Here is a 230,686-nt window from a genome sequence, read left to right on the forward strand (position 1 = left end):
GGTAGAGTACCCAAAAATATTGATAAGTACTTGAACTAATAAATTACTGGTGCAACACACCGCTATAGCGTTTAGCAGTCCGGTTCCCTGCTACCGCACGAGTACGATAGCTATCGTACCTTTCGTGGGGTTTTGTTAACAGGAACGCGCTATCACTTCGCTTAGCACTGCAGAAGGAACTATCTTATTAAAACCTAAACCATAACAAAATGAAGAAACACTTATTGTTAATAGCGCTGCTCTACATTGTGTTGGCAGCCTGTAAGCATCAAACCGGTAATTCGGTAATACAAAAAGTGGAGGCCGATAGCTTGGTTCATCATGTGGATGTTTACAAAGGCACATTGGTTGAAACCAAGGGAGTGATTCGCCATATTTGTGGTGTTGATAAGCGCAAGATGAAGCTTCAATCGGAAGGAGGTCGGTATATTAAAATAGTGCCCGCCGACACCGCCACTTGCTTCGACAGAGATTTATACAAACGAAAGCTGTTGGTGCGCGGCATTGTGCGCGAAGAGCGCATTAAAAAAGAAACCGTTGCACAGATGGCCGAAGATAAAGCACTTCTATGCTCTATTGATCATGCTCCTTGTGTTGACAAGCCCTGGATTGAAAAGATGAAGAAAAGAGGTGTGGCTGATAGCTTGTCTAATCGAGCTGTTGAACAGCTTAGAAGCGATATGGTTATAAAGAGCAGAGATTACGTGTCGGTGGTGGTGATAGAAGCCAATGAGGTAATAATAATAGAATAGAGCTCTTGCTTGGCCGCGGAAGCAAATTTTATAGTTTTAAAGTTGAAACAGGTTTGTTGATTAATGGCGGCCTAAACGACTTTGTTAAACCTATGAATAATAATGATTCAGGTCGGCCTCAGCCGATGAACCAAAAAACAAGTTTAAATTGATGGTTAAAAATTGATTTCTGTTTGAGACTTTTGGAGGAAAGGAAAAAGGCGAGTTTAATCAATTTCAGTCAATGAAACGTAGTTTTTTGAGTGGAGCGGGTGGAGCCTTGAACTTTTTTCCTTAGTTTTTTAGTTCAAGCTAAAAAAGTAAGTCGGGTTTGGGCGAAGCGCCAATATAAATAGGACAATATTGTTTGTTGACAAACGAAATTTGCAAATCAACATTGTTCATCGACATAATAATTCGATTAAAAGATTTACAAAATGGGACAAAAGCACTTTAACGAACAAATGGTAATCGACACTTTACAACTTTGGTGTGACAATGTGGTGTTGATTGGAGAAATTTATGCAGAGGGTGGAGATTACCAATCGGCGGCTGAGAAAGTACTAAGCCAAAACTATGACTACGACAATGGCAAGGTCTTGTTTAAGCCAACATTAGCCTTTGGCCCTCAAACATTCAGGCCCACGAAAGAGGGAGCTGTTTCCTATTTTATTGGAGGTAATAGTAATTTCCCCAATGATAAAGGCTTCAAATTAAAGCCTTGGGTTAAAGTGTGGTATAATAAGCTAGACTACATATTGCACGGTGATGTAGCCATGGTTCAATGCAATGTTCATTTGATTGGAGCCGACGACAGCCATATTTTTGTAAACAAAAGCTTTGTATTCAAAATTTGCGATGATGATAAAATCCGAATCATTTTACATCAGTCGTCATTGCCTTATTTGCCGGAGGCAGTTACACAATAAAAAAACCTGTCAGGATTCTAAATCCTGACAGGTTTTATTTTATACGTCAAACTCTTCAACTTATAAACTTCTCAACTCCACAAAGCAAGCTGCCAATCATCTATAGTCTAACTTCTAGTTGGCTGTTGATTTAAACAAGCTGTAAATAGTCTTTGTACTCATATCTCACTACTCTCTGCTCAATTACACCGCTACATTGTTATCGCGCAAGGCATCGTTTAACGATGTCTTTTTATCAGTCGATTCTTTGCGTTGTCCAATAATTAAAGCAGCAGGTACCTGGTATTCGCCGGCCGGGAATTTCTTGGTAATGCTACCCGGTATCACTACTGAGCGAGGCGGTACATAACCTTTGTATTCCTTAGGCTCGTCGCCACTTACATCAATAATTTTTGTAGAGGCTGTTAATACCACGTTGGCACCTAATACGGCTTCTTTACCCACGCGCACACCTTCAACTACAATGCATCGAGAGCCGATAAAAGCATCGTCTTCGATAATAACCGGGGCAGCCTGCACTGGCTCCAATACACCGCCAATACCCACGCCACCGCTTAGGTGAACGTTTTTACCAATCTGTGCACAGCTACCTACTGTGGCCCAGGTGTCAACCATGGTTCCCGACCCAACATAAGCACCAATATTCACATACGATGGCATCATTACCACACCCGACTCCAGAAATGCACCATAACGAGCAACGGCATGAGGCACCACGCGAACGCCCTGTGCTGCATAATCCTTTTTAAGCGCAATTTTATCATGGAATTCAAAGGGACCCACTTCAATGGTTTCCATTTGCTGGGTAGGGAAGTAAAGAATAACCGCCTTTTTCACCCATTCGTTCACAATCCAATCGTCACCATTGGGTTCAGCAACGCGTAATTCACCCTTATCCAATTTCTCAACTACTGTTTTAATTACTTCAACTGTTTCGGGCTTACTTAACATCGACCGGTCGTCCCAGGCCTTTTCAATGATATTCTTCAATTCACTCATTGCTATTTATTTTATTATTGTTTTGTTATAAATCAATTTTTTCTAATGGTCTATCAACCTATTGGGTAAGTGACCTAATAGCTGCAAAAATAATTTTAATTCATCAGATAACAGTATAAAAAATTGTTAAGGGCTTTTGTTTTAACTATTTAGTTGTGCTGTGTTAAATGCTGTCATTATCAGGTGCCTTTGTTGAAAAAATAACAGATATTGATGGAATTATAGTAAATTGCTAAACCAGTATTGGAACGGATGTCATCTTTAATTAGATGATATTTACTAAAGATGACATACGTGTTTCTTCGCACGCCTCAACCCCGAAACCATAAACAGGAAACTTATACTTCCATCTAACTCTAACTGTTAACGCCTGTTAATAAATAAGCGTTTGTTGAAATTATATGCCTGATAAAAGCATTCGTTTTATATTAGCTTATCCTAACCAGTTTGTATGAAAATTCGGATTATAATAACAGTGTTCATTTTGGTGTGCCTCCCATGGGCAAGCGCATTCGCTCAGCAGCAAGTGTGGCTTCACGGGCAGGTTGTGCGCGAATCGGATAATGCAATAATTCCGCTGGCGCAAATTGCCAGTTTTAAAAAGATGAATGTGTTTGCGGCCGATTCAACAGGTGAGTTTAAAGTTATTTTGGATGGCAACGACAGTATAAAAGTGTTGGCTTTGGGTTTCGAGTCACGCATTTTTCATTTAGATAGCCTGAATGTTGATGCTGATTTAAGGTATCAATTTCCACTAAAGCAAATAAGCTATCAGGTAGAGCAGGTTGACATTCATTCAAATGTGCATTACAATAACTATATGGATTTATTAAGAGCACAAAAGCTAAAGCGGCAGGAAATGGATTTGATGTTACCAAGCGATATAAAGTTGGGTAAGAAGCCTGATATTCCGGCAAATATTCGACCCGATTACAATGGACCGCCTCCCATTCTTGCAGCAGTCATTCAGCCTTTCAGTTTTATCGATTATTACACCAGTAAAACAGATAAGCGAAAGAGGCAATATATGAAGTTGTTACAAAAAGAAAAGCAGCTGAATCTGTTGACCAATGAAATGATGCAGGAAGTAAGTGGTCTTGAAGGAGAAGCACTTCAGAACTTCATCATCTATTGTAATTCAAATATTAAGCTTAATGACAATGAAACATCGTTAAGTATTAAGTATAAGGTTATTGATTTGTTTAACGAATATAAAACCAAATCATAGTTTGAAAGCACAGAATATATATTGTTTGTTAATACTACTTGTGTATCAGTTATCTTCTTTTGCACAAGAAGAAGTTGAGAAGCATTTACTGATTGGAAAGGTTGTACATGCCGATAGCATCACGGCTGTGCCCTTTGCTTTTGTGGCAAATAGTCAAACTGGTTTTGGTAAAGAAACACACGATGATGGTGTTTTTAAGTTAAATACATCGCCTAATGATACCCTCTTTTTTCGATGCCTTGGATATCAGGATACCATGCTTGTTGTTAACGAAGACATGTTGAGCGACACCTTGCTTTGGGTTGTTAAAGAGAAGACTTATGAATTAGGCTCGGTTGATGTGTTGATGTTCCGTTCTTATGCTTCGTTCAGGCACATGGTGGCCAATATGGATATGATGCCGACTCAAGGAGTTAGTATGCCGATAGTGTTGAATCAAGCGGCAATAAAAAAGGCGATTAGAGAGAAGGAAATGGCGGCCGGACTGAATAATGGGTTTGGAGTAGGCATAGGTTTTGGTAGTGGCGGTAAGACGCGAGCCGAGAAAAAATACGAAACGTTTGCAGCCAATGAGAAGCGGTATGAACGATTTAGAGAGATGACTTCGCGCAAAAATATGCAGTATCTCACCAAGTTCGAAGGAGCTGAATTGGATTCGTTTATGGTCTTCCTACGAACAAAACATAAAATTAACCCTGAACTGTCTGATTACAAAATGATGGAGGCCATCAATCTGGTTTTTGAAGAATACCTCGCTTTAAAAAATGATACCACCCAAAGACTTAAATAGTGACATTTATCACTTCGACATTTGAACTTACATTTGCGGCGAAAGTTGCCGTTTGTGATGAGGTGCTGTAAGTGTAAGTTATACAGGTGATAAGAATAAGATTAGGATGTCTTTAAATAAACATGGAATTTCGAACCATACCTTATATAGAGATAGAGTAAAAAAATAGTAAGGTACAAAAGGCTTATAATATCAAATTGTAAAATTATTTGATATTTTTTTGACTATTTCTTTGGAGTTATAAAAATCAATCCTACATTTGCTAACGTAAAAAGCAGAAATTGGTGAATCAAAAAATGTGATACACCGCAAAAGCAAAGAGCAAGATGAAACGAACATGTAATTTTTAATCTTACAAATTACAAAGAAGTAAAGATTAAAAATTCTTGTAAGTTCCATGTGACAATTGAAAGTAAACAGAAGCACATGAAATTTAATTTATCACTCATTCTCGACATTATTATTATTCTCGTGGTCATTATTATTAGAACCTAGAGGAGTGAGAATGCTATGTAGATAAATCAACGAAGATACGATACAAAAGAGCTTTTCTCACATACGAGAAAAGCTCTTTTTTTTGATACAAACGGAAACAAAACAATGAAAATAACACTAAGAAGCGCAACATCAACACAAGGACGACGAATGGCCGGAGCCAGAAGCCTGTGGCGTGCCAACGGCATGAAAGAGCAACACTTTGGCAAACCGGTGATAGCTGTTGTTAACTCGTTCACTCAGTTTGTGCCGGGTCACGTGCATTTACACGACATTGGCCAAATGGTGAAACAGCGCATTGAAGCCAACGGATGCTTTGCAGCTGAGTTTAACACCATCGCCATTGATGATGGTATCGCCATGGGACACGACGGGATGTTGTATTCATTGCCATCGCGCGATATAATCGCTGATAGTGTGGAGTACATGGCCAATGCACACAAGGTAGATGCCATGGTATGCATCAGTAATTGCGACAAAATTACGCCCGGTATGCTGATGGCATCCATGCGTTTAAATATTCCAACCGTATTTGTATCAGGGGGCCCCATGGAAGCAGGTAAAGCTGGTGGCAAGGCATTGGACTTAGTAGATGCCATGGTAATGGCTGCCGATGATAACGTGTCGGATGCTGAAGTAGATGAAGTGGAGCGTAACGCCTGTCCTACCTGTGGTTCGTGTTCGGGTATGTTCACCGCAAACTCTATGAACTGCCTGAATGAAGCCATTGGACTGGCTTTACCCGGCAACGGTACGATAGTAGCCACACATGTTAATCGTAAGCGTTTATTCGAAAAAGCTGCCGATTTAATAGTTGACATCACCAATCGCTATTATGGAGAAGGTGACGAATCAGTTTTACCACGTTCAATTGCCAGCTATAAGGCGTTTGAAAATGCCATGACTTTAGATATCGCCATGGGAGGTTCAACCAATACGGTTCTTCATATTTTAGCGATCGCACACGAGGCTGGTGTCAATTTCACTATGGATGACATTGACCGTTTATCGCGCACAACACCAGTATTGTGCAAGGTAGCACCTAACTCGCATTATCACATCGAGGATGTAAACCGCGCCGGTGGTATCATGGCGATTTTGGCCGAGCTAAACCGAGGCGGTTTATTGCATACCGATGTAAGTCGTGTTGATTTCCCCAGTTTGAAAGAGGCTCTGGCAGCGTATGATGTTCTATCACCAGTGGCTACTGAAGAAGCTAAAGAAGTATATAGCAGTGCTCCTGCAGGGCTGTTTAATCTAACCATGGGATCACAAAAAACAGAATATGCCGAGTTGGATTTAGATCGCACAAAGGGCTGCATTCGCAGTGTTGAAGGTGCTTACTTTAAAGATGGCGGATTGGCTGTTTTATTTGGTAATCTGGCCGAGAAGGGTTGTATCGTTAAAACAGCTGGTGTTGATGAATCCATCTTTACATTCAACGGAACTGCCCGTGTTTACGAGTCGCAAGACGATGCTTGTGAAGGCATTTTATCAGATGAAGTAAAAGCCGGCGATGTGGTCATCATCCGCTACGAAGGTCCTAAAGGCGGACCGGGCATGCAAGAGATGTTGTATCCAACATCTTATCTGAAATCAAAACACCTGGGTAAAGCATGTGCCTTGTTAACCGATGGTCGTTTCTCAGGTGGTACATCGGGTCTGTCCATTGGGCATGCATCACCCGAAGCTGCCGGTGGAGGTACCATTGCCCTGGTTGAAAATGGCGACCCTATATTGATTGATATCCCTAACCGAAAAATAGAATTACAGATTAGTGAGGACGAGCTCGCTCAAAGAAGAGCAGCCGAAGAAGCAAAAGGCGACAAAGCCTTTAAACCAGGTAACCGCGAACGATATGTGTCAAAAGCGCTTAGAGCTTATGCAAGCTTAGTAAGTGCAGCTGACCAGGGCGCTGTAAGATTGATTGATTAGTAAGCTGCTAGAGGCTAGACAATAGCCTCATGGCATGATGAGCAAAACAATAACCATAATGGCAATTGCTAGAAACTAGCAGCCAGTAGCTTTGAAAAAAATGGAAACACAAACGCAAACAACAACCATGGAAGCCAAAGAAACGACATTGAAACGAATGAGTGGCTCCGAAGCATTGATGCAATCATTGTTGCATGAAGGAGTAGATTTGTTATTCGGGTATCCGGGTGGGGCAATTATGCCGGTGTATGATGCACTTTACCACTATCAGGATCGGTTAAATCACATCTTAACACGTCATGAACAGGGAGCTGTTCATGCGGCTCAGGGGTATGCACGAGTCACTGGCAAAGTTGGCGTTTGCTTTGTAACAAGTGGACCAGGTGCAACCAATGCCGTGACTGGTATTGCTGATGCTATGGTGGATTCAACACCAATGGTGGTGATTAGTGGCCAGGTGGCGTCGCCTTTATTGGGTACCGATGCTTTCCAGGAAACAGATGTGGTGGGCATTACACAGCCAATCACCAAATGGAACTACCAGGTAAAACGAGCCGAAGAAATTCCGGAAGCCATCGCGAAAGCATTTTACATTGCGCGTTCTGGTCGTCCGGGGCCGGTATTGATTGATATCACTAAAGATGCTCAATTTGCCCAATTCGATTTTGAATATAAGACGGTAGATAAAGTTCGTAGCTACAAACCAAAATCACCCGTTAAGAAAGACAAAGTTGCTGAAGCTGTTCAGTTAATCAATCTGGCAAAGAAACCTTTAGCCTTAGTAGGTCAGGGCGTGGTGTTAGGTGGTGCCGAAAATGAATTGATGGAATTCTTAAAGAAAACAGGTATTCCGGCCGCCTGGACCTTGTTAGGTTTATCGGCCATGCCTTCAGACTTTGAGCAAAACGTTGGGATGTTGGGAATGCACGGGCACTACGGGCCTAATGTTAAAACCAATGAAGCCGATTTGATTATTGCGATTGGTATGCGTTTCGACGACCGTGTAACAGGTAATGTTCAGAAATATGCCACGAATGCAAAAGTGGTGCATTTGGAGATTGACCCGGCAGAAATCAATAAAATCATTTATGCCGACGTGCCGGTATTGGGCGATGTGAAAGATTCATTGCCAATGATTACCGATATGGTGTCGAAAAATAAGCATGAGGACTGGTTGAATGAATTTAAAGTCTGTGATAAAATAGAAGACCAGAAAATTATTCAGCCTGAGCTGCATCCGGCTAAGGAAGGTTTAACCATGGGCGAAGTTATTCGTCGTGTAACCGAAAAGTACGATGATGATGCCATTGTTGTCACCGATGTGGGTCAGCACCAGATGATGGCATCGCGCTATTTCAAATTTAAGCAAACGCGCAGTTTGGTTACATCCGGTGGACTGGGAACCATGGGATTTGGATTGCCGGCTGCCATGGGTGCTAAGTTAGGTATGCCGGAGCGTCCGGTTTGTTTATTCGTTGGTGATGGCGGCTTCCAGATGACCATTCAGGAATTGGGAACCATCTTCCAAACGCAAGCGGATGTGAAAATCATCTTATTAAACAACAATTTCCTGGGTATGGTACGCCAGTGGCAGGAGTTATTCTTCGATAGACGCTATGCTTCAACCGAGTTGGTTAACCCCGATTTCCAGACAATTGCAAAAGGTTATGGCATTGCAGGCGAGAAAGTAACAGAACGTGATGACCTGGATGCTGCTGTTCAGCGTATGACCGAACATAAAGGTGCCTATTTGTTAGAGGTGGTCGTAGAAAAAGAAGGTAATGTGTTCCCAATGGTACCTACAGGTGCTTCGGTGTCAGATATTCGCCTTGAATAATTAGACAAAAGATAGAAGATGCAAGACATAAGACCCGAGACGGTCATCATCTTGATACTTTATACTTTAATCTTGATACTTTAAAACAATGAAACAAGAATTCACATTATCAATATATTCTGAGAATCACGTCGGCTTATTAAACCAGGTGACAACAATATTTACGCGTCGCCATATTAACATTGAAAGCCTGACTACTTCAGAATCAGCCATTCCGGGCATTCATAAATTTACCATTGTGGTATTTACATCGCGCGAACAGGTAAATAAACTATTGCTGCAAATCGAAAAACGTATTGACGTGATTAAAGCCTTTGTGTTTACAGCCGATGAGATTGTGCATCAGGAAGTGGCATTATATAAGGTAAAAACCGAGTCGCTGCTGAACAGCAATGAAATTGAACGACTCGTTCGCCAGTATGGAGCACGTATCCTTGAGGTAACCAAAGAATACACCGTTATCGAAAAAACCGGTCATAAGCGCGAAACACAGGAGCTTTTTGAAAAGCTGGATCACTTTGGAGTTCAGCAATTTGTTCGCTCAGGACGAATCGCCGTTACCAAATTGAAAGACGAGTTATTATCGAATTATTTGAAGAAACTCGAAAAAGAAAAAAGTCTGTTAGACTAGAATCAAAATTTAAGTAGCAAGACAGAAGACTAAATACATCAAGTAAATCATCTTGATACAAAAAACATAAAATAAACATTAATCAAATTAAATCATGGCAAAAATTAATTTTGGAGGCGTTGAAGAAAACGTTGTAATGAGGGAAGAATTCCCATTGGAAAAAGCACGTGAAGTTTTAAAAGACGAAACGATTGCTGTAATTGGTTACGGTGTGCAAGGTCCAGGGCAATCCCTCAACCTAAAAGACAACGGTTTTAACGTCATTGTTGGTCAGCGCAAAGAATCAAAAACATGGGATAAGGCAATCGCTGATGGTTGGGTTCCTGGTGAAACACTTTTCGAAATTGAAGAGGCGCTTGAAAAAGCCACAATTATCCAATACTTGCTTTCTGATGCTGGTCAGATTCAGATGTGGGATACCGTTAAAAAATACCTGACTCCGGGTAAAGCACTTTATTTCTCACACGGATTCGGTATTACTTACAAAGAGCGCACTGGCATTGTGCCTCCGGCTGATGTGGATGTCATCCTGGTAGCACCTAAAGGTTCAGGTACTTCATTGCGTCGTATGTTCCTGGAAGGACGTGGTCTGAACTCTTCGTATGCCATCTTCCAGGATGCTACTGGTAAAGCTAAAGACCGTGTGATATCATTGGGTATCGGCGTTGGTTCGGGCTATTTGTTCGAAACAGACTTTAAACGTGAGGTATACTCTGACTTAACAGGTGAGCGTGGTACTTTGATGGGATGTATCCAGGGTATTTTTGCTGCTCAGTACGAAGTATTGCGTGCCAATGGTCACACTCCTTCAGAGGCCTTCAACGAAACAGTTGAGGAGTTAACGCAAAGCTTGATGCCATTGGTGGCTGAAAATGGAATGGACTGGATGTATGCCAACACATCAACAACTGCTCAACGTGGTGCCTTGGATTGGTGGAAGCCTTTCCGCGATGCGACCAAGCCGGTGTTTGAAAAATTATATTCAGAAGTAGCGGCTGGTAATGAGGCTCAGCGTTCTATCGATTCTAACAGTCAGGCCGATTACCGTCCTAAGTTAGAAGCTGAGTTGAAAGAGTTACGTGAGTCAGAAATGTGGCAGGCAGGTGCTGCTGTTCGTAAATTGAGACCAGAAAACCAATAATAATTAAAAACTCATCGGATGACCACCCCATGATACAATGGTCATCCGATGATTTAGCTGTTAGCTGACACCTGTTGGCTATCGGCTAGTTTTACGGGGAAAGGAATTCGGTAAAACTTAAAAACATTAAACATGGATAATAAAGTTTACATATTTGATACAACATTAAGAGACGGCGAGCAAGTGCCGGGATGCCAGTTAAACACTATTGAAAAGATAGAAGTAGCCCGTCAGCTCGAAAAGCTCGGCGTGGATGTTATCGAAGCTGGCTTCCCTATTTCGAGCCCCGGAGATTTTAATTCGGTGGTCGAAATTTCAAAAGCGGTAACCAATCCTACCATCTGTGCACTAACACGTGCGGTAAAAAAAGACATTGAAGTAGCGGCTGACGCCCTGAAGTTTGCTAAGCGAGGCCGTATCCACACTGGTATCGGCACATCGCCTTATCACATTAAATACAAATTAAATTCTAACGAAGATGAGATTATTGAGCGTGCAGTGGAAGCTGTGAAATATGCCAAACGTTTTGTCGAAGATGTAGAATTCTATGCCGAAGATGCCGGTCGTTCAGACAACGAATACCTTGCAAGAGTGGTAGAGGCCGTGATTGCAGCAGGTGCTACGGTTATCAATATTCCGGATACAACAGGCTACTGTTTGCCAAAGGAATACGGCGAAAAAATTGCCTACCTGGTGAATAATGTGCCGAACGTGGATAAAGCTATTTTATCAACACACTGCCATAACGATTTGGGCATGGCCACCGCCAATACCTTAGCGGGTGTCACCAATGGTGCCCGTCAGGTTGAAGTCACCATCAATGGATTAGGCGAGCGTGCCGGTAATACTTCTTTGGAAGAAGTAGTGATGGCCATGAAATCGCACCACGATTTGGACTACCAAACCGAGATTGACACGAAGCAAATCATGAAAACCAGCCGTTTGGTTTCTACCTTGATGCGTATGCCGGTGCAGGCCAATAAAGCGATTGTGGGACGTAATGCCTTTGCTCACTCATCAGGTATTCACCAAGATGGCGTATTAAAAAACCGTGAAAACTATGAGATCATCGATCCCGCTGATGTAGGTGTTAAAGAATCAAGCATTGTACTAACGGCTCGTAGTGGTCGTGCAGCCTTGAAACACCGCTTACATGTGTTAGGGTATGATTTTGAAGGGCCTGAACTGGATGAGGTTTACAACCGATTCCTGGACTTAGCCGATAAGAAAAAAGATGTGGCTGATGAAGATTTGGAAGCGTTGGCTGGCACCGAAAAAGAAAAGCAGGATCGTTCAATCAAATTGGAGACACTTCAGGTTATATCAGGAAGCACAACCATACCAACAGCAACGGTAGCAGTGAGCTTCAATGGTGATGTATTTACCGAAACAGCTTCCGGTAACGGACCTATAGATGCCGCTTTTACAGCTGTTAAAGCATTGGTGAAAAGAAAGGTACATTTGGAAGAGTTCCTGATTCAGGCCATCACCAGAGGCAGCGATGATTTGGGTAAAGTGCACGTTCAGGTTGAACACAAAGGCCAGATTTATTATGGTTTCTCGGCCAATGTCGATATCATAACCGCCTCAGTTGAAGCCTTCTTAGATGCTATTTCAAAAATTGGATAATTTTTAGACATAAGTATCAAGACAAAAGACACAAGAAACAAACCGGAGATGGGAAAAGTCTTGATACTTCAATCTTGATACTTGATACTTATAACAAAATGGGAAAAACATTATTTGATAAAATATGGGACAGCCATGTTGTCAAAACGATTGATGACGGGCCAAATGTCCTTTATATCGACCGTCACTTTATACACGAAGTAACGAGTCCGCAAGCCTTTGGTGGAATCAAAGCCCGAGGTGGAAAAGTAGCACGCCCTTCGCAGGTAATTGCTACCCCCGACCACAATATTCCAACAGTTAATCAGCATTTAACCATCCAGGATGAGTTATCGCGTCATCAGGTGGAAACGCTGAAGAAAAATTGTGAGGAAAATGGCATCACTATGTATGGTTTGAATCACCCCTATAATGGCATTGTGCACGTGGTTGGCCCTGAGCTGGGCATTACACAGCCCGGTATGACTATCGTTTGTGGCGACAGTCATACATCAACTCACGGTGCCTTTGGTAGCATTGCTTTTGGCATCGGAACCAGTGAGGTGGAAATGGCCCTGGCCACGCAGTGTATTATGCAGCCTAAGCCTAAGAGCATGCGCATTAACATTGAAGGCGAGCTGGACAAAGGCGTAACGTCGAAAGATATAATCCTTTACATCATTTCTAAAATATCGACAGGTGGCGGTACTGGCTACTTTGTTGAGTTTGCCGGTTCGGCTATTCGCAGCTTGTCGATGGAAGCCCGCATGACCGTTTGTAACATGAGTATTGAAATGGGAGCTCGTGGTGGTATGATTGCACCGGATGAAACCACTTTTGAATACATCAAAGGACGTGAGCAGGCACCTCAAGGCGAGCAGTGGGATAAAGCGTTAGCTTATTGGAAAACATTGGTAACTGATGCCGATGCCGTTTTTGATAAAGAACTGACTTTTGATGCCGCCGATATTGAGCCAATGATTACATACGGAACCAATCCGGGTATGGGCGCTAAGGTTTGTGAGAACATTCCATCTATGGATGACATCGAAGACAGCTCAAAGGCTTCTTTTCAAAAATCGATGGAATACATGGGTTTTGCAGCTGGCGATCAACTGTCAGGCAAGCCGGTTGATTATGTTTTTGTAGGTAGCTGTACCAACGGTCGTATCGAAGATTTACGCGCCTTTTGTGAGGCCGTTAAAGGAAAGAAAAAAGCAGAAAGCGTTACCGCATGGATTGTTCCAGGCAGTAAGCAGGTTGAGAAGCAAGCCATCGAAGAAGGTTTGAAAGAACAATTGGAAGCCGCTGGTTTTGAATTACGTCAACCGGGTTGCTCGGCATGTCTGGCGATGAATGACGATAAAATTCCTGCAGGTAAATATGCAGTGGCCACCTCGAACCGTAACTTCGAAGGACGCCAGGGACCTGGTTCCCGCACCATGCTGGCCAGTCCGTTAACGGCTGCAGCCGCCGCAGTAACAGGTGTTGTTACCGATCCACGAACCATCTTTAACTTTTAATCAGGAGGAAGAATTATGCCTATAGATAAATTTGTAACAGTTGAGACTTCGTTTGTGCCAATGCCAATCGAAAATGTGGATACAGACCAGATTATTCCGGCCCGCTTCCTGAAAGCGACGACTAAAGAAGGGTTTGGCGATAACTTGTTTTACGATTGGCGTTACGAGAAAGATGGTTCGCCGAAAGCAGATTTTGTGTTAAACAACCCGGCTTATTCAGGTACCGTTTTAGTTGCTGGTAAAAACTTTGGAAGTGGTTCGAGCCGCGAGCATGCAGCGTGGGCCATTGCAGGTTATGGTTTTAAAGCCGTGGTATCGAGCTTTTTTGCCGATATATTCCGGGGTAACTCACTGAATAATGGCGTGTTGCCAGTGCAGGTGTCGGAATCCTTTTTGGCAGGTTTGTTTAAAGCGGTTGATGCCGATAATAAAGCTGCTGTGAAGATTGATCTGGAGAATCAAACCATCACTAATGTTTCAACAGACGAATCAGAAAGCTTTGAAATTAACTCATACAAAAAGAATTGCTTATTGAATGGCTACGACGATATCGACTATTTATTAAGCCTTAGTGAGGAGATCGAAGCATACGAAGCAAAGGCTGTTAAGTTTTAAACTAGTTGAGGAGTTTAAAGTTGAAGAGTTTATTTCCCTTTCGACAGTGGGATTGATTCTTCTGCCTACTGACTTCTAACTACTGACTAATTACGCAGAGTTTGATAATAGATAGAAAGTCATCTCGACTACCGTTCGGCGAGCCATCGCTGGACGGGGTCGGAATGATGAAAGAATCAAAAAAGGAAACAAGTAGTTTATAGTTTAAAAGTTGAGGAGTTTATTTTGAGCTTTTACAGCATGTAAATCATCTTGTGTCTTATGTCTTGAATCTTGTGTCTCAAAAAACAATAACCACAAAAACCAAAAGATTACATGACTATAGAGCTAATGGATACCACCTTACGCGACGGCGAGCAGACTACCGGAGTGTCGTTTAACGAATCGGAGAAGCTAGCCATGGCGACCATGCTGCTCGAAGAGTTAAAGGTGGACAGAATAGAAGTGGCATCTGCACGAGTCAGCGATGGCGAATACCGGGCGGTGCAGAAGATTACAGAATGGGCCTCCAAAAAAGGGCTGCTTGATAAAGTTGAGGTGCTGGGTTTTGTCGACGGAAGAACATCTCTGGAATGGATACAAAGTGCCGGAGGAAGAGTCATCAACTTACTAACCAAAGGTTCGTTGAAGCATGTTACCGGACAGTTGGGTAAAACACCTGAAGAGCATGTAGCGGATATCAAAAAGGTTTTACAGGCTGCTGAAGAAATGGCTATCGATGTAAATATTTACCTGGAAGACTGGTCGAATGGTATGATTGATTCGCCAGATTATGTGTATTTCATGTTGGATCAATTGCAGGATTCCAGCATTAAGCGTTTTATGCTGCCCGACACATTGGGGATTCTTAACCCCGATCAGGTCACCGAATTTTGTTCTTCCATCATTACACGTTACCCTGATTTACATTTCGACTTTCACGCGCATAACGATTACGATTTGGCAGTGGCTAATGTATTTGCTGCCATAAAAACAGGTGTGAAAGGCGTGCACACGACCATCAACGGTTTGGGCGAACGGGCAGGTAATGCGCCATTAGCAAGTGTTGTTGGTTTGGTCAATGATCAATTGGGTGTTAAAACCCATGTTGAAGAATCGAAGATCACCAAGGTAAGCCAGCTTGTTGAGAGCTTCTCTGCCATACGAATACCAACCAACAAACCATTAACGGGTGAATTTGTCTTTACCCAGTGTGCCGGCATTCATGCCGATGGTGACAATAAAGATAACCTGTATTTCAATCGCCTGATGCCTGAACGATTTGGGCGCGTGCGAAAATATGCCTTAGGTAAGACATCGGGGAAAGCCAATATCCTGAAGAACTTGGAAGAGTTGGGTATCGATCTTTCATCAGAAGAGATGAAAACGGTGACCGAACGGGTTATTGAGCTGGGTGATAAAAAGGAAACCGTAACGACCGAAGATTTACCATACATCATTTCTGATGTGCTTAAAAGTGCGTCGATAAAAGAGCATATCAAAGTAAAAAATTATAGCTTACAACTAACCAAAGGATTGATGCCTTTAGCCAATGTGAGTATTGAGATAGATGGCGAGATGCATCAGGAAACGGCTAATGGCGATGGGCAGTACGATGCCTTTATGCACGCCATCTGGAAGATATATGAGAAACTGGGCAAAAACCACCCGGTACTGGAGGATTACATCGTTACCATTCCGCCAGGGGGAAAGACAGATGCTTTGGTGGAAACAGTTATCTCCTGGGAGTTTAAGGGCAAGCTTTTTAAAACCCGAGGTTTGGATGCCGACCAAACAGAAGCAGCTATTAAAGCAACCGTTAAAATGCTTAACTTGATTGAAAACGGAAATTTGAAAATTATAAATTAGACTTAAGACATAAGTATCAAGACACAAGACTGATGAATTTTAAACATCATGTAAATCATCTTGATACTTGATACTCTTATCTTGATACTAAAAAAAATATGAAACTAAACATTGCAGTGTTGCCGGGTGACGGCATCGGACCAGAAATAGTGGCACAGGCACAAAAAGTAATTGATGCAGTTGCCGAGAAATTTAACCACGAGGTGAATTATACAAATGCACTTGTTGGTGCAACAGCCATCGATCAGGTCGGAAATCCGTATCCGGATGAGACACACGAAATTTGTATGCAATCAGATGCAGTGCTTTTTGGTGCTATCGGCGATCCTAAATACGATAATGACCCAAAGGCTAAAGTGCGTCCTGAGCAAGGTTTGTTAGCCATGCGAAAAAAATTAGGTTTGTATGCTAACATTCGCCCTGTAACAACTTTTCCATCTTTACTGGATAAAAGTCCGTTACGTTTAGATATCGTAGAAGGCGCTGATTTTGTAGTGGTACGTGAGCTGACAGGTGGAATTTATTTTGGTGAAAAAGGACGTTCGGAAGATTTAAAGAAAGCCTTTGATACCTGTACTTACACCACGGAAGAGATTGAGCGTATTCTAAAGCTAGCTTTCTCATATGCCGGCAAACGCGATAAGCGATTAACCGTGGTAGATAAAGCCAATGTGTTGGCCACTTCTCGCTTGTGGCGTGAAACAGCTCAAGCTATGGAAGCTGATTATAAAGACATTGAAGTTGATTATATGTTTGTTGATAATGCAGCCATGCAACTTATCCAGTGGCCTAAGAAATTTGATGTGATGGTAACCGAAAACATGTTTGGTGACATCATCAGTGACGAGGCGTCTGTGATTACGGGTTCATTAGGATTATTGCCTTCTGCTTCGGTTGGTATTCACACATCTGTGTTTGAGCCCATCCATGGTTCCTATCCGCAGGCAGCGGGCAAAGATATTGCTAATCCGGTGGCTACCGTATTATCAGCCGCCATGTTATTGGAATCGTTAGACTTATTAGACGAAGCCAAAGCTGTTCGCGAAGCTGTTAATCAATCACTCGACGCTGGTGTTGTGACGGAAGACATTGCTAAAGATGGTAACGTCAGTAAAACATCCGAAGTAGGTGATTGGCTCGCTAATTATATCAAGAAGAATTAAATATAAACCTGTCAGGATTTAGAATCCTGACAGGTTTTTTTTACCATTGACTACTCCCTAATTACTACAGATAAAATACCCCGCAACAAAATGACAACAAAAAACGGAATAGCAGCATTTTCAGATTTTTATCCAACTCTTGATGCTGTTAAAAAAGCTAAACAAACCATCTCTGATGTGGTGGAAACCACACCACTCATGCGCAATCATAATCTGTCGAAACAGTATTGCTCCAATGTGTTTCTGAAGCGAGAAGATTTACAATCAGTTCGTTCTTATAAGATACGTGGTGCTTACAATAAGATTAAGAGTTTAACCAAGCAGCAGGTGGCTTCGGGCATTGTTTGTGCCAGTGCTGGCAATCATGCGCAAGGAGTCGCCTATTCGTGCCGGGAATTGGGAATCAACGGCTATATCTTTATGCCGGCCACTACACCCAAACAGAAGGTTAACCAGGTTAAAATGTTTGGACAAGGCTTTGTCGTGGTGGTGCTTAAAGGCGATACCTACGATGATGCCTATAATGCCGCTATGGAAGAATGTGCTCGTACCGGCCGAACATTTATTCATCCTTTTGACGATCCTCAGATTATTGAAGGACAGGCGACCGTTGGGTTGGAACTGATTGAACAGGCCGAGCAACCGATTGATTATATTTTTGTGCCCATTGGCGGGGGTGGTCTGGCATCAGGACTGGGTGCTTATATCAAACAAATTACACCTGAGACGAAGATTATTGGTGTGGAACCAGCCGGTGCACCTGCCATGCAAAAAGCCATGGAAAAAGGGGAAGTTGTAGAGCTGGATGAAATCGATAAGTTTGTTGATGGAGCAGCGGTTCAGCGTGTTGGTGCCATTAACCTACCGATTTGTCAGCGTGTTTTAGATGACATTATTTTAGTGCCGGAAGGTAAAATCTGCACTAAAATCCTTGAGCTATATAACTACGAGGCCATTGTTGTGGAGCCAGCTGGTGCTTTAAGTATTGCTGCGCTTGATTTTTATGCCGAGCAGATTATTGGCAAAAATGTGGTTTGTATTCTTAGCGGAAGCAATAACGATATTACTCGTACCGAAGAAATTAAAGAGCGCTCTTTGCTTTATGAAGGTTTGAAGCATTATTTTATTGTGCGTTTTCCACAGAGATCTGGTGCACTTAAAACATTTGTGAACGATGTATTAGGCCCGGGCGATGACATCACCCATTTTGAGTACAAAAAGAAAACAGCAAGGGCTATGGGGCCTGTAGTGATTGGCATTGAAATACAAAAACCGGAAGACTTTGACGGTTTACAGAAGCGGATGGAAGAGAATGGTTTTATTGCTGAGTATTTGAATGAAAAGCCCGATCTATTTCAGTATTTGATTTAAGAAAGGAACCTTCCCTAAGAAATTCGTAAAGACCGTAAAATATAGAATCATATTGTTCTGCATTTTGCGGTTTTTGCAATTTTTTTTCTTTGTGCACTTTGCAAGAAATATTCATGTTTTCGGATTGTCCATTTTTATGTTTTCAATATTGATTTGTTGCTGAATAAACAATTCTTTTATCTTTGGTGCCAAATCGGGAAAATCCAAAGCATTGAGTTCATCGAGTGTAAATATTAATCTTCAGCTGATACAGCAAGGCAACCACCTGGAGTTTGCTCGGTTACTGGATGGTTACTCTCACGACTTGTTTTTATTTGCCAAAGGAATCCTAAACGATTCAGTTCTGGCTGAAGAAGCTGTTAGCGATGTGTTCGTGAAAGTTTGGGAAAGTCATGAAAGGCTTGAACAGGTATCAAACCTAAAAAGTTACTTGTTTAGCTCTGTTCGTAATCAGGCTATTTCTTATCTGCGTTCTAAGAAAAATAGAGACATTGTATCCATCGAAGACATCACGACTTATTACTTTGAACCAGTTGACCCAACTGATGATTCAGAACTTGAGGAAGAGAAACTACAGAAAATTTTGAAGGCCATTGATTACCTACCCGCACAAACAAGAATGGTCTTTTCCTTGGCCAAAGTACAAGGGCTCAAATACAAAGAGATTGCAGAAATATTAGATATCAAGGTGAAAACCGTTGATTACCATGTAGCTTCTGCAATAAAAAAAATCTGTGAAGCCATTGAGAAGGAAGACAAAGCCAATACACAACAAATATTGAAGGTGTTTCTAGGCTTATTAGCAACGTAAGTGGCATTTAATCAACGAATAAATTTTTTCCTTAAAAAAAATCATAAATCTTACTGGGGATTTTCTCCTTCTTTGCGTCATATGTATGAAAGCAGATAATACATGGATGTAATCGAAGAAAAATATAAATTTTTAGCTCGTCAATTGAGCGGTGAAAAAGCGGATGTGGAATCTACTTCCAAAAACGCTTCGAGAGAGGAAGTCAATAGTCAAACAACGGGCTATTTAACGACTTTCTGGGAACACTATCATCCTAAAGAAAAGCAAGAACATAAGCATCGTGTTGTTAGTCGAACCATGCAGAAAATCAGTCAGATGCCGGCTAAGAACAAGTCTATGAATATTTGGTATGCCGCAGTTGCGGTGCTGGTTATCAGCTTAGGCCTGTCGTTATTTTACAACATTAGTCAGTTGGGAGCATCATCTGAAATGGTACAATATGCCACAGCATTGGGTGAGGTAAAAGATATTGTATTGCCCGATGGTACGACAGTGAAACTAAATTCTGGCTCTACGTTAGTTATTCAGGAAGGATTTGATGGCGATAAGCGCCAGGTCGTTTTATTAGGTGAGGCCTATTTTGATGTGACAAGAGATGAAAAGAAACCTTTTGAAATTTCAACTTCACATCTGACATTGAGTGTTTTGGGTACGGAGTTTAACCTTAAAGCCTACCCTGAGGATGCCGAAATAAAAACGATTCTGGATGAAGGAAAAGTGCGGCTCGACGGAGATTTTAATCAATTGCAACCTGTTTTTTTAAATCCGGGCCAAGAGGCTATTTTAAACAAGAACAGTGGTCATATGGATGTTCATAGTTTAAGAGAAGGCCAAACCGGTAAATGGAAACATGGACAAATAACTTTGTATAATAATACCTTATCTGAAGTAGCTGTTATGCTCGAACGTAAGTTTGGTGTCAAGGTGGTTATAATGAATGATGAGGTGAAGAATTATCGTTTTTCGGGTGATTTTAGTGATGCACAACTATTTGAATTGCTTGGCTATTTGTCGGCAGCCCGACCTTTTACATTTGAAGCAACAGCAGAATATATAGTAATAACAAAATAAATCAGCTTATTGATAAAAGAAAAAGGAGATGCGCCAACATCTCCTCAAAAATTAGATTTCAATTTTTTGTTTAACAAGTAAACGATTCAAATTTATGAAAAAAAAACCGTTCCGGGAAGGATTGTGTTTAGGCAATTCCTACGGTAAATTTTGGAAAGTCATGAGATTGACCTTAGTATTGATGATTTTTTTCGGCCTTCAGGTTTCGGCTATTACCGAAGCTCAATCAGTGAAGGTGAATGTTGACCTTAAGCAAGCTAGTCTGAAGGAAGCATTGGAAGTGATTAAGGAACAAAGTGACCTTAACTTTATTTATAACAACGACTTGGTGAACGATAACAGCCAGGTGTCCATTCAGGCGACCAATAAAGAAGTGTCTGAAGTATTGCAGATTGTTTTAAACCAAACGGGTTTGGATTACCGCGTGGTGGACAATAATGTGATAATCTATCCGGTAAATAAAAGCGCTGGTCAGGCAGACAATCGATTAGACGAACAGGCGCAGCAACAAATTCTTGTAGAAGGTTTGGTAACCGATGATAAGGGCGAACCTTTACCAGGTGTTAATGTGTTTGAACAAGCTAATTCTACAAACGGCGTTATCACTGGCATCGATGGAAATTACAAGATTGAAGTCAGCTCCGAAGATGCTGTGCTTAGCTTCTCTTTTATTGGATTCCAATCTCAGGATATTAATGTAGCTGGCCGTTCAACCATTAATATTACCATGGTTGAAGAGTCAATTGGCTTAAAAGAAGTGGTAGCCGTTGGTTATGGTATTCAGAAGAAGACCGAAGTAACCAGTTCAATTGCCAAGGTAACAGCCGATAACTTCAATAAAGGTTTTGCAACCAATGCATTGCAGTCAATCGAAGGTAAAGTGGCAGGTTTGCAAATTGTGCGTACTGCCGGTACCGATCCTAATGCCAGTCCTCGCGTACGTCTGCGTGGTACTTCATCACTTAATGCTTCCAGCGATCCTTTAATTATCATCGATGGTATTACTGGTGGTGATATTAGCTCGGTCGCACCCGAAGATATTGAAAGCATGGATGTGCTTCGCGATGGTTCTGCGGCTGCCATTTATGGAACACGCGGTACAAATGGTGTCATCATCATCACCACTAAAAAGGGTTCAACAGGCGATTTAAAAGTGGAGTACTCAGGTTATGTGTCTACGGAAGATGCCGTTGCTTTACCTGATGTGTTATCGGCTGATGAATACCGAGCTTATGGTGATGCGACAGGTATTAACTATGTTGATGGTGGCGCTAACACCAACTGGTCAGAGGAAATTATCCGTAAGAATATATCACACGTTCATAATGTTTCTTTTTCAGGTGGTAACCAAAAGTTGAGTTATCGTGCCTCGGTAAACTACCGCAACCTGGAAGGGATTGTAAAAAACACAGGTCAGGAGTACTTAAACGGGCGTATTAATTTAACTCATAAAGGCTATAACGACCGCTTGAAAGTTCAGTTAAACATGTCGTCAACCATTATGAATAAAGATTATACCTCTTATTCAGCATTTGATATGGCAGCTATTCTGAATCCAACTCAACCTGTCAAAAATGAAGATGGTACCTATTGGCAGCCAGGAGGATACGGTGAGTTCAATCCGGTTGCAAAACTAGATCAGGAGCGTCGAGGCGGAAAAGAAAAGAACAGCCAGATGAGTTTAAGAGCTGATTTCGAAGTGTTTGACAACTTCACCTTGAGTGGCTTTGGCGCCTTAGATGTGCGTGATTTATTGGAGCATGAATATGATGAGATAAATTCTCAGAGTTCTAGCTTTGGCGGCTACCTTGGTCGTGCCAAGCAAAAAACATGGCACCGTTACAAGAAAATGTTTGAAGGAACAGCTAACTATAAAAAAGTATTTAACAATCATGTGTTCACCTTGTTAGGTGGTTATAGTTACGAAGATCGGTCATATGAAGAATTCTGGGCTGAGAACAAAGATTTTATCAGTAATGCACAGGAATACCATGATTTAGGCGCTGGTGGTGGTTTAGCCGAAGGCAAAGCAGGCATGGATAGCTACAAGCAAACTGAAAAGCTAATTGCTTTCTTCGGCCGTTTTACGTATTCATACGAAAGCAAATACTTATTTTCAGCTACTGTGCGTCGCGAAGGTTCATCTAAATTTGGAGAAAACAATAAGTGGGCTACTTTCCCGGCTGTTTCTGCAGGATGGAGAATTGTTGAAGAGGACTTCTTAAGTGATACAGATTGGTTAAATGAGTTGAAGCTACGTGTTGGTTATGGTGTTACAGGAAACATTGTGAGCAATCCTTACCAGTCTATTCCACGTATGGGAGCTGGAGGAATGTATATCTTGAATGGTCAATATTTGAATTCCTATGGTTCAACAAGTAATCCTAATCCATACTTAAAGTGGGAGACCAAAAAGGAAACTAATATTGGTATTGACTTTGGCTTCTTTAATAATCGCCTGAGTGGGTCGGTTGATGCTTATCAGCGAAAAACGAATGATTTATTGTGGGAGCTTGTTGCTCAAGTGCCTCCAATGATTCATGACAAGGTGCTTTCAAATATTGGAGAGATTACCAACCAGGGTGTTGAATTAGCCTTAAACACCAAGATTATTGATAATGGCGTTTGGAATGTTGGATTAGATGCCACTTTCTCATATAACGAAAATGAGTTAGTGAGTCTTTCGGATGCTACTTTCCAATTTCAAGCGGTGAATTACGAAGATTTACCGGCACCAGGTCAGTTAGGTACCATCTTCCGTTACGAAGAAGGACACCCAATTGGTTCATTCTATGGTTATAAATACAAAGGATTGACTGAAGATGGTCAGTGGATTTTCGAAGATTTTGATGGTGAAGAAGGCATTACCGATGCCGACCGCACTTTCTTAGGAAACGGTAACCCGAAATATAACCTGTCGTTTAGTCCTTATGTGAATGTGAAAGGCTTCGATTTCTCGATGAACTTCCGAGGAGCATTTGGTTTTGATATTCTGAATGTGAACAAGATGTATTACGGTAATCCTTTATGGTATCCGGGTAATATGTTGGTATCGGCAAGTAGTTCACCGGTTAATGCCGATCCGCAGTATTCAGATTATTACCTTGAAAAAGGAGATTACTTAAAATTAGATAACATCACAGTAGGCTACACATTACCTAAAAAGTGGTTATTCGGGTTGGATTACACGCGTGTATACTTCTCAGCGCTTAACGTGGCTACATTCACAAACTATTCCGGATTGGATCCTGAACTGGAATTGGGAGCCTTGGCAGGTGTTGACCAGCGTGGTTTCTATCCTCGAACAACAACATATACTGTTGGTCTTAATGTTAAATTCTAAAAGTTAATACAATGATAAAGAATAAAATATATAACTCTTTTGCTGTGTTGTTGTTGCTTGTTGGTATAGCAAGTTGTACCAATTTAGAAGAGGAAGTTTTTTCAGATACAACAACAAAAACGTTTTATAGCTCGGCCGAAGAGGTAACCGCTAATTATCTGAAGCCATATACTCGTTTGTATGTTACATCATCATTAGCGCACTGGATTTGTGGTGAGCTAAGCTCCGACTGTGCTGCCTGGCCTCAGAAAGGTAAGCATGGATACGACGGTGGTAAGTGGCAGCAATTGCACTATCACACCTGGACACCTGAACATCATGAGATTAAAGGGGCATGGAATAATACGTATCAGGCCATTGGTTACTGTAACGAGTTCTTAAACAACATCGAAGATGTTGATGTGTCGAACATGAACCTGCCAGTGCCTATTGAACAGATGAAAGCTGAAATGCGCGCTTTACGTGCCTTCCATTATTACTTATTGGTGGATAACTTCCGCAATGTACCGGTTGTAACGAAGGTGGGAGAACCTCGTTCGCCAGCACCATTGACTGCAACAGAAGTCATCCAGTTTATCGAAGATGAAATAACTGCGGTTATCAATGATTTACCTGTCAGAGGCGATGCTTCTGCTTATGGGCATTTTAATCAGGCGGCTGCGCACATGTTATTGGCCAAAGTATATCTTAATAGCGAAGTATATACAGGAACAGCCCGTTGGCAAGACTGTATCAACGAAGTTGATAAAATTAAAGGCCATTCAATGGTAGCCGACTGGAAAGAGCCTTTTAAAGCCAGAAATGAGAACTGTGACGAAAATATTTTTGTGGTTCCTTTTGAAGAAAACAAGATTGGTGGTTTTTATCATCATGCTTTCATGATGCATTATAGTCATCAGCAAGGTTTTAATCTACAGTATAAGCCATGGAATGGTATCGTTGTTCAGCCTGATCACTACCGCTCGTTTGACGCGGCCGATACGCGCTTGGAGCAATTCCTGGTTGGGCCGCAGTTTGACCAGGAAGGCAACCCATTGTTAGGTCAGGAAGAAGCTAAAGATGAGCCTTTAGTGCTGACTGTTGATATTACAAGCATGACCAATTCGCGTGAGGATGAAGGTGCGAGAAGTGTTAAGTACGAAGTGGTCATTGGTGAGGCTTTTGGTTTAAATAATGATTACGTCATCTTCCGCTATACCGATGCTTTGATGATGAAAGCTGAAGCCTTTGTGAGACTTGGAAAAACAGCAGATGCTTTGCCAATCGTAAACAAAGTGCGTGAACGTGCCTTTGGTAATGCCGATCATAACTATACCGAATCAACATTAACATTGGATGAATTCCTGGCTGAAAGAGGACGTGAATTTTCTTTTGAAGGACACCGTCGTCAGGACTTGGTTCGCTTTGGCAAATTTGGCGAAGCGTGGTGGGATAAAGAGCCAACAAGTGGCAAAGAGGTATTCCCATATCCATTAACGGCTACTGATAATAACCCTAACTTATCCAATTAACAGTTTTTCCAGAATTGTTTTAATGAACATCCGGCTGCACCAGTGTGTTAGCACCTATTTTCTGATTTGTATGGTGTAGCCGGATTTCTTCACAATTCATAGTATTGTTTCTTTATGCGACAAAACAAGTTATATATCATTGCAGTAATGGTCTTTTCGTTGGTGGCTTGCTCCACTGCTACAAAGCAAAATGAGCATACATCATCAAAGGACTATACGCAATATGTCAAGCCTTTAGTTGGAACATTGGGCGAAGGCAATACTTATCCCGGACCTCAAGTGCCGTTTGGGATGGTTCAGCTTAGTCCCGACACCGAGAAATGGTTGTGGGGGGCAGCTTCGGGCTACGAGTATTCCGATAGCACCATCTATGGCTTCTCGATGACGCACCTTCATGGGACTGGTATTCCTGATATGGGTGATATTCTGTTTATGCCCACTGTTGGAACCACGCATATTCGTTCGGGTAAGAAGGATTTTACTGAACCTGGTTATCTGTCAAAGTTCTCACACGATGAGGAGCGAGCCGAAGTGGGCTATTACTCTGTGGTGTTAGATGATTATCAGGTGCAAGCTGAATTGACCTCTACGAATCGTGCAGGTATGATGCGCTATACTTTTCCGGCTTCGGACAGTGCGCATGTGGTGTTGGATTTGAGTCATGTGCTGCGTTTCGATGTGGTATGGTCCAATGTGCGTGTGTTAAACGAAAATACCATTGTTGGGATGCACCAGGTAAAAGGTTGGGCCAAAGAACGCTATGTGTATTTTGCGGCGGAGTTTTCACGACCATTTGATGGAACGCGCATTTTCTCTAATGGCAAAGAGGTGAAGTACGATTCGTATAAAACGTATCGTTTTCGAAGCAGCAAAGAAGCAGCCGGGCCAGATATTCAATTTGTTGCTGATTACAAAACTGCTGATAAAGAGCAGATATCAGTTAAAGTAGGTATTTCGCCTATCAGCACCGATAATGCTATGACTAATTTGCAGACGGAGATGCCGGATTGGGGCTTCGAGAAGTATGTTATGGAGAGTAAAAACCTCTGGAATACTGAATTGGCCAAATTTGATGTGGAAGGTGCGCAGCAGCAGAAAGAGACTTTCTACACAGCTGCTTACCACGCATTTATGTCACCAACTACGTATTTTGATACAGACAGAAGCTATCGCGGGCTCGACCAAAACATTCACGAGTGCAAGGATTTTGATAATTACACTGTATTTTCACTCTGGGATACCTATCGTGCCACGCATCCCTTGTTTTGTCTAACACAGGCTCATAGAAATGCAAACATGATAAACTCAATGTTGGCACATTATCAGCAAAGTCCTGACAAGTTATTGCCTATTTGGTCGTTTTGGAATAATGAAACCTGGTGTATGATTGGCTATCATGCCGTGCCGGTTATTGTCGATGCTTATTTCAAAGGTGTAGAGGGAGTAGACTGGGTGCTGGCTTACGAAGCCTGTGTCAATTCAGCGACACATCCTGAGTACGATGCAACGGCAGAATATGAGCAATTGGGCTATGTGCCTTACGATTTGGAGAACGAATCAGTTTCCAAAACATTGGAGTACGCTTACGATGATTATTGCATCGCCCGTTTTGCTAAGGCTCTGGGTAAAGAGGTGGACTACAATCGCTTTACCAAACGAGCTTTGGCCTATAAGAATCTATTCGATAAGGAAATTGGCTGGATGCGACCTAAAGATAGCAAAGGGCAATGGAAGGCTGATTTCGATACCCATCATTTTGAACATTTAGGTGCTTTCACCGAAGGCACCACCTGGCAATATACCTGGACCGTTCCGCACGATGTAAAAGGCTTACGCGACTTGTACGGCACCAAAGAAGCAATGGCAACTAAATTGGATTCGGTTTTTGCCTATAGCAGTGGAAAAGATTACAAAGGGGTGGACGATATTCACGGGCGTATTGGTGAGTATTGGCACGGTAATGAGCCAAGTCATCATGTGACGCACTTGTATGCCTGGGTTGGACAGCCATGGAAAACACAGCAGTTAACGCGTCATATTATTGAAACCCAATATGGCAATGAGCCGGGGTCGTTGTGTGGTAACGACGATTGCGGACAGATGAGTGCCTGGTACATATTCAACGCTATGGGTTTCTATCCGGTTTGTCCGGGTAGCGACGAGTATATTATCACGTCACCCGCTGTTCCATCGGTTAAAATGACCATGAGCAACGGCAAGGAGTTGAATATATTGACTAAGAATTTTTCTGATGAAAATATTTATATTCAATCAGTTAAAATTAATGGTGTAAATTGGGAGAAGAGTTGGTTCTCGTACGATGATATTAAAAATGGAGCGAACATAGAATTTGTGTTGGGAAGTGAGCCGAATAAAAATTGGGCTTCTTCTGAGGAAAGCTATCCTCCATCCATGTCAGATACTCCGGTTCTAAGATAGATATTTCATCGGCAGGATGGATGTCCTGCTGGTGAATCTCTTAGTTTTTAAATTAATGATTATGAAGAAAATATTAGTAATTGGTCTCTTATTAATGCAAGTGATAATGTTGAAAGCACAGCAGGAAGATGTAACGCAATACGTCGACCCTTTTATCGGAACACAGGAAATGGGACACGTTTTTCCTGGTGCCTGTGCACCTTTTGGAATTGTGCAGCTAAGTCCTGAAACCGATAGTGTGCAGTTTTTTAACGAAGGCAAGTATAATAAAGAAGTATATCGCTACTGCGCAGGTTATCAGTATACCGATCAATCAATAGTGGGTTTTGCCCACACACATTTTAGTGGTACCGGGCATTCTGATTTAGGCGACTTTTTGGTGATGCCAACGGTTGGTAAAGTGCAACACAATCCTGGTACAATAGATAATACGTCAAGAGGTTATCGTTCCATGTTTCGTAAAAAAACAGAGAAAGCCGAGCCGGGTTATTACGCAGTGGAGCTGGATGATTACAATATAAAAGCTGAGTTAACGGCAACGCAGCGCGTTGGTTTTCATCAGTACACCTTTCCAAAGTCGGATGAGTCTCACATCATCCTGGATTTAACACACGGTATTTACAACTACGATGGAAAAGTGTTGTGGTCGACGATACGTGTGGAAAATGATACGTTGGTCACCGGTTACCGTATTACCCGAGGCTGGGCACGTACCAATTATCAGTATTTTGCCATGAGCTTTTCAAAGCCATTTAAAACCTATGGTTGTAGCAACGATGAGAAAGTAAAGTATAACGGTTTCTGGCGTAAATTTGATCAGACGGATAACTTCCCGGAGATGGCGGGTAAAGCCTTAACGGCTAATTTCGATTTTGATACCGAAGAAGGTGAGCAAATAAAAGTGAAGTTTGCCCTGTCGGCAGTGAGTACCGAAGGTGCTTTGAAAAATATGCTTGCCGAAGTGCCGCATTTTGATTTTGATCGTACACGTAATGACGTCAAAGCATTGTGGCAAAAGGAGTTGAGCCGGATTAAAATTGATGCGCCGGACGAAAAGAAAACCGCTTTCTATACTTCAATGTATCATTCGTTTATTCATCCGAGCGAATATATGGATGTAGATGGTCAATACCGTGGCTTGGATCATAACATTCATCAGGCAGAAGGTTTCACCAACTACACGATTTTCTCATTGTGGGATACTTATCGGGCACAGCACCCTTTGTTAACTTTGATTCAACCCAAACGTTCGTCTGATATGGTGAACTCAATGTTGGCGCATTACGAGCAAAGTGTGCATAAGATTTTACCGATATGGAGCCATTATGGAAACGAGAACTGGTGTATGATTGGTTACCATGCGGTGCCTGTTATTGCCGATGCTTATGTAAATGGTATTAAAGGCTTTGATGCAGATAAAGCATTAGAAGCGTGTATCTCAAGCGCCAACTACGATCGTTACGAAGGCATTGGCGAATACAAACAATATGGTTATGTGCCCTACGAAACCAGCCATTATGGGGCATCCATCACTTTAGAATATGCTTACGACGATTATGCGATTGCTCAATTAGCTAAAGCCATGGGTAAAAATGATGTGGCAGAAGAGTATTTAAAGCGTTCGGAGTATTGGCGCAACTTATTTGACGGCCAGACTGGTTACGTTCGCCCAAAAGATAAGAATGGCGACTTCTTACCAAATTTTGACGCATTAGATACACATGGAGCTGGTTTTATTGAAGGTAACTCGTGGAACTACTCTTTGTATGTGCCTCAGAATGTGGGTGGATTAATCAACGAAATGGGTGGTAAAGAGCGTTTTGCTGAGCACCTTGATTCTTTATTCACGATGCATATTCCGGATGCATATTTTGAGCATACCGAAGACATTACCCGCGAAGGTATAATGGGAGGTTATGTGCATGGAAACGAACCTAGTCATCATGTTGCTTACATGTACAACTGGGCAGGTAAGCCCTGGAAAACGGCAGAGCGCATCCATGAAATCATGAACACCAAATACCTGAATAAACCAGATGGTTTGTGTGGTAACGATGATTGTGGTCAGATGTCGGCCTGGTATATTTTCTCATCCATGGGCTTTTATCCGGTTTGCCCGGGTTCGGGCGAATATGTCATTGGTTCACCATCGCTAAATGAAGCCGTTCTTAAGCTTGAAAATGGTAAGCAGTTTACGATTAAGGCTAAAAAAGCATCGAAGAAGAACATATACATCCAGTCGGTAACACTTAACGGTCAACCGTATGGTAAAAACTACATCAGGCATAGCGATATTGTTAATGGCGGTGAACTGATTTTTAAAATGGGCAGTCGTCCTAATAAAAAGTGGGGTGTTGGTGACGTATCTGAACCCTACTCTAACAATTAAAGCTAAGAGCAATTGTATTTTATTCGAGATGTAAATCAGCTTTGTGTCTTGATACTTACATCTTAAATCTAATTTATTAAGACAATGAAATTATTGAAATATACAGGCCATATATTGGTCTGTACAGCCCTGCTTATGTCTTGTTCGAGCAAACCACAGAAGGAGGTTAAGCTAACAAAGTATAAGTGTTCGATAGAATCCAATAGTGAAGATTCGCCGGTTGGGGAGGAAGCGACTAAGTTGGTGGATGGTGATATTTATTCGAAATTTTTAACGTTTAATCATTCCGTAACTATTACCATTCACCCCATCAAGCGTTCACAACTGACGGGCTACACCTTGGTTTCTGGCAACGATGAGCCAAAACGTGATCCGCAAAGCTGGAAGTTGGAAGGGAGTCAAGATGGTAATACATGGACCTTGTTAGATTCTCAAAATAACATCGTGTTTGAAGGAAGAAATCAAACACGTGAGTTCGATGTATTGACTGATGCCGAATTCGAAACGTATCGTTTGACTTTGTCGACAGAAGATCATGAGATTTTGCAATTGTCGGAGATTGAGTTGAAAGGCTACTGGGATGCTAAAGATGAGCGACCAATTGCACAATTTGAAGCTAATAAAGTGGCGTTTTTTGATGAAGGCCTTGTGCAATTTAAAAATTCATCTGAGCAGGGAGAAGATTATTTATGGCATTTCGAAGGTGGAACTCCATCGACCAGTACCGAGAAAAATCCAATCGTGGAATACACATCGTTTGGCAGGTATCCTGTTAAGCTGATTGCCAGCAACAATGGCTATTCAGATACCATCAGCATTGAAGATTATATCACAGTTAAACGCATTGGAGGTTGGGAATATTTTCAGTATCCACGCATCAACTTCGTTAATAAAACACTGGGCGGTAATGGTGATTTATATACTGAATTGGTGCCAAAGCCAATTGAACTAATCAATCAAGTGTGTCTTGATGTCTGTCGTATTTTATACCGCAGTGTTGATGAAGTGGATGTGTTAAGAATATTGGATTATTCAATTGAGGACATTGAAACCATTTCAGCCAAAGGCGGTAATGCACCTCATATTAATATCTTTTTTAGTTCCAGTTATTTACAACAAAAAAAAGGCATTTTAAGCGATGAAGAACTTGTAGCCGAAATTGTTGGTGTGCTGTACCACGAATTAGCACACGGCTATCAATATTCGCCCAAAGGAGCTGGTGGCTACCAAAAAGGAGCTGATTATTTCGGTGTCATTGAAGGGATAGCCGATTATGTGCGTTTAAATGCTGGTTATTCAAGTTACGATTACCGCAAACCAGGTGGTCATTGGAACGATGGCTATAAAACCACTGCTTTTTTTATCGACTGGTTGTGTACCAAAGATAAGGACTTTGCTTATCAACTCAATCTGAGCGCCAAAACCATCGTGCCCTGGTCGTGGGAAGCGGCTTGTCAGGATATTTTGTCGGCCTCGGTAGAGGATTTGTGGAACGAATATCAGACTTACCTAATAAATGAATCAACTAATTAATCAAATCGTAAATCACAAGTAAAATGAAAAAATCAATTATTTATTCGATAATAGCAGCCCTTGTGTTGCTGGTATCGTGTCAGGAAGAAGCAGAGTTCAACATTGACCATTTGCAAACACCACTTCAGGCAAAATTTTCGGCTGATAAAAGCCGTGTTTTAATAAGTGAACAAGTGCAGTTTACGAGTTCTTCTATTGGTGCAACAAAGTTAGAATGGAACTTTGAAGGTGGTGATCCATCAACCAGTTCTGATGAAAATCCGTTGGTAACATATTCTACGCCTGGAACATATAAAGTTTCGCTAACGGTAAAAGATGGTGCCAAGCAAAATGCTTTGGTACAGGAAGGTTTTATTACAGTATTTGGTGAAGAATGCTGGAAAGACATGGTGCTACCGGCTATTAACTTCAAAAATACAGCGGCTGACAAAAGTCTATACAGTCAAGTTGTTCCAGATCCTGAGAAATTAATACACACCGCATGTTTCGATGTAGCTCGCTGGTTATTTGTATGCCCTGATGAAATGGATGTACTCGAAATCATTGATTACACCGTTGAAGATAACGACGGAATTTCGGCAAAAGGTGGTCAGGCTCCTCATATCAATATCTTTTTTAGTGCGACCTATTTGCAAAGTTGCAAAGATAAAGGCATGACAAATGAGCAACTGCTGGATGAAGTGAAAGGTGTACTGTACCATGAGGTAACACACGGTTATCAGTTTTCGCCGCAAGGAGCCGGAAATTATCAGCAAGGGGACGATTTTTATGGTTTTATCGAAGGAATGGCTGATTATGTGCGCTACGTCAGCGGTTACTTAACAACTGGCGATCGTAACGCCGGCGGTCATTGGAACGATGGATATAAAACCTCTGGTTTCTTTATCGATTGGTTGCACTCTAAGAATCAAAATTTCTTAAATGAATTTAATCATACGGCTAAAACCATTAATCCATGGTCGTGGAATGCGGCAACAAAGCAAATCACAGGTCAATCGGTTCAGGCATTGTGGGATGAATACCAAAGTGATCTGGCCACTGGAGAAATCGAAGAGATTGATGAGTTATTACGCCGTATGCGTGCAGGCGAAGACGTTGATTTTGGTGAAGATGAAACGCCTGAATCATTGATTGATTTAACAAACCAAAAACCTACTGTTACGTATCAGGCCGAAGAGTTTGATTTCTTTGATTGGGGATTGCCAGAGGCTGCATATGACAATGATCCGGGTACATCATTTTTCAACATGAATAACACAACCTGGTATACCTTTGAAACTGCTAATAGCTATAAAGTGACTAAAGTTGCTATTACGGCAACAGCCAACCTATTAGGTATTGATTATGTTTTTACACCCGATGAATTTGTATTGTTAGGCTCAAACGATGGTGAGAACTGGACCGAGATTACGGCAGTAGAAAACACAGACATCGTTAATTTTGAAGAACGGAAAGAATTTGCTTTTGAAAATACAGCGTATTATAAGTTTCATAAAATAACCCTGGCGGCCGACATTGAAGAAGGAGATAATAAGCGGATTATGATTGGAGAATTGGAGTTGTTTGGTTCTGAAGGCGATGCCGAGGCTCCTGCGTCTAACTTGGTAGACATCACAAAAGATAGCCCAACGGTTACATTTAAAGAAGCTGGCGAAGAAGCTTATCCAGAATGGGGCTTGCCTCAGCATGCTTACGATGGTAACCAGGATACTCAGTTCTTTAATTGGATAAATGAAACCTGGTTGGCTTTTGAAACAACTAAGAAATACAATGTAACCAAGGTAGCCTTAAGTGCTTCTAACAATATTTTTGGTATCGAATATGTTTTCTCAGCTGATGAATTTACCTTATCAGGTTCTGATGATGGAACGACCTGGACCGAAATAACCAAAGTAGCCGATACCGGGATTACTGCGTTTGCTCAGAAAGAGGAATTTACCTTTGAAAATACAGCGTATTATAAGTTCCATAAAATTGAATTAAAGGCCGAAATAGAAGAGAAAGGCCGTATCGTTATTGGTGAGTTGGAACTGTGGGGTGAAGCGGCGGATTAAATAAAATGATTAACCGAGATTTGTCATTAGGAATTTTAAAAATTTCATAATGGCAACAGGCGAAAGCCGTATCGAGGGAATCCCGATATAGATAATCTTACATTTCAGCTTTGCTGGAATGTTTAGATATTCTTCATCGAATTGGCATTATGACGACGTCTAATGACAATTTGAGATTAGGTATTATAATGTAGGTGGATTATATGATCCCGGCTCGTATTGCATATCTTTGGTATCGAGCCGGGATTTTTAAATTATTTGTCATGAAAAGATTATGGCCTGTACTATTGCTCACTGTATTATTAAGTGCGTGCAATAACAAGAAAGATTTTACACAATATGTCGATCCGTTTATTGGCACCGGAGCACATGGACATACTTATCCGGGGGCACAAGTGCCTTTCGGCATGGTGCAATTAAGTCCCGATACACGTAATGATGAATCATGGGACGGCTGCGGAGGCTATCATTACTCCGATTCGTCTATCATTGGTTTTAGTCATACTCATTTATCAGGAACTGGCGTATCTGACTATGGAGATGTTTTGTTGATGCCAATCATGGGCGAATTGAAGTTGGAAACAGGCACTAGTGATGCGCCTCACACAGGTTATCGTTCAATATTCTCTCACGATTCAGAGGTGGCTAAACCTGGTTATTATTCTGTTTATCTGGACGATTATCAAGTGAAAGCCGAGTTAACAGCTGGTAAACGAGTTGGTTATCATCGTTACACCTTTGATGAAGGTGGTGTTGTGCAAATGATGCTCGATTTGATTCATCGTGATCCGGTAATAAATGCCGGCCTATCAGTTACGGGTGATAGAACCATTGTCGGCGAACGGCGCTCTAAATATTGGGCAGGCGATCAGCGTTTATATTTTGCCATTGAGTTTTCGAAACCTTTTTTGTCCGTTGATATCTATAATGAACAGAAACGAATCCAAGGTGAAAAATCAGTGGAAGGCAAAGCTTTGCAATCGGTTATTAATTTTCAGGTTCAAGCGGATGAAAAATTGGAAGTAAAAGTAGCCCTGTCGATGGTGAGCACCGAAGGAGCTGTTGCTAACCTACAACATGAAGCAACTGATATTAACTTTGATCAGGCATATGATTTAGCAAAAGCCGAGTGGCAAGAAAAATTGGGTAAGATTGAAGTTGAAGGTGGTACTTTGAAAGAGAAACGAAATTTTTACACCGCTCTTTATCATTCATTGTTAACACCTAATCTCTCGCAGGATGTGGATGGAAGCTACCGGGGTATGGATGGGAAAGTACACAAGGCTGAAGGCTTTACCAACTACACTGTTTTTTCGTTGTGGGATACCTTCCGAACATTACATCCGCTGTTAACAATTATTGAGCCCGAGTTGACGAATGATTTCGTGAAATGCCTCGTGCAGAAAAGTAAGGAATATGGTGAATTGCCTATGTGGGAATTAGCATCCAATGACACACGCTGTATGATTGGTTACCATGCCGTTTCATTGATTACTGATGCTTACGCTAAAGGAATCCGTGATTACGATTTGGAAGAAGTTTACGCCGAAATGCGCCGAACAGCCATGCTCGATAAGCGCGGAATGAAAGATTACCGAACTTTAGGATATGTCCCATCCAATAAAAGCAGCCAGGGCGTATCGAAAACATTGGAATATGCCTATAATGACTGGTGCGTTGCGCAGGTTGCCCAGGCCTTGGGAAAGAAGGCGGACTACCACTATTTTATGAATCGATCAAAGAATTACCGTAATATTTACGACCCATCAACTGGTTTTATGCGTGGTAAAATGGCCGATCATAGCTGGGTTAAAGAATTTGACCCAATGGCTGTTGGATATAATTATACCGAAGGTAACTCCTACCAATACAGCTTATTTGTGCCGCACGATGTGGTTGGTTTAACGGAGTTGTTAGGTGGACAAAAAGAGCTGGAAAAATGGCTCGATCGTCTGTTTGAAACCGATATGGCTTATGAGCTGGAAGAAGGAACCGATGTCACCGGATTAATTGGGCAGTATGCCCATGGTAACGAGCCGAGCCATCATATGGCGTATTTGTATAACCATGCTGCAGCACCGTGGAAAACACAGTTTATGGCGCGTCACATTATGGCAACTCAATATAATGATTCGCCGGCTGGACTTTGTGGTAACGAAGATTGCGGGCAAATGTCGGCCTGGTACGTAATGAGTGCCATGGGCTTGTATCCTGATAATCCTGGCTCGCCTTATTATTCTATCGGCTCGCCGATATTCGACAAAATTATCATTCATCTTGATAATGCTAAAACATTTGAAATAGCTGCGGATAACAATAAGCATGAGAACGTTTACATTCAAAATATACAGTTAAACGGAAGCGATTATCACAAAAGCTTTATCACACATCAGGATATGCTTAATGGAGGAGTGATAAAAATACAAATGAGTGATAAACCGAATAAAACATGGTTTCAGCAGCATCTGTCAAATGCAAAAACATACCAGGCTTCACCGCATTGTTACCTGACGAATTCATCTGATGTGTTTGTCGATAAATTTGTGGTCGACATGCGCTGCGATGATGAGGCACGTATTCATTATACACTTGATGGGAGTGAACCAAACAGAGAAAGTTCTGTGTTTAAGGCTCCATTTACTATTAAAGAAAGTACAGTGATTAAAATGCGTTCTTATAAAGAAGGCTGCGAAGAAGGTTATGTAGTAACACGACATATTACAAAAGAACAAGCACTCAACATCAGCCGTTCGAAGTTGAAGAGAGGCCTGCGTTTCAAATATTACGAAGGCATATATCGTTCAATTTATGATTATGCACAAGATATGCCTGCAAAAACCGGTGTTGTAATGGTGCCCACACTCGATATTTGTGACCGACAAGAGTGGATTGGAGTAGCATACGATGGTTTAATATATATTCCGCAATCAGGAACTTATACTTTCTACATTTCGGCCAATGATGGTTGTATGTTAAAGATTAATGGAGAAGAGCAGTTTGAAAGCGATGGACGTAAATCATTCCCATTTGCACAAAAATGCAGCATTGAGCTAAGTAAAGGTCATCATCACTTTGAAATCGGATTTTACCAATGTTCGGATGGTATTGAATTAAAAACCGAATGGGAAGGACCTGGTATTAAACGACAGACGGTGCCGGCAAGTATCTTTTTTCATCAATAAGCGTTAGGTAGTAACAGTGTTATTTCTAAATAACGAAAAAGCGTTTGAGCATATAGTTCAAACGCTTTTCTTTTTTTATTGTGATTCGGCTTTATCGCCCGATTCGTCTGTTTTTTTAATGGTTTTTAGTCGATGGGCATCTTTTAAGCATTTATGAATCATCCATTCAAGCTGACCATTGACGCTTCTGAATTCATCATCAGCCCACTTCTCAATCTGCCTAAACGTTTCGGGGTCAATTCTTAATACAAATGATTTCTTCTTGCTCATACAACTAGTTGTGTAAAGTGCCGGTGTTTATAACGGGTGTAGCTTCTTTATCGCCGCACAAAACTACCATTAAATTACTTACCATCGAAGCTTTTTGATGTTCATCAAATTGAATGATGTCATCTTCAGATAGTTGAGTTAATGCATCCTCAACCATGCCTACAGCTCCTTCAACAATTTTCTTACGGGCCGCCACAATTGCAACGGCTTGTTGACGCTTCAACATTGAACTGGCAATTTCTGGTGCATAAGCCAGGTAGCCAATTCGGGCTTCTGTTACTTCAATGCCTGCAATTGCGAGACGTTCGGTTATTTCAGCCTCCAGGGCTTCATTAACTTCATGCATGCCCGATCGCAGTGTTACTTCGGCCTGGGCATCGTCAAAGTTGTCATACGGATACGAGCCTGCTAATTTACGCACAGCGGCATCTGTTTGTACACGCACAAATTCTTCGTAATGGTCAACTTCAAATGCTGCTTTGTAGGTATTTTGTACCTTCCATACTAAAATTACATTAATCATTATAGGGTTACCAATCTTATCATTCACCTTAACACGGTCGCTGTCGAAGTTACGTGCACGAAGCGAGATAGCTTGTTTAGAGTAGAAAGGATTGGCCCAGAAAAAGCCATTTTCTTTAACGGTGCCTTTATAGGCGCCAAATAGCACCAGCACTTTCGAACCATTAGGATTAACAATGAAAAAGCCTGGGAGAATTGCCAAAATGAAAGGGATAGCTACAATTAAAATATATAGCTCCTGGATCGCAATTGTTGCAATTGTACTTGCAAGCAATACAAAGAATACTGTCAACATGAAGTATCCGTTACTTGGTTTAGTTATTAGTTCTTGTTTCATAGTGATATTAAAATAGTATCACAATGATAATAATTTATTTTCCGCTGATCAAGTATATCTATAGTTTTTTTGATTGCTTTTGTCCTTGATTATTGTACTTTTAGAAAACAAATATCGATTATGAGGTTATTTCTTATCGCACTGTTTCTACTATTGACAACAGCTACAAGCTTTGCCAAATGGGTGGATGGTTATATTACTTTAACGGATGGCACTAATGTTAATGGACGGATAAATGTACCGTATGTTAATATGGAGTCTAGAGCCATTCTGCTTTTAGGGACAGATTTATCTCATTTTTATTATTCAGTAAGGTTTGCCAATAAAGAATTGGGTAAGAAGTGTTATTATCCAGGCGATATAAAAGGGTTTGGATTTACTATTAAAGCTGCCGATTTTCATTTTGTTAGCCTTGACGTGCAATATAGGAGTATTGTAAAAAATGAGCGGGAAAGAGAGCAGTTTCTCCATGTGCTTTATAGCAATGAGGTTGTATTAATGACCAGATTAGTGCCTTTTTACTATGAAATACCCGGTATGGAAGGATGGGGAGGAGTTAATCATGTTAACAGCTACGATTATTACTTGTATAATAGTGAAATGGGTTTAACTCGCTTACAAGTAAACAAAGAATTTAAGTCGCTTAAAAATATATTGCAACTATATGGTGTTAGCGAAGTTTTTTTAGAACAACTTCCGGAGAATATTAAGCGTTTTGATGTTTATAATATTTTGCTTGAATACGATATGTGGAAGACTTCAAGGGGACAATCAACCATTCTTAATACCTAAAATAGCTTTTTAATACGCAGGAGCATATAAAGAATTGTCAATGTAAAAATGATGGTTGCCCCTGATGGAAGATCGAGGTAATATGCTACAAGTAATCCCGTAACACTGCCAATCACGCTTATAAGAACTGAAAAGTACATCATCTTTTTCAGATCTTTGGCAAATAGATTGGCTGCAGATGCGGGAATAGTGAATAATGACAGCACTAAAATAATACCCATCACTTTTATGGAAAGGACGATTGAGATGGCTACAATGATAGCACTCACGTACTTTATTGTCTGTACAGGCATCTTCGATACCGAAGCAAACTCACTATCGAAAGCAACGCTTAAAATAACCGGGTAAAATAGTTTAATAAGTAAAATGCAAATGAGGCCTATGGCGCTCAGCCACAATAAATCAGAAACTTTGACTGTAAGGATATCGCCAAACAAAAAGCCCATTAAATTAGGTGTGTAGCCTGGCGTTAAAAACACAAAAAGAATCCCGATGGCCATACCTAACGACCATAAAATGGCAATGGAGCTGTCTTCGCGGAGACCAACTTTATTGCTACTCCATTCAATGCCAATAGCTGATAAAATTGCAAAGACTGCCGCACCCGCAAAAGGTGGAAAGCCTAAAAAGTAAGCGATTCCCATGCCCCCAAAAGAAGCGTGTGTAATACCGCCACTGATAAAAACGGTTCGACGAGCTACAATGTAACTACCAACAATGCCAGCTATTATCGAGGTTAAAACGGCGGCAATAAGTGCATTTCTAAAAAAGCCAAAGGACAATAGTTCAAGTAGTTCATTCATTATCGTGATGCTTTAATACCCTATGTGGTACATGACCGTGACTGATGAGTTCAATAGGACAGTTGTATGATTGAAGAACTTCGTTGGTTATTTTATTCGAAGGGTGGTAATGTAAGCCGCCGTTAACACAAGCTATGGTTTTAACCATTGATGAGATGGTGCCTACATCGTGAGACACAAGAAGGATGGCCATGTCATCGTTCAGTTCACTCAAGAGCTTGTACAAGTTAGCTTCAAACGATTTGTCAACGTACGTGTTTGGCTCGTCGAGTATCAATAAATTAGGATTGCTGATTAATGCACGACACAAAAACACGCGTTGCATCTGCCCTCCCGATAATTCACCTATCGATTCGTTATGGCTATTTTCCAATCCGATAAACTCAAGCAGTTCACTTACCTTATGCTGTAGCTCTTTACCCGGTTTTTTCCACCATTGATTGGTGGCGTAATTGCCCGAAAGAATCACATCTTTAATGGTTATTGGAAATTGTTTGTCAATGGTATTTACTTGTGGCAGATAACCAACATTTAAGCTTTTGGCCTTTAAAAGCTCACCACTTATTGGTTTAATCAGGTTCAGAATAATCTTCAATAACGTTGTTTTACCACCTCCATTGGGTCCAATAATTCCTATAAAATCACTTGGATTTACCTCAAGGTTGACATGGCTTAAAACGACATTGTTGTCGTAAGCTGCTGAAATATTATTGAGTTGAATGAGGGGCTGCATCTTTTTATTGTTTTTCAAGATGACTGATAAAACGTTCCATCTCTTTCTGCCAATTAGCCGATAGTGGATTGACTTGCACAGTAGTAGCGCCAATTTCATTCGCAATCACATTGGCATTGGTCTGGTCAAATTCCTGCTGAATGTAAATGGTTTTAATTTGCTTCTGCCTGGCCAGGTTAATGGTTGACTTTAGTTTGGCTGGCGTTGGTGTTTTACCTTCAAATTCAATAGTGATTTGTTCAAAATCATAGGCTCTTGCCAAGTAAGTATAAGCAGGATGGAATATCATAAAGGTTAATCCAGGTTGCTTTGTCTGAAGCGTATTTAGCCGTTCATCCATGTCATCCAATTGCGTCATAAATTGCTCATAATTTGCAGCAATCATGCCTTTATACTGGGGAAACAGTTCTGTCAAATATATTTTAAGATTACGAGTAATTTGTTTTACCTCTTTGGGAGATGTCCAGGTGTGTGGATCGATACCTCCGGTGCAAACATGGTCATGATCGTGGTGATGGTGATGTTCACCCTGAATCATGCTAATCCCCTTTGATAAATCATACCACTTCATTTGTGTATTTGCGCCCTTAAGGCGTTCGTTCCAGGTGGCTTCGAAACCCAGATGTCCCATCTGAATATAGGCTACAGATTTCGATAGTTTCTTTATTTGCGCTGCTGTTGGCGCATAGCTGGCATGATCAGACCCCTGCGGAATCATCACATTAACTTCAATGGAATCGCCTATTAGTTGCTTGATAAAGTATTCCTGAGGAGCAATACTTACAGATACGATAGGTTTCGAAATATTACTTTTTTCAGTTCTGCATGAAGCAATCAGTGCAATAGTAATAAGTGCTAATAGTATATTTTTCATGTATTATCAAAATTAAAATAAAAACAGCTTCAATGCTGTTTTTAGAGTGGCAAAAATACATGTTCGGGCATTATAATGCAACATTGTTGCAGTAAAAATAAGACAAAAAAGTCTTTAATGTGTTTGTCCAAATAATTGGAATATGATTTCTGTATAGGTTTTTGAAACCGGAACTTCAATTGATGGTTGAGAGTTAAGTTTAATGCGCAGACCTTCTTTGGTTCGCTCAATTAGCTTTACTTTCTGAAAATTAACCATGTACGAGCGGTGGCAACGAACAACGTCGAGGGGCTTTAATGTCGATTCCAGCTGCTTGAGCGTATTACGCAAAAGAAATTTTTCATGTTTCTGATGATCGGAGTAATGGATAGTTACATAATTGTCAGCACCTTGTAGGTATAATAAGTCGTCTAGTTTAATCGAGAAACGCATGGTTCCTTTTTCATCTTTAAAAAAAACCATCCCTCCGGCTTCTGTTTTTTCAGCATTTCCCTCTGAGATAGCTTCCAGTTGTTCCTTGTTATCGATCCATGCAAAATATAACCAGGTAACTGTGTAAGGAATTAATAATACCAAGGCGGTGTTTTGTATCGAAATTTTAAATGCTTCATCAAAAGGTCGAGTGTCATGTAGTATTAATAATTCGTATAGCGTATAAAACAGCGACATACTAATTATTTCAATAGCAATCCAAACTAAATAGTTGCCGATAGTAATTTTTCTACCTCTTTTGGCAGAATGATACATGATAACCCGGCTGATAACAACAACCAGTACCCCGGTTAAAATAACCAGACTGGAGTAAAAAAATAATTCAGTTTTAGAAATAGAAAACCAGTTACTAACATTAAAAGGGTGATAGATATTAATAAATACCAATGCAAAGGCAGCCGTAAAAAGAATCAGGCTGACAATGTTTTTCTTTTTTAGCAGAAACGATGGCAATACTTTACTTAAATCCATAACTGTATAAAGATGCACTTAAAACTTCAAATATATTATAAAGATAGGGTTGTTTTTAAATGAAGACGTAAATATTGCCGATGAAAATTCACCCCGATATAATGACTTTCACCCCTAAATACAGGTTTTAAGCCCAATACAGAGGAGCAAATCACATAAAATTGCACAGTACTCAATTGTTGACTTTGTTTGCATTCGAAGATGTAAATGAACAATGGAACATCGCCTATTTATGAAACTCCATGAATTATTTTTTTCTATATCAAACTCTGAAGGCACAGTTTTCATCAGGAGCTGCCACACACTCTCCTGGTGAAAGTGCTTTTGGTTATTATACGCATGAGTTTCATTCCAAATCTTCACTCACTTTTAAGGGTGGTGTAACTTCTCCATTTGATGTTGAATTAATCGATAGTGTTACTAATACTAATTTTACTTATCCCATTTTTCATCCGTCAAGAGGTAAAAAAACTGAAGGCTGTATTATTTTGTTGCATGGCTTAAATGAGCGCAGTTGGGAAAAGTATTTGCCTTGGGGGTATCAGTTGGCTAATTACACTGGTAAAACCGTTATTTTGTTTCCGATAGCCTATCATATGAATCGTTCGCCAAAGGCTTGGTGCGATCCTCGTCAAATGAACTCCTTTGTTAAGGAACGTCAATTATATGTGCCGCAGGTGAAGAGCTTAAGTGTGGCTAATGTCGCATTGAGTGAGCGCCTCACCAATCACCCGGAGCGGTTCTTGTTATCAGGTTACCAGGCTGCTAATGATTTATTAGATTTAGTTGCTTCAATAAAAGCCGGTACGCATAATTTCATTAAAAAAGATGCCTCGGTGGATTTCTTTGCTTATTCAATTGGTTCCTTTTTGTCGCAAATACTATTTCTTGCGCATGGTGAAAAAGAATTAGCCAATAGCCGTCTGTTTATTTTTTGCGGAGGTAGTGTTTTTGAAGATTGGCAAGGCGTGTCGAAATACATAATGGACAGCAAGGCTTTTGAACGCCTACATGAATATTACAATAGTAGCGACGAACTTACACATCAGGAAGTAAGTGAAGTGGTTAATCATACCGCACTCGGGCAATCATTTGTTGATATGCTCTCATCCAGAAACCTGAAGAAAAGAGGTGAGGGTTACTACAGTGCGCTTAAAGGCCGCATTTCAGCCGTTGTTCTTAAGAACGATAGTGTGGCGATTGTGGATAAAGTCAAACAAACATTAAAAGGAATACGCGTAGATGAGTGGGATTTGAATTACAAATACTCACACATTACGCCGTTTCCATTGCTTTCTAATAAATTGGTAAATCAAGTCAATGAAGCTTTTGAAAAATTGATGCTTCGGGCATCTTTGCTTTTTACAACTTAAGAGAATGGGATTGGCTTGAAAAAAAGGGTGACTGGTTAAACGTAACCATCACCCTTTTTTAGATTGTATCGTAAGTATATACTTATTTTCCTAACATTTCAGAAACCTGGTTAAACACATTCTCACCAGTAAATCCGAATTCTTTATCAAGAACAGTGTAAGGTGCCGAGTAACCAAAGTGGTCTAAGCCCCATACTTTACCATTGGCGCCCACTAAACCTTCTAAGGTCACAGGTAAACCGGCCGTCATACCAAAACGAGGTGTTTCGGCTGGTAACACCATTGCTTGATAAGCTGCGTCCTGGTTGCGGAATAAGCCTTCAGAAATAACTGAAACAACATTCACTTTCAAGCCTTTCTGCTCGCGCAATAGCTTCGCACCATCAACTAAAGTAGCTACTTCAGAACCAGACGCTAATAAAACAACATCAGGAGTATCGGCATCTTTTTCTACTATGTAAGCACCTTTTTCAGCCTGAAGTGCCATGTCGTATGAGCTTCCTGGCAGGTTAGCAATATTCTGACGCGATAGAATCAAAGCAGTCGGCGTTTTGGTATTCTCCATGGCCATCTTCCAGGCAACGGTTCCTTCGTTTACATCAGCAGGACGAAGCACTAACATACCATTATCGCCACGGTGATTTTTCAACTTCTCAAGCAAACGAATTTGTGCTTCCTGCTCAATTGGTTGGTGAGTAGGACCATCTTCCCCAACACGGAAGGCATCATGTGTCCAAACATACTTCACTGGCAATTGCATCAAGGCAGCCATACGCGCTGCTGGCTTCATATAATCAGAGAACACGAAGAAAGTACCACAAGCAGCAACTACACCACCGTGCAATGCCATACCGTTAGCAATTGCTCCCATGGTTAACTCAGCCACACCAATCTGAAGGAATGCACCTGAGAAATCACCTTTTTTGAATACGGTTGTTTTCTTTAAGAAACCATCCGTTTTATCTGAGTTGGCCAAATCGGCCGACATCACAATCATGTTTTCAACCTGCTCGGCTAAAGTGCCTAACACAGTTGCAGAGGCTGCACGAGTTGCTGCACCAGCCTTTTGCTCGATAGCAGCATAATCAACATTGGTTTCACCAGTGATGAATTGAGCCAGTTTAGCCGCCAATTCAGGATTAGCCTTTGCCCACTCAGCTTCTTCTGCTTTCTTATCAGCCACATAAGCAGCTTTGGTTTTGTGTGCTTCAGCATACAGCTCAGCTACTTCAGCAAAGATCTGGAATGGACTTTCAGCATCACCACCCAGGTTCTTGATGGTGTCGGCAAATGAAGCACCGGCAGCACTCAGTGGCTGGCCGTGCGTTGACACCATCTTTTCGAATGAGTTGCCGGCATCGGTAACAGCACCTTTGCCCATAATGGTTTTACCAATAATTAAGAAAGGCTTTTCTGTTTCAGCATTAGCTGCATCCAAAGCTTTGCGAATCTGATCGTGGTCGTTACCATTAATAGTTATGGTAGCCCAACCCCAGGCTTCGTATTTTTTAGCAGTATCTTCAATTGTAACATCGTCACAAACTGTTGATAACTGAATGTCGTTTGAATCATAGAACATTACCAGGTTGCTCAAGCCAAGGTGACCGGCAATACGTCCTGCTCCCTGAGAAATTTCTTCCTGAATACCACCATCAGAGATGAAAGTATATGTTTTGTGCGCCATCCACTCACCAAAACGAGCCACTAAGAAACGCTCTGCAATAGCAGCACCAACAGCCATCACATGGCCTTGTCCAAGCGGACCAGATGTATTTTCCACACCTCGTGGAAAATCAACTTCAGGGTGACCAGGCGTCGGGCTTCCCCACTGGCGGAAGTTGGCACAATCATCCATACTGTAGGTGCCGGTTAATGCTAAACCAGCATACAACATAGGCGACATGTGGCCCGGATCAAGGAAAAAACGGTCGCGGTTAAACCAGGTACGGTCTGCAGGGTCATAGTTCAGGTATTCCGAAAACAATACATGCATAAAATCTGCTCCACCCATAGCACCACCTGGGTGACCTGATTTTGCTTTTTCAACCATTGCGGCTGATAAAATCCGAATGTTGTCGGCTGCCAACTTTGAAATGTTCTTGTCCATTACGTTTTTAAAATTTTAAAATTTCATACAGTTCATGCTGTATGGAACACGTTGAGCAAAACGGTTTTATCCGGGTTACTCAACAGTTTTCTATTGTTGTTAATTTACCCTGTAAATACACAACAGCAGAACAGTCTTCAAACTGAGGGCAAAAATACACTTTTTCTAAAGCTGATAAAATTTTAATGTGTATGACTTTTGTTGTTTTTTCCTGATTTGCTAATCTTTAAGGAGCCTGGCGACGGGTACAATAGTTTATCCAGCCGATGAATTAAATGATTTGTAATGCTTAGATTTGTGCTCAAACAGAAGTGTCGTTCGTATGTTGAAAATAGTTGCTGACAATAAAATACCCTTTTTAAAAGGAGCCTTAGAACCTTATGCTTCAGTGCAGTATTTACCAGGTGCCGAAATAAATAATGATGTATTGAAAGATGCTGATGCGCTGATTACACGCACGCGCACCAAATGTAATCAGGAAACGCTGGGCGGCAGCACCGTTAAAATTATTACGTCTGCCACCATTGGCTTTGACCACATCGATACCAGATGGTGTGATCATAATGGTATTCGATGGACCAACGCCCCTGGCTGTAATTCCGGATCGGTGAAACAATATGTGGCGGCCGTTTTAGCCTTACTGGCTAAAGAAAAAGGCTGCCAACTAAAAGGAAAGTCCATTGCAGTAGTGGGTGTGGGTAATGTAGGAAGTAAAGTATCAGCCATGGCGAAAGCCCTGGGAATGACAGTATACGAAGTTGACCCGCCACGTGCAAGAGTAGAGAAAAATAAAGAATTCTATACGCTGAATAAGATTATAGGCAAAGCTGATATTATCACCTTTCATACGCCTCTGACAAAAGAAGGTGAAGATAAAACCTATCATTTGTGTGATGCTTTCTTGCTTTCTAAAATGAAGAAAGATGCCATCGTTATTAATTCATCGCGGGGTGAGGTAGTTGATGGAAACGCACTCAAACTGGTATTGCAGAATAATCAAATAGGTGATGCCGTGCTGGATGTTTGGGAGAAGGAGCCGGCGATTGATGCTGAGCTGCTTGATAAAGTATGGATTGGAACGCCACATATTGCAGGTTATTCGCAAGATGGAAAAGCAAAAGGAACCCAGATGAGTGTACAAGCCATTAGCCGCTTTTTTAGTTTAGGTATTGATGATTGGCAAGCTAAAGGCATGCCGCAACCAGACCAGTCTATTTTTACAATTAACTGTAAGGGATTAAGTGATGAAGCCATTATTGCAAAAGCCATTTTACATACTTATCCATTGAAAAGAGATGATGCTGATTTACGGAATGAAATAAGTGGTTTTGAGTATTTGCGTGGTGCCTATCCTGTTCGTCGCGAATTTCAGGCGTATACCCTTGAGCTGACTAATGGTAACACAGCAATACAAGATACTTTGCAAAAGTTGGGATTTTCAAAAGTTGAAATAAAATAAGGCGATCAAAACTTACGCCTGACCGCCCATAAAAATCCAGATATGCAATTGAGTATATTTTAAACTTTACTAAGCTTTAAGTTATGGACATTAATAAACTCTTTAATGGATTCGGTCATTGTTGGCTGACCAATTTCTTGTAAATCGTAATAAACACGCGTGTTAGGCTTGTTAATTTCAACCACTCGATTTAAGTCAATTGGCGTTCCGATTATAACGGAATCACAAGGCACATTATCAATAGTAGCCTGAAGGTCTTTTACCTGTTCTTCGCCGTAACCCATGGCTGGCAACAGCGTTCCAATGTTGGGGTAGATGCGATACGTCTCGGCCAATTTACCTACCGCATACTCGCGGGGATCAATAATTTCAGCAGCTCCAAACTTATTGGCAGCTACGGTTCCGGCACCAATTTTCATTTCGCCATGCGTTAGTGTAGGGCCATCTTCAATAACTAATACGCGTTTTCCTTTAATGGCTGAGATGTCATCCACTTTTATTGGTGAAGCACCATCAATGACAGTTGCAGTAGGATTTGCTGCAGCAATATTAGCTCTCAATTGATTAATATCTTCAGGAGCTGCACTATCCATTTTGTTAATGACAATAATATCAGCCATACGAAGGTTTACTTCTCCCGGATAATAAGATAACTCATGGTTAACGCGGTGAGGGTCTGCTACTGTGATTAATAAATCAGGTTTGTAGAACGAAAAGTCGTTATTACCACCATCCCAAAGTATCACATCACAACCATTTGGATCATTTTCAGCTGCATCTAATATGGCCTGGTAATCTACGCCTGCATAAATTACATTACCGCGGACCACATGAGGCTCGTACTCTTCCATTTCTTCAATGGTACATTTGTGGAAGGCTAAATCATCAACACTGGCAAAACGTTGTACTTTTTGCTTCACCAAATCGCCATATGGCATTGGGTGACGAATGGCAACAACTTTCAGGCCTTGTTCCATCAATAACTCAATAACACGGCGCGATGTTTGACTTTTACCACAACCGGTGCGAGTAGCACAAACAGCAATAACAGGCTTGTTACTTTTTATTTGTGTATCGTTAGGGCCTAGTAACATAAATGAAGCGCCTGCGGCATTCACACGAGCCGATAGGTTCATGACGCGATTATATGGTACGTCGCTGTACGAGAATACACAAACATCAGCTTCTTTCTCAATGATTAACTTTTCTAAGTCATCTTCGGCAAAGATCGGAATCCCATCCGGGTATAGTGAACCTGCTAACTCTGCAGGATACTTTCTTCCATCAATGTCAGGTATTTGAGCAGCCGTAAAGGCGACTACTTTATAATCCTGGTTGTCTCTGAAAAAGGTGTTGAAATTGTGAAAGTCTCTACCGGCCGCACCGATAATAATGGCTTTTTGCATAACTCTGTTGATTTGGTTAGTAAATATTAGGTGTTCGGTCCTCAATTGAGGTTTCTATAAAAATACCTGAAGGAAAGCTAAAAGACTAATTAAATGAACATGTTAAGAAACAGGATGTTAATATTGACATTAAAACGGTTATAAAGTAATTTTATATGTTTGCCTTATGAATTTTTTGGCTCATTTATATTTATCGGGCAATACCCCGGGGATACAAGTAGGTAATTTTATTGGTGATCATGTGAAGGGGCGCAACTACGAAAAGTTTGAACCAAGCATTAAGCGCGGCATTTTGTTGCATCGCAAAATTGACCATTTCACCGATACGCATCCAATTGTTAAACAAAGTTCAAAGCGTTTAAGTGAACGATTTGGTCGTTATTCCGGTATTGTTACCGATGTTTTTTATGATCACTTTTTAGGCGTTAACTGGGATGAACTGAGTGATTTGCCACTTAATAAATATGTGAATAGGGTGCATAAAATATTATTGCGTCATTATTTTAAGTTGCCAGCCGAGGTCAAGCGTTTTCTGCCTTTTATGGTAAAGAGCCGACGCTTGGAAACCTATGCCACGAAAGAAGGAATTGACCGAAGTTTGCGAATCATGACAAACTATTCATCTTTGCCCGACCATGTAGATTGGGCGATGCAGCAAATGGAAGAGCATTACCGGGATTTTAATACGGAATTTATGACCTTTTTTAAGGATGTAAGATTGATGGCGGAAGAAGAGATTAGGATGTTTGGATATGAGGATGTATGATGTAGGCATTCGATTTCGGGTTTTCTGTTCCGGGTTTATTCGATCTTACTTAGCAGTTTTTCAATTTACCTATTTTTCAGTTCCTCAATTCTTCAGTTCAACATTTTAGCCTTTTTGTGCTTTCATCATTCTATCCTTACCATTTAGGTCTTTGCGACATACAATGTTTTTATAACCTAGCTCATGTAACATTGATGTCATTTCTTTGGACAGGTATTCGTTAATCTCAAAGTAAAGAAGACCATGGGGGGGGAGCATTTTCTGTCCCAGTTGAGCAATGGTTCGATAAAAAATTAAGGGGTCATTATCCGAAACAAAAAGAGCAGAATTGGGCTCGTGTTTAAGTACGTTGGCCTCCATCATTTTCTTTTCCAATTCACGTACATAGGGAGGATTACTCACGATAATATCAAATATCTCATCCCCAGCCTGATGTTTAAGAATATCGATAAGCTGAAAATTGACATCTTGCTTCAACTGTTTGGCATTGCTTTTAGCTGTTTTTAATGCTGCTTCTGAAATATCCCATCCTGAAACAATTATGTCAGGCAGATTAGCTTTTAAGGAGATAGCAATACAGCCGCTGCCGGTTCCGATATCAAGCAACTTTTTATTTTGATGATTGTCGTTGATAATCCAGTGAACTAGCTCTTCGGTTTCAGGTCGTGGAATTAAAACAGATGGATTCACCATAAACTCCAATTCGTAAAATTCGGTTGTTCCAATAATATACTGGATGGGAATGTGGTGTTTCAGTTGGTCAATATGCGATTCTAACTGTGTGAGCTGAGTATCATCAAGCAACTCATTGCTCATCATAAGCAATTGTGTATTATCAGCCTTAAGCACATGCTGTAAAAGCAACTTTGCCATGGGTCTTATTTCTAACTCAGGGTAATAATCTTTTAGCTCTGACCGTAGCTTTGAACTAAACTGTTGAATCGTAGTGCCGCTCATTTTTTGTATCTTGAACGGCAAAATTACGAAACTCCGATGAATCATTTATCGCAAGAGGAAAAATACATGCAGCGCTGTTTGCAACTGGCCCAGCAGGCAGAAGGTAACACTTATCCCAATCCCATGGTGGGCAGTGTGATTGTATATAGAGGTAAAATTATTGGTGAAGGCTATCACCGCAAGGCCGGCGAGCCACATGCTGAGGTGAATGCAGTACATTCCGTTAAAGATAAGTCGCTCTTAAAAGATTCGACTTTGTATGTTAACCTGGAGCCCTGTGCACATTATGGTAAAACTCCGCCTTGCTCCAAATTGATTATTGACCATAGTATCCCCAATGTGGTAATTGGTTGTGTGGACTCTTTTTCTGAAGTATCTGGCAAGGGCATTGAAATGATGGAAAAGGCTGGAGTGCATGTAAAAGTAGGAGTATTGGAGCAAGAAAGTCTGGAGCTCAATCGGCGATTTTTTACTTATCACAATACGAAGCGACCTTATATCCTATTAAAATGGGCTCAAACACAGGATGGTTTTATTGATATTGAACGCAACGAGGATAACTACGGGCAACCAACCTGGATTACGAATGAATGGGCGCGACGAGCAGTGCATAAGCAACGAGCCAGCGAACAAGCTATTTTAGTAGGTACGCAAACTGCTATTAAAGATAACCCATCATTAACTGTGCGCGATTGGAGCGGAGAACAACCATTGCGCTGCGTGATTGATAAACGATGCCAGTTGACAAGTGATTATAAGTTGATGGATAATAGGCATCGAACCGTTGTTTATAACCTTGAGAAATCGGAACAGGTAGATTTGATTGACTATGTAAAGTTGTCAGAAAATGATTTCGTAAATCAGTTACTTAACGACTTGTGGCAGCGCAATATTCAATCCCTGATTATTGAGGGAGGTCGAGCTACTTTGCAATATTTTATTGATGCCAATTTGTGGGACGAGGCGCATCAGTACACTGGTGACGTCAGGTTTAGCCAGGGGATAAAAGCGCCTCAGTTATCAGGCAGACTAATCAGAGAAGAGAATTTTGGGTCGAGTAAATTACGGGTGTATCGCAATAATGTTTAAATTAACGGTAAGAAATCTGACCTCAGTATATGGACTTTATTGATAGTATTCCTCCTTTAGTCGTAAATATTGTAAAAATTGCCTATGTATTCGCCATGCTGGGCATTGTGTTTATTGTGATGCTTGAAAACCGAAGTCCGTTAAAAGCCATTCCCTGGATGTTGGTTTTGCTCTTCGTGCCTGTACTAGGCGTTGTTTTCTTTGTGTTTTTTGGTCAAAATCTGCGTAAAGAGAAAATTATCCGGCGTAAAGGATTAAAAAATCATGATCTGATACGGGAAATAGCGCACTCTCAAAGCCATAAATTGTCTGAAGGCAGTATGGATGATATGCCACGGATGGACAATAACAAAAAGCTGATTCAACTATTTCTAAATAATTCATCATCAATACTAACCATTGGAAATGAAGTTGATGTATTGAATAATGGAACAGAAACCTTTGATGCCATTATTGATGCCATTAAAAAAGCACGTCATAGCATTCATCTGCAGTATTATATTTTTGATCAGGATGAAATTGGCAATCAAATTCTTGATATTTTAAAGCAAAAAGCAAAAGAGGGCGTTGAAGTAAGAATGATTGTAGATGATGTGGGTAGTTGGGAGTTAAAACGTCCTTTTTTTAAAGAGATGAAAAGCTTCGGTATTGAGGCCTATAGTTTTCTGACTGTTCGTTTTCCTACTTTGACTTCCAAGGTTAATTATCGTAATCACCGTAAGATTGTGGTGGTTGATGGGGAGGTTGGATTTCTGGGAGGGCTCAATGTGGCTGACCGCTATATAAAAGGCAATCCGGCCTATGGCACCTGGCGCGATATGCACCTTCGTGTTAGTGGTGATGCTGTGAATGCGCTGCAATCGGTTTTCTTTGTTGATTGGTACTTTGTGAGTCAGAAAGATATAGCCGACCCTAAATATTTCCCTCATAAAAAGCCAGCTGGTGATAAAATGGTGCAAATTGTTACCAGTGGTCCCGACTCAGACTGGCCGGGTATTATGATGGGGTACTATCAAGCCATATCCAATGCCAGGAAATATGTGTATATCACTACACCTTATTTCATGCCGGGCGAAAGTGTACTGATGGCACTTAAAGCATCGGCTATGGGAGGTGTTGATGTGCGTGTTATCATTCCCGAAAAGAGTGATGCTTATTTTACAGCTTTGTGCACTAAGTCGTACATTAAAGAAATGCTGCTGGCAGGAGTTAAATTCTACTTTTATCAACCGGGCTTTTTACATAGTAAAATGATGGTGGTGGATGATGAGGTGTGCACAATTGGAACTACAAATATGGATTTCAGAAGCTTTGAGCAAAACTACGAAGTCAATGCCTTTATCTATGATGAGCAGAAAGCTAAAGAAGTAAAAGGCTATTTTATGGACGACTTAAAAGAGTCTTACTTAATTGACCTGGTTCAATGGCGCAAACGCCCTTACTGGCAAAAAGCAAAGGAGTCCTTTGCCCGCTTGTTTAGTCCGGCGCTTTAAAAGAAAGTCGAACTGTTAAATCGACGGACTAAGAAGCCCGTAATTCGGAACTGGAAACCGAAAACTATATCTCACATCCATCCATCACAATGTCGACTTCACGGCTCCACCCTCTATTGCATACACCTGTCCGGTAATGTATTCAGCCATTGGCGATAAAAGCCAGGCAGCCAGATTGCCCAGGTAATCGGCTCGTCCAAATTGTTTGGCCGGAATGGCATCTATAAAAGCAGCTTTGGCGGTTTCAAAATCTTGTCCGGTTAGTTGAGCTTTTTTATCAATTAATCGATTGATGGCAGCTGTATTATGCGAACCCGGCGCAATCATATTGAAATTGATGTTTTGTCCGGCTACTTCCTGCGATACCGTTTTCATCATGCCCACAACAGCCAGGCGCAATGATGTGCTAAGCACCAGGTTTTCGATGGGTTGTTTGACCGATGAACTTTCGATATAGACAATACGCCCATAGCGCTTGCTTTTAAAGTGAGGAATTAGCTTTTGAGTGAGTTCGACTTTCCAGCGCAGAATATTGCGATAGGCATCGTCCCAGTCGGACAAGCGAGTCTCTTCAAACAATTTGGCCGGTGGTCCTCCGGCATTAATCAGAATGCCATCAATCTGGTACTCATGTGCCAGACTAATTATGTTATTAATTGTATCCGGTGTTGTTACATCTCCTTTAACAGCTATAAAGTGGTGTTTATACTCAGCTTGTAACTTATCTAATCCTTCCTGTTGTCGTGCAATGCCGATAACCCTGGCGCCATCGTTCATTAGTGCGATGGCAGTGGCACGGCCAAAACCGGCAGTGGCACCGCAAACAACAAAAGTGTGGTTTTTAATCTGTAGATTCATGGTCATAAAGTTTCCATTTAATTACAAATAAAAGAGGAAAAGGTTTTAAATAGCCCGTGGTAATACCAACGTAGTTTAGTGAGGTGGTTAACCAGTTGGTGAACATTCACTCTAGTGGGGATTGTTTTTAGAGAGAATATATCTCCTAAGAAATGGGCGCGCTATAAAAATTATGGTTTACTATTCGTTACAGGTGTTGTTGGCTAACTATTTGTAGATAAGCCGAATAAAACATTTATATGTATCACATAAATGGATACCCGATGCTAAAATATGCCCGCGCTTTCCAGTCGTCGGTATTAGTACCAATACCTAAGGTAATAGGTCCAATGATACTGTTTATAGCAATTCCACCACCAAATCCAAGAACATGTTCTTTTGGGCCCAGATAGAAGTTCTGACCAACAAAATCATCATTGCCAAAGTTAGGAGCGTAAATACCATTGGTGACAGCGTGTGCATATACTGTCTTCGACAGGTTAAAATTAATCTTAAAACTGGCTAAACCGTAATTTTCTGCTACCAACTCACGGTAGTTTAAACCAACAAAGGCTGCATCGCCTGTACTGATGTTGTAGGCCGTACCTCCTATATAATGCATATCAAAGAAGGGAGCATCATCGGAAAAAGCAGCCAGTGAGATGCCAGTTTCGAAATGAACATTTTTAGACGGACTAAAGCACTTATTATAACGCACAGAACCTGCCAGATAGTGTTCGTTAGGCACATTGATATAAGGCTCCACGATTGCTTTGGCTGATTGCGTGCCGTTATAATAATCGTAAGCATTGTAATTTAGCTTGACGGCAAAGTGAATATGGTGACCTTTAGTAGCGAAAAATCGCTTGTTTAGTGTATTTCGATCAGCAATTAAAGTACCATATATAAAGCCATTTCCAAAACGATCAACGCCCTGATCGAAAATGTCAGATAGTCCTGATTCCTGACTTACGCGAACTTCTTCCCAGTCTACCTTCGCCATTATAAGACTACGTTCACTATACGAGAGGAATAAGCCAGCTCCACCTTGCATGCGATAATAGTTGAGTGTTCCGGCAGTTTTTAAATTTTCCTGATAAATAGATAAGGGAGTGCGTTCAAAGTATCCGTCTGCTATAAAACCAGTTCTCTGTTGTTCGCCCAGATAAGTGATTAGTTCTCCATGAATACGAGGTTTCTCCGAAATGTCGGCCGTGATGGATAAACGCGTATTTTTAAATAGCAGGTTACGAAAGGTGAGGTTGGTGATGATACCGGCTTTTAATTCATTATCGTAGTGAATAGAAAATTTGGCCTGTGCCAGGTTGGTTTCTTCCGTGTTGAAGACCAGTTTATAGGTCGAATCGGCGTGTGCAATATCGTAGGTAATGTATTTGTAAAATCGTGTTCCAATAAGTCGACGAACCCCTTTGTTGATATCCTCCAGGTTGACGGTGTCGCCTTTGTGAATGCCAAGTTTGGTAAGGAAGTAATTCTTCGAGACATGTTTCCGATTTCTTATCTCGATATCTGATATTAGGATATCAGTAGGAGTGTGTGAGTGTTGTGTTTTTTTGTGTGGTTCAATGCTGTTAAGAGAATCCGCCAGGTTTTTTAAATCATCAAATTGTTGACGGGCTGCTTGTTCTCCACGTTCAACGATTTCTAAACCATCGAAGAAACTGGCCGATGTAAAAGGGTGCATTTCTGGCGTTATCAGATAATCAGTTGCATTAATTGATTCTTCCAGGATAATATTGCTGCCAATCATGGCAGAAGTCATTAGTATTTCGGTTATGCTTCGTAGTTCATCTATTTTGGGTTTGTCGGAAGTACCTACATTGACACCTATAATAATATCGGCCCCCATTTTTTTACAGAGCAATACGGGAAAGTTATCTAATACGCCACCGTCAACCAGGTACATACTGTCTTTTTCAACAGGTGTAAATACAGATGGGATAGCCATGCTGGCACGCATTGCTTCTGATAAGTCTCCTTCTTTAAATACATAAGGTTTACCTTCAACTAAATCAACCGCAACACACCGGAAAGGAATTGGTAAATCATCGAAATAGTAGTGGTGCGACACATGCCACGTGAGGTTCGATAGCATCTCAGAAATGCGTTGTCCATGTACCATGCCGGGCGGTAGTTTTAAACCTTGTTTTGTGATGTCAAACTCTAGTTGAAAGCGGTTATAATCAGCTTTCTCTTCTGGAACCACATCGCTTAATGGGATTTGATCACTAAGCATGACTGCCCAGTCAACTGAATTGACAATAGAATCCAATTCTGAGGCCGAATAACCTGCAGCATACAATCCACCAATAATACTACCCATGCTGGTTCCGGTTATATAATCGGGTCGAATACCGGCTTCTTCCAATACTTTGAGTACGCCAATATGAGCCAGACCTTTAGCGCCACCTCCGCTCAGAACAAGGCCAATTTTTGGACGTGTTTTATTACTGTCCTGCGAAACAACAGATTGGTTAATCGTAAGGATCAGACAGATGAGGGATAGGATTAATTGCTTGCTCATTTTATATTTACTGACTGTTTTTGATTAAGACCACAGAACCATACATATCTGGTAATTCGACAAATATCTCGGGAATTTTCTGTTCAAATTCATCAACGGCTTTTTTAACGCCATCCCAGTTGTGGTTATAGTCATGAATAACTATAGCTCCGGCCTGGTTTAGTTTTGGATAAAAATAGTCCAAGGCATCAATGGTCGACTGGTAAAGGTCTGCGTCAATATGAACGAGTGAATAAAGATTTTCGTTCATGCCTTCTGTCGTTGCCGGAAATACACCTTCTTTAATAACAAGTTTAGTGTTGTCGCCATCGATGTATTTTAACACGTCATCGGGAGATGTATTATCAAATTGGACGGTTTGAGGCCTAACGGTACCATCGCAATCTTCTTTAATAACCTGCTTGGGAAGCCCGCTAAAACTATCAAATAAATAAAAATTCCTATCAGGCAACATATGATGGATTAGTTTGGCTGTTTCGCCTTTATAGACACCCAATTCGGCAATGTCTCCACCTATATTTTTATTGCTGATACGCTTGAGCTGCAGCCATAGTGAGTAGAAACGGATTTTATCTTTAAACTTTCGCTCTAGTTTTAGCAAGTCGTTATTGTGCTCGTTCTTCTTACGTGCATCGAGCCAGCTAAAAGGTTTAAATAGTTTATGTGTATAAAAGCTCCAAAAGTAGCTGAGCGCCATCAAAGCAACCAGGTTGATTAATACCAGGTTGAGAAACTGAATTAGTGTCATAATAATTTAAGCATCATAGGTTGTTAGCAAAGATAAGTCAAATTTAAATTACCAATTTTAAATATGTATCAACTGATTTAAATTATGAGTTAAGTGTTGTTTTTCTGACATAAGAAATGCATAATAAAGCATAGTTAATTATCGTTTTACAATAATTGTATGTATTATTGTTATCGAAAAACGATAATTAGCTATGGATAAAAATAGAAAAGGAGTATTTGCCTTTTTGCAAAGAATTACCAATTGGGGTTTTTGGATATGCCTGTTGGTATTGTTGTTGTCTGTTGCCTCAGAAATTTTCACTAGAGATGGTGCAATGGGTTCAATTTATATCGGGAACCACCATTCTAAGGGTTACTCAATTCCGGTAACAGTATTGCTCAACTATGCGGATTCTACCTTTGTTTATGGCAAAGATGAGCAAATAGACCATGCGTTAGCAGGTACCTATTCTTACTATAGACAAAGTACTATATTCGCTGACAGCCTTAGGCAAAGGGCAGTAATGAATGGATGTGAACTCAAATCATCTACGTATAATAATTTGACACAGTACCGAATTGGACAAAACAATGATGTAGCTAATTGGGAATATTATTCATTCGGAAATTTAGATGGTTTTTTAATTGCGAATACTTCAAAATGGAGTTTGAAAACGTTAATAATTTTGAATGCCTATCTGGGATTAATTTTTCTTGTATTGGTTTTTTATTGCCTTTCTGAATTTTTCTATAGTTTGAGGACGAACCTATCGTTTACAATTGCCACTTATAAAACTGTTAATCGGACAGGTTTGTTATTGCTTATATATGTTTTAATCCGTTTTTTGATATCGGTGGTGTTGGCTATATTCTCAACAAACATCTTTTTTGAGTCAATCACTGATGGGATACCTAATATTGTGGCACTTGATATAAATGTCAGACCTCGTATCGTTTTCGATTTCACATTGTTTTTAGTTGGTTTATCTTTATGGGGAGTAAGTGCCTTGTTTAAAAAAGGAGCTTATATAGAATCGGAAAATAATTTAACAATCTGATATGCCAATTATTATTAATTTGGATAAGATTTTGCAAAAGCGAAAAATGAAAAGTGCAGAGTTAGCTGCTTTGGTGGGTATTACTACCGCTAATTTGTCAATTTTAAAGACAGGCAAGGCAAAGGCTATTCGTTTTTCTACATTGGAAGCCATCTGTGAAGTGCTAAAATGTCAGCCAGGTGATATACTTGAGTATGTGAATGAAGTTAATAATATGTAATATAATTCTTTGCTAAAAAAACTAGAATACATGAAATTGATAAAATCCTTTTTATTGCTGTTGTTGGTATTAGTAGCCGCTTGTCAAAATCCTGAAAAGCCCGTGAAAGAATGGGCCATTGCATTACATGGTGGAGCCGGCAATATGGATAAAGCCAAATTTTCTGAGGCCGATATTAAGCATTATGAAGATGCCCTGCAGGAAGCTCTTGATATTGGGAAACAAGCACTGGCAGAAGGTCAGTCATCATTAGATGTTGTGGAGTTGGTGGTTCGCCAACTGGAAGATAATCCCTTATTTAATGCAGGTAAAGGTTCGGTGTTTACCAATGATGGACGCAACGAGCTGGATGCCGCCATAATGGATGGTAGCAACTTAAATGCTGGTGCTGTGGCGGGTGTTGGTGATATTCGTAATCCGATTAGCGCAGCACGATTGGTCATGGAAAAATCGCCACATGTATTATTAATCGGAAAAGGTGCCTCGTTGTATGCTTCCCAAAATGGAATAGAAACGGTGGATAGTTCCTATTTCTATACCGAGAAACGTTGGCAGCTGTTGCAACGTGCTTTGCAAAGAGCCGGCAAAAATGGAACCGTGGGCTGTGTAGCTCTGGATAAAAATGGCAATCTGGCTGCAGCCACATCAACAGGTGGAATGAATAACAAACGTTATGGCAGGGTAGGCGATGTGCCAATTATCGGTGCGGGAACCTATGCCAATAACAATACCTGCGCTGTTTCAGCAACAGGGCACGGTGAGTATTATATACGCTACACGGTTGCACACGATATTTCTGCATTAATGGAATACAAAGGTTTGAACTTGCAGGAAGCTTCTCAAACAGTTGTAAATGGGAAACTAAGTAACGAAGCCGGAAATGGAGGAATAATTGCTGTTGATAAAAAAGGTAACATCACCTTGGAGATGAATTCAAGCGGTATGTTTCGGGGTTGGGCCAATTCATCAGGGGATGAAGGCGTGGCAATTTTTAAATAAGACTAAAGATAATAGACATAAGATTCTGGATATTGATGAATCTTATGTCTTTTATCAATTGTCTTATGTCTAAAATCTATATTTCATCAGAATAGTAGGCCAAAGGTAGTGAACGCAAATTATAACGGTTGGCCATTATCTCACCATAAGCACCCGCCGAGCGAATGGTAATTAAATCACCTCGGTTGGTTTCAGGTAGCTCAACAGCCTTGCCAAAGCAATCGCTTGATTCGCAGATGGGGCCAACAACATCGTATTTTTCAACCGCTTTATCTGAACTCAGGTTTTCAATCTTATGATAGGCCTGGTATAAAGCTGGGCGAATAAGGTCACTCATGCCGGCATCTACAATGGCAAACTTGGTGTTCACACCATTTTTAACGTAAAGCACTTTTGTTAGAAGTGAGCCACATTGAGCCACAATCGAACGTCCTAGTTCAAAGTGCAGTTCCTGCCCTGGTTTTAACTCCAGAAATTCGTCAAATAATTTGAAGAAACTCTTAAAATCCGGAATGGACTCTTCATCTGGCTCTTCGTAGTTAATGCCTAAACCTCCACCAACGTTAACCACTTTAGGAAGAATCTGGTGACTGATAAACCATTTCTGTAATTCATTCACCCGAATGCAAAGGTCTTTAAATGACATTAAGTCCGTAATTTGTGACCCAATATGAAAATGAATGCCTTCCAACTCAATATTGTTAAGTTGTTTAAGTACAGCAATGACATTTTCTAAATCCCATTGATTAATGCCAAACTTATTCTCTTCTAACCCGGTAGTGATATAATGGTGCGTATTGGCATTAACGTTAGGGTTGATGCGCAGCGCTACTTTAGCTACTTTACCTTTTTTTTCAGCTAATTCGTTAATGATTTCCAACTCAGGAATCGATTCAACATTAAAGCAGGCAATGTTGTTGTCTAAACCAAGATTGATTTCCCAATCGGCTTTACCAACACCTGCAAAAACAACTCCATCGGCATCAAAGCCTACTTCTAAAGCCTTTTGTACTTCATAACCACTCACACAATCTGCTCCAAAACCCGCATCTTTAATCGTAGTAAGAATGCGATCGTTAGCATTGGCTTTTACTGCATAATGAACTTTGAAACCATAAATGTTAGCTTCTTTTTTGACAGAGTTCAGTGTTGCATTTAGCAAATCAATATCGTAAAAATAAAATGGTGTTTGAAGTTGATTTAAGGCATCAACCGGAAAATTAAAATTCATTCGTTTGCTAATTAAAAAGTTTATCACTCAATAGGTTTAAAGCTTGCTTTTTGTCCTGCGCATTGATCAGCAAAGATAAATTAAAATTGCTTCCCCCGTATGATATCATACGAATTGATATATTTTTTATGGCATCAAATATTGTATTGGCATACCCTCTGTTTTCAGCAATCAAATCTCCAACAACACACACAATTACCTGGTCGTGGTCAACTTCAACAGTTCCATACTTCTTCAGGTCGTTAACTATTTCGTTTAGGTGCTTGTCGTCATCAATGGTAACCGAAACGCCAACCTCCGATGTTGTAATCATGTCAATGGGGGTTTTGTAGCTTTCAAATATCTCAAACACCTTTCGCAAGAAACCGTAGGCCAGTAACATGCGGCCAGATTTAATTTTGATAGCTGTAATGCCATCCTTTGCTGCTACAGCAGCCATGCGCTCTTTATTCTGTTTCGAAGAAATAAGGGTTCCTTCGGCTTTAGGAGCCATGGTATTTAATAAACGAACCGGAATATTAGCCAGTTTAGCCGGTAGTACGCTTGTTGGGTGAAGGATTTTTGCTCCGAAATAAGCCAGCTCCGCGGCTTCGTCAAATGACAGTTCTTTGATACTCTGGGTATTCTCAACGTAGCGTGGATCGTTGTTGTGCATGCCATCAATATCAGTCCAAATCTGTATTTCATCTGCCTGAATAGCTGCGCCAATCAAAGATGCGGAATAATCACTGCCTCCGCGTTGTAAATTGTCAATCTCACCAAAGGCATTTCTGCATATGTAACCTTGTGTGATGTATATTGTATGACCACCTTCTTCTGTGATAAGGTTCTGGATGTTTTCTTTGATGTAGTTAATATCCGGCTCATTGTTTTTGTCAATGCGCATATAATCTAAAGCTGGTAAAAGAGCCGAGTCTTTTCCGTTCTCCTGAAGAAAATAATGGAATAAGGCCGTTGAAATAAGTTCGCCTTGTGCCAAAATCGCCTTTTCTTCAAAAACAGTGAACATGTCGATAGTAAATGAGCGAATAAAGTTAAAGTGCGATTTGATTAGCTCTTTACCTTTATTAATGAACTCTTCACTTTTGTATAATTGCTCAACCTCTTGCTCATATTTCTGTTCGAGGTTGTTGATAATTTCATTGGCGCCGTCGTGGTTCTTCTTATATAAGTAATTGGCAATTTCAACCAGGCTGTTGGTAGTGCCCGACATAGCCGATAATACAACGATTTTCTGATGACCGTTATCAATAATTTCGGCTACTTCTTTCATGCGTTGAGCTGAGCCAACCGATGTTCCACCAAATTTTAGTACTCTCATTTCAAATCTCAATAATGATTATTCACAATAACTTATTGGCAAAATTATAAGATTTATAGGCACATTGTCTAAGTATTTAATAGAAATATGATGCTATGGATTTTGATTATTAACAAATTAGGTGCGCCAGCAAGAAAAACAACTAAAAATAACAAAAAGTTAAAAAAATAACAACAAATATTATTTTCATGATATTTGTGTATTATTTAAAATTTTAAACAATCTGTGTGTTTTTACTTTCGCCAAAATGCGGCTACCTTTGCTGAAAATAAGAGAACTCCATGGAAATTCTTTCAGCTCAGTTTCATAAAAGTAGTGCCAAAGCCAGTCAATGTCCAAAAGAGGACAGGCCTGAATATGCCTTTATTGGGCGCTCAAATGTTGGAAAATCATCGTTGATTAATAAGTTATGCAAACGTAAGGCCTTAGCCAAGATATCATCGACGCCAGGTAAAACACAACTAATCAATCATTTTGACATTGATGGAAAGTGGTACCTGGTAGATTTGCCCGGTTTTGGTTATGCAAAAGTTTCTAAAACTATCCGATCTACATTTGGAGCGCTTATCACCGATTATATTTCGAACCGTAAGAACCTGATGTGCTTATTCGTTTTAATCGATTCGCGCATACCCATGCAGGAAATCGATTTGGTGTTTATGAATTCCATGGTTGAAAATGGCGTACCCATCGCTATTGTGTTTACAAAAACAGATAAACTGAATAAAACGCAATATGCCACCAATATGAAGGCATACGAAGAGAAATTACTGGAATATTGGGAAGAATTACCACCGGTGTTTTATACATCTGCAAAAAGTGGTGATGGCAGTGAAGCCGTGCTGGATTTTATCGAGGATTTAAACTCAAAGTGGTAAGGTGCATTATTAGAGGTGCTTACGTTTGGGTTTTAACAATTATACTTTTTTATGAGATTTGTGCATGTTAAGAAAGTATGAATTGTTTACCTTTGCACCCACAAAGCAACATTGAAATAATCTGATAAACATCAATTTAAATGCCACCGAAAGCTCCAATTAAGATATTTGCGGGTACAAGTACCAAATATCTAGCTGAAAAAATTAGTCTTTGCTCGGGCCGAGAACTAGGAAGTGTTAACTGCTTGCGATTCAGTGATGGTGAATTTACAACCGCCTACGAAGAAACCATTCGAGGCTCTCATTTATTCTTATGTCAGTCAACTTTTCCTCCTTCAGATAACCTGATGGAGTTATTGATGATGATTGATGCAGCCAAACGCGCATCAGCGTACAAAATTGTAGCTGTAATGCCTTATTTTGGTTTTGCACGTCAGGATCGTAAAGATCAGCCACGTGTAGCTATTGGTGCTAAGCTGGTAGCCGATATGTTACAAGCTGCGGGTGTTGACCGCGTTATTACGATGGATTTGCACGCCGACCAGATTCAGGGATTCTTCAATATTCCTGTTGATCACCTGTATGCATCGTCTATTTTTGTGCCGCACATCAAACACATGAACCTGGAAGATTTGGTGATTGCTTCGCCTGATGTAGGTGGAACAAAACGTGCGCATACATACGCCAAATTTCTGGAAACGCCTATGGTAATTGGTCATAAGCACCGTTCAAAAGCTAACGTTGTTGATGAGTTGCGTGTGATTGGTGATGTAAAAGGTAAAAATGTTATCATGGTTGATGACATGGTTGACACAGCCGGAACATTAACCAAAGCCGCGGATATGATGTTGGAAGCTGGTGCAAAAAGTGTAAGAGCTTTCTGTACTCATGCTGTGTTGTCGGGGCCTGCTTATGAGCGTATTGAGAATTCTGGTTTGTCTGAGTTGTATGTAACGGATTCTATTCCTTTAAAACAGCAGAGCGATAAGATAAAAGTATTGTCGGCAGCTCAACTTTTTGCTGATACAATCGAAAAAGTATATAATTATCAGTCAATAAGTAACCAATTCATATTATAAAGTATTATCTTTGCAGCCGCTTTAAGGCAAGCGTGTGATGGGAAATTAAGCCTCACATGGTTATAATTTTGAGTAGCACTTAAAAAAAGAATTATGCAAACAATTGAAATTAAAGGTACTGTACGTACCGAAGTTGGTAAAAAATCAACTAAAGCTTTACGCGCAGCAGGTCAGGTACCTTGTGTTATTTACGGAGGAGAAGGAAACGTTCACTTTACAGCTCCTGAGGCTGAGTTCCGTAAAATTATTTACACACCAAACGTATACATTATCAATGTGAACGTTGACGGAACTGTTTATCCTACTATTCTTCAGGATTCACAATTTCATTCTGTAAAAGAACAATTACTTCACGCTGATTTCCTTTTGGTAAAAGAGGATAAGCCAGTTGTAATTGAAATTCCAGTTAAATTGGAAGGTTTTGCCGAAGGTGTTCGTGCCGGTGGTAAGCTTCAGTTAGAGAAGCGTAAATTGAAGGTAAGAGCTTTAGCTAAAGATTTACCTGATACATTAAATATCAACATTGACAGCCTTGGACTAGGTAAAACTATTCAGGTTGGTCAGTTATCATTCGATAACCTTGAGTTATTGAATGCTAAGAATGCTGTAGTAGTTGCTGTACGTTTAACACGTGCTGCCCGTGCTGCTGCCCAGCAAGCTGCAGAGTAATAATTACACTCTATATAAGAAACCTCCATACGCTTGTGTGGAGGTTTTTTGTATTTTAGTCATTCATTGTTTTTGAAACATTACTTATCCATGCTGAGGTTATTTAAAATATTCTCTAAAAAGGAAAAAGATAATACCCCACCTGAGATGAAATATCTGATTGTAGGTTTAGGAAATATTGGTGAAGAATATGATCAAACACGTCATAATGTTGGATTTGAAGTGTTAGATGCGATCGCCAAACGGAATGAGATTAAATTTGAAGAGGAGCGCTATGGTGCTGTTGCCCGATACAAATTCAAATCGAGAAGTTTTATTATGCTGAAGCCCAATACGTATGTGAACTTAAGTGGGCGAGCGATTAATTACTGGATGCAGAAGGAGAAAATTCCTTTGAATAACCTTTTGGTCGTCGTTGATGATTTGGCTTTGCCTTTTGGTACATTGCGTCTTAAAACAAAGGGAGGTGATGCTGGGCACAATGGATTAAAAAGCATCCAAAGCTCATTGGGAACAGCCTCTTATTCGCGTTTGCGATTTGGTATTGGAAACGAATTTTCGCGTGGTAAGCAGGTTGATTTTGTTCTGGGGAAATGGACCGATGAAGAGTGGCTGGAACTGATGGAACGAACCAAAGTGGCTGAAGAGATAGTAAACGCCTTTGCGACGATTGGCGCCGGAAGAACGATGAGTCAGTATAACAACAAATAAATGCGACATGGCGGATTCAAGTGTCAGAATAGATAAATATTTATGGGCAGTTCGCTTATTTAAAACGCGTAGTATTGCAGCCGAAGCTTGTAAAAAAGGCAAAGTGTCGATGAATGGAATGACCGTTAAATCATCGCGTGTTATTAAAGCAGGAGATGAAATAGATATTCGTATCCCACCAATTACTCGTCGTTTTAAAGTGTTAGATGTTGCTGAGAAACGAATGGGAGCCAAGCTAACACCGGATTTTGTAAAAGATATTACACCACCAGATCAACTTGAGATGTTAGAGTTGGCACGATTAGCTAGTAGTGCCAATCGCGATCGGGGAATGGGGCGCCCGACAAAGAAGGACAGGCGTGATTTAGAGAAATTGCAAGAAGGGGATTGGGATTTTTAAAGCATAAACTATGATTATAGCACAACAAAAGAAGAAGGAGAATATCATTGAATATGTACTGTATATGTGGCAGGTCGAAGACTTAATCCGCGCTAACCAGTTGGATATGGCTTTAATCGATAAACATATTATTCCCGGCTATCAGCAAAGTGATGATGTATTGCTGGAGATACGTGACTGGTGGGCTAATTTAGCAGAGATGATGCGATTGGAGAATAAGAAGGAAAAAGGCCATCTTCAGATTAATATCAACACTGTTAATGATGTTAACCGCTTGCATAATCAATTGTTGAAAACACCTAACGAAGTCGCTTATCAGCATTTGTATAATAGTATGGCCGCTACTATTCAGGAGTTTGATAACAAATCAGGTAATGTGCTTGAGAATGATATTGAAATTTGCCTGACCGCAATCTATAGTTCGTTTTTAATGAAACTGAAGAACCAGGAGGTGTCAGCTCAGACCAATGATGCCATTAAATTATTTAGTAGGTTGCTGGGAGCTTTAGCGAAAAAATATAAAGAAGAGCTGGAAGGTAAGCTCGACCTTTAATTGATGACGCAGCTTGATTGACCAAACCACCTATACCTGTTTCTGGCAAAAGAGTAGTAAAGTTTATCCAGCAGTTTGCCTGGGAATAGTTTTAATATGAATGCTGGTATTTTGAAAATACCACCCGTATCATTTAAGACTTTAATTGCTGCTTTTCCAGCTTCAGAAAAGGTATTAGACGAAACAACCATTAATTCAGCCGGAACAGAAGCTGTAACTACTTGGTAGGGGATAAAGCTGAGTCTTTGTTCTGCCTTCGAAGTTTGTATGAGAAACCTGACAAAAGAGGTGCAAAATCCACATTGTCCATCGTAATATACAATCGGTTTTGTTATGTATTTATCAGTTTCCATTTTAAATACTTCGCAATTTGGGCTCCGTTGTATTTCTTGGTTCACTTTCTTCGCAGTCATCGCAACAATTGTTATTTTGATCATTTTGTAAATAGGAGCTGGCATTGGCTACAAAGCCTGTGTTTGAAAATAGGTCGAATATAAAGTCTTTATCGCTAACTTTTTGACAACATTGTTGTATTTGCTTATTCATAGCTCATTGTTTAAGGAGGTTATACAATACTTGTAATTTACCGCTTAAATCACTCATGCAAGTTAAGTCAGTATTACGTTCTTATTAAAAGAGGTGTAATCGAGAAAATAATATGCGGCTATAAGAAAAACAGCGCTTTTAAAATTAGGTTCATTTATGGTTTAAAAATAACCACATCGGCGCGACGGTTTATCATTCTGATGGCTGAGCTTTTCTCCTTGTTTTTGGGTAAGAGCAGATCGTCTTCACCTTTCGGAATCAGTGTAAAGCGATTTTTATCAATACCTAAATCATCAACAAAATAAGACAATACCGCTTCGCATCTATTCTTACTGATTTCAAGATTTTCTTCTGAACTATCTCTACTGTCGTTGTATCCGTATATGTCAACTGTAGAGCGAGGGTTCTTCGTCATGTATAAACCAATTGTCGCTAAATCTACCTGGTCTTTTGTGTCGAGTTCGCTCTCGTATGAGTCAAAGTAAATGGAAACCATGTTGTTACTGCCATAAATGCGACTGGCATGGTGTTTCACTTTTACAGAGTCGATTTTAATAACCCGCTTCGATTCATACTGTCGAAGCTGCTCCTGTAGTTCAGCCACTTCATCTGCTAAAGGATCTTTTTTAGGCTTATCAAATACATTAAAGCCATAGCCACGATGCGTCCAGCGAGAGTGGCGCTTATTTTTCTTACCTATTTTGTAGACCAGGTGGATATTGGTATACCAGTATTTATCATTGTTAGCTCCAAGTAATATATAGTCCAGTTTGTCCTCAATAGACCAACGCATCGATGTTTCAAAGGCAATGTCGAAGCTGCGATTGATTCGCCGTTGTAAGCCAAGCGATAAGGGTGTCACAATTTCATTGGCACGAGCGGTTTCTTTATATGGATCGTCTTGAGAGTAGCCCAGAACGAGATAACTTGTTCCTGCTCTGTTGGTAGCTACTTCGCCTGTTTCAGTGTAGTGAACACGCGTGCGGAAAGATGCCATTCCAACGCCAAGTTTTAAGTACAGGTTCCACTTGTCATTCATGGGGCCAGGATAAGCAAACCATTGGTTGATGTAGGTGATGATACCGACAGAGTAGTCAATGATATTTCCAGTATTGTAATATGTTTCGTTGCCAACATGAAAATCGCTGGACATCACCATAAAATCGAGTGCCCAGGCAGGATGAATTTGTTTATCAACTTTAATCATTGGACCCAATTTCCAATGTTTGTCGGGTAAAACAGCATATGAAGTTAAGTCGTTTTGCATTATCATAGGGCCGTAGCCAAAAGCAATTGACCAAGTATTAAATTTCTTCTCTTTTGAATAACGTTGATGTTCTTCCAACTGGCGATGATCCGTTGTAAATTGAGCCTGCATAATTGTTGTGCAACACATCAATGCTAGAAATAATATGGCTTTAAAAGGATGCTTATCCATACACGGTTCAATTATAATCAGGTTGTGGTTAATGTTATGCTATTCAACAATTACAAATAAGTCAACGCGCCGATTAACGAGGTGAAGACCATGTGGCGCCAATTTTTGTGTATCGGACAATAGTTCTGCTTCACCTTTAAAATCTACTTCGAAGCGATTCCTGTCAATGTCGTATTGTTCAACCAATACTTTAAGCACTGCATTGCATCGCCGTTGGCTGAGTTTGACATTATAATCGTAGGAGCCTCGCTCATCGCAGTAGCCTACAATTTTCACTCTGAGTGATTTGTCTTTCGACATAACATATGCTGCCTTAGCCAAAGTCATGTGTGCTTCTTGTGTTATTTCAGATTTGTCGAAATCGAAGAAAACAGATGCAGACATCGATTCTTTATATTCCACCGATTCTGTTACGATGGTGGTTGTATCGACCTGCATAGAATCCAGCATAGCCATGTATTCAATCTGTTGCTTTAGCGAATCCAGCTTGTGTGCCATCGGATCATCTTCGCGTTGGCGTTTGTAGTTGATGTTGAAATCCTTGTAGGTCCAGGCTGCATGACGCTTATTCTTTTTACCTATTTTGTAGGTCAGATTTAATGATGTAAACATGTAGCCATCGTTATCTGCTCCGGAAAGATTCACATCTAAATTGTCAGCATTCATATGTCGCATTAAAACTTCCAAGCCCATGTCAAAGCTTTTGCTTATGCGGTACTTCACACCAAGTCCAAATGGAATAACGACTTCGCTTCTTCGTGAGGTTTCAATTTCCTGGTAAGGTTCACCGTCGGCAAAGCGTCGTTCGTAGCCCATTACCAGGTAATCAGTAGGCAGCCATCCATGAGGAGATGGATAACCATCGATGGATTCGTAAACATCCTGAACTTGAATCACTTGGTTGGTTTCAAGATCAAACTGGCGACTTCTGAAATAGGTTAAGCCAATACCTAATTTGGCATAAATGTTCCAACGGTCGCTAATTGGGCCAAAAATAGCCAATTGGTTGACATTGAGCGTTCCGTTTAAGGTTATGTCGTATAAATCTCCTTTGAAGTAGCGGCCATTTTTTTGACCATACATGTCGGCCATCAGCCACTGCAAATCAAGTCCCCATGGTCGGTTAAACTGCTTGCTTATCATGATGGTTGGTGCAAACTTCCAATTTTCGCTCGGAAATGTAGTGTAATCAATAACATCGACATAATAAATGACAGGACCGCCGCCTATTGTTACAGACCAGGTATTGTACTTATTACCTCTGCGATAAATTTGTTCTTCAGAAAGTTGACCAGCATCGGATTGCGCAAAAGCCCATCCTGAAGTGAGAAGAAGAAATGTAAATATTATAGTGAGCCGATTCATACGTATTCATCTAATTAGCAATAAACAATTAAATCTAAGCTATTTAGGTGTTTGTAGAAAGGGATATGAATAAGATTTTTATTAATCTTATAATTTCATCCACTAACGTATGATAAAGGCTGCTAAAAGAAAAGCCCTTCTCAGTTGAGAAAGGCTTTTAAACTAATTATGTGGTATTATATTATCTGCTTTTGTATTGCTCCAAACCGTCTAATAACCAGTTTTTATATTTCTTAACATCTGGGTCATAAGCTACCGGAGTGTTAAGTGTCGTCTCATTCTCGTCGATAATGACATAATAAGGCTGTCCTTGTTGTTGGTAGCGTTCCATTTGGAACTCTGCCCATTTCTGCCCAACAGTCCTGATTTTTTTACCTGTTATTTCAGATACATATGGTTCGTCTAATTTTTTTCTGTCATCTACATATAATGAAACAAGAATGTAATCTTTGGCCAGCATGCCTTTGATTGATTCATTTGACCAAACTTTGTCTTCCATTTTACGACAGTTAGTACATCCAAGGCCTGTGAAATCAAGTAATAGTGGCTTGTTTACTTCTTTCGAATAAGCTAATGCTAAATCGTAATCTTTAAATGCCGGTATTCCCTGTGGGCCATAATGCATCCCTTCTGGCATGCCACCATGGTCGCCGCTACTGGATACAATGCCTTGAACAGGTGTTTGGTCACCAACACCAAATGGTGATTCAGCGTAATTCTTTGGTGGTGGGAAACCACTGATTAAGTTAACTGGCGCACCCCATAAACCGGGAATCATATAAATAGTGAAACTTAATACCAACAGTCCCATCAAGAAACGTGATACTGGTATATATTCCATAGGAGAATCGTGTGGTAAACGGATTTTTCCTAAGAAATAGAAGCCCATAGCACCGAAGATAGCTATCCAAATGGCGATAAATACCTCTCTTTCCAGGATATGCCATCCCATTGTCATATCTGCAATTGATAAAAACTTAAAGGCAAAGGCTAACTCCAGAAATCCTAGTACTACTTTTACTGAGTTTAACCAACCACCTGATTTTGGTAATGAGTTTAAGTAGCCGGGGAAAGCTGCAAAGAAAGCAAATGGTAAGGCCAATGCCGATGAGAACCCAAGCATACCAATGATTGGTCCCATGTAACCACCTGTAGCTGCTTTTACTAATAAAGCTCCTACAATTGGACCAGTACAACTAAATGAAACTAATGCCAAAGTAAAGGCCATAAAAAAGGTACCTATGAATCCGCCTTTTTCCTCTCCTTTAGTGGCAAAATTCACCCATGAGCTTGGCATCACAATTTCGAATGCGCCAAAGAATGAAGCTGCAAACACAACTAATAGAAGGAAGAAAAATAAGTTGAACCAAACGTTGGTTGATAGCTCGTTTAAAGCACTGGCACCGAAAATGGCAGAAACAGCTACTCCAAGAATCAAGTAAATAACAATGATGGAGATACCATATTGAATACCGTTGCGAATACCTGCTGCTTTGGTTGCGCTTGTTTTGGTGAAGAAACTTACAGTCATGGGAATCATTGGGAATACACAAGGTGTAAGTAAGGCAGCTAGTCCACCGCCAAAGGCTAATAAGAAAATTCCCCAGTATGATTCTTCTTCGGCATCTTCTGTGCTGGCTTCTGAAACTTCTGCTGCAACAGGAGCTGTTGTGTTGACTTTTAATTCGAAATCAACCATTTCGGGAGGTAAGCAGCCCTCGTCGTTACAAAGCATTGATTCAATATAGCCTTTAATAACCACATTGCCTTCCTGCTTTAGTTGAATTACTTTTTTGAATGTGACTTTGTTTTCGAACCATTTAAGTTCTGCATTAAAAGCTTCCTCAAAGTGAACTGTTGCTTTCGGCTCTTCGGTAATGCCCTCTAAAATAGTGTAGGCTTCATTTTCTTCAATTTCAATGCTGGTTGGAACTGCTGTATTTTCTGGTAAATCAGAGGAATATACGTGCCATCCTTCATCAACTGTTGCTTCACAAATGATTTCAACTTTGCCGTTATCTATGTTCTTTGTTGAAAATTTCCAGGTAATATGCTGCTCTATTTGGGCAAAAGTGCCTGCAAATACTGCTAACATAAGTACCAATGCTGCTAATGTCCTTTTCATACGTTTTAATTTGTTTTCAGTTGCCGTCTTAACTCCCACTGTATGCATGGATAATGCTTAACAATGCTCGTTTAATTTGTCATTACTTAAACTCTAACCTTTTATGTTGTGCTTTCATGATGCATTTTTTGTGCCAACCTATAAAGGCTTAGTTAATAACATATCTAAGTCTGTATATGTGTACAAAGTTACAACATTTAGTTTGTTCAAAAGTCATCAAAACCTGTTATCACAACGTTAATGTGACTTCTGATTACATGATTTTGCGCACTTCGCTTAATCGTTACCAAGCGAAAGCGGCTAAAGTTTGTTTTTGTATGATAAAGACACCCTAATGATTAATATGGGTGACATGGCAGGTGGTGCTTTTAGTATGACTTACGTCACTACAAACAAAAAAAGGTTGACCTAAGATAGGTCAACCTCTTGTTTATCATTATCTAATATCTTGAATTCTAGTATTCCTAGTGAGTCGGAAGGTACAACTTTTAGTCCTTGCGTAAATTTGAATTTCCATTTCAATACTTGTGAAGGGAATCCTTTCTTTAGATACGCATGTACCATTGGATGTACATTCAGGGTCAATTTTTTCATTTTCAGGTCTTGCACAGCCTTTTTTACAGCGGCCTCAAGTTTTTCTGGCCAAAATAAAGATGGAACAATCGTGCCTGTTCCGTTGCAGGTTGGACATTTTTCTGTTGTTTTAATATGCAATTCAGGTCTTACACGTTGGCGCGTAATCTGCATTAAGCCAAATTTACTCAAAGGTAAAATGTTGTGCTTAGTGCGATCCGAAGCCATGGCCTGCTTCATTTTTTCGAATACCTTTTGACGGTTTTCGTTGTTTTGCATATCAATAAAATCAACAACAATGATTCCTCCCATGTCGCGTAATCGTAATTGTCTGGCTATTTCGTCGGCAGCTGCCAGGTTTACTTCTAATGCGTTGTTTTCTTGATTAGAAGCTGATTTAGAACGATTACCGCTGTTAACATCAATAACATGAAGGGCTTCGGTATGCTCGATGATTAGGTAAGCACCGCTTTTAAATGATACGGTTTTACCAAATAGAGCTTTAATTTGACGGTTTACCAAAAACTGGTCAAAAATACCGGCTGCACCTTTGTAGTGTTTTACAATCTTTTGTCGGTCGGGGGCTATTAATCCCACATACTCTTTAATCTCCTTACATACTTCTTCATCATTAACATAAATAGAGTTGAATGATGGATTTAGTATGTCTCTTAATAAAGCAGTCGTTCGTCCTATTTCACCCATTACCAAACCTGGAGCTTTTACATCTTTGATGCGTGAAGTATGCTCTTCCCAGCGCTTAACAAGCATGCGTAATTCTTTATCTAGTTCGGCTGCTTGTTTGCCTTCGGCTACGGTTCTAATGATAACGCCGTAGTTTTTTGGTTTGATACTCGTCAAAAGTCGTTTAAGCCTGGCTCTTTCTTCCGATGAAGAAAGTTTTTGACTGACCGATACTTTATCGGAGAATGGTAGTAGAACAATGTTACGTCCTGCTATTGAAAGTTCTGATGTTAATCGAGGGCCTTTTGTTGAAATTGGTTCTTTAGCTACCTGAACCAATACATGTTGACCTGCTGTAAGAACTTCCGGAATGGTCCCGTTTTTATTAATATCGGGTTCCGGTTTAAGCTTGTGCAATGACACAACTCCTTTCTTAGCTTGCGCAATATTCAGAAATTTTTGTAAGGAACGAAACTGTGGTCCAAGATCTAGATAATGTAAAAAAGCATCTTTCTCGTACCCTACATCAATAAATGCTGCATTTAATCCTGGCATTATTTTTTTAACTCTTCCGAGGTAAATATCGCCAACAGCAAACTGAACATTACTGGTCTCCTTTCGGAGTTCAACTAATCGCTTATCTTCCATTAATGCTAATGAAAGAAGATCAGGAGTGACATCTACAAATAGTTCTGCATTCACTATATGATCGCAATTTTATTTCAAAGAACGTTGTATATAAATACAAACAACAAACAGAAAGTATAGTACTTTCTGTTTGCAATTTTTTTTTAAGACTTAAAGAAGATTACTTCTTCTTCTTATGACGATTTTTTCTTAATCTTTTCTTACGCTTGTGCGTAGCCATCTTATGTCTTTTTCTCTTTTTTCCACTTGGCATGGCTCAACGTTTTAAATGGTTATAATTACTTTACGTTATTTTTCACTTTTGTTACGAAGCTCTTAGAAGGCTTGAACGATGGAATGAAGTGAGCAGGAATGATGATTGTTGTATTTTTTGAGATGTTACGAGCTGTTTTCTCAGCACGTTCTTTTACAACGAAAGAACCAAAACCTCTCAAATACACATTCTTACCTTTAACCAAAGAACCTTTGATAGTATCCATAAAAGCTTCAACAGTCTTCTGAACTGTAACTTTTTCAATTCCAGTATTTTTTGAAATCTCGTTTACGATATCAGCCTTTGTCATTTTTTCTTAAAATTATTTAATTATCAATTATTTACAGTCGTTTTCTAAAAATCAGATTGCAAAGATAAATGAAATCTCAATAAAAAAAAACAAATGGTTTATTTTTGCATAAAATTTTAATAATGACGGATTTCGCTATCAAATTACTGCAATGGTATAATATGAATAAACGCATGCTTCCATGGAGGGCTACAAACGACCCTTATAAAGTCTGGTTGTCGGAGATTATTATGCAGCAAACTCAAGTGGTACAGGGTGAAAGCTATTATTTGAAGTTTGTGGAAAGCTTTCCGACGGTTCATGAATTGGCGGAAGCATCAGAGCAACAAGTTCTCAAGCTTTGGCAAGGATTAGGCTATTATTCGCGCGCCAGAAATTTACATGCAGCAGCAAAAACAATTGTATCTGAATATAGGGGTGTGTTTCCATGTAATTATAATGAGATATTAAAGTTAAAGGGTGTTGGACCATATACTGCTGCTGCCATCAGTTCGATATGTTTTAATGAAAGAAAAGCAGTTGTTGATGGAAATGTGTATCGCTTTTTATCGCGCTTAAAAGGAATACGTACACCCATTGATTCAACAGAAGGGAAAAAAGAGTTTGCTTTACTGGCCGATGAGTTACTTAATGGCAATAAGCCTGGCGATCATAATCAGGCCATGATGGAATATGGTGCCTTGATCTGTAAACCCTCTTCTCCATTTTGTGGAGATTGCGTCTTTAAAAACGAGTGTAGCGCTTATTTAAATGATACGATAGGGTTGCTTCCTGTTAAAGCTAAAAAGATTAAACAGCGACATCGTTATTTTCATTACTTTCTGATTCAGGACGGTAGTGGTATAGTGCTGGAAAAACGTGCAGATAACGATATCTGGAAAAATCTTTATCAGCTACCGCTTATGGAAACAGACAAGGCTAAGCTTACAAAGGGTTTCATTGAGCAAAATAAAGATAAGTTCAGGCTAATTAATCAGCAAAAGCATATCCTGAGTCATCAAATCATCAATGCATCCTTTTATTTAGCTGATAAAACAATATTGAGTGACTTCAAACAAGAATACATTCTGGCAGAAGTCGGTCAGCTTGATAAATATCCTTTTCCTCAATTGGTGGCTAATTTTCTTATGGAAAAGCTGAGGGTTAAGCAGGATTAAGCTACTTTTGTTTTAATTTTAAAGTTTTGTATTTTTAAGTTCGTTAAACCTAAACAATAAAGCCATGTCGGTGAACAAAGTAATATTAGTTGGTAATGTTGGTAAGGATCCTGAAGTCAGATACCTGGATAATGATGTAGCAGTTGCTAATTTTCCCTTAGCAACAACGGAGCGTGGCTATACGGCGCGAAATGGACAAGAAATACCTGAGCGTACCGAGTGGCATAATATCGTAGCCTGGCGTGGCTTGGCTAAAATTGCCGAAAGCTATATTAAAAAGGGAACACAGATTTTTATAGAAGGAAAAATTCGTACACGTTCATACGATGATAAAGATGGGATTAAGCGTTATATGACAGAGGTTTTTGCAGATAATATACAATTGTTGGGACGCAAGTCGGATAACCCTGCATCGGGCGATTCGCCTGCAGGAATGACCACACCTCAACAGCAACCTGCCCAAAATACACCAACGTCCAATCCTGCTCAAGAAGATACATTCTTAGGTAATGATGAAACGGACGACCTGCCGTTTTAATGTTTAAACTAAACGTACGTACTTGGAAACCGATAGTATTAGCTTTTTATTTTCCTCCGGCTCGCATGGGCTGGATTTTCTACCTTTTACACTTGGGACTTTAATTGCCATCGTCATAAATGTGTGCCTGCTGATGTTGTCGGCGCTAATTTCAGGTTCCGAAGTGGCTTATTTTTCTTTTGAGCCGCAGGATATGCAATACTTGAAAGATAATGAAACCAAGCGAAATAAGCTGGTTTTAAGGCACCTTGAAGATAAAGAAACATTGCTGGCAACAATTCTGATTAGTAATAACTTTGTGAATGTAGCCATTGTTATTCTAACGTCTTTTATTGCTGCTGCTATTGTTGATTTTGGTGAGAATGCGACTGTGAAGTTCATTTTCGAAATCATTTTCATCACGGGTATCATCCTGTTTTTTGGCGAGATTTTGCCAAAGGTGTATGCTTCTCAATCGCCTCGGAAATTTGCCGGTTTCATGGCATATCCGTTATTAGTCTTTACAAAAGTACTTAAGCCGCTGAGTTTAATTCTGACGAAATCAACTAATGTTGTCAACCGTCGAATTGCTAAAAAAGTAAGGAACCTATCGATGGATGATATCTCACATGCTTTGGAACTGACAGTTAATGATATCTCTGAAGAAAAAGATATTCTGGAAGGTATTGTGAAGTTTGGAAATATTGATGTGTCAGAAATTATGACAGCCCGCGTGGATGTCATCGATGTTGAGATAAAAAGTAATTATAACAAGGTATTGCAGGTTATCATCGATTCTGGTTTTTCTCGTATTCCGGTATTTGAAGAAACCCCCGACAATGTAAAAGGTATTTTGTATGTCAAAGATTTGCTGGCGCATTTAGATGAAGAAGCTGCATTTGAGTGGCAATCTTTAATCCGCAAGGCTTATTATGTGCCTGAAACAAAAATGATTAATGACTTGCTGGAAGAGTTTCAATCGGAAAAAATTCACATGGCTATTGTTGTTGATGAATATGGAGGAACGATGGGCATTGTTACATTGGAAGATGTATTGGAAGAAATTGTTGGTGATATTAGCGACGAGCTGGATGATGATGAAGAGTTTTACTCCAAAATGCCAGATGGAACGATCGTGTTTGAGGCCAAGGTTTTACTGAATGATTTTCATAAAATTACCAATACAGACGAAGAATTGTTCAATGATGTGAGAGGGGAGGCAGAAACCCTGGCGGGTTTGATTTTGGAGCTTGAAGGTCAGATTCCACAAAAGAATGATGTGGTCGAATATGGCAGTTGTTTATTTACGATTGTAGCAGCCGACAACAGGCGAATTAAAAAGGTGAAGTTCGAATTTAAAAAGTAGGATATGCGATTAATGGTTCTAAGTGTGTTGGTTATAATAGTGATGGGATTTGGGGCATGCAAGCAGCATCATACGCCAAAACCACGAGGGTATTTTCGAATTAATTTTCCCGAGAAAGAATATGCTATATTTAATGGCACCTATCCATATCAGTTTGAATATCCTAAATATGCTAGCATTGTTGCTGATACAAGTGAAAATGCAGAGAAGTATTGGCTAAACGTCAGATTTAAAGATTTAAACGGACAAATACATATCAGCTATAAATCCATTGATAATAACTTTAATCAATTGATGGAAGATAGCCGGAAGCTGGCTTATAAACACACCATAAAAGCCGACGCTATTAATGAGCGAATGTTTTATGATGAAACCAATCAGGTGACTGGTGTATTATATGAAATTAAGGGAAATGCGGCCTCACCAATGCAGTTTTTTGCTACGGATAGCTTAAATCATTTTATTCGTGGTTCATTGTATTTCAATGCGATTCCTAATCAGGATAGTTTGGCACCAGTCATCAATTTTGTGCATCAGGATGTCATTCGTTTAATGGAAACAATTCGTTGGAATAATTAACTATGCCGCTTCATAAGATATTAACCATTTCTGAGCACCAAACGGTTGCCATTTGGAAGATTGATGAGACTCTTGATGAATTCTTAATAGCGCTTGATATCTCAAAGTCAGATAAACAGCGATTGGATGGTTTTAAGCTCGAACGTCGTAAAAAGGAATGGTTGGCAGCGCGCTTACTGTTGCAGAATTTGTTGGGGCAATATCCTGAAATTGTATACGGAGACAATGGTAAACCTCGTTTGGCTGGATATGAGCGCTATATTAGCATCAGTCACACAGCGAATTATGCTGCTGTCAGTATTTCGAATCAACCAACGGCATTGGATATCGAAATATGCTCAAGTCGCGTTGAAAAAGTGGCCAATCGCTTTGTGCACGATTCGGAGTGGGCGTATATAAATGAAGCAGAAAAACCCCAATATTATACCATTTTATGGTGCGCAAAAGAGGCTTTATATAAGCATTACGATGTGTTTGGAGTCATCTTTAAAGACCAATTCGTGGTGAAACCGTTTGAGCTTAAACCTACAGGTGCGTTACAATGTGAGTTTTTGCACGAAGAAGTCAAGCATGAATTGACATTAAACTTTTTAATCAATGATGATTTTACATTGGTTTATTGCTAAAACTAAACAAGCATGATATATAATCAGATTCTTTCACGTTTTCAGAATAAGGAAAAGCAATTAGCCTATTTAATCGACCCGGATAAGTTTGATTGGAATAATATTGAGCAATTAAAAGTTGTATTAAAACAAACGACTCCCGATTTATTGCTCATAGGCGGTAGTCTGATAAGTGTTGATACATCTGCTTTTGTGAAAGAATTAAAAGCTGTCATTGATATGCCTGTAGTGCTGTATCCAGGTTCGTCGGTGCAAGTTTGCAAAGATATTGATGCTGTTTTGTTTTTGTCTTTGATTTCGGGGCGTAACCCTGAATTTTTGATTAGTCATCATGTGGCGGCGGCCCCCCAGATTAAAGCTAATAATATTGAAGCCATCTCAACGGGCTATATGCTAGTGGATGGAGGTTCAAATACTTCTGTGCAATATATTAGTCAGACTATTCCAATTCCTTCGGATAAAAACGATATAGCAGTAGCAACAGCTTTGGCAGGACAATACCTGGGCATGAAATTAATTTATATGGATGCCGGAAGTGGCGCTGAAAATTCTGTTTCGGGAGAGATGATTAAAGCGGTAAAGTCAGCGTTGGATATTCCATTGATGATTGGTGGTGGAATTCGAAGCGTAGACGCTGTAAAAAGAGCCTGTAAAGCCGGCGCTGATATAATTGTTGTGGGCAATGTGCTTGAACAGGATATATCTTTATTGGCCGACTTTTACAATGCTGTTAAATCAATTAATGCGTAATGCCTTGTAATGGCTCGCCTTCACATCCATTCGGAAACGGAATTTCGAGGAATGAAGAGATAGTAGGAGCGAATTGAATCATCGAAACATTGCGGTAAACAGTCTTGGCATTGACTTTCCAACCGTAAAAAATTAATGGTAAATGTGTCGAATTCCAATTGCGGTTTACTTTTCTTCCATTGTCCAGTTCTTCTGACCATCCTGGTCGAATTTTAACAACGATATCGCCCGAGCGTTGCGGATGGTAATTAAGTTTTAAACTACGTAATGAAGCTAAGTCGGATGAGGAGATTTTAAGCTCCGAAATAGGCATGGCAAAAGCTACACCTTTCATATCACTTAAGAAACGTGCGGCTTCTTCTTTGGCTTCCACCAGGTCAACTCCTTTTTCTTTGATTAGCTCATGGTTGAGGTACATTTGTCCATCGTGATATGCCATTACCCATTTGCCCTGACCATATTTTGCCATTAAAAACAAATTCACCAGCGATGATGCTTTTTGTCCGCTGAACACACCTGTTGGAATGCCATGTTTTGAATTTTCTGCGATAGGGCGGTACGGAGCGGTGACTGATGTTAGGGCTATTAATGTGTTTTCAAGGCCCACCTCCTTATCAATTGTTTTTAATAAATCGGCTATCTCCAGATCAAGACGGAGTATCATATCTTCGGTCTCAGCATCAAAAGCACCATGAACATCACCATGAACGGCTCTGGCGGTAAAACCAATGGTTAGTACATCAGGTATCTCATCTTTTCCATATTCATCATTGATAATCTGAGCCATGGCAAAATCTCTAACTATCTTATTGCCATAGGGAGAATGAATGACTGGTATGTATGCACCATTGCCTTTTTGCTTATCAAGTGCATACATAAAATCGCTTGATTTGGCACGTTGCTCTCTAAAAAATTTCATCTGATGGTATTGATTCAAATCTTTTAACGGCCCCCAGTCTCTTTTGCTATAAGTATTAAGGAAGTGTTTTTTGTTGAACTTTTTGGCCCACTCGGGAAGAGGCTTAATCGCATCACTTTGGCGGATAAGAACAAATTCACCTGTATTATCATCAATCTGGTATAAGTTGTTAGGAGAATGACCTCCGCACCATACAATATGGTTGCCGCCTAGCGCAATCCCGGTAACCCTTGAAGTGCCATTGTTCATCCACTTAAGCTCGTCAGTGATGGTTGAGCATAATATCCTGTCAGCTGTTGGGTACCGTTGATTTTCATTACTATTCAGAAAAATGTCGCCGTAGAGGGCATTTACCTCTTTACCCCTGATTCTGTCGTACCACCAATCAGAAACAATTCCGTGGGTTGAAGGATAGCAGCCTGTAGCAATGGTGGCCAGGTTAGTTCCATAGTATGCCGAACCTGCCGGGTACGAGGCATTTCTGTAGAAGGCACCTCCATTGATCAGTCGATTGAAGCCGTTGTCTGAGAATTGCCCTCTGAAGGCCACAATCTGGTCAGTACTCAATTGGTCAATTAATATAAATACAACCAGTTTTGGTCGTTGTGAAGGTACTTTTTGCGAAAAAGTAATTTGTATGGCACATAAAAATGCCATAAGGAAAAGAGTGATTTTTTTTGTCATAGTTTTAGGTTTATGTTGACCAAATATAGTTATCAAAATATAAATTTGACATTAGTTGGTGGTTATTTTTTTACTGCCTTTATATAAAAATACATGTACTTCTTCGGCGTAGATGATGCCTCCGCAATTTGCTTTCTCAAGCAGTTTAACAGCTATTTCGGCAAAACTGTTGATGCGTTCTGCTCTATCGATGAGTTCAATAATAATGGGTATCTCAGTCGATAACGAAAAAACTTTGGAATTGTTTAAAATGCTATCTGCTCCATAGGAAACTGTTCCTTTCATAACGGTTATACCAGCCATTTTATATTTTTTGGCTGCAAATACAATGGCTTCGTATAAAGGTCGTTGATAAACCCTGTCATCTTCTCCGATGATCATTATTAGTTTTTGAGCTTCGCCTTTTAATACCATTATGCAGGAGTTACAAATGAAAAGTCAAATTACGGATATTAACCATCAAATTCAACTTAGTAAATAGTCAGTGGTAAAATAGGCAGTATTAATACAGGATAAAAACATCTGAAAAGGAATTATTTGGCGAGCCGATAAAAAATGTTTGAGAGCCTGTAGTTTGGCTTTAATTAACTTGTATGTTATCTAAATATTACTAATTTTACAGGTACCCATAAATTTACCTAAAATAATTACAAACTCTTAAATTAAGCTTTATGAAATTATACCAAGCTGATCAAATAAAAAATCTGGCGCTACTCGGTGGTAGCGGCTCTGGTAAAACCACCCTCGCTGAAGCAATGTTATTCGAAGGCGGGGTCATTAAGCGTCGTGGAGACGTTGAAAGTAATAATACAGTTTCTGATTATAACCGAGTGGAGCATGAATATGGTTACTCGGTTTTTTCGTCGGTGTTATTTACCGAGTATTTAGGACGCAAGTTTAATATTATTGACTGTCCGGGCTCTGATGATTTTATTGGTGGTGCCATTACTTCACTAAATGTTACTGATACGGCTTTAATGTTGTTGAATGCAACTCAAGGTGTAGAAGTGGGTACTGAAAACTTGTTCAGGTATACCGAGGAACATAAGAAGCCTGTCATTTTTGTGGTGAACCAATTGGATCATGAAAAAGCCAATTACGATCAAACGATTGACAGCTCAAAAGAGCATTTTGGTAACAAAGTTGTCGTTGTTCAGTATCCGGTTAATGTTGGTCCTGATTTTAATGCCGTTGTCGACGTGCTTAAAATGAAAATGTATCAATGGGGTGCTGATGGTGGTGAGCCACAAATTCTCGATATTCCTGCTGATCAAAAGGAAAAGGCAGATGAGCTTCACAATGTATTGGTAGAGGCAGCTGCTGAAAATGATGAGTCATTAATGGAGTTGTACTTCGAAGAAGGTACGCTTAATGAAGACCAAATGCGTCAGGGAATCCGTCAGGGATTAATTGCACGCGATATGTTTCCTGTTTTCTGTGTGTCGGCAAAAAAAGATATGGGTGGACGCCGATTAATGGAATTTCTGGGTAATGTGGTGCCTAACGTATCGGAAATGCCGGTATCAACAACTAACGATGGTACAGAAGTGCCATACGATGTAAATGGGCCGACCTCATTATTCGTTTTCAAAACAAGTATTGAGCCTCACCTGGGTGAAGTATCCTACTTTAAAGTAATGTCGGGTGCGGTTGAAGAAGGTATGGATTTGATTAATGTTAATCGTAATGCCAAAGAGCGAATTGCCCAGCTATATTGTGTGGCAGGTAGTAACCGACATAAAGTAGAAAAACTAGTTGCCGGTGATATTGGGGCAACCGTAAAGCTTAAAGAAACACATACTAACCATACGCTTAATACTAAAGGAACAGAATGGTTGTTTGATGCCATTAGTTATCCTAATCCAAAATATCGTACAGCCATAAAAGCTGTTAACGAAAGTGATGATGAGAAATTAGGAGAAGTGCTTCAGCGTATTCATGAAGAAGATCCTACTTTAAGTGTTGAGTATTCAAAAGAATTAAAGCAGATTATTGTATTTGGTATGGGCGAGTTTCATTTGAATACAATGAAGTGGCGTATTGAACACAATGATAAGATTGAAATCGAATTCTTAGCACCTCGTATTCCTTACCGTGAAACAATTACTAAGGTTGCTCGTGCCGACTATCGTCATAAAAAACAATCGGGTGGTTCAGGTCAGTTTGGTGAAGTACATATGATAATTGAACCATTTTATGAAGATATGCCAACGCCGGGTTCAATGAAAATTGACGGTCAGGAAATAAAATTGAACGTTAAAGGGTCCGAAGAGCATAAATTACCTTGGGGAGGTAAATTGGTTTATAACAACTGTATTGTTGGTGGTGCTATCGATGCCCGTTTTATGCCAGCCATCCTGAAAGGAATTATGGAGAAAATGGAAGAAGGGCCGTTGACAGGTTCTTATGCCCGCGATATCCGTGTTTGGGTTTACGATGGTAAAATGCACCAGGTTGACTCCAATGAAATTTCGTTTAAATTAGCTGGTCGTCATGCCTTTAGTGATGCTTTTAAAAATGCTGGTCCTAAGATTTTAGAGCCTGTTTATGATGTTGAAGTAAAAGTGCCAAGTGATCGAATGGGTGATGTGATGAGTGACTTGCAAGGTCGTCGCGCTATGATTGAAGGCATGTCGAGTGAGAAGGGCTTTGAGGTTATTAAGGCTAAAGTACCGTTGAAGGAAATGAATAAGTATTCGACTTCATTGAGTAGTATTACCGGAGGTCGTGCTTTCTATACGATGGAATTTTCTAAGTATGATAAAGTGCCACCTGAAATTCAGGTTGACCTCATGAAAGCATTTGAAGAAGAAGAAAAAGAAGATTAATAATAGAAAAGGAGGACGCAGGTCCTCCTTTTTACTTACCAAATTGATGTTTTTCTATAGTGCTTTCGACTCAATATACTGAATCATCACATGGATGATTTTAATATGAATCTCCTGAATTCTGTCGGAATAGCCATTGTGCGGAGCTCTTAATTCGATATCGGCTACCTCTGCCAGCTCACCACCTGACTTGCCGGTAAGTGCTACTACTTTCATGCCTTTTTCTTTAGCCGACTTTGCTGCATTAAGCACATTGGGCGAATTACCGCTGGTACTAATGGCCAGTAATACATCTCCTTCGAGTCCCACCGCCTCTACATAACGAGAAAAAATAAAGTCGAAACCATAATCGTTGCCCACGCAAGTAATATGAGTAGGATCGGCAATGGCGATGGCTGGTAATCCCGGACGATTGTTCCGAAAACGCCCGGTTAACTCTTCGGCAAAATGCATGGCATCGCTCATCGAGCCTCCGTTACCGCACGAAAGTATTTTGCCTCCGTTCTTTATTGCCTTCACCATTAAATCGCCGGATGCCATAATTTTATCCCAATTGGCATCGTCACTTATAAAACGGTTTAATACCTCCTGGGCAGCATTAAATTCCTGTATAATATCTTCTCGTGTCATGCTTCTGATTTAAAGGTGTAAAAGTACAATGGCTTTTCTAAACTTAAAATTTTTTTTAGCATCGAGGCTTGTTATCTTTGAGTTACGTTCAATTTATAATTTATGAATCCTTTAAAACGACAACTTTACGAAATTATTTTTGAAGCTGACACTAAAGCAGGCAAGCGCTTCGATATATTTCTGATTCTTCTTATTCTGCTAAGCATCGTTATTGTAATGGTTGAAAGTGATGATACTATTTTGCCTAATCATACCGGTTGGTTGGTAATGGCAGAGTGGATGGTGACCATCATTTTTACTTTCGAATATTTTTTACGCATTTGGATTGTTGAAAAACCGCGCAAATATATTTTTTCCTTCTTCGGCATTATCGACTTGTTAGCTATTTTGCCTACTTATCTTGGTTTGTTGGTTGGCGGCACGCAAATGCTGATTGTAGTGCGTGCTTTGCGTTTGGTGCGGATATTTAGAGTACTTAAGTTAACCCGCTACGTTAAAGAAGCCAGTGATTTATGGACAGCATTGGTTACATCGCGTAATAAAATAGGTGTATTTCTGTTTGTGGTGCTTATTTTGGTGACCATTTTAGGTACGGTAATGTATATAGTTGAAAATCCCTATAACGAAGGTTTCAGAAGTATTCCGCGAAGTTTATACTGGGCCATTGTAACACTAACAACAGTAGGCTATGGCGATATTGCTCCGGTAACTGTCCTCGGGAAATTCATTGCGGGATTTATCATGATAACGGGTTACGCAATTTTGGCGGTGCCCACGGGTATTGTGACCAGCGAGTTGGTTAAGGAAAGTCGCAAACCTGTTAACACCAGGGTTTGTCCATCGTGCCTCGAAGAAGGTCATGATAATGAAGCAGCTTACTGTAAATATTGCGGTGAGTCATTAGAGTAGAAAAGTTATTAATAAATATTTCACATTAGCTGTTGGTAAATCGTTTCGAACTTGTTTTTAGGCAATTAAAAGCAATATTTACCCAGTGCTACCATCTGTTTTTATATAATTAGCTATTACTTGTTATCTTTGCATAGGTGCGGATGTAAATCGTTTGTTGCACAAAGTCAAGATGAGTGAGTAATTAAGTCGTATGTCTTGATACTTATATCTTGATTCTAAAAAATTATAAGATGAAGTTTACATTTTCAAAAGTAGCGCGTCATCGTGTATTTCAGCACGATCCTATTTACTACGATGAGCAAAAGGAGAAACGGGAAGCAAGGGAGCATCGAATAAAAGAGGAGCTTGGTTTGTTAACCGATGAGGAGAAGGAAGAAGGGTATGCCGATCGTATTCGTGGAGGAATGCGTCGTCGTATGAAATCGCACTACGAAGTGTCGAGAAGTGAGAAAAAGAAGTCGAACCTTCGTTTGGTCATTATTTTAATCGCATTAATGATTCTGGGTTTTTACCTCGTACAGGAAGGGATGGCCTGGATGGAATCATTTTTTGTTGAGTAAATGATCCCAACTACCTGTTTTTATTAATTGAAGAAGTAAAGGAGAAGTTTATAACATGTCGAATGTAATACAGTTGTTACCCGACTCGGTAGCCAACCAAATTGCTGCCGGAGAGGTAATTCAACGACCTGCATCTGTTATTAAAGAGTTGATGGAGAACGCCATTGATGCAGGAGCAACCAATATCCAAGTCATAACCAAAGATGCCGGTAAGGCGCTCATTCAGGTGATTGATAACGGCTGTGGAATGGCCGAGACGGATGCCCGCATGGCTTTTGAACGGCACGCTACATCCAAAATACGCGAGGCAGGCGATTTATTTGCATTGCGCACAATGGGCTTTCGTGGCGAGGCACTGGCTTCCATTGCAGCTATTGCCCAGGTTGAGCTGAAAACCCGTCGGGCTGAAGATGATTTGGGAGTTCAGATTAATATTGCAGCTTCACAGGTTGAATCTCAAGAGCCCGTTCAATGTCCGGTTGGAAGTCAGTTTTGTATTAAAAACCTCTTTTATAACGTGCCAGCTCGTCGTCGATTTTTAAAGAAAACTTCAACCGAGTTACGGCATATAATTAATGAGTTTCAACGGGTTGCTCTGGCTAATCCACAGGTTGCGTTGTCATTGGTTCATAACGATGTGCCAATGTTTAGTTTGCCCAATGGCAACATTAAGCAGCGTGTGGTGAATATGAATGGCAAGCAGATGGGCAACAACCTGATTCCGATTGATACAGATACGGTGATGGTGAAAATTTCGGGTTTTATTGGTAAGCCCGAGTCGGCCAAAAAGACCATGGGCGACCAGTTTTTCTTTGTTAACAATCGTTACATGCGTCATCCCTACTTGCACCGTGCAGTAATGGATGCCTACGATAATATATTGCAACCCGAGACCATTCCGGCTTATTTTATCTTTTTAGAGGTAGACCCGCAAATTGTAGATGTCAATATTCATCCGACCAAAACCGAAATTAAGTTTGAAGATGAGCGTGCCATCTGGCAAATATTAAATGCAGCCATTCGTGAAAGTTTAGGCAAGTTTAATATGATGCCTTCCATTGATTTTGATACCACTGACCAGGTACATATTCCGGTAGCCAGTAATGAAGGAGATTTGGTAGCGCCAACGGTTGAGGTGAATCCGTTTTATAATCCGTTTGAAGAGGAGAAAAAGCAAAGCTCAGGAAGCTATAGCGGAGGTGGCAGCGGAAATACGCAAACATTTCAATCTAAGGCTTCCGCCAATGGCTGGGAAAACTTGTATGGCGATAATAAAGGTGATGAGTTACCCGATTTCTCGGCGCTAGCTACCAGTGAGATGGAAAAGCAGGAGATGCCTTTTGAAGAAACGCAGCAGGAACCGGTTCAACAAACGATATTGTCATCGGGTGGTAATGAAGAGGCCGTAGGCAATAGCCGCTTCTTTCAGTTGAAAAACCGCTATATACTCACGTCGGTTAAGTCGGGGTTGATGCTGATCGACCAGAAGAGGGCGCACGAGCGTATCGTTTTCGAAGGCTTTATCCGCACATTGCAAAGTGGTGCCTCGTTATCACAAAAAAGCTTGTTTCCGGAAGAGTTGTGTTTTGGCCCTGAAGAGATGGCGATGATTACAGAGTTAATACCCGATTTAATGACTTTGGGATTGGAGTTGGAGCAGGCCGATGAAGAAACTTTCAAAGTGTTGTCAACGCCGGCCGGATTAGAAAATGTATCAGCCGCTCAATTAATTGATGGCATACTGACCGACTTCAGAGATGGGGAAGTGGATTTACAAAAGGAAGTCACCGAGCAAATTGCCACATCAATGGCACAACGTGCCGCCGTTCCTTATGGAAAGGCATTATCTTCATTGGAAATGAGTGAGTTGTTCGACCAATTGTTTGCCTGCCAGGTGCCTAACTTTTCACCTTCAGGCAAAACCATTATTTCCATTATGGATATGGAAGAAACGCAGAAGCGATTTGGTTAATAATGTCATGTTGACAGAATTGTATAACACAGACTTAACAAACATGTCTGCTTTTGTGTTATTTTATTGAGAAAATTGAATTGGCATTGATGTTGTTAGTCAATGTCCAAATTTTTAAAAAATATAAAAGATGAACTACCGTCCATCACCTCTGGCAGGTTTACCACCTGTGACCAAGAATTTACTGATTATTAATGCCCTGTTTTTACTGGCTACCTGGGTGCTGCGTACCTCTTTGGGGTTCGATTTAAGTAATTATTTAGGATTATATTTTCCAGCCTCAGAAAATTTCCATCCGGCTCAGTTCGGAACTTACATGTTTATGCATGCCGACTTTATGCATTTGTTCTTTAACATGTTTGCTTTGTTTATGTTTGGGCGTGTTCTGGAAAGCTACTGGGGACCCAAAAAGTTTTTCCTGTACTACATTATTACAGGTGTTGGAGCAGCAGTTATTCAGTTATTGTTCAAATACATCGATTATAATAACGCCATCTCCTTATTGACAGAGGAGCAAATCGCGATTGTTTATGAACAAGGAGCAGCAGCGCTTCGTCAGTACAAGAATTTTACAAATCCTGATATGGCCAATTTCAATTTTGTATTGAATGGTTCCATGGTTGGTGCTTCAGGCGCTGTGTTTGGTATCTTGCTGGCATTCGGAATGTTGTTTCCTAATACTGAGCTGATGTTGCTATTTCCTCCTATCCCGATAAAAGCAAAATACTTTGTAGCGATTTATGGTGTGGCAGAGCTGTTTCTTGGTGTGGCTAACTTTTCGATGGATAACGTGGCACACTGGGCACATTTGGGCGGAATGATTTTTGGTTTTATCTTAATTAAATATTGGGATAAGAAGGGGATTTAGGATGTATGATTTAAGGACGTTCGATATAATTTGTATAAATTGCTAATGGCTTAGGCTAGAAGTTATCCGCTTAATATTATGGGAATACTTGATGAAATAAAACAATCGTACCGCCAGGGAGGTGCACTCACCAAATTGATTTACATTAATATTGGGGTGTTTGTGGTGATTCGCTTGTTGCAAGTGTTTTTTAGTTTTTCGTCAGGTTCGGGCAGCGCCAGTGATTATCCATTATTAGAGTGGGTGTCGGTGCCGGCCGATTTAATGCATCTCCTTTTTAAACCCTGGACACTGATTACCTACATGTTTGTGCATTACGATTTTCTGCACATCTTGTTTAATATGCTCTATTTGTATTGGTTTGGACGCATCTTTCTTGAGTTTTTAAATCCACGCCAATTGTTAGGTGTATATATTCTCGGCGGATTATCAGGAACAGTATTCTATTTAGTGAGTTATAACTTGATTCCTGTGTTTCAGCAGCAAGTTCCGTATGCCATTTTAATGGGCGCATCTGGTTCGGTGACAGCTATTTTGTTTGCAATAGCGCGTTATGCACCCAACCATAAGATTTACCTCTTGTTTTTTGGTGCTGTGCCTTTAAAGTATGTGGCTTTAGTGGCTCTGATTATTGACTTGATAAGTATTCCTCAGTTGTCGAATACAGGAGGATATATAACACATCTGGGTGGGGCTGCATTTGGTTTTCTTTACGGAGGACAAGTGTCATCAGGTAAAGATATGACCCTTGGTTTTAACCGGATGATGGATGGTTTGGCAAATATTTTCAAACCCAAATCGAAGCTGAAAGTAACGCATCGCCGACCAATGACCGATATGGAGTTTAATTCCAGAAAGGTTGATAAGCAAAAAGAAGTGGATAGAATACTTGATAAGATAAAAGTGAGTGGGTACGATAGTTTGAGTAAGGACGAGAAGCAAACATTGTTTGACGCCAGTAAATAAACAACCTTGTTACGACGATTTTTTAAATCAATAGTCACCATTATCAGCCTGATTGCTGCAGGAACCTTGCTGTTTTCAGTATTAACAGCATACATCAGCCCTGCTCATACATCTGTATTGGCTTTTATTGGTTATATCTTTCCGCTGCTTTGGGTTATCAATTTTGTACTATTTGCCTTTTGGTTGGTCAAGCGTCGTTGGCAGTCTCTTATTCCGCTTATTGCTATTTTAATTACCTGGGGGCAATGGCAACATACCTTTCAGTGGAAGGGCGAAAAGCTTGATAAAAATGGGTTTAACCAGCCGCTTAAAGTGATGAGTTTTAATGCCCGAATGCTTGATTACTATAAGTGGATTGGAGACAATACAAATGAGAAGATTTTTGATTTAATACGGAAAGAAAACCCCGATGTACTGTGTCTGCAGGAGTTTTTTACCGCTAAAAACAATAAAGCCTATAACGAAAACTATATTCTGCGCCGTTTGAATCAGTTTCGCTATAAGCACATCGAATATCGCTCTGGTAAAAGAGGGAATCGCAATTTTGGCCTGATTACCTTAAGCAAATACCCTATTGTTGAGAAGCATAGCCTCAAATTTGAGCAGACCAGCAATTTTAGTATTTACACCGATGTTAAGGTTGGTGATCAGCGTATTCGTGTATTTAATAATCACCTGGAATCAATTAAGTTTAGCCGTCAGCAACTCAACTTTTTGGATAGTCTTAATTTCCAGAATGAGCAGGAGCGTAATGAAAAGATAAAGGCCATCACAACAAAGTTGAGTACGGCTTTCGAAAATCGTGCTTCACAAGCCGAGACAGTTGGACAGTATATTGATAACTCACCGTATCCGGCCATTGTGTGTGGCGATTTTAACGATACGCCGGTGTCATATGTCTATCGAAAAATGAGGGGCCAGTTAAAAGATGCCTTCGTTGAATCCGGGCAAGGTTTTGGAGGAACCTATAACGGGCCACTGCCATCCTTTCGCATTGATTTTATCTTCCACGACAAACAGTTCGAGTCTTATAACTTCAAGCGCCTCAACGTGGATTTGTCGGATCATTATCCCATTGTTACCAGTCTTGAATTAGTGCCTGATAAGGCAGATTAACCGATTGAAAATCATCTTGTAGCAAGGGCGATTAAAAACATCACTAAGTTTTGCCAAAAACGTCAGCATGTTTTTATAAAATCGTCACTACGTTTTATTCAAAACGACGCTATGTTTTTTTGTATGCTTTCGACTTAGGTTTCGCAGCTTGGGAACCCATCGGTTGAAGTTGATGTAAAGAAATAAAGCTGTTTGAGCGAAGCGAGTTCTTTATTTCACATCAACAATACCTTGATGGGTAAGCGAGAAACCCGTCGGCGGGTTCTTTTGTTTACTTTTCTCGCCTGTAGGAGAAAAGTAAAAGCCATAGCGGCTTGAACTGACATAATGGGCATAGAAACTTTAAACGTGATTGCCGAGATTTTAACTCAAAGTCACCTGCTCAAATCTAATAATTTCTCTATTTTTACATTCAATTTTAAGCCAGCGAACAAGCTTGTTGATTCAGTTGTTTGTTGAACAGATTAAAGCACTGGCATCTCTATTGCCATGTGCTTATCACCGCCAAATAGAACGATACAATGAAGCAATACTTAGACCTCCTTGACCGGGTTTTGGACGAAGGATTTAAAAAGGAAGACAGAACAGGAACTGGAACAATCAGTGTTTTCGGGCACCAGATGCGTTTCGATTTAAGCGAAGGCTTCCCCTTATTAACCACCAAAAAGTTACACCTGAAGTCCATCATGCACGAATTGCTGTGGTTCTTAAAAGGAAGTACCAATGTTAAGTACTTGCAGGATAATGGGGTGCGTATCTGGAACGAATGGGCCAAAGAAGATGGTGAGTTAGGACCAATTTATGGCTACCAGTGGCGCTCGTGGCCCGATTATAATGGCGGGCACATCGACCAAATAAAGCAGGTGATTGAAAGCATTAAGAACAATCCTGATTCACGACGTCATATTGTGAGTGCCTGGAATGTGGGAGCCATAGACGATATGCAACTGCCACCCTGTCATATTTTATTTCAGTTTTATGTGGCCGATGGAAAATTGAGCTGTCAGCTCTATCAGCGTAGTGCCGATATCTTCCTGGGAGTGCCGTTTAACATTGCCTCGTATGCTATCTTAACCATGATGGTGGCGCAGGTGTGTGGTTTAAAACCTGGAACATTTGTACACACTCTGGGCGATGCGCACATTTATCTGAACCATATTGAGCAGGTGAAGCTGCAGTTAACACGAGAACCAAAATCACTACCGCAGTTTAAAATCAATCCGGAACGAACTAATATTGACGATTTCGTATTTGAGGATTTTGAGTTGGTTAACTACGATTCGCATCCACACATCAAAGGCGCTATCTCTGTTTAATACATCTGAAAATTTTATCACAAGCTGCTAATAGTCTGTTAGCGTAGCGATCTAATATCTTATTTGTATGACTCTATCCATGATTGTGGCCATTGACCAAAACAATGGCATTGGCAAAGGCGACGACCAGCTGGCTTATATATCGGCCGACTTAAAGCGATTTAAAGCATTAACAACCGGCTATACCATTTTGATGGGACGAAAAACCTTTGAAGCTTTGCCCAAAGGAGCGTTGCCTAAGCGTCGTAACGTGGTGATAACTCGACAGGCTGGTTATGAGGCTCCGGGTGCTGATGTGGTACACTCGCTTGATGAAGCACTGGCTATTTGTGAAGGAGATGAAAAAGTGTTTGTTATTGGCGGCGGTGAGATTTACAAGACCTTTTTAACACAAACGCAGGAACTTTACCTGACGGTTATTGAGCACAGCTTTGAGGAAGCAACTGTTTTTTTTCCAGAACTAAATAGGAATGAGTGGCTGCTTGAACAGCAAGAAGGGCCTTTTACGGATGAAAAGACCCAACTGCGCTACATGTACCAGAACTTGCGAAGAAAATAAGTCCTATTTATTTAAAAAGTTCAAGGTTTCCTCTGGTAAATCTTTTATCTCCAGCACCATCAGTCCATCCAGGCAATTATTAAAATTCGGGTCCACATTAAAGCTGATGATTTTCGCATTCTGACGGATGTATTGCTTCAACAGAACCGGAATCTTCATATAACCCGGTTCGATGCCGGTAATGTATTTATCCAACTTCTGAAGGTCGGCAGCGCTCTTCTCCAGCACCACTTCAATATCTTCTTTATTTGTTTTGACCACAAAGCGTTTCTTAGGTTTGACCAGTTGTGCCAGTTCATGGTTGAAATGGTACTTTTTAATGAAGGCAATCAGCAAATCCTTCGAGTAACGCGAAAAATCGTTACTGATGCTTACCGGTCCCATGATATAGCGATATTGGGGATGGCGTTTGATAAAGTGCAAGATGCCCTGCCACAAAAGGAATAGCGGTAAGGGTTTTTGCTGAAAAGCCCGAACAACAAAGGAACGCCCCAACTCTAATGTTTGAGATAGTTTGGGGTCAAAAGCAGCGTCCATATCAAACAGGCTGTTGGTGTAGAAGCCCTTCGAGGTGTATTGTTCAAGAATCTGATCGCCCTGCCCCAATCGGTATGAGCCAACAATCAGTTGCTGCTGCCTGTCCCAGACAATTAAATGCTGATAATACAGGTCAAACTCATCTATGTCGAGGGATAAACCCGTGCCTTCGCCCACTTCACGAAATGTGATTTCGCGCAGGCGGCCAATCTCGTTCAGAATATGAGGTATCTGGTTGTGCCTGGCCAGGTACACTTCGTAGTTCGATTTGCTAAAGAGCAAGCCCTCGTTGTGCTTCAGCTGATTAAACTCTTGCTGCAATTGCTCCTGAGGAATGGGTTCGATGATGGCTTCATCGGCTTTTGGTGCCACAGGTTTTCTCCTGAAATAGGGCTTTACATCTACTTTGGAGCCTAAGCCATAAAGCGTGGTTCGTATGTAACGTCCTGCCTTTTCAATATTATCCAGCTCTTTCAGCTCCGATGGAAGAATGGCCCGGCCAATCCGAAGATTAACCGTTTTGTTTTCTTTCTTCAGAAACTCCGAAGGAATGGATAATGTGCGCAAACCGGGGTGTAGCTTACCAATCAGGTGAAAAAACAGGCTGTTGTTACCTTCGAAATGCAAGGGGATGATGGGAACATTAGCATTCAGTATAAAACGAATGATACTGATGTCCCAGGCGCGGTCTTCTATTTTAGAAAGGCCTTTTTGCATCGTTGCCACTTCGCCTGCCGGAAACAAACCAACCGGACTGCCGGCTTTCAGGTTTTGATAGGCCTGGCGCATGCCCCGGTAGTTTTGGGCGCTGTTGGTTTCAAAAGGGTTTAAATCGATAAAATAATCATCCAAGGCTCCGAATTGCTTTAAGAAGAAATTGGCCAGTACTTTAAAGTCAGGCCGTATGCGGGCAATCAGATGAATCATTATTAAGCCATCTAAAAAGCCAAACGGATGATTGGATAGGATGATAAAAGGCTGATTTGTTGGTATGTTTTTTAAATCTTCCTCCGAGATATTGTATCGTATGCTAAGTTTTTTAAACAAGCCGTCGATAAAGTGAATACCACTTGTTTGAAGAGCTTCATCGCCCAGCAGTTCGTTTATTCTATTGATGCGCAGCCAGGAGAAGAGGGCCTTTTTTAATAAGGCACTGGATGGCAGGCGAAAGCCCAGCTCTTCAAAGCTGCTGACGGATAATTGATTCATAAATGTTTATTTAGGAGTCATTCAACTGGCTATTAGCTAATGGCCAGCTGAGGATATGTTTGTGGCAGCTGACTGTAAATCATTTCATCAACTACATCCGATAGATTGTCGGGATAATTGACCTGTAAATGCTCATCAGACGCCAGCCATGCTTGTATTTTGTGGATTTCCCTGGAAAAGCTGTTCAGCCTGGTCACACCCATCGATTCCAGGAAGGCCGCGTTGCATTGTTGTTCATATTGACCATTCATCGGTATTACACAAAGTTTTTTACCTAAAAACAATGCTTCTGCCGGTGTTTCAAAACCAGCATTGCACAGCACACCTTTGCTGCTCACAAAGCTTTTGGTGAATTGCTCCTTGTTGACCGGATTGATGTGAACATTACCCGCCTGAAAGGCTGTGTTTGAATGCTTGGAGAACACCTGCCACTCGATTTGTGGAAACTGTGACAGGATAGCAATGATTTTATCATTGGAGTATGATGGTAAATACACCGTATAATGTCCTTTGTCCGTTTTTTTCGACCAACGGATATCATCTCTGATAACCGGCGTTGAGACCGTTTCGCCCATCGTTTTAAAATGAAAACCCTGTGCCGTGCTAACCGGGGCATAGTATTTTAATATGGCCCGGCCCATCAGGTCTTTCACCTCGGGTTTGGGAGCCTCAGGATGCAATACAGCGCTCTGATGACTAAGTGCCACACATTTGACATTACGGAATTTGCAGGCCCAGGCGGTCACCGGTTCAAAGTCGTTAATAACCAAATCGTATTGATGAACAGGAACCGAGTAAATCTCTTTGAGTAAACGATGCGGCCTGAACTTTAACAGGGTTTCTTTCAAATCGACACCGCCGTTTTTGCCAAAGATGAAGCTTAAGCCATAGAAACGATATTTGATGGCCCATGGTAGCTTAATATCACATTGGATGCCGCTCACTAATAAGTCCACTTCGCCATGACGTTGAAGGTGCGGAATAACATCGAAAGCACGTGCAATATGCCCATTGCCTGTTCCCTGGATTGCATAAAGGATTTTCATGATAAGGTGTTTTTGTTATGCTGATGCATGATTGTATCAAATCACTAAAATCACGAGTAATGCAACTGGTGTTCTTAGCAAAAGGATAAAATCATATTAGCTGTTAATAACATCGTTAACCATTGTTCTAAACAAGACCTTGTGATTGGGGATGAGGAAATCATCACCTACCAGCATTTCTTCTTCTGAAGCTGTTTCTTCCCTAGCGTCATTATTAATATGTTTGTATAGATGCCAGTCGCCATCGTAATATTCAAGGGCCGTATTATTTTCGACCCAGTCGCCACTGTTGAGGTAACACATCGAACCATGGTTGTTACTGATGATTTTCTTCTCGGGCCAATGGATGTGACCACAGATGGCATAATCGTATTTTTTCTCGATAGCCAGGTTCGACACTGTATGTTCAAACCGTGATGTGATATCGTTTTTGCCTTTTTTAATGGCTTTTTTAACATCGCCCGATAACGATACTTTCTTAAGCCGGAATGTTGAAAGAACCAGGTTGGCAAACCGATTAATAATGGTAAGGATGCCATATCCTGCAGCTCCCAGCTTGGCCAGCCACTTGGAGTGGTGCATAAACACATCAAAAACATCGCCGTGGAAAAGCCAGGTTTTTTGACCGTCCATTTCGAGTACGAGCTTATTTTCAATACTCAGGTTACCCATTTTTAAGCCAATCATACGTCGCAGGTGCTCATCGTGGTTGCCTGCTAAGTAATACACATGGGTGCCTTTTTCCATCATTTTAATAATTTGACGGATGACCTTGAGATGTGACTTAGGAAAATAGGACTTGGAGAATTGCCAGATGTCAATGATGTCGCCATTTAATACCAGGATAGGCGTTGATATACTCTGCAGGTAGTTTAAGATGTCTTTGGCTTTACATCCGAAGGTACCCAGGTGTGTGTCTGAAATAACAGCCGCCTCCACCTTTCTCACTTGTGTTTTGTTCTTACTCATTATCAATCAAATATTATTTGACAATGATAGAACTTGTTTGGTAACTGGATGTTAAGTGATTTAAAAGATACTCGAAAGATAAACAGGCGGGTAAAAGTACATTAACGCATAGCTAACAGCCTGTTAACAAAAAAAAGCCGCCTTAAGGGGCGACTTTGTCATTATCTTAAATTAAGCCTTAAACAGCCATGGGTTTAATGCCCGATTTTCGTCCGTATAGTGTTTTTTGCCAATAATTATAAAGGTCAAAATTGCTGTTGCGTGAAATACCTTCTGTTTGTACCAGTTGACTACGACGCGCTATAACAACCGAGCTGATAAAACTACTCAGGCCATTGCTAACCATATAGGCAATATTTAAATCGCTCACCTCGCTAAGGTCCATGGGACCACGTCGGCAATGTACAATCATTTTAATGGATGTCTTGCTCAATTGGTTGGCCAACTTCCTGATGAGCTCTTTTCCCTCGGGCTGGTTAACGTCGCTCGATACCAGTATGTGTGAAAAAACAGACTGCTGCTGAAACGCTGAAATAGCCGCTTCTAGTTCATCCTCGGAAGTGGGTAACGCCACGATGGTCGAGTTAACCCCGTATAGATTGCACAGCTTCTGAATATGAAGGTCGTCTGAATTATTGGCGACAATTAATAAGTCTTTGTCGAAGGGGATAACAGAAGAAATGACTGTTTCAAGGGCAAACTCACGCGTTCGCTTAAAGCTTATCGTCTCATATCCCGTCAGGTAAAAGTCTTCGGGATTGATGCTTGTCTTGGTCATTAACGAGATTAATTCCTTGTCAACAACATCATCAAGCTCTATTTTCTCGGGAAAACCGTAAAGTGTTGAATTAAATACTCGCATTTTCTGCTTCTTCAAATAAGTTAGTAATAGGTGCAAAGTTAGCTTCTGTCTGGTTTGATTGGTTAAGGCCAAATTAGCCTTTCGTTAACCTTTCATTAATTGGACAAACCGGATGATTTTCACACGTATAAAGTTAGGCGCTTTTTTTTGTTAAAGTGTAAGAAAAATAAGCGGATAGCTCAAAGTTTATCGAATAATCATCGCCAAAAATCTACTGTTCGTCAAAATAGAGAAATAAAGAAGTAATAGGGGATGACATATAATGCTAAAATGACATTAAGTGGAGGGGTGTTTTTATTAAAGAGCTAATTGATTTTTAGATATATCCTCTAGCTTTTAACTCAAGGTATTTGTTAATGGTTTCCACAGTTAAATCTTCTGGAGCAGTGAGCACTGAGTGAATACCATAGCGTTCTAATTCCAGCACAATGCGCTTTTTATCGTAGGCAAACTTTTCAGCGATGGTTTTGATGTAGATGCCTTCAATATCGCTTGCTTTTTGATTGGTAATACTTTTTAGTTCCGTGTTTTCAAAAAATACAACCACCACCATATGGTCGTGAGCCAGTTTTTGTAACATTGGTAGCTGCCGTTTCGCTGCACTTAAACTTTCGTAGTTGGTGTATAAAACCAATAAACTGCGCTGGTGAACTTTTCGGCGAACAGCGGTGTATAGCGCTTGGATGCTTTGCTCTTCAAATAAGGTCGACTGGTTGTATAACGACTCCATTATCACCTGCATCTGTTTGCTGTTGCGTTGCGGAGCTACAATGGTGCGTACCTCGTTATTAAACGTAATCAGCCCGGCTTTATCTTGCTTCAGCATGGCAATTTTTGATAATACCAAAGCGGAGTTGATGGCATAATCAAGCAGGGTCATGCCTTCGAAGGGCATTTTCATGGTACGTCCCAGGTCGATGATGGAGATGACCTGTTGCGACTTTTCGTCCTGGTATTGGTTCACCATCAGGTTGCTTTTGCGGGCTGTGGCTTTCCAGTTTATGGTGCGATAGTCGTCGCCATTGGTGTATTCGCGTATCTGGTCAAACTCCATTTGATGACCGATGCGGCGAATTTTTTTAATGCCTACCTCGGTTAAGCGGTTCGAGATGGCCATCATCTCAAACTGGCGCATCTCTTTAAAAGCCGGATACACTTTTACAGAGGCATTAGCGTCATGACGAAGTCGTCGCTCAAGCAAGCGCAAAGGCGATTTGATAAATACATTTAAAGAGCCAAACCAATATTCTCCACGTTCAACCGGACGAAGTGAGTAACTTTGAGAATAACACTCTCCCGATTTAAGTTTATATTTTAAAGAGAAATCACGCTGCTGAAATTGTACAGGTAATTCATCTATGACTAATACAGAGACCGGAAATGGAAAGTGGTTAGTCAATGAAATGGTTACCTCATTTTGGTCACCGTTTGAGAAGCGTTCATCGAGAAAACGCCTGGCTTTAAAACTTGTTTGAGGTTTAACAAACAGCAACAAACACTCGATTAAAATGAGCAGAATAAATAAGCCCAGCGCCATTAAGCCTATCTGGAAAAAGAACGCACCAAATTGCCCTAATGCCAACAGGAATATAACAGCGGCCATTGCATAGAAGAACAATGGAGTAAAATAAGCATGATTTCTAATTCTGAAACTCATTTATGCAAAGCTTAGCGTGGAACTTCAACAGAGTCAACAATCTGCTGGATAATGATTTCAGGCTTTACACCTTCCATCTCTTTCTCAGGTGTTAATATCACGCGATGATTCAATACCGGTGTTATCACCATTTTAATATCATCTGGAGTAACAAAATCGCGTCCTTCAAGTGCCGCAAAAGCTTTGGCTGCATTTAATATGGCCAGCGATGCACGCGGACTGGCACCCAAAAATAATGCTGCATGGCTTCTGGTTTTTTCCACGATTTGGGCGATGTAGCGTAATAAATCATCTTCTACAATCACCTTTGCTGCCATATTCTGATACTTCACAATTTCTTCGCCGCTAATAACCGAATTTATCTGGCTCAATTCATCTTTGTCTTCGCGCTGCTGCGCATTGGCTAATATCGATACTTCTTCTTCCAGATTCGGATAGTCAATTTTAATCTTAAACAAGAAACGGTCGAGTTGGGCTTCAGGCAGGCGATAGGTACCTTCGTGTTCAACGGGGTTTTGCGTCGCCATCACTAAAAACGGTGGTGCCATCGGGCGTGTTGTACCATCAATAGTCACCTGGCGTTCTTCCATTACCTCAAACAAAGCGGCCTGGGTTTTGGCAGGGGCACGGTTCACCTCGTCGATTAATACCAGGTTAGAGAAAATAGGACCTTTATTAAACTCAAACTCAGATTTACCTGTATTAAACACCATGGTACCCAACACATCCGATGGCATTAGGTCGGGCGTAAACTGAATGCGCGAAAAGTCGGAAGATACAGATTTAGCCAATAGCTTCGCCATCATGGTTTTAGCCACACCTGGCACACCTTCAATCAATACGTGCCCATTGGCAATAACAGCTGTTAACAGCAGGTCCAGTATTTTCTCCTGTCCAACTATTACTTTGTTGATTTCGCTGCGGATACGAAATGCCGAATGATTTAATTCCTCCAGTGGTAAGCGATTTTCAAATGGTGTTTGAGTCTGTTGGTCCATATGCTTTGTATTACTTGTTGTATTGTCTTTAATCTTTGGTATTGAGTCTTAAATTTATCATCTACACTGATCATAAAAGAACTCGATGCGCCTGTTAAACTGCTCCAGATCTTCTTCACTGATTTGTTGCCTGTTTTTCAGGTTCTCGCCCAATTCAAATAATTGTCGGATGGCTCGGATAGGAAGGGACGATTTTTCAGACAGTTGCTGAAACAGATCCTCATTCATATCAGAGGTGTTGATATAATATTTTGAACGGATATACTCCTGCAAATAGCTGAAACGCTTTTGAGCAATATCCAAATGGTTTTTGCGACTAAAGTACAATCGTCCAATGGTTTCGATAAAAGTAACCGTGCTGTTAATGTGGGGTTTCACGATAGGGATAACTCGTTGGCGACGAGCTGACTCAAATAAAAAGAAGATGACAATGCCTATCAGCAATACATACCATGCCAGACGCAATGGTTGACGATTAAGGATAAAACTGAGCTGCGACTTGGGTAGGTGTTTGTTTTTTATTTTATAATGTTCGTCCCACAAGATGGTTTCATCGGGCAGATACGAAAGGCACTTAAACGCATAATCGGCATTATCATCTTTTAGCAACTGATAATTGGTAAAGGCTTGCGGGTTAAGGTTGATATACAGCCAACCCTCACCTTGTTTGATACGGATAAAGTTAGTTTTTCCGCTGTTGTTAATGCCTAGTACCGATGTTTGAAGTGTATCGTATGAATTAAAGTAATTATTTGTAATGCCTTTTTTGTACCAATAGCCAAGAGGTTTCTGTAACTTTCTATTAGCCAAGTTGAAGCTGATAGAGTCGTGAAATTCAGTATTAAAACTAATGCTTTGGTGATAGTCGATATTCAGCCAGTCCTTTACATTATCCGAAAAATCCTGAGCAGCAATAAACACATGATGACCTTCAAAAAGCAGCTCTTCCAGCTTCTCAATATCGGCAGGTTCGGGGTAAAAGCCTTTGTTAATTATTACCAGATTGGATGATTCTGTAGTCTCATCAAAAAATTCGTGAACAGGACCATGTGATGTTTTAATATCGGCAGTTGTAATAAGCGTTGGTAATAGGTCAAACAACAATTTACTACCATAGGGTTGGGTGTCTTGTTTCGAATAGCTTAAACTCCAGTCGATGGGTTTGGGAGAGTAAGCCAGTACTAAAGCCACTATAACCACCAGTAACGGAACGCCAATCACAGTTATATTTCCGGAACGTTTACCCATCAGCTTGCTTTCCTTTTTTCCAATTCATTAATAAACTGATTAAAACCTTCCTTCAGTCGTGTAAATTCTGTTTCTGTAATCTCGAATTTTCCATACCACATAAATTCATAGTTTCTGATGATGTCGAGGAAGGATGTTTTAAGATGCTCTTCTTTTAACTCGAAATAATATTGGCGGTCGGTTTTAAAAGCATTCCATTGAATAAAGCCTTTACGGTGCATCGAACGTAAAGCCTGAAGAAATAAAACGCGTGTTGCTTCGCGATAGGCTTTGTTGTTGATAAACACCTTCAGCATGTTATCAAGGTTCTGTTCTTCAATATCCGTATTTTGCTGTCCGAAATTAAGTTGCGATACTTTGGTGGATCGCGAAAACACAAATAGGCCTTTGATGGGAATACCTGCCAATTTTATTATTAAAAATAACAGTGCAATCACTGCGGCAATAATTAGAAACCAGCCTAAGGCTGAGGCTCCTCCTTCACTTACTGTTAGGTATGAGGCCAGCCATCGAAGTATCTTCGAAAAAACAGACTCGGGCTCTTTAGCCAAATCGTATTGATACTCTGGCAAAGCCCGATAATAAGCGATGGTATCGGCAGATGGGGTGCGATAATCAACTTTGCTGTTGTCCCAGGCTTCAATACTATCCGACACAGCCGTTCCATTCTCTGCCTTTATTAGCAAAGAAATCAACAGAATGCCTGATAATAGGAGCAGCCTTAACAATCTCATATCTTAAGCTTGATTTTCGCCTGAAGTGGCAATTTGGTTAATCTTATCCATAATGCCCTTAGAACCATCTGTGGAGCTCAGGCTGAAATATTGGAAACCGATAATAACATAGAATACGACATAAAGTAAGTAGCCTCCCACCGTTGAAATTAACGAGAAGATGCCCATCGCTACTGTATTAACCTCAGTAGCTCCATTTTGCAATGTTGTTATTCCCTGAATCATTCCATAGAAAGCCAAAGGCATGGCAAATACCATCGATGACATCATAATAATCAGGTAGGCTACTAAAATAATAGCAAAAGTAATCCACCAGTTGTCTTTAATCAGTTTAAAACAACGGCCCCAGTTAACTGAGAAACCATTGCGTTCTACTGTTTTTACAATAATTATCATTGATAAAGGCACCGACATATAGATGCCCGGAATCAGAAAGAACATAAACGCAAACATCAATACGATACCTGCAATCAGATTGTAGCCAATGATAGGGAAGAAATCTTTCCCCAATGCTCTGACTACATCGCTGGTGCTGAAATTACCGCGACCATACTTGTTATACATGGCCATGTATTCGTAGGTGATGCCAACAATTAGCGTATAGGAGATAAAGTTAATGAGCATCATCAAACCATACATCCAGAAGTTAGGTGTTTCAATGTCTGGTGTATTGTTTAGCAAGCCGTTAAAATATACTTGCCACACGTCGGTTGTATAAAACACGGCCATAAGACTCGAGCCAATTAATGGCACGATGGTGTATAGAATAATCAGTCCGTATAGTTGTTTAAATTCCTGACGAATAAAGCGGAAAGATGCGTTCAGTACATCACTGAAATCGCGTTTTTCGCTCAATATTAGCTCCTGTTTTAACTGCATTGTTAATTATTTTTTGCTGCTTTATACTTTCTGTAAACTAACTCGGGATAAATAAAAAAGTACCACACGATAAAGATGAGTGATAACCCAATTATCGAAATATTAATCCAGTGCTCCATGGTGTTGTAATGGCGGGTAACAAATCCTTCGATAAAACCTGCCACAACAAATACCGGCACTAATCCGAGCATTATTTTGATGCCTTTTTTCACACCATATACAAAAGATTCTTTTCGAGGGTAGGTGCCCGGAAACAATAAGTATTTACCAAGGATGATGCCTGCACCACCTGCCAGTACTATGGCCGAAAGTTCTAATGTGCCGTGAATCAATATAGTATATGTTGAGATGCCTAACAGGTTCTTTTGATAGAAGAATGCCTGGAAAGCACCTACCATTACACCGTTTCTGAAAAGTTGGAACACCGTACCTATCGGCGTTAATAATCCAAATAGAAAAACAATAAAAGACACATAGACATTGTTAAGCGTGATGGCCAAAAACATTGGCGTTTCTTCCATTTGTCCATACACAGCCATCGGGTCACCTTTTTCAATGTTGTCAAGTGTCATATTCACATACTCATTGCCCATTATCATGCGGATGAAATCATCGTTGGTTAAGGCCGAAACAACTCCCAAAGCCCAGGCCGCCATGAACACAACCAGGGAGATTAAGAAATAGGGCCTGGCCGAATGTAAAATCAATGGTAATTCAGTTTTAACAAAAGAAGGAATGCGACTGCCTTTCTCGCGTTTGTTACGATAAATCTCCTGATGCGTTTTCTGTGATAAGCTGTTGAGATATCTCAGCGTATGGCTTTGCGGATAGAAGGTTCGTGCATAAGCCAGGTCATCGGTCAGTTGAATAAACTGATCCGCCAGACTGTCAGGGTTCACCTTCGATGGTTTTTTGAGTTGTTGCTCAAAGGTTTCCCAGCGTGCTTTATTACGGTTGATAAATGTTATTTCCTTCATCGGGCAGGTGTATGAGCATTGCGAATAAATGAATTTTTCTGCACATAAAAAACTTATTTTGCTACTTTTGAACATCATTTTTACCAGAATCACTATTTCGTATATAAGGAATGGAAAACCTAAGCATATCTACTACTCAAAATGTTGACATCGATTATCAATTGGCCAGTGTTGGAGACCGGATTGCGGCTAATCTGATAGATGGATTTATTAAACTCGCCTATGGTATTGTTTTTAGCCTATTCACATTTGGACTGAGTGATGCTGAACCGCAATGGTGGTTGGGGTTAATTATGTTGCCTGTGGTATTTTATAACTTGCTTTGCGATTTATTTCTCAGTGGACAAACATTTGGTAAGATGATGATGAAAATCCGTGTTGTAAAGCTGGATGGTGGCGAATTGAATTTTGGAGCCTGCTTTATTCGTTGGGTTTTTCGTTTGGTCGATATTAGCTTTACCTATGGAGTGTGTGCCATGTTAACGGTGATAATTGGAGGTAAAGGTCAACGGGTTGGTGATATTGCCGCAAAAACAACTGTACTGAAAATCAATCCTAAAGGTAGTTTATCGGGCACCGCCTATGTAGAGTTGGAAGAAGGTTATGAACCCAAATATCCAGAAGTGAGCTTGTTATCGGATAGTGATTTGCAAACCATTAAAGAAGTGTTGTTAATTGCTTCGAAAGACCGGCAGTACAATAGCATTGGAGCGCCGCATCCGTTGGTGCTGAAGACAAAAGAGGTGGTTATTAAAAAGATGAAGATTGAAACGAAGGAACCATCCCGTGAGTTTTTAAATACTGTTCTGAAAGATTATAACTATTATCATCAGTAGGTCTTTAGGTCAATGGCTAATAGACCAATAGACGAAAGATACTAGATAAAAGATTTAATCCCTGTATCGTTGGATGCGGGGCTTTTCATTTAGGTGCCGTCATTATGTTCTATCGATGCTAAGCATTTCTCACTAGATGACTCTATCGACTCTTTGGTTGCGACTATCGGAGTACTATATGGCTCTAACTTTACTCTGGTTGAGTCTATCTGGGCTCTGGTTGACTCTACCTGCTCTCAGGTCGGTATTTCCGAAGCTTTGGTTGGTATTATCGGGTCTTCGGTTGAGCTTACCCGTTTGTTATGCTATACGAACTGGCCTTTGGTTGACATTTTCTGACTTTAGTAACTGCTGATAATGAATCAGGCGAAGTGGAATATTAGCCAAAGAAACATAAAGTGGTAGATTTTCCTGCGCAAAAAAAAAGCGGAACCTAAAACCAGATTCCGCTCTGTATTATATTCGTATAAGCTTAATCTCTGTTGCCCAGATACTGCATTAAAAAGAACAGCAAAGTTGCCAGCGCTGATAAAGCCGCCACAACATAGGTATAAGCCGCCCACTTTAAAGCATCTTTTGCTTTGTCGTGCGTGTCGTGGGTTGTAATACCGGCCGTGTTTAACCAGGCTAATGCCCGCTTGCTGGCATCAATTTCTACCGGTAAGGTGATAAACGCAAATAATGTAAACACCGCGTAACAGGCAATAATGATTTGTAATGCCAGGTTCGGACTTAATAAGCCATCAATGGCAAATACACCGAAAATCATTGCGTAAAACATAATGTTCAAAACCTTAGCACTCACATTCTGAATGGGTACCATGGCCGAACGAAATTCCAGAAACGGATAACTATTAGCATGCTGAATGGCGTGACCGGTTTCGTGGGCTGCTACCGCAGCTGATGCCACACTACGTCCGTTATAAACATCCGGACTCAGGTTAATGGTTCTTGAAGCCGGGTTATAATGGTCACTCAAACGTCCCTGAACGCAGTTAACCTGCACATTCATCAAGCCATTTTGACGCAACATTTTTTCAGCCACCTCTTTTCCTGTCATGCCATAGTTGATAGGAATCTGAGCGTATTTTTTGAATTTACTTTTAAGTCGTGAACTAACAGCCCAGCTAAGGATAGCAAAGCCTATAAAAATGATTAATAAAGCCGGTGAAAACATAGTCTATTTTTTCTGCTGGTTATAACAAAAATATTGCCAATTTTATTATTCTGGCAGAATGACATTAAAAGTTGTGCCCTCGCCTACCTGGCTGATGCATTCAATCTGGCCGCCAATGTTGTCAACGTATCGTTTGACGATATAAAGTCCAAGGCCTGATGATGGAGTATGACCATTTCTTCCACTATCCAGTTTTTTATACTTGGAAAATAAGTGTGGTATTAAATCCTCCTCAATGCCAGGACCCTGATCACTAATGCCAATGACAGGTTTATTATCTGTTAGTTGTATTGACATTGTTATAGTCGTTTCTTCTGGCGAAAATTTTATGGCGTTGGATAGTAGGTTCGATATTATCTTCTCAAGTATGGTAAAGTCCGATTCTACTATAACGTCTTCTGTTTGCCACTTTATTGATAACGCTTTTTCTTCCAATAAATCGGCGTATTGAGCTACCACTTCACGCATTAATTCAATGGCTGCAAACTTACTTTTGTTAATAGCAAAAGTGCTTTGTTCCAGACGCTTGATTTCGCTCACCTGGTTCACCATTTCTTTAATGTGCCACAGCGAGTCAAAGATGTATTGCAAGGCTTCGTCTTTCTCGCTTTCGTCGATGTCATCTTCTTGTTTCAGGCTACTAATCAATGAAACAGATGATGTAATAGGGCGTTCAATTTCTTTGGTAAATAACGAAATCAGGTGGTTGTTTTCCTGGTTAAGCCGGTCAACATCGGCTTGTTGTTTCAAAATAAGCTGGTTTTGCTCAAAGGCATTTTTATTCACCTCTTCAAGCGAACGACGTTGTTCTTCCAGCTTGTCAAAAGCATGTGCATTCTCAAGTGCAATACTTGTATAGATGCTGATGTTACGCATGAAATTCAGGTGGTACGAGCTATAGGCTCTTTTCTCTGCACTCTGAACCGTGATAACACCAAATGGAGCATCATTGCCTTTAAGCGGAATGTAAATGATGGATTGACTATTTATATCACCCGGCACCGGCCTTATCTCCTGCACATAGTTTTTGTATTCAACTTCGAAGTCGTTGATAAAGACCTCTTTATCGTTGATTAGGCTGTGTATGGATAAACGCTCAACATCATCAAGTGGGAAAGTTAAAAAAGGTATGCGTTCACCATTAAGAATGGTGTTGTTGAAATCAAGCGAGTTAGTTTCCTGAACAAATAAACCAACGCCAAACAAATAGGTGTCCATTATTTCGCTGGCTGCTTTGTAAACCAGGTCAAAAATACTGTCGGTTGACAGGTTGGCAGTTAATATTTTACCTATCTCTGTTAGTTTCTCTAAGTCGCTTAACGATGATGAAATTGACAGTGCTTGCTTTTCTATCTTAGCATTTTGCTGTTTGAGCTGCTCATTTTGCTTTACAATCTCCTTTTTTTGCTCGTTAATTTCTTTTGTTTTGGATGAAATCAGTGTTTCCAGTTCAAAGCGAAGCGCTTTGGTTCGTTGCTGCCACGAAATAACAAGCGCTCCCAATAGTCCCATTATCAGCATGATGATGAGTGCCCGGAAAGAAGTAGTTCGATACCATTCGGGATGAATACTAAATTCGTAGATAGCACCTTCTTCGTTGCGAATATTGCTATTGTTGGCGGCAGTTACCCTAAAGGAGTACTCACCTGAAGGAAGCGATGGGTAGGCCACAGTGTTTGATGTGCCTTCGATCCATTCGGTTTCAAGAGGTTCTAATCGCCAGTAATATTTTATTTTTTCGGGTACAGAGTAACAAAGAGCGTCAAACTTAAACGAAATATTATTATCGCTGCTGGACAGGCTTAACTTATCAGGGATGCCAAACCAGGGTACAATCGAATCGTATGATGCTACATACTCTTTTGATTGCCAGTCCGGTTGTTTGTATGATAATTCAATGTCACGAATGTAAACGTTGGGCGGCGAAAAGTTAGTGCGCTTTTCCATAGGATTGTAGCGCATGGCGCCTTTAATGGTACCAAACCAAAGGTGACCATCGTTATCTAGCAGGTTAGCAGTACCATTGTTTTCGATTCCTACAAAGCCATCGTGCTTGTCGAAGTGAATAACCTCAAATACTTTACCGGTTGATGAGATGGATAATTTATCGATACCACTTTGAGCCCCGGCAAAGATATTACCATCCCTATCGGCAATAACCGAGTAAATATTATCACCCGAAAGACCTTTGTCGGTGTCAAAAACTATCCAGTTTGTTCCATCGAAGCGGATAAGTCCATCGGTAAAAGTGGCAAACCATATGTTGCCGGCCTTATCTTCGGCACCTTGTAATATGTAGGAGGAAGCTATTTGCTGGCCTTCCAGAAATTGTGTGAAAACACCTTTGTTGTACAAAGTAACGCCACGTGAAGTTGATAACCACAGCCGGTCTTTGCTATCGGACAATACATGATAAATGGTGTTATCCTGCATATTGGCATTGTAGGTGTTGTAGAATGTCGCTTTTCCTTTATAGCTCTTAATAAGCCCATGTTGGTAGCTTCCAAAGAAGAAGGTATCTTTTTGCGTAACGATATTACCTAATGGAATTCTTTTCTTCCACCCGTAACGTTCATTGACCGACTTGAATGATGTTCCGTTAAATTCCCAAAGACCATTAATAGTTGCCATCAGAATATTACCATTGGGCAATTCATGAAAATCTTTAATGGCCATTAAATCAGGTGTATCGTCAGGATAGTATTGTTGAATATTTTTACCTTTTAGAGTAGCAAATCCACCTTCTCCATCAGCAAAGTAATAGGTGCCTTTCGAATCCTGGAATAGTGCCCGGATGATGTCATCGGTAAGGCCGTTGTTGCGGTTAAGTGACAAAAAAAGATTGCCACTATAACGAACCAAACCGGCCCCTAAGGTGCCCATCCAGATGTTTCCTTCTGCATCCTGATGTAAATTGTAAACCGTGTTAATGGGTAGACCATTTTCTTTGTTAAAAATCTGCCAACCCGATTTTTTATTGAATTTGGCAACACCACCCTGTTCTATTGTGAACCAATAGGTTCCTTCTCTGTCTTGAAAACCATTTAATAAAAGGTGGTCATCAATACTTTCAGGAATTTCAATTTCTTTATCTCCTTTCCCATCAATGTGTATTATTAGTTTTGATGATTGGCTGGAGCTTAATAGGCTTAACCAGAGGTTATTATTTCTATCGCGGAAAAGTGGCCAGCGAACGACTCGTTCATCCTTAGCCACCAGGTTATTATCATATGCCTCTAGCTTGTCGTTTCGTAAAACCAGGAGTTCTCGGGGAGTTGTGATTAATAAACCATCTTTACCATTGGATAATATCTTATAAATAGGGCCTTTGTCTTTTAATTCATCTTCAAATTCTTCTGAAATGTTGGTGATGGTATTATCACTGATTTTATATAAGCGACGTTCGCCAGAAATCATTCTGGCTAAACACCATATATTGCCATCAATGGTTTCGCAAAACGTTGCATTGTCGGTAAATAAAGTAGTGTCGGAAGAAATTACTGATGTATAATGAAGACCATCGTATTTTTGAATTCCTTTAGGTGTGGCAATCCATAGGTTGTAGTTGTTATCGTGCACTAAACCAAGAATAATATTATCGAGTAAGCCATTCTTTTTAGTAAAGACCTCAAAGTTCTTACCATTGAAACGACATAACCCGCCACCATTGGTTCCAACCCATAAATAACCAAACTGGTCTTCGGCCATCGAAGCAACTTCCGATTGAGGTAAGCCTTCTTCTAACGAATATTGCTTAAAATGGAAGTGTTGTGCTTCACTAATATGAAATACCAGCCAAAATGTTAGTGTGACTATAAGTATGGACTGTCTCATGGGTTTAATATTACCTGATAAATATACCGTTTTAGCATTAGCATAACAAATGACTTTTGATAATTGGGTTATTATTTCTGCTAAGTGTCATGTGGTTGTTTATAAGACCTTTAAAAACGGAAATAGATAAAAGGTAGCAGAGTGCTTTGATGAAGCGAATAGATAATGTAAAATGCAAGAGAGAGCAGAGTGATTTTAATCAAGACAGGAGCTTTAACAAAGCGAAGTTTTATTCTGCTTCGGAATTTATCTGGAAGCCAGTGGATGGTGAAACCAATCAGTATTAACGCAAAAGTATAGGGCATTGAATTGATTATGTCAATGATATCGTATGGCATAAATGCCCGACGCATCCTGTCGAAGATAATTTGTACGTTTTGTATAGAATCGACGCGGAAGACAATCCATGTTAATACCACAAAATGGAAAGTTATAAACCAGCCAATGCTTTTAATAAATCTGGTGTTCTTTTTAATGACGCGATTGATGGAGTGATTAATCATTAAGCCTAATCCATGTAAAGCTCCCCATATAATAAACTTTAGGGCTGCACCATGCCATAATCCACCCAATAGCATAGTTATCATCAGGTTGAACAAGGTTCTGACTCGTCCTTTGCGGTTACCACCCAGGGGAATATATAAATAGTCGCGTAACCAAGAGGAAAGACTGATGTGCCATCGCCGCCAGAAATCACTTAACGAAGTGGCTTTATAAGGATGATTGAAGTTTTTGGGAAGCCTGAAGCCAAGTAATAATGCTACACCAAGGGCAATGTCGGTATAGCCAGAGAAGTCGCAATATATCTGAAGTGTATAGGCATAAATGGCGCTGATGATTTCAAAGCCCGAATAGGAAATAGGGTGTTCAAAAATGCGATCCACAAAATTGACGGACAGGAAATCGGAAATGACCATTTTCTTAAACAGGCCACCAACAATTAACAAAGCGGCCCACCATATCCATTTATCAGACAGAACAAGGCGTTTATAAATCTGCGGAATAAACTGCTTGGCGCGTACTATTGGCCCGGCAATCAACTGGGGGAAGAAGGACACATAAAACCCAAAGTCGATAATGTTTTTAACGGGTTTCAACTCTTTTCGATACACATCAACACTGTAGCTAATGGTTTGAAAGGTGAAAAAAGAGATGCCCACCGGCAGAGTTATTTTGTCAATACTAAACGATGTCCCAAAAACTTCGTTGGATGCATTGGCCAGATAATCAACTGTGTTAATGGGGGTGGAAGTAATATATGCGATGAGGTCGGTCAGGAAATAAGTGTATTTAAAATATGCCAGGACCGAAAGGTTGATTATAATGCTTAAGCTCAGCAGGAGTTTTCGTTTTAGCTTGGTTTTTGTGCTATAAATGGCCAAGCCAATGCTGTAATCCACAATCGTGGAAAGAATCAGCAAACTAAAAAAGTATCCTCCGGTTTTATAGTAGAAAAACAAACTGGCAAAAAACAGAAAGGCAATGCGCAACGGACGCACGTTCTGAAGTATTACATTAAAAAACAGAATAGCACCGAAAAATACCCAAAATGCCACGTGGGTAAACAAAAATAAGTCGGATTGACCAAATACTTTTATTAATAACTCTTCCATGGTTGAGGTTTTTGAGTTAATAAACAAGTATCGGCATCTGCGAAATTATCAAAGTGTTGCCACAGTGCTTTGGTCAGATAATTAGCTGCTTTCTTGCCACCTAATCGCGTAAAATGAATATAGTCTGTTAAAGCTAGCGGCGGTTCATTTTCGCTCCACTTGATGATGGAACCACTACCGCCCATGGCTTCATATAAATCAAAGAAGGCAAAATTATTTTCCAGGGCAATAGCTTTTTGGGCATCGCGAATACGCGACAGGTGTTGATGCGATTCCAGCTGGCCATTGTTGAAATGTGCCGCATCGGCAACGCCAACAATAATAACCGGTACTTCGGGCAGGTATTTTTTGAGCAAGTCAAACTGCTTGGCCATTTGTACTTTGTAGAAGTGATAGTTGGGTGCTACTGTTGGAACAATATTAGTTCCAAACTGGAAGATTATCATGCCAATCTCCAGGTGCTCGCCCATGGCAGCAAATAAGTCTGCATCAGTTCGATGTAATAGCGGTGTGCTCTGACCACGCATGGCAATGTTATCAACCGATATACCGGCAATACTATCTAAAGCACAACCTAAAATATGCACTCTTGCCTTACTGGATAATTCAAACTGTAATGTGGGCGATAACTGTTCGAACTCCCAGTTAATTTCTGTCAGGTTCTTTGAAGGAGCTAAAGCATCATTGATCACCTCTGTGTTTTTAATTTGACCTTTTATCACAAGGGTGTCGGTGTGCGGTGCAATAAAAAGACGAACTTTTTGGTAATGCGATGCATGTTTTTCGGCCCAGCGAGAGGCACTGATTTTAAATGCACCTTCAGATTTGGCTTCCAACGATGCAGTTTGTCCCATTAAGCCATAGGCTCTATTGCTTAAGTGGTATTTACGGTTAAAAGCACTGTGTATCTTCCAGTCGCCTTTACTATCGAGCCAAACAGATGGATTAATGCGTTGTGGATCATAAATGGTTGTTAAGCCGGGACCACTGCCCCCAAAACGATTCTGAAAAGCCTCGCGAATGTAAGCCGTGATGCGATCGCCTTCAATCTGAGAATCGCCATAATGAAGGATTCTGAGATTACGTTTGTCTTTCGTACTTTTTACTAGCTGTTGATGGAATGTTTCTAGTTGTTCAAGAAACAAGGTGGGACAACTTAGATGCGCTTTTGTAATAACTGTGTCTTTGCGAAGTGCTTTTGGTGGAGCAGTTATCGTATCGATAAAGATAGTTTGAGTAATGGTTGTGCTATCGATGTCTTGTTCTTCTTCGATGCTGGAAATGTTTAGTTGCCAATTACCAGGATGATAAGGGAAAGGTACCAACAGCATTAAAACAACAGCTCCTCCCATTATCAGAATGAAATAGAGGAATATACGAAGCTGCTGGTTCATAGATTATTGGGATTTCTTGTAAAATAAACAATTATCATCAATATATGGAACAAGGGGTGAATATTCATTCGAAATACTCACCCCTTGCTTAGTTCTTTTTGCTTAACTATGATTTAGGTCGAATTTTAAGTTTTTGACCAACCCAAAGTTTTGATGACCCATTGAGTCCGTTTAAGTCCATAATATTTTTATTGGAGATACCCGGATATTTCTTAGCAATGGTCCAAAGGTTATCACCCGAGCGCACGGTGTAATATTCGTAATTTGAATCGATTGGCTCATTCTTTTTAGGGGCAGACGCACTATTCGAAGTAACAGTTTTGCTACTCAGCCTTTGTTTATCGGCATATGACATGTCGTTAATGCGACTGTAGTACTCTGTTTTGTCTTTTGGCACATAAACGCGCAGTTTTTGACCTACGCGAATCATATTGCGACGTATGTTGTTCCAATATCTTAAATCTGAAGTTCTAACATCGTACCAGTCGGCAATGAGGCCAACTGCATCACCCGATTTAACCGTGTAATAGACTGTTGCTTTGTTTTTAGGTGTATCAGGTGTATAAGCCGTGTATTGCGGTTTAACGGTTGATTTGCCATTGACAAAATAAGTGTCGCGTTTGTAGGCATAAATACTGTCTTCAATTGCGGCAAAGTTAGAGGCATCGTTGATGGCTAAACGTAAGGCGTAGTTAGTGCCGGCCGGAATTAAGTCTTTACGATATTGTGGGTTCAGGCTTCTCAAATAATCCACTTTTACATTCAGTTTCTCAGCTACCTGTTTGAAATGTAATGGTTTATTAATAGCAATGGTATCTGTCACAATCGGAAGACTGTTAGGATTGGCGTATAAATTATGCTCTTTGGCGTACATAAAGGTGTAGGTAGCCGCAATAAAAGCCGGAACATAACCACGTGTTTCGCGTGGCAGATGATAGTATATTTTCCAGAAATCGCGATGACCACCAGAACGACGAATGGCTTTATTAACATTACCAGGGCCGCAATTGTAGGCGGCAATCACCAAAAACCAATCTTTGTAGATGGCATATAAATCATCTAAAAAGTCAATGGCAGCCACGGTTGATTTGTATGGGTCGCGACGCTCATCGACATATGAATTGATGGTTAAGCCGTATTGCTTACCCGTGTAATACATAAACTGCCATAAGCCCGATGCTCCAGCTCTTGAATAAGCTCTTGGGTTAAGCGCCGATTCAATGATTGGTAAATACTTCAGCTCTAAAGGCATCTGACGTGCATCAAGCTCTTGCTCAAACATGGGGAAATAGTATTCTGATAATCCTAACATGTTTTGCACCAGCTCACGACGACGGATGGTATATAATTCGATATGTCCTCTGACAATGGAATTAAAAGTATAGGGCATTGGAGAACTAATGGCTTCAATGCGTTTGATATAAACTGAATCAGGCAGTTTACTGATTGTGGTATTCAATGGAATTGAATCGGGTACTAAATTGCTAGCTGCCTTTTTAATATACCATTGATTAACCAGGCTATCTAAACATTCTTCAAGATATGGAGGCGTATCAATTTCAGGGTTCGAATCAATATCACTTTGTGCGTTTGCAACAAATCCAACAACAACCATACAGGTCAAAACGACCAGCTCTTTCACCTTTTGCATAAATCACTAAAATTTAAGTTTCAATTGAAGGCCAACGCCTGCAAAATCTCCCGGAATAGGAGGCATCATGGATGGCTGAACACCCATTGATAAATCATCACTAATATCGAAATTATAAAAATGTGCATCTACAGCAGCATCAACAATTTGAATCACATAAATACCAATCATACCAATGTAACTCAAATCGCGATAACGGCGGTAATATTGCTTCTTGCTACTTAAAGCTTCTTCGAACCATTGTTCATATTCGCCATAAATTTGTTCTTCTGTCAAGCTGGGAGGAATAAATTCCATGTAGCTTTTGTTGCCAGGGTCACGAATGATAAAATCACGATAGGCCGATTTGTATTTCTTATAATACGTTGAGTTAAAATCAATGGCATAAGCCACACCGGCAATACCTGCATACAGAATTGGAATTTTCCAGTACTTTTTATTGTAGGCCTGTCCTAAACCCGGAAGAATAGCCGCATAAAACGAGGCTTTATGCGGTGAATGTTTTTTCTCAATAACAGGTGTTTCAACAATTACACCTTGCATGATGGCGGTATCGCCTTGAGAAACAAAAGTATCTGTCTTTTGTGCTTGAAGTGCATACGAGAAACTCAAAAACACTACTAAACACCACAGCCATTTATGATATTGTTTTGTTGTGGTCAAATCTTATCTATTTCAAGCAAATAAAAAGCTATTATTTTGCTTTATCCAGAATGCTTATAATTTTTTCCAAGTCATCATCAGAGCCAAACGGAATAACAATTTTTCCTTTTCCGTCATCTGCACGTGAGAATTGGATATTCGTTCTAAAGAACGTAGACAACTGAGATTTCAATGCCTCGTACTCTTCAGGTAGATTTTTTTTCGATTTGGAAGGTTTTTTCTTGTCGTCACCATTATTCAGGTCGCGCACCATCTGTTCCACTTTACGAACAGACAGGTCGTTTTTAACAGTTTCGTCAAATATCATTAATTGAGCTTGTGGGTCTTCAACGCTAATGATGGCACGCGCATGACCCATGCCAATTTGTTTTTCAACAAGGCCCAATTGTACTTCGGCCGGTAGTTTTAATAAACGAAGGTAGTTAGCAATGGTTGAGCGTTTCTTACCAACCCGCTCCGACATGCTTTCCTGTGTTAGGTTACATTCTTCGATCAGGCGCTGGTAACTGATGGCGACTTCAATGGGGTCAAGGTCTTCGCGTTGAATGTTCTCAACCAAAGCCATCTCCAGCATGGTGTCGTCGTCAGCTGTTCTTACATATGCCGGCACTTTTGTTAGACCAGCCAGTTTAGACGCTCTGAAACGACGCTCACCAGCAATCAACTGGTATTTGTCGGGGCCAATCTTGCGAAGCGTCAATGGTTGAACAATGCCAATTTGCTTAATCGATTCCGATAGCTCATTCAAACGCTCCTGATCAAATTTGGTACGCGGCTGCCAGGGGTTAACCTCAATTTTTGCAATATCAATTTCGTTAATTGATGCAGCTGGCTTCGTTTCTCTTTTTTGAGTTACCTCATCAGCATTTTCAATTAATGCACCCAATCCACGTCCTAAAGCGTTCTTTCTTGCCATCGTTTAAATATCGTTTCGTTTATTCAGTCAATATAATCGTCATCAAAAAAGATTATTTCTTTTCTGACAGGTTGTTTTTCTTTAATAATTCGCGTGCTAAGTTAAGGTAGTTAACTGCACCTTTTGATGTGGCATCGTACATAACAACTGCTTTACCGTAACTAGGAGCTTCACTCAGTTTAATATTACGCGATACCAATGTTTCGAATACCATATCCTGAAAATGGCGCTGCACTTCCTCTACCACCTGGTTTGATAGGTTGAGGCGCGAATCGAACATGGTTAGTAAGAAACCTTCAATTTCCAATTCAGGATTCAAACGGCTTTGGATAATTTTTATTGTATTCAGCAGCTTTCCAAGACCTTCTAATGCAAAGTACTCACACTGTACAGGGATAATGACAGAATCGGCAGCTGTTAGTGCATTAACGGTAATCAAACCAAGAGATGGAGAACAGTCAATCAAAATGAAGTCATACTGATCGCGTACCTGCTCTAATACTTTGCTTAATACTTTTTCTCTGTCTGGTAGGTTGAGCATTTCAATTTCGGCACCCACTAAGTCGATGTGTGAAGGTAGCACGTGAAGATGCTCAATCTCCGTCTGAAGACTGGCTTCTTTCGGATCCGTTCCGTCGATAATACATTCGTAGATACTATTCTCAACTTCTCTTAAATCAAAGCCAAGTCCAGAGGTTGCATTCGCCTGAGGATCTGCATCCACGATTAGAACCTTGTATTCTAAAACCGCTAAGCTTGCAGCCAGGTTAATAGCTGTAGTGGTCTTTCCAACGCCTCCTTTTTGGTTTGCCAGTGCTATGATTTTCGCCATATTATGGTGTTTTTTAGTATTGAAGTTAAGGGCTACAAAATGGTTAATTATTTTTAGAAAGCCAAAGTTAAAATTTTCTCAAATATATAGGCTAGCTACGCAGAAAAATAGCTGATGTTTCAAAATCTTTTTGTTCTTAGTGAGCAAGTTTAACAAAGCAGTCCTCGAGTAGCTCGTTTTTATCAATAGGCACAACGCCTGGGTGCTCACAAACCAAACCGCCGGCCATGTTGGCTATACCCGCCACAAATTTTTCGTCAAGTCCTGAAGCCAGACAAAGGGCACTGACACTTATCACTGTATCACCAGCTCCTGATACATCCGCAATATTTCTAATTTCCGCCGGAATGAAATGATGCGTTTTTGAATTGAGTATCATAACTCCTTTTTCGGCCATGGTTACCATAAAGTTGCGAATGCTATGCTCAGCAACAAATGTTTGCGCAGCTTCAAGCAAGCCTTGCTTGTCATTGCCTGAAACATCTACTTTAGCCCCTTCTTTAAATTCTTTTAAGTTGGGTTTGAAGAAGGTGACCCCGTTATAGCAAAGGAAGTTACGCTTTTTAGGATCTACCAGTGTTGGTATGCCTTTGTTTTGGGCCAGAGCTATTGTATTTTGAATGGTATCAGGCGTTAGAACACCTTTGTCATAGTCTTCAAAGATGATAGCATCAATTTTATAAGTGTTTAATAAATCTTCAATATGAGCTTGTAGCTTTTTTTCAAGAATAGCTTCCAGTGGCGTATCTTGTTCTTCATCAATGCGCAATAAATGCTGGTTTTGACTTATGATACGGGTTTTAACCGTTGTCTTACGTTGTTTGGTTGATATGATGCCTTGTTTTGGCAATTTGTTATCGTCCAATAGCTGCATAAATATGTTACCAGCTTCATCATCAGCAATGACTGAGCATAAAATTGGTTTGGCGCCCAATGATTGAATGTTAAGCGCAACATTTGCCGCTCCGCCAAGTCTGTTTTCGCGCCCTGTAGTAGCAATTACAGATACCGGAGCTTCTGGAGAAATACGATTGACATCACCCCATAAGTATGAGTCGACCATTACGTCACCTATTATTAAGATGTGCATGTCATCAAATGCATCAAATACCTGGGTCAGCTCCTTTCGTGTCATAAGTTTGAAATTTTGGAGCAAAGATAAAAAATACTGTCTCTTGTTGAAAGCTTATCTTTTTAATGCCGCTTACGAACTTAGTAATACTCTGATATTCTTCGGGGTAAAAAGACAATACAGGGAATAATAAAGGAAATACAAACAAAGTGGTAGAAACAACGTATGAAATAGTTTCACACCCAAATGTATTTTATAATGAATAAATATCAGATGACCTGTGCCATTATTGTGGCTTGTATTTTTTTGTTTGTTACCGGATGTTCAAATAATCGTGTTTCAACTAATGATGAACCAAAGCTGTTTGAATTTCCTGATGGCTCGTCCATGATTTTAAATCAGAACTCAGAAGTTGAATTTGTGATGGATGGTGAAACAAGGAAAGTGCAATTGGAAGGAGAAGCATTTTTTAAAGTGAAAAAAGGTGACGTTCCTTTTGAAGTACATACGCCAAATGGCGTTATCACAGTGTTAGGAACGGCTTTTAATGTTCGTTCGTCAGAGAAGGAATTGGATGTAGAAGTGGAAGCTGGCATAGTAGAAGTGGAAACGGCTAATTGTAGAGAGAAGTTACGGAGAGGTGAACGCGTTTTATATGATGATGTGAAAAAGTTGGTAAAGAAAGGTCAGGCCGAATTTAAACATCACATTTGGACGGATGAGTTTAAAAACGATTTGCGCAAGATTGGCAAGGAAGTAGAAAAGAATAGTAAAAAGCTGGGTAAGGAAATTAAGAAAATCAGCAAGGATATAAAGATTAAGTTGTAGGTAGCCTCTGAGATTGGCGTTTCGGGTTCTGAGTTTCTAGTTTGTTATAGGCAGTTAGGGAGCAAAATCTATTCGATGCTTTTCTTTTCCAGTATACTTAGTACCTGTTCTTTGTAGTTGCGGCCAATGGGTATGTTCTGGTCAGTAATGTTTAAGCTTCCGGTTGTATAGCTTTCAATTTTGTCAATGGCAATAATGTATGAGCGATGAACGCGTAGAAAGTGAGTTTCGGGTAGTTTCTCTTCAATATTACTGATGGTGTTCATCGTTTTTATTTCGCGGCCATCACTTAAGTAGATAGAAACATAATTGCGCAGGCTTTCAATGTGGGTGATGTCTTGGAGCACAACCTTTACCATCATCTTATCCGATTTCACAAAGATAAAAGCATCGATGAAGGTGTTGGTTGAGTTATTTTGTGGTATCTCGGTTTGTTGATGATTTTTAAAATAGCGGTTGACTGCCTTTATAAAACGTTCAAACGAAATAGGTTTAATTAGATAGTCAAGGGCTTCAAGCTCAAACCCTTCTAATGCATATTCAGAATAGGCAGTAGTAAAAATGACTTCAGGTCGATGAGAAAGGTTACGTATTAGTTGTAATCCGGTCAACCCGGGCATTTGTATATCAAGAAATAATAAATCAACCTGGTGATCATTTAGCTTTTGTATGGCTTCAACGGCATTGTTGCAAGTATCAACCAGATGCAAATTATCCAGACGGCTGATGTATTCTGAAAGAACATCAACGGCTAAAGATTCATCATCAACAACGAGGCAATTGACTGGTTTCATACTTGTTCTTTTAATTTTAATTTAAGCACAACCTGGTGTGAGTCAGCCGACGACTCAATTTTTAAATCATGATTATTGGGGTACATTAAATTAAGTCGTCTTTTAACATTTTGCAAGCCAATGCCACTTGCAGTCGGCGATTCGATAATCTCTTCGGGCACACTATTTTCAACTTTTAGAATAAAGTCATTTTCTTTAATACCTATTTCGATGGTTATCCAGGCATGGCCATTAAAACCGCGTGTGCTATGTTTAAAACTGTTTTCTAAAAATGGTAAAATCAACATGGGCGCAATGGTTTGTCCCCTTTGTTCGCCCCAAATATTTAAACTAAGCTCAACACGGCTGCCATAGCGGATTTTCTCCAGCTCCAAATAACTTTTAATACTTTCAAGCTCTTTATGAAGCTGCACTTGTGCAGCGTTAGTCTCATAAAGCATGTAGCGCAATAAATCAGAAAGTTTCAAGACAACTTCAAGTGACTGATCCGACCTTTTCAGAATGAGTGAATATAAGCTGTTAAGTGTATTAAACAGGAAATGCGGCTGAACCTGATTTTTTAAAAAGCTAAGCTCAGCTTCTAATTTATCTTTAGCCAATGCTTGTTCTCGCTGCTGTATATTCGATAAATATTCCATAAGCTTTACAGTCATTGGAATAGCTAATACAGAACTAATATTGACCGCACCACGAATTAGCTGAACAATATTTAATGTTGGCTCTTTAGTCCACTCGGGAAAAAAGGTGTCAACAATAATCAGGTTATCAGTAATGCGCTGTAAAACAGAAGCTATTAGGATAGCAGAGAGAAAGAGTGCGATAAAAAGCCATATCTTCCCTTGGTATAAAAATCGGGGAAATAAATAATAGATGACTACATAGACCAGCGCTATTTTAACAGGCAGGTTAATCAGCTCAACAGAAATGGTTTTGATGTAATTATCGTCATGTGTGCCCCAGGCAAAAGCAAAAAACAGAACAAACAATACCCAATAGCTGACGTGCTGAAACCAACGCTTGTTCAGAATAGTGGCAATGAAGCTATTGTTGTTTAGTATTCGCATAAAACTCTTTTGAAGGCAATTTAGGTAATTATTATTTGAACAGGGTTATTTATGGACAAACGACCAGTTTGAGAGGACAGATGGTTTGCGGTTTCGAGTTTTCAGTTCCCTGTTTTCTATATGAGATACTAATCCAAAATCCAGAAGCCAAAACTCAGAACCCATAACCCCAAAACTAATTGCCTTTCGTCCTTCAATCATTGTTGTTTGTCCTTAAAACTTGCCAGTCGCGTCAATTATAAATTCATTTGACATTGTAAGCTGAGCTAAAGAAATTAGTGAGCTGTTGCAGTGAAAATACAATACAGAGAAATAGGAGATAATATTAATTCTGCGACTTCATCTCTTTGTGTTAATATTACTATTGAATAATAATGGATAATCATTATAACTAAATACAACAAACAAATGAAAAAGCCTCTTTTTTTATCATTGATGCTATTGATTTTTGCCAGCTTAACAGCTTCAGCAGCTTATAAAATCGATCGCCTTGAGCCTGCTTTCTGGTGGGCTGGTATGGAAAATGAAAACCTGCAGTTATTAGTTTATGGCGAAAATATTTCAGAGTTACGCCCTAGCCTCGATTATGATGGTGTGAGTTTAGAGCGAACGGTTCAGGTGAAGTCGCCTAATTACCTGTTTTTATACCTGAAGGTTGATAAAACAGCTAAACCAGGTTCATTCACTATCAACTTTAAGCGCAAAAACATAACCATGGTGAAGTATAACTACGAATTAAAGCAGCGCGAAGCAAATTCGGCCATGCGCCAGGGTTATACGACTTCTGATGTGATGTATTTGATTACACCTGACCGTTTTGTGAATGGAGATACATCCAATGATGAGGTAACGGGCATGAAAGAGGGTTTGGATCGAGCTGATGATTTTGGTCGTCATGGTGGCGATTTGGCTGGTATCATCCAGAGTTTGGATTATATCGAAGATATGGGTTATACCACATTGTGGCTCAATCCGGTGATGGAGAATGATATGCCTGAAGGTTCTTATCATGGTTATGCCATCACTGATTTTTATAAAACCGATGCGCGACATGGAACCAATGAAGATTATGTAAAGTTGTCGAAGGAGTTGAAGAAACGGGGCATGAAGCTGGTCATTGATATGATTATGAATCACTGTGGTTCGCACCACTGGTGGATGGAAGACTTGCCAACAGATGATTGGTTAAACTTTCAGGATGGCTGGCAGGTAACCACACATTTGCGCGAAACCAATATGGATCCTTATGCGTCGGAGTATGACAAGCGTAACCATGCTGATGGCTGGTTTGTAGAGTCAATGCCCGACTTAAATCAACGCAATGAGTTGATGGCCGATTATTTGATTTACAATACCATCTGGTGGATCGAATATGCCGATTTGGATGGGATCCGCATGGATACGTATCCATACCCAGATAAGTGTTTTATGAGTGAATGGACGCGCCGAGTGATGGAGGAATATCCAAATTTCAATATCGTTGGCGAAGAGTGGAGCACCAATCCGGCCATTGTATCATACTGGCAAAAAAATAAGGTAAATGCCGATGGTTATGTGTCGTATATGCCTGGTGTGTTCGATTTTCCATTGCAAGATGCCTTGGTTAAGGCTTTAAATGAAGATGACAGCCATTGGGGGCAAGGCCTGCCAAAGCTATATGGTATGTTGGCTAATGATCATTTGTATGCCGACCCTACTCAACTGGTTATTTTTCCTGATAATCACGACATGAGTCGCTTTTATACACAAATCAACGAGGATTTTGATCTATTTAAAATGGGAATGGCTTACATTGCTGTAACACGTGGCATTCCTCAAATTTATTATGGTACCGAAATTTTAATGACCAATCCTAATTCAGATTCTCATGGCGAGATTCGTGCCGAATACCCAGGCGGTTGGGCAGACCATACCGCCAATGCATTCACCGGTGAAGGCTTAACAGTCGACCAAAAAGAGGCACAGCAATTCACCAAAACACTTTTAAATTGGCGCAAAGGCTCAAGCGCTGTTCATAATGGCTGCTTAAAGCATTTTGCACCTAATCATGCCAATGGTTTATATACTTTATTCCGCTTTGACGACCAATCAGTGGTGATGTTAGTGATGAATAAAAACCCGGAGGCCAAAGAAGTGAATATTGAGCCATTTAAAGCAGAGGTAATTGGCGAAGCGACAGAAGGAACCAATATCATCAATGGAGGAACTATTTCCCTGGCTGGTGAAACCGTTAAGGTTGAGGGACGTTCGTTCTTGCTGGTAGAAATTAAGAAATAAACATATCTGACTGTCTACAATGCTAAACGTAGCATTGCATAATAAAACCCAACTGCAGGTAGAGGTGCTGAGCAGTTGGGTTTTGTTGTATGGTGAAGTATTGTCATTATGAAATAGCTTAAAAGGCACGTGCAAATCTGCGCCAGCGTATGAGAACTCATTGCCCACTTTACTTGTGACAATAAAGATCGCATCCTTAAACTACTAGCTTTTTCTTACTCTTCTTCCACCACTTTGATACCAGCACGCAAATCAACAATTACACGTGCTGCCAGATAAGTATTATACACCTTTGGCTCTTTGGTTTTTAGCAACTCCATCAACTTATCTATTTTATCGCGTAATAAGTCGTTGGCTTCACGCATCAGGCAATCCAGTTCTTTGGTGGCCTGCGAGCGGGTAACAATAGCCGAGCGTGGTGAGGCAATAATTGCTGAGAAATCGTCAATCTCTTTCTTCAGCTGTGTGACATCTTCCACCGTCTGTCCATAATCACTTAATACATCACCCAAGGTTATCGCTTCATGATACACATTCAGGCAGGTGGCTTTTACCTTTTGATCCGACATACGCTCCATCTGCGAGGCCGACACCGCACATTTAGCTTGTAAGTCAGGCATGTCATTTACCTGGGCATACACATACATGGTAGCGGCCAGTTTTACGGTGGCTTCAATCATCTCGGCTTCTTCCTTTAGCTTCAGCTGGCGGGCACCGGTGGTGTTGCCTTGCTGAATCTGGTGAACAGCTTCAATTTGGGCAATCAATTCATTAAATTTCACGATAAAGCCTTCGAGGGCTTTAATCAGGCTCAATTCGGCAGGATAAGTGCCAAACACATTTTTAACGGCCATGAACATGGCCAATCGGTTGCGTTGAATCGCATTCATAGTTAATTAAGTTTAATTGTTATGAGAGCCTCACTAATGAGAACTCATTAGTTAATTGCAGAAATGCGAAAACGTAACATGTTTTTTGTAGCTAATATTCCTTAGTTGTGACGAACGTATCAATTGTTTATGTAAACAAACTGTATAACTTGATGTGTGGGGTCCAATTTGGCTTTAGGGTATTAACAATATATATTATAAGATGCGATTAGAAATTGATTTTGTTTGTCTAATAGGGTGATGTGTAAGCATATCAGTGGCATATGTAAGACAATTAGCGGTGTATGTAAAGTCGTCAGCATCATATGTAAGCCATGCAGCCTGATGTACAAGCTTGTTAGTGGCGTATGTAAGACCAACAGAGGAATATGTAATGATGACAGCAGCCTATGTAACGTCAATAGCGAAGTATGTAAGCTTAACAGCAGTGTATGTAATACCGTCAGCGCAATGTGTAAGTATGACAGCATGGTGTGCAAGCTCGTTAGCGTCGTATGTAACACCGTCAGCCGTATATGTAATAACAATAGCGTGTAATGTAATGCTGATAGCAGGCTGTACAAAGGCGTCAGCATGATATACGGGGCTACGGACAAATTACTTTGGACTTAAAGCTCCCCTTCAGTCTTTCAGACAGCTTCCCCAGGGAAGCATTGATTAACGTTATATAAAGAAACTCTGCGCCTCCGTGCCTCTGTGTTAAAATTTAAAAAGCCCCACATCATCCGATGTAGGGCTCTATATTTAATGGCCTATCGACCTAATGATCTATTGACCTCTATTCAAGCTGCCAATCACTTTTGACTACTGTCTTCCGACCTCCGTCTTCTGTCTTACTTATACTCATCCCAGTGCTTGATACTGATTTTATCCATATCGAGCTTGCAGAACGAATAGATAAAAGCACTTGCCAGGCGCGCGTTGGTAATCAACGGAATATTAAAGTCAATGGCATCACGACGAATAGAATAACCATTCTTAAGCTCATCCTTACTCAGGTTTTTCGGGATGTTAATCACCAGGTCAATCTTCTTCTCGCGAATGTAATCAACTGTGTTTGGTTGCTGATTTTCATTTGGCCAGTACAGCAAGGTGGTTTCCACACCGTTTTCGGCGAAGAACTTATGCGTACCTCCAGTGGCAAATAAGTTATAGCCACGCTCTTTCAGCATACGTGCGCTTTGTAACAATTCCAGTTTCGAGCGTGCCGGACCCGACGATATCAGGATATTCTTCTCAGGCACACGGTAACCAACTGACAACATCGACTGAAGCACCGCATCGTAATAACTATCGCCAATACATCCTACCTCACCGGTCGATGACATGTCTACCCCCAGTACAGGGTCGGCCTTGGCCAATCGGGCAAATGAGAACTGAGGCGCTTTAATACCCACGTAATCCAACTCGAAAGAACTCTTGGTTAACTTCTCAACTGGCAAGCCAAGCATGGCGCGGGTGGCCAAATCAATTAAGTTCACTTTTAATACTTTCGATACAAATGGGAAACTACGCGAGGCACGCAGGTTACACTCAATCACTTTGATGTCGTTATCTTTAGCCAGTAGCTGCATGTTAAATGGACCGGTAATATTTAGTCCTTTAGCAATCTGGCGGGCAATTTTCTTCACGCGACGAATTGTCTCTACGTATAATTTCTGCGGTGGAAATACGATGGTGGCATCACCCGAGTGAACACCGGCAAACTCAATGTGCTCACTGATGGCATAACCCACCACTTCGCCATTGTTGGCCACGGCATCTACTTCAATCTCTTTGGCCTGCTCGATGAATTCCGATACCACAACCGGGAATTCTTTAGAAACATTGGCGGCTAAGGTTAAGAAGTGCTCCAGCTCGTCTTTGTTCGATACCACGTTCATGGCAGCACCTGACAGTACGTATGACGGACGAACCAATACCGGGAAGCCTACTTCATCCACAAAAGTGAAGATGTCTTCGATGGATGTTAGCTCGCTCCAGCGTGGCTGGTCAACACCCAGTTCATCCAACAGGCTTGAGAATTTCTGCCGGTTCTCGGCACGGTCAATATCTTCGGGTGAAGTTCCTAAAATAGGCACTTGCTGGCGGTGCAGTTTCATGGCCAGGTTATTCGGTATCTGACCTCCCACCGACACAATCACACCTTTAGGTGCTTCCAGGTCGATAATATCTAATACGCGCTCTTGTGTTAACTCATCGAAGTACAGACGATCGCACATGTCGTAGTCGGTACTCACCGTTTCGGGGTTGTAGTTAATCATTACCGAGCGGTGATTCTCTTGCTTGTTGATGGTGTTCAGTGCATTAACGCTACACCAGTCAAACTCAACCGATGAACCAATGCGGTAGGCTCCAGAACCCAGCACAATAACTGACTTCCCATCTTTTTCGTAGTCGATATCGTGTGTGGCACCACTATAAGTCAGATACAGGTAGTTGATTTGTGCCGGGAACTCACCCGCCATGGTATCAATCTGCTTCACCACAGGTGTTATGCCATTGGCTTTACGGAAGTCGCGTACTTTCAATAAGCCTTCTTCCATGTTCTCCGAGTTAAGCACTAAACGAGCTACCTGGAAATCGGAGAAGCCCATCTTCTTGGCATCCAGTAAAGCCTCTTCCGGTAGTTTATCTATGGCATCATGCTTTTTCAACACATCAGCATGGTCCGATATATTCTTCAGTTTCTCAAGGAACCACTTGTCAATGCGCGTCAACTCATGGATCTCATCCACCGAAGCGCCTTCTTCAAATGCTTGTGCAATGGCGAATATACGTTGGTCGGTTGGCTCTTCCAGCTCCTTTTTTACATCTTTAGAGAAAGGCTGGTTAGCAACGAATCCGTGCATGCCTTGTCCAACCATACGCAAACCTTTCTGGATGGCTTCTTCAAAATTACGACCGATGGACATAATCTCGCCTACGGACTTCATGCTGGAACCAATCTCTTTAGACACACCGCTAAACTTGCCTAAATCCCAACGTGGAATCTTACACACGATATAGTCTAAGGCCGGCTCAAAGAAGGCGGTGGTTGTTTTGGTTACCGAGTTTTTCAACTCGTGCAGGCTATAGCCCAATCCCAGTTTGGCAGCAATAAAAGCCAGTGGATAACCGGTTGCTTTCGATGCCAGAGCTGAAGAACGTGACAAACGGGCATTCACCTCAATCACACGATAGTCTTCAGAGTAAGGGTCAAGCGCATACTGTACATTACATTCACCTACAATACCAATGTGGCGGATGATTTTGATGGCCAGCTCACGCAACTTATGATATTCGGCATTGGATAAGGTTTGCGATGGTGCCACAACAATTGACTCACCAGTGTGAATACCAAGCGGGTCGAAGTTTTCCATGTTACAAACCGTGATGCAGTTGTTGTAAGCATCGCGCACTACTTCATACTCTACCTCTTTCCATCCTTTCAGCGATTCCTCAACCAATATCTGGTTCGAATAAGAGAAGGCATTTTCGGCGCGGGCAATCAGTTCTTCAGTCGAATGACAGAACCCTGAGCCCATACCTCCCAGTGTGTAGGCAGCACGAACGATAATAGGGAAGCCAATTTCTTTGGATGCTTCAACAGCTTCTTCAACTGATGTTACGGCAATACTAACCGGTGTTTTAACATCAATCTGTTTCAGCTGGTTGGCAAAAATCTCACGGTCTTCCGTATTAATAATGGCCTGAACTGGTGTTCCTAATACCTCAACATTGTACTTGGCCAATGTGCCGGCTTCATATAAAGCGGTACCACAGTTCAATGCGGTTTGTCCTCCAAACGCCAAAAGGATACCTTCCGGACTTTCTTTCTTAATCACCTGTTCAACAAAGTAAGGCGTCACCGGCAAATAATAAATTTTATCTGCGATGCCTTCCGATGTTTGAACCGTTGCAATGTTTGGGTTGATTAACACTGTTTCAATGCCTTCTTCCTTCAGCGCTTTTAGTGCTTGAGAGCCCGAGTAATCAAACTCGCCCGCTTCACCAATCTTCAGTGCACCTGAACCCAGAACTACTACCTTTTTGACGTTCTTCTTCATATTAATTTATTTATATTATTTTCTTTTTCTCACAATAAAACTTGCTCAAACGAATCAGCAAGTTCCAAACATCTAAGACAATAAACAACTTCATAATGGCTAAAACAGCTGATTTTTTTAACATCTTTTGTCTATAATTATGCAGTTATTTAATGCAAACTGACATTTGTTACTTGTTTTTTCTACAAAATCATTCATTTTTATGCATGCTGATACGCTCGCGCTGTTAATGTGCGGGAGTGTGATTTGGATGAGGTAAAAAAGAATGAAAAACAGTGGGGATACCCCTTGTAGAGTGTAGTCAGATAAGCGTATGTACAGACCAGAATTAGTCACCCGTTGACTGCTGTTTTATGCGTTTTATAAATTATTGTCGTGCAAAAATACATATTTTTTGCAAAAAACAGCTTTGAAATTAATAATTAATGAATAAATTTGCAACGTGGATGTATAAATATACATTCAACAAAGAAGAAGAACCAAATGAAAATTAAAGCACAACGATTAATCGCTATTAAGCAAATTATCAGTTCTAAAAAAGTGAGTTCACAGGAGGAGTTGGTGGTGTTGCTTGAAGCAGAAGGTTATAAAATTACGCAGGCCACATTGTCGCGTGATTTAAAATACTTAAAAGTGGCAAAAGTGCCCGATGCCGAAACAGGCTATAAATATGTAGTTCCTGAATCGGCGCAAAAACAGGATGAACCTGCTAATCATGAAGAGTTTCCGGTAAGTGGAGTGGAATCAATTGAGTTTTCGGGTCATCTGGCTATTATGAAAACACGTCCCGGATTCGCCAATGGCATTGCCTCGGTAATTGATAGTCATGGGCCATATGAAATATTGGGGACCATCGCTGGTGATGACACCATATTGTTAATCAGTCGCGAAGGTGTTTCTAAGTCGGATGTCATTAATGCTCTTTCATTGTTTATGCCAGGTCTTAAAGAAAAGACATTGTAAAAAAAGAGCTTGTTAGTTTTAAATCAGTAGTTACAATAGTATAGATGAAAGCTGAGGTAAAATTAATGAGATATAGATGGGCGGTAAGTGCGGATTGTAAATCACTTCTGACTACTACCTGCTGACTAATAACTATTAGATATGAGTAAGTTTAACATATTTGTCGCAACTAAAGAACATCTGAGCTATGTAGATGTGGTGTTGAATACCATTGCTGATGCAGCAAAGGTGCGTGGGACGGGTATAGCCAAGCGTAGTCCGGAATATCTTCAAATGAAGATTGAAGAGGGGAAGGCGATATTGGCTCTGCATGACAAAGAGTTTGCCGGGTTTTGTTACATCGAGACCTGGGGACATGATAAATTTGTGGCGAACTCAGGTTTAATTGTGGCCGACAAGTTCAGAGGGCATGGATTGGCCAAAGCGATTAAAACCAAAGCTTTTGAATTGTCGCGTAAGAAATTTCCGGAGGCAAAGATATTTGGTTTAACAACAGGCTTAGCTGTCATGAAAATAAATTCAGATTTAGGCTATCGACCAGTAACTTTCTCGGAGTTAACCGATGACGAACAATTTTGGAAAGGATGTCAGAGTTGTGTTAACTATGATATTTTGGTGCGTACCGAAAGAAAGCACTGCTTGTGCACTGGTATGTTGTTCGATCCGGCCCGACAAAAGAATGGTGTCGAGAAAAAGTCAGTTAAAGTGCTGTCCAGGTTAAAGAATGTGGTAAAAGGATCAGATAACAAAATTGGCAGAACTCTGAAAAGCATAACAGCTCTATTTTAAAGAAAATACTTGGGCTTGTCTCAGGTTGATATTATCCCTTTTTAAATGGGGGTGTTCTACATGGCGGAACAATAGAAGTGCATTAGACATTTGATAAATATATAATGATGAAGGAAAAGGTAGTTTTAGCGTACAGTGGAGGATTAGATACTTCGTTTTGTGTGAAGTACTTGGCAGAAGAGAAAAATCTGGATATTTACTCGGCCATTGCCAATACTGGAGGGTTTAGCAATGATGAGCTAAACGACATTGAAACAAAAGCTTATGAATTAGGTGTTGCCAAGCATGCAACCCTTGATGTAACAGAGCGCTACTACCGACGCTGCATTCGTTATATGATTTATGGTAATGTTTTAAAAAATAATACCTATCCGCTTTCCGTAAGTTCGGAAAGAATTTTTCAGGCTTTAGCTATTGTTGATTATGCCCGTTCAATAGGTGCTAAATACATTGCGCACGGTAGTACCGGAGCAGGAAATGACCAAATTCGTTTTGATTTAACATTTCAGGTGTTAGCGCCCGATATTCAAGTGATTGCTCCGATACGTGATTTAAAACTGTCGCGCGAAGAAGAGATTAATTACCTGAAGGAACGTGGTGTGGTTCGTGATTGGACCAAGATGGAATACTCCATCAATAAAGGTTTGTGGGGCACCAGTGTAGGTGGCAAAGAAACACTGACATCAAATCAAACACTTCCCAATGAAGCTTATCCAAGTCAGTTGCAGAACGAGGATGAAGAGACATTGGAGCTAGGTTTTGTAAAAGGCGAATTGGCAACCGTTAATAACGAAGTGTATGATGACCCAATTAAAGCGATTCAGAAGATTGAAGAGTTGGGAGGTGCTTATGCCATCGGACGTGATATGCACGTGGGCGATACCATTATTGGCATCAAAGGCCGTGTGGGATTTGAGGCGGCTGCTCCGTTATTAATTATAAAGGCACATCATGTATTGGAAAAGCATGTACTAACCAAATGGCAGATGCACTGGAAAGAGCAGTTATCCAATTGGTACGGTATGTTTTTGCATGAGTCGCAATATTTGGAGCCGGTGATGCGCGATATTGAGGAATTCCTCGAAAGCTCACAGAAAAACGTAACTGGTAAGGTCATTATCACCTTAAAGCCTTATCGTTTTGAAGTGGTTGGTATTGAATCGGAGCACGATTTAATGAGCAGTGCTTTTGGTGAATATGGCGAAATGAATAAAGCCTGGACTGCCAGTGATGTGGAAGGTTTTACAACCATTATGGCAACGCCAATGAAAATATTTAATGCGGTTAACAAGGGACAACTCGACATAAAGGATAGCGATGATTAAAGTTGGAATTATAGGCGGGGCTGGTTATACAGCTGGTGAGTTGATTCGGATTCTTTTGAATCATCCAAAAGCTTCAATTGCTTTTGTCCAGAGTACAAGCCAGGCTGGTCTGCCCATAACCGATATACATAGCGATTTGGTTGGTGATACTGTTTTGAGCTTTGCCAGTGATGTGGATTATTCGGTTGATGTTTTGTTTTTGTGTATGGGGCATGGGCGTTCGCGCAGCTTTGTGGAAAAGATTCCTGCTTCATTCAAAGGGAAAATTATCGACCTGAGTAATGATTATCGTTTGAAAGATGCTGCAGAGGGCTTTGTTTATGGTTTGCCTGAGTTGAATATCGAACGGATTCAACAAAGCGATAAGATAGCCAATCCGGGATGTTTTGCCACGGCGATTCAATTGGCTTTGTTGCCGTTGGCTAAAGCCGGGCAGCTAAATGAAGTACACATCCATGCTGTTACTGGTTCAACGGGAGCCGGACAAGCATGTACATCAACTACTCATTTTAGTTGGCGGAATAATAATGCTTCGGTGTATAAGTCTTTTGAACATCAGCATCTGGGAGAAATAGGTGAGTCGATGTTACAGTTGCAGCCGGCCTTTAATCAGGATATCAACTTTGTGCCGATGCGCGGTAATTATTCGCGCGGTATTTTGGCATCGGTTTATTTAAATTGCGACTTATCTGAAGAGGATGCTAAAGTATTATTTGAAAAGTATTACAGCGAGCATCGGTTTGTATTTGTGGTTGATAAAAACCCCGATATCAAGCAGGTGGTTAACACCAACAAAGCACTGGTTTATGTCAAAAAACATGGAACAAAACTACATATTGTCAGTGTGATCGATAATTTGCTCAAAGGGGCATCTGGTCAGGCTGTTCAAAATATGAATCTTTTATTTGGTTTGGATGAAGCAGAAGGTCTTCAGCTTAAGCCTGTGGCTTTCTAGAACGTTATTAAGCGCAGGTTATTTGGTTTAAATTTTAGGTGTTCATTCTTCTTTGTATGAAGATCAACTGCTTTGAGTACCACAGGTTTCGGCCTGTGGTGCTTCATCCTATTTTTTTTTTTTTTGAGTATGTCAGTCTCAATGCTTCCGCGATGACTAGCGTGGTTTAACTACTCACTTCTTAAAGATATTTTCAATGAATTTATTCGATGTATATTCACTTTTCGATATAACGCCTGTTAAAGCGAAAGACTGTTATGTGTGGGATGATCAAGGGAATAAATACCTTGATTTATATGGAGGGCATGCCGTTATCTCAGTAGGTCATAGTCATCCACATTATGTCGATCGCATTAGTTCGCAGTTAAAAAACATTGGCTTTTATAGTAATTCGGTGCAAAACCCGATGCAGCAAGAACTGGCCGGTAAGTTGGGCGAGCTAAGCGAAATGGACGATTATCAACTGTTTCTGTGTAACTCAGGTGCCGAGGCCAACGAAAATGCCTTAAAATTAGCCTCATTTCATACCGGAAGGAAAAAGATTGTGGCGTTTGAACGAGGTTTTCACGGACGTACTTCTGGCGCGGTGGCCATTACCGATAACCAAAAGATTGTAGCGCCTTTTAATGCCAATCACGATATTGAGATAGTCCCGTGGGAAGATACCGACGCGGTTGAAAAAGCTTTGTCGACAAATGATGTGGCGGCTGTTATTATTGAAGGTATCCAGGGGATTGGTGGTATACACATACCATCATCAGCATTTCTCAGCCAGCTACAGCAGATATGTAAGAAGTATGGTACACTTCTTATTCTTGATGAAATACAGTCGGGATATGGGCGTAGTGGAAAGTTTTTTGCATTTCAGTATTCAGATATTCAACCTGATATAGTCACCATGGCAAAAGGTATGGGTAATGGCTTTCCGATTGGGGGCGTATTGATATCTCCTGAGATTAAAGCTGAAAAGGGAATGTTGGGAACCACTTTTGGAGGAAATTACCTGGCATGTGCAGCTGGTTTGGCCGTATTAGAGATAATTAAAGAAGAAAGCTTGTTGGAGAATGTAATTAAAAGTGGAAATTACCTTTCTGAAAAACTCTCTGTAATGCCTAATATTAAAGAGGTTAGAGGAGTTGGGTTAATGGTGGCTATTGAAAAAAATGAAAAAATAGCACTAATAAGGAAGGAGTTATTGTTAAAAAATTATATTTTTACCGGCGTTTCCGGCACATGTACAATGAGGTTATTGCCTCCAATGACTCTCAATAAGAGCCATATAGACTTGTTTATTGCTAGTCTTGAGGCTGCTGTTGATAGTGGTTAATATGTAGCTAAAATGGTAAGATCGTACTGGAATGAAGAATGGAAAGAGCTAGAGTTTGAAAAAGGTGCTTTAAAGAAAAGGTATGCGATTTCGAGCTATGGTAGAATTATTAGTTTTACTGATAAGATTGAAGAAGGGGATTATATTCGGGGTGGCAAATTAAGAGGGTATCCAACCTTGCCTTTGCGACCTTTTGGAAAGTCAAAAACCTTCTATGTTCATAAGTTGGTAGCTGAACTGTTTCTTCCTAAAGCTTCACCCGACCAGGAATATGTAATCCATCTCGATTACAACAAATCAAATAATTTTATTGAAAACCTTCGGTGGGCCGATAAAAAGGATATGTTTGAGCATCAGCAAAAAAACCCTTCTGTTTTAGAGGCCAGAGAGAAACAAAAAGGACGAAAGACACAACAAGGTCATAAACTTACTGCGACCCAGGTGATGCGATTGAAAATGAAGATTAATGATCCGAATCGCAAAACACGATTGAAGCTAATAGCCCGAGAATTTGGTATTAGTGAAATGCAATTATACCGTATTAAATCGGGTGAAAACTGGGGGCATGTTGAGGTAGAAGTTCCAGGCGAAGAGACAAAATAGACTTTCTGCGGGATTTTTGACTGTTTTTGTGTAAGTTTATAAGTTCAAACATTGTTTTTCTTATAAGTTGACATGAGGACAACTCAAAAATTGACAGCATGAAAGTTGATAAAGTGGCTATAATTGGTGGCGGTAACTTGGGAACTGCCATAGCAAAAGGATTATTGTCTAATAACCTGTTGCGAGCTTCGCAGATTACAATTACAAGAAGACGAACGTCTTTATTAGCTGATTTAAAAGAAAAAGGTGTTGTTGTAACAAAAGATAATTGTGCAGCAACACGTGGAGCTGATATTGTCTTGTTAGGTGTAAAGCCCTATCAATTAGAGGCTATTGTGCGCGAAATCTCACCAGAGTTAAATGAGAATACTATTCTTGTTTCTTTAGCGACAGGTATCTCGTCGGAGCAAATTCAGTCATATAGCTCAGTTCAGTTGCCAATTTTTAGGGCCATGCCAAATACGGCCATTGAAATAGGCGAGTCAATGACGTGTATATCAGCTTTTAATGCTTCAGAGGAACAGGAGGCGCTGGTGGTTGAGTTGTTTTCGCAGATGGGCGAGGCTATAATTATTCCGGAGGAGCTGATGGCGGCTTCTACCGTTTTGGCAGCATGCGGAATTGCTTATGCCATGCGATTTATTCGTGCTGCTACTCAAGGAGGGATAGAGATTGGTTTCGGCTCGAAGCTGGCTTTGCAAATTTCGGCTCAAACCATCAAGGGAGCTGCTGATTTGTTGATTCAGAAGGGAACGCATCCTGAAGACGAAATTGATAAAGTGACAACACCACGCGGTGTTACCATTTCGGGACTTAACGAGATGGAGCACCAGGGCTTTAGCTCATCGCTTATCAAAGGTCTGCTGACATCGTTTAATAAGATTGAAAACGGTAAGTAAGCGCCTATGTACGATAAGGTTTGTATCAAAATTGGTTCTAATGTGTTGGCTAATTCAGAAGGAGGCTTAAACAAAAGTCGTATCAATGAATTGGTGATGCAGATGGCGCGCCTGCACAAAGAAGGTAAGAAGATTGTACTGGTCTCATCAGGAGCAGTGGCATCGGCTCGTGGCCTGGTTGTGCCAGATAAAAGAACGGATCGGGTTTCGCAACGGCAATTGCTCTCTTCAGTAGGTCAGGTGAAGCTGATGAACTTGTATGCTCAATTGTTTGACTTGCACGATATCCAAATTGCTCAGGTTTTGGTGACAAAGCAGGATTTCAGTACGCGTGAGCATTACCTGAATATGAAAAACTGTGTGCATGCCTTGTGGGATAACAATGTTTTACCCATTGTTAATGAAAACGATGCTGTTTCGGTTACGGCGCTTATGTTCACCGATAATGATGAGTTGAGCGGAATGATGGCCTCTATGATGAGCTGTCAGGGTTTACTGATTCTATCTAACGTCGACGGTATCTATAATGGTCATCCGAACGATAAGGAGGCGCGTGTGATACCAGAAATCAGTGCAGAGGAAAAAGATTTGGAGCAGTTTATAACGACTGCGAAATCGGATTTTGGCCGAGGGGGTATGTTGACTAAATGTCGTGTGGCTCAAAAGTCGGCTATGTCGGGCATAAATGTGCATATTGCCAATGGCACCAAAGACGGCATTATAACAGGTTTATTAAAAAACTGCGAATCAGTTGTGCATACTCATTTTAAAGCCGGTGAAGGGTATCCAGCAGTGAAGCAATGGATTGCCTTTTCCGAAGGGTTTGCTAAGTCTGAAGTGGTTGTGAATCAGGGCGCGTTTGATGCCTTGTGTTCGAATAAAGCAAGTAGTTTGTTATTGGCGGGTGTTCTAGAATTCTCTGAAAGTTTTGAAAAAGGTGATCTATTAAGAATCCGGAATGAACAGGGCACAATCATAGGAATTGGTAAAGCGGCGTATAGTCATTCAAAAGCTGAAAAGCATTTGCATGAAAAGAAGTATAAGCCCTTGATTCATTACGATTACCTTTATGTCTTTCCTGAATTTTTAAGTTAATCATGCTAATCCTGAAAATATGTACCGAACCTATTTCGAAAAAGTAAAAGAAGCATCGCGATGCATGACGCGCATTGGTGCAGAAGAAACGGCATCTGTACTTAAAGCCTTGGCAAAAGAGTTACGCCTGGCTGCAGATGCTATTGTCTCTGCCAATGTGAAGGATTTGGAACGAATGGCGGTCGATAATCCTAAATATGACCGACTGAAGTTGACAAAGGAGCGTATAGAAGCCATTGCATCTGATACCGAAAATGTTGCTCTTCTGCCATGTCCGGTTGGTGAAGTGCTTGAGTGCCGAACTTTACAAAATGGCCTTGAGCTAGAGAAGAAGCGAGTCGCCTTGGGTGTTGTTGGAGTAATTTACGAAGCGCGGCCCAATGTAACCATCGATGTGTTTGCGCTTTGTATTCGCTCAGGAAATGCTTGTGTGTTAAAAGGGGGAAGTGATGCGGAATACAGCAATATTATATTAGTTGATATTGTTAAAAAAGTACTTGACAAGCATGGTGTTGATTCGGATATTATTCAGCTCCTACCTGCTGATAGAAAAGCGACTGACGAGTTGATGAATGCAGTGGGGTTTGTTGATGTGCTGATTCCTCGCGGTTCTCAAGGCCTGATTAATTTGGTGCGCGATAATGCCAAACTGCCGGTCATTGAAACCGGAGCGGGTATTGTGCATACCTATTTTGATGAATCAGGTGAACTCGAACTGGGGAGGCAAGTGGTTTTTAATGCCAAAACGCGTCGCGTGAGCGTTTGTAATGCGCTCGATTGCCTGGTGTTACATCGAAGTCGCTTGAATGATTTACCAGCTTTGATTCAAGATATGGTTTCGAAGCAAGTTGAGATTTATGCTGATGAATGTGCCTATCAACAATTAAAAGGAGAGTATCCTGATGAATTGCTGCATAAGGCCACAAAGGAAGATTTTGGAACTGAATTTTTATCATTGAAGCTTGCTATAAAAACAGTAGATGATTTTGATTCAGCACTCGAGCACATCTATCAATATAGCTCGAAGCACAGCGAGGCCATTATAGCTGAAGACGCCGATGTTATTGAGCGATATTTGAATGAAGTAGATGCGGCAGCTGTTTATGTTAATACAAGTACAGCTTTTACCGATGGTGCTCAGTTTGGTTTGGGAGCTGAAATAGGTATCAGTACGCAAAAGTTGCATGCACGTGGACCAATGGGATTGCGTGAGCTGACATCTTATAAATGGATAATAAAAGGAAACGGACAGATTCGTCCGGCTTAGGTTTATAATAAAAATAGGATTATGCACGATAGACTGACCATTGTAAAAGTGGGGGGCAAAGTGGTTGAAGAAGAGGAATCGCTGAAGGCGTTTATTAAGGATTTTGCAAGTATTGCTGGACAAAAAATATTGGTTCATGGAGGAGGACGTTCGGCAACCGCTATTGCTGAGCAGCTTGGGTTTGAGACAAAAATGGTGGATGGCCGACGCATCACCGATCAGAAAATGCTGGATGTGGTAGTGATGGTATACGGAGGTTTGGTTAATAAGAATATTGTAGCTCAGTTGCAGGCTTTGAACAAGCAAGCGGTTGGGCTTACTGGTGCTGACCTGGATTGTGTTCGTGCAATTAAACGCCCGGTTAAAGATATTGATTATGGCTATGTTGGCGATGTCACATCGGTTAACTCAGAGCAATTAGAAGAGTTGGTAAAAAATGGCGTGATACCTGTTGTAGCTCCTTTAACGCACGATGGTGAAGGACAAATGCTGAATACCAATGCCGACACCATGGCGGCTGAGTTAGCAAAAGCCTTCGCATCTTCCTTTAGAGTGTCGCTGGTGTATTGTTTTGAGAAGAAGGGCGTGCTCGAGAATCCGGATGATGATGATTCGGTTATTGCTAACCTAACTAGTGATTTGTTTTCAGAATATAAGGAGTCGGGTGTAGTTTCGGAAGGGATGATTCCGAAGCTGGACAATGGTTTTGCGGCCTTAAAAAGAGGAGTGTCTGAAGTGTATATTACTAATATCGAAGGGTTGAAAAATGGTTTTTCATCCGGAACATTGTTAACAATTGATTAATCTATGCAAGAAAAACAAACAAAATATACAGCAGAGGCAATTGAGTTGCTGAAGCAATTAATTACTATCCAGTCTTTCAGTCGCGAAGAGAGTGAGGTGGCCAATCTAATGGCGGATTACTTGGGTAATAATAGCCTAAAGGTCAATCGTAAGGGCCACAATGTGTGGTGTTGGGCAAGTGAAAAAGATGAAACGAAGCCGACTATTTTATTAAATTCTCATTTAGATACGGTTAAACCTTCCTCAAAATGGACGTATGACCCATTTGGTGCAACACTGGAAGGTGATAAGTTAACCGGTTTGGGTAGTAATGATGCAGGTGGGCCTTTGGTAGCACTTATGGCAACTTTTCTATGCCTCAAAGATGAAGAGCTGGATTATAACCTGGTGTTTGCAGCCACAGCAGAGGAGGAGAACTCTGGAGCCAAGGGCGTTGCCTCGATTTTGCCTCAATTAGGTAAAATTGATTTAGGCATTGTAGGAGAGCCAACCCAAATGCAAATGGCAGTTGCCGAGAAAGGTCTGATGGTGCTGGATTGCGAGGCACACGGAAAAACTGGTCATGCGGCTCGAGAGGAAGGTGAAAATGCTTTATACAAAGCATTGAAGGATATTGAATGGTTTAAAGCTTACGAGTTTGATAAGGTTTCGCCGCATTTGGGAGCTGTGAAGATGACAGTAACACAAATTGAAGCAGGAACTCAGCACAACGTGGTGCCCGATTCGTGTCAGTTTGTAGTGGATGTGCGTTTGAATGAAAATTATAGCAATGAGGAGTGTCATCAAATCATTGAACAGCATGTTACTTGTGATGTAAAACCTCGTTCTTTCCGCCTGAACAGTTCTTTTATTCCGGTCGAACACCCTTTAGTACAGCGTGGTGTTGAGTTGGGGCTTTCATATTATGGTTCTCCAACTACTTCAGATCAGGCTGTAATGGATTTTACAACGATAAAAATAGGTTGTGGGGATTCAGCTCGTTCTCATACGCCGGATGAGTATATCTATTTGTCTGAAATCACAGAAGGAATTGATATTTACCTACGTTTATTGAGTGAGCTAAAGCTCTAATAATAAGATATGTTTTATTGATAAATTATTTATATACACTTAAAATAATGACAATTGTCATATAATGTGGTGTAAAATGTATAATTATAAATAAAAAGTGAATATATTTACCAATTCGAAAGATGGAGGTTTTTATTTCTTTCAAATAGTAACTTCTTTTTGATTGGTAACAGATATTGCTAACAACTAAAAAGTTAAGTTATGAAGTTATGGGATAAAGGAACTTCTGTTGATAAACGAATTGAGGAATTCACGGTTGGACGCGATCGTGAGCTGGATGTATTTCTGGCACCTTTCGATATATTGGGAACCATGGCGCACATCACCATGTTGGAGAGTGTTGGACTATTAGAGAAGAAAGAGCTGGAAGCATTGCTGGAGGAATTAAAAGTGCTGCATTCACTCGCCATTGAAGGTGATTTTGTAATCGAAGATGGCGTTGAAGATGTGCATTCGCAGGTAGAACTGATGCTAACCCGCAAATTGGGCGATGTTGGTAAAAAAGTTCATAGTGGCCGCTCTCGCAACGACCAGGTTTTATTGGATTTGAAGCTTTATACTCGTCATCGTATTGAAGAAGTTGTTAAAGCAGTGGATAAGCTGTTTGTTGTTCTTCAGCAAAAAAGTGAAGAGCACAAAGCTGTGCTGATACCGGGCTATACACATTTGCAGGTGGCTATGCCATCATCGTTTGGCGTGTGGTTTGGAGCCTTTGCCGAGAGTTTGGCCGATGATTTATTGTTATTGCAGGCGGCTTGGCGAACAGCCAATCAAAATCCATTGGGGACGGCAGCTGGTTATGGCTCATCTTTTCCTTTAAACCGAACCATGACGACAGAGTTGCTCGGCTTTGAGGACTTAAACTACAATGTAGGTTATGCACAGATGGCAAGGGGTAAGATGGAGCGAACGGTAGCTTATGCCATGTCTTCGGTAGCACAAACGGTTGGCAAACTGGCTGTAGATGGCTGTTTATTTACCAGTCAGAATTTTGGCTTTATTAAACTGCCCGATGAACTGACAACTGGCTCAAGTATTATGCCGCATAAGAAGAATCCGGATGTGTTTGAGTTATTGAGGGCACACTGTAATAAGTTGCAGGCATTGCCCGAGTCAATAGGTATGATAACTGCGAATTTACCTACAGGTTATTTTCGTGATTTGCAGTTGATAAAAGAGCTGTATATGCCTGCCTTTGATGAGCTGTTGGATTGTTTGCAGATTGCCACTTTTGCAATTGAGAACATTGAGGTAAAGCATGATATCATGCAGGATGAAAAGTATAAACTGGCCTTTAGTGTTGAAGAGGTAAATAAATTAGTGCTGAGTGGTGTGCCATTTAGAGATGCCTACAAACAAGTTGGTTTAGCAATTGAAGCCGGACAGTTTGAGACTGATGGACAGGTGAATCATACACATGAGGGTTCCATCGGTAACTTATGTAACGAAAGGATTGAGCAAAAGAAAAATAAAATAATACAAGAGTTTGGTTTTGAAGAGCTTGAAAAAGTGATTCAGAGCCTTGTAAAATAAAATAACGTATGGCAATATTTGAGAAATTGGCGAAAGATGCTGTTGCATCGAGTGATATTGAAAAGTCATTGTTTGATCAGTTTAGTGTTAAACGGGGATTGCGAAATGCCGATTTCTCTGGTGTGTTGGTAGGTTTAACCACCATAGGTGATGTTGAAGGGTACGATAAAGTGGATGGTAAACTAATTCCAAAAGAAGGCAAGTTATTTTACCGTGGCGTGGAGCTGAAAGAACTGGCTAAAGGGTTTCAGTCGGCTGGTCGTCATGGGTTTGAAGAAACAGCTTACCTATTGCTTTCCGGCCAATTACCGAGCGTTGAACAGCTAAATGCATTCACAGCCGAGTTGGAATTGGAGCGTCATTTGCCACCTTTCTTTTCTAAGAATATGATTTTGTCACTTCGTGGACGAGATATCATGAATATGTTAGCGCGATCTGTTTTGGGATTGTATACAGCAGATGAAAAAGCAGAAGATTTGTCGCCTGAAAATCTAATACAACAATCCATTAGTTTGATTGCGAAATTTCCCGTTATTGTAGCCTACTCTTACTTTGGTATGCGTCATTCGTATCAGAAAAAATCGTTGGTGATTCGTCATCCACAACCTCACTTGAGTACAGCAGAAAACTTTCTGTACATGCTGAAAGGGGATAACTACACCAAGCTGGAGGCTGATTTGCTTGACTTATCGCTGGTTATTCATGCTGAGCACGGAGGAGGAAATAATTCATCGTTTACAACGCGTGTGGTTAGTTCGGCACAAACCGATACATATTCGGCTATTGCAGCTGCTTTGGGGTCACTAAAAGGAGGGCTTCACGGAGGCGCTAATCTGAAAGTCATGGATATGATGGAAAATATCAAAGCCAATGTAAAGGACTGGCGCAATGAAAAAGAGATAAAAGCATATTTGCAAAAGATATTAAAGAAAGAAGCCTTTGATAACACCGGTAAAATTTATGGAATTGGGCATGCGATTTACACTAACTCCGATCCAAGAGCCGTCTTGTTAAAAGAAAAGGCTGAAGCATTAGCTATTGAAAAAGGTCGTCTGGATGAATTTCATCTCTATGCGGCCATTGAACGATTGGCACCGCAGGTATTTTACGAGTTCAAAGGAGCCAACGCCAAAGTAATCTGCGCCAATGTCGACTTTTATAGTGGCTTTGTTTATGATTGCCTGGAGATTCCAAAGGAGATTTATACACCTATTTTTGCTGTGTCGCGTATTGCCGGTTGGTGTGCGCACCGTATCGAGGAAGTAACGTTTTCGAGCCGACGTATCATTCGTCCGGCCTATAAAAACGTGTCAGAACGAATTGATTATACTGAATTAGACAATAGATAGGAAATTAAGAATTTTTGTTGATTGGGTATGAGGGACCGTTGCATGGGGGAGATTTGCGCGGTCCCTCTTTTTATGGCAATGAATTAATGAAGGTCATTTTTTCTTCAGATAAACCGTTAATATGCATACATATGCAGATGAATTAAAATATATGTAATAAATATGCAAACAAAGCTTAAAAGTTCGCTCATGACATAAATAATTATTACATTTGTGCCGCATAAGGGAAGCCTTGTGCATGCATTTATTCTAAACTGCGAATAGATGCATTTTTTGTGTAGAATTTATTGTAAAAGTATTGGAAGGTATGCCTGAAGTACAAAAGATTAAGTTAGTGTTGGAAGACGGAACTGTCTTCGAAGGAAAATCGTTTGGATACCATAAGTCGGTGGCTGGAGAAGTTGTTTTTAATACGGCCATGACTGGATATCCTGAGAGTTTGACCGACCCATCGTATGAAGGGCAAATCCTTGTTTCTACCTACCCGCTGATTGGTAACTATGGTGTGCCAAAAAATGATACTGAAAATGGTATCCCTAAATTTCACGAATCAGATCGCATTCACATTTCTGGCTTAATTATCTCAGACTATTCATTCGAATACAGTCACTGGAATGCCGAAAATAGCTTGCGTGAGTGGTTAATTCAGAATAAGGTGCCAGGTGTTTTCGGAATTGATACGCGTGCGCTGACCATGATTTTGCGTGAGAAAGGTTCAATGTTAGGAAAAATTGAAATCGAAGGTGAAGAAATCGATTTTGTAGATCCTAATAAAGAAAACCTGGTAGCTAAAGTGAGTGTGAAAGAGAAGAAAGTCTATGGCAATGGTAAACACAAAGTGGTGTTAGTAGATACTGGTGCTAAAAACAATATTCTTCGATGCTTGCTCAAGCGAGATACTACAGTAATCCGTGTGCCATGGGATTATGATTTTACACAAGAGGATTATGATGGTGTTATGTTGTCCAATGGTCCAGGTGATCCGCAAATGTGTGAGGTAACTATTAAGCATATTCAAAAGGCCATTGAAATTGGTAAGCCGATTTTTGGAATTTGTTTGGGTAATCAATTGCTTGGTATCGCATCAGGAGCCTCTACTTACAAACTAAAGTATGGACACCGTGCACATAATCACCCTGTTATTAAAGTAGGAACCGATACTTGTTATATCACCAGTCAGAACCATGGTTTTGCTATCGATAATGATACTTTGAGCGACGAGTGGGAGCCTTTTTTCGTGAATATCAACGATAAAACAAATGAAGGTGTTAAGCACAAAACCAAACCATTTTTCTCAACACAGTTTCACCCCGAAGCATCAAGCGGACCAACAGATACCGAATTTTTATTTGATGAGTTGATTGCAAAGATCGAAGAGAGTAAAAAGTAAAGTATAAGCATAATAAATATAGAATGGTCGCAACACGCGGCCATTTTTTGTATGTCTTTGTTTCCTTATCTAGCAATACGAAATCTTAATTTGACTGTTCGTATCTACGCATAAATGATAAATACAAAGATTCAGGTTGATTTATAAATCTCTGCGTCTCAGTGTCTCTGTGTTAGTTTTTTAATGGAGTATTAGTTCTTGTTTTATGCATGATTGCGAATATTCAAATCTTAATTCATCACAATGAACTCAAACCTAAAAACTAACCACGAATACCAATCGCGCATTAATAAAATCCTCGATTATATTGAGATTAACCTTGATAATTAGTTTAGTAAGGCAAGGATGATGTCCCGTAAGATGTATCAAAGTAACCAAGTTATTGAGTGATTACTTATGAATGGTTCGGTAGATTTTTACTGCAGTTCTTGGTCCTCTTCGGAGCAGCTTCGTATCTTCTTTGGGGCAGCTTCGGTTCAACTACGCTCCCAGCGAGGTTGAACCCGAAGAAAGCAGTTTAATGGTTCGGAGCAATTGCTTTTCAGGCTGTTTTTGTTAATGCTGTATTTTATGATACCTTTAATCGGAGTCTATATTAGTTTGTCGAACTTAAAACAGAACATTATGGAAGATTTAATCAATATTTTTTCTGATACAGAATTAACTGTATCTCATCTTAAAAATACTTTGGCCGATAATGGTATCGAATCGATGATTAAAAACGATTATGAGTCAGGTGTGTCAGCAGGTTTTGTGGCCGGAACGCAAACATCCGTTGATTTATACGTTTTTAGTAAAGATGTTGAGAAGGCTCAGCCAATTGTAGACAAGTTTGTAATTGAACTTAAAAAGTAGAATTGAATGAATTTACCCGTTGCCCTGGATGTAGAAAATGCTTATAAGCGAATTAAGTCATTTGTACATCAAACACCAGTGTTAACCTGTCAGAGTATTAATGCCATCTGCGGGGCTGAACTCTATTTTAAATGTGAGAACCTGCAGAAGGTGGGCGCCTTTAAATATCGGGGAGCTACCAATGCTGTTTTGTCGTTAACAGATGAGCAGAAGAGGCTAGGAGTAGCCACTCATTCATCAGGTAATCATGCGGCAGCTTTGGCCTTGGCTGCTAAAATAAACGGTGTTAAGGCGCACATTGTGATGCCTAATAATGCGCCGGAGATAAAGAAAAAGGCTGTAGCAGGGTATGGCGCGCAAATAACTTTTTGTCAACCTACATTGCAGGCGCGCGAAAGTACCTTAGAAGAGGTTATTAAGGATACGGGAGCCACCATGGTGCATCCTTATAACCAGTGGGAAGTGATTTGTGGACAAGGAACGGCTATGCTGGAATTACTGCAACAGCAAAGTAAGCTAGATATTGTGATGACGCCGGTTGGTGGGGGCGGTTTATTAAGCGGAACAGCAACCTATGTTAAAGAGAAGTTTCCGGCTGTGCAAGTGATAGCAGGAGAGCCAGCTAATGCCGATGATGCCTTTCAATCGTTTAAAAGTGGTAGGTTTCAGCCAGTGGTTGATCCCAATACAATAGCCGATGGCTTGCGGACGTCATTGGGTACGCTTACTTTTGAAATCATCAAAAGCAAAGTGGACGATATTATTACTGTAAGCGAAGATAGTATCAAAATGGCAATGCGTTTAATATGGGAGCGCATGAAGATTATTGTAGAGCCTTCTTCGGCAGTGCCTTTGGCCGTTGTTTTAGAAAACAAACAACCTTTTAAAAACCAGAAAGTCGGCATAATACTTACGGGAGGGAATGTTGATTTGGGAAAACTACCTTTCTAGACTGGATTAAAAAAAGAAAAATGCCTCGCAATTATATCGAGGCATTTTTGGGGAACGTAACAAGCAATTTTGATTTTGCTCAACTACAGTATGTTGAATTACTGATAGGTGAGTATGTTTACACAAATGGCATGCCAAAAATGTGATTTAATTCCATATACGGAGTATATTTCCAGTTACGCTTGTTTGATAACGTTTCAGTGGCCATTTGGCTGGACCTGTAACTACACTGCCATATTCAGCTGCAATATTGAATTCTGAGCCACATTCCGGGCAACGTAAAACAACATCGCCCTGGTTAATTTCTTCAACATAAAAGCGATTCCCATTATCGTGTTGATGAGTACACATTAAATCAAATGCGTAGAACTCCGTTGGGGTGACTTCAAATACGACAACTCCATTTACGCCAACATATCTGTTTGTGCCGCCTGGTAAAACAAAGAATGGATTCTTACCTGAGTATTGTGGATTGTCCAGATTGATTTCAGCAGTGAATCTAACATTTGGAATGATGTCGGATGAATCTTTACCACAGTTAACAGTAAGTAATGGAAGTAATAACAATATAAGGTACCTCTTCATGATCTATATTTTATCGTACGAACGTATATGTATTATTTTTATTGCAGTTGTTGCGAGTGCTAATATTGTGTCCTTTCCTCGTTTTTCCAAAAATAAAGAGGTGAATATGAAGGATTGTTTCCATTTGTGTGTTTGTTCATTTAAAAATTGGTAATTTGGTGCATTAATCAAATAGTTCGAAGATGGATGACATAGGTAATATTCTCTATATATTAGCAATGATAGCCGCATTAATTTTTAGTGCGTACAAAAAGCAGAAGCAGGCTAAAAAGACGGTTCAGGCACCTGATGAAGTAGTTCAACCCGAGCGAGATGTGATGGAGGAAGATGATGTGTTAGAGGAGTTACGAGAGCTTTTTCAAAAGCCAAAACCAAAACCAGTGGCTGAAGAGCCAAAGGTTGAAAAAAAAGTAGTGCCTTTACATATGCAGAGAAAACAGGATCCTAAAAAGACCGATATACAAAAGCAAAAACCGGTTGAAATAATAGCGATTGAAGACGAAGTTGAAGGTTTGGAGTTTGATAAAGAGCAGATTGATTTACGACAGGCTGTTATCTACTCCGAAATACTAAAGCGTCCGTATGAGTAGTTAAGTGGCAGTTAAAGAATGCGATGCCTGCTTGGAACAAACGTGTCTTTTGAACTTAATGATAACTTTCATATATTTGTAACAAAGAGTTCCGGGAAATCGGGATTCTTTTATTTTTTTATATAATTGAAGCATTTGAATAAGGAGGAAAGAATATGAAATATATAACCGAAGCCGGCTTAAAGAAGCTAAAAGAGGAATTACATCAGTTAGAAACATACGAGCGACCATCAATTTCGAAGCAAATTGCTGAGGCCCGTGATAAGGGTGATTTATCGGAGAATGCCGAATACGATGCTGCCAAAGAGGCTCAGGGCTTGTTAGAGATGCGCATTGCTAAACTTCAGGATACAATTGCGAATAGTCGTATTATTGATGAATCGCGCATTGATACGTCAAAAGTACAGCTCTTAAACAAGGTGAAAATTAAAAACCTGAAGAATAAAGCGACCATGACATACACTTTGGTGCCCGAAAGTGAGGCTAACCTGAAAGAAGGGAAAATTTCAATTTCGACACCTATTGCCAAAGGTTTGCTTGGTAAGGAAGTGGGCGACCAGGTGGAAATCAAAGTGCCAAACGGTTTAATGACTTTCGAAATTGTTGAAATATCAATCTAAATACTGAAGCCATGCCTACGATTTTTACCAAAATTGTTAAAGGAGAAATTCCTTGTTACAAAATTGCTGAGGACGACCGGTTTTTTGCTTTTTTAGATATTAACCCGCTTGCTAAAGGGCACACCTTAGTCATCCCAAAGCAAGAAACAGATTATCTGTTTGATTTGGAAGATGATCTGTTGGCTGATATGAATGTGTTTGCCAAAAAGATTGCGTTGGCTCAAAAAAAAGTAATTGACTGCAAGCGAGTAGGAGTGGCTGTGTTAGGGCTGGAAGTGCCACATGCCCATATTCATTTAATACCGATGAATAGTGAGGCAGATGTCAACTTTAGAAATCCAAAACTCCAATTAGAAGCAGAAGAGTTTGAAGCAATTGCTGAGGCAATCAGAAATGAGCTATAAAAAAGTGCAAAGAGATATAATATAAGGCTACCAATGGTAGCCTTTTTTATTAGTTTTTAATTTGTCATTAGTACAATAACGTTTGGAATTCACTTATTTCATAGGATTACGTTAGGGACTGCAAATATTTAGTGTTTTGCCGGGAAAACAAAAGTGTGATACTTGCGTTAAGAATTTAATTCGTCATATTATTTTTGATGAACAGTTGGTTTTGTGGCGTAAAGCCATTCTTGTTGGTGGTTAAAATAATCTTGGTTTGTTCATTTTTAATTATGTTTGTAAGTGATGGAACATTATTAATTATCAAGCGTATAATGCTCCGTTGTTGAGCAGTTTTTGGGGATAGTACGTTTGCTAACAATACTAATGGGATGAGAAAATATCTACTGATTATTATACTTCTGGCCTGGTCAGGAGTCGATTATTTATATGCACAAGCTACTGGTGAGGTCGAGTTTGATAAGTTACGGTTTTGCGAATCGGGGGATGTAACAATGACCATAACCTTTACCGGAGACGCACCTTATGATTTTAAGTATTGGATAGACAACGGTATTGTCGACCAGGGTGTTCAGGTGACTGCTCACAATAGCAATACTTTCAAACTTGTAACAAACTTCACGGAGTCTGGATATATTAGAGTTTATGATTTTAAAGACACGCACGGCAATGATGGTACGTTCAATCAGGATAGAGGTGATATTACTATTGATAAAATGCCTTCCCCTTTAATTGATCCCACATTTAAAACTTGTAGAATCGAAGGAACGTTTACGGCAAATCCAGGCGGGGAGTATACATCTGCCAACTGGCTGGAAGTAGCAGGTGGTTCTTTTCTTACAAAAACTGATACCAAAGCAATCTTCAAAGCTGATGTGGTAGGTAATTATGTAATTACCTACGAAGTTACAAATGAATCATGTGTTAATACTGATACAAAAACATTTTATATTCCAGAGCAGGCTGAACCCAATGCCAGTTATGATCTTCTTGATGATAGAATTTGTAGTGATGAAACTACCTCCCTTGAAATAGTCGGTGATGGAGCTAATCGTTACCCATTAACATTAGGATTTAGTGATGATAAAGGAAACACCTATTCAGAGGTGTTGAATACAGCCAATGAAAGCATACCGATTTCTGCTAATTCATCAACTACCTACACCATGAATTCATTGATTGATAGTGAGGGCTGTGACGCAAGTTTAGCTGAAACGCTAAATTTGATAGTTGATTCAAAACCATTTCCTACTGCTGGAGTAAAGGATAGCCCCAATTGTGGTTCCGAAAAAGAATTGTTGGGACAAATAACAGATGGAAATTCAATGACCTGGTCGGTTGTTGCTGCTGAAGGAAGCGGCTTGTTTATTGAAGATGTCAACAATAAGGATTCAAGAGTTTATGTCAATTACAACTATCAGTATGCTTATGAAACTTATACGCTCAAATTGACAGAGCTGGTTATCAATAATCCAACCTGTATTGGAGAAGACGAAGTCGAGATAGAATTATATAAGGAACCAGGTGATGTATCCTTAGGGCAAGATACAACTGTTTATAATGAAAAACAGTTAATCATTAATACAGTTGGAATTGCTGACATGCCATTTTATTGGACCCTGTCAGACGGATTAAGTGTCGATGATGGTAATCCAAATCAAATTGTCGTCAGAAATCTGCTTAAAGGTGATAATAAACTCATATGCACAGTTAATAATGGAGAATGTGCGGAAGTGTCTGCCGAGAAATTGATTACCGTAAAAGGCATCTACCAAACCAATGGATTTTCACCTAATGGTGATAATACAAATGATTATTTTATCATTGGGGGTGCTCAAAATGTTGCGAACAATAAATTAACGGTTTTTGATATTACGGGTAAAGTGGTATTTGAAGCCAATGAATTTATGGTTGAAAATAACCTTGATGGTTGGAACGGCCAAAAAAATGATGGCAAAACCGAAGACGGCACTTACTACTATATTTTTGAAGGAGATAATATCGAACCTGTGAAAAGTTACTTAATCATTAAAGGAAGCAAACAATGAAAAATGCATTAAGAAATATCGTTTTTGCCACTTTCTTGCTTGTTTCATTTATTCCACTTCAAGCACAGAAAGACATTGTAATGAGCCAATATATGCATAATCGTTATGCATTAAATACAGCTTTCGCTGGTAATCGAGAGGTATTGTCCGTATATGGAGGTTATCGTAAAAAGTGGGCTGGCATTGATGGTTCTCCTGGTTCAATGCTGTTTAGCATGCACTCGCCATTAAAAAAGGAAAACATTGCATTAGGGCTCGAAGTATTCAATCAGCAGTATGGTGTGAATAAGCAAACGGGCTTTATTGGTTCTTACACCTACCGTTTAAAAATGTCTGGTAACAGAAAGCTGGCGTTTAGTATTAATGGTGGTGGTAGTTTTTATAATTCTAACTGGAGCGAGGTTTCAACCTTTGATGGCAATGGCGGAGAAGGCGTGTTAGATAATGAGTTTGCTGCTAACGAATCGAATTTTGCGCCGGTTGTTGGTTTTGGTGCGGCAATGTATTCCAATAAGTATTTTGTTGGAGTATCTATACCAAACTCCTTTTATTATAATCCATACGTTGAAGGCGGTTCTAATGAATTTGCTCTGGATAAAGCTGACTTCATAGCTACCGGAGGCTATCTCTTTACCTTGTCGAAAAAATGGCATTTGCAACCGAGTTTTATGGCACGCTATAATGCCGAATTTAATTCATCAGTCGATATCAACGCAACTATTATTTACAATAACATGTTGTGGGTTGGTGGAGCTTACCGGACAACGAATGACTTTGTAGCCATGGTGGCTTACCAGGTAACACCGCAGTTAAGGTTTTCATACAGCCTTGACTACGCTACCGGCGATATTGGTAGTTATAATGATGGAACCCACGAAGTGGCTATTCAATTCGATTTTGGCTACAAAGTAAAAACACCCAATCCTAAATTCTTTTAAACCTGTTGTATGCGTCAACTACTATTTATCGTCAGTATTATACTTTTAGGTAGTTATCAAATGATGACCGCTCAGGGCTTAAGTGTTGAAAAGCTACCGTTTTCAAAGAAACATGAGAATGAGAGGGCACCTTTAGTAAAAGATTCGCTGCTGTTTTTCAGTTCGGATAAAAATGTTAGAACCTTTAGTAAAGTTTTCAATTCGGAGGGTAATAACCTCTATAATTTAATGATGGTTAATCAACGTCAGGATTCTAGTTGGACAAAAGTAGAACAGTATCTGCCTTCCTATTTCTCGAAATACGATTATAAATCAATATGTTTTTTGCCGGACAGTAACGAGATCGTTTTTACACAGCTGCAAAACAAGGATAAAGGTGTTTATGGAATATACATTGCCAAAGGAAAAGGGGACAATTATCGCCGGGAACGTATATTGCCTTTTAATTCTAGTCGATATAGTACTGCGCATCCAAGTATTTCTCCAGACGGCCGGTTTATGTTTTTTATATCCGATATGGGGGGAGGTTATGGTCAGACCGATATATATGTTTCGGAGCGAACAGGAACAGAGTGGGGACCAGCACAAAATTTAGGTTCACAAGTAAATACTACTGGTGCAGAGAGGTTTCCATTCTATCACGAAAGTGGTAAACTTTATTTTGCCTCTGACAGTCTTGGCGGACAAGGTGGTTTTGATATATTTTATACTTATCGAACAGAAGACGGTTGGGCTAAGCCTGTTGCATTAGATGAGAAAATTAACACTGCGGCCAATGAATTTAGCTGTTACATCGATGCCAGTGAGCAGCACGGTTATTTTGCCTCCGACAGAGATGGTGATGATGATTTGTTTGAGTTCACATACCTTTTTCCGGTTTTTGGCCCTGGAACCAAGCAAAAAGAAAACACTTATACTTATCGTTTCTACGACAGGATGAATGGTAAAGGTGATGGGCCGCTAAAATATGTCTGGTATTTTGGTGATGGTAGCAAAGCAGAAGGAGATACTGTAATTCATAAATATAAAGCTCCGGGAACCTACCACGTTCAATCTGTGCTAGTAGATACAATTGATAATGTTGAGCTATTTGTGCTTAACGATTTTCATCAGGATGTTAAGAAAAAAATACAGGTTTATATTAATGTGCCGGATGAGGTGAAAGTAGGTGAATTACAAACGCTTGATGCCTTGGAGTCGAACCTTGGCGACTTTGAAGCCAATGGCTTTTATTGGGAATTACCCGATGGTACGAAACAAAAAGGTGAAACAATTCAGTATATTTTTCGAACAAAAGGGAAACACATTGTTAAATGTGGTACTATTTCCAAACATGATCCGCATCAAAAGATGTGCACGTACAAAGAAATTAACGTAATCGAATAATTATGTCCAAACTACTCAAGCTATCATTTATTTTATTGTTGGTCGGAACCCTGGCAGAAGCACAGCCGGTTCCTGGTGGAGATGAAAACATCCCTAACCTGATAACTTTTGGTGCCGATGCCGAAACTTCGTGGGGAGATGCCAGCTTTTGTCAAATCATCTTTTTTACCGTTCCGGAAAACCACACAGCACCAATTTACATTAAAGTGTTTGACCCAAATTGTGGCGGAGAAAATGATGAACAACAAGGTGAATGGGATACATACACTTCATTCAGCATATATGGTGGACAAGGAAGTTGCTCTAGCGAAGATGCAAAGAAATTGAATTTAGATGGCAACTATGACGAAGGAACATTGCTGGCATCTAAAACATTCGGTTTCGATAGTGAGTATGAACAAAAATGGTATACTTTCGGTCCGATAAATCCATCAGAAGGAGAGTACCTGCCTGAAGAAGGAGGGCATGTTTTTAAGGTGATTGTTGAAGGTGTAGAAGGTGATGATGGAAACATGTACCAGCTGTTTATGAGTACCAAGAAAGAAGCGCAGGATGAAGTAGAAGGTGGTTACGCTTTCTATTATAAATATACGGTTCGTCTGCACGATAATCCAGGTGAGATTTCTCACATTTATCCATATGTTAACGATTCAAGTATTGTTTCTATCAAGCAAACCAACTTTGACTGGGATAATGATGGACGTATTATCGTGCGTTCGGTGGCGACTGCATACAGCCCAATGAAAATTTCGGGTGATGACGAGTGGGCATCAAGTATGTATAACATCAAACCGGAAGAATACAATACTTCACTGGATATTCAGATGCATAAAAATCGAACCGGAGACTATCGCAATAACAATGTAGTGATATACTTCGAGAACCAATATGGCGAGTTACTTAAATCATACAGTGTGCCAATTGGTGGTGTGCCTAAATATAAAGGTAATCCGGGAGCGGAAGAGCTGTAATGTTGGATGTGTCTTTACGAGGTGAACTTTTATTAGGGGAAAAATCTGAAAAATGAAAAAGAATCTATCATATTGGCTATTGATACTTCTAATAGTCATTCCTGGAGTTTTGCAGGGCCAGTCGTTCGACTTTAAAATATACAATACATCTGAAGGCCTGGCCGATAATGATATTATTGCTTTGGCCCAGGATAAGTATGACTATGTGTGGATGGCTACAGACGAAGGGTTGATACGCTACGATGGAATAGAGTATAATGTTTATACCACAGCTGATTCATTGGCACATAATTATATCAATTGCCTATTTTTCGATAAAATGGATCGCTTGTGGATTGGCCATAAAAATGGCCTTATCTCCTATATGGAAAATGACCAGTTTTATAAGGTTGCAGTTGAGGGCGCTTCCCAGTTAATTTCAGATATAAACCAAGATGCACATAGAAATATCTGGGCCATTGACCAAAAACGTGGGCTGATAAAGATTTCGCCGGATGGGGTGGTAACCACTTTTTTCGATCGTAAAAAATTTGGAAGAAAAAGCTATACTGCATTACATGTTCTTTCTCCAACACGTATGCTTATAGGAACAGCTAAACGCGGTTTGTTTGTATTTGAGTTTGATGATGACTACAAGGATGCAACAGTTACCAAAATTGCTGATATCCCTAATGTTTGGATTAACACAATTGTAAAGAGTAAAAAAGAAAACAAATATTGGATTGGAACTCGAGGTAAAGGTTTCTATTCGTATTACGAAACGGAAGATAATAAAGGCGTTAGTCATATATCAGATAACAACTTATGCCAAAAATTTAATATAGAGGCGGAAGAGATAACCGATATTTATGAAGAGGCTGAAGGGCATTTGTTGGTGTCAACCGTTGGAAGTGGTGTTGTTCGTTTGGTCTACGATCCTGCCCAAGGCATTTTTAATGATTCATTTAAATACTCAAGTCATAATGGTTTGAGTAATAATGATGTGCAGGATATCTTGTGCGACCGTGAAGGTAACTATTGGTTTGGTACCAAAGGAGGAGGTGTTTCATTACTGGTTAATCAGTATTTTGTGTTTTACAACCTCGATGAAATCGGGTTTCATTATAAAGCGCGTTCTGTGCTTAAAGATGGAGAACAATTGTGGGTTGGTCTTGACCGAGGTTTAATTCTAACTGATCCAATGTGCTTCGATGTGCGTTATTTTGATGCACAGTATGGGGGAATTCCAAATGATGAGATAGTTGATATATACAAATCTAACGATGGCACTATTTGGATTGCATCGGCCAATAGTGGCTTGTATTATAAATCGAAAAATGCGCAGTCGTTTAAAAAGCGAACGTATTTTAACGATCAATTGGCGTTAAAAATTAATGGTATTTCTGGTTATGAGCACTATTTATTGCTGGCGACGCAACGTGGATTAGTTATTATTAATTTGAAAACCAGTCATATAAAAAACTACGAAATCAAAGATGGCTTGTCGCATAACAATATCAATTTTGTGTATGTCGATTCTAAAAACAACATTTGGGTAGGGCCAAAAGATGGTGGTTTATGCAAAATAAATCCGAATCTTAACCGTATTGAGCGTCATCCGGTTAAAGAAAATGTGGCGGTTGATGTAACAGGTATGAGCGAGGATAAAGATGGCCAATTGTGGATTAGTACCAAGGGAGAAGGTGTTATCTGCTATAGCAATGATGCGATTAAAAAGCAGATTACAACCACCGACGGCTTGAAAAAGGACTTTTGCTATGGTATTTATAGAGATATTAAAAACCGTCTTTGGGTATGTCATGACGGTGGTTTATCGCGAATAGAAATTGAGAGCACCAAATCGACAAAAGAAGATTTCGTTAAGGCTTATGGACATAATGAAGAATTAGGTGATGAATTCTTTCAGGTTAGAACTGACGATGTTGGCGGGGTATGGTTTGTATCAAACAAAGGTGTTGTTAATTATTTACCCGAAAATGATCGCTTGAATAATGTTGCTCCAATTTTAAATATCACCGGTATTTTTATCAATGACGAAGAAGTAGAGGTAAGCAATAAACTCGACTTAAAATTTCCATATGGTAAAAACTCATATAAATTTAAAGTCGATTTTAGAGCAATTAGTTTCAAAAATCCAGAAGGAGTGACCTATCAGGTGAAGATTGAGAAGGAAGGCGATGACGAAGCTGGTAAGTGGGCTAATCTGGGAAATGTAAGTCATAAAGAAATTGATTACCTGGCTTATGGAACCTATAAAATTAAAATTCGAGCCTTTAACTCCGATGGAAAAGAAACAAGTTTGTTGCGTACCATCAATGTTAATATTGCCGCTCCGTTTTGGTCTGCCTGGTGGTTCTATGTGCTTCTTATTTGTTTTGTAATTTTGGCATTCCTTGTTTTAATAAAATATCGCGAACGGGCTCTCATAAGGCAAAAACAAAAGCTTCAGAAGGAAGTTGCTTCACAAACGGTTGTGTTGCGTGAGCAAAAGGCTGAAATTGAACGTAAAAACAGAGATATAACAGATAGTATTAACTACGCGAAAAAAATACAGTCTTCTATTTTACCGTCAATGGACGACTTGATGACGATTTTCCCTGAGTCCTTCGTGTATTTCTTGCCTCGTGACATTGTAAGTGGTGATTTTTACTGGTTTAACCGTTCTAAAGATTACTTTATAGCCTGTTGTGCTGATTGTACAGGTCACGGTGTTCCTGGTGCTTTTATGTCGATGATAGGAACAACCATACTGAATGATATCTTCCGTATCCCCGAAATCGATTCTCCGGCTGCCATGCTCGAGCGTTTGGATGAAGAAGTGAAAAAGCTACTTCAGAAGACAGAAGGCAATGAGAGTATGGACGGAATGGACATATCAATTGTTGAAGTTCATATACCAACACGGCGAATTCGTTTGGCATCGGCCAAGCGCCCTGTATACCTTATTATAAACGATGAAATGACTGTCTATAAAGGCAGCAGAAGAAGCATTGGCGATAACTATGAAGAGCAATTAAGCCCATATGTCAATGTGGAATATAGCTGTCAGAATGGTGATCAGATTTATATGTTCTCCGATGGCTATCCTGATCAGTTTGGAGGACCTTTGGGTAAAAAGTTCATGAAAGTTGGTGTTCAAAATATGATTGGTGAAATCTACGATAAAACCGGAGAACAGCAGCTAAATCATGTGAAAGAGAATTTTGAGAATTGGCTCGGAGATGTGGAACAGATAGATGATGTTTTGTTTATGGGAATAAAGCTATAATAATATTACGATAAATAACGTAAATAAAAGCTGCTCAGTGTGATGCAGCTTTTTTTGTGCCTTATAAGTGCCTGAAAGTGTTACGTTTTGACATTTTTGCTATTAACTAGTAAAAGAACTTAAAACCAAGCATAGCAATGAAGCACATGATTTTAGATAAGCTTGTTCAAAAAGCATCTGTTGTATGGAGTGATATTGAATCCGAAAAAGAAATGAAAGTGAGAACGCTTAATTCAGTAAAAAAGCGCCTTGAAGATATAGCCAGCCCACAAGAAGAAAACGACGTTAAAATTGAAATTGTAAGACAAACCTGTCATCGTCTAAGAGAACTTTATCCATCATATGCTAAGGCAATTGACGAAATCATTAAGCCTTTTGAGCATCATCTGAAATTTGATAATCTAGCGATTCTCCCATTTAAACAAATTGATGCGCTCACCTTCCGTATTTTTATGAATCAGAATATGATGGGTTTTGTTAGCTAAATAGCTGGTAGATTTAATTGCCTAACTAAAAAAGGGTCTCCTAATAATAGGAAACCCTCAGTTGGTTAATTGTTTAAGGGTTAAAATGGGATTCCATCTTAACGTATCAGACTAATAAATTTACGTGTCAAAAAAAATGGGCTGTGGAATATCCTAGTATTTGCTTAAACCTTTAGTATATTATGAAAGAAAATAAAACCACAGCCCTTTCTAAACCCATGAGAAACTATTCACTTACGCCAATAGCTAAATACGCTTTCGCATTCATTTATTATAGACACTTAATAGGACAAATGGGGTGACAATTAGGTGTATTTTTTTTAAATTATTTTCAAAATACTGTCTAATTGCTAGAATTACAGGATGCTGTGTTGCTTATAAATTGTAATTATTTGTTTTAAATTTGTATCTCAATAAACGATTTGGGATGGGTAGAGAAAGAACACCGCATATTGGACTTTTTGGAAGGCGTAATAATGGCAAGAGCTCTATTATTAATCGATTGGCAAATCAGGACATTGCCATCGTATCGGATTACGCCGGAACAACAACTGACCCTGTTAAGAAATCATTTGAAATTACTGGCTTTGGTCCTGTTATATTGATTGATACAGCGGGAATTGACGATGTAGGTGAATTGGGCGAAAAGCGTATTAAAAAGACATTAAATACTATTAAACTGGTAGACTTAGCTATTCTTGTTATTGTTGATAATAACTGGGGCAAAGAAGAGAAAGCTCTCGCTCAAAAGTTTAAAGAGCAGGATACACCTTTTATTGTTATTCATAATAAAACGGATGTCGCTCATTTAAATTCAGAAATAACAAAAATCTGTAGTCAGGCAGGTAGTTCGGCCGTACTTCCTTATAATTGCATTGATGGTGACACTGAAGCCATAATATTAGCTATTCGGAAAGCGATACCTGAATCTGCATATACAACACCATCTCTCGTTGGTGATTTAATAAAGTACGGCGACATTGTCTTGTTAATAACACCCATTGATATTGAAGCACCTGAAGGACGGTTAATTTTGCCTCAAATACAAGCTATTCGCGATATTCTGGATAATGATGCCATATGTATTGTGCTCAAGGAGCGGGAGGTGGATGCATTTTTGAAGAAGACACAAATTAAACCGGCGCTCGCTATCACCGATAGTCAGATATTTTTAAAGGCCGATGCATCTATTCCAAAAGATATTCCTCTAACGAGCTTTAGTATTTTGTTGGCTCATTTCAAAGGCGATTTTGAAAATTACCTGAAAGGAACAGCGCATATTGATAAGTTAAAGGATGGAGATCGTGTCTTAATGCTGGAGTCGTGTTCGCACCATGTGGCTTGTGATGATATAGGACGTGTAAAAATTCCACGATGGATTGCAACTTATACAGGACGTAAACTAGCGTTTGACGTAGTAGCAGGACTGGATAAAATAGAACGCCCTATAGATGATTATGCATTAGTTATTCAATGTGGCGGATGTATGATAACCAGGAAGCAGTTGTTCAATCGTTTGGCACCAGCTAAAGCTAAACAAGTGGCTATCACTAATTATGGCATGGCAATTGCTTATGTGCAGGGCATCTATTCGAGGGCTATCAAGCCGTTTGTAATAGAGCAAAGTACCAATTCGCTAGATTATTTATAGACTTAGTTCTGAACTTTTGGCACCTGAAACAAGTATTAGTTGTGCCAAAACAATTAAAAATGTAGGTTTGTCAGATTGAAACAACGCAAAGGAGTAGAATATGATATATAATGCTGGAGAAAAAACGGCAGTTTCGTGCGGTGAAGTAAAAGTAAGTTACAATTCATTAAAGCAACACATTGCAACTTACTCAGAGTTGTTAAAAGATTTTTCGGTTAATAGAATGGCCATCTTTTCTGAAAATCAGGTGGGATGGATTTATTCATTTTATGCCGGTTGGTATAATCATTCAACAGTTGTGCCCATTGACTTTATGTCGTCGGAAGATGAAGTGGCATATATTTTAAAAGATTGTTACCCTGAGGTTGTTTTTACATCGAGCGATAAGAAGCCCTTGCTTGAAAAGGCGATTGAACGAGCCGGCATTCAAACAAAGGTGTTCGTTATTGAAGAATGTAATGAGTTGCCGCTGGTTAATGCAGAAAGCATTGGTGAGATTAATGATGATAAAGATAAAACAGCAGTTATTATTTATACTTCCGGTACCACGGGAAGTCCAAAGGGTGTGATGCTGTCGTATGAAAACCTAATGGCCAATGTTGATGCTGTTTCAAACCAGATAAATATTTATACCAAAGATGCAGTGGTGATGATGCTATTGCCAATGCATCATATTTTCCCTTTAATGGGAACCATGATTGCGCCGTTATATGTTGGCGGAACCATAGCCGTTTCTCCATCGATGGCTTCTGAGGATATTATGAAGACTTTGCAGGATAACAAAGTAACCATCATTATTGGAGTGCCTCGTTTATATTCAGCTATTCGAAAAGGAATTAGGACAAAAATAGATAGTAGCGCTATTGCTAAGGCCTTATTTAATCTGGCCAGTAAAATTAACTCAAGAAGCTTCTCACGCAAAGTTTTTAAATCAGCTCACCAGAAGTTTGGTGGCGCAGTGGAATATATGGTCTGCGGAGGTGCAGCTCTTGATCCTGAAGTTGGAGGAGATTTTAAAACCCTGGGGTTTGAAGTGTTGGAAGGATTTGGAATGACCGAAGCGGCACCAATGATTACCTTTACTCGCCCGGGACGTGTTCGTATCGGCAGTCCAGGAGAAGTATTGCCTAATGCCACTGTTGAGATTCGGGAGGGTGAAATTGTGGTGAAAGGGCCAAATGTAATGCAGGGTTATTTTAACCGAGCCGAAGAAACCGCTGAAGTGCTAAAAGATGGTTGGTTGTACACCGGTGATTTAGGGCGTATGGATGGTGATGGCTATTTGTACATAACAGGTCGCAAGAAAGAGATTATTGTTCTGTCTAACGGTAAAAACATTAATCCATCGGAGATAGAAGCTAAGATTGAGAATCGTGCAGCCTGTGTGGCTGAGATTGGTATTTATGCCGATCTAGATCAGCTTAAAGCGATTATCGTTCCGAACAAAGCCGATTTTGTTGGTTTATCACCCGAGCAGGTAGAAGAAAAACTAAAGTGGGAAGTGATTGATGTGTATAACCAGTCAGTTTCACCTTATAAGAAGTTAATGGACTTTTCGGTGACCGATGCAGAACTGCCGCGCACTCGTTTAGGCAAGCTTCAGCGTTTTAAGTTGGCCGAGTTTGCTTCGAATAAAAATAAGCAGGAGGAACTGGTTGAGGAAATTACACTGGAGGAATATAAAATTGTAGCTGATTTTATTGCCAATGAGAAGAATTGTAATGTTCGTCCTAAAGATCATATTGAGTATGATTTGGCGCTCGATTCCTTAGACAAGGTGGGTTTATTGGTGTTTATTCAGTCTACCTTCGGTATTGAGATGGAGGTTGAGCAGTTGGTTGGTTTTTCATCAGTATTAGAGTTGAGTGAATATATTGCTGAAAAGCGCACAAAAATGGCAGTTGAGAAAATCAATTGGTCTAAAATTTTGAAGGAGAGAGTTAACCTTCAGTTGCCACGTACTTGGTTTACAGGTACTGTTTTCTTAAAGATTTCAAAACTGTTTTTCCGTCTTTATTTCCGATTTAAAGGGAAAGGAGCTAATAATATTCCAGATGGACCATGTATTATAGCGCCTAACCATCAAAGTTATTTTGATGGCTTGTTTGTGGCTTCATGGTTAAAGAATAAAAGTGTTAGGGAAACGTATTTTTATGCTAAAGAGAAGCATGTAAAATCACGTTTCATGAAGTATTTTGCCAATCGTCATCACATTATTGTGATGGATTTAAATAAGGATTTAAAAGAATCGATTCAGAAGATGGGTGAGGCTTTGAAGAAGAAAAAGAAGCTGATTATTTTCCCGGAAGGAACGCGTTCGTTTGATGGAACATTGGGTGAGTTTAAGAAAACATTTGCCATCTTAAGCCGCGAGTTAAATGTGCCAATTGTGCCAGTATCAATCAAAGGAGCTGTCAATGCGTTACCGCGAGGGTCTAAATTTCCACGACCGTTTAAGAAGGTGAGTGTGGAATTTTTAAAGCCGGTTTACCCGAAAGGAGAATCATACGAAGCTTTGTCTGACATTGTATTTCAGAGTATATCGCTTAATCAGGAAGTACTTAAAGCATAGTATTTACAGGTAATGAAAAAGTAAATGTAGAGCCTGTACCAACTACAGAATCTACCCATATATCGCCTTTCATTAGTTCAATGTATTTTTTACATATTGATAAACCAAGGCCTGTGCCGTTGTGCATCAGGTTGCGGTTTTCAGCCTGTAGAAAACGGTCGAAAATTCTACTAAGGTATTCTTCAGGAATGCCAATGCCGCTATCTTTTACTGATATTTGAAGCATGCTGTCGATGACCTTATAAGAAACTTCTATTGTGCCATTCTGAGTGAATTTAACGGCATTATTTATAAGGTTGGTCAATATTTGTCGTAGTTTGGCTTCATCGCAGTTTATAATTAATTCTTCCTCGCTTGCTTCAAACAATAACTGGTTGTGCTGCAGGCTGGCCGTATGCGAGAAAAATGTCATTAATTCGCGAATTAAATAATTGACATCGAATTGTTTGTAATTGAGTTTGACTTGTCCTGTTTCGATACGTGAAATCTCAAGAACATCATTGATGATGTTAAGTAACTGATGTCCGCTATTAATAATGATATCCAGGTAAGTGTTATCTTTTCCTTCTTTTGATATATCCGATTTAATCAATTCAGCAAAACCAATAATGCCGTTCATTGGTGTTCTGATCTCGTGACTCATGTTGGCTAAAAAAGCCGATTTTAACCGGTCACTTTCTTCTGCTTTCTCTTTGGCTTCAAGTAGTTCTTTGTTTTTTTGCTTTAGTATGTTTTCAACATTTCTTCTTTCTCGTAAATCTCTGACTATGGTCAGGTAATAATTGGCATGTGGTCGTTTCGAGTTCATTTCAATCGGAATTACCTGGCCACCTTTTCCAATTATATCTCGTTCAATAATCACCGATTGTCCTTCGTTAAGCAGGTCAAATCGCAGAGGTTTTTCTTTCATTTTTGCAGGATCAAAAAGATGTTTGATGTGTTTATTTAAAATATCTTCACTTTGGTATCCTGTCATATTCAAAAAAGCCTGATTGACCTCGATGACTTCTCCTTTCAGATTTCCTAATAAAATGCCATCTCCTGCGTTCTCAACTACCTCTCGGTATTTTTCTTCACTGTTTATGAGTGCTTGTTGTGCCTTTTTGTATTCTGTGATATCCCTGATGGATGTGATTCGAACATTTCGACCTTGATAAATGTAGTTTTGACCATATATTTCAGCAACAAAGGTAGACCCATCTTTGCGAAGGCCTATAGCTTCGTATTTGTCATCGAATTCGCGTCTGATATTGTGCTTTACCAGCTCTTGTGAAGACTCATCAAATACATTGGTGGCAACCATGCCAATAATCTCATCATGACTGTAACCAAACATCTTGCACCCACTTTTATTGGCTTCAATGCAGATGGCTTTTTCGGTAATAAATATACCTTCACTGGCTGCTTCTGATAAGGCCTTAAACCGTTCTTCACTGTCTTTAATTGCCTGATTATACTCTTTCGAAGCGTTATTAAGAAGAATATTCTCAAGTTCTTTGATTCTATTTTCTAGATCTCTGTATGAAGGCTGATGACTCATATCCAATCCAACTCATGGTTTTATTTCAAGATACTAAAAATGCAACTAAAAAGGATTCTTTAATTGATGGATTGTGAGAATTGAAGGGGTATTAGGTCAATAAGAAATCAATCTCATCACTTAATGTACCCAATCGTTCTTTTGTTGGAATCCAATGCCCCTTTTCAATGAGGTGCTTTTTAAGAAGCAGGAAGTAGGTAAAAGGAAATTCGTCTTTTTGCCATTTTTGCTCATAGTTAAGCAAACCTTCTTTTTTCAATAGAATATCCAACCGATGAACAATGGCATAGTAAAAATCAAGTATGCCAATAGCTGTATCTAACACGACTTTTCCCGATGATTCATCAAAGAAATCAGCATACTTAATCACTTTAATGTGAACAATGTGCCCATCTTCTGTTGATAATACCCATTTTAAGCCTCCTTCTTCTTCGTACCAATCCACCCAACTGATATTGTCTTCGCCCCAAATGTGTGAAGGCTCAAACACAAGATTAATCATCCCTTTCAGTAAATCGAATAGTGGGTTACTGTTATTGGTGAGTTTGAACTGTACCTGCTGACCATTGGCTTCAATTGAACCTTCGACCCGTCCAACGGCAACTAAATTATATGTGAAATAAAAAGGGGTGTTCATGTCCAATCTATTTTCAGGTCAATAATCTGCTTTATTATTGCGCTGGCACTCACAGTCTGGTGTTTATAAAGTCGATTTACTACAATAACGTGCTTAAATATATGAAACTTGTTGGATAAAAAGATGTCTTCAAGTAATTTTTTGATTGATTACCAGTTATTTGATATCATTCAGACTGTATCCCTGGCGGATGAGAGCTTCTGGTTTCATTAGCTCACTAAGCTTACCACTATCAATCAGTTGTAGTTTTTCATTAGCTTCAAATATGGATATGGTATTGCTTTTCATGTATTTAGCCAGCTTGGTGGCTTGGTGGTAGCCAATGTATGGAGACAGAGCCGTTGTAACCGATGGGTTAAGATACACGGGATGATTTTTTTCTTTAACAGGTGTTATTAATAATCCCGATATTAAATGCTTTTTTATGGTTTCATTACATGCAGTGAGTAATTTTAGTGAATCGAGAAGTGCATGACCAATGGATGGCAGGTAGGCATTTAAATCGAGGCAGCCCTGACCGCATAAGTTAGAAATAAGTTGGTCATTGGCATACACTTTATGCACTGCACTAATCACAAACTCAGGAATAACAGGATTGATTTTACCCGGCATGATTGAGCTTCCAACCTGTCGTTGAGGAAGTATCAATTCACGGTTGGCTAATAAATCTGAACCAAGCAGGCGTAAATCGTTAACCATTTTCTCTAAGTTAACAGCATGTGCTTTTAGTGTGGCATGTACTTCAACAAAACGGTCAAGGTTGGAAGTGGCATCGCCAAGATTCTCGCCACGCGTTATTGGCAAGCCGGTAAGGTGTTGCAACTCATTTACTACCTGCATTATGAAAAAGCGTGGAATGCTGATGCCTGTACCAATGGCTCCACCGCCGATATTAACTTCTTTAATGCGTTCGCTGCACTTTGAAACTCGCCACCAGTCGCGCGATAAGGCATTGTTGTAATTACTAAACAAGCGGTCGTAGGTGCTCGGAACGGCAGCCTGCATCTGTGTATAACCTTGGCGTAGTGCGTTACGAAATTCACTTTCTCTTCTTTCAACAGTATGTCTAAGGTTGTTAATAGAGTCTTCGAGCGAATTGAGAAGCTGCATGGCAGCAACCGTTAAAGCTGTTGGTATTACATCGTTAGTTGACTGAAAAACATTGGCTTGTTCAAATGGGTCGATGCGTCCATAATTGCCGATCGTATCATTCAAATGCAGTAGTGAAGCATTGGCGATAATCTCATTCACATTCATGTTAATAGACGTTCCTGCACCGCCCTGCACAGCTGGAACAATAAAATGCTCAAAAAACTCACCTCCACTTACTTTCTGGGAAGTGTAAATTAGAGCATCTATGATTTCATCATCCATAAAACTGATCGGCAGATTTTGAGTGTCATATTTTCCGTTAGCTGCTTTTTTAAACTTGCTGTATGTTTGGTAACATGCCAGTTTAACAATTCCAACGGCCTTGTACCACTCAATGAAGAATGGTGTATTGTCTGGAAAGTTTTCCACAGCCCGAGCCGAATGAATGCCATAAAGGGCATGGTCAGGCACTTGTAGTTCACCTAAAAAATCTGCTTCAGTTCTCATCTTTTTAATTCATCGGGCGTGCATAAGCCAAAACATCATCTTTGGTGATGGTTTCCTGGCTAAGAATGATTAATCGTTCGATTACATTACGAAATTCGCGTATGTTACCTGTCCAATTAATGGCTTTAAGTTCCTCAATGGCATCTTCAGTAAAGGTTTTAACAGGCATGCCCAATTCATCGCAAATGATGTTTTTAAAATGCTCAGTTAATAATGGGATATCATCTTTACGATCGTTTAAAGCCGGCACATGAATAAGGATAACGCTTAATCTGTGGTATAAATCCTCGCGGAAATTGGTATTGGCAATCTCTTCCTTTAAGTTTTTGTTGGTGGCCGCTAATACGCGAACGTCCACTTTAATGTCTTTATCACTGCCAACGCGACTAATGATATTTTCCTGTAAAGCACGTAATACTTTAGCCTGAGCCGGCAGACTCATATCGCCAATTTCATCCAGGAAGATGGTACCTCCGTTAGCTTGCTCAAATTTACCTTTGCGTTGTTTATGTGCCGAAGTAAAGGCGCCTTTCTCGTGGCCAAATAATTCACTTTCGATGAGCTCCGATGGGATAGCAGCACAATTAACTTCAATAAATGGTTGGCCGGCTCTGTTGCTTTTTTCGTGTAACCAGCGAGCAACCAATTCTTTACCGGTTCCGTTTTCGCCGGTGATCAATACGCGGGCATCGGTTGGTGCCACTTTATCAATCATTTCCTTCACCTTGGCTATTGGCTCTGATTCACCAATCATGTCGTAGGTTTTGCTGACTTTGCGTTTAAGCACCTTTGTTTCGGTAACCAAATCTTTCTTTTCGTTAGCATTACGAATAGTGACTAACATGCGATTCAAATCCAACGGTTTTTCGATAAAGTCGTAAGCTCCTTTTTTAATGGCTTCTACTGCTGTATCAATATTGCCATGCCCCGAAATCATAATCACCGGCGTGTCGGAATTGAGCTCATGAAGCTTGTCCAGAACTTCCATGCCATCCATGTTGGGCATCTTTATATCGCACAGTACAATGTCGTACTTACCAGCTTTAAATGTTTCGAGTCCTTGTTCGCCATCTTCAGCTAACTCAACCGTGTGACTCTCGTACTCTAATATGTCTTTAAGGGTGTTTCTGATACTCCGCTGATCGTCAATCACTAATATTTTTGCCATAGTTCTGAGTTATAGTTGGTTGTTGATAATTTGCAGAATGGTACCTTCTTTCAGCGCGAAGGCACATTGCCATATGTCTTTAATGTTGAATTCTTTAACGATGAAGTTAATAAAAATACTCGCTAATACAATCATTTCCACCCGGTGTAAATCCATGCGCTTCATTTGTTTTCGTTCACTGGCGGTTGATTTCAGAAAAAGTTCATGCATTTCTTGTGCATATTCAAGTGGGATATGATAGCTCATAATTTTTTGCATGTCCAGATGCGGATGATGTTGAACTGCAATCATCGATGAAATGGTATCAAAAGAGCCTGATGAACCTATCAATGTTTGAGTCGGGTATTTTTCAAGCGCTTCATAAAGCAGTTTCAATTCTTTCTTGATGAATGTTTCAACAGCTTCAATTTCAGATTGCGTAATAGGGTCGGATGGTTGGAAGCGATCGAGTAAGCGGGCGATACCCAGGTCAAAACTATGTTTCCACAATACACCATCTTTATTGGCGATGATAAATTCATTGGAACCACCACCAATATCCAGTATCATCACGCGTTCTTCACCAATGGGAATCACTTGCTTGACACCATCAAATATCAGTTCAGCTTCTTTTTGCCCATCAATAACATTAATGGTCAACCCTAATTCATTTTTCACACGTTGAACAAAATCTTGTCCATTTTTGGCACTTCGGATGGCAGCTGTAGCCATGCATACAATTTTATCAACATTGTATTGCTCAATGGTTTTCAGGTGTGTTTGAAGTGCAGTGATACCACGCTCCATGGCTTCAGGAAGTATTTTGTTATCGTTGATGCCACCTTTACCCAGTTTGGCAGGGTATTTAGTTTCGAGCAATATGGTGTAACTCTTCTCTGTTTGTTCTGCAATTAACAGGTTAAAAGTGTTAGTGCCTAAATCTATAATAGCTATTCTCATAAATCGTCTTTAAAATCGAAGGACTAAATTACATAAATAAAAAGAGGTTGCTTCAAAGCTAATGAAACAACCTCTTCTTTTATGCTGTAGAGGGCTCTATTTGCCTGAGTAACGGAACCATTTCCAAAGTTCTTTGTAGGATACTTTTTTACCGTACATCAGGATACCTGTGCGATAAATGCGACCGGCAAACCAAGTGGTGAATACAAACGTTCCGATTAAGATAAACATCGAAAGCGCAATTTGCCACATTGGTGGTTGGAATGGAATACGCGCCATCATGACAACAGGCGATGTGAACGGAATCATCGAAAACCAGAAGGCTAAATCTCCTGTTGGATTGCGGAATGCAGCCATGGCCACGTAAATGGATAAAATAAGCGGCATCATCACGGGCATCACAAATTGCTGACTATCTGCTTCGTTATCTAACGCTGCTCCCAGTGCTGCAAACAAACTGGCATATAATAAATAACCGCCTAAGAAATAGAAAACGAATAATACCAGACTGCCAATCAAATCAAGCGATAATACCTTATCTAAGATATTGGTAAAGCCTTCAGCAAACTCTGACATTTCTGCGCTATCCATTTGCTGACCGTTCATGGAGCTAACCATTTCAATCTGGTTCGTGTCTCCAACTGTAGAAGCACCTCCTGTGAAGATGCTGTGCATCACACCAACAATAGATACAGTTAAGATGACCCAAAGTAAAAATTGCGTTAAGGCCACTAATGCAATACCAATGATTTTACCCATCATAAGTTGGAAGGGCTTAACGGATGATACAATCACTTCTACAATGCGGTTTACTTTTTCTTCCATCACCCCGCGCATTACTTGCATGCCGTAAACCAAAACAAACATGTAAATCATCATGGCAAAAATGATGGCAGCGATCATCACTAATTCGGTAGAACTTTCTTTTTCAGAGCCATCTTCACCCAGCTTAATGGTTTTTACCTTAACGCGAACCGCATTGATATCTTTGATAATACCATCCAGTCCTTCAATTTCATAACTGGCCAGCTTTTCATTTTCAAGATGTTTTTCCAGGCTTCGTGCGATGTGTTCTTTCACATCAATGGTGATTTGTGTTTCAGAGTAGATCTTAACAGCATCAGGATGTTCCAATAAATCATCTTCTATAATCAGATAAGCATCGAAGCCTTGGTTTTGATAATCCTGAGCAATGTTCTCTGAGGCCTGCTGGTCGAGCCAGCTAAATTTTAAATACTCTGTGCTATTAATTCGTTCGTTGTATTTTCCTGTTTCGTCAATAACGGCAATACTTTTTTCGTCGGTATCTTCCATTGAAGCAAACCAGCCTGGTAACACCATCATGGCAGCAAACAGGATTGGACCAATGATGGTCATCACGATAAAGCTTTTTTTCTTAACTCGTGTGGTATATTCACGTTGTATAATCAGTGAAATCTTACTCATGGCGGATTATTTTTCGGGTTTTGACAGGTTACTTTGCTCGACAACTTTGATAAAGATGTCATTCATGGTTGGCAGTACTTCATGCAAACCAATTATTTGAACATCGTTAATGATGTTGCCAATCAATTGGTTGACAGTAGCATCATTCAGCATTTTGACAAAAGCCGTCTGGTGTCCGTTGACAGCTTGAATATCTTCCACTGAAAAGTCATTCGAAAGCTTGTCTTTGATAAGCTTGTCGTCTCCTGAAAAATCCAGTTTTATCAGGTTGTCTTTATAGCTTTGTCTGATTTCGTCAATCTGCCCGGTTAAAATGGTTTTCGATTTATTGATGAGCGTAATGTGGTCGCACAATTCTTCAACCGAGCCCATGTTATGAGTCGAAAACAAAATAGTTGCGCCGTTCTCCTTCAGCTTTAAAATTTCTTGCTTTAACAAGTTGGCATTAATCGGGTCGAAGCCACTGAATGGTTCATCAAAAATAAGCAGCTTGGGTTCGTGCAAAACAGTAACAACAAATTGTATTTTTTGCTGCATCCCTTTTGATAGTTCTTCTACCTTTTTATCCCACCAGGGTTGGATTTCAAACTTTTCGAACCAGAATTTAAGTTTTTGTATAGCATCGTGACGCGACAAGCCTTTCATACGTGCCAGATAAACAGCTTGTTCGCCCACCTTCATCTTTTTGTACAAACCGCGTTCTTCAGGTAAGTAACCAATGCGATGGACATCTTCTGATTTTAACGGGTGCCCGTTGAAAATTATTTCGCCTGAATCAGGGCCGGTAATCTGATTGATAATACGGATTAGTGTGGTTTTGCCAGCACCATTTGGCCCAAGCAGGCCATAAATGCTGTTTTCGGGTACTTGTAAGTTGACCTCATTTAGTGCAAGATGGTTGGCATACTTTTTTACCACTTGCTTTGCTTCCAGAAACATCATAGGTTAGTAGTTGTAATTTATTGAGCAGTGAAGATAAGGTTTTTAAACTTACAATAAAATACAACGGTGTTCATTAAAACCAGGATGTTCCCAGTTGCTCTCTGAATGGCCAGGGGATTGAAGCTATTACAATAATGAATGCGATCAGGTTATTCCAAAATATTCGTTTGTGCGTTTTGTAATTGCTGTATGACTTAGATTTAGAGGCATTATGAATGATTAGGGCTGTAGCCAATAGCATCATTAACGGATGCTCAAGTGTAAAGAAACGTAATAGCGTACTTTTAAACATCTCCGGATCGAATAAAACTTTACTGCTAATTGTGTACAATACTGCGCCAATCATGAGTTGAGCCAGAAAGAATCCTGCATTTAACTTAACTAGCACATGGTGGCTTCCAGCATATTTCCTTTGACGAATCCATCCATAAAAACTTTGGAGGATAACACATAGTAAAAGAATAAGTGTCAAATATCTGATGCCACTATGGGCATGTAATAATCCGTTATACATTGGCATTGTGTTTAAGAATATTAACACAGATTAGAAATAAAATGTTCCTTGGGGATAAAAAATAATTTTGAGATTCGATAAATAATCTTTTACTTTGAAATGCAAAGTACTATGACATGAAAGATAAAACAGATACATTACAAGACATAAAAGTCATCAGGCAGATGATGGAACAATCATCTAAGTTTCTTTCATTAAGTGGATTGTCTGGTGTTGCGGCAGGGGTTATTGCATTAATCGGTGTCGCTTTTGCCTATTTCGTTATTCTTAATCAAGGTACAAATATCTATGACGAATACATGCAGGGTTTAAAGTCGACCAATACCTTGCAAGTGAGAATGGGGATGTTGGGCACCGCTGTTGTTGTGTTTATTTCTGCAGTTACCTCGGCGTGGTACTTAAGCTGGAGGAAAGCCAAACGTTCAAATGCTAAATTCTGGACTCCGGCTGCACGTTTAGTAGCAGGAAATCTTATTCTCATACTGACAATTGGTGGAGTTTTTAGTTTAATATTAGTTTATCACGAGAATATAAGGCTTGTAGCGTCTGTCATGTTAATTTTCTATGGCTTGGCCTTATTAATGGCATCGCGATACACGCAGCGTGACATTAAATTTCTCGCATATACAGAGATAGGCTTAGGTTTACTGGCCGGAATATTTCTTAATTATGGGCTGATTTTTTGGTCATTGGGCTTTGGGGTATTTCATATTGTGTATGGAATAAGTATGTATATAAAGTACGATAAATGAAAGCCATTATAGAAGGACTCAATAAGAATTTTGAAAACCGGGTACGCCTGGGTATTATGTCGGCTTTAATGGTTAATGAGCGATTGGAATTCAATGCCCTGAAAGAACTATTAGGTGTTACCGATGGCAATCTGGCCAGTCATTTAAAAGCACTGGAGAAGCATGAACTAATTAATGTCAGTAAGCAGTTTGTGGGGCGTAAGCCGAATACTACTTACGGTGCAACTGACTTTGGTAGAGAAAGTTTTAAAAAGCACCTGGCGGCTTTAGAAGAACTATTGGGAGGGATTTAAATTTTTTTTATTTATAAACTTTGAAATACAAAGTACTTTTAAAAAATGACAAATTATGGAATTAATTACAAAACAAAAAAATGAAGAAAACTGGTATCAGACATTAACATTTAAAGTAGTGATGATTGGCATATTGGTTTTGCTTTTGCTAATTCCATTAGGAATGGTAAAGTCGGTTATTCGGGAGCGTCAGGCGACAGAGGCTGAGGTTGAACGTGAGCTTTTTGAGAAATGGGGTGGTGAGCAGGTAGTGACCGGCCCCGTTTTGCATGTGCCTACTTTCTACTATGTAAAAGAAGATGACGAACTGAAGAAGCATAAGCGATGGTTGCACGTTATGCCCGAGGATTTGATGATTAATGGAGCTGTTGAGCCGGAGGTTCGTTACCGGGGGATTTACAAAAAAGTGCTTTACAATTCTGATTTTGTGATAAGTGGTGAGTTTAAGAAGCTGGATGAGATAGAGGTGGTTGCCGATGAAATAGATTGGAATAATGCATATGTTACAGTAGGTATCAGCGATAACCGTGGAATAAAAGGCGAGCTCCTGTTTGACTGGAATGGCAATGAGGCTGAACCAGAAGCAGGTATGGTGATTCAGGATTTAAATAGTTCTGGTGTGTCAATAAAAGTTGCTATTGCTGAAGAACAGTTAAGTGAAAAATTACCGTTTGAAGCCACATTCAGACTGAGTGGTGCGAAAGGATTGTGGTTTAATCCGGTTGGAAAAACAACAAAGGTGCAAATCAATTCTTCATGGAATAATCCGAGTTTTGTTGGCGATTTTTCTCCGATTGATCCAATAGTTAACGAGGAAGGTTTTGAAGCTAATTGGACCGTCACACACCTTAATCGCAATTTTCCACAATACTGGCTGGGACGCGGTTACCAAATTGATACGCATCAGTTGGGTGTGAACCTCTATGATCCTGTAAATCATTATCAAAAATCTTTACGTTCGGCAAAATATGGAATTCTTATTATCAGTCTTACATTATTGGTATTTCTTTTTATTGAATTGGTTAAGAAAAAGGAAGTGCAAATTATTCAATATCTGTTGGTGGGGCTGGCTTTGGTTTTGTTTTTTTCAATCCTCACGGCATTAAGCGAACACATTGGCTTTACCTGGGCATACCTGGTGGCCTCATTGGCAATTATTGCCATGGTAACATCTTATTCATATGGTATGATAAAAGACCGCCAACAAGCCTTCTGGATTTTCATAATGCTCAGTATACTTTATGCTTTCTTGTTTGTGTTGCTTCAACTTAATGACTTTGCATTTTTAGCAGGAAATATCGGCCTATTATTGGCTCTTGGTGCAATAATGAAAGCTTCGTTGAAGATTAAAACCAGTCAATCAAAGATTAAGACATCAGTATAGTAATGCAAATGTGTTATTGTTATGTATGAGATGATTGCAGTATTGGTTGTAGTGTTGATAATCATTGCTATTCCACTATATTTTCTAATAAAATGGATGATGGTTCGCATGAAAGTGGAACGGTCAACGGGTTATACTATTTTAGCTGGTGTTTCGGCAGCTGTTTTAAGTCCTGTGATTCTTGGCGGGATAATCGTGGCCATTATAGTGTCAATTTCCTATTATCCTGATAATACTTTTAGTCGTCAGAAGTGGATGGAGAATAAAGAGGAGCGATACAAATTATCAAGCGACATTATTGATAGTGAAATACTGATTGGTAAAACAGAAAAAGAAGTTGTTCAACTTTTGGGCGACGATTATTACCAGATAAAAGGGAATGAAATTTATTATGATCTTGGCTTTGTGCCCGGCCTGTTTAGTGTTGGTCCTGATGTACTGGAGATCGTTTTTGAAAAAGGGCAAGTAGTGCGTGTTGAACAGCGAGGAACTTAACTATACACACCTAATACTCATCGCTCAACTAATTTGGTTGAGCTTATAATAGTTGAGCGATGAATAGTTAGGTAAGTTTTACTCTCTGCTAATGAGCCAATATGAAGTGATGCGCTTAACAAAGCATTTGGCATCTTCGGTGAAAAGCTTGCCCAGCAACGGCCATAGTTCTCGATGGATATGCTCGCGTTCGCTTCTGAATGAATCGATAAGGCTGTTTTTGTTTTCTCTCGAAATAACATCCTCTGATAGGCTATCAATTAGCGTAACGGATTCTGCAATATTATGGTCGTCGCCCAATAAGTCAGAAGCTTCCTTAAGTGAGGTTGAGTAGTTTTTGAAGAACTCAGGCCAAACCTCCTGAATGAGAATCATCTGGTTCAATAAATATTTCACGCGCTTGCGCAGTTCATGAAGCGGATGATCATCGAGTTTTAGTTGTGATTCAGAAATTTTATTCAAACATTGGCTATAGGTATTAGTGGTGCCTTGGCGTATAGTGTGTGGTCCCAGATAATCAAAAGAGAATTCATTTAGCTCACTTGTCGAAATATCCATTTGTTCCCTGATTGTTTCCAGGGTTTGATTATCAACTAGTCGTTTTAATTCTGCTTCTTTTTTGCTATTCAGGTGGTTGATGAGATTGATAAAGTTCTCCTCAGGAATGCGTAATTCTTCCGCTTCAAAGTTTTCTGCTAAATACGTGATGATAACATGGTAGTCGCGCAGTTGCGAGAGTTGACGTCCTAAATCCCTGAAACGCATGTTTTCGCTTTGATACAATTCTTCACCAATATCCCACCTGACTAAACGAAGTATGGCGCGAATGCGTTTTATCGCTTTTCTTATTTCGTGAACAGAAGTATCTATGTCGTTGGGGATGGTTGTATGGTATCTGATAAACGCATATTGCTCTTTAAGAACCCTGGTTATCCCTTCTTGTAATTCTTCCTGGTTATCAATCGCAAATCTGTACATAAGCATGTGTTTTGATACTTCAAACTACGTATTAAATATTTGAAGATCAAGCCGATTTTTATGCCCTGCTATTTTTTCATAAATTATGCCATGTAATTGACCGGCAAGAATGTTGGTATTGATAATAGATTAGTGGATGATGAGTAAAAAATGGATGATAATGTTTCTGTTTAGTTTCCTGTTTTCGGGCAATAATTTGTCGGCACAGGAGGTAGGAGACTCGTTGTATCCATCGTTTTTTGCAGATGATGAGTTGTTAAAAATCAGTTTGTATTTTGATATTACCACACATATTCGAAAAAAGAGTGAAGCGTATTGTGATGGCCAGGTTGTTATCTATGACTCACCAGCCGATTCAACTGTTTTTGATGTCAGGTGCAGAGCCCGCGGTAATAATCGCAAAGACATCTGTTTCTTTCCTCCTGTGATGTTGAATTTTAAGCCCGACAGCTTATTTACCACCGAAGGGTATCTGGCTAAATTGAAACTGGTTACTCATTGTGTTAATTCGAAAATGTATGAAGAATACATGCTCAAAGAATATTTGATATACAAGCTTTGGGAATTGGTAAGTCCTTATGCACTTCGTACCCGATTGCTTGAAATTAATTATTATGACATTGGCGAGCGAGACAAGAGCTATCATTGTAAAGGGTTCTTTATTGAACCGTTGTATATGATGACACAAAGGACAAAAACTGTTGAAATTGAAGGAGAGTATTTTCACGATGCTGTTATTAATGCTTTGGATGCCGACAGGGTGGCTTTCTTCAGTTATATGATAGGTAATACCGATTGGCGGATAAAGAGTAGTCATAATGTGAAATTTATTAAGCCGGCCGATGAAAGCAGAGAGGAGATAACCGCTATTCCATACGATTTCGACCATGCTGGTTTGGTGAATGCTTCGTATGCTAATCCTTCTGAGTGGTCGTCTGCCAAGACGGTGACAGAACGCGATTATACCGGTCGTTGTCGCGATTACGATGATAATTACTATTTGCTTATAGAGGAGTTTATGGCCATCGAAGAAGATGTTTATGAAACAATCATGAACTTTGAGCACCTTGATATTAGGAAAAGAAAAGCAATCTATAGATATATTGTTGCATTTTATAAGGAACTTAAAAAGCCGGAAGCCTTTATTCGGAATATCCGTAACTCCTGTATGGACAGGTACTAAACAAATTATATTGTGACAGGTTTTGATAATATGGGTAAAGCAATAAGTGTTTTAGGTTGTGGCTGGCTGGGATTTCCACTGGCAGAGTATTTAATAGATAATGGTTGGAGTGTTAAGGGATCAACAACATCGGTGGAGAAATTAGCTAAGCTGGACGCTGCTGGGATTAAGCCATTTTTGTTAGATATATCTAAGTCCGAAACGCTGGATGCTCACTTTTTTAACTCAGATTTTTTAGTGGTTAATATTCCTCCTTCAAGCTTATTTCGTGATGTAGAAACCTATTGGCCCCTGATAAAGACCATCGAAGAAAGTGAATTGACAAAAGTTATTTTTATCAGTTCAACATCAGTATATCCTTCCCACAACCAGATTGCTTATGAAGACGATACAGAAATAATTAAAGACGGGGAAAATGCTCTTCTGGATATTGAACGTGCTTTTCAATCGGCTGACTTCGATACAACGGTCATTCGTTTTGGGGGGCTTGTTGGAGGAGTGCGTTATCCGGGACGATTCTTTGCTGCCGGTAAAGAGCTGCCGGGCGCTAACCAGCCCGTTAATTTAATTCATTTGGATGATTGCATTCAAATAATTGAGCGAGTGTTAGATAAGGATTATTTAGGTCAGGTGTTTAATGGTGTGGCCGATTCACATCCTTCTCGTATGGAGTTTTATTCGCTTGCAGCTACTTTAAATGGACAACAACTGCTAAATTTTAATAACGAAAATGAAGCCTATAAAATCATCTCCAATAAAAAAACAAAACGTCTTTTAGATATTTCGTTCAAGCACCCAGATTTATTGGAAATGCTCAAGGATGATTCGCTTTGGAATCGCACATGAATTTTTACATTCACTTGGTAGTTATTCTACAAACCACTATGTTTGCAGCATTCTGTACAACTCGTGCAGATGTTTGAGTTTATTAAGAAGAGGGGAGAGACAGGCTCTGCGAACCTCTGGCAACCACCAATTGGCAGGTGCCAAAACCTGATTCCTGCGGGAAGATGATGAATTTAAACAATTAATTATGAAGCAAGATTATTACTTTCGAATGCCCGGCCGGGCATAATTTCTTTACCACAATATTTCTGATTTTCAGTCAGCGCGTTTTACAATTTATTAACGGCAGTATGCCATTATATTACATCATTAATGAAAAAAGTAGTTGCCAAATTCGGAGGCTCTAACCTAAAAAGGAAAGAAGATATTCAAAAGCTGGTTCGCGTTATTAAAACCTATAACCGCCCAATGGTTATTGTTGTTTCAGCTTTTTATGGAATCACCAATCACCTGATTCAGTCGATGGAAGATGTTAAACAAGATCATTCAAATATCGAAAAGCTGGTTGAGTTTTTACGACAACTTAAAAAAGAAGCGATTCTTGAGAATTTTGACGACAAAGAGTGGCAGGATAAAACTTTAAATGCGGTTCAGTCGCGTATTAAAGAGTTGAGTCGTTATTTGACAGGGATTCATTATATAGGTGATGTGCCCGAATTTGTGGAAGATGTGATTTTGAGCTATGGTGAACGTTTAAGTTCATTGGTCCTAACATCTATACTTCAGAGCAATGGCATTGATGCTGAAGAGGCTTTGCCAGAAAGTATGCCATTGGTTACCGATGGTGAATTTGGGAATGCCACGGTTGATTTTGATGTGTCAACTGAAAATGTGCAAAAACGCCTGTCGGCAAACAAAGTATATGTGGTTCCTGGTTTTTATGGTGTTTCGGAGCAGGGAAAAGTCACCCTTTTAGGACGCGGTGGAAGCGACTATTCGGCAGCAGCATTGGCACGCTGTCTTGATGCAGAGTCGTTGGATGTGTGGAAAGATGTAGACGGGTTTATGAGTGCCGATCCAAAATTAGTTAAAGTACCTCAGCGTATAACCCATCTGTCATATACCGAAGCGGCTGAATTATCTTATTTTGGAGCCAGTATTTTACACCCGAGAACAGTAGAGCCATTAAAAGAAGTTGGAATACCTATTCATATCGGAAATATTGATGCTTTTGATGGTAGTGTAGCACCACGAACCATTATTCATGGTGAGGAAACTGTAAGTGAGTGCATTGTTAAAAGTGTGACTTACAGTGATGATTTCTGTATTTTAAAGCTGAAAGGAGCTGGTGTTGGACTTAAAAAAGGAGTGCTGGCCAAAGTAACAGTGGCACTTGATAAAGCTGGTATAAATATTAAATCAGTTATCACTTCACAAATAGCCATTAACCTGCTATTATCGGCCAGGGATATCAAGCGGGCCTATAGTATTGTTGAAAGTCTCGATTTATCAACCGTGACAGAGTTAATTGCATCGGAGCAGATATCTACGATTGCAGTGGTTGGTGAAGGTTTGCTGGATCGTCCGGGTGTGGCAGGGCGCTTATTTATGGCGTTGGCTAAAAAACAAATAAATGTTCAAATGATTGTTTCGGGTGCATCGGTCGTTGCCAGTTATTTTATGGTGGCACGCGATGATAGAGATATGGCTATTGAAGCCATTCACGAAGAATTTTTTAGTTGCTAAAAAAAGATGGCCTGTACACCGTTCGTACAGGCCATTGCTTTCAATATAAAATAAAACAACGCAACATTTTCTTGTTGATTGTATCAGTCGGTGGAATGGTCCATCACCTTGTGATACTGTTTTTTATTAATAGTTATAAGAACTTTGTCCATGCTCATGGATATCCAATCCTTCGCGCTCTTCTTGTTCCGAAACACGTAAGCCCATCGTAGCTTTCAATACGTTGAATAGGAGTAAGCCTAATCCAAATGCCCAGGCACCAATTGCAATAACTCCCAGTGCTTGTGTTCCCAGCAATGAAAAGCCACCGCCGTAAAACACACCGCCTTCAGTAGCAAAGAACCCAACCAATAAGGTACCGACAGCTCCACAAACACCGTGAACTGAGATGGCACCAACCGGGTCATCTACTTTTAATTTTTGGTCGATAAATTCAATGGAGAATACGACAACCAAACCAGCAATGGCTCCAATGGCAACTGCTCCGGCAGGAGATACAATATCACAACCTGCAGTAATTCCTACTAATCCAGCTAAAGCGCCGTTTAAGGTCATAGATAAATCAGGTTTTCCGTAACGGAACCAGGTAACAAACATGGTAACCATTGCTCCGGCAGCAGCTGCCAGGTTGGTGGTGATAACGATTAATGCAACCGCGTAGGCATTGTCTCCACTTATTGCCAACTGAGACCCTGGGTTAAAGCCGAACCAGCCTAGCCATAAGATAAATACACCCAAAGCACCTAATACCATATTATGCCCAGGGATGGCATTGGTTGTTCCGTTGTATTTGCCAATACGTGGCCCAATGGTCCAGGCGCCTGCTAAGGCAGCCCATCCGCCAACTGAGTGTACAACTGTTGAGCCGGCAAAATCGTGGAAGCCTAACTCGCTTAACCAGCCACCGCCCCATACCCAGTGGCCTGAGATTGGATAAATTACCACAGTGATTATTAGCGAGAATAAAAGATAGGTGCTGAATTTTGTACGTTCAGCCATAGCTCCTGATACTATTGTTGCTGCTGTTGCGGCAAATACAGTTTGGAAAAATAAATTGTGTAAATCAGTACCGTCGCTGTAAAAGAAGTCGAAAGCACCAAAGAAAGCGCCATCACCACCATACATTATACTGTATCCAATAATCCAGAACATTAAAGAACCAACAGAAAAGTCCATGAAGTTCTTCATAATAATGTTACCAACGTTTTTCGCTCTGGTAAAACCAGCTTCTACCATCGCAAAACCAGCTTGCATAAAAAAGACTAAAATTCCGGCCAGTAAGACCCATAATATATCTAAAGCACTATTTGCGTCCATAATTCTAAATTTTGTAAGGTTTTGATTTAGTTCAATTATTTCTCATAAAGGGTTTCTGGTCCCGATTCACCTGTGCGGATGCGATAAGTATCAACTACATCAGATACAAAGATTCGTCCATCGCCTATTTCACCTGTTTTGGCAGCATTAATGATGGCTTCAACTGTTTTGTCCATGTTTTCATCGCGAACAATGATGGACAGAATTCTTCTTTCAATAATGCTTGTGTCGTAAAGCGTTCCTCTGTATAAGTGACCTTCGCGGGCAACGCCTGTTCCTCTTACATCCCAGTATGAGAAAAATGTAATGTCTTGCTCTTCTAATGCTTTTTTTACAGCTTCAAATCGAGATAATCGAATAATGGCTTCAATTTTCTTCATTTTGTTTGTTGTTAGTCGTTAATATTTTCTTTGAAAAGACTTCGAACAACCGAATTGTACAGGTTATTTGTTAAGCCTTGTTAGTTCATTGCAAAAGAAAAATAAGAGCAACCTTGATGGCGATAAAGGTTTAAGTCAATTAGGACAATAATTGAAAAGTGTGGCTGCTCTTATTTTCTATCATAGATTGGTTTGAGTTGTTGTTAAAATGAAATCCCCACTACAATGTCGTATAGCTCGCTGTTTGGATTGACGAATACCATACCGAACATTGGTATCGAGAAGGATTCAGTTATTTTAATTTCTTTTTCGGTGCTGATACCAACATTGACTACCTGGAAGTCACCTTTGTCGCCGCTTACAACGTGCCATCCGTCGCCACCTCCAACAAAGAAGTTGAAATCCTTAAAGGCATAACCTGCCTCAAAGTATAACACACCGTTTTCTTCGCCGGCCCCGGCTCTGGAATCATTTAAAGCGACATTACCAGCCAAACTGAAATTTCCAATTTCGTAACCAAGGTTTAGTTCAATGGCGTGGCTCGAAACTTCATCGTCCAATTCAAACCAACTGCTTCCGGGATAGTAATAATCAGTTACACCAAGGCTTAAGCCAAAATCGAAAGAATAGGAGGCATAGATGTCAGCTTCCTGAAAAGCGTCAGCTCCAGCCGACGAACTTGAAAAGGCATAGCTTCCCCAAGCGCCAATGGCAAATCCTCCTTTGGAGTATTCAATGGTTGGTTGGAAAGCTGGTGAGTTACCATAGTCAACACCCCTGAAGACATAACGTGAAACAATATCGGCTGAAACACCAAAGCCTCCTTTGTTTTCGTCTTGCGCTTTTGTGGTTGTTAGAGCAAGACCTAGTCCCAAAATCAAAAAAATCTTTTTCATCGAATAACGGTTAATAGTTAATATTTGCTTTTACTATCTCGTTGATTGGGGGTGTCGGCCTAAAAAAATGCTTTTTCTCAAATGGTACCCTCTGTTTTTATAGGTTGACAATGCAAACATATAAAAATAATTTATTCACCCCCTAATAAAATGGGGTTAAAAATTAAAATAATAGCAAAAACAATAAAATACCCCTCAATTGAAAGGGGTGGGGTGGTAAAAAATAGCTAATTGAAAGTTTTGACCCTCGCTTTTGTATAGCTAGGCGTAATAAAATGTGATCATTATTTATGGTTATTCTATATAATAAAATAGAAGAGTAATCTATTCAAGTGCTAAAAGTCAAATAATCAATAAAGTGTGAATGAATAATTGAGTTTGTTAAAAAACGAACACTTCAAAAACCTGTCAAAAATCATAAAAAAGACCAGCTTTTCTCATGATAAATTGGTAGATACGAACTAAAATTCTATTTTTGCTTTCGAATTATAATATATAAGTAATATAAACTTTCTAAATGAAAGATATTGTAATTCATCCAATCCAATGGCGAGAATGAGAACCTTACGAGGGGGTAACAGTAGATTTTTCTCTTAAAACAAACAGTATGACAAAACGATTTCCAAATCCTCAGGGGTTGTATGATCCCGCAAATGAACGTGATAATTGTGGGATTGGGTTTGTTGCCAATATTAAAGGTACACAATCCAACGAAATAGTGGTGAGAGGCTTGGAGGTGCTTACAAATATGACACACCGTGGAGCTGAGAGTTCTGATAACAAATCGGGTGATGGTGCAGGTATACTTATGCAAGTACCTCATGAGTATTTTTCGACGTTTGGATTTAATTTGCCAACTGCAGGAAAGTATGGAACAGGATTGGTGTTTTTGCCTCAGGATGAGAAAGAAGCAGCTTATTGTCAGCAAGTGCTTGATAGGTATTTTGTGGCCGAAGGACTTGAATTAATTGGTTATCGTGATGTGCCTGTTGATAGCGATGTGATTGGTGAGATTGCCAAAGGTACTGAGCCAACAATTTATCAGGTATTTGTGAAAGGTAATTATGAGCAAGATGCCTTGGAACGCCGTTTATACCTGGCTCGCAAACAAGCTGAGAATACTATTAGGGGATCTGAATTAAAAGAGAAAGAAGCATTTTATTTGCCTAGTTTGTCTTCGAAGATATTTATCTATAAAGGGATGTTGACACCTGAGCAATTAGGACTCTACTTTTTAGATTTGAAAGACAGAAGAGTAAAGAGTGCAATTTCTCTGGTTCACTCACGCTTTAGTACTAATACATTTCCAACCTGGGATTTGGCGCAACCATTCCGGATTATGGCCCACAATGGTGAAATTAACACCATTAAAGGGAACCGCCTTTGGATGCAAGCGCGCGAAAGTTTGTTAGAGTCCGATTTGTTTGGCGATGACCTGAAGAAGTTGTTCCCGGTGATAACGCCTAACATGAGTGATTCGGCTTCTTTAGATAATGTGTTGGAGTTTCTGTTTCTCACAGGGCGTTCATTGCCGCATGCTTTAAGTATGCTGGTGCCGGAATCGTGGAACAGTAAAAATCCGATTCCTAAAAGTCTGAAAGCTTATTATGAATACCACTCCACTATTATGGAGCCCTGGGATGGACCCGCTTCTATCGTATTCTCCGATGGCCGTTATGTGGGTGGTACTTTGGATAGAAATGGTTTACGTCCATCGCGTTATGTGATAACCAAAGATGACATGATTGTGATGGGCTCTGAAGTAGGTGTTCAAACTTTTGCTGCCGACGAAATAAAAGAAAAAGGCCGTTTGAAACCGGGTAAATTACTTTTGGTAGATACACAATTGGGAGTTATCATCCCCGATGAAGAGATAAAGTCACAGTTGTCAAAGCGTCGTCCTTATGCTAATTGGTTAAAGGAGAACCGAATTCGCATGCGCGAAATTGACGTGCAACAGCGTGTGCCTTCAGGTTTAGGTGATAAATACGATTCGTATTTAAAAGCATTTGGTTATAATCGCGAGGATTTTGAGCAAATTATTGCCCCGATGGCCAAAACTGCGGGAGAGCCAATTGGTTCGATGGGTAACGACACGCCTATAGCCGTATTGTCCGAGAAACCGCAACGATTCTTCTCCTACTTCCGACAATTGTTTGCCCAGGTAACTAATCCTCCTATCGATCCTATTCGCGAAGGATTAGTGATGGCTTTGACCAACTATATTGGTTCAGTATCCAAGAATTTACTGCGCGAAGAACCATCGCAGTGTCGCTCAATTAAATTTGAGAGTCCGTTGATGACCAATACCGATTTGGGTAAGATTAAGGATTATATGCGCGAGGAGTTTACACACGTGAAGATTCCAATGACTTTTCCGGTTGATAAAGGAGGTAAAGGCTTAGAAGAAGCGCTTGAAACTATTTGTCAGTCAGCTGAAAAAGCGGTTGATGAAGGGATGAACTACATCATTTTAAGCGATCGTGATATTGATGAGAAACACGCACCTGTTCCCTCGTTATTAGCTGTGGCAGCTACGCACCATCATTTAATTAAAGCCAAAAAGCGAATGCAGGTTGGTTTGGTGGTAGAAACCGGAGAGGCGCGCGAAGTGATGCATTTTGCGTTGTTGCTTGGGTTTGGAGCAAGTGTAATTAATCCATATGTATGTTTTGCTACCATCAATGAAATGGTGAAAGAAGGTAAAATAGACATGGATTACGCTGCGGCACGTGAAAACTATATCAAAGCCGTTGATAAAGGTTTATTGAAGGTGCTTTCTAAGATGGGAATCAGTACTTTGCGTTCTTACCATGGAGCTCAGATTTTTGAAGCTATTGGTGTGTCGGAAGAAGTGATTAATAAATATTTTATTGGAACACCAACCAAGATTGGTGGTGTAGGGCTTGCAGAGATCGCAAAAGAAAGTATTCTGGATCATCAAAAAGCTTTTAAACCTGTTTTCCAAAGCAATCCTTTTGATACTAAAGGAAGTTATGCCTATCGTAAGTATGGTGAGAAACACGGATGGAACCCAGAAACAATTGGTTTGTTGCAATGGGCCACATCTGAAGGCGATTATAGCAAGTATAAAGAATATAGCCGTCAGGTTGATCAGGATAATCAAACACCATTGTTTATTCGCGGCCTGATGAAATTGAAAGAGAGACAATCAATTGATATCAGTGAGGTAGAGCCTGCTTCTGAAATTATGAAGCGTTTTGTGACTGGTGCCATGTCTTATGGTTCAATATCTAAAGAGGCACACGAGGCGATGGCTTTGGCGATGAATGAAGTAGGTGGTCGAAGTAACACAGGTGAAGGTGGCGAGGATGCCAAGCGTTTCAAGAGTCCGGCACGAAGCTCTATTAAGCAAATTGCCAGTGGCCGATTTGGGGTCACTAACAATTACCTGACCAATGCTGATGAGTTGCAGATTAAAATTGCTCAGGGTGCTAAGCCGGGTGAAGGTGGTCAGTTGCCAGGTTTTAAAGTGGATAAGATTATTGCCAGTCTGCGTAATTCAACGCCTGGTATTACATTGATTTCACCACCGCCACACCACGATATTTATTCCATCGAGGATTTAGCACAGCTGATATATGATTTAAAGAGCACCAACCCATCGGCACGCGTGAGTGTGAAGCTGGTATCAGAAAATGGTGTGGGTACAGTAGCTGCCGGTGTGGCTAAGGCACATGCCGATTTAATTGTTATTAGTGGTACCGAAGGCGGAACAGGTGCCAGCCCAACAAGTTCCATCAAACATGCTGGTTTACCAGTTGAGATTGGTTTGTCAGAGACGCAGCAGACATTGGTGATGAACAATCTGCGTGGTCGTGTGAAGTTACAAACCGATGGCCAGTTAAAGACTGGTTTAGATGTGATTAAGATGGCCTTATTGGGTGCTGAAGAATATGGATTTGCAACATCGGCCCTGGTAACACTAGGTTGTGTGATGATGCGTAAATGTCACCTGAATACATGTCCGGCAGGTATCGCTACTCAGGATGAAGCCTTAAGAAAGCGATTCATAGGTAAATATAAATACGTAGTGAACTTCTTCAATTTTATTGCTGAAGAAGTGCGTGAGAACCTGGCTCAGCTTGGGTTTAAATCATTGGACGAGGTGATTGGCCGTACTGATCTAATGGAGCAGAATCCTGAAGTTGGTAACTGGAAGTCGCAGGGTGTTGATTTAAGTCGTTTGTTATATTTCCCGGAAGAAGGTAAGAAATATCCAATTCGAAATACAAGTGAACAAGACCATAAATTGGATGAGGTGCTGGATCGTCGCTTGATAAAGCAGTCGCAATCAGCATTGATTAACCAGCAGAAAGTATGGATGGCCAGCGATATTATTAATACCGATCGCACAGTTGGAGCCATGTTATCGGGTGAGGTATCTAAAAAGTATGGAGAAGATGGCTTACCCAAAAATACCATTAACTGCACGTTCAATGGTTCGGCAGGACAGAGTTTCGGTGCCTTTTTAACCAAAGGAATTAGTTTTCGTCTCGAAGGTGACGCCAATGATTATTTAGGCAAAGGTCTGTCGGGAGGTAAGGTGATTGTTGTACCGCCACAGGGAACAACTTTCAAGCCTGAGGATAACATTATTATTGGTAATACCGTGCTATATGGAGCAACGAGTGGTAACTTGTATGTACGAGGTGTAGCCGGAGAGCGTTTTGCAGTTCGTAATTCAGGTGCTCATGCTGTTGTTGAAGGTGTAGGCGATCACTGCTGTGAATACATGACCGGAGGACGTGTTGTGGTTATCGGACCAACGGGTAGGAACTTTGCTGCCGGTATGAGTGGAGGTATTGCCTATGTATTAGATGAAGAAGGTAATCTGGATTATTATTGCAACAAAGGCCTGGTTGACTTAACACCGGTGGAAGATGCCGCTGATGTTCAGGAGTTGCAGTTTATGCTTAACAAACATCTGTTACATACTAATAGTACCAAAGCTCAGGAGGTGTTAGTCAATTGGACCACCTACCTGCCAAAGTTTGTAAAGGTTATTCCTTTTGAATATAAAAAGGTACTTCAGGAACAGAAGATTAAAGAGTTGGAGCGAAAACTTAAGGAAACCGAGGATGCTCCTCACTTGAGAGAGTAGGTTAAGTCTGAAACTTTCCCCCTTCGCCTAACGGCACTTCCCCCAGGGGAAGATTCTCCCCACGATTGCTATCGTGGGAGATACCCGAAGGGAGTGGAGGATTAGAACCACGAGGGATAAATAAAATGACAAGCTGCAATTAGCTATTAGTCATAAGCCAATAGCAACAGCTAATAAAAACATAAAAGAATATCGGGGGCATAGGAGAATGAGTGAAAAGGCTCAATGGAGCCGCCCCGATTTCTTTAAATATTGATGATTATGGCAGATCCAAAAGGTTTTATAAAATATGCACGCAAAGAAGGTGGTTACAGGCCAGTTAATGAGCGTGTGGATGATTATGGTGAAGTGGAGCAAACGCTTAATGTTGCAGACCGCACCTTACAGGCATCGCGATGTATGGATTGTGGAATTCCATTTTGTCACTGGGCTTGCCCGGTTGGCAGTAAAATACCCGAATGGCAGGACGCTGTTTATAAAGGTGAGTGGAAGCTGGCGAGTGAAATATTGCATTCAACCAATAGTTTTCCTGAGTTTACCGGTCGCATTTGTCCTAATCCTTGCGAGAAATCGTGCGTGCTGGCCGTGCACGAAGAGGCCGTGACCATTCGAGAGAATGAGTGCTCTGTTGTGGAGCGTGCTTTTGCCGAAGGGTACATTGAACCGCGCATCCCTGAACAAAGAACCGGTAAGAAAGTGGCTGTTGTTGGAGGTGGACCCGCTGGTTTGTCAGTTGCTGATTTATTAAACCAGGCGGGTCATTCCGTAACGGTTTATGAAAAAGATGATGCAGTGGGAGGTTTGCTTCGCTACGGTATTCCTGATTTTAAACTAAATAAGAAAGTTATCGACCGTCGTATAGCCATTTTCGAAGAGGAAGGCATCATCTTTAAAACGAGTACTTCTGTTGGTGAAGATGTAAAAGGTGAGGACTTGGCGAAGGAATACGATGCGGTAGTATTAACCATTGGCGCTATGCAACCACGCGATTTACCTATTGAAGGGCGCGATTTGGATGGTGTGCATTTTGCCATGGATTTTCTGAAGCAACAAAACAAGGTTAATCGAGGTGAGGTCTTTACCAATGGCGAACGTATTTTAGCAACTGGTAAAAATGTGCTGGTTATTGGAGGTGGTGACACTGGTAGTGACTGTGTAGGAACATCCAATCGTCAGAAAGCTAAGTCGGTTACTCAAATTGAGATTTTGCCGAAACCGCCGGAAAAACGAGCTCCCGGTAACCCATGGCCTTACTGGCCTGCTACGCTTAAGACATCAACATCGCATGCCGAAGGTTGTGAACGTAAATGGAGCCTGAATACCAAACGTTTTATTGGTGAAAATGGAAAGCTAAAGCAAGTGGAGTTGGTTGAAGTAGAATGGAATAAAGGTGAAAACGGGCAGTGGCAAATGACGGAGAAGCCTGAGACAACGCACACCATGGATGTTGAGTTGGTAACCTTATCGATGGGCTTTGTGAGCCCGGTGCACGAAGGTTTAGTGAAAGAGTTTAATCTGGAACTGGATGCACGAGGTAATATTAAAGTGGATGAAATCTATCAGACCAGCAAAGCCAATGTGTTTGCCGCCGGCGATGCCGCTTCGGGGGCCAGTTTGGTGGTGACTGCCATTGCCAAAGGACGCGAAGCGGCAAAAAATGTGCATGAGTATTTGAGTAAGTAATGTAAAGTGAAAAAAATGAGATGTGACGACCTAATGTTTTTAAAACCTTAAGGTCTGGAAATACATCTCTGACAAAAATAATTATCAATTAGGGTTGTTATTAAATGCGAGAGAGCCGCTTCGATTTTGAAGTGGCTTTTTTCGTTTTAGCATAAGTGTAACCTTTCGCTTCATTGTCACATATACAGGAAAGAGTTTAATACATAAAGGTTATTAATGTAGGATATGTATATGAGGCGATTGAATGCAATAGTGGTGGTAGCTATGGTGCTGGTTTTTAGTTCGTGCGTTAGCGATGAGTTAAGCGATGCGTTTAGTGAGAGGGGTGCCGAAAACGATAAAAATATCCTGTTGGATAGTTCAGACGCATTGTATAGTGAGATTGTACAATTAGGCGTGACAGATTTTGCTGAGGTGAGTCATTCGATGCACCAGCGAATAAGTAATGTCGAATTATCAGGTAACGGGCAATTTGTTGAAGCACTGATTGGTTTAGGACAGTTGATGTACGAAGCCGAATCGTCGGATTGTTACTTCGATGAGCTGATGGATCTGACGTTTGATAAAGAGTACTACTGCAATGTGTTGTATGCCGAAGGAACAGGTGTGTGGCACTGGGATGCGATTCAAAACAACTTTGTAAAAACAGAAGAACACGATACAGAAGTGATCTTTATATTCCCGGCGACAGATAATGTTGAAGGTGATATGGCAGTGCTGAGTATTACTGAATTAACTATCTACGATGGTTTATTCCCTGGGAAAGGAAGTGTACTTGAAGATGGAACTGTGATTAACAATGCACTTGAGGCATTGCGATTTAATATTAAAGTCAATGACGAATTGATATTAACCAGTAATGTTTTGAGCACATTTAGCACCAGTGGTTATTACGATGATGTGGCAATGACCTTTAATCCGACTCCTTATAATTTAAAAGGAGAGATGGCTCGCACCGATGATAAAGGTTATTGGGTGTTTGCTTTTAGTAATGATGATGAGCTTATTCTAAATCAGGATTTTAACTTATCGATTGATATTAACAATGAGCAAATGCCGATAAGTAGTATTGACAACGATTTGCAAATAAAAAATATTGTTATTGAAACCGCCGCTCATACAGGAAAGCTATACAACGAATTACTCATAGTAGATGAACTTACTGAAGGCAGTGAGGAGCATGCTACATCATTAGCATCGGTACTGAATACTTATGCTGATATGTTTGTGCGCTATAGTGGCGATAATTCAATAATTGCCAAGGTGGATGCTGTCACTAAATTTGATGCTGACAAAAGTAATTGGTGGGTCGATCTTGAATTCGAGTTTAGCGATGGTAGCAGGGTGAGTGGTGATGAGTTTTTTGACGATTATCTGACTAATTTTAAGTTAGAACTTGAGCATATGGTGGGTGAGTTTGGGTGTAAATTTGGTATTTGACTCTTGATGCCTGATTAAATATAATCGATGAAGTAAGAAAGGTGCTGGTTTGCACCTTTTTTATTGCTAGCACCATAAACGGCCTTTTCCCCTTTTGCCTGGCCAAAAGGGAAGTCCCGTATTGAAGATGCGGGGATGGGGATAAATGACCAAAAACCTAAAAGGTATAACAAAACCTATTCTTTCAACATCAACTCCAGCGGAATGTGCAATCGCTCGCGCCAGGCTGCCTCGGTGTGTTCGGCGCCTTCAAACTTTTTCGAAACCAGGTTTTTATTCATCGTATAACCATTTAGCAACAGCAATGAATCGACATGAAGTTGGTATGGTTCATATAAAGAATCGAGAGTGGCTGTTCCATAATCGAAATAAAAGCGGTGCGACCTTGGATTAGGCAAATTATGCTTTAGGTAATTGATGGTGATGCCATCGGCCGCAGGCCAGTGGGTCGACATGCATATAGCGCCTTCAAATATGCCTGGGTATTCGCAAATTGCATAACAGCTTATTAAACCTCCCATGCTCGAACCCATTATAAAGGTATTGGCTTTATCGGCTTTTGTGCTGTATGTTTTGTCGATGTATGGTTTCAGCTCACGAACGATAAAGCGAAGGTAACGATCGGCTAGCATGCCTTGCTCAAAAATCTCAGGATTGATGTAGACGTTCTCCATTTCCAGTATCTTTTTTTGCTGATCGCTTGGGGTTAGTTTCCAGCCCCGCTGTGGAAAATACTCGGCATGGCGCTTTTCAGCATTATTCCAGATACCAACTACAATGCAGTCGCGGATGCGTTGGTTGCTCATCAAAGTTGTCATTACTTCGTCCACTCCCCACTCCTGTTTATTCCATGTGTTTCTGGCGTCAAAAAGCATTTGTCCGTCGTGCATATACAAAACGGCATATTGCTTGTCTTTGCTATATCCATTGGGCAGCCACACGTCAACTGTGCGTGCATCTACATACTCTGAATTGAAGAAGGCATGGCGTACAACTTTGCCCGATGAGACTTTAACATCTTGCGCGTTTAATGATAAGGCGAGAAAAAGTATGAGAGGCAGAAGAACTGATTTCATGAGAGTTGTTTTTGTGGTTTGCATGTCGTATATAATATCAGCAAGATATACTGAAACGTCAAGCTTTTTCACATGTATGTCTTCTGTCCTCTGTCTTCCGTCGTTCTCAATACTCGTAATCAACGCAAGAACGAGCTTCTAATACTTCACGAATGATTTTACCAACCGCTAAATGATCTGGGTGTTTGGCGTAAATGTCCAAATCTTCCATCGTATTAAAAGTTGTCGTGAGTGCAATGTCAAAGGCTTCGTTCTCATTGCAATTCAAGCCTACTTCAATTGTTTTTAAAGCGTCTATTTTACCAGTTAGCGCCAATAAGCCGTCTTTAATTTCATTTAGTTTTTCGGTCTTCAATGCTTCGTTTTCAAAGCTTTTTAGCTTAAATAAAACAATATGCTTAATCATAATCGAATAATTTACTTATTTTGTTTGAGTTATAATATTAACAGTTACAAAGCAAAAATACGAAAATGCTAATAATTGGAATTGCTGGAGGAACAGGATCGGGTAAAACAACGGTGGTGCGCAAAATAATGGAACAGCTGCCTGATGGTGAGGTGGCAATTTTGCCACAAGATTCATACTATAAAGATAGTAAGCACCTGCCTCTGGAAGAGCGTCAGAAAATCAACTTCGATCATCCCAACTCCATAGAATGGGAGTTGCTAAAACATCATGTCGAAGAATTGAAGGCGGGGCGTTCAGTTGAAATGCCGCAATATTCTTATTTAACTTGTACACGTTCAGAAGAAACAGTCAAAGTAATGCCTCGCGATGTGGTCATTGTGGAAGGTATTTTAATTCTTGGTAACAACGAATTACGCGATTTGATGGATTTGAAGGTATTTGTGCATGCCGATGCCGACGATCGTCTTTCTCGAGTTATACAGCGCGATATTATGGAGCGTGGTCGTACGGTAGAAAAAGTGTTGGAGCGTTATGATGAGACCGTAAAGCCAAGTCATTTGCAGTTTATAGAACCGACCAAGCGTTATGCTGATTTAATTGTTCCACAAGGAGGCCAAAACCAGATTGCGATTAATATTTTAACCCATTTTATTGAGCGAAATTTAACCAGCTTAAACTAAAAAACGATGTTAGATAATATAAAAGTAGAAGATATCATGTTCCTGGATATCGAAACGGTACCACAGGAAGCGGGTTTTGATAATGTAGCACCTGAATTACAGGTGTTATGGGAGAAGAAATCGGCTTATTTCAGAAACGAGGAAGAATCACCTGCCGATGTATATGGTCGTGCAGGTATTTATGCCGAGTTCGGTAAAATAGTGTGTATCTCAGTTGGTGTTATTTCGGCTCGTGGCGGCAAACGCATCTTTCGGGTAAAATCGTTTGCCGGTGATAACGAAAAAGTACTGCTCGAAGATTTTGCGCAAATGCTCAATCATTTTGCTCGTGATGTTCATAAAAATATATGCGGACACAATGCCAGGGAATTTGATTTTCCTTATATCGCCCGCCGCATGTTAATCAATGGCGTTACGCTTCCGCCAATGCTCGATGTGGCTGGTAAGAAGCCATGGGAAGTCAAGTTTTTAGATACCATGGATATGTGGAAGTTTGGCGATTATAAACACTACACATCGCTTAACCTTTTAACAACCATATTTAATATTCCATCGCCAAAGGATGATATTGACGGTAGCCAGGTAGCCAGTGTTTTTTATGATGAAAAAGATGTCGCTCGAATTGCCCGCTATTGCGAAAAAGATGTGTTGGCAACGGCTCAACTATTCTTGCGCTTTAAAGGTGAGGATTTAATTGACGAGGATGCCGTTGAACATGCGTAGTGTGTGGTGAATTGGTAATTTGTTAATTCGGCGATAAGTAATCGAATAAGCGAATAAACAAATTGCCAAATAAACAATAAAAGTCAATCCAGTAGAAAATAGGCCAATGTCTTAATCAATAATTCCGGCTGTTCGGCGTGCAACCAATGACCGGCTTTTGGAATGGTCACTAATTCAGCGTCTTTAAAAAACTTGCGCATAATCAGCGTATCCTCATCCATCACATAACCTGATTGCTCACCTCGAATAAAGATAGATGGTATGTTAACCCTGGTGTCATCAGGATCGAGGTTTGAAAAGCCATCCATAATACGTTCCAACGTTTGTCGAATAACAGGTAGGTTAAGACGCCATTGATATTGGCCGTTTTTGCTACGTTCAATATTTTTCAGCAAAAAGTGTCTCAAGCCAGTGTCTGGCAGATGAACTGATAATTGTTCGTCAATGGCTTTTCTGCTTGATATGCCTTCGAGCTTAATGCTTGATAAACTTTTTATTATCTGTTCGTGGTTGTTGGTTATTTGTGCATAGTTACTAAACGACGCATAGGATTTTGGTGCAATATCCAGTATAACCAGCTTTTGAATGCGCTCGGGGTGAGCTAAAGCAAAGCGCATGGCTGTTTTGCCACCCATGGAGTGGCCAATTACATGCGCTTTATCTATTTCTTTATCGTCTAAAAATTCAAGCAGGTCATTTGCCATGCTTTCATAATCGTGAATATCGCTGTGCGGCGATTGACCGTGGTTACGCTGGTCAAGCAAATAGACGTGGTAATCTTTTTCCAACTGACGTGCTATGGAAACCCAATTGTCTGATGCGCCATACAAGCCATGCAGAATAACCAGTTTTGGTCCTTCATGCCCAAATTCACGATAAAAAAGTTTCATAAGAGGTTATTTAATCAGTTGTTGCTGATACAACTGAATAGTTTTCTCTAATCCAATGTACAAGGCATCGCTAATTAGAGCATGACCAATAGATACTTCTTTTAAATAAGGAATGCGTTGATTGAAATATTTCAGGTTATCTAAATTTAAATCGTGACCTGCATTGATTTTTAAACCAATTTTATTTGCTAATTCTGCCGCTTCAACAAATGGAGCAATTGCTGCTTCACGATCTTTGGCATAATCAGTTGCGTATGGCTCGGTGTATAACTCAATACGATCGGTATTGGTTTTTACAGCCCCTTCTATGTTTCTTAAATCAGTATCAACAAAAATCGACGTGCGGATGCCGGCTTCACTAAATTGACCAATCACATCCTGAAGAAAAGTGACGTTTTTCACCGTATCCCAACCTGCATTTGACGTCAATGCTTCAGGTGGATCGGGCACTAATGTTACCTGGTGCGGCTTGACTGCCAATACAAGGTCGATAAAGTCTTTAGAAGGATAGCCTTCAATATTAAATTCTGTTTTAATTACAGGTCGTATGTCGTATACATCCTGGTAACGAATGTGGCGCTCGTCGGGTCTGGGGTGAACAGTTACGCCATCGCCACCGAACTCTTGAACATCAATGGCTGCTTTTAATACATTAGGAGTATCTCCTCCTCTTGAATTTCGAAGAGTAGCAACCTTGTTTATGTTAACACTTAGTTTAGTCATTGCTGTTTTATTGATGAACGCCTTTTAATGTGTGATGAATTATAAAATAAACTATCGCCTAATTTTGTTTGTTATAATGTTTGACAGTATTTTTAATACTCAAACAATTACACCTCAAAAGGGTTCTTTGTTGTCGCGCAAAATTATAAAGTATTTCGAAAAGTAATCTATGTTGGCAAGAGAATTAATATCAGAAGTAGTACCTTCTTTGAAAACTTCAGACACAGGGCTTGATGCTCTTAACTGGATGGAGGTGTTCAGGGTGTCTCATTTGCCAATCGTTAATAACCGGGCTTTTCTTGGGGTCATCAGTGATGTTGATATCTATGATTTAAACAAGGCTGAGGAGGCTTTAGGCAATCATTCGCTGTCATATACAAGACCTTATGTTTATGCTCATCAGCATATTTTTGATGTGATTGAAGTGGCTTCGCGACTGAAATTAACCATCGTACCGGTGCTCGATAAAAATGAAGAATACCTTGGTTTAATTACACAAAGTGATTTATTGCACACTTTTGCTGATTTAATTGCTGCGCATGCATCGGGTGGAATAATTGAGTTGGAGTTGCTTCCCAATGATTATTCATTGGCTGAGATTTCGCGAATCGTAGAAGATGCTGATGCTAAGATTTTGAGTTTATACGTTTCGCAACCACATAATTCAGAGAAATTATGTATTGCAATTAAGCTGAACCGCGTGGATGTGAGGCCGGTATTAAATGCTTTTGAGAGATACGATTATTCAGTTAAAACAACATATGTTGGGGATGATTCCTACGACGATACTGTGAAAAAAAACTACGACGCGTTAATGAGGTATCTTAATATGTAGGGCTTAAAGGGATAGTTTATGGGTAAGGTTTATTACAATGCCCTTAAAATAATAGTTGTTGTGGCCGCAATTTTGTGTTGCGATTGCATTGCTTATGCCTCTAATGAAGAATCTCCCAAACAGACAACCAGTGACTATGTTGTGGTGCAACAAATAATAATCTCAGGTAATAAAATCACAAAACCGAGGGTCATTTTAAATGAACTCATTTTTAAAAAAGGTGATAAACTACTAACCAATCGCTTGGGACAAATTGCCAAGCGGAGTCGTCATAATTTACTGAATACTTCCTTGTTTAATTTTGTTTCGATTCGCTATACTTTACAATCAGATAACACCATTATTTTTCATCTTAATGTGGATGAACGATGGTATTGGTGGGTTTTTCCAATATTCGAAGTAGCTGATCGCAACCTGAGTTCCTTTTTTAATAATGGCGATTGGTCAAGGGTGAATTATGGTGTTTACCTTAAGCGGGATAACTTTCGTGGACGAAACGAAAAGATTATTGCCCGGTTACGATTAGGTTATGCTACACAAATTCTACTTGGGTATATGTCCCCGGAATATAATAAGCGGGGAGGCTGGGGGGCTTCATTTAGTTTTCAAATGTATGATCAGCTTCCTTATACCACCGAGAATAACCAGCAGATTTTTATGGGGCTTGAAACAGAATTGGCCCAGGTTACTTATCGGGGCTTACTTTATTATTCATTGCGTACCAATTTATACCAAAGGCATCGGGTGCAAATAGCCTATAACAATTTTAATGTCAGTGATTCAATTATTGATTTAAATCCAGGTTATTTAACACAAGGCGATAAGCACCTTCAATACCTCGAGCTGAGTTATGAATACGATTTTGATAAGCGTGATTCAAAAATATATCCTTTAAAAGGGACGCGGTTGAGATTAACAGCTACTCAAACAGGATTTGGTTTATGGCAGGATGATTTGAAGAACTTCAAGTTAGGAGGCAGTTTGGATAAACACATTGAATTGAATGACCGTTGGCATTGGGCTAGTAATGTATATGGTGAATATAATACCAGTAATTCATTGCCATATGTGCTTAATGCCGGAAGCGGTTATAAGAGTTTTCTCAACGGTTATGAACTCTATGTGATTGATGGAACCCGTCAGGCCAGCATGAAGAATCAAATGGTGTTTACGTTGTTGCATCCCCGGGTTAAAAACATTGGTTTTATGCCATTAACACAGTTTGCAAAAATTAATTATGCGTTTTATCTCAAGGCATTTTATGATTTTGGTTATGTGTGGCAAGAGAATCCACCAATAACTAATACATTTGTAAATGATTGGCAATATGGTTATGGTGCCGGACTTGATTTTGTGACATTTTACGATATGGTCTGGAGCTTTAATTATTCGGTCAACCGATTTAAGGAACGTGGTTTTTTTGTTCATTTTAATCTGGCCATTTAAGTCATTAATAATTTAATAAACATGAGAATAGCCGTATTTGGTAAACAGTTTGGAGAGGTGTTTTATAAAGCCTGCAAGAGCTTGTTCCAGATTCTGAAAGATAATAATGTAGAGGTAGTCATTCATCAGTCTTTTTATGAATTTTTGCTCACTAATGTTAAGATGAAGCCTGATGTCAGTGATTTCTTTACTACTCATGAGGATATCAATGATGTTGATTTGCTGTTCAGTATCGGAGGCGATGGTACCTTTCTTGAGGCGGTTACTTACGTACGTAATAAAGGCATTCCGATTGTAGGTATTAACAGTGGACGTTTGGGTTTTTTGGCTGATATATCACAGGGCGAAATGAAAGTAGCTATTAAAGAGGTGATTGAAGGGAATTATAAGACGCGTCAGATTGATTTAATTACGCTGGAAACGGGCGATAATCATTTTGGGGAATACAATTTTGCTTTGAACGAGTTGGCTGTTTCTAAACGCGATAGTTCAGCTATGATTACTATTCATACCTACGTTAATAATGAGTTCCTGAATTCTTTTTGGGCCGATGGCTTAATTGTATCAACCACAACAGGTTCAACGGCTTATTCGTTAAGTGTAGGAGGACCAATATTACACCCGAGCAGCAAGAGTTTTGTTATAACGCCTATTTCGCCGCATAATTTAAATGTGCGCCCAATTGTGGTGCCCAACGATGTTGAGGTGACATTAAAGATTGAAGGTCGTGACTCTAAATTTCTGGCTTCGCTTGATTCAAGGAGTAAGGTGCTCGAAAATACCGTTCATTTAAAGGTGAAAAAAGCAGATTTTAGCATCAATGTTATCGAATTGGCCGGGCATACATTCTACACAACCTTGCGCAATAAATTAATGTGGGGTGTTGATAAGCGCAATTAATCTTTATTTTAGTGCAATAATTTTCAAAAAATGGTGTTTAAATGATACCGTTCAGATGACTGTGTGGTTAGGTATTAGACGCCGATTTATGTATCCGGGACAAAATGCTATATACGATATTCGCAAAATATAATTTTAAGCCTTTGAAGAGATGTTTAACACTAACAATGTTAGCTGTTTGCACCCTGTTTCAGAATCATTCAATTGAAGCACAGGACAGGCTTGAGTTGGGAGCATTCGTTGGTTCATCCTACTACTTTGGCGATTTAAGTACCGGCGTACCTTTTGCCAATTCGCATGTGGCAGCCGGAGGTATCGGTCGTTATGTGTTTACCGATCGTATTGCCTTGAAAGCAATGGCGCTATATGGAACCATAAGTGGTGATTATCATGGGCAGGATTTAAAATACCTCGAATCAACACCAAACGCCAATTACAGTTTTAAACGAAGTATTGGTGATGTGTCAGCTCAGATAGAGCTTAATTTTCGTTCATACGACCACAAATTTATCTCAACAACAACATTTACACCATACATTTCTTTTGGGCTTGCCACAACTATTTATAACAGAATTGATACAGATGTTGAAAATTCTGCGGGCAAACCAAGTTTTATATTATCTTTGCCGTTCGGTATAGGTGCGAAGTACAAGATTAACAAATATATTCGGGTGGGTGCCGAATGGACTTTCCGAAAAACATTTGTTGATGACTTGGACTACATGGGCGAAGGAAGCGTTGATCCTTCTGACCCTTATGGATTTGGAGAGAGCACTTTTACTCATAACAACGATTGGATATCGTTTGCAGGTGTGTACGTTACAATAAGTATGTTGAAGCGGAAAACCAAATGTAATGATGGTATAAAATAAAGACAGGTTGAAAGTATGTCGTTAAAAGACGAGCTGAAGCAAGATAGACTGCCCAGTCATGTGGCGATTATTATGGATGGAAACGGACGCTGGGCTAAGAAGCGGGGTAATGCTCGCGTTTTTGGTCACAAGCATGGTGTTACAGCCGTGCGCGAAGCAACCGAAACAGCAGCCGAACTTGGTATTAAATACCTTACGCTTTATGCTTTCAGTACCGAAAACTGGAACCGTCCGAAAACAGAAGTAGATGCATTAATGAGTCTGCTTGTTTCTACCATCAGTTCCGAAACATCAACTTTGATGAAAAACAATGTTAGGTTGAATGCGATTGGCTGCAAAGAAGCATTGCCAAAGGGCGTTCAGGCTAAATTGGATACCTGCATTCAAAAAACATCAGAAAATACCGGTTTAACATTAACATTGGCATTAAGCTACAGCTCTCGGTGGGAAATTATTGAAGCTGTAAAAAAGATTGCTGCCGATGTAAAAGCCGAACAGCTTAATGTTGAAGATATTAATGCTGATGTGATATCTGATAAAATGGCCACGGCCGGAATTCCTGATCCCGAATTAATGATCAGAACCAGCGGTGAACATCGAATAAGTAATTTTTTACTTTGGCAGTTAGCTTATTCTGAGCTATATTTCTGCGACATTTTATGGCCCGACTTTAGGAGAGATGATTTTTATCGGGCTCTGCTTGATTTCCAGGGACGAGAAAGACGTTTTGGAAAAACAGGTGATCAAATAAAAAAATAAGGCTAAAGCATGATGAAGAAGAAGGATGTGATGATTGATGCTGGCCGAAAACGAACAAATTAATGAATTGCATGGAAGGTAATATGCGTTATAAAGTATTATTTGTTTTTCTATTTATATTATCCTTTATAAATATAAACGGACAAACGTCTGATATTCCTAATATATCCTACTCTGGTACCCCGCGAAAATATACAATTGCCGATATTGAGGTAACAGGGGTTCAAAATCTGGATCCAAAAATATTGGTGAATATCAGTGGGCTGAAGGTGGGTCAACAAATTACCGTTCCGGGTGATGAGATCTCTGAAGCCATTAGACGATATTGGCAGCACGGGCTGTTTTCGGATGCGAAAATTAAAGCCAAGAAAATTGAAGGACGCCAAATTTATCTGGAAATATACCTGAAAGAACGACCTCGTTTATCAGAGATGTATTTTTCTGGTTTGAAAAAGAACGAGATTGAAACGGTAGAGGAGAAAGTGGCGATGATGAGAGGTTCGCAGGTGACGCCTTTTATGGTGTCGAGAGCCGAGAAATACATCACCGACTATTTTGTGAGTAAAGGTTTTTACAATACCGAAGTTAACATTGTTCAAAAGGATGATCCATCGAAGCCTAATCATGTGACCCTTGACATCAATGTTGACAAGAAAGATAAGGTAAAAGTGAAATCCCTTACCTTTGAAGGTAACGAGGTACTAAGCGATGGTAAGTTGAACCGTACCATGAAAAAGACCAATGAGAAAGGGCAAATCCTTAATTTCTTCAGAACAAAGAAATTCGTGGTTGAGAAATACGAAGAGGATTTAGCTGCTGTTATTGGAAAATACAATGAACTCGGTTATCGCGATGCTCGAATTGTTACTGAAGAAGTATCGAAAAATATTGAAGACAATACCGTTGATGTAAAGCTTGTCTTGGAAGAAGGAACCAAATATTACTTTGGTGACATCAGCTGGGTGGGAAATACTATTTATCCATCTGAATTGTTAGATTATAATTTAAGAATCAAAAAAGGTGATGTTTTCAATCAAACGTATTTAGATGAGCGTTTGATTAGTGATGAGGATGCGGTTCATAATTTATATATGGACCAGGGATATTTATTCTCAAACATTTCACCTGTTGAAACCGGTGTTCGTGGCGATACCATTGATATTGAGATGCGTATCTACGAAGGTCAGCAGGCCACTATTAATAAAGTAATCATCCGTGGTAACACCAAAACGCACGAACATGTGGTTCGTCGTGAGGTAAGAACCAAACCTGGACAATTATTCAGTAAATCAGAATTAATTCGTACGGTACGTGAATTAGCGCAGTTGGGACATTTCGACCCTGAAAATATTTCTCCTGATGTACAGCCAAATCCGGATAACGGAACAGTTGACCTGGTATATCAGCTAGAGGAAAAAGCCAATGACCAGATTGAGTTATCCGGTGGTTGGGGAGCCGGTATGTTCGTTGGTTCATTAGGTTTGAAATTTACCAATTTCTCAATGCGTAACTTCTTTAACAAAGAAGCGTGGCGCCCGCTTCCAACAGGAGACGGACAAACTTTAGCTTTAAGAGCACAAACCAATGGTAAGTTTTACCAGTCATATAGTTTATCATTTACCGAACCTTGGTTAGGTGGTAAAAAACCAAACTCGTTGAGTTTCTCTATTTATCATTCTATTCAAACCGGTGTTAGTTCAAGTTATTACGATCCTCGTTACAGTATGTATGGAGGTGGTTATGGGTACGGTAGTGGTTATGGTAGTGGATATGGTTATGCAGATGCAGATGATATTGACCAGCACATGAAAATTACTGGTATGTCGCTTGGTTTTGGTAAGCGTTTGCGTTGGCCCGATGATTACTTCTCGTTATATACTGAAGTAAGTTACCAACGTTACGACTTGTTAGACTGGAACTACTTTATTATGCAGAATGGTATTTCCAATAACCTGAACTTTAAAGTGATGTTAAGTCGTCGCTCTATTGATAATCCAATCTATACGCGTGAAGGTTCAGACTTTTCTGTAGGTTTAGAATTTACTCCTCCTTGGTCGATGTTTGAAGAAGACCGTGACTGGTCTAAAGCAACTGATGAAGAGAAGTACCAAAAGATTGAATATCATAAATGGACGTTTAAAGGAGCTGTTTACAAGCCAATTGATGCTGCTCGTAAATTAGTGGTGATGGGACGTATGGAAATGGGATTCCTTGGTTACTACAACAAAGACCTTCAATCGCCATTTGAGAAATTTGTACTAGGTGGTGATGGAATGGCTGGATTTAGCATGTATGGTAGTGAAACAATTGGCTTGCGTGGATATGAAAACTCTTCATTAACACCTTATAATACAAGTGGGTCATACGATGGTAATATTTATAATAAATTAACCATGGAAGTACGCTATCCTTTAGCGCTTCAACCATCAGCAACCGTATTTGCCCTGGCATTTTTAGAAGCAGGTAATGCTTGGAGTCAGTATGAAAACTATAATCCATTTGAATTAAAACGTTCAGCAGGTGTTGGTTTACGTATCTTTTTACCAATTTTTGGATTAATGGGTATTGATTGGGGATACGGATTTGACGATAGTATCTACCGAAGCAATGCGGGTGGTAGTCAGTTCCACTTTGTTATTGGTCAAAGTTTCTAACTATGAGGTAGATATTAGTTTGGTTTGATTTTTGTTTAGATTTGGCGTACTAAATTATAGAGCTATGAGAAACTTCGTTTTATTATCCTTATTGTTTATTGGGCAGATGGTGTTTGCTCAAAAGTATGCTTTTGTAGATTCGGAATACATACTACGTAATGTGCCTGCTTATGAGGCCGCCAATGAACAACTAACACAGTTATCAACCAAATGGCAAGCTGAAGTTGAACAGCGATTTGACGAAATTGCTCAGCTTTATAAGAATTATCAAGCCGAAAATGTTTTTCTTTCTAATGAGATGAAAATCAAGCGTGAGAATGAAATCATCGAAAAGGAAAAGCAAGCGAAGCAATTGCAGCAAAACTATTTTGGACAAGAAGGTGAGCTTTTTAAACGGCGGGAAGCATTGATTAAACCTATTCAGGATGAGATATACAATGCGATTGTTGATATATCATCAGAAAATAATATCGCAGCTGTTTTTGACAAGGCATCAGGGATGGGAATTATGTATGTAGATACTAAGTACGATATCAGCGACGATGTGCTGATAGAGCTTGGATATAAAAGTGAATAACTAAAAGAGAAAATATGAAGATTTACTATGCACTGGTTGCACTAGTTTTAATGGCCATTGGTACCGTTAATGCGCAGCAACCGATGAAGTTTGGACATATTAATAGTGCTGAAATACTGCAAGCGATGCCTGAATTGAAGGCTGTTGAAACGCAATTGGAAGCTGACTATAAAGAAAAAGAGGCGCAGCTGATGACTATGCAGGAAGATTTAACCGCCAAACAGCAAGCTTACCAAAACGATGCTCCAACCTTATCAGATACAGATAGAGCAGCGCGTGAGCAGGAGTTGATTGAGCTAAATCAGAAAGTTCAGAATTACTACATGCTATCACAACAGCAAATTCAGGCGAAGCAAAATGAATTGCAGGCACCGATTATTCAAAAACTAAAAGCTGCTATTCAGGAAGTAGGCGACGAAGAAGGATTTTTGTATATCTTTGAGATGACTAGTCGCGTGCCAGTGTTTGCATCTGATAAAAGTATTGATGTAGCACCTCTGGTTAAGGCTAAATTAGGAATTCAGTAATCACGAAATTAAAGAAATAAAATATGAAGTTTTTAAAAGTATTAGTAGTTGTTGCTGCCGTTGCTTTTGCAGGAAAAGTTCAGGCGCAAGATTTAAAATTCGGTCATGTTAACATTCAGCAGATGGTTGCAGAATTACCAGAAAAAATTGCTGCTGATAAAGAATTGCAAAACGAGGCCACTAAACTACAAGAGCAATTGCAGGTAATGCAAAAGGATTTGCAGAACATGTATAACAATTATATGGCTTCTCGCGATACTTTACCTGATTTAATTCGTGCTACAAAAGAAAAAGAATTACAGGATACAGAACAGCGCCTACAGGGTTATAGCCAAATGGCTCAGCAGTCGTTAGGACAGAAAGAACAGCAGTTGTTACAGCCAATCATTATGAAGGTTCAAAAAGCCATTGATGAAGTTGGTCAGGAGCAAGGTTTAATCTATATCTTCGATATCAGTACACAGGTAGTGGTTTATCATTCAGCTAAAAGCGTTGATTGTGCCCCATTGGTGAAAGCTAAATTGGGCGTTCAGTAAACCAACGATATAACTTTTTTAAAGCGGGTGGCTATGTTTAGTCACCCGCTTTTGTATCTTTATGTTGCTAAGATAATATTATGGAGCAACCCGGACCTATCGCAGTTTTTGATTCTGGTTATGGCGGATTAACCGTTTTAAATAAAATCCGTCAGCATTTACCGCAATACGATTATATTTATTTGGGCGATAATGCTCGAACACCTTACGGTACCCGTTCGTTTGAAGTGGTGTATGAGTATACGCTTGAGGCCGTTAAAAAGCTGTTTGACATGGGTGCACATCTGGTAATTCTGGCGTGTAATACAGCTTCTGCAAAAGCATTACGAAATATTCAGCAAAAAGACTTACCACTCATTGATTCAAACAGAAGAGTGTTGGGCGTTATTCGACCAAGCATTGAGGTGGTTGATGAGCTGAGCGATAGCAAACATGTGGGTGTTTTAGGGACTGTTGGAACTGTACAGTCCGAATCTTATCCGATTGAAATTAACAAGCTGTTTCCGAACATCAAGGTCTCTCAAGAAGCATGCCCGATGTGGGTACCATTAGTCGAAAATAATGAATCATTCAAAGATGGGGCAGATTACTTTGTAAAGCAGCATATCGATGGTTTGCTTTCTATGGATAAAGCCATTGATACGATTATCTTAGGTTGTACGCATTATCCCTTATTAATGGATAAAATAAGGCAGTATTTGCCTGGTCATATTCAACTGGTGGAGCAAGGCGATATTGTTGGTGAAAGCCTGAAAGATTACTTAAAGCGTCATCCGGAAATGGATGATAAATGTAGTAAAGGCAGTTCAGTGCATTTCTACACTACCGAGCAGGTTATGAAGTTTAAACAAACGGCAGGTATATTCTTCGAAGGAGAGCTCACCGTAGAGCATGTGGTTCTTTAAAGCATATAGACCTTAAGGTTTATAAAACCTTAAGGTCTACGAATGGTCTTATTCTTCTCCGTCTTCCTTAAACCAACCGGCATACATTAGGTAGTTGTTGGCTATTTTCTGAACCATTTCTCTTGACTGTTCCGGTTCAATATCTTTCACTTTTTTGGCTGGTACACCTGCATACACACTGTTTGGTTCCACAATGGTTCCGGTTAATACCAATGAGTTGGCGGCAATAATCGAATTGGAGCCAATAACAGCATGATCTAAAACGGTTGCTCCAATGCCAATAAGTACATTGTCTTCTATTTTAGCACCATGGATGGTTACATTGTGTCCGATAGAAACATTATCGCCAATCTCAACCACCGACTTTTGATAAAGAGTATGTAGAACGGAACCATCCTGGATGTTCACCTTATTGCCAATGCGGATGGAATTTACATCTCCACGCAGAACAGCATTGAACCATATACTGCAGTCATCTCCCATTTCTACATCACCGATGATGGTGGCATTTTCAGCCAGATAAGCATTCTTTCCAATCTTGGGCGTAAAGCCTCTTACTGTTTTTATTAGTGCCATATTTTGATTTATTTATAATTATTCACATATTTAGATAAGTAATAGTTATATGCTCGCATAGAACCTGGCCACAACTTTTGACAAAAGTACAATCATCAACTGTAAGAAATAAGAACAACGGCGATAAAGTATAGTTCGTAAAGGATAATTCCAAGGAATGAGCGTATGTTAAAAAAATGTGTTGTATAACACAAGGTTTAGCACGGTTGAACATGACAAATATCAATAAGTGCGCATAGCCATATCTCTACCTTTACTCCCGTTTTCAAGAGGAAATTAATGTTGATGAGAAATTGCTCTTTAACATTGATTTCCTTTTTATTGATTGCTTAACTTTGTTTTAATATATAGATACAAATCAGAACCTTGTCAATCATGGGTAAAAGGTCAAAAGTAATTGAAAGAGATGAAGTAGTAGTAAGGTTTTCTGGCGATTCTGGCGATGGAATGCAGCTAACAGGAACCTTATTTTCTTACACCTCTGCAATTTTCGGAAATGATATATCAACATTTCCAGATTATCCATCTGAAATTCGAGCCCCTCAGGGTACCATTAGTGGTGTATCGGGTTTTCAGGTGCATTTCGGACATACCGAAGTTTATACTCCGGGCGACTATTGTGACGTACTGGTGGCGATGAATCCTGCCGCATTAAAAGCGAATGCAAAATGGATGAAGCCAGGTGGTACAGTTGTGTTAGATGTGGATAGTTGTGATGAAAAGAACCTGCGCAAAGCTGGTTATGAAACCAACGATCCAATTACAGAAAGTAAACTGGGAGATTACAATATTGTAAAAGCACCAATCACCACTCTTACCAAAGAGAGTTTAAAAGATATGGGCTTAGACAATAAGAGTATTCTGCGTAGTAAAAATATGTATGCTCTTGGTTTGGTGTATTGGTTGTTCGATCGTCCTTTAGACCACACAAAAGATTATATTAAGAAGAAATTTGCAAAGAAACCATTGGTTGTTGATGCAAACATTAAAGTGTTAGAAGATGGTTACAACTACGGTAACATTATTCAGGCTTTAACACCTTCTTACCACATTCACCCTGCCGATATTAAAAAAGGTAAATACAGAAACCTTAGTGGTAATACAGCCGTTGCTTGGGGTTTCTTAGCCGCTGCAGAGAAAAGTGGATTGGAGTTATTCTTAGGTTCGTACCCAATTACTCCGGCTACTGAAATACTACAAGAATTAAGTGCACGCAAAGATTTAGGTGTAAAAGTATTTCAGGCAGAGGATGAGATTGCTGGTATTTGTACATCTATTGGTGCAAGTTTCGCAGGTAACCTTGCTGTTACAACTACTTCTGGTCCTGGTTTGGCTTTAAAAGGTGAAGCCATTGGTTTGGCCGTTATTGCTGAATTACCATTAGTGATTGTAAACGTTCAGCGTGGTGGACCATCCACTGGATTGCCAACAAAAACAGAGCAGTCAGACCTTATGCAGGCGCTTTACGGACGTAACGGTGAGAGTCCTGCTGTGATCATTGCTGCTAGTTCACCAACCAACTGTTTCGATTATGCATTCTATGCAGCTAAAATTGCTGTTGAGCATATGACACCGGTTATTTTGTTGACAGATGGTTTCTTGGCGAATGGTACGCAGCCTTGGTTGTTACCAAACTTAGATGAGTGGCCAACCATCAACGTGCCTAAAGCCGATGTAAACGATAAAGACTGGCATCCATATAAACGTGATGCACAGAAGCTAGCGCGTTACTGGGCAGCTCCCGGAACGCCAGGTTTAGAGCACCGTATTGGTGGTTTGGAAAAAGATGAGCATTCGGGCGCTGTTTCACACGATGCATTAAATCACCAGCGTATGGTTGAAATTCGTGAAGAAAAAGTACAGCGGATTGCTAATGATGTGCCTGAATTAGAGTTGCTAGGCGACGAAGATGCAGATACGTTAGTTGTTGGTTGGGGTGGTACATTCGGCCATTTATTTACGGCAGTAGACGAATTGCAGAGCGAAGGACATAAATTAGCATTGGCACATTTCAACTATATCAAGCCATTGCCACGCAATACTTATGAAGTGTTGAAGCGTTACAAAAAGATTGTTGTGTGTGAATTAAACCTTGGGCAATTTGCCGATTACCTGACAATGAACTTCCCTGATATTCAAACTTTACGTTACAATAAAGTACAGGGGCAACCATTTACGGTAGTAGAATTAAAAGAACATTTTAAAACATTGCTGGAGGAGTAAACGATGGCTGAAAATTGTCAAGTAAAATTCACAGAATTTAAAAGCGACCAAAGTGTAAAATGGTGCCCTGGATGTGGTGACCATGCCATTCTTAATTCGGTTCAGAAAGCAATGGCTTCTTTGGGATATAAAAAAGAAGAAGTAGCAGTTATATCTGGTATTGGATGTTCATCGCGTTTCCCATATTATATGGAGACTTATGGATTTCATACCATTCATGGACGTGGTTCGGCCATTGCTTCAGGTGTTAAAGTAGCAAATCCTGAGTTGAAAGTATGGCAAATAACAGGTGACGGTGATGCACTGGCTATTGGTGGTAACCACTTCATCCATACTATTCGTCGTAACATCGACTTGAATGTTATTCTTTTCAATAACCAGATTTATGGTTTGACAAAAGGGCAGTATTCACCAACATCAAAGCGTGGTTTTATATCTAAAACATCACCTTTTGGTACGGTTGAGTCACCATTCCGTCCGGGTGAACTTTGTATTGGAGCGCGTGGTCAGTTCTTTGCCCGTTGCATCGATAAAGATTTAAAGCATTCGGTAGTAATGTTGGAAGAAGCTGCTAAACATGAAGGAACATCAATAGTGGAGGTGTTGCAGAACTGTGTTATCTATAACGATAAAACGCACAATGCTATTACTGATAAAGCGTATTCAGCAGATCGTACAATCAAGTTGGAGCACGGTAAACCAATGCTTTTCGGAAAAGAAATGAACAAAGGTTTGATGCTTGATGGATTAAATCTTAAGGTAGTAACTGTTGGCGAAGATGGGATAACTGAGGATGATATATTAGTACATGATGCAGAGTGTGAGGATATTACACTTCACTTGAAATTGGCTGATATGGAATATCCAGAGTACCCGGTTGCGCTTGGTGTTATTCGTTCTGTTAAAGCACCGGTTTACGACCAGTGTGTAGAGCAGCAGTTAGCTGAGGTGCAGGAAAGATCAAAAATAAAATCATTTAACGACCTGATTCACTCAGGTGATGTTTGGGACGTTGAATAATTATTTTTTATTGAGTTAGCAAAAAAGCCGTTCAGGATAATTTCTGAACGGCTTTTTAAGTTTAAAGAATTCTGTTTTATTCGTTTAAAAGGAGTGAGTTGGTAAAGTGAAGAAGCATGTCTTTTACTTCTTCATAGTTTTCATCTTTCACGTTTACATCGGTTAAACGTGGCAGGTGTATGGCAAAATAGCTATGGCTGTTAGCCATTTCAAACAAATTACTTGCCAATGCTCTTGGGTATGGAAAATCAGGATTTACCTCTGAAATTACATTAGCTACCTTATCACAAAGCATTTTATAATTCGAAAAGAAACCCTCGGTGTTCTCTTTATCAACCTCCTTTGTATAATAAGCCTTTGTTCCTTCGGCTATGATTACCCGGTGAAGCACACTCTCGTTGACATAATCAATGGCTGGGTTTTCTTTGTATGCTAACACCAAAGTGTTGATTATAATCTTAAGTTTTTCTTCCGCCGATTTGATATTCATTGTATTAATATCAATCAAATAGCTTACCCATTCCCAATACCACGATACTAAATACAAAAGCAATAAATGCTTGTTTTCAAAGTATCGATACACCGAAGCCTCTGTCGAATTCATCTTGGCTGCTAGCTTTTTAAAAGTAAAAGCTTCAAAACCAATCTCATCGATTAATAAAATGCTGTGTTTGATGATATTCTGTCCCAGCGAAGTCTCTTGCGGATCGCGTAGGTATAGCTTGTTATTTAAGCTGATCTTGATTCCAATAGACATATTTTGACAAAATTATTTGCAACAAAAGTAAACTTTTTTTTGAACAAGTTTGGCTTCTTTGATGTTATAGTAAGATAAAATTAAAAGATAGTATTGCTATTAAAGTAAAAAGTAATAGATTTGTACTCGAAATTTGTTGCTATGTTTAATTTTTAAAGACACTGTTGACCGGTAAGCAGTTGATTTGGAGAAAATAAAGGAATTTAAGAATGAGTGTCACACAAAAAAAAGGATTACTAGGCAACTTAAAGCATGATGTTCCAGCTTCAATAGTTGTGTTTTTAGTAGCAGTTCCACTTTGTTTAGGAATTGCATTAGCTTCAGGAGCACCGTTATTTTCAGGTGTTATAGCAGGTATAATCGGAGGTATTGTAGTAGGTGTTTTTAGTGGATCGCAATTAGGCGTAAGTGGGCCGGCAGCAGGATTAGCTGTAATTGTATTGTCTGCTATTAGCGAACTCGGTTCATTTGAGCTCTTTTTAGCCGCCGTTGTTATCAGTGGTGTATTGCAATTGATTTTGGGGTATGCCAAGGCTGGTATTATTGGCTATTATTTTCCATCATCTGTAATAAAAGGGATGTTATCAGGTATTGGAGTTATTATTATTCTAAAACAGATACCGCATAGTTTGGGCTATGATAAAGATTACCATGGTAGTTTGGCATTTGCTCAACCAGATGGGCATAATACACTATCCGAGCTGTATTATATGTTTGAGGCCATTAGTCCCGGAGCAGCTATTATCACCCTATTATCAATGGTTGTATTGATTTTATGGGAGCGTCCGTTCATGAAGAAGATTAAATTATTTAATATTGTTCAGGGACCTTTGGTTGTGGTTGCCTTAGGTATTGTTCTGAATTTGATTTTCCAATCAATGCCTTCTTTCGCTTTAAAAGCGAACCAGGTTGTGGCCATTCCGGTTGCAAGTAGCATTTCTGGGTTCTTAGGTCAATTTACAACACCAGATTTCTCACAAATATTGAATCCATCAGTCTGGATAATAGCTGCTACCATTGCTATTGTTGCTAGTCTTGAAACATTACTTTGTTTGGAGGCAACGGATAAACTCGATCCTCAAAAGCGAGTGACGCCGACCAATCGAGAATTAAAGGCACAGGGTATTGGAAACATTATTTCAGGATTAATTGGAGGCTTGCCAATTACACAGGTTATTGTGCGAAGTTCAACGAATATTCAGTCGGGCGGTAAAACAAAAATGTCAGCCATTCTTCATGGTGTTATCATGTTGCTTAGTGCTTTGGCCATTCCAAAGTTGTTAAATCTTATTCCTTTAGCAAGTTTAGCTGCTATCCTGTTTATTGTGGGATATAAGCTGGCAAAACCAGCCTTGTTTAAACAAATGTACGGACTAGGTAAAGAGCATTTTGTACCGTTTATGGTAACCATCTTAGGAATTGTGTTTACCGATTTATTGATTGGTATTGTGATGGGATTGGTTGTCGCTATTATGTACATCCTCTACAATAATTATAAAAAGCCATTCTTATTTGAGGAAGGAAAGCACCTGAAGGATCGAGTATTACATCTGGAGTTAGCGGAAGATGTGACTTTTATTAATAAGGCCAGTATTTTGAATACACTAGGGCAAGTCCCAGATGGTTCTAAAGTGATTATTGATGCCAGCCGTTCAATTAATATTTGTCACGATGTGATTGAGATAATTGAAGAATTTAAGACCAGTGCAGAATTTCGAGACATTGAAGTTGAAGTAAAAGGTCGTGAAAAGCGCGGAGTGCGAAATCAGCGCAAAGCAGTAGAATTTGCCTTGAATGAGGTTTAGAGATTTATTGTTAAATGGATTAAATGGATTAAAATATGAAAACATTAACGCAAACAGAACGCACGCAAGCAAAGATAACTCCGGAAAAAGCCATTGAGCTTTTGAAAAATGGTAATAAACGTTTTTTGGAGAATAAGCTGCTTCATCGCGACTATCATCAACAATTAGATGTGACTGCCGATGCTCAATATCCATTCGCTGCTGTGTTAAGTTGTATTGATTCACGAATACCTGTAGAAGTTGTTTTTGATCAAGGTATTGGCGATATGTTTAGTGTTCGCATTGCCGGTAACATTCTGAATGATGATATTTTGGGAAGTCTTGAGTTTGCCTGTAAGCTGTCTGGTACTAAGGCTATTGTAGTGATGGGGCATACCTCATGTGGTGCCGTTAAAGGGGCGTGCGATGATGCCAAATTAGGTAATCTAACGCAAATGTTAGATAAGATTAAACCCGCTATTGAGCAAACAGCAACTGAAGATGGGGAAGCCCGTAATTCTGGTAATATCGAATTTGTGAATAATGTGGCAAGCAAAAATGTAGAACTCACCATCGAAAATATTAAATCACAAAGTACGGTACTTAAAGAAATGGCTGATAATGGAGAAATTGCCATTGTTGGTGCGATGTACGATGTGAAAACAGGCTTAATTACCTTTTAGTTAGTTATGTTCCCCGGGTTGAATGTGTCTGTTTCCTGAGTTAGTTATACATTCAACCCATTAATTTTACCTGAGTGTGGTGATTCGATTTCAAAAGTGATTTCGAATCGCCATTTTTTATTTCTAATTGAAGTTATTTGGCCTGAAACAGATTATAATTACAACAAATTACCTTCGTATAGTTGCAAATTACATTTAGTATGTAAAAAAATATAATTTGATGTTTGGTTTTTAAAAATATTATTTCAAATATTTGTGGCGTACAATTGCAAGAGCAAAAAATGAATTTGATTTTAACACATAAAGGCTGGTGGCATCATACTTATCTTTCAACCGAGAGTTAAGGGCAACCATCGTATATATAAAAGATATGAACAAAAGGCTTACCGAAACTCTCGGTAAGCCTTTTTTTATTACGTAAATTTAACCATACCATGGATACAATAAACATAAAAACCATAGCAACACCAATACCGGCTAATGTAGCAGATGTGACTACGCCGGTGAGTTTGTATTTAAAGCTTCGTGATGCCTATCCGAATACCATTCTTCTGGAGAGTAGTGATTATCATGGAAGCAGTAATTCTTTATCATTCATTTGTTTCAATCCGCTTTATGAATTTGTGGCTGATAAAGGTCAAGTCAAACAGGGGGAAGCGCATAAAGAACTGGAACCAATTGAGGTGACAAAGGAAGACAATGTACCACAACTATTAGATGCCTTTATCAAGCGTTTTAATGTGCAAAATGGCAATTGTCCCATTAAGGTCAATGGTTTATTTGGCTACTCTACCTTTGATGCTGTTCAGTATTTTGACACACTATCTTTTAAGGCCGAAAAGAAAGAGCAGCACTCTATCCCGGAATTGAGATACACGTTCTACAAGTACATTGTGGCATTTAATCATTTCACGAATCAATTGTACCTGATAGAAAATTTAGAAGATGGAGAATCGTCATCAGCATCTTTAATCATCGAAGAATTTTACAACCGAACCATTCCAAGTTTTCAGTTTAAGCCATCCAATAATGAAGTATCAAACCTGACGGATGATGACTTTATGAAGATGGTGGCCAAAGGAAAAGAGCATTGTTTTCGTGGTGATGTATTTCAAATTGTTTTGTCACGCCAGTTTCGTCAGCAGTTTGCTGGTGATGAGTTTAATGTCTATCGGGCATTGCGAAATATTAATCCATCTCCCTATTTGTTTTATTTCGATTATGGTGCCTATAAAATCTTTGGTTCTTCGCCCGAAGCACAGTTAATTATTGATAATAATGTGGCCACGATTAATCCTATTGCAGGCACATTCAAGCGTACCGGTGATGACGTAAAAGATCAGGAATTAGCTATTCAATTAAGTAAGGATGAGAAAGAGAATGCCGAACACGTGATGTTGGTTGATTTAGCTCGCAATGATTTAAGTCGCAATTGTGAAAACGTCACCGTTAACACTTATAAAGAGGTTCAATATTATTCGCATGTATTGCATTTAGTATCTGATGTGAGTGGCGAATTGCAGGAAGGCTCCATTGCTTCACGGGTGATGGCCGATACTTTTCCGGCTGGTACTTTATCAGGAGCTCCAAAGTATAAAGCTATGCAGCTGATCGACTCGATAGAAAATCAAAACCGTGGCTATTATGGTGGTTGCATAGGTAACATTGGATTAGATGGTAGTTTTAACCAGGCCATCATGATTCGCTCGTTTTTAAGTAAGAACAATACACTGTTTTATCAGGCTGGAGCTGGTGTTGTTAGCGAGTCAAAAGAAGAAAATGAATTACAGGAAGTTAATAATAAGTTGGGGGCTTTAAAGAAAGCCATTCAGCTGGCAGAAGAGTTTTAAAGTTGGAAAAAGATTATAGAGGCTAGAGGCTAGCCTAATATTAATAAAAAAAAGCTAGACTCTAGTTTCTAGCAGCTAATAGCTCAAAATGATGAAAATACTAGTCTTAGATAATTACGATTCATTCACCTACAACCTGGTGCATTATGTGGAGGAGATTATTGACCAGAAGGTGGATGTGTTTAGAAACGATGAAATTAGCGTGGCCGATGTAGCCCGGTACGATAAGATATTATTGTCACCAGGTCCGGGTATACCCGATGAAGCAGGTATCTTGAAAGAAGTCATTAAAACCTACGCTTCAACAAAGAGCATACTTGGAGTGTGCTTAGGTTGTCAGGCTATTGCTGAGGTATTTGGTGGAAGTATTCGCAACCTGAATAAAGTGTATCATGGCGTTGCCACTCCTGTGACTGTCACTAATACAAATGAATACATTTTTAAAGGGTTACCTGAGACTTTCAAAGCAGGACGTTATCACAGCTGGGTAGTTAATGAAGAAGATTTACCTGCAGAATTACTGATTACCTCCAAAGAGGCGGAGGGACAAATTATGGGATTGATGCACAAAGAATACGATTTACATGGCGTGCAGTTTCATCCCGAATCGGTGTTGACAGAGCATGGTAAAGAAATGATAAGAAATTGGATAGAGAAATAGTTTGAAGTATGGTCGCAGAAAGCAGAAGGTGATTATGCCATTGCAGACATCAAATTTAAAAAACAATTAAGCTAGCCTCGAGTCGCTAGCCTCTAGCAGCTAAAAACCATGAACATTAAACAAACCATAAAACAACTAACCAACCACAAAACACTTTCACGGGATGAGGCTCGACAAGTGTTGGTTAATATTGCTAATGACGCTTACAATAAATCTGAAGTGGTCGCCTTTTTAACCGTCTTTATGATGCGACCAGTGACAGTAGAAGAGTTGTCCGGCTTTCGGGATGCATTGCTTGAATTGTGTTTACGCATTGACCTATCCGATTTCAGAACCATTGATATGTGTGGAACTGGTGGCGACGGGAAAAACACTTTTAATGTGTCAACACTGGCATCGCTGGTGGTGGCAGGAGCAGGTGCTAAGGTCTCAAAACATGGGAACTACGGTGTGTCATCTTCGTGTGGTTCGTCGAATGTGATGGAATACCTGGGCTATCAGTTTACCAATGATGAAGAAACATTGAAAGAGCAGTTGAGTAAAGCGAACATCTGCTTTTTGCATGCACCGCTATTTCACCCGGCTATGAAAGCAGTAGCTCCTATCCGTAAAGAGCTAGGACTGAAAACCTTCTTTAACATGCTGGGACCAATGGTAAATCCGTCATTTCCGGAACATCAGTTGGTTGGCGTTTTTAGTCTGGAATTGGCACGCGTGTATCAATACATCTATCAGCAAACTTCAAAGCAATATGTTATAGTGCATGCCTTGGATGGTTACGATGAAGTGTCGTTAACGGGAGATTTTAAAGCGATTACAAATTCTGGTGAGCAGATTTATTCACCAACGGATTTTAAAATGAATCAAATTCAGGCAGAAGAGATTTTTGGAGGTGATACTATTCCTGAGGTAGCCGAAATCTTTATAAGGGTGTTAGAAGCTAAGGGCACCGAAGCACAAAATAATGTGGTGATTGCCAATGCAGGATTGGCCTTAAACTGCTACTATCCGGAAAAAGGACTGGAACAAAACATTGAAGAGGCACGTCAGTCATTATTGGATGGAAAAGCAGCAAAAGTTTTGTCAGTGCTTTTAGAGATGTCTTGAATCTTGATACTTACGTCTTAAGTCTATAAAAAAATGAATATTCTTGATAAAATAGTCGCTCAGAAAATTGTAGAGGTAGAACAGGCTACAAAAGCTGTTTCGGTTGAACAGTTGATGGATAAACCACTATTTAATGAGGCCGTCCCATCGCTGAAAAATTCCATTGCCAGTCCTGAAAAAACGGGGGTGATAACTGAGTTTAAGCGACAATCGCCATCTAAAGGTGTTATTAATGGTAAAGTTAAAGTTGAAGATGTTGTGACTGGCTACGAAAGAGCAGGTTCGTCAGCATTATCAGTATTAACAGATCAGCAGTTTTTTGGTGGTTGTAATAAAGATTTAACCACCGCACGCCAAGTAACGACTATTCCCATTCTTCGCAAAGATTTTATTATAGACCCTTACCAGGTGTATGAAGCTAAAGCGATTGGAGCGAGTGCAATTCTGTTAATCGCTGCCATTTTAGATGTGGATCAAGCCAAAGAGTTGGGGGCGCTGGCTAATTATTTAGGTATGGAAGTGCTGATGGAATTACATGCTCCGGAGGAGACGAATCGATTAAACCCGTTTATCGATGTCATTGGCATTAATAACCGCAACCTAAAAACTTTTGAAGTTGATCTGGAACAATCGATAAAATTAGCTGCATCGCTACCTGATGATAAACTTAAAATTTCAGAAAGTGGCATACACACACCAGAAGATGTCGTTTTCCTAAGAAAGAATGGCTTTGATGGTTTCCTGATTGGCGAGAGCTTTATGAAAACGACTGATCCGGCAAATGCTTTTACTGAGTTTGCCCGAGCAATTAAAGTAAAAGCTGAAACATTATAACTACTGACCACTTAACCATGAACCAAATTCCCGAAATAAAAGTATGTGGCATGCGAGATAGCTCTAATATCAGTGAGCTATTAATGCTGAAGCCGGAATATGTGGGGTTTATTTTCTATGAAAAGTCACCACGTTTTATTGAGCAAAAGCCAAATATTGCCTTTAGAGCTGCCACTAAAAAAGTGGGTGTGTTTGTTAATGCCAGTGAGCGCACTATCAACGAAAAACGCATCCATTTTGGTTTGGATATTATTCAGTTACACGGTAATGAATCACCAGAGCTTTGTTTTTTGCTCAAACAAAGTGGTGCAAAAGTGATGAAAGTATTTCAGGTGGATGAGGATTTTGACTTTCAACAGACACGCCGTTATCAGGATTATTGTGATTACTTTTTATTCGACACACAGACGAAAGCCTTTGGCGGAAGCGGGAAGAAGTTTGACTGGCGATTATTGGGAAAATATAACAATGCCCGACCTGTGTTTTTAAGTGGTGGCATTGGGCCTGATGATGTTAATGAAATAAAGAAGATAAAAGACTTGAATCTCAAAGCGATTGATGTTAATAGCAAATTTGAGTTAGAACCGGCAATAAAAGATATCCAATTGCTATCCGATTTTTTCAATGAATTAAGAAAACCAGAATCAGAATGAGTAATCAGAGTAAATATCAGGCAGATGAAAACGGTATGTATGGCCAGTTTGGTGGTGCTTTTATTCCGGAGATGCTGTATCCAAATATTGAGAACCTGAAAAAGGTCTATAAAGAAATTATTGCTTCGGAGGCTTTCCAGGCTGAATATAAGTCTTTGCTAAAAGATTATGTAGGACGACCATCACCACTGTATTATGCGACTCGCTTATCTGATAAATATAAAACCAATATATACCTGAAGCGCGAAGACCTGAATCATACCGGCGCGCACAAAATCAATAATACTGTGGGGCAGATTCTGATTGCCAAACACATGGGGAAGGAGCGTATAATCGCTGAAACGGGAGCTGGGCAACATGGCGTTGCTACAGCAACAGCTTGCGCACTCATGGGCTTAAAGTGTGTGGTGTATATGGGCGAAGTTGATATAAAAAGGCAGGCTCCCAATGTGGCCCGCATGAAGATGTTAGGAGCCGAAGTAGTGGCGGCCAAATCAGGAAGTCGAACATTAAAGGATGCCACCAATGAAGCTTTGCGTGATTGGATTTGTAATCCTGAAGATACGTTTTACCTGATAGGTTCTGTCGTGGGGCCGCATCCTTATCCCGATATGGTGGCACGCTTGCAGGCTGTTATCAGCGAAGAAATCAAACAACAGATTGCCGAGAAGACCGATAAAGATTATCCGGATTATGTGATTGCCTGCGTGGGAGGCGGTAGCAATGCAGCAGGTTCGTTCTATCACTTTTTAGACGATGAACGGGTGAAGCTGGTAGCTGTTGAAGCATCCGGTTTGGGTATTGATTCTGGCGAAACAGCTGCTACTATTGCTTTAGGTGATAAGGGTATAATCCACGGAAGCAAGACATTTTTGATGCAAAGCGACGATGGACAGATTACAGAGCCATATTCTATTTCGGCCGGATTGGATTATCCGGGTATTGGCCCTCAGCATGCGCATTTATTTGAAACGGGTCGAGCCACTTTTTTATCGGCCACCGATAAAGAGTCTTTAGATGCAGCCTTGCAATTAACCAGGCTCGAGGGAATTATTCCAGCATTGGAGTCGGCGCATGCATTGGCAGCATTAAATAAGATGCGCTTCAAACCAGATGATTCAGTCGTCATAACCGTATCGGGACGCGGAGATAAAGATATGGCAACATACATGGAACGTTTTGACTTTTGACTATGAACAGATTACAACAACTCTTTCGAGATAAAAAAGATATTTGCTCGGTGTATTTTACAGCCGGGTATCCAGAACTGGATGATACAATGCCTGTGTTGCAGGCACTTGAAAATGGTGGAGCTGATTTAGTAGAGCTGGGGATGCCTTTTTCCGACCCATTGGCTGATGGACCAACCATTCAGGCTAGCAGTGAGCAAGCATTAGAGTATGGGATGAGTATTAAAAAGCTGTTTGAGCAGATAAAAGACATGCGTCAAACCATTTCAATGCCTGTGGTTCTGATGGGGTATTTTAATCCCGTTTTTAAATATGGTGTTCGGGAATTTATCGCCAAATGCCAGGAAGTGGGTGTTGATGGCCTGATTTTACCTGATTTGCCATTTGATGAATACCGTGAGCAATATCAGCAGTTATTTGAAGAAGCAGGCATCGCGAACATCTTTTTGATCACACCGCAAACATCTAACGAACGCATTAAGTTGATTGATGCCAATAGCAAAAGCTTTATTTATGTGGTTTCATCGGCTTCAGTTACAGGTGCGAAGAAAGAGGTTGAACAGAAACAAATTGATTACTTCAACCGCGTAAATGATCTTGGATTGAAAGCTCCGCGATTGATTGGCTTTGGAATCAGCAATCGCTCAACTTTTGAAACAGCCTGCCAGCATGCCTCAGGTGCAATTATAGGCAGTGCCTTTGTGAAACTGTTAGGCGAATATGGGGCTGATGTAGGTAAGATTAAAAAGTTTATTAAGAGTATTAAGCCTGAAGATTAAAGTCCGTAGCCCGAAGAGAACTGAGAACAGAGAGGTGAGAATTGAGAGAAGAGATAATTAAGCAAGCTATCAGCTTTTTAAGAAAGTACAGAATATCTTCCCCCTGGGGAAGTGCCGTAAGGCGAAGGGGGAATAATCATCGTTAACCTGGCTGTCAGCCGGAAGCTTTATAAAATAACCGCGCACTGCGCACTAAGCACTGAATAAACATGCAAAATACCGCCATTATCCGCATCCATTGCCCCGACCAGCCGGGAATAGTTGCCAACGTTACTGATTTTCTCTATCGGAATAACGGTAATATCCTGTACCTCGATCAACATACCGACCGTGCCGAGAATCGCTTTTTTATGCGTGTGGAATGGGATTTAGATGGGTTTGCTATTGAAGCAGATGATATAAAAGAGGCGTTTAACAAGGTGATTGCCCAGCCGATGCAAATGGTGTGGACACTTAATTTTTCATCACAAACACCGCGAATGGCCATTTTTGTATCGCGGGCATCGCATTGTTTATACGATTTATTGGCTCGATACAGTGCCGGCGAACTAAATGTTGACATACCGCTTATTATCAGCAATCACAAAGATCTGGAAGTGGTGGCGCAGCAGTTTGGCATTCCATACTATCACCTGCCATTAGCAAAAGAGAATAAGCCGGAAGCAGAGGCTGAACAATTACGACTTTGTGCCGAATACAATATTGATTTCATCGTATTGGCACGTTACATGCAGATTTTGTCCCCCGAGTTTAATGCACAATATCCTGATAGAATTATTAATATTCACCATTCTTTCTTGCCAGCTTTTGCTGGAGCTAAACCCTATCATGCCGCACATTCGCGTGGAGTGAAGCTGATTGGAGCAACCGGGCATTATGTCACATCCGACCTGGATGCCGGGCCGATTATTGAGCAGGATGTTATTAAAATATCGCATCACGATACGGTTCAAAGCTTGGTGCAGAAAGGTAAAGATGTGGAGAAGATGGTGCTGTCGCGTGCAGTACAAAAGCATATCGATAGAAAGACATTGGTATATAAAAATAAAACCATCATATTCGCTTAACTAAAATATTGCAAATTTAAATTTCAACCCATGAAACAGTTCGTAATAGTATTTACATTGACATTAATGTCAGTATCAATCTTTGCTCAAATGCCTGATGAACGCGGTTATATTGTAAAAGTTGGAGATATGGCACCCGACTTTGAAATGCCTTTAACCGATGGTTCAACAGTAAAGCTATCTGATTTACGAGGCCATGTTGTTATGCTCCAATTCACAGCTAGTTGGTGTGGTGTGTGCCGAAAAGAAATGCCGCACATTGAAAAAGAAATATGGCAGGCATATAAGGATAAAGGTTTAAAAGTATATGGAGTTGATCGGGATGAACCGAGAGAAAAAGCCATTGAAATGATTGAATCAACTGGCATTACCTATCCAATGGGCTTAGATGATAATGCTGATATTTTTGGCTTGTATGCTGATAAAAAATCCGGTGTCACTCGTAATGTTTTAATTAATAAAGAAGGTAAAATCATATTTCTGACCCGATTATTTAATAAAGATGAATTTGCGGCACTTGTGAAGAAGATTGGAGAGGAAGTGGATAAATAGTGCGCTGTATCTCGAGTCAAGTCAGGTACCAAATTTCTGTTAAGTTAGGAAATTCCCCCTCTCCCTCCGGGTATCTCCCCAAGGGGAGAATGTAGAACGAATCTTCCCCTTGGGAAAGTGTTAAAGGCGAAGGGGGTATGCATTTTTGTATTACTAATTGAGAAGTTAGAGGAGATAGACAGAATGCTAAAAGGTTTAAAGTCAAAATTGAAATAAACATGATTGAAAAGATGGGCGATTCTTCGGACACTCAAAAAATAGTCATCATCAAATATAACGCCGGGAATATTCGCTCGGTCACCAATGCTTTAGCTCGTCTTGGCTATGAGGCTGAAATAACAGGGGATCCTGATAAAATAAAAGAAGCGGATAAGGTTATTTTTCCTGGAGTGGGTGAGGCTAGTACTACAATGGCTTACTTGCGGGCGACCGGTTTAGATGAGGTTATTACAAAGCTCAAGCAGCCGGTTCTGGGTATTTGTTTGGGTATGCAGCTGATGTGTAGCTATTCTGAAGAAGGGGGTGTTGATTGTTTGGGTATTTTTGACGAACAGGTCAAGAAGTTTCAATTGCCCGAGCCAAATGATAGGAATGTTAAAATTCCGCATATGGGGTGGAATAAAATCGCGAATGTAAAGATGCCTCTTTTTGATGGCTCATTGGAAGGAGAGTATGTTTATTTTGTGCATAGTTTCTATGTAGCTATGGGGGAAGATACAGCGGCCACAACTAAATATATTCATCCTTATAGTTCTGCTCTTCAGAAAGATAATTTTTATGCAACTCAATTTCACCCGGAGAAGAGTGGTTCTGTTGGTGAGCGTATTTTGGCTAATTTTTTAAAGTTATAACAACGAATGAACATGATTGACATCATACCGGCGATTGACCTTATTGACGGAAAATGTGTTCGCCTGAGTCAGGGTGATTACAATAGCAAAAAGGTTTATAATGAAGATCCGCTTGAGGTGGCTAAAGAATTTGAAGACCATGGGATCACTCGCTTGCATCTGGTTGATTTAGATGGAGCTAAAGCCGGACGAATTATAAATTATAAGGTACTGGAGCGAATTGCAGGAAAAACTAATCTGATAGTTGATTTTGGTGGTGGACTAAAAACATCAGAGGATCTTCATATAGCTTTTGAATCAGGTGCCCAAATGGTTACAGGTGGTTCTATTGCAGTGAAGAATCCACAGGAATTTGAGAGTTGGATAAAAGCCTATGGTTCTGAAAAGATCATTCTTGGTGCTGATGCGAAAGATAACAAGATAGCTGTTACAGGCTGGCTCGAAGAAACCGATCAGGAGCTAGTTCCTTTTATTGAAGATTATACAGATAAAGGGATTAAAAAGGTGATTTGTACAGACATCAGTAAAGATGGTATGTTGCAAGGGCCTGCTATTGAATTGTATAAAGAGATTCTGACCGAATTGCCAGACCTGTATCTGGTAGCAAGTGGCGGAGTTAGTAACCTGGCTGATATTGAAGCTTTGGCAGAAGCTAAAATTCCGGCAGTCATATTCGGAAAAGCCATTTATGAAGGAAAAATTAGCTTAAAGGAGCTCGAAAAGTTTGTCTAAAAACTAACAACTAAGCTTATGCTAGCAAAACGAATTATACCATGTCTTGATATAAAAAACGGTCAAACGGTAAAGGGCGTCAAGTTTGTCGAGATTAAAGAAGTAGGTGATCCGGTTGAATTAGGTGCTTTGTACGCCGAGCAAGGGGCTGATGAACTGGTTTTTCTGGATATAACAGCCAGTCACGAAGGGCGGAAAACCTTTGTGGATTTAGTAAAACGAATTGCTCGGAATATCAATATTCCTTTTACGGTGGGCGGTGGAATTAGCGAGTTGAGTGATGCAGATGCTTTGCTAAATGCAGGGGCAGATAAAATATCAGTTAATTCTTCCGCAGTTCGTAATCCGCAATTAATAAATGATCTGGCTCAAAACTTCGGTAGGCAGTTTGTGGTTGCTGCCATTGATGCGAAGCATCAGCAAGGTGACGATTGGACTGTAACCGTTAATGGCGGGCGAATCCCTACTGAGAAAAAGCTTTTCTCATGGGCCAGTGAGTGCGAAGAACGAGGAGCTGGTGAGATACTTTTTACGAGTATGGATCATGATGGCGTAAAGCAGGGATTTGCCAATGAGGCTTTAGCAAAACTAAGTGATGAATTGAATATCCCTATTATTGCATCTGGGGGAGCTGGAGCGATGGAGCATTTTAAAGATGTATTCACAATAGGTAAAGCCGATGCAGGATTAGCAGCTAGTATTTTTCATTTTAAAGAGATTCCAATTCCGGAGCTAAAAGCTTACTTAAATAAAGAAGGTATCCCAATTCGATTATAAAACAATAAAAACCATATAATGACTATTAACTACGATAAACTTGGTAATGGCTTAATTCCTGCCATCATTCAAGATGCAGCTACCAACAAAGTATTGATGCTTGGATTTATGAATGAAGAAGCCTACAAAAAGACAAAGGCGGAGCGAAAAGTGACTTTTTACTCACGCACTAAAGAACGTCTTTGGACAAAAGGTGAAGAGTCAGGTAATTTTCTGAACGTTGTTTCTATATCGGTTGATTGCGATGATGATACACTATTAATTAAAGTGAGTCCTGTTGGACCGGTATGTCATAAAGGAACAGATACCTGTTGGGGAGAGGAAAATGCAGCTGATGATATCCTATTCTTAAAAACACTACAGGACTTTATTGATAAGCGCAAAGAGGAAATGCCAGAAGGTTCATATACTACTCATTTATTTACTAAAGGAGTGCGTAAAATTACGCAGAAGGTAGGTGAAGAAGCCATTGAAACGGTTATTGGTGCTATGGCTAATGATGATGAAAACTTTTTGTATGAAGGCGCTGATTTATTATACCACCTGATTGTTCTATTAACGCACAAAGGCTATCGAATTGAGGATTTGGCACGAGAACTAAAAAGTCGACATAAGTAAAATGAATTTTATAATTCAATCATTATTAGGAGGGAATGTAGTTGATGTTTTAAATATCTCTTCTTTTGTATGATTTCTTATTAAATTTTGAAACGCTTTTACACTGTATATGTCAAAGTTGTTTAATTCTGCTTTTTTAACAAATTTGAGAGCAGATGAATAGTCTTTTATGTCGCAATAAACACCTGCTATATTTGCGAAAGCTACTCCATTTGTAGAGTCAATTGCTGCTGCAGTGTTAAAGTCTGCTAATGCTTTTTCGTAGTTTCTAATAGCTCGGTTCATAATGCCTCTGCAATTGTAGCCGTAAAAGTTATCATTCATAAAAAGGATAGAGGTATCTAAATATGCGATACCTTTATCTATTTTATTATCATCTGCATAAGTTTGTCCTAGTTCAAAGTACAAATAACTATTTGTAGGCTCATACTTAATTGCTTGGTGTAGTGTCTCAATTGCTATTTTATGACGGAATGTTGAACGAAAATGTTTAGCATCATTTACCAGTTGTATTGTTTGAGGATAATAGAACGTAGAGATATCGGGTTCTATTTTTATCGCATTGTAACGACTATACCAATGAGTTGGAATTAATCTTCTTGGAGAATGATAGAATGGTTTTGTGAATAAAGGTATGGTTGTAATTAGAATTATTAGTATTGTTAAGCTTTGTTTTATTTCTTGAAGTGGGAATAGTAATAGATATATCGAACCATATATTATAAAAAGTGGGATGATAATAATTGAAGGGATATCGGCAACAGTAAAAGCAGTATATTATAGAAATACTAATATTGATGAAATTGATATTAGCATTGGTATCCACAAATGTTGACTATTTTTATGTTTATTGAGTAATATCCTTATCGATTTAATTAGGAAATAAATCGAAATACCTAAAGAACTAAAAGCATATACTACAAGGCCAGCATTGTAATTATCGTAATAACCAAGAAGTCCAAATGGCGTAAGAAAAAGTATAAAATAAAAAACTATACTTGTTATGATTTTCATTGTTTCTGTATTTAGACTTTGATTTATAAAAATAGATATAAGTTTTGAACCCACTTGATATCATCAATAACTATTACACAGAAGGTAGCCCACTTTGGGTTACCTTAATCGAACATAGCCAAGCTGTTCGTAATAAAGCCTTGGATATTGTATCCAACCATCCGGAGTTGGAGGCAGATGCTCAGTTTGTATCCGAAGCTTGCATGTTACATGATATTGGTATTTACCTGACCAATGCACCTGATTTACATTGCAACGGGACATACCCCTATATCTGTCATGGTTATTTGGGTCGCGAGTTACTGGAGAAAGAAGGCTACCTAAAACATGCTTTGGTGTGTGAGCGTCACACCGGAACTGGATTATCATTAGTTGATATCCGGAAACAGCACCTTCCAATTCCTCAGCGCGACATGATGCCGCTTTCAATCGAAGAACAGATTATTTGTTTTGCTGATAAATTCTACAGTAAAAGCCGTGCTTTAACCAAAGCTAAGAGCATCGATAAGATCATTCAATCAATGCGGAAGCATGGAGAACACCAGGTAAAACAATTCGAAGAATGGTGTGAGCTGTTTTTGTGATTACCCAATAAATCGCATATTCTCTTGAAACCAATCACCAATAAAAGGCACTTTTGTAAAACGGCCTTGAATAGCACCTATCAATCCAATTAGCCAAAGGGCAAAAACACATACCAAGATTACTCTGCCTATCAATCCTAATGAAATACCTACCAATATAGCTTGGGCAATTGATGCTGCAAAAGAGATTATTATCAACCCAAAGGATTGTCGTAAATGAAACAGACTCAGTTCGCTTTTGGGATTCTCGTTCTGACGAAGGATAAGGGCTATAATCCAGCCTACAATAGTAATATAGCTTACTGTAGATATTAGCCGACTTTGATCTTGCATTAAAATTATTTTTGAGTTTGTAAATAGTCTTAGGTCTTTTGTCTAAGAATCTAACAGTCTAAAGCTTGCAATTGTTATTTATTAAACACAACTTTGTGTCATTATGATGACAATGAGCAATATATACTCATATCCGACCAATAGCGTCTGCTATATCTTCTAAGAAGGTCGTCTCATTGTATCCATTCATTTCATTTTTTATTTAATCAAATTAATTAAGGAGGATTCTACCATGATGACACTAGCTGTTTATCCTGTAATCGTGTGCAATTGCACCCCATTGTTTTATACATCAGATGTATTTTCTAAAACAATTATCAATTCAAAATTTAGGTTACGACAAAAATTAAAACACGATGACTAAGCAAATTAGCAGTATATTATTGCGAAAACTAAATAAGAATACATTGAGTAATATCTGGAACGACTTCAAAGATGCCTTGGCTGGTTCATCGCACGATTATACTCAGATACCTCTTAGCAGAGCAGTTTTTTTGCTTGCTATACCAATGGTGTTAGAGATGATTATGGAATCGGTGTTCGCAGTTGTTGATATCTACTTTGTAGGAAAGCTTGGGGCTGATGCCGTGGCAACTGTAGGTATTACTGAGAGTGTTCTGACCATTATTTATGCCATTGCTTTTGGATTAAGTATGGCAACAACTGCCTTGGTTTCGAGGCGTATTGGCGAAAAGAATGAGCAAGAAGCCTCGAAAGAAGCACTTCAGGCTATCATAACAGGATGTGTTATTTCTGTGCTAATAGCTATCCCCGGAGTTGTTTTTGCCAAAGATTTATTACGATTGATGGGCGCATCTACCCTAATAGTAGATGAATTATCGACCTATACGACCATTATGTTTGGTGGCAACCTGGTCATTATGCTTTTGTTTAGTAATAATGCCGTTTTCCGTGGTGCAGGCGATGCCGCCATTGCGATGCGTGTTTTGTGGATTGCCAATGGATTGAATATGGTACTCGACCCACTTCTTATTTTTGGCATTGGCCCATTCCCTGAACTGGGTATTGCCGGAGCTGCAGTAGCCACAAATATTGGTCGGGGCATTGCAGTTGCATACCAATTACATGTGTTATGGAAAGGCAAAGGACGCATCAGTTTATCAGGCTTAAAATTGACGATTGAATGGCTGCGAATTAAACATCTGCTTAAAATTTCGCTTGGCGGTATAGCTCAATCATTAATTGCCACATCAAGCTGGATTTTCCTGGTTCGTATCATATCAAACTTTGGAAGCGAAGTAGTAGCGGGTTACACCATTGGCATACGAATAATATTGTTTTCGCTGTTGCCATCGTGGGGCTTAAGTAACGCCGCGGCCACACTGGTTGGGCAAAACCTGGGAGCCCGAGAACCTAAACGTGCTGAAAAAGCAGTTTGGGGAGTTGCCCGCATAAATCTGCTATTTCTGGGAGCTCTAAGTATATTATTTATTGTCTTTCCCGAGTGGTTTGTGCGCTTATTTACCAATGATATCGCAGTCATTAATTCGGGTAAACAATGTTTACGAATTGTGGCTTATGGGTTTGGATTTTATGGAATAGGCATGGTAATGACGCAGGCTTTTAATGGAGCAGGAGATACCCGAACACCAACGCGTATTAACATTGTTGCCTTTTGGATGATTGAGATTCCATTAGCCTACACATTGGCCATTCAAATTGGTTGGAAGGAGGATGGAGCCTTTTATGCGATTATAATTGCAGAAGCTGCCATGACATTATTAGCAGCATACCTGTTTAAAAAGGGTCGATGGAAAAAAGAGGCTGTTTAAAATATAGTCTCTTGAAAAATACTTTTTGTCGTACTCAGGAATCCATACGACAAGGAGCATTAGCTGATAGCTTTCAACTAGTAGCTTTTTGTAAGATAGACCGTTAATAACAGGTCATCGGGCAATTCCTGTCAAATGTCCTGTTATTATCCGGTTGATTTGTATAGTTTTGGGGGATAACAATCTGTTTTATTCAAATCATATCACATGAAAAATTATCTATTACTATTGGTTTTGGCAGTTGCTTTTATATCCTGCCAGAAACCATGTAAGAGTGACCATCAAGTTGAGGTAGCTAATATTACCGACGCACGTATTGAAGCAACTATTTTGAGTTTGACAAAAACGTACGCCAATGCTGATGCTGAAATAATTCAACGAGGCGTTAAACATGCAGCGTCTCTCTGGCGTAATGTTGATGGCACTGAAGCTGATTTTCAGGCTTTCTGCGAAACGCATTTTGTGGCTGATGCCGCTAAGAAAGAGTTAATGTTCGATAAAGTGAGTCGTAATCTGGAGATTTTGTATGGCCATTTCAACAAGATAAGCCTTGATCTACAGCGTCCGTTACATGAGCCAATGGGGGATATTATTGATATAGATAAGGCATTTGGTGGATTTAGTGCAGGTTCGCATCTGACTGCTGATTTGTATCGAAACAAATTGGCGTTTAATATTGCTTTGAACTTTCCATATTACACTTTAACCGAAAAGGAACAAAATGCTGCAACATGGTCGCGCCAGGAATGGGCCTATGCACGTATGGGCGATGTTTTTACCGCGCGCATTCCGGCTGAAATCCTTCAGAATGTATCTGAGGTAGGATCTGCTTCTGAAATGTACATTGCCAATTATAATATTTACATGGGGCAGTTGGTTGATGACAACATGAAGACCTATTTCCCTGAAGATATGGTGTTGTTGTCGCACTGGAACCTGCGTGATGAAATAAAATCGCATTACAGCAAAGGAACCGAAGGTGTGGAATTACAAGCGATGGTTTATGAAGTGATGAAACGCATCATCAGCCAGACGATTCCAAATGATGTGGTTAATAATGGCGATTATCAGTGGAATCCATATACGAACGAAACGTATAAGGACGGTCAGAAAGTGGAATTGGAGAGTGAGTCATTTGAGCGTTATCAGCAAATCATCAATAATTTTCATGCCATGCGTGAGATGGATGCATATTCACCATTAAATACTGCTGTTAAACGTGCTTTTGCAGGTGGTATGGAAATTACACAAGCCGATGCCGAAAAATTGTTTGTTGAGTTTATGTCATCAGACGAGTTGAAGCAGGTAGGCGAGTTAATTAAACAACGTTTAGGCCGTGATTTAAAACCTTGGGATATTTGGTATGATGGCTTTAAAGCCCGCAGTTCTATCGATGAAGATGCTTTAAATAAAATTACGCGTTCACGTTATCCTAATGCTAAAGCCTTAGATGATGATTTGGCTAATTTGTTATTGAAACTTGGTTTTACAAAAGAAAAGGCCAACTTCCTGGCCGAACGTATTGATGTTGATCCGGCTCGTGGTTCTGGCCACGCCTGGGGTGCTTCCATGAAAGGCGAGACAGCTCACCTGCGTACTCGTATACCGGAGACAGGTATGGATTATAAAGGCTACAATATTGCTATTCATGAATTCGGTCACAATGTTGAGCAAACCATTTCTTTATACGATGTCGATTATTACATGTTGAATGGTGTGCCAAATACTGCATTTACCGAAGCTCTGGCTTTCATCTTCCAAAAGCGTGATTTAGAGCTGTTGGATATGAAAAACAATAATCCGGAAAAAGACGCCTTACAAACATTGGATAATTTCTGGTCGACTTATGAAATTATGGGCGTATCATTATTAGACCAACGTATGTGGAAGTGGTTATATGCTAATCCGGATGCAACTGCTGAGCAATTAAAAGTGGCAGTTGAAGGTATTGCTTTAGATATTTGGAATGAGTTTTATGCACCTGTTTTTGGCGTGAAAGACCAACCTATATTGGCTATTTACTCACACATGATTAATAGTCCGATTTATTTGTCCAATTATGCTTTTGGTCACCTGATTCAATTCCAGGTTGAGCAATATTTAAAAACAGCAGACTTTGCTCCAGAAGTCGAGCGCTTATTTAAAATTGGTTCGATCACTCCAAATGCATGGATGCAAGCTGGTTTAGGAGAAGATATATCAATTGTTTCGATTATTGAGGAAGCGGGTAAAGCGGCCACGCAAATTACAAGTAAGTAGTTTAAATATAGTCACAAAAAAAGGTAAGCCAATCGGCTTACCTTTTTTTGTATCAAATATTCTTTGTTAGTCAATTGCTAACTCAATCATCTTTTGTAATTTTTTTCTTCCAAAGAAAATGCGGCTTTTTACTGTTCCAATCGGCATATCTAATTGCTCAGCAATTTCTTTGTACTTGTAGCCTTCCATGTGCATGGTTAACGGCTGTTTAAACTCACCTTCCAGTTTCCCCATTTGGGTTCTGATTTCTCCTGTATAATGAATAACATCAGGAGTGTCAACGGTGTAATACTTGTTTGATAAGTAGTTGACTTCATCGACTAACATTGGCGCCTGACGCATTTTATACTTTCTGCGGTAATTGTTAATAAATGAATTGCGCATAATTGTATGCATCCATGCTGAAAAATTGGTATTCATCACAAATTTTTCTCTTGAGGACAGGGCTCTGAAATTTGTTTCCTGAACGAGGTCATTGGCATCTTCCTCGTTAGCAGTTAATGTAAGGGCGTAGCTAAACATTTTCTGTTGAAGCCCCAATAGTCGATGGTTAAATTGTTCTGCGGTCATCTTTTTGGGTTTTTGTTTAACAATTGTGATTTATTTCAACACAACTGCTCGGGTGTTTAACAGTTGTTGTTTCTAAAATCAATTATAATTTACTTATTTAAATTCGTTAATGCAACTGATAATCTGTTATTCAATGCATAAAAGCAAAGAGGTAATCAAATACTCAAATACAAAGTAAAGATGAACAAAATCATTTTAACTTCCAAATTTGTTTAATAAATATCAATAGCAATTAATCACATTTGATGTTTTAATAGGCGTGTTTTTTGAATTATAACTGTTTAATAATCAAACTTAAGGGTGTGTTAGGCAGATCTTTTAATTTTTTTTCACACTTTCTTTAAAGCAATATTCGAGTTTGTTGGTTGTATATAAAGTTTTAGTAAAAGTGACTTTTGTTGTGTTACATTATAATAAATGTGACTATTTTTAGAAGTATAGGACTAGTAGAGATTAGAAGATGCAGGTATTGAAGAGAGTTTATCAGTTCTACATCGATGGGTTTAGAAATCTGTCGCCGTGGGCTCGTACTTTATGGGTGATTATTCTTATTAAGTTGTTTGTTATGTTTGCTGTGTTGAGGCTATTCTTTTTTCGCGATACACTTAAAAACAGATATGCAACCGATGAGGAACGGGCTAACCATGTTATAGAAGAATTAATAGGTCAATAATTAAAATACAGAAATGCTAGAAAACATTGATTTGTCACTCGTCAATTGGTCGAGGGCACAATTTGCACTGACAGCTATGTTCCACTGGTTGTTTGTCCCGTTAACATTGGGGCTCAGCTTTATCATAGCTTTTATGGAAACCATCTATGTGAAGACAGGTAATGAAGAGTGGAAACGCATTACCAAATTCTGGATGAAATTGTTTGGAATCAACTTCGCCATTGGTGTGGCAACGGGTATTATACTGGAGTTTGAGTTCGGAACCAACTGGTCAAACTATTCGTGGTTTGTAGGCGATATTTTTGGCGCCCCTCTGGCCATTGAGGGTATCATGGCTTTCTTTATGGAAAGTACATTTATTGCTGTTATGTTTTTTGGTTGGGGTAAGGTGAGTAAAAGGTTTCACTTAACAGCAACCTGGCTAACAGCTGCTGGTGCCAACTTGTCGGCCTTGTGGATTTTAGTAGCCAATGGCTGGATGCAGAACCCGGTAGGTATGAAATTTAATCCCGAAACTGCTCGAAATGAGATGGAAAACTTCTGGGACGTTTTCTTATCACCAACAGCCGTTACTAAGTTCCTGCATACAACAACATCAGGTTATGTGTTGGCTGCTTTGTTTGTTGTAGGTATCAGTAGCTGGTTTTTACTAAAGAAGCGACATGTTTTATTCGCCAAGCGAAGTATTGTGATCGCAGCTATCTTTGGTTTGGTATCATCGGTTATGTTAGTGGCTACAGGTGATGGTTCAGCACGAGATGTTGCCAAAACACAACCGATGAAGTTCGCCGCAATGGAATCGCTTTATGAAGGACAAACACAGGCGCCCTTAATTGCGATTGGTTTGTTTGGTAAAGAGCACGACGACCCAATGAACCGTTCGTCAGAGCAGGAGTTTCTGGTGAAGATTGAAATTCCCAATATGCTTTCGTATTTGGCTTTCTTAAAGGTAGATGCCTTTGTGCCAGGTATAAAGGATTTGGTGTTGGGTAACGAGCAGTATAACATTATGTCGTACAAAGAAAAGATTCTTCGCGGTTATGAGGCGCAGCAAACGCTCAAGGCTTTTAAAGAAGCGAAAGGTGTTGATGAGGCAGAGTATGGTCGCTTAAAGGCTAAATTTGACGATAAAGAATGGGTTGAGAATTACTTCCGATATTTTGGTTATGGCAATTATTACGATCCTAACCCTGAACAGTTGGAGTTGAATGCTTTTAAAATTGTACCTCCAATCTCTTTGTCATTTTATGCTTTCCACATCATGGTGATATTAGGTGGGCATTTTATGCTGTTATTTATGGTAGTACTGTGGTTGATTTATCGCAAGAAACTGGAAACAAACAAAGTGGTGCTTTACACAGCTCTGTGGACTATTCCATTGGCTTACATCGCCAGTCAGGCTGGTTGGATTGTTGCTGAAGTGGGGCGTCAGCCGTGGGTTATTCAAGACTTGATGCCAACCATGACCGCTGTATCTAAAATTGATACCAGTTCGGTGATGATCACGTTCTGGCTATTTACCATCACCTTTGTTGCTTTAGCGATTGCTGAAGTGAGAATTATGGTAAAGCAAATTAAAAACGGACCAAAAGAAGGAGGGCACAACTAATGTTTGGAGAATTATCACATTTAGCATTACAACAATATTGGTGGGTTATCGTTTCGCTACTGGGGGCACTTTTAGTTTTCCTCATGTTCGTACAGGGCGGTCAAACCCTGATTTATACCATTGGTAAAACGAATATGGAACGCACGATGCTAGTCAATACATTGGGGCGTAAATGGGAGTTTACGTTTACAACATTGGTGACATTTGGAGGTGCGTTTTTTGCATCCTTCCCTTTGTTTTACAGCACAAGTTTTGGTGGTGCCTACTGGGTTTGGATGGCCATTCTATTTGCATTTGTTTTGCAGGCCATTGCCTACGAGTTTCGTTCGCGACCCAACAATGTGTTCGGCGCCCGAACTTATGAGACCTTTTTATTGATTAACGGGTTGTTAGGAACAGTGTTGATTGGGACAGCCGTGGCTACTTTTTTCACCGGCTCTGCTTTTTCGGTGAATGAAATGAATCAATCGCAATGGGAGTTGAAGTCGCACGGATTAGAAGCAGCCCTGAATCTTCATAATTTATCATTGGGCTTAGCTGTGTTCTTTCTGGCCCGTGTTTTAGGCCTGCTGTATTTTATGAACAGTATCCAGAGTGAAGAAATTTTTGACAGAGCGAAAAAGCATTTAATTATCAATGCCATTCCATTCCTGGTCTTCTTCCTCACTTTTGTTATCTGGTTGATGGTGCGCGATGGTTTTGCGGTTCATCCAGAAACGAAGGAAGTGGTGATGGAGCCGTATAAATATTTCAGGAATCTGTTGGCCATGCCAATTGTCCTCATCTTATTCCTGGTGGGAGTTATTGGTGTCTTACTCGGTCTGGGAGCGAGCATCTTTAAAGCCGATTGTACCAAAGGGATCTGGGCAGCTGGTGCAGGAACGGTGTTGACCGTGTTTAGCTTGTTGCTGGTAGCTGGGTTTAACAATACCGCTTTCTACCCTTCCACTTTTGACTTGCAAAGCTCCTTAACGATTCAAAATGCGTCATCCAGTCATTTTACGCTAACGGCTATGAGCTATGTGTCGCTATTAGTGCCATTTGTTTTTGCTTACATCTGGTAT

The 230,686-nt window shown here is 40.0% G+C and carries 198 protein-coding genes and 1 riboswitch (1 of these 199 cut by a window edge); of the genes, 128 read left to right on the top strand and 70 right to left on the bottom strand.

What is annotated here, in order from left to right; all coding sequences use genetic code 11:
- Nucleotides 1-209: 209 nt before the first annotated feature.
- Entirely contained in the window at nt 210-752 is a 543-nt protein-coding gene (locus J1N10_RS02070) for a hypothetical protein (protein ID WP_262325014.1), read from the top strand.
- Nucleotides 753-1,168: 416 nt separating this feature from the next.
- On the top strand, nt 1,169-1,660 hold the full coding sequence (locus tag J1N10_RS02075) for a hypothetical protein (RefSeq protein ID WP_262325015.1): 492 nt from the start codon (nt 1,169-1,171) through the stop codon (nt 1,658-1,660).
- Nucleotides 1,661-1,843: 183 nt separating this feature from the next.
- On the opposite strand, the gene J1N10_RS02080 is transcribed toward J1N10_RS02075, so the two are convergent.
- Nucleotides 1,844-2,659, bottom strand: coding sequence for a 2,3,4,5-tetrahydropyridine-2,6-dicarboxylate N-succinyltransferase (locus tag J1N10_RS02080; RefSeq protein WP_262325016.1), 816 nt, complete (start codon nt 2,657-2,659; stop codon nt 1,844-1,846).
- Nucleotides 2,660-3,110: 451 nt separating this feature from the next.
- Between J1N10_RS02080 and J1N10_RS02085 the strand changes: the two genes are divergently transcribed.
- The 21 genes from J1N10_RS02085 (at nt 3,111) to J1N10_RS02185 (ending at nt 37,177) form a co-directional block, all read left to right on the top strand.
- Nucleotides 3,111-3,887: a hypothetical protein gene (locus J1N10_RS02085; RefSeq protein WP_262325017.1), complete on the top strand. Its 777-nt coding sequence runs from the start codon at nt 3,111-3,113 to the stop codon at nt 3,885-3,887.
- A gap of 25 nt (nt 3,888-3,912) precedes the next feature.
- Entirely contained in the window at nt 3,913-4,677 is a 765-nt protein-coding gene (locus J1N10_RS02090) for a carboxypeptidase-like regulatory domain-containing protein (protein ID WP_262325018.1), read from the top strand.
- A 600-nt stretch (nt 4,678-5,277) separates the two neighbouring features.
- Nucleotides 5,278-7,107, top strand: coding sequence for a dihydroxy-acid dehydratase (gene ilvD, locus J1N10_RS02095; RefSeq protein ID WP_262325019.1), 1,830 nt, complete (start codon nt 5,278-5,280; stop codon nt 7,105-7,107).
- 100 nt (nt 7,108-7,207) lie between these two features.
- Complete coding sequence (gene ilvB, locus J1N10_RS02100) at nt 7,208-8,944, top strand: biosynthetic-type acetolactate synthase large subunit (RefSeq protein ID WP_262325020.1); 1,737 nt, start codon at nt 7,208-7,210, stop codon at nt 8,942-8,944.
- 88 nt (nt 8,945-9,032) lie between these two features.
- Nucleotides 9,033-9,575 (top strand): acetolactate synthase small subunit, encoded by a 543-nt coding sequence (gene ilvN / locus J1N10_RS02105; protein WP_262325021.1) that lies wholly within the window; start codon nt 9,033-9,035, stop codon nt 9,573-9,575.
- A 94-nt stretch (nt 9,576-9,669) separates the two neighbouring features.
- Nucleotides 9,670-10,716 (top strand): ketol-acid reductoisomerase, encoded by a 1,047-nt coding sequence (gene ilvC / locus J1N10_RS02110; RefSeq protein WP_262325022.1) that lies wholly within the window; start codon nt 9,670-9,672, stop codon nt 10,714-10,716.
- A 132-nt stretch (nt 10,717-10,848) separates the two neighbouring features.
- The gene (locus J1N10_RS02115) at nt 10,849-12,345 is read left to right on the top strand and encodes a 2-isopropylmalate synthase (protein ID WP_262325023.1); all 1,497 of its coding nucleotides are present in this window, start codon (nt 10,849-10,851) and stop codon (nt 12,343-12,345) included.
- Nucleotides 12,346-12,443: 98 nt separating this feature from the next.
- Entirely contained in the window at nt 12,444-13,847 is a 1,404-nt protein-coding gene (gene leuC / locus J1N10_RS02120; protein WP_262325024.1) for a 3-isopropylmalate dehydratase large subunit, read from the top strand.
- 15 nt (nt 13,848-13,862) lie between these two features.
- A complete protein-coding gene (leuD, locus tag J1N10_RS02125; RefSeq protein ID WP_262325025.1) occupies nt 13,863-14,462 on the top strand; it encodes a 3-isopropylmalate dehydratase small subunit in 600 nt (199 codons plus the stop codon).
- 315 nt (nt 14,463-14,777) lie between these two features.
- Entirely contained in the window at nt 14,778-16,310 is a 1,533-nt protein-coding gene (locus J1N10_RS02130; RefSeq protein ID WP_262325026.1) for an alpha-isopropylmalate synthase regulatory domain-containing protein, read from the top strand.
- Nucleotides 16,311-16,408: 98 nt separating this feature from the next.
- Nucleotides 16,409-17,473 (top strand): 3-isopropylmalate dehydrogenase, encoded by a 1,065-nt coding sequence (gene leuB / locus J1N10_RS02135; protein ID WP_262325027.1) that lies wholly within the window; start codon nt 16,409-16,411, stop codon nt 17,471-17,473.
- A gap of 90 nt (nt 17,474-17,563) precedes the next feature.
- Nucleotides 17,564-18,844 (top strand): threonine ammonia-lyase, encoded by a 1,281-nt coding sequence (gene ilvA, locus J1N10_RS02140; protein WP_262325028.1) that lies wholly within the window; start codon nt 17,564-17,566, stop codon nt 18,842-18,844.
- A gap of 211 nt (nt 18,845-19,055) precedes the next feature.
- On the top strand, nt 19,056-19,655 hold the full coding sequence (locus J1N10_RS02145) for an RNA polymerase sigma factor (protein WP_262325029.1): 600 nt from the start codon (nt 19,056-19,058) through the stop codon (nt 19,653-19,655).
- Nucleotides 19,656-19,757: 102 nt separating this feature from the next.
- A complete protein-coding gene (locus tag J1N10_RS02150; protein ID WP_262325030.1) occupies nt 19,758-20,726 on the top strand; it encodes a FecR family protein in 969 nt (322 codons plus the stop codon).
- Nucleotides 20,727-20,886: 160 nt separating this feature from the next.
- Entirely contained in the window at nt 20,887-24,069 is a 3,183-nt protein-coding gene (locus tag J1N10_RS02155) for a TonB-dependent receptor (protein WP_262325031.1), read from the top strand.
- 11 nt (nt 24,070-24,080) lie between these two features.
- Complete coding sequence (locus tag J1N10_RS02160; RefSeq protein WP_262325032.1) at nt 24,081-25,580, top strand: RagB/SusD family nutrient uptake outer membrane protein; 1,500 nt, start codon at nt 24,081-24,083, stop codon at nt 25,578-25,580.
- 114 nt (nt 25,581-25,694) lie between these two features.
- Nucleotides 25,695-28,019, top strand: coding sequence for a GH92 family glycosyl hydrolase (locus J1N10_RS02165; protein ID WP_262325033.1), 2,325 nt, complete (start codon nt 25,695-25,697; stop codon nt 28,017-28,019).
- 61 nt (nt 28,020-28,080) lie between these two features.
- Nucleotides 28,081-30,408: a GH92 family glycosyl hydrolase gene (locus tag J1N10_RS02170; RefSeq protein ID WP_262325034.1), complete on the top strand. Its 2,328-nt coding sequence runs from the start codon at nt 28,081-28,083 to the stop codon at nt 30,406-30,408.
- An 84-nt stretch (nt 30,409-30,492) separates the two neighbouring features.
- Nucleotides 30,493-31,941 (top strand): basic secretory protein-like protein, encoded by a 1,449-nt coding sequence (locus J1N10_RS02175; RefSeq protein ID WP_262325035.1) that lies wholly within the window; start codon nt 30,493-30,495, stop codon nt 31,939-31,941.
- Between the two features lie 23 nt (nt 31,942-31,964).
- Nucleotides 31,965-33,995: a basic secretory protein-like protein gene (locus tag J1N10_RS02180; protein WP_262325036.1), complete on the top strand. Its 2,031-nt coding sequence runs from the start codon at nt 31,965-31,967 to the stop codon at nt 33,993-33,995.
- Between the two features lie 263 nt (nt 33,996-34,258).
- On the top strand, nt 34,259-37,177 hold the full coding sequence (locus J1N10_RS02185) for a GH92 family glycosyl hydrolase (RefSeq protein ID WP_262325037.1): 2,919 nt from the start codon (nt 34,259-34,261) through the stop codon (nt 37,175-37,177).
- A 75-nt stretch (nt 37,178-37,252) separates the two neighbouring features.
- Here the strand turns inward: J1N10_RS02185 and J1N10_RS02190 are convergent, their stop codons facing one another.
- A complete protein-coding gene (locus J1N10_RS02190) occupies nt 37,253-37,447 on the bottom strand; it encodes a type II toxin-antitoxin system antitoxin (protein WP_262325038.1) in 195 nt (64 codons plus the stop codon).
- Nucleotides 37,448-37,451: 4 nt separating this feature from the next.
- A complete protein-coding gene (locus J1N10_RS02195; protein WP_262325039.1) occupies nt 37,452-38,306 on the bottom strand; it encodes an SPFH domain-containing protein in 855 nt (284 codons plus the stop codon).
- A gap of 120 nt (nt 38,307-38,426) precedes the next feature.
- On the opposite strand from J1N10_RS02195, the gene J1N10_RS02200 reads away from it, so the two are divergent.
- Nucleotides 38,427-39,098 (top strand): hypothetical protein, encoded by a 672-nt coding sequence (locus J1N10_RS02200; protein ID WP_262325040.1) that lies wholly within the window; start codon nt 38,427-38,429, stop codon nt 39,096-39,098.
- Here J1N10_RS02200 and J1N10_RS02205 read toward each other — a convergent pair.
- From J1N10_RS02205 to J1N10_RS02220, 4 genes are all read right to left on the bottom strand, one after another.
- Nucleotides 39,095-39,901 (bottom strand): metal ABC transporter permease, encoded by an 807-nt coding sequence (locus tag J1N10_RS02205; RefSeq protein ID WP_262325041.1) that lies wholly within the window; start codon nt 39,899-39,901, stop codon nt 39,095-39,097. The two genes, J1N10_RS02200 and J1N10_RS02205, sit on opposite strands and share 4 nt — an antisense overlap.
- Entirely contained in the window at nt 39,894-40,634 is a 741-nt protein-coding gene (locus J1N10_RS02210; RefSeq protein WP_262325042.1) for a metal ABC transporter ATP-binding protein, read from the bottom strand. The genes J1N10_RS02205 and J1N10_RS02210 overlap by 8 nt, the downstream gene beginning before the upstream one ends.
- A gap of 4 nt (nt 40,635-40,638) precedes the next feature.
- Entirely contained in the window at nt 40,639-41,508 is an 870-nt protein-coding gene (locus J1N10_RS02215) for a metal ABC transporter solute-binding protein, Zn/Mn family (RefSeq protein WP_262325043.1), read from the bottom strand.
- Nucleotides 41,509-41,622: 114 nt separating this feature from the next.
- Nucleotides 41,623-42,471, bottom strand: coding sequence for a LytR/AlgR family response regulator transcription factor (locus J1N10_RS02220; protein WP_262325044.1), 849 nt, complete (start codon nt 42,469-42,471; stop codon nt 41,623-41,625).
- A gap of 242 nt (nt 42,472-42,713) precedes the next feature.
- Here J1N10_RS02220 and J1N10_RS02225 point away from each other — a divergent pair, with 242 nt between their 5' ends.
- Nucleotides 42,714-43,844 carry a DUF6051 family protein gene (locus J1N10_RS02225; protein ID WP_262325045.1) on the top strand — a complete coding sequence of 377 codons (1,131 nt, stop codon included), beginning with the start codon at nt 42,714-42,716 and terminating at the stop codon, nt 43,842-43,844.
- 82 nt (nt 43,845-43,926) lie between these two features.
- Here the strand turns inward: J1N10_RS02225 and J1N10_RS02230 are convergent, their stop codons facing one another.
- Complete coding sequence (locus J1N10_RS02230; RefSeq protein ID WP_262325046.1) at nt 43,927-45,951, bottom strand: transketolase family protein; 2,025 nt, start codon at nt 45,949-45,951, stop codon at nt 43,927-43,929.
- Nucleotides 45,952-46,273: 322 nt separating this feature from the next.
- Here J1N10_RS02230 and pdxB point away from each other — a divergent pair, with 322 nt between their 5' ends.
- The gene (gene pdxB, locus J1N10_RS02235) at nt 46,274-47,410 is read left to right on the top strand and encodes a 4-phosphoerythronate dehydrogenase PdxB (RefSeq protein ID WP_262325047.1); all 1,137 of its coding nucleotides are present in this window, start codon (nt 46,274-46,276) and stop codon (nt 47,408-47,410) included.
- Nucleotides 47,411-47,469: 59 nt separating this feature from the next.
- On the opposite strand, the gene J1N10_RS02240 is transcribed toward pdxB, so the two are convergent.
- Complete coding sequence (locus J1N10_RS02240; protein ID WP_262325048.1) at nt 47,470-48,816, bottom strand: cyclic 2,3-diphosphoglycerate synthase; 1,347 nt, start codon at nt 48,814-48,816, stop codon at nt 47,470-47,472.
- A gap of 166 nt (nt 48,817-48,982) precedes the next feature.
- Between J1N10_RS02240 and J1N10_RS02245 the strand changes: the two genes are divergently transcribed.
- On the top strand, nt 48,983-49,582 hold the full coding sequence (locus J1N10_RS02245) for an acyl carrier protein phosphodiesterase (RefSeq protein WP_262325049.1): 600 nt from the start codon (nt 48,983-48,985) through the stop codon (nt 49,580-49,582).
- A 105-nt stretch (nt 49,583-49,687) separates the two neighbouring features.
- Here J1N10_RS02245 and prmC read toward each other — a convergent pair whose 3' ends face one another.
- Nucleotides 49,688-50,584, bottom strand: coding sequence for a peptide chain release factor N(5)-glutamine methyltransferase (gene prmC / locus J1N10_RS02250; RefSeq protein ID WP_316044916.1), 897 nt, complete (start codon nt 50,582-50,584; stop codon nt 49,688-49,690).
- Here prmC and ribD point away from each other — a divergent pair.
- The gene (gene ribD, locus J1N10_RS02255; protein WP_262325051.1) at nt 50,576-51,628 is read left to right on the top strand and encodes a bifunctional diaminohydroxyphosphoribosylaminopyrimidine deaminase/5-amino-6-(5-phosphoribosylamino)uracil reductase RibD; all 1,053 of its coding nucleotides are present in this window, start codon (nt 50,576-50,578) and stop codon (nt 51,626-51,628) included. The genes prmC and ribD overlap by 9 nt on opposite strands.
- A gap of 29 nt (nt 51,629-51,657) precedes the next feature.
- Entirely contained in the window at nt 51,658-53,121 is a 1,464-nt protein-coding gene (gene cls, locus J1N10_RS02260; RefSeq protein WP_262325052.1) for a cardiolipin synthase, read from the top strand.
- A gap of 84 nt (nt 53,122-53,205) precedes the next feature.
- On the opposite strand, the gene J1N10_RS02265 is transcribed toward cls, so the two are convergent.
- The 3 genes from J1N10_RS02265 to J1N10_RS02275 all read right to left on the bottom strand — a co-directional run bounded on the left by J1N10_RS02265 (nt 53,206) and on the right by J1N10_RS02275 (nt 57,251).
- Nucleotides 53,206-53,985 (bottom strand): SDR family oxidoreductase, encoded by a 780-nt coding sequence (locus J1N10_RS02265; RefSeq protein WP_262325053.1) that lies wholly within the window; start codon nt 53,983-53,985, stop codon nt 53,206-53,208.
- A 238-nt stretch (nt 53,986-54,223) separates the two neighbouring features.
- Complete coding sequence (locus J1N10_RS02270) at nt 54,224-56,503, bottom strand: patatin-like phospholipase family protein (RefSeq protein WP_262325054.1); 2,280 nt, start codon at nt 56,501-56,503, stop codon at nt 54,224-54,226.
- 7 nt (nt 56,504-56,510) lie between these two features.
- A complete protein-coding gene (locus J1N10_RS02275; protein WP_262325055.1) occupies nt 56,511-57,251 on the bottom strand; it encodes a TylF/MycF family methyltransferase in 741 nt (246 codons plus the stop codon).
- 193 nt (nt 57,252-57,444) lie between these two features.
- Here J1N10_RS02275 and J1N10_RS02280 point away from each other — a divergent pair, with 193 nt between their 5' ends.
- The 3 genes from J1N10_RS02280 to J1N10_RS02290 are packed head-to-tail and all read left to right on the top strand — an operon-like array spanning nt 57,445 to nt 59,509.
- The gene (locus J1N10_RS02280; protein WP_262325056.1) at nt 57,445-58,290 is read left to right on the top strand and encodes a DUF2975 domain-containing protein; all 846 of its coding nucleotides are present in this window, start codon (nt 57,445-57,447) and stop codon (nt 58,288-58,290) included.
- A gap of 1 nt (nt 58,291) precedes the next feature.
- A complete protein-coding gene (locus tag J1N10_RS02285) occupies nt 58,292-58,510 on the top strand; it encodes a helix-turn-helix domain-containing protein (RefSeq protein ID WP_262325057.1) in 219 nt (72 codons plus the stop codon).
- A gap of 30 nt (nt 58,511-58,540) precedes the next feature.
- Entirely contained in the window at nt 58,541-59,509 is a 969-nt protein-coding gene (locus J1N10_RS02290) for an isoaspartyl peptidase/L-asparaginase family protein (protein WP_262325058.1), read from the top strand.
- A gap of 76 nt (nt 59,510-59,585) precedes the next feature.
- On the opposite strand, the gene lysA is transcribed toward J1N10_RS02290, so the two are convergent.
- Both lysA and J1N10_RS02300 read right to left on the bottom strand, forming a co-directional pair.
- Complete coding sequence (gene lysA, locus J1N10_RS02295; RefSeq protein ID WP_262325059.1) at nt 59,586-60,740, bottom strand: diaminopimelate decarboxylase; 1,155 nt, start codon at nt 60,738-60,740, stop codon at nt 59,586-59,588.
- A 7-nt stretch (nt 60,741-60,747) separates the two neighbouring features.
- Nucleotides 60,748-62,061 (bottom strand): aspartate kinase, encoded by a 1,314-nt coding sequence (locus J1N10_RS02300; RefSeq protein ID WP_262325060.1) that lies wholly within the window; start codon nt 62,059-62,061, stop codon nt 60,748-60,750.
- Nucleotides 62,062-62,342: 281 nt separating this feature from the next.
- Between J1N10_RS02300 and yihA the strand changes: the two genes are divergently transcribed.
- The 6 genes from yihA to J1N10_RS02330 all read left to right on the top strand — a co-directional run bounded on the left by yihA (nt 62,343) and on the right by J1N10_RS02330 (nt 66,351).
- Nucleotides 62,343-62,939 (top strand): ribosome biogenesis GTP-binding protein YihA/YsxC, encoded by a 597-nt coding sequence (gene yihA, locus J1N10_RS02305; RefSeq protein WP_262325061.1) that lies wholly within the window; start codon nt 62,343-62,345, stop codon nt 62,937-62,939.
- A gap of 140 nt (nt 62,940-63,079) precedes the next feature.
- Entirely contained in the window at nt 63,080-64,018 is a 939-nt protein-coding gene (locus tag J1N10_RS02310) for a ribose-phosphate pyrophosphokinase (RefSeq protein ID WP_262325062.1), read from the top strand.
- Between the two features lie 93 nt (nt 64,019-64,111).
- On the top strand, nt 64,112-64,687 hold the full coding sequence (locus tag J1N10_RS02315) for a 50S ribosomal protein L25/general stress protein Ctc (protein WP_262325063.1): 576 nt from the start codon (nt 64,112-64,114) through the stop codon (nt 64,685-64,687).
- A 90-nt stretch (nt 64,688-64,777) separates the two neighbouring features.
- Nucleotides 64,778-65,398 carry an aminoacyl-tRNA hydrolase gene (gene pth, locus J1N10_RS02320; RefSeq protein WP_262325064.1) on the top strand — a complete coding sequence of 207 codons (621 nt, stop codon included), beginning with the start codon at nt 64,778-64,780 and terminating at the stop codon, nt 65,396-65,398.
- 7 nt (nt 65,399-65,405) lie between these two features.
- Complete coding sequence (locus J1N10_RS02325; RefSeq protein ID WP_262325065.1) at nt 65,406-65,798, top strand: RNA-binding S4 domain-containing protein; 393 nt, start codon at nt 65,406-65,408, stop codon at nt 65,796-65,798.
- Between the two features lie 10 nt (nt 65,799-65,808).
- Nucleotides 65,809-66,351 carry a DUF4924 family protein gene (locus J1N10_RS02330; RefSeq protein ID WP_262325066.1) on the top strand — a complete coding sequence of 181 codons (543 nt, stop codon included), beginning with the start codon at nt 65,809-65,811 and terminating at the stop codon, nt 66,349-66,351.
- On the opposite strand, the gene J1N10_RS02335 is transcribed toward J1N10_RS02330, so the two are convergent.
- The 7 genes from J1N10_RS02335 to J1N10_RS02370 all read right to left on the bottom strand — a co-directional run bounded on the left by J1N10_RS02335 (nt 66,348) and on the right by J1N10_RS02370 (nt 74,293).
- The gene (locus J1N10_RS02335; RefSeq protein ID WP_262325067.1) at nt 66,348-66,704 is read right to left on the bottom strand and encodes a thiol-disulfide oxidoreductase DCC family protein; all 357 of its coding nucleotides are present in this window, start codon (nt 66,702-66,704) and stop codon (nt 66,348-66,350) included. The genes J1N10_RS02330 and J1N10_RS02335 overlap by 4 nt on opposite strands.
- 1 nt (nt 66,705) lies before the next feature.
- On the bottom strand, nt 66,706-66,897 hold the full coding sequence (locus J1N10_RS02340; protein WP_262325068.1) for a hypothetical protein: 192 nt from the start codon (nt 66,895-66,897) through the stop codon (nt 66,706-66,708).
- A 154-nt stretch (nt 66,898-67,051) separates the two neighbouring features.
- On the bottom strand, nt 67,052-68,335 hold the full coding sequence (locus J1N10_RS02345) for an OmpA family protein (protein ID WP_262325069.1): 1,284 nt from the start codon (nt 68,333-68,335) through the stop codon (nt 67,052-67,054).
- Nucleotides 68,336-68,374: 39 nt separating this feature from the next.
- A complete protein-coding gene (locus J1N10_RS02350) occupies nt 68,375-69,700 on the bottom strand; it encodes an OmpA family protein (RefSeq protein ID WP_262325070.1) in 1,326 nt (441 codons plus the stop codon).
- A 181-nt stretch (nt 69,701-69,881) separates the two neighbouring features.
- Entirely contained in the window at nt 69,882-71,825 is a 1,944-nt protein-coding gene (locus J1N10_RS02355; protein ID WP_262325071.1) for a protein-disulfide reductase DsbD family protein, read from the bottom strand.
- 408 nt (nt 71,826-72,233) lie between these two features.
- Nucleotides 72,234-73,784, bottom strand: coding sequence for an Rne/Rng family ribonuclease (locus J1N10_RS02360; RefSeq protein WP_262325072.1), 1,551 nt, complete (start codon nt 73,782-73,784; stop codon nt 72,234-72,236).
- A 224-nt stretch (nt 73,785-74,008) separates the two neighbouring features.
- Entirely contained in the window at nt 74,009-74,293 is a 285-nt protein-coding gene (locus tag J1N10_RS02370; protein WP_143299799.1) for an HU family DNA-binding protein, read from the bottom strand.
- Nucleotides 74,294-74,397: 104 nt separating this feature from the next.
- On the opposite strand from J1N10_RS02370, the gene mutY reads away from it, so the two are divergent.
- From mutY to J1N10_RS02400, 6 genes are all read left to right on the top strand, one after another.
- Entirely contained in the window at nt 74,398-75,450 is a 1,053-nt protein-coding gene (gene mutY / locus J1N10_RS02375) for an A/G-specific adenine glycosylase (RefSeq protein ID WP_262325073.1), read from the top strand.
- Between the two features lie 64 nt (nt 75,451-75,514).
- Complete coding sequence (locus J1N10_RS02380) at nt 75,515-75,988, top strand: single-stranded DNA-binding protein (RefSeq protein WP_410053431.1); 474 nt, start codon at nt 75,515-75,517, stop codon at nt 75,986-75,988.
- Nucleotides 75,989-76,010: 22 nt separating this feature from the next.
- Nucleotides 76,011-77,333: a gliding motility-associated protein GldE gene (gldE, locus tag J1N10_RS02385; protein WP_262325075.1), complete on the top strand. Its 1,323-nt coding sequence runs from the start codon at nt 76,011-76,013 to the stop codon at nt 77,331-77,333.
- Nucleotides 77,334-77,336: 3 nt separating this feature from the next.
- The gene (gldD, locus tag J1N10_RS02390) at nt 77,337-77,912 is read left to right on the top strand and encodes a gliding motility lipoprotein GldD (protein ID WP_262325076.1); all 576 of its coding nucleotides are present in this window, start codon (nt 77,337-77,339) and stop codon (nt 77,910-77,912) included.
- 2 nt (nt 77,913-77,914) lie between these two features.
- On the top strand, nt 77,915-78,538 hold the full coding sequence (locus J1N10_RS02395; RefSeq protein ID WP_262325077.1) for a 4'-phosphopantetheinyl transferase family protein: 624 nt from the start codon (nt 77,915-77,917) through the stop codon (nt 78,536-78,538).
- A gap of 12 nt (nt 78,539-78,550) precedes the next feature.
- Complete coding sequence (locus tag J1N10_RS02400) at nt 78,551-79,288, top strand: phosphoglycerol geranylgeranyltransferase (RefSeq protein WP_262325078.1); 738 nt, start codon at nt 78,551-78,553, stop codon at nt 79,286-79,288.
- Here the strand turns inward: J1N10_RS02400 and J1N10_RS02405 are convergent.
- Together J1N10_RS02405 and J1N10_RS02410 are read right to left on the bottom strand one after the other, a co-directional pair.
- Nucleotides 79,278-80,891 (bottom strand): alkaline phosphatase family protein, encoded by a 1,614-nt coding sequence (locus J1N10_RS02405; protein ID WP_262325079.1) that lies wholly within the window; start codon nt 80,889-80,891, stop codon nt 79,278-79,280. The genes J1N10_RS02400 and J1N10_RS02405 overlap by 11 nt on opposite strands.
- A 51-nt stretch (nt 80,892-80,942) precedes the next feature.
- Nucleotides 80,943-81,305, bottom strand: a complete 363-nt coding sequence (locus tag J1N10_RS02410) for a DUF190 domain-containing protein (protein ID WP_262325080.1) — start codon at nt 81,303-81,305, stop codon at nt 80,943-80,945.
- A 257-nt stretch (nt 81,306-81,562) separates the two neighbouring features.
- On the opposite strand from J1N10_RS02410, the gene J1N10_RS02415 reads away from it, so the two are divergent.
- Entirely contained in the window at nt 81,563-83,719 is a 2,157-nt protein-coding gene (locus tag J1N10_RS02415) for an elongation factor G (RefSeq protein WP_262325081.1), read from the top strand.
- Nucleotides 83,720-83,773: 54 nt separating this feature from the next.
- Here J1N10_RS02415 and lpcA read toward each other — a convergent pair whose 3' ends face one another.
- Nucleotides 83,774-84,349, bottom strand: a complete 576-nt coding sequence (lpcA, locus tag J1N10_RS02420) for a D-sedoheptulose 7-phosphate isomerase (protein ID WP_262325082.1) — start codon at nt 84,347-84,349, stop codon at nt 83,774-83,776.
- 102 nt (nt 84,350-84,451) lie between these two features.
- On the opposite strand from lpcA, the gene J1N10_RS02425 reads away from it, so the two are divergent.
- The 8 genes from J1N10_RS02425 (at nt 84,452) to J1N10_RS02460 (ending at nt 92,618) form a co-directional block, all read left to right on the top strand.
- Nucleotides 84,452-85,258, top strand: coding sequence for an ion transporter (locus J1N10_RS02425; protein ID WP_262325083.1), 807 nt, complete (start codon nt 84,452-84,454; stop codon nt 85,256-85,258).
- A 233-nt stretch (nt 85,259-85,491) separates the two neighbouring features.
- Nucleotides 85,492-85,821, top strand: a complete 330-nt coding sequence (locus J1N10_RS02430) for a hypothetical protein (protein WP_262325084.1) — start codon at nt 85,492-85,494, stop codon at nt 85,819-85,821.
- A gap of 55 nt (nt 85,822-85,876) precedes the next feature.
- A complete protein-coding gene (gene mutL, locus J1N10_RS02435) occupies nt 85,877-87,793 on the top strand; it encodes a DNA mismatch repair endonuclease MutL (RefSeq protein WP_262325085.1) in 1,917 nt (638 codons plus the stop codon).
- A gap of 130 nt (nt 87,794-87,923) precedes the next feature.
- Nucleotides 87,924-88,661 (top strand): rhomboid family intramembrane serine protease, encoded by a 738-nt coding sequence (locus J1N10_RS02440; protein ID WP_262325086.1) that lies wholly within the window; start codon nt 87,924-87,926, stop codon nt 88,659-88,661.
- 78 nt (nt 88,662-88,739) lie between these two features.
- Nucleotides 88,740-89,627: a rhomboid family intramembrane serine protease gene (locus tag J1N10_RS02445; RefSeq protein WP_262325087.1), complete on the top strand. Its 888-nt coding sequence runs from the start codon at nt 88,740-88,742 to the stop codon at nt 89,625-89,627.
- 6 nt (nt 89,628-89,633) lie between these two features.
- Complete coding sequence (locus tag J1N10_RS02450) at nt 89,634-90,743, top strand: endonuclease/exonuclease/phosphatase family protein (protein WP_262325088.1); 1,110 nt, start codon at nt 89,634-89,636, stop codon at nt 90,741-90,743.
- Between the two features lie 521 nt (nt 90,744-91,264).
- Nucleotides 91,265-92,059, top strand: a complete 795-nt coding sequence (locus tag J1N10_RS02455) for a thymidylate synthase (protein ID WP_262325089.1) — start codon at nt 91,265-91,267, stop codon at nt 92,057-92,059.
- Nucleotides 92,060-92,126: 67 nt separating this feature from the next.
- Nucleotides 92,127-92,618, top strand: coding sequence for a dihydrofolate reductase (locus J1N10_RS02460; RefSeq protein WP_262325090.1), 492 nt, complete (start codon nt 92,127-92,129; stop codon nt 92,616-92,618).
- A gap of 3 nt (nt 92,619-92,621) precedes the next feature.
- Here the strand turns inward: J1N10_RS02460 and J1N10_RS02465 are convergent, their stop codons facing one another.
- The 10 genes from J1N10_RS02465 to J1N10_RS02510 all read right to left on the bottom strand — a co-directional run bounded on the left by J1N10_RS02465 (nt 92,622) and on the right by J1N10_RS02510 (nt 103,734).
- The gene (locus J1N10_RS02465) at nt 92,622-94,364 is read right to left on the bottom strand and encodes a lysophospholipid acyltransferase family protein (RefSeq protein WP_262325091.1); all 1,743 of its coding nucleotides are present in this window, start codon (nt 94,362-94,364) and stop codon (nt 92,622-92,624) included.
- A 32-nt stretch (nt 94,365-94,396) separates the two neighbouring features.
- Nucleotides 94,397-95,410, bottom strand: coding sequence for a glycosyltransferase family protein (locus J1N10_RS02470; protein ID WP_262325092.1), 1,014 nt, complete (start codon nt 95,408-95,410; stop codon nt 94,397-94,399).
- Nucleotides 95,411-95,506: 96 nt separating this feature from the next.
- Complete coding sequence (locus tag J1N10_RS02475; protein ID WP_262325093.1) at nt 95,507-96,379, bottom strand: UDP-2,3-diacylglucosamine diphosphatase; 873 nt, start codon at nt 96,377-96,379, stop codon at nt 95,507-95,509.
- A 178-nt stretch (nt 96,380-96,557) separates the two neighbouring features.
- Entirely contained in the window at nt 96,558-97,241 is a 684-nt protein-coding gene (locus tag J1N10_RS02480) for a hypothetical protein (RefSeq protein ID WP_262325094.1), read from the bottom strand.
- Nucleotides 97,242-97,557: 316 nt separating this feature from the next.
- Entirely contained in the window at nt 97,558-98,898 is a 1,341-nt protein-coding gene (locus J1N10_RS02485) for a DUF58 domain-containing protein (protein ID WP_262325095.1), read from the bottom strand.
- Between the two features lie 11 nt (nt 98,899-98,909).
- Nucleotides 98,910-99,896: an AAA family ATPase gene (locus J1N10_RS02490; RefSeq protein ID WP_262325096.1), complete on the bottom strand. Its 987-nt coding sequence runs from the start codon at nt 99,894-99,896 to the stop codon at nt 98,910-98,912.
- A gap of 57 nt (nt 99,897-99,953) precedes the next feature.
- A complete protein-coding gene (locus tag J1N10_RS02495) occupies nt 99,954-101,144 on the bottom strand; it encodes a DUF4350 domain-containing protein (RefSeq protein WP_262325097.1) in 1,191 nt (396 codons plus the stop codon).
- Nucleotides 101,144-101,878: a hypothetical protein gene (locus tag J1N10_RS02500; RefSeq protein ID WP_262325098.1), complete on the bottom strand. Its 735-nt coding sequence runs from the start codon at nt 101,876-101,878 to the stop codon at nt 101,144-101,146. Before J1N10_RS02500 ends, J1N10_RS02495 begins: the two co-directional genes overlap by 1 nt.
- A gap of 3 nt (nt 101,879-101,881) precedes the next feature.
- Nucleotides 101,882-102,757 (bottom strand): hypothetical protein, encoded by an 876-nt coding sequence (locus tag J1N10_RS02505; protein ID WP_262325099.1) that lies wholly within the window; start codon nt 102,755-102,757, stop codon nt 101,882-101,884.
- A 2-nt stretch (nt 102,758-102,759) separates the two neighbouring features.
- The gene (locus tag J1N10_RS02510; protein WP_262325100.1) at nt 102,760-103,734 is read right to left on the bottom strand and encodes a stage II sporulation protein M; all 975 of its coding nucleotides are present in this window, start codon (nt 103,732-103,734) and stop codon (nt 102,760-102,762) included.
- 110 nt (nt 103,735-103,844) lie between these two features.
- Here J1N10_RS02510 and J1N10_RS02515 point away from each other — a divergent pair, with 110 nt between their 5' ends.
- Complete coding sequence (locus tag J1N10_RS02515; protein ID WP_262325101.1) at nt 103,845-104,570, top strand: RDD family protein; 726 nt, start codon at nt 103,845-103,847, stop codon at nt 104,568-104,570.
- Nucleotides 104,571-105,042: 472 nt separating this feature from the next.
- On the opposite strand, the gene J1N10_RS02520 is transcribed toward J1N10_RS02515, so the two are convergent.
- From J1N10_RS02520 to J1N10_RS02560, 9 genes are all read right to left on the bottom strand, one after another.
- Nucleotides 105,043-105,747: a zinc metallopeptidase gene (locus tag J1N10_RS02520; protein ID WP_262325102.1), complete on the bottom strand. Its 705-nt coding sequence runs from the start codon at nt 105,745-105,747 to the stop codon at nt 105,043-105,045.
- A 45-nt stretch (nt 105,748-105,792) separates the two neighbouring features.
- Nucleotides 105,793-109,581, bottom strand: a complete 3,789-nt coding sequence (locus J1N10_RS02525; RefSeq protein WP_262325103.1) for a sensor histidine kinase — start codon at nt 109,579-109,581, stop codon at nt 105,793-105,795.
- Between the two features lie 110 nt (nt 109,582-109,691).
- Nucleotides 109,692-111,194 carry an MBOAT family O-acyltransferase gene (locus J1N10_RS02530; protein WP_262325104.1) on the bottom strand — a complete coding sequence of 501 codons (1,503 nt, stop codon included), beginning with the start codon at nt 111,192-111,194 and terminating at the stop codon, nt 109,692-109,694.
- Nucleotides 111,179-112,588, bottom strand: a complete 1,410-nt coding sequence (locus J1N10_RS02535; protein WP_262325105.1) for an SGNH/GDSL hydrolase family protein — start codon at nt 112,586-112,588, stop codon at nt 111,179-111,181. Before J1N10_RS02535 ends, J1N10_RS02530 begins: the two co-directional genes overlap by 16 nt.
- A 106-nt stretch (nt 112,589-112,694) precedes the next feature.
- Nucleotides 112,695-114,239 (bottom strand): lytic transglycosylase domain-containing protein, encoded by a 1,545-nt coding sequence (locus J1N10_RS02540; protein WP_262325106.1) that lies wholly within the window; start codon nt 114,237-114,239, stop codon nt 112,695-112,697.
- Nucleotides 114,240-114,245: 6 nt separating this feature from the next.
- Entirely contained in the window at nt 114,246-114,902 is a 657-nt protein-coding gene (locus J1N10_RS02545; RefSeq protein WP_262325107.1) for a DUF5683 domain-containing protein, read from the bottom strand.
- A gap of 31 nt (nt 114,903-114,933) precedes the next feature.
- Nucleotides 114,934-115,818 (bottom strand): ParB/RepB/Spo0J family partition protein, encoded by an 885-nt coding sequence (locus tag J1N10_RS02550; RefSeq protein ID WP_262325108.1) that lies wholly within the window; start codon nt 115,816-115,818, stop codon nt 114,934-114,936.
- Nucleotides 115,819-115,870: 52 nt separating this feature from the next.
- Nucleotides 115,871-116,650: a ParA family protein gene (locus J1N10_RS02555; RefSeq protein WP_262325109.1), complete on the bottom strand. Its 780-nt coding sequence runs from the start codon at nt 116,648-116,650 to the stop codon at nt 115,871-115,873.
- Nucleotides 116,651-116,786: 136 nt separating this feature from the next.
- Nucleotides 116,787-117,785, bottom strand: coding sequence for a bifunctional heptose 7-phosphate kinase/heptose 1-phosphate adenyltransferase (locus J1N10_RS02560; RefSeq protein ID WP_262325110.1), 999 nt, complete (start codon nt 117,783-117,785; stop codon nt 116,787-116,789).
- Between the two features lie 195 nt (nt 117,786-117,980).
- Between J1N10_RS02560 and J1N10_RS02565 the strand changes: the two genes are divergently transcribed.
- A complete protein-coding gene (locus J1N10_RS02565) occupies nt 117,981-118,550 on the top strand; it encodes a FecR family protein (RefSeq protein WP_262325111.1) in 570 nt (189 codons plus the stop codon).
- Between the two features lie 68 nt (nt 118,551-118,618).
- Here the strand turns inward: J1N10_RS02565 and J1N10_RS02570 are convergent, their stop codons facing one another.
- Both J1N10_RS02570 and J1N10_RS02575 read right to left on the bottom strand, forming a co-directional pair.
- Nucleotides 118,619-119,344, bottom strand: coding sequence for a LytR/AlgR family response regulator transcription factor (locus J1N10_RS02570; RefSeq protein ID WP_262325112.1), 726 nt, complete (start codon nt 119,342-119,344; stop codon nt 118,619-118,621).
- Nucleotides 119,341-120,408 carry a sensor histidine kinase gene (locus J1N10_RS02575; RefSeq protein ID WP_262325113.1) on the bottom strand — a complete coding sequence of 356 codons (1,068 nt, stop codon included), beginning with the start codon at nt 120,406-120,408 and terminating at the stop codon, nt 119,341-119,343. Before J1N10_RS02575 ends, J1N10_RS02570 begins: the two co-directional genes overlap by 4 nt.
- A gap of 408 nt (nt 120,409-120,816) precedes the next feature.
- Between J1N10_RS02575 and J1N10_RS02580 the strand changes: the two genes are divergently transcribed.
- Nucleotides 120,817-122,685, top strand: coding sequence for a glycoside hydrolase family 13 protein (locus J1N10_RS02580; protein WP_262325114.1), 1,869 nt, complete (start codon nt 120,817-120,819; stop codon nt 122,683-122,685).
- 215 nt (nt 122,686-122,900) lie between these two features.
- Here the strand turns inward: J1N10_RS02580 and J1N10_RS02585 are convergent, their stop codons facing one another.
- Both J1N10_RS02585 and carB read right to left on the bottom strand, forming a co-directional pair.
- Entirely contained in the window at nt 122,901-123,575 is a 675-nt protein-coding gene (locus tag J1N10_RS02585; protein ID WP_262325115.1) for a hypothetical protein, read from the bottom strand.
- A gap of 833 nt (nt 123,576-124,408) precedes the next feature.
- The gene (gene carB, locus J1N10_RS02590; protein WP_262325116.1) at nt 124,409-127,624 is read right to left on the bottom strand and encodes a carbamoyl-phosphate synthase (glutamine-hydrolyzing) large subunit; all 3,216 of its coding nucleotides are present in this window, start codon (nt 127,622-127,624) and stop codon (nt 124,409-124,411) included.
- Between the two features lie 483 nt (nt 127,625-128,107).
- On the opposite strand from carB, the gene argR reads away from it, so the two are divergent.
- The 16 genes from argR (at nt 128,108) to J1N10_RS02670 (ending at nt 144,800) form a co-directional block, all read left to right on the top strand.
- Entirely contained in the window at nt 128,108-128,587 is a 480-nt protein-coding gene (gene argR, locus J1N10_RS02595; RefSeq protein WP_262325117.1) for an arginine repressor, read from the top strand.
- Nucleotides 128,588-128,728: 141 nt separating this feature from the next.
- Entirely contained in the window at nt 128,729-129,376 is a 648-nt protein-coding gene (locus tag J1N10_RS02600; protein WP_262325118.1) for a GNAT family N-acetyltransferase, read from the top strand.
- Between the two features lie 104 nt (nt 129,377-129,480).
- On the top strand, nt 129,481-130,701 hold the full coding sequence (locus J1N10_RS02605) for an argininosuccinate synthase (protein WP_262325119.1): 1,221 nt from the start codon (nt 129,481-129,483) through the stop codon (nt 130,699-130,701).
- Nucleotides 130,694-131,656 (top strand): N-acetyl-gamma-glutamyl-phosphate reductase, encoded by a 963-nt coding sequence (gene argC, locus J1N10_RS02610; RefSeq protein ID WP_262325120.1) that lies wholly within the window; start codon nt 130,694-130,696, stop codon nt 131,654-131,656. The genes J1N10_RS02605 and argC overlap by 8 nt, the downstream gene beginning before the upstream one ends.
- 196 nt (nt 131,657-131,852) lie before the next feature.
- Nucleotides 131,853-132,983: an aspartate aminotransferase family protein gene (locus tag J1N10_RS02615; RefSeq protein WP_262325121.1), complete on the top strand. Its 1,131-nt coding sequence runs from the start codon at nt 131,853-131,855 to the stop codon at nt 132,981-132,983.
- 12 nt (nt 132,984-132,995) lie between these two features.
- Nucleotides 132,996-133,586, top strand: a complete 591-nt coding sequence (locus J1N10_RS02620; protein WP_262325122.1) for an HNH endonuclease signature motif containing protein — start codon at nt 132,996-132,998, stop codon at nt 133,584-133,586.
- Between the two features lie 98 nt (nt 133,587-133,684).
- Complete coding sequence (proC, locus tag J1N10_RS02625; RefSeq protein WP_262325123.1) at nt 133,685-134,485, top strand: pyrroline-5-carboxylate reductase; 801 nt, start codon at nt 133,685-133,687, stop codon at nt 134,483-134,485.
- A gap of 6 nt (nt 134,486-134,491) precedes the next feature.
- The gene (proB, locus tag J1N10_RS02630; RefSeq protein WP_262325124.1) at nt 134,492-135,580 is read left to right on the top strand and encodes a glutamate 5-kinase; all 1,089 of its coding nucleotides are present in this window, start codon (nt 134,492-134,494) and stop codon (nt 135,578-135,580) included.
- Between the two features lie 19 nt (nt 135,581-135,599).
- Nucleotides 135,600-136,847 carry a glutamate-5-semialdehyde dehydrogenase gene (locus tag J1N10_RS02635; protein ID WP_262325125.1) on the top strand — a complete coding sequence of 416 codons (1,248 nt, stop codon included), beginning with the start codon at nt 135,600-135,602 and terminating at the stop codon, nt 136,845-136,847.
- Nucleotides 136,848-136,868: 21 nt separating this feature from the next.
- Entirely contained in the window at nt 136,869-137,651 is a 783-nt protein-coding gene (gene argB, locus J1N10_RS02640) for an acetylglutamate kinase (protein ID WP_262325126.1), read from the top strand.
- Between the two features lie 3 nt (nt 137,652-137,654).
- Nucleotides 137,655-138,722, top strand: coding sequence for a M20 family metallo-hydrolase (locus J1N10_RS02645; RefSeq protein ID WP_262325127.1), 1,068 nt, complete (start codon nt 137,655-137,657; stop codon nt 138,720-138,722).
- Between the two features lie 201 nt (nt 138,723-138,923).
- Nucleotides 138,924-140,255 (top strand): argininosuccinate lyase, encoded by a 1,332-nt coding sequence (argH, locus tag J1N10_RS02650; protein ID WP_262325128.1) that lies wholly within the window; start codon nt 138,924-138,926, stop codon nt 140,253-140,255.
- Between the two features lie 8 nt (nt 140,256-140,263).
- Nucleotides 140,264-141,604, top strand: coding sequence for a citrate/2-methylcitrate synthase (locus tag J1N10_RS02655; protein WP_262325129.1), 1,341 nt, complete (start codon nt 140,264-140,266; stop codon nt 141,602-141,604).
- Between the two features lie 307 nt (nt 141,605-141,911).
- Nucleotides 141,912-142,994, top strand: a complete 1,083-nt coding sequence (gene carA / locus J1N10_RS02660; RefSeq protein ID WP_262325130.1) for a glutamine-hydrolyzing carbamoyl-phosphate synthase small subunit — start codon at nt 141,912-141,914, stop codon at nt 142,992-142,994.
- Nucleotides 142,995-143,618: 624 nt separating this feature from the next.
- A complete protein-coding gene (locus J1N10_RS02665; RefSeq protein ID WP_262325131.1) occupies nt 143,619-143,849 on the top strand; it encodes a DUF2007 domain-containing protein in 231 nt (76 codons plus the stop codon).
- 6 nt (nt 143,850-143,855) lie between these two features.
- A complete protein-coding gene (locus tag J1N10_RS02670; protein WP_262325132.1) occupies nt 143,856-144,800 on the top strand; it encodes a pyridoxal-phosphate dependent enzyme in 945 nt (314 codons plus the stop codon).
- 147 nt (nt 144,801-144,947) lie between these two features.
- Here J1N10_RS02670 and J1N10_RS02675 read toward each other — a convergent pair whose 3' ends face one another.
- Nucleotides 144,948-145,385: a Rieske (2Fe-2S) protein gene (locus J1N10_RS02675; protein WP_262325133.1), complete on the bottom strand. Its 438-nt coding sequence runs from the start codon at nt 145,383-145,385 to the stop codon at nt 144,948-144,950.
- Between the two features lie 182 nt (nt 145,386-145,567).
- Between J1N10_RS02675 and J1N10_RS02680 the strand changes: the two genes are divergently transcribed.
- From J1N10_RS02680 to J1N10_RS02730, 11 genes are all read left to right on the top strand, one after another.
- A complete protein-coding gene (locus J1N10_RS02680; protein WP_262325134.1) occupies nt 145,568-145,975 on the top strand; it encodes a hypothetical protein in 408 nt (135 codons plus the stop codon).
- A 155-nt stretch (nt 145,976-146,130) separates the two neighbouring features.
- A complete protein-coding gene (greA, locus tag J1N10_RS02685; protein ID WP_262325135.1) occupies nt 146,131-146,595 on the top strand; it encodes a transcription elongation factor GreA in 465 nt (154 codons plus the stop codon).
- Between the two features lie 11 nt (nt 146,596-146,606).
- Nucleotides 146,607-146,999, top strand: a complete 393-nt coding sequence (locus J1N10_RS02690) for an HIT family protein (protein ID WP_262325136.1) — start codon at nt 146,607-146,609, stop codon at nt 146,997-146,999.
- 371 nt (nt 147,000-147,370) lie between these two features.
- Nucleotides 147,371-149,047, top strand: a complete 1,677-nt coding sequence (locus J1N10_RS02695) for a gliding motility-associated C-terminal domain-containing protein (protein ID WP_262325137.1) — start codon at nt 147,371-147,373, stop codon at nt 149,045-149,047.
- Nucleotides 149,044-149,985 (top strand): PorP/SprF family type IX secretion system membrane protein, encoded by a 942-nt coding sequence (locus tag J1N10_RS02700; RefSeq protein WP_262325138.1) that lies wholly within the window; start codon nt 149,044-149,046, stop codon nt 149,983-149,985. Before J1N10_RS02695 ends, J1N10_RS02700 begins: the two co-directional genes overlap by 4 nt.
- A 9-nt stretch (nt 149,986-149,994) precedes the next feature.
- Nucleotides 149,995-151,371 carry a PKD domain-containing protein gene (locus J1N10_RS02705; protein WP_262325139.1) on the top strand — a complete coding sequence of 459 codons (1,377 nt, stop codon included), beginning with the start codon at nt 149,995-149,997 and terminating at the stop codon, nt 151,369-151,371.
- A 2-nt stretch (nt 151,372-151,373) separates the two neighbouring features.
- Nucleotides 151,374-152,342 carry a hypothetical protein gene (locus J1N10_RS02710; RefSeq protein WP_262325140.1) on the top strand — a complete coding sequence of 323 codons (969 nt, stop codon included), beginning with the start codon at nt 151,374-151,376 and terminating at the stop codon, nt 152,340-152,342.
- Between the two features lie 52 nt (nt 152,343-152,394).
- Nucleotides 152,395-155,610 (top strand): two-component regulator propeller domain-containing protein, encoded by a 3,216-nt coding sequence (locus J1N10_RS02715; RefSeq protein WP_262325141.1) that lies wholly within the window; start codon nt 152,395-152,397, stop codon nt 155,608-155,610.
- A 137-nt stretch (nt 155,611-155,747) separates the two neighbouring features.
- Entirely contained in the window at nt 155,748-156,095 is a 348-nt protein-coding gene (locus J1N10_RS02720; protein WP_262325142.1) for a hypothetical protein, read from the top strand.
- 427 nt (nt 156,096-156,522) lie between these two features.
- The gene (hydF, locus tag J1N10_RS02725; RefSeq protein WP_262325143.1) at nt 156,523-157,746 is read left to right on the top strand and encodes a [FeFe] hydrogenase H-cluster maturation GTPase HydF; all 1,224 of its coding nucleotides are present in this window, start codon (nt 156,523-156,525) and stop codon (nt 157,744-157,746) included.
- A gap of 100 nt (nt 157,747-157,846) precedes the next feature.
- Nucleotides 157,847-160,318, top strand: coding sequence for an AMP-binding protein (locus J1N10_RS02730; protein WP_262325144.1), 2,472 nt, complete (start codon nt 157,847-157,849; stop codon nt 160,316-160,318).
- Here J1N10_RS02730 and J1N10_RS02735 read toward each other — a convergent pair.
- From J1N10_RS02735 to J1N10_RS02770, 8 genes are all read right to left on the bottom strand, one after another.
- Entirely contained in the window at nt 160,308-161,858 is a 1,551-nt protein-coding gene (locus J1N10_RS02735; protein WP_262325145.1) for a PAS domain-containing hybrid sensor histidine kinase/response regulator, read from the bottom strand. The genes J1N10_RS02730 and J1N10_RS02735 overlap by 11 nt on opposite strands.
- Before the next feature lie 91 nt (nt 161,859-161,949).
- Complete coding sequence (locus J1N10_RS02740) at nt 161,950-162,495, bottom strand: hypothetical protein (protein ID WP_262325146.1); 546 nt, start codon at nt 162,493-162,495, stop codon at nt 161,950-161,952.
- Nucleotides 162,496-162,651: 156 nt separating this feature from the next.
- Nucleotides 162,652-164,094: a lyase family protein gene (locus J1N10_RS02745; RefSeq protein ID WP_262325147.1), complete on the bottom strand. Its 1,443-nt coding sequence runs from the start codon at nt 164,092-164,094 to the stop codon at nt 162,652-162,654.
- 4 nt (nt 164,095-164,098) lie between these two features.
- Complete coding sequence (locus tag J1N10_RS02750; RefSeq protein ID WP_262325148.1) at nt 164,099-165,262, bottom strand: sigma-54-dependent transcriptional regulator; 1,164 nt, start codon at nt 165,260-165,262, stop codon at nt 164,099-164,101.
- Nucleotides 165,263-165,271: 9 nt separating this feature from the next.
- Nucleotides 165,272-166,201 (bottom strand): Ppx/GppA phosphatase family protein, encoded by a 930-nt coding sequence (locus J1N10_RS02755; RefSeq protein ID WP_262325149.1) that lies wholly within the window; start codon nt 166,199-166,201, stop codon nt 165,272-165,274.
- 96 nt (nt 166,202-166,297) lie between these two features.
- The gene (locus J1N10_RS02760) at nt 166,298-167,647 is read right to left on the bottom strand and encodes an ABC transporter permease (RefSeq protein WP_262325150.1); all 1,350 of its coding nucleotides are present in this window, start codon (nt 167,645-167,647) and stop codon (nt 166,298-166,300) included.
- A 6-nt stretch (nt 167,648-167,653) separates the two neighbouring features.
- A complete protein-coding gene (locus tag J1N10_RS02765; protein ID WP_262325151.1) occupies nt 167,654-168,589 on the bottom strand; it encodes an ABC transporter ATP-binding protein in 936 nt (311 codons plus the stop codon).
- Nucleotides 168,590-168,662: 73 nt separating this feature from the next.
- Entirely contained in the window at nt 168,663-169,103 is a 441-nt protein-coding gene (locus tag J1N10_RS02770; RefSeq protein WP_262325152.1) for a hypothetical protein, read from the bottom strand.
- A 116-nt stretch (nt 169,104-169,219) separates the two neighbouring features.
- On the opposite strand from J1N10_RS02770, the gene J1N10_RS02775 reads away from it, so the two are divergent.
- From J1N10_RS02775 to J1N10_RS02790, 4 genes are read left to right on the top strand one after another with little or no spacing between them, the layout of a single operon-like run.
- Nucleotides 169,220-169,855 (top strand): hypothetical protein, encoded by a 636-nt coding sequence (locus J1N10_RS02775; protein WP_262325153.1) that lies wholly within the window; start codon nt 169,220-169,222, stop codon nt 169,853-169,855.
- A complete protein-coding gene (locus J1N10_RS02780; protein ID WP_262325154.1) occupies nt 169,852-170,148 on the top strand; it encodes a winged helix-turn-helix domain-containing protein in 297 nt (98 codons plus the stop codon). Before J1N10_RS02775 ends, J1N10_RS02780 begins: the two co-directional genes overlap by 4 nt.
- Nucleotides 170,149-170,203: 55 nt before the next feature.
- The gene (gene creD, locus J1N10_RS02785) at nt 170,204-171,532 is read left to right on the top strand and encodes a cell envelope integrity protein CreD (RefSeq protein WP_262325155.1); all 1,329 of its coding nucleotides are present in this window, start codon (nt 170,204-170,206) and stop codon (nt 171,530-171,532) included.
- A gap of 21 nt (nt 171,533-171,553) precedes the next feature.
- Nucleotides 171,554-172,027, top strand: coding sequence for a hypothetical protein (locus J1N10_RS02790; protein ID WP_262325156.1), 474 nt, complete (start codon nt 171,554-171,556; stop codon nt 172,025-172,027).
- Nucleotides 172,028-172,105: 78 nt separating this feature from the next.
- On the opposite strand, the gene J1N10_RS02795 is transcribed toward J1N10_RS02790, so the two are convergent.
- The gene (locus J1N10_RS02795) at nt 172,106-173,005 is read right to left on the bottom strand and encodes a CHAD domain-containing protein (protein ID WP_262325157.1); all 900 of its coding nucleotides are present in this window, start codon (nt 173,003-173,005) and stop codon (nt 172,106-172,108) included.
- 136 nt (nt 173,006-173,141) lie between these two features.
- Here J1N10_RS02795 and J1N10_RS02800 point away from each other — a divergent pair, with 136 nt between their 5' ends.
- From J1N10_RS02800 to J1N10_RS02810, 3 genes are all read left to right on the top strand, one after another.
- Nucleotides 173,142-174,188 carry a hypothetical protein gene (locus J1N10_RS02800; RefSeq protein ID WP_262325158.1) on the top strand — a complete coding sequence of 349 codons (1,047 nt, stop codon included), beginning with the start codon at nt 173,142-173,144 and terminating at the stop codon, nt 174,186-174,188.
- A gap of 12 nt (nt 174,189-174,200) precedes the next feature.
- A complete protein-coding gene (locus J1N10_RS02805; RefSeq protein ID WP_262325159.1) occupies nt 174,201-175,034 on the top strand; it encodes an NAD(P)H-binding protein in 834 nt (277 codons plus the stop codon).
- A 76-nt stretch (nt 175,035-175,110) separates the two neighbouring features.
- A riboswitch (SAM riboswitch) is annotated at nt 175,111-175,208 on the top strand.
- A gap of 138 nt (nt 175,209-175,346) precedes the next feature.
- Entirely contained in the window at nt 175,347-176,720 is a 1,374-nt protein-coding gene (locus J1N10_RS02810; RefSeq protein ID WP_262325160.1) for an aspartate kinase, read from the top strand.
- A 126-nt stretch (nt 176,721-176,846) separates the two neighbouring features.
- Here J1N10_RS02810 and J1N10_RS02815 read toward each other — a convergent pair whose 3' ends face one another.
- From J1N10_RS02815 to J1N10_RS02825, 3 genes are all read right to left on the bottom strand, one after another.
- Complete coding sequence (locus tag J1N10_RS02815) at nt 176,847-178,037, bottom strand: ammonium transporter (protein WP_262325161.1); 1,191 nt, start codon at nt 178,035-178,037, stop codon at nt 176,847-176,849.
- Nucleotides 178,038-178,072: 35 nt separating this feature from the next.
- Entirely contained in the window at nt 178,073-178,417 is a 345-nt protein-coding gene (locus J1N10_RS02820; RefSeq protein ID WP_262325162.1) for a P-II family nitrogen regulator, read from the bottom strand.
- A gap of 203 nt (nt 178,418-178,620) precedes the next feature.
- Nucleotides 178,621-179,313, bottom strand: coding sequence for a TorF family putative porin (locus J1N10_RS02825; RefSeq protein ID WP_262325163.1), 693 nt, complete (start codon nt 179,311-179,313; stop codon nt 178,621-178,623).
- A gap of 607 nt (nt 179,314-179,920) precedes the next feature.
- Here J1N10_RS02825 and gltB point away from each other — a divergent pair.
- From gltB to J1N10_RS02840, 3 genes are all read left to right on the top strand, one after another.
- Nucleotides 179,921-184,438, top strand: coding sequence for a glutamate synthase large subunit (gene gltB / locus J1N10_RS02830; RefSeq protein WP_262325164.1), 4,518 nt, complete (start codon nt 179,921-179,923; stop codon nt 184,436-184,438).
- 261 nt (nt 184,439-184,699) lie between these two features.
- Nucleotides 184,700-186,121: a glutamate synthase subunit beta gene (locus tag J1N10_RS02835; RefSeq protein WP_262325165.1), complete on the top strand. Its 1,422-nt coding sequence runs from the start codon at nt 184,700-184,702 to the stop codon at nt 186,119-186,121.
- A 231-nt stretch (nt 186,122-186,352) separates the two neighbouring features.
- The gene (locus J1N10_RS02840) at nt 186,353-187,561 is read left to right on the top strand and encodes a hypothetical protein (RefSeq protein WP_262325166.1); all 1,209 of its coding nucleotides are present in this window, start codon (nt 186,353-186,355) and stop codon (nt 187,559-187,561) included.
- 176 nt (nt 187,562-187,737) lie between these two features.
- On the opposite strand, the gene J1N10_RS02845 is transcribed toward J1N10_RS02840, so the two are convergent.
- Nucleotides 187,738-188,637, bottom strand: a complete 900-nt coding sequence (locus J1N10_RS02845; protein ID WP_262325167.1) for an alpha/beta hydrolase — start codon at nt 188,635-188,637, stop codon at nt 187,738-187,740.
- A 106-nt stretch (nt 188,638-188,743) separates the two neighbouring features.
- Complete coding sequence (locus tag J1N10_RS02850; protein WP_262325168.1) at nt 188,744-189,043, bottom strand: Dabb family protein; 300 nt, start codon at nt 189,041-189,043, stop codon at nt 188,744-188,746.
- Between the two features lie 65 nt (nt 189,044-189,108).
- On the opposite strand from J1N10_RS02850, the gene udk reads away from it, so the two are divergent.
- Both udk and J1N10_RS02860 read left to right on the top strand, forming a co-directional pair.
- Nucleotides 189,109-189,726 (top strand): uridine kinase, encoded by a 618-nt coding sequence (gene udk / locus J1N10_RS02855; protein ID WP_262325169.1) that lies wholly within the window; start codon nt 189,109-189,111, stop codon nt 189,724-189,726.
- A gap of 6 nt (nt 189,727-189,732) precedes the next feature.
- Nucleotides 189,733-190,449, top strand: a complete 717-nt coding sequence (locus tag J1N10_RS02860; RefSeq protein ID WP_262325170.1) for a 3'-5' exonuclease — start codon at nt 189,733-189,735, stop codon at nt 190,447-190,449.
- An 83-nt stretch (nt 190,450-190,532) separates the two neighbouring features.
- Here J1N10_RS02860 and J1N10_RS02865 read toward each other — a convergent pair whose 3' ends face one another.
- Nucleotides 190,533-191,339: an alpha/beta fold hydrolase gene (locus J1N10_RS02865; RefSeq protein WP_262325171.1), complete on the bottom strand. Its 807-nt coding sequence runs from the start codon at nt 191,337-191,339 to the stop codon at nt 190,533-190,535.
- 6 nt (nt 191,340-191,345) lie between these two features.
- Nucleotides 191,346-192,062 (bottom strand): pyridoxine 5'-phosphate synthase, encoded by a 717-nt coding sequence (locus J1N10_RS02870; RefSeq protein ID WP_262325172.1) that lies wholly within the window; start codon nt 192,060-192,062, stop codon nt 191,346-191,348.
- A 169-nt stretch (nt 192,063-192,231) separates the two neighbouring features.
- Here J1N10_RS02870 and J1N10_RS02875 point away from each other — a divergent pair, with 169 nt between their 5' ends.
- The 10 genes from J1N10_RS02875 (at nt 192,232) to murI (ending at nt 202,073) form a co-directional block, all read left to right on the top strand.
- Nucleotides 192,232-192,897, top strand: coding sequence for a CBS domain-containing protein (locus tag J1N10_RS02875; protein ID WP_262325173.1), 666 nt, complete (start codon nt 192,232-192,234; stop codon nt 192,895-192,897).
- Between the two features lie 18 nt (nt 192,898-192,915).
- Nucleotides 192,916-194,343 (top strand): BamA/TamA family outer membrane protein, encoded by a 1,428-nt coding sequence (locus J1N10_RS02880; RefSeq protein ID WP_262325174.1) that lies wholly within the window; start codon nt 192,916-192,918, stop codon nt 194,341-194,343.
- 21 nt (nt 194,344-194,364) lie between these two features.
- Entirely contained in the window at nt 194,365-195,243 is an 879-nt protein-coding gene (locus J1N10_RS02885; protein WP_262325175.1) for an NAD kinase, read from the top strand.
- A 167-nt stretch (nt 195,244-195,410) separates the two neighbouring features.
- The gene (gene porG / locus J1N10_RS02890) at nt 195,411-196,115 is read left to right on the top strand and encodes a type IX secretion system protein PorG (RefSeq protein ID WP_262325176.1); all 705 of its coding nucleotides are present in this window, start codon (nt 195,411-195,413) and stop codon (nt 196,113-196,115) included.
- A gap of 15 nt (nt 196,116-196,130) precedes the next feature.
- Nucleotides 196,131-196,874 (top strand): isoprenyl transferase, encoded by a 744-nt coding sequence (locus tag J1N10_RS02895; protein ID WP_262325177.1) that lies wholly within the window; start codon nt 196,131-196,133, stop codon nt 196,872-196,874.
- 62 nt (nt 196,875-196,936) lie between these two features.
- Entirely contained in the window at nt 196,937-199,528 is a 2,592-nt protein-coding gene (gene bamA / locus J1N10_RS02900) for an outer membrane protein assembly factor BamA (RefSeq protein ID WP_262325178.1), read from the top strand.
- Nucleotides 199,529-199,592: 64 nt separating this feature from the next.
- Nucleotides 199,593-200,105, top strand: a complete 513-nt coding sequence (locus J1N10_RS02905) for an OmpH/Skp family outer membrane protein (protein ID WP_262325179.1) — start codon at nt 199,593-199,595, stop codon at nt 200,103-200,105.
- Nucleotides 200,106-200,119: 14 nt separating this feature from the next.
- A complete protein-coding gene (locus tag J1N10_RS02910; protein WP_262325180.1) occupies nt 200,120-200,632 on the top strand; it encodes an OmpH/Skp family outer membrane protein in 513 nt (170 codons plus the stop codon).
- Between the two features lie 23 nt (nt 200,633-200,655).
- Entirely contained in the window at nt 200,656-201,168 is a 513-nt protein-coding gene (locus tag J1N10_RS02915) for an OmpH/Skp family outer membrane protein (RefSeq protein ID WP_262325181.1), read from the top strand.
- A gap of 80 nt (nt 201,169-201,248) precedes the next feature.
- Nucleotides 201,249-202,073 carry a glutamate racemase gene (murI, locus tag J1N10_RS02920; protein WP_262325182.1) on the top strand — a complete coding sequence of 275 codons (825 nt, stop codon included), beginning with the start codon at nt 201,249-201,251 and terminating at the stop codon, nt 202,071-202,073.
- A 48-nt stretch (nt 202,074-202,121) separates the two neighbouring features.
- Here the strand turns inward: murI and J1N10_RS02925 are convergent, their stop codons facing one another.
- Nucleotides 202,122-202,649: a gamma carbonic anhydrase family protein gene (locus J1N10_RS02925; RefSeq protein WP_262325183.1), complete on the bottom strand. Its 528-nt coding sequence runs from the start codon at nt 202,647-202,649 to the stop codon at nt 202,122-202,124.
- Nucleotides 202,650-203,024: 375 nt separating this feature from the next.
- Here J1N10_RS02925 and J1N10_RS02930 point away from each other — a divergent pair, with 375 nt between their 5' ends.
- The gene (locus J1N10_RS02930) at nt 203,025-204,872 is read left to right on the top strand and encodes a 2-oxoacid:acceptor oxidoreductase subunit alpha (RefSeq protein WP_262325184.1); all 1,848 of its coding nucleotides are present in this window, start codon (nt 203,025-203,027) and stop codon (nt 204,870-204,872) included.
- A gap of 3 nt (nt 204,873-204,875) precedes the next feature.
- Nucleotides 204,876-205,892, top strand: a complete 1,017-nt coding sequence (locus J1N10_RS02935) for a 2-oxoacid:ferredoxin oxidoreductase subunit beta (RefSeq protein WP_262325185.1) — start codon at nt 204,876-204,878, stop codon at nt 205,890-205,892.
- 76 nt (nt 205,893-205,968) lie between these two features.
- On the opposite strand, the gene J1N10_RS02940 is transcribed toward J1N10_RS02935, so the two are convergent.
- The gene (locus J1N10_RS02940) at nt 205,969-206,649 is read right to left on the bottom strand and encodes a TetR/AcrR family transcriptional regulator (RefSeq protein WP_262325186.1); all 681 of its coding nucleotides are present in this window, start codon (nt 206,647-206,649) and stop codon (nt 205,969-205,971) included.
- A 209-nt stretch (nt 206,650-206,858) separates the two neighbouring features.
- Here J1N10_RS02940 and J1N10_RS02945 point away from each other — a divergent pair, with 209 nt between their 5' ends.
- The 15 genes from J1N10_RS02945 (at nt 206,859) to hisIE (ending at nt 220,787) form a co-directional block, all read left to right on the top strand.
- Entirely contained in the window at nt 206,859-208,454 is a 1,596-nt protein-coding gene (locus tag J1N10_RS02945) for a SulP family inorganic anion transporter (RefSeq protein ID WP_262325187.1), read from the top strand.
- A 35-nt stretch (nt 208,455-208,489) separates the two neighbouring features.
- Nucleotides 208,490-209,116 carry a carbonic anhydrase family protein gene (locus J1N10_RS02950; protein WP_262325188.1) on the top strand — a complete coding sequence of 209 codons (627 nt, stop codon included), beginning with the start codon at nt 208,490-208,492 and terminating at the stop codon, nt 209,114-209,116.
- 434 nt (nt 209,117-209,550) lie between these two features.
- On the top strand, nt 209,551-210,966 hold the full coding sequence (locus tag J1N10_RS02955; protein ID WP_262325189.1) for an anthranilate synthase component I family protein: 1,416 nt from the start codon (nt 209,551-209,553) through the stop codon (nt 210,964-210,966).
- An 88-nt stretch (nt 210,967-211,054) separates the two neighbouring features.
- The gene (locus J1N10_RS02960) at nt 211,055-211,627 is read left to right on the top strand and encodes an anthranilate synthase component II (protein ID WP_262325190.1); all 573 of its coding nucleotides are present in this window, start codon (nt 211,055-211,057) and stop codon (nt 211,625-211,627) included.
- A 108-nt stretch (nt 211,628-211,735) separates the two neighbouring features.
- Nucleotides 211,736-212,734: an anthranilate phosphoribosyltransferase gene (gene trpD / locus J1N10_RS02965; RefSeq protein ID WP_262325191.1), complete on the top strand. Its 999-nt coding sequence runs from the start codon at nt 211,736-211,738 to the stop codon at nt 212,732-212,734.
- Between the two features lie 33 nt (nt 212,735-212,767).
- Nucleotides 212,768-213,568, top strand: a complete 801-nt coding sequence (gene trpC, locus J1N10_RS02970) for an indole-3-glycerol phosphate synthase TrpC (RefSeq protein WP_262325192.1) — start codon at nt 212,768-212,770, stop codon at nt 213,566-213,568.
- A gap of 17 nt (nt 213,569-213,585) precedes the next feature.
- On the top strand, nt 213,586-214,221 hold the full coding sequence (locus J1N10_RS02975; RefSeq protein WP_262325193.1) for a phosphoribosylanthranilate isomerase: 636 nt from the start codon (nt 213,586-213,588) through the stop codon (nt 214,219-214,221).
- Nucleotides 214,218-215,411: a tryptophan synthase subunit beta gene (trpB, locus tag J1N10_RS02980; protein WP_262325194.1), complete on the top strand. Its 1,194-nt coding sequence runs from the start codon at nt 214,218-214,220 to the stop codon at nt 215,409-215,411. Before J1N10_RS02975 ends, trpB begins: the two co-directional genes overlap by 4 nt.
- Nucleotides 215,412-215,413: 2 nt before the next feature.
- Entirely contained in the window at nt 215,414-216,190 is a 777-nt protein-coding gene (gene trpA, locus J1N10_RS02985; RefSeq protein ID WP_262325195.1) for a tryptophan synthase subunit alpha, read from the top strand.
- A gap of 209 nt (nt 216,191-216,399) precedes the next feature.
- Nucleotides 216,400-217,257 (top strand): formyltetrahydrofolate deformylase, encoded by an 858-nt coding sequence (gene purU, locus J1N10_RS02990; RefSeq protein WP_262325196.1) that lies wholly within the window; start codon nt 216,400-216,402, stop codon nt 217,255-217,257.
- Nucleotides 217,258-217,287: 30 nt separating this feature from the next.
- The gene (locus tag J1N10_RS02995; RefSeq protein WP_262325197.1) at nt 217,288-217,809 is read left to right on the top strand and encodes a TlpA disulfide reductase family protein; all 522 of its coding nucleotides are present in this window, start codon (nt 217,288-217,290) and stop codon (nt 217,807-217,809) included.
- Nucleotides 217,810-218,027: 218 nt separating this feature from the next.
- Nucleotides 218,028-218,660 (top strand): imidazole glycerol phosphate synthase subunit HisH, encoded by a 633-nt coding sequence (hisH, locus tag J1N10_RS03000; protein ID WP_262325198.1) that lies wholly within the window; start codon nt 218,028-218,030, stop codon nt 218,658-218,660.
- A gap of 12 nt (nt 218,661-218,672) precedes the next feature.
- Nucleotides 218,673-219,392 (top strand): 1-(5-phosphoribosyl)-5-[(5-phosphoribosylamino)methylideneamino]imidazole-4-carboxamide isomerase, encoded by a 720-nt coding sequence (gene hisA, locus J1N10_RS03005; protein WP_316044917.1) that lies wholly within the window; start codon nt 218,673-218,675, stop codon nt 219,390-219,392.
- A gap of 18 nt (nt 219,393-219,410) precedes the next feature.
- Complete coding sequence (gene hisF / locus J1N10_RS03010; RefSeq protein WP_262325200.1) at nt 219,411-220,169, top strand: imidazole glycerol phosphate synthase subunit HisF; 759 nt, start codon at nt 219,411-219,413, stop codon at nt 220,167-220,169.
- A gap of 18 nt (nt 220,170-220,187) precedes the next feature.
- Complete coding sequence (gene hisIE, locus J1N10_RS03015) at nt 220,188-220,787, top strand: bifunctional phosphoribosyl-AMP cyclohydrolase/phosphoribosyl-ATP diphosphatase HisIE (protein WP_262325201.1); 600 nt, start codon at nt 220,188-220,190, stop codon at nt 220,785-220,787.
- 15 nt (nt 220,788-220,802) lie between these two features.
- Here hisIE and J1N10_RS03020 read toward each other — a convergent pair whose 3' ends face one another.
- Nucleotides 220,803-221,195 (bottom strand): tetratricopeptide repeat protein, encoded by a 393-nt coding sequence (locus J1N10_RS03020; RefSeq protein WP_262325202.1) that lies wholly within the window; start codon nt 221,193-221,195, stop codon nt 220,803-220,805.
- A 650-nt stretch (nt 221,196-221,845) separates the two neighbouring features.
- On the opposite strand from J1N10_RS03020, the gene J1N10_RS03025 reads away from it, so the two are divergent.
- The gene (locus J1N10_RS03025) at nt 221,846-222,385 is read left to right on the top strand and encodes an HD domain-containing protein (RefSeq protein ID WP_262325203.1); all 540 of its coding nucleotides are present in this window, start codon (nt 221,846-221,848) and stop codon (nt 222,383-222,385) included.
- Here J1N10_RS03025 and J1N10_RS03030 read toward each other — a convergent pair whose 3' ends face one another.
- The gene (locus tag J1N10_RS03030) at nt 222,386-222,718 is read right to left on the bottom strand and encodes a hypothetical protein (protein WP_262325204.1); all 333 of its coding nucleotides are present in this window, start codon (nt 222,716-222,718) and stop codon (nt 222,386-222,388) included.
- 356 nt (nt 222,719-223,074) lie between these two features.
- On the opposite strand from J1N10_RS03030, the gene J1N10_RS03035 reads away from it, so the two are divergent.
- Nucleotides 223,075-224,511 carry an MATE family efflux transporter gene (locus J1N10_RS03035; RefSeq protein WP_262325205.1) on the top strand — a complete coding sequence of 479 codons (1,437 nt, stop codon included), beginning with the start codon at nt 223,075-223,077 and terminating at the stop codon, nt 224,509-224,511.
- Between the two features lie 207 nt (nt 224,512-224,718).
- Nucleotides 224,719-226,770 carry a hypothetical protein gene (locus tag J1N10_RS03040; RefSeq protein WP_262325206.1) on the top strand — a complete coding sequence of 684 codons (2,052 nt, stop codon included), beginning with the start codon at nt 224,719-224,721 and terminating at the stop codon, nt 226,768-226,770.
- 66 nt (nt 226,771-226,836) lie between these two features.
- Here the strand turns inward: J1N10_RS03040 and J1N10_RS03045 are convergent, their stop codons facing one another.
- Complete coding sequence (locus J1N10_RS03045) at nt 226,837-227,340, bottom strand: sigma-70 family RNA polymerase sigma factor (RefSeq protein ID WP_262325207.1); 504 nt, start codon at nt 227,338-227,340, stop codon at nt 226,837-226,839.
- Between the two features lie 460 nt (nt 227,341-227,800).
- Here J1N10_RS03045 and J1N10_RS03050 point away from each other — a divergent pair, with 460 nt between their 5' ends.
- The 3 genes in view from J1N10_RS03050 to cydB are tightly spaced (at most 13 nt apart) and all read left to right on the top strand, a layout consistent with a single transcriptional unit that may run on beyond the window.
- Nucleotides 227,801-228,013 carry a DUF4492 domain-containing protein gene (locus J1N10_RS03050; RefSeq protein WP_262325208.1) on the top strand — a complete coding sequence of 71 codons (213 nt, stop codon included), beginning with the start codon at nt 227,801-227,803 and terminating at the stop codon, nt 228,011-228,013.
- A gap of 13 nt (nt 228,014-228,026) precedes the next feature.
- Nucleotides 228,027-229,622: a cytochrome ubiquinol oxidase subunit I gene (locus J1N10_RS03055; protein WP_262325209.1), complete on the top strand. Its 1,596-nt coding sequence runs from the start codon at nt 228,027-228,029 to the stop codon at nt 229,620-229,622.
- Nucleotides 229,622-230,686, top strand: the 5' portion of a protein-coding gene (gene cydB / locus J1N10_RS03060) for a cytochrome d ubiquinol oxidase subunit II (RefSeq protein ID WP_262325210.1). 72 nt of this gene lie beyond the right edge of the window; only the first 1,065 of its 1,137 coding nucleotides appear in the window; its start codon is at nt 229,622-229,624; the stop codon falls past the right edge of the window. The genes J1N10_RS03055 and cydB overlap by 1 nt, the downstream gene beginning before the upstream one ends.

It is taken from the genome of Carboxylicivirga litoralis (assembly GCF_025499605.1).
Classification (GTDB): domain Bacteria; phylum Bacteroidota; class Bacteroidia; order Bacteroidales; family Marinilabiliaceae; genus Carboxylicivirga; species Carboxylicivirga litoralis.

Excerpts from the sequence above, each read along its gene's own strand:
- hisH (WP_262325198.1), top strand. The coding sequence starts at position 218,028 with ATGATTGAAAAGATGGGCGATTCTTCGGACACTCAAAAAATAGTCATC.
- J1N10_RS02080 (WP_262325016.1), bottom strand. The coding sequence starts at position 2,659 with ATGAGTGAATTGAAGAATATCATTGAAAAGGCCTGGGACGACCGGTCG.
- J1N10_RS02815 (WP_262325161.1), bottom strand. The coding sequence starts at position 178,037 with ATGGACGCAAATAGTGCTTTAGATATATTATGGGTCTTACTGGCCGGA.
- J1N10_RS02245 (WP_262325049.1), top strand. The coding sequence starts at position 48,983 with ATGAATTTTTTGGCTCATTTATATTTATCGGGCAATACCCCGGGGATA.
- J1N10_RS02780 (WP_262325154.1), top strand. The coding sequence starts at position 169,852 with ATGAAAGCCATTATAGAAGGACTCAATAAGAATTTTGAAAACCGGGTA.
- J1N10_RS02775 (WP_262325153.1), top strand. The coding sequence starts at position 169,220 with ATGAAAGATAAAACAGATACATTACAAGACATAAAAGTCATCAGGCAG.
- J1N10_RS02345 (WP_262325069.1), bottom strand. The coding sequence starts at position 68,335 with ATGGATAAGCATCCTTTTAAAGCCATATTATTTCTAGCATTGATGTGT.
- J1N10_RS02675 (WP_262325133.1), bottom strand. The coding sequence starts at position 145,385 with ATGAAGAGGTACCTTATATTGTTATTACTTCCATTACTTACTGTTAAC.
- cls (WP_262325052.1), top strand. The coding sequence starts at position 51,658 with ATGGACTTTATTGATAGTATTCCTCCTTTAGTCGTAAATATTGTAAAA.
- J1N10_RS02335 (WP_262325067.1), bottom strand. The coding sequence starts at position 66,704 with ATGGAAACTGATAAATACATAACAAAACCGATTGTATATTACGATGGA.
- J1N10_RS02075 (WP_262325015.1), top strand. The coding sequence starts at position 1,169 with ATGGGACAAAAGCACTTTAACGAACAAATGGTAATCGACACTTTACAA.
- ribD (WP_262325051.1), top strand. The coding sequence starts at position 50,576 with ATGAATCATTTATCGCAAGAGGAAAAATACATGCAGCGCTGTTTGCAA.
- J1N10_RS02700 (WP_262325138.1), top strand. The coding sequence starts at position 149,044 with ATGAAAAATGCATTAAGAAATATCGTTTTTGCCACTTTCTTGCTTGTT.
- J1N10_RS02220 (WP_262325044.1), bottom strand. The coding sequence starts at position 42,471 with ATGGATTTAAGTAAAGTATTGCCATCGTTTCTGCTAAAAAAGAAAAAC.
- J1N10_RS02410 (WP_262325080.1), bottom strand. The coding sequence starts at position 81,305 with ATGGTATTAAAAGGCGAAGCTCAAAAACTAATAATGATCATCGGAGAA.
- J1N10_RS02475 (WP_262325093.1), bottom strand. The coding sequence starts at position 96,379 with ATGAGTAAGAACAAAACACAAGTGAGAAAGGTGGAGGCGGCTGTTATT.
- ilvN (WP_262325021.1), top strand. The coding sequence starts at position 9,033 with ATGAAACAAGAATTCACATTATCAATATATTCTGAGAATCACGTCGGC.
- hydF (WP_262325143.1), top strand. The coding sequence starts at position 156,523 with ATGGGTAGAGAAAGAACACCGCATATTGGACTTTTTGGAAGGCGTAAT.
- J1N10_RS02875 (WP_262325173.1), top strand. The coding sequence starts at position 192,232 with ATGTTGGCAAGAGAATTAATATCAGAAGTAGTACCTTCTTTGAAAACT.
- J1N10_RS02615 (WP_262325121.1), top strand. The coding sequence starts at position 131,853 with ATGAATTTATTCGATGTATATTCACTTTTCGATATAACGCCTGTTAAA.
- leuD (WP_262325025.1), top strand. The coding sequence starts at position 13,863 with ATGCCTATAGATAAATTTGTAACAGTTGAGACTTCGTTTGTGCCAATG.
- J1N10_RS02085 (WP_262325017.1), top strand. The coding sequence starts at position 3,111 with ATGAAAATTCGGATTATAATAACAGTGTTCATTTTGGTGTGCCTCCCA.
- J1N10_RS02715 (WP_262325141.1), top strand. The coding sequence starts at position 152,395 with ATGAAAAAGAATCTATCATATTGGCTATTGATACTTCTAATAGTCATT.
- J1N10_RS02880 (WP_262325174.1), top strand. The coding sequence starts at position 192,916 with ATGGGTAAGGTTTATTACAATGCCCTTAAAATAATAGTTGTTGTGGCC.
- J1N10_RS02130 (WP_262325026.1), top strand. The coding sequence starts at position 14,778 with ATGACTATAGAGCTAATGGATACCACCTTACGCGACGGCGAGCAGACT.
- J1N10_RS02565 (WP_262325111.1), top strand. The coding sequence starts at position 117,981 with ATGAATAAATATCAGATGACCTGTGCCATTATTGTGGCTTGTATTTTT.
- J1N10_RS02860 (WP_262325170.1), top strand. The coding sequence starts at position 189,733 with ATGTTAGATAATATAAAAGTAGAAGATATCATGTTCCTGGATATCGAA.
- J1N10_RS02190 (WP_262325038.1), bottom strand. The coding sequence starts at position 37,447 with ATGAGCAAGAAGAAATCATTTGTATTAAGAATTGACCCCGAAACGTTT.
- J1N10_RS02455 (WP_262325089.1), top strand. The coding sequence starts at position 91,265 with ATGAAGCAATACTTAGACCTCCTTGACCGGGTTTTGGACGAAGGATTT.
- argR (WP_262325117.1), top strand. The coding sequence starts at position 128,108 with ATGAAAATTAAAGCACAACGATTAATCGCTATTAAGCAAATTATCAGT.
- J1N10_RS02710 (WP_262325140.1), top strand. The coding sequence starts at position 151,374 with ATGTCCAAACTACTCAAGCTATCATTTATTTTATTGTTGGTCGGAACC.
- leuC (WP_262325024.1), top strand. The coding sequence starts at position 12,444 with ATGGGAAAAACATTATTTGATAAAATATGGGACAGCCATGTTGTCAAA.
- J1N10_RS02070 (WP_262325014.1), top strand. The coding sequence starts at position 210 with ATGAAGAAACACTTATTGTTAATAGCGCTGCTCTACATTGTGTTGGCA.
- J1N10_RS02800 (WP_262325158.1), top strand. The coding sequence starts at position 173,142 with ATGATGAGTAAAAAATGGATGATAATGTTTCTGTTTAGTTTCCTGTTT.
- J1N10_RS02665 (WP_262325131.1), top strand. The coding sequence starts at position 143,619 with ATGGAAGATTTAATCAATATTTTTTCTGATACAGAATTAACTGTATCT.
- J1N10_RS02885 (WP_262325175.1), top strand. The coding sequence starts at position 194,365 with ATGAGAATAGCCGTATTTGGTAAACAGTTTGGAGAGGTGTTTTATAAA.
- J1N10_RS02200 (WP_262325040.1), top strand. The coding sequence starts at position 38,427 with ATGAGGTTATTTCTTATCGCACTGTTTCTACTATTGACAACAGCTACA.
- J1N10_RS02705 (WP_262325139.1), top strand. The coding sequence starts at position 149,995 with ATGCGTCAACTACTATTTATCGTCAGTATTATACTTTTAGGTAGTTAT.
- J1N10_RS02160 (WP_262325032.1), top strand. The coding sequence starts at position 24,081 with ATGATAAAGAATAAAATATATAACTCTTTTGCTGTGTTGTTGTTGCTT.
- J1N10_RS03030 (WP_262325204.1), bottom strand. The coding sequence starts at position 222,718 with ATGCAAGATCAAAGTCGGCTAATATCTACAGTAAGCTATATTACTATT.
- J1N10_RS02740 (WP_262325146.1), bottom strand. The coding sequence starts at position 162,495 with ATGAACACCCCTTTTTATTTCACATATAATTTAGTTGCCGTTGGACGG.
- J1N10_RS02350 (WP_262325070.1), bottom strand. The coding sequence starts at position 69,700 with ATGAATCGGCTCACTATAATATTTACATTTCTTCTTCTCACTTCAGGA.
- hisA (WP_316044917.1), top strand. The coding sequence starts at position 218,673 with ATGATTGACATCATACCGGCGATTGACCTTATTGACGGAAAATGTGTT.
- J1N10_RS02635 (WP_262325125.1), top strand. The coding sequence starts at position 135,600 with ATGTACCGAACCTATTTCGAAAAAGTAAAAGAAGCATCGCGATGCATG.
- yihA (WP_262325061.1), top strand. The coding sequence starts at position 62,343 with ATGGAAATTCTTTCAGCTCAGTTTCATAAAAGTAGTGCCAAAGCCAGT.
- J1N10_RS02865 (WP_262325171.1), bottom strand. The coding sequence starts at position 191,339 with ATGAAACTTTTTTATCGTGAATTTGGGCATGAAGGACCAAAACTGGTT.
- J1N10_RS02820 (WP_262325162.1), bottom strand. The coding sequence starts at position 178,417 with ATGAAGAAAATTGAAGCCATTATTCGATTATCTCGATTTGAAGCTGTA.
- J1N10_RS02825 (WP_262325163.1), bottom strand. The coding sequence starts at position 179,313 with ATGAAAAAGATTTTTTTGATTTTGGGACTAGGTCTTGCTCTAACAACC.
- J1N10_RS02505 (WP_262325099.1), bottom strand. The coding sequence starts at position 102,757 with ATGCAGTTAAAACAGGAGCTAATATTGAGCGAAAAACGCGATTTCAGT.
- J1N10_RS02430 (WP_262325084.1), top strand. The coding sequence starts at position 85,492 with ATGAAGTTTACATTTTCAAAAGTAGCGCGTCATCGTGTATTTCAGCAC.
- J1N10_RS02315 (WP_262325063.1), top strand. The coding sequence starts at position 64,112 with ATGCAAACAATTGAAATTAAAGGTACTGTACGTACCGAAGTTGGTAAA.
- J1N10_RS02690 (WP_262325136.1), top strand. The coding sequence starts at position 146,607 with ATGCCTACGATTTTTACCAAAATTGTTAAAGGAGAAATTCCTTGTTAC.
- J1N10_RS02500 (WP_262325098.1), bottom strand. The coding sequence starts at position 101,878 with ATGAGATTGTTAAGGCTGCTCCTATTATCAGGCATTCTGTTGATTTCT.
- J1N10_RS02720 (WP_262325142.1), top strand. The coding sequence starts at position 155,748 with ATGAAGCACATGATTTTAGATAAGCTTGTTCAAAAAGCATCTGTTGTA.
- J1N10_RS02760 (WP_262325150.1), bottom strand. The coding sequence starts at position 167,647 with ATGAGTAAGATTTCACTGATTATACAACGTGAATATACCACACGAGTT.
- J1N10_RS02495 (WP_262325097.1), bottom strand. The coding sequence starts at position 101,144 with ATGGGTAAACGTTCCGGAAATATAACTGTGATTGGCGTTCCGTTACTG.
- J1N10_RS02795 (WP_262325157.1), bottom strand. The coding sequence starts at position 173,005 with ATGTACAGATTTGCGATTGATAACCAGGAAGAATTACAAGAAGGGATA.
- J1N10_RS02695 (WP_262325137.1), top strand. The coding sequence starts at position 147,371 with ATGAGAAAATATCTACTGATTATTATACTTCTGGCCTGGTCAGGAGTC.
- argC (WP_262325120.1), top strand. The coding sequence starts at position 130,694 with ATGATTAAAGTTGGAATTATAGGCGGGGCTGGTTATACAGCTGGTGAG.
- J1N10_RS02490 (WP_262325096.1), bottom strand. The coding sequence starts at position 99,896 with ATGGACCAACAGACTCAAACACCATTTGAAAATCGCTTACCACTGGAG.
- J1N10_RS02840 (WP_262325166.1), top strand. The coding sequence starts at position 186,353 with ATGAGGCGATTGAATGCAATAGTGGTGGTAGCTATGGTGCTGGTTTTT.
- J1N10_RS02210 (WP_262325042.1), bottom strand. The coding sequence starts at position 40,634 with ATGCAGCCCCTCATTCAACTCAATAATATTTCAGCAGCTTACGACAAC.
- J1N10_RS02810 (WP_262325160.1), top strand. The coding sequence starts at position 175,347 with ATGAAAAAAGTAGTTGCCAAATTCGGAGGCTCTAACCTAAAAAGGAAA.
- J1N10_RS02940 (WP_262325186.1), bottom strand. The coding sequence starts at position 206,649 with ATGTCTATTGGAATCAAGATCAGCTTAAATAACAAGCTATACCTACGC.
- J1N10_RS02520 (WP_262325102.1), bottom strand. The coding sequence starts at position 105,747 with ATGTTTTCACCGGCTTTATTAATCATTTTTATAGGCTTTGCTATCCTT.
- J1N10_RS02355 (WP_262325071.1), bottom strand. The coding sequence starts at position 71,825 with ATGAAAAGGACATTAGCAGCATTGGTACTTATGTTAGCAGTATTTGCA.
- carB (WP_262325116.1), bottom strand. The coding sequence starts at position 127,624 with ATGAAGAAGAACGTCAAAAAGGTAGTAGTTCTGGGTTCAGGTGCACTG.
- J1N10_RS02170 (WP_262325034.1), top strand. The coding sequence starts at position 28,081 with ATGAAGAAAATATTAGTAATTGGTCTCTTATTAATGCAAGTGATAATG.
- J1N10_RS02560 (WP_262325110.1), bottom strand. The coding sequence starts at position 117,785 with ATGACACGAAAGGAGCTGACCCAGGTATTTGATGCATTTGATGACATG.
- J1N10_RS02600 (WP_262325118.1), top strand. The coding sequence starts at position 128,729 with ATGAGTAAGTTTAACATATTTGTCGCAACTAAAGAACATCTGAGCTAT.
- J1N10_RS02535 (WP_262325105.1), bottom strand. The coding sequence starts at position 112,588 with ATGAACCAGCAGCTTCGTATATTCCTCTATTTCATTCTGATAATGGGA.
- J1N10_RS02750 (WP_262325148.1), bottom strand. The coding sequence starts at position 165,262 with ATGGCAAAAATATTAGTGATTGACGATCAGCGGAGTATCAGAAACACC.
- J1N10_RS02150 (WP_262325030.1), top strand. The coding sequence starts at position 19,758 with ATGGATGTAATCGAAGAAAAATATAAATTTTTAGCTCGTCAATTGAGC.
- J1N10_RS02215 (WP_262325043.1), bottom strand. The coding sequence starts at position 41,508 with ATGAAAAATATACTATTAGCACTTATTACTATTGCACTGATTGCTTCA.
- J1N10_RS02280 (WP_262325056.1), top strand. The coding sequence starts at position 57,445 with ATGGATAAAAATAGAAAAGGAGTATTTGCCTTTTTGCAAAGAATTACC.
- pth (WP_262325064.1), top strand. The coding sequence starts at position 64,778 with ATGCTGAGGTTATTTAAAATATTCTCTAAAAAGGAAAAAGATAATACC.
- mutL (WP_262325085.1), top strand. The coding sequence starts at position 85,877 with ATGTCGAATGTAATACAGTTGTTACCCGACTCGGTAGCCAACCAAATT.
- argH (WP_262325128.1), top strand. The coding sequence starts at position 138,924 with ATGAAGTTATGGGATAAAGGAACTTCTGTTGATAAACGAATTGAGGAA.
- trpC (WP_262325192.1), top strand. The coding sequence starts at position 212,768 with ATGAATATTCTTGATAAAATAGTCGCTCAGAAAATTGTAGAGGTAGAA.
- udk (WP_262325169.1), top strand. The coding sequence starts at position 189,109 with ATGCTAATAATTGGAATTGCTGGAGGAACAGGATCGGGTAAAACAACG.
- lpcA (WP_262325082.1), bottom strand. The coding sequence starts at position 84,349 with ATGACACGAGAAGATATTATACAGGAATTTAATGCTGCCCAGGAGGTA.
- lysA (WP_262325059.1), bottom strand. The coding sequence starts at position 60,740 with ATGAATTTTAATTTTCCGGTTGATGCCTTAAATCAACTTCAAACACCA.
- J1N10_RS02770 (WP_262325152.1), bottom strand. The coding sequence starts at position 169,103 with ATGTATAACGGATTATTACATGCCCATAGTGGCATCAGATATTTGACA.
- J1N10_RS02460 (WP_262325090.1), top strand. The coding sequence starts at position 92,127 with ATGACTCTATCCATGATTGTGGCCATTGACCAAAACAATGGCATTGGC.
- J1N10_RS02945 (WP_262325187.1), top strand. The coding sequence starts at position 206,859 with ATGAGTGTCACACAAAAAAAAGGATTACTAGGCAACTTAAAGCATGAT.
- J1N10_RS02165 (WP_262325033.1), top strand. The coding sequence starts at position 25,695 with ATGCGACAAAACAAGTTATATATCATTGCAGTAATGGTCTTTTCGTTG.
- J1N10_RS02915 (WP_262325181.1), top strand. The coding sequence starts at position 200,656 with ATGAAGTTTTTAAAAGTATTAGTAGTTGTTGCTGCCGTTGCTTTTGCA.
- J1N10_RS02645 (WP_262325127.1), top strand. The coding sequence starts at position 137,655 with ATGCAAGAAAAACAAACAAAATATACAGCAGAGGCAATTGAGTTGCTG.
- gldD (WP_262325076.1), top strand. The coding sequence starts at position 77,337 with ATGCGATTAATGGTTCTAAGTGTGTTGGTTATAATAGTGATGGGATTT.
- J1N10_RS02195 (WP_262325039.1), bottom strand. The coding sequence starts at position 38,306 with ATGAAACAAGAACTAATAACTAAACCAAGTAACGGATACTTCATGTTG.
- J1N10_RS02680 (WP_262325134.1), top strand. The coding sequence starts at position 145,568 with ATGGATGACATAGGTAATATTCTCTATATATTAGCAATGATAGCCGCA.
- J1N10_RS02515 (WP_262325101.1), top strand. The coding sequence starts at position 103,845 with ATGGAAAACCTAAGCATATCTACTACTCAAAATGTTGACATCGATTAT.
- J1N10_RS02265 (WP_262325053.1), bottom strand. The coding sequence starts at position 53,985 with ATGACCATGAATCTACAGATTAAAAACCACACTTTTGTTGTTTGCGGT.
- J1N10_RS02655 (WP_262325129.1), top strand. The coding sequence starts at position 140,264 with ATGGCAATATTTGAGAAATTGGCGAAAGATGCTGTTGCATCGAGTGAT.
- J1N10_RS02845 (WP_262325167.1), bottom strand. The coding sequence starts at position 188,637 with ATGAAATCAGTTCTTCTGCCTCTCATACTTTTTCTCGCCTTATCATTA.
- argB (WP_262325126.1), top strand. The coding sequence starts at position 136,869 with ATGCACGATAGACTGACCATTGTAAAAGTGGGGGGCAAAGTGGTTGAA.
- murI (WP_262325182.1), top strand. The coding sequence starts at position 201,249 with ATGGAGCAACCCGGACCTATCGCAGTTTTTGATTCTGGTTATGGCGGA.
- J1N10_RS02465 (WP_262325091.1), bottom strand. The coding sequence starts at position 94,364 with ATGAATCAATTATCCGTCAGCAGCTTTGAAGAGCTGGGCTTTCGCCTG.
- J1N10_RS02925 (WP_262325183.1), bottom strand. The coding sequence starts at position 202,649 with ATGGCACTAATAAAAACAGTAAGAGGCTTTACGCCCAAGATTGGAAAG.
- J1N10_RS02510 (WP_262325100.1), bottom strand. The coding sequence starts at position 103,734 with ATGAAGGAAATAACATTTATCAACCGTAATAAAGCACGCTGGGAAACC.
- J1N10_RS02330 (WP_262325066.1), top strand. The coding sequence starts at position 65,809 with ATGATTATAGCACAACAAAAGAAGAAGGAGAATATCATTGAATATGTA.
- J1N10_RS02480 (WP_262325094.1), bottom strand. The coding sequence starts at position 97,241 with ATGCGAGTATTTAATTCAACACTTTACGGTTTTCCCGAGAAAATAGAG.
- leuB (WP_262325027.1), top strand. The coding sequence starts at position 16,409 with ATGAAACTAAACATTGCAGTGTTGCCGGGTGACGGCATCGGACCAGAA.
- prmC (WP_316044916.1), bottom strand. The coding sequence starts at position 50,584 with ATGATTCATCGGAGTTTCGTAATTTTGCCGTTCAAGATACAAAAAATG.
- J1N10_RS02550 (WP_262325108.1), bottom strand. The coding sequence starts at position 115,818 with ATGGCAAGAAAGAACGCTTTAGGACGTGGATTGGGTGCATTAATTGAA.
- J1N10_RS02755 (WP_262325149.1), bottom strand. The coding sequence starts at position 166,201 with ATGAGAATAGCTATTATAGATTTAGGCACTAACACTTTTAACCTGTTA.
- proB (WP_262325124.1), top strand. The coding sequence starts at position 134,492 with ATGTACGATAAGGTTTGTATCAAAATTGGTTCTAATGTGTTGGCTAAT.
- J1N10_RS02555 (WP_262325109.1), bottom strand. The coding sequence starts at position 116,650 with ATGGCGAAAATCATAGCACTGGCAAACCAAAAAGGAGGCGTTGGAAAG.
- ilvA (WP_262325028.1), top strand. The coding sequence starts at position 17,564 with ATGACAACAAAAAACGGAATAGCAGCATTTTCAGATTTTTATCCAACT.
- ilvD (WP_262325019.1), top strand. The coding sequence starts at position 5,278 with ATGAAAATAACACTAAGAAGCGCAACATCAACACAAGGACGACGAATG.
- J1N10_RS02185 (WP_262325037.1), top strand. The coding sequence starts at position 34,259 with ATGAAAAGATTATGGCCTGTACTATTGCTCACTGTATTATTAAGTGCG.
- J1N10_RS02975 (WP_262325193.1), top strand. The coding sequence starts at position 213,586 with ATGAACCAAATTCCCGAAATAAAAGTATGTGGCATGCGAGATAGCTCT.
- J1N10_RS02470 (WP_262325092.1), bottom strand. The coding sequence starts at position 95,410 with ATGAAAATCCTTTATGCAATCCAGGGAACAGGCAATGGGCATATTGCA.
- greA (WP_262325135.1), top strand. The coding sequence starts at position 146,131 with ATGAAATATATAACCGAAGCCGGCTTAAAGAAGCTAAAAGAGGAATTA.
- J1N10_RS02835 (WP_262325165.1), top strand. The coding sequence starts at position 184,700 with ATGGCAGATCCAAAAGGTTTTATAAAATATGCACGCAAAGAAGGTGGT.
- J1N10_RS02240 (WP_262325048.1), bottom strand. The coding sequence starts at position 48,816 with ATGCAAAAAGCCATTATTATCGGTGCGGCCGGTAGAGACTTTCACAAT.
- J1N10_RS02175 (WP_262325035.1), top strand. The coding sequence starts at position 30,493 with ATGAAATTATTGAAATATACAGGCCATATATTGGTCTGTACAGCCCTG.
- J1N10_RS02225 (WP_262325045.1), top strand. The coding sequence starts at position 42,714 with ATGAATTATTTTTTTCTATATCAAACTCTGAAGGCACAGTTTTCATCA.
- ilvC (WP_262325022.1), top strand. The coding sequence starts at position 9,670 with ATGGCAAAAATTAATTTTGGAGGCGTTGAAGAAAACGTTGTAATGAGG.
- J1N10_RS02285 (WP_262325057.1), top strand. The coding sequence starts at position 58,292 with ATGCCAATTATTATTAATTTGGATAAGATTTTGCAAAAGCGAAAAATG.
- ilvB (WP_262325020.1), top strand. The coding sequence starts at position 7,208 with ATGGAAACACAAACGCAAACAACAACCATGGAAGCCAAAGAAACGACA.
- J1N10_RS02445 (WP_262325087.1), top strand. The coding sequence starts at position 88,740 with ATGGGAATACTTGATGAAATAAAACAATCGTACCGCCAGGGAGGTGCA.
- bamA (WP_262325178.1), top strand. The coding sequence starts at position 196,937 with ATGAATTGCATGGAAGGTAATATGCGTTATAAAGTATTATTTGTTTTT.
- J1N10_RS02205 (WP_262325041.1), bottom strand. The coding sequence starts at position 39,901 with ATGAATGAACTACTTGAACTATTGTCCTTTGGCTTTTTTAGAAATGCA.
- J1N10_RS02570 (WP_262325112.1), bottom strand. The coding sequence starts at position 119,344 with ATGAAACCAGTCAATTGCCTCGTTGTTGATGATGAATCTTTAGCCGTT.
- J1N10_RS02425 (WP_262325083.1), top strand. The coding sequence starts at position 84,452 with ATGAATCCTTTAAAACGACAACTTTACGAAATTATTTTTGAAGCTGAC.
- gltB (WP_262325164.1), top strand. The coding sequence starts at position 179,921 with ATGACAAAACGATTTCCAAATCCTCAGGGGTTGTATGATCCCGCAAAT.
- creD (WP_262325155.1), top strand. The coding sequence starts at position 170,204 with ATGGAATTAATTACAAAACAAAAAAATGAAGAAAACTGGTATCAGACA.
- J1N10_RS02950 (WP_262325188.1), top strand. The coding sequence starts at position 208,490 with ATGAAAACATTAACGCAAACAGAACGCACGCAAGCAAAGATAACTCCG.
- J1N10_RS02905 (WP_262325179.1), top strand. The coding sequence starts at position 199,593 with ATGAGAAACTTCGTTTTATTATCCTTATTGTTTATTGGGCAGATGGTG.
- J1N10_RS02415 (WP_262325081.1), top strand. The coding sequence starts at position 81,563 with ATGAAATTATACCAAGCTGATCAAATAAAAAATCTGGCGCTACTCGGT.
- J1N10_RS02995 (WP_262325197.1), top strand. The coding sequence starts at position 217,288 with ATGAAACAGTTCGTAATAGTATTTACATTGACATTAATGTCAGTATCA.
- J1N10_RS02790 (WP_262325156.1), top strand. The coding sequence starts at position 171,554 with ATGTATGAGATGATTGCAGTATTGGTTGTAGTGTTGATAATCATTGCT.
- trpB (WP_262325194.1), top strand. The coding sequence starts at position 214,218 with ATGAGTAATCAGAGTAAATATCAGGCAGATGAAAACGGTATGTATGGC.
- J1N10_RS03040 (WP_262325206.1), top strand. The coding sequence starts at position 224,719 with ATGAAAAATTATCTATTACTATTGGTTTTGGCAGTTGCTTTTATATCC.
- J1N10_RS03055 (WP_262325209.1), top strand. The coding sequence starts at position 228,027 with ATGCTAGAAAACATTGATTTGTCACTCGTCAATTGGTCGAGGGCACAA.
- J1N10_RS02930 (WP_262325184.1), top strand. The coding sequence starts at position 203,025 with ATGGGTAAAAGGTCAAAAGTAATTGAAAGAGATGAAGTAGTAGTAAGG.
- J1N10_RS02440 (WP_262325086.1), top strand. The coding sequence starts at position 87,924 with ATGAACTACCGTCCATCACCTCTGGCAGGTTTACCACCTGTGACCAAG.
- J1N10_RS02380 (WP_410053431.1), top strand. The coding sequence starts at position 75,515 with ATGTCGGTGAACAAAGTAATATTAGTTGGTAATGTTGGTAAGGATCCT.
- J1N10_RS02765 (WP_262325151.1), bottom strand. The coding sequence starts at position 168,589 with ATGATGTTTCTGGAAGCAAAGCAAGTGGTAAAAAAGTATGCCAACCAT.
- J1N10_RS03045 (WP_262325207.1), bottom strand. The coding sequence starts at position 227,340 with ATGACCGCAGAACAATTTAACCATCGACTATTGGGGCTTCAACAGAAA.
- J1N10_RS02325 (WP_262325065.1), top strand. The coding sequence starts at position 65,406 with ATGGCGGATTCAAGTGTCAGAATAGATAAATATTTATGGGCAGTTCGC.
- proC (WP_262325123.1), top strand. The coding sequence starts at position 133,685 with ATGAAAGTTGATAAAGTGGCTATAATTGGTGGCGGTAACTTGGGAACT.
- J1N10_RS03035 (WP_262325205.1), top strand. The coding sequence starts at position 223,075 with ATGACTAAGCAAATTAGCAGTATATTATTGCGAAAACTAAATAAGAAT.
- J1N10_RS02735 (WP_262325145.1), bottom strand. The coding sequence starts at position 161,858 with ATGAGTCATCAGCCTTCATACAGAGATCTAGAAAATAGAATCAAAGAA.
- J1N10_RS02485 (WP_262325095.1), bottom strand. The coding sequence starts at position 98,898 with ATGAGTTTCAGAATTAGAAATCATGCTTATTTTACTCCATTGTTCTTC.
- J1N10_RS02115 (WP_262325023.1), top strand. The coding sequence starts at position 10,849 with ATGGATAATAAAGTTTACATATTTGATACAACATTAAGAGACGGCGAG.
- J1N10_RS02935 (WP_262325185.1), top strand. The coding sequence starts at position 204,876 with ATGGCTGAAAATTGTCAAGTAAAATTCACAGAATTTAAAAGCGACCAA.
- J1N10_RS02955 (WP_262325189.1), top strand. The coding sequence starts at position 209,551 with ATGGATACAATAAACATAAAAACCATAGCAACACCAATACCGGCTAAT.
- J1N10_RS02370 (WP_143299799.1), bottom strand. The coding sequence starts at position 74,293 with ATGACAAAGGCTGATATCGTAAACGAGATTTCAAAAAATACTGGAATT.
- J1N10_RS02530 (WP_262325104.1), bottom strand. The coding sequence starts at position 111,194 with ATGGAAGAGTTATTAATAAAAGTATTTGGTCAATCCGACTTATTTTTG.
- J1N10_RS02525 (WP_262325103.1), bottom strand. The coding sequence starts at position 109,581 with ATGAGACAGTCCATACTTATAGTCACACTAACATTTTGGCTGGTATTT.
- J1N10_RS02540 (WP_262325106.1), bottom strand. The coding sequence starts at position 114,239 with ATGCAAAAGGTGAAAGAGCTGGTCGTTTTGACCTGTATGGTTGTTGTT.
- J1N10_RS02670 (WP_262325132.1), top strand. The coding sequence starts at position 143,856 with ATGAATTTACCCGTTGCCCTGGATGTAGAAAATGCTTATAAGCGAATT.
- J1N10_RS02895 (WP_262325177.1), top strand. The coding sequence starts at position 196,131 with ATGTCGTTAAAAGACGAGCTGAAGCAAGATAGACTGCCCAGTCATGTG.
- J1N10_RS02910 (WP_262325180.1), top strand. The coding sequence starts at position 200,120 with ATGAAGATTTACTATGCACTGGTTGCACTAGTTTTAATGGCCATTGGT.
- J1N10_RS02340 (WP_262325068.1), bottom strand. The coding sequence starts at position 66,897 with ATGAATAAGCAAATACAACAATGTTGTCAAAAAGTTAGCGATAAAGAC.
- porG (WP_262325176.1), top strand. The coding sequence starts at position 195,411 with ATGTTAGCTGTTTGCACCCTGTTTCAGAATCATTCAATTGAAGCACAG.
- pdxB (WP_262325047.1), top strand. The coding sequence starts at position 46,274 with ATGTTGAAAATAGTTGCTGACAATAAAATACCCTTTTTAAAAGGAGCC.
- J1N10_RS02155 (WP_262325031.1), top strand. The coding sequence starts at position 20,887 with ATGAGATTGACCTTAGTATTGATGATTTTTTTCGGCCTTCAGGTTTCG.
- trpD (WP_262325191.1), top strand. The coding sequence starts at position 211,736 with ATGAACATTAAACAAACCATAAAACAACTAACCAACCACAAAACACTT.
- J1N10_RS02300 (WP_262325060.1), bottom strand. The coding sequence starts at position 62,061 with ATGAGAGTACTAAAATTTGGTGGAACATCGGTTGGCTCAGCTCAACGC.
- J1N10_RS02585 (WP_262325115.1), bottom strand. The coding sequence starts at position 123,575 with ATGAATGCGATTCAACGCAACCGATTGGCCATGTTCATGGCCGTTAAA.
- carA (WP_262325130.1), top strand. The coding sequence starts at position 141,912 with ATGCCTGAAGTACAAAAGATTAAGTTAGTGTTGGAAGACGGAACTGTC.
- J1N10_RS02850 (WP_262325168.1), bottom strand. The coding sequence starts at position 189,043 with ATGATTAAGCATATTGTTTTATTTAAGCTAAAAAGCTTTGAAAACGAA.
- J1N10_RS02290 (WP_262325058.1), top strand. The coding sequence starts at position 58,541 with ATGAAATTGATAAAATCCTTTTTATTGCTGTTGTTGGTATTAGTAGCC.
- J1N10_RS02870 (WP_262325172.1), bottom strand. The coding sequence starts at position 192,062 with ATGACTAAACTAAGTGTTAACATAAACAAGGTTGCTACTCTTCGAAAT.
- J1N10_RS02580 (WP_262325114.1), top strand. The coding sequence starts at position 120,817 with ATGAAAAAGCCTCTTTTTTTATCATTGATGCTATTGATTTTTGCCAGC.
- hisIE (WP_262325201.1), top strand. The coding sequence starts at position 220,188 with ATGACTATTAACTACGATAAACTTGGTAATGGCTTAATTCCTGCCATC.
- hisF (WP_262325200.1), top strand. The coding sequence starts at position 219,411 with ATGCTAGCAAAACGAATTATACCATGTCTTGATATAAAAAACGGTCAA.
- J1N10_RS02270 (WP_262325054.1), bottom strand. The coding sequence starts at position 56,503 with ATGAGCAAGCAATTAATCCTATCCCTCATCTGTCTGATCCTTACGATT.
- J1N10_RS02275 (WP_262325055.1), bottom strand. The coding sequence starts at position 57,251 with ATGACACTAATTCAGTTTCTCAACCTGGTATTAATCAACCTGGTTGCT.
- J1N10_RS02620 (WP_262325122.1), top strand. The coding sequence starts at position 132,996 with ATGGTAAGATCGTACTGGAATGAAGAATGGAAAGAGCTAGAGTTTGAA.
- J1N10_RS02730 (WP_262325144.1), top strand. The coding sequence starts at position 157,847 with ATGATATATAATGCTGGAGAAAAAACGGCAGTTTCGTGCGGTGAAGTA.
- J1N10_RS02960 (WP_262325190.1), top strand. The coding sequence starts at position 211,055 with ATGATGAAAATACTAGTCTTAGATAATTACGATTCATTCACCTACAAC.
- trpA (WP_262325195.1), top strand. The coding sequence starts at position 215,414 with ATGAACAGATTACAACAACTCTTTCGAGATAAAAAAGATATTTGCTCG.
- J1N10_RS02180 (WP_262325036.1), top strand. The coding sequence starts at position 31,965 with ATGAAAAAATCAATTATTTATTCGATAATAGCAGCCCTTGTGTTGCTG.
- J1N10_RS02405 (WP_262325079.1), bottom strand. The coding sequence starts at position 80,891 with ATGACAAAAAAAATCACTCTTTTCCTTATGGCATTTTTATGTGCCATA.
- J1N10_RS03050 (WP_262325208.1), top strand. The coding sequence starts at position 227,801 with ATGCAGGTATTGAAGAGAGTTTATCAGTTCTACATCGATGGGTTTAGA.
- J1N10_RS02605 (WP_262325119.1), top strand. The coding sequence starts at position 129,481 with ATGATGAAGGAAAAGGTAGTTTTAGCGTACAGTGGAGGATTAGATACT.
- J1N10_RS02395 (WP_262325077.1), top strand. The coding sequence starts at position 77,915 with ATGCCGCTTCATAAGATATTAACCATTTCTGAGCACCAAACGGTTGCC.
- J1N10_RS02400 (WP_262325078.1), top strand. The coding sequence starts at position 78,551 with ATGATATATAATCAGATTCTTTCACGTTTTCAGAATAAGGAAAAGCAA.
- purU (WP_262325196.1), top strand. The coding sequence starts at position 216,400 with ATGCAAAATACCGCCATTATCCGCATCCATTGCCCCGACCAGCCGGGA.
- J1N10_RS02575 (WP_262325113.1), bottom strand. The coding sequence starts at position 120,408 with ATGCGAATACTAAACAACAATAGCTTCATTGCCACTATTCTGAACAAG.
- J1N10_RS02745 (WP_262325147.1), bottom strand. The coding sequence starts at position 164,094 with ATGAGAACTGAAGCAGATTTTTTAGGTGAACTACAAGTGCCTGACCAT.
- J1N10_RS02310 (WP_262325062.1), top strand. The coding sequence starts at position 63,080 with ATGCCACCGAAAGCTCCAATTAAGATATTTGCGGGTACAAGTACCAAA.
- J1N10_RS02230 (WP_262325046.1), bottom strand. The coding sequence starts at position 45,951 with ATGGACAAGAACATTTCAAAGTTGGCAGCCGACAACATTCGGATTTTA.